Source organism: Candidatus Accumulibacter meliphilus (assembly GCF_036625345.1).
GTDB lineage: Bacteria > Pseudomonadota > Gammaproteobacteria > Burkholderiales > Rhodocyclaceae > Accumulibacter > Accumulibacter meliphilus.
In genome coordinates this window covers 1-177,540 of the sequence record NZ_JAZKTZ010000011.1, presented here as the reverse complement: position 1 = coordinate 177,540, position 177,540 = coordinate 1, and the positions used below count along the sequence as shown (strand labels likewise).

The 177,540-nt window shown below is 63.0% G+C and carries 117 protein-coding genes, 1 tRNA gene, 1 other RNA gene, 5 pseudogenes and 1 riboswitch; of the genes and pseudogenes, 59 read left to right on the top strand and 65 right to left on the bottom strand.

The window, feature by feature from the left end; genetic code table 11:
* Window positions 1-414: hypothetical protein (locus V5B40_RS20365; protein ID WP_332356219.1), on the bottom strand; the 414-nt coding region annotated here is incomplete at its 3' end.
* Between the two features lie 57 nt (window positions 415-471).
* Between V5B40_RS20365 and V5B40_RS20360 the strand changes: the two genes are divergently transcribed.
* From V5B40_RS20360 to V5B40_RS25330, 3 genes and pseudogenes are all read left to right on the top strand, one after another.
* Window positions 472-17,727 (top strand): CARDB domain-containing protein, encoded by a 17,256-nt coding sequence (locus V5B40_RS20360; protein ID WP_332356218.1) that lies wholly within the window; start codon window positions 472-474, stop codon window positions 17,725-17,727.
* Window positions 17,634-18,320, top strand: a pseudogene (locus tag V5B40_RS25335) (putative Ig domain-containing protein); the annotation flags it as partial. The gene V5B40_RS20360 and the pseudogene V5B40_RS25335, both read left to right, overlap by 94 nt.
* Before the next feature lie 474 nt (window positions 18,321-18,794).
* Window positions 18,795-19,976 (top strand): putative Ig domain-containing protein, encoded by a 1,182-nt coding sequence (locus V5B40_RS25330; protein WP_434735892.1) that lies wholly within the window; start codon window positions 18,795-18,797, stop codon window positions 19,974-19,976.
* On the opposite strand, the gene V5B40_RS20350 is transcribed toward V5B40_RS25330, so the two are convergent.
* Window positions 19,925-20,821, bottom strand: coding sequence for a hypothetical protein (locus V5B40_RS20350; protein ID WP_332356216.1), 897 nt, complete (start codon window positions 20,819-20,821; stop codon window positions 19,925-19,927). The genes V5B40_RS25330 and V5B40_RS20350 overlap by 52 nt on opposite strands.
* 290 nt (window positions 20,822-21,111) lie before the next feature.
* Between V5B40_RS20350 and V5B40_RS20345 the strand changes: the two genes are divergently transcribed.
* The 8 genes from V5B40_RS20345 (at window position 21,112) to dksA (ending at window position 33,517) form a co-directional block, all read left to right on the top strand.
* The gene (locus V5B40_RS20345) at window positions 21,112-23,097 is read left to right on the top strand and encodes an Ig-like domain-containing protein (RefSeq protein WP_332356215.1); all 1,986 of its coding nucleotides are present in this window, start codon (window positions 21,112-21,114) and stop codon (window positions 23,095-23,097) included.
* Entirely contained in the window at window positions 23,094-24,176 is a 1,083-nt protein-coding gene (locus V5B40_RS20340) for a YncE family protein (RefSeq protein ID WP_332356214.1), read from the top strand. Before V5B40_RS20345 ends, V5B40_RS20340 begins: the two co-directional genes overlap by 4 nt.
* Entirely contained in the window at window positions 24,139-25,125 is a 987-nt protein-coding gene (locus V5B40_RS20335) for a hypothetical protein (protein WP_332356213.1), read from the top strand. The genes V5B40_RS20340 and V5B40_RS20335 overlap by 38 nt, the downstream gene beginning before the upstream one ends.
* A gap of 117 nt (window positions 25,126-25,242) precedes the next feature.
* Window positions 25,243-25,734: a hypothetical protein gene (locus V5B40_RS20330; protein ID WP_332356212.1), complete on the top strand. Its 492-nt coding sequence runs from the start codon at window positions 25,243-25,245 to the stop codon at window positions 25,732-25,734.
* A gap of 82 nt (window positions 25,735-25,816) precedes the next feature.
* Window positions 25,817-26,401 (top strand): hypothetical protein, encoded by a 585-nt coding sequence (locus tag V5B40_RS20325; protein ID WP_332356210.1) that lies wholly within the window; start codon window positions 25,817-25,819, stop codon window positions 26,399-26,401.
* Window positions 26,359-32,073 carry an Ig-like domain-containing protein gene (locus V5B40_RS20320; RefSeq protein ID WP_332356209.1) on the top strand — a complete coding sequence of 1,905 codons (5,715 nt, stop codon included), beginning with the start codon at window positions 26,359-26,361 and terminating at the stop codon, window positions 32,071-32,073. The genes V5B40_RS20325 and V5B40_RS20320 overlap by 43 nt, the downstream gene beginning before the upstream one ends.
* 244 nt (window positions 32,074-32,317) lie before the next feature.
* On the top strand, window positions 32,318-32,992 hold the full coding sequence (locus V5B40_RS20315; RefSeq protein ID WP_332356208.1) for a helix-turn-helix domain-containing protein: 675 nt from the start codon (window positions 32,318-32,320) through the stop codon (window positions 32,990-32,992).
* A gap of 99 nt (window positions 32,993-33,091) precedes the next feature.
* The gene (gene dksA / locus V5B40_RS20310; RefSeq protein ID WP_332356207.1) at window positions 33,092-33,517 is read left to right on the top strand and encodes an RNA polymerase-binding protein DksA; all 426 of its coding nucleotides are present in this window, start codon (window positions 33,092-33,094) and stop codon (window positions 33,515-33,517) included.
* A gap of 175 nt (window positions 33,518-33,692) precedes the next feature.
* On the opposite strand, the gene pnp is transcribed toward dksA, so the two are convergent.
* From pnp to V5B40_RS20290, 4 genes are all read right to left on the bottom strand, one after another.
* A complete protein-coding gene (gene pnp / locus V5B40_RS20305; protein ID WP_332356206.1) occupies window positions 33,693-35,804 on the bottom strand; it encodes a polyribonucleotide nucleotidyltransferase in 2,112 nt (703 codons plus the stop codon).
* Window positions 35,805-36,022: 218 nt separating this feature from the next.
* Window positions 36,023-36,292, bottom strand: coding sequence for a 30S ribosomal protein S15 (gene rpsO, locus V5B40_RS20300; RefSeq protein WP_291996353.1), 270 nt, complete (start codon window positions 36,290-36,292; stop codon window positions 36,023-36,025).
* Between the two features lie 375 nt (window positions 36,293-36,667).
* Window positions 36,668-38,182 (bottom strand): transposase family protein, encoded by a 1,515-nt coding sequence (locus tag V5B40_RS20295; RefSeq protein WP_332356205.1) that lies wholly within the window; start codon window positions 38,180-38,182, stop codon window positions 36,668-36,670.
* Window positions 38,179-39,081 carry a Druantia anti-phage system protein DruA gene (locus V5B40_RS20290; protein WP_332356204.1) on the bottom strand — a complete coding sequence of 301 codons (903 nt, stop codon included), beginning with the start codon at window positions 39,079-39,081 and terminating at the stop codon, window positions 38,179-38,181. Before V5B40_RS20290 ends, V5B40_RS20295 begins: the two co-directional genes overlap by 4 nt.
* Window positions 39,082-39,511: 430 nt before the next feature.
* Between V5B40_RS20290 and V5B40_RS20285 the strand changes: the two genes are divergently transcribed.
* The 3 genes from V5B40_RS20285 to V5B40_RS20275 all read left to right on the top strand — a co-directional run bounded on the left by V5B40_RS20285 (window position 39,512) and on the right by V5B40_RS20275 (window position 42,478).
* A complete protein-coding gene (locus tag V5B40_RS20285; RefSeq protein WP_332356203.1) occupies window positions 39,512-40,186 on the top strand; it encodes a glycosyl hydrolase family 18 protein in 675 nt (224 codons plus the stop codon).
* 121 nt (window positions 40,187-40,307) lie between these two features.
* The gene (locus tag V5B40_RS20280; RefSeq protein ID WP_332356202.1) at window positions 40,308-41,405 is read left to right on the top strand and encodes a polysaccharide deacetylase family protein; all 1,098 of its coding nucleotides are present in this window, start codon (window positions 40,308-40,310) and stop codon (window positions 41,403-41,405) included.
* Window positions 41,378-42,478, top strand: a complete 1,101-nt coding sequence (locus V5B40_RS20275; protein WP_332356201.1) for a glycosyltransferase family 2 protein — start codon at window positions 41,378-41,380, stop codon at window positions 42,476-42,478. Before V5B40_RS20280 ends, V5B40_RS20275 begins: the two co-directional genes overlap by 28 nt.
* 186 nt (window positions 42,479-42,664) lie before the next feature.
* On the opposite strand, the gene dsbD is transcribed toward V5B40_RS20275, so the two are convergent.
* Genes dsbD through V5B40_RS20255 form a run of 4 tightly spaced genes read right to left on the bottom strand, consistent with a single transcriptional unit; the run spans window position 42,665 to window position 45,874 of the window.
* Entirely contained in the window at window positions 42,665-44,482 is a 1,818-nt protein-coding gene (gene dsbD, locus V5B40_RS20270) for a protein-disulfide reductase DsbD (RefSeq protein ID WP_332356200.1), read from the bottom strand.
* 12 nt (window positions 44,483-44,494) lie between these two features.
* Entirely contained in the window at window positions 44,495-44,839 is a 345-nt protein-coding gene (gene cutA / locus V5B40_RS20265; protein ID WP_332356220.1) for a divalent-cation tolerance protein CutA, read from the bottom strand.
* A gap of 59 nt (window positions 44,840-44,898) precedes the next feature.
* Window positions 44,899-45,537, bottom strand: coding sequence for an alpha/beta hydrolase (locus V5B40_RS20260; protein WP_332356199.1), 639 nt, complete (start codon window positions 45,535-45,537; stop codon window positions 44,899-44,901).
* Window positions 45,538-45,565: 28 nt separating this feature from the next.
* Entirely contained in the window at window positions 45,566-45,874 is a 309-nt protein-coding gene (locus V5B40_RS20255; RefSeq protein WP_332356198.1) for a (2Fe-2S) ferredoxin domain-containing protein, read from the bottom strand.
* Window positions 45,875-46,097: 223 nt separating this feature from the next.
* On the opposite strand from V5B40_RS20255, the gene V5B40_RS20250 reads away from it, so the two are divergent.
* Entirely contained in the window at window positions 46,098-47,267 is a 1,170-nt protein-coding gene (locus V5B40_RS20250; protein ID WP_332356196.1) for a DnaJ C-terminal domain-containing protein, read from the top strand.
* A gap of 30 nt (window positions 47,268-47,297) precedes the next feature.
* On the opposite strand, the gene V5B40_RS20245 is transcribed toward V5B40_RS20250, so the two are convergent.
* The 3 genes from V5B40_RS20245 to V5B40_RS20235 all read right to left on the bottom strand — a co-directional run bounded on the left by V5B40_RS20245 (window position 47,298) and on the right by V5B40_RS20235 (window position 54,169).
* Window positions 47,298-48,428 (bottom strand): VanZ family protein, encoded by a 1,131-nt coding sequence (locus V5B40_RS20245; RefSeq protein ID WP_332356195.1) that lies wholly within the window; start codon window positions 48,426-48,428, stop codon window positions 47,298-47,300.
* Between the two features lie 75 nt (window positions 48,429-48,503).
* Window positions 48,504-52,610 carry an NACHT and WD repeat domain-containing protein gene (locus V5B40_RS20240; protein WP_332356194.1) on the bottom strand — a complete coding sequence of 1,369 codons (4,107 nt, stop codon included), beginning with the start codon at window positions 52,608-52,610 and terminating at the stop codon, window positions 48,504-48,506.
* Window positions 52,607-54,169 (bottom strand): toll/interleukin-1 receptor domain-containing protein, encoded by a 1,563-nt coding sequence (locus V5B40_RS20235; protein ID WP_332356193.1) that lies wholly within the window; start codon window positions 54,167-54,169, stop codon window positions 52,607-52,609. Before V5B40_RS20235 ends, V5B40_RS20240 begins: the two co-directional genes overlap by 4 nt.
* 318 nt (window positions 54,170-54,487) lie before the next feature.
* Between V5B40_RS20235 and V5B40_RS20230 the strand changes: the two genes are divergently transcribed.
* The 6 genes and pseudogenes from V5B40_RS20230 (at window position 54,488) to V5B40_RS20205 (ending at window position 59,334) form a co-directional block, all read left to right on the top strand.
* Window positions 54,488-54,667 carry a hypothetical protein gene (locus V5B40_RS20230; protein WP_169066415.1) on the top strand — a complete coding sequence of 60 codons (180 nt, stop codon included), beginning with the start codon at window positions 54,488-54,490 and terminating at the stop codon, window positions 54,665-54,667.
* Between the two features lie 74 nt (window positions 54,668-54,741).
* Complete coding sequence (locus V5B40_RS20225; protein WP_332356192.1) at window positions 54,742-55,158, top strand: cytochrome P450; 417 nt, start codon at window positions 54,742-54,744, stop codon at window positions 55,156-55,158.
* Between the two features lie 4 nt (window positions 55,159-55,162).
* Window positions 55,163-56,137: a class I SAM-dependent methyltransferase gene (locus V5B40_RS20220; RefSeq protein ID WP_332356191.1), complete on the top strand. Its 975-nt coding sequence runs from the start codon at window positions 55,163-55,165 to the stop codon at window positions 56,135-56,137.
* The gene (locus tag V5B40_RS20215; protein WP_332356190.1) at window positions 56,121-56,411 is read left to right on the top strand and encodes a 4Fe-4S dicluster domain-containing protein; all 291 of its coding nucleotides are present in this window, start codon (window positions 56,121-56,123) and stop codon (window positions 56,409-56,411) included. Before V5B40_RS20220 ends, V5B40_RS20215 begins: the two co-directional genes overlap by 17 nt.
* 207 nt (window positions 56,412-56,618) lie before the next feature.
* Window positions 56,619-56,705: pseudogene (locus V5B40_RS20210) on the top strand (phosphopantetheine-binding protein); the annotation flags it as partial.
* A 100-nt stretch (window positions 56,706-56,805) separates the two neighbouring features.
* On the top strand, window positions 56,806-59,334 hold the full coding sequence (locus V5B40_RS20205; RefSeq protein WP_332356189.1) for an AMP-binding protein: 2,529 nt from the start codon (window positions 56,806-56,808) through the stop codon (window positions 59,332-59,334).
* Window positions 59,335-59,742: 408 nt separating this feature from the next.
* Here V5B40_RS20205 and V5B40_RS20200 read toward each other — a convergent pair whose 3' ends face one another.
* The 4 genes from V5B40_RS20200 to V5B40_RS20190 form a co-directional block, all read right to left on the bottom strand.
* Window positions 59,743-59,988 (bottom strand): hypothetical protein, encoded by a 246-nt coding sequence (locus V5B40_RS20200; protein ID WP_332356221.1) that lies wholly within the window; start codon window positions 59,986-59,988, stop codon window positions 59,743-59,745.
* Window positions 59,989-60,236: 248 nt separating this feature from the next.
* A non-coding RNA gene (ssrS, locus tag V5B40_RS25325) (6S RNA) lies at window positions 60,237-60,419 on the bottom strand.
* 33 nt (window positions 60,420-60,452) lie between these two features.
* Window positions 60,453-60,788 (bottom strand): cell division protein ZapA, encoded by a 336-nt coding sequence (locus V5B40_RS20195; RefSeq protein ID WP_332356186.1) that lies wholly within the window; start codon window positions 60,786-60,788, stop codon window positions 60,453-60,455.
* Between the two features lie 13 nt (window positions 60,789-60,801).
* A complete protein-coding gene (locus tag V5B40_RS20190) occupies window positions 60,802-61,002 on the bottom strand; it encodes a hypothetical protein (RefSeq protein WP_332356185.1) in 201 nt (66 codons plus the stop codon).
* 154 nt (window positions 61,003-61,156) lie between these two features.
* A riboswitch (cobalamin riboswitch) is annotated at window positions 61,157-61,365 on the top strand.
* 131 nt (window positions 61,366-61,496) lie between these two features.
* Here V5B40_RS20190 and V5B40_RS20185 point away from each other — a divergent pair.
* Genes V5B40_RS20185 through V5B40_RS20175 form a run of 3 tightly spaced genes read left to right on the top strand, consistent with a single transcriptional unit; the run spans window position 61,497 to window position 65,150 of the window.
* Entirely contained in the window at window positions 61,497-63,371 is a 1,875-nt protein-coding gene (locus tag V5B40_RS20185) for a TonB-dependent receptor domain-containing protein (protein ID WP_332356184.1), read from the top strand.
* An 8-nt stretch (window positions 63,372-63,379) separates the two neighbouring features.
* Window positions 63,380-64,369 (top strand): FecCD family ABC transporter permease, encoded by a 990-nt coding sequence (locus V5B40_RS20180; protein WP_332356183.1) that lies wholly within the window; start codon window positions 63,380-63,382, stop codon window positions 64,367-64,369.
* Between the two features lies 1 nt (window position 64,370).
* The gene (locus V5B40_RS20175) at window positions 64,371-65,150 is read left to right on the top strand and encodes an ABC transporter ATP-binding protein (protein ID WP_332356182.1); all 780 of its coding nucleotides are present in this window, start codon (window positions 64,371-64,373) and stop codon (window positions 65,148-65,150) included.
* Between the two features lie 90 nt (window positions 65,151-65,240).
* On the opposite strand, the gene V5B40_RS20170 is transcribed toward V5B40_RS20175, so the two are convergent.
* From V5B40_RS20170 to thrH, 5 genes are all read right to left on the bottom strand, one after another.
* Window positions 65,241-66,995: a diguanylate cyclase domain-containing protein gene (locus tag V5B40_RS20170; protein WP_332356181.1), complete on the bottom strand. Its 1,755-nt coding sequence runs from the start codon at window positions 66,993-66,995 to the stop codon at window positions 65,241-65,243.
* Between the two features lie 301 nt (window positions 66,996-67,296).
* Window positions 67,297-67,713, bottom strand: a complete 417-nt coding sequence (locus V5B40_RS20165; protein WP_332356180.1) for a bacteriohemerythrin — start codon at window positions 67,711-67,713, stop codon at window positions 67,297-67,299.
* Window positions 67,714-67,750: 37 nt separating this feature from the next.
* On the bottom strand, window positions 67,751-69,703 hold the full coding sequence (locus V5B40_RS20160) for an ABC-F family ATP-binding cassette domain-containing protein (RefSeq protein ID WP_332356179.1): 1,953 nt from the start codon (window positions 69,701-69,703) through the stop codon (window positions 67,751-67,753).
* Window positions 69,704-69,785: 82 nt separating this feature from the next.
* Window positions 69,786-70,658 (bottom strand): formyltetrahydrofolate deformylase, encoded by an 873-nt coding sequence (gene purU / locus V5B40_RS20155; protein ID WP_332356178.1) that lies wholly within the window; start codon window positions 70,656-70,658, stop codon window positions 69,786-69,788.
* A 12-nt stretch (window positions 70,659-70,670) separates the two neighbouring features.
* Window positions 70,671-71,288: a bifunctional phosphoserine phosphatase/homoserine phosphotransferase ThrH gene (thrH, locus tag V5B40_RS20150; RefSeq protein WP_332356177.1), complete on the bottom strand. Its 618-nt coding sequence runs from the start codon at window positions 71,286-71,288 to the stop codon at window positions 70,671-70,673.
* Between the two features lie 259 nt (window positions 71,289-71,547).
* Here thrH and V5B40_RS20145 point away from each other — a divergent pair, with 259 nt between their 5' ends.
* Window positions 71,548-72,126 carry a hypothetical protein gene (locus V5B40_RS20145; protein WP_332356176.1) on the top strand — a complete coding sequence of 193 codons (579 nt, stop codon included), beginning with the start codon at window positions 71,548-71,550 and terminating at the stop codon, window positions 72,124-72,126.
* A gap of 142 nt (window positions 72,127-72,268) precedes the next feature.
* On the opposite strand, the gene V5B40_RS20140 is transcribed toward V5B40_RS20145, so the two are convergent.
* From V5B40_RS20140 to gloA, 3 genes are all read right to left on the bottom strand, one after another.
* Window positions 72,269-73,891 (bottom strand): ABC-F family ATPase, encoded by a 1,623-nt coding sequence (locus tag V5B40_RS20140; protein WP_332356175.1) that lies wholly within the window; start codon window positions 73,889-73,891, stop codon window positions 72,269-72,271.
* 235 nt (window positions 73,892-74,126) lie between these two features.
* Entirely contained in the window at window positions 74,127-74,639 is a 513-nt protein-coding gene (locus tag V5B40_RS20135) for an HD domain-containing protein (RefSeq protein WP_332356174.1), read from the bottom strand.
* Between the two features lie 23 nt (window positions 74,640-74,662).
* Entirely contained in the window at window positions 74,663-75,067 is a 405-nt protein-coding gene (gene gloA, locus V5B40_RS20130) for a lactoylglutathione lyase (protein ID WP_332356173.1), read from the bottom strand.
* Between the two features lie 295 nt (window positions 75,068-75,362).
* On the opposite strand from gloA, the gene V5B40_RS20125 reads away from it, so the two are divergent.
* The gene (locus V5B40_RS20125; protein WP_332356172.1) at window positions 75,363-75,860 is read left to right on the top strand and encodes a bacteriohemerythrin; all 498 of its coding nucleotides are present in this window, start codon (window positions 75,363-75,365) and stop codon (window positions 75,858-75,860) included.
* Window positions 75,861-75,969: 109 nt separating this feature from the next.
* On the opposite strand, the gene V5B40_RS20120 is transcribed toward V5B40_RS20125, so the two are convergent.
* The 6 genes from V5B40_RS20120 to V5B40_RS20095 form a co-directional block, all read right to left on the bottom strand.
* Window positions 75,970-76,749 (bottom strand): M48 family metallopeptidase, encoded by a 780-nt coding sequence (locus V5B40_RS20120; protein WP_332356171.1) that lies wholly within the window; start codon window positions 76,747-76,749, stop codon window positions 75,970-75,972.
* On the bottom strand, window positions 76,733-77,485 hold the full coding sequence (locus V5B40_RS20115; protein WP_332356170.1) for a lysophospholipid acyltransferase family protein: 753 nt from the start codon (window positions 77,483-77,485) through the stop codon (window positions 76,733-76,735). The genes V5B40_RS20120 and V5B40_RS20115 overlap by 17 nt, the downstream gene beginning before the upstream one ends.
* Window positions 77,485-78,024 carry a D-glycero-beta-D-manno-heptose 1,7-bisphosphate 7-phosphatase gene (gmhB, locus tag V5B40_RS20110; protein ID WP_332356169.1) on the bottom strand — a complete coding sequence of 180 codons (540 nt, stop codon included), beginning with the start codon at window positions 78,022-78,024 and terminating at the stop codon, window positions 77,485-77,487. Before gmhB ends, V5B40_RS20115 begins: the two co-directional genes overlap by 1 nt.
* Window positions 78,021-80,093 carry a glycine--tRNA ligase subunit beta gene (glyS, locus tag V5B40_RS20105; protein WP_332356168.1) on the bottom strand — a complete coding sequence of 691 codons (2,073 nt, stop codon included), beginning with the start codon at window positions 80,091-80,093 and terminating at the stop codon, window positions 78,021-78,023. Before glyS ends, gmhB begins: the two co-directional genes overlap by 4 nt.
* Window position 80,094: 1 nt before the next feature.
* Window positions 80,095-81,000 (bottom strand): glycine--tRNA ligase subunit alpha, encoded by a 906-nt coding sequence (glyQ, locus tag V5B40_RS20100; protein WP_332356167.1) that lies wholly within the window; start codon window positions 80,998-81,000, stop codon window positions 80,095-80,097.
* 170 nt (window positions 81,001-81,170) lie between these two features.
* On the bottom strand, window positions 81,171-81,764 hold the full coding sequence (locus V5B40_RS20095) for a c-type cytochrome (protein WP_332356166.1): 594 nt from the start codon (window positions 81,762-81,764) through the stop codon (window positions 81,171-81,173).
* Between the two features lie 55 nt (window positions 81,765-81,819).
* Here V5B40_RS20095 and V5B40_RS20090 point away from each other — a divergent pair, with 55 nt between their 5' ends.
* Window positions 81,820-82,368: a hypothetical protein gene (locus V5B40_RS20090; RefSeq protein WP_332356165.1), complete on the top strand. Its 549-nt coding sequence runs from the start codon at window positions 81,820-81,822 to the stop codon at window positions 82,366-82,368.
* A 412-nt stretch (window positions 82,369-82,780) separates the two neighbouring features.
* On the opposite strand, the gene V5B40_RS20085 is transcribed toward V5B40_RS20090, so the two are convergent.
* The 9 genes from V5B40_RS20085 to V5B40_RS20045 form a co-directional block, all read right to left on the bottom strand.
* Window positions 82,781-82,909 (bottom strand): hypothetical protein, encoded by a 129-nt coding sequence (locus tag V5B40_RS20085; RefSeq protein ID WP_332356164.1) that lies wholly within the window; start codon window positions 82,907-82,909, stop codon window positions 82,781-82,783.
* Between the two features lie 482 nt (window positions 82,910-83,391).
* Window positions 83,392-84,222, bottom strand: coding sequence for a DUF4338 domain-containing protein (locus V5B40_RS20080; protein WP_332353769.1), 831 nt, complete (start codon window positions 84,220-84,222; stop codon window positions 83,392-83,394).
* A 52-nt stretch (window positions 84,223-84,274) separates the two neighbouring features.
* The gene (locus V5B40_RS20075; protein ID WP_332356163.1) at window positions 84,275-85,816 is read right to left on the bottom strand and encodes an IS66 family transposase; all 1,542 of its coding nucleotides are present in this window, start codon (window positions 85,814-85,816) and stop codon (window positions 84,275-84,277) included.
* A gap of 186 nt (window positions 85,817-86,002) precedes the next feature.
* On the bottom strand, window positions 86,003-87,595 hold the full coding sequence (lnt, locus tag V5B40_RS20070; protein ID WP_332356162.1) for an apolipoprotein N-acyltransferase: 1,593 nt from the start codon (window positions 87,593-87,595) through the stop codon (window positions 86,003-86,005).
* Window positions 87,576-88,415, bottom strand: a complete 840-nt coding sequence (locus V5B40_RS20065; protein ID WP_332356161.1) for an HlyC/CorC family transporter — start codon at window positions 88,413-88,415, stop codon at window positions 87,576-87,578. Before V5B40_RS20065 ends, lnt begins: the two co-directional genes overlap by 20 nt.
* A gap of 74 nt (window positions 88,416-88,489) precedes the next feature.
* Window positions 88,490-88,957: an rRNA maturation RNase YbeY gene (gene ybeY, locus V5B40_RS20060; RefSeq protein WP_332356160.1), complete on the bottom strand. Its 468-nt coding sequence runs from the start codon at window positions 88,955-88,957 to the stop codon at window positions 88,490-88,492.
* Window positions 88,941-89,972 carry a PhoH family protein gene (locus tag V5B40_RS20055; RefSeq protein ID WP_332356159.1) on the bottom strand — a complete coding sequence of 344 codons (1,032 nt, stop codon included), beginning with the start codon at window positions 89,970-89,972 and terminating at the stop codon, window positions 88,941-88,943. The genes ybeY and V5B40_RS20055 overlap by 17 nt, the downstream gene beginning before the upstream one ends.
* On the bottom strand, window positions 89,969-91,348 hold the full coding sequence (miaB, locus tag V5B40_RS20050) for a tRNA (N6-isopentenyl adenosine(37)-C2)-methylthiotransferase MiaB (RefSeq protein WP_332356158.1): 1,380 nt from the start codon (window positions 91,346-91,348) through the stop codon (window positions 89,969-89,971). Before miaB ends, V5B40_RS20055 begins: the two co-directional genes overlap by 4 nt.
* Before the next feature lie 221 nt (window positions 91,349-91,569).
* Window positions 91,570-91,926, bottom strand: a complete 357-nt coding sequence (locus V5B40_RS20045; RefSeq protein WP_332356157.1) for a hypothetical protein — start codon at window positions 91,924-91,926, stop codon at window positions 91,570-91,572.
* A 93-nt stretch (window positions 91,927-92,019) separates the two neighbouring features.
* Between V5B40_RS20045 and V5B40_RS20040 the strand changes: the two genes are divergently transcribed.
* Window positions 92,020-92,093 (top strand) — tRNA-Gly (locus tag V5B40_RS20040).
* Window positions 92,094-92,160: 67 nt separating this feature from the next.
* Here the strand turns inward: V5B40_RS20040 and V5B40_RS20035 are convergent.
* Both V5B40_RS20035 and V5B40_RS20030 read right to left on the bottom strand, forming a co-directional pair.
* Window positions 92,161-93,042 (bottom strand): DUF4338 domain-containing protein, encoded by an 882-nt coding sequence (locus V5B40_RS20035; RefSeq protein WP_332356156.1) that lies wholly within the window; start codon window positions 93,040-93,042, stop codon window positions 92,161-92,163.
* A gap of 1 nt (window position 93,043) precedes the next feature.
* Window positions 93,044-93,964, bottom strand: a complete 921-nt coding sequence (locus tag V5B40_RS20030; RefSeq protein ID WP_332356155.1) for an IS66 family transposase — start codon at window positions 93,962-93,964, stop codon at window positions 93,044-93,046.
* 263 nt (window positions 93,965-94,227) lie between these two features.
* Between V5B40_RS20030 and V5B40_RS20025 the strand changes: the two genes are divergently transcribed.
* The gene (locus V5B40_RS20025; protein ID WP_332356154.1) at window positions 94,228-95,736 is read left to right on the top strand and encodes an ISNCY family transposase; all 1,509 of its coding nucleotides are present in this window, start codon (window positions 94,228-94,230) and stop codon (window positions 95,734-95,736) included.
* Window positions 95,737-95,923: 187 nt separating this feature from the next.
* Here V5B40_RS20025 and V5B40_RS20020 read toward each other — a convergent pair whose 3' ends face one another.
* Entirely contained in the window at window positions 95,924-96,583 is a 660-nt protein-coding gene (locus tag V5B40_RS20020; protein ID WP_332356153.1) for a hypothetical protein, read from the bottom strand.
* Between the two features lie 492 nt (window positions 96,584-97,075).
* Between V5B40_RS20020 and V5B40_RS20015 the strand changes: the two genes are divergently transcribed.
* The 12 genes and pseudogenes from V5B40_RS20015 (at window position 97,076) to V5B40_RS19960 (ending at window position 108,431) form a co-directional block, all read left to right on the top strand.
* The gene (locus V5B40_RS20015) at window positions 97,076-98,872 is read left to right on the top strand and encodes a nitric oxide reductase activation protein NorD (RefSeq protein ID WP_332356152.1); all 1,797 of its coding nucleotides are present in this window, start codon (window positions 97,076-97,078) and stop codon (window positions 98,870-98,872) included.
* A gap of 84 nt (window positions 98,873-98,956) precedes the next feature.
* Complete coding sequence (locus V5B40_RS20010) at window positions 98,957-99,589, top strand: tetratricopeptide repeat protein (RefSeq protein ID WP_332356151.1); 633 nt, start codon at window positions 98,957-98,959, stop codon at window positions 99,587-99,589.
* 128 nt (window positions 99,590-99,717) lie between these two features.
* A complete protein-coding gene (locus V5B40_RS20005) occupies window positions 99,718-99,837 on the top strand; it encodes an IS4/Tn5 family transposase DNA-binding protein (RefSeq protein ID WP_332356150.1) in 120 nt (39 codons plus the stop codon).
* Between the two features lie 313 nt (window positions 99,838-100,150).
* Window positions 100,151-101,263 carry an ISAs1 family transposase gene (locus V5B40_RS20000; RefSeq protein ID WP_291997237.1) on the top strand — a complete coding sequence of 371 codons (1,113 nt, stop codon included), beginning with the start codon at window positions 100,151-100,153 and terminating at the stop codon, window positions 101,261-101,263.
* Between the two features lie 491 nt (window positions 101,264-101,754).
* On the top strand, window positions 101,755-103,263 hold the full coding sequence (locus V5B40_RS19995; protein WP_332356149.1) for an ISNCY family transposase: 1,509 nt from the start codon (window positions 101,755-101,757) through the stop codon (window positions 103,261-103,263).
* 460 nt (window positions 103,264-103,723) lie between these two features.
* The gene (locus tag V5B40_RS19990) at window positions 103,724-103,978 is read left to right on the top strand and encodes a FitA-like ribbon-helix-helix domain-containing protein (RefSeq protein ID WP_332356148.1); all 255 of its coding nucleotides are present in this window, start codon (window positions 103,724-103,726) and stop codon (window positions 103,976-103,978) included.
* Window positions 103,975-104,244, top strand: a pseudogene (locus V5B40_RS19985) (PIN domain-containing protein); the annotation flags it as partial. The gene V5B40_RS19990 and the pseudogene V5B40_RS19985, both read left to right, overlap by 4 nt.
* A 1,013-nt stretch (window positions 104,245-105,257) precedes the next feature.
* Window positions 105,258-105,527, top strand: a complete 270-nt coding sequence (locus tag V5B40_RS19980) for a hypothetical protein (RefSeq protein ID WP_332356147.1) — start codon at window positions 105,258-105,260, stop codon at window positions 105,525-105,527.
* A gap of 135 nt (window positions 105,528-105,662) precedes the next feature.
* Complete coding sequence (locus tag V5B40_RS19975) at window positions 105,663-105,947, top strand: hypothetical protein (RefSeq protein WP_332356146.1); 285 nt, start codon at window positions 105,663-105,665, stop codon at window positions 105,945-105,947.
* A gap of 62 nt (window positions 105,948-106,009) precedes the next feature.
* Window positions 106,010-107,161: a DUF3300 domain-containing protein gene (locus V5B40_RS19970; RefSeq protein ID WP_332356145.1), complete on the top strand. Its 1,152-nt coding sequence runs from the start codon at window positions 106,010-106,012 to the stop codon at window positions 107,159-107,161.
* Between the two features lie 52 nt (window positions 107,162-107,213).
* Window positions 107,214-108,191 carry a DUF2950 domain-containing protein gene (locus tag V5B40_RS19965; protein WP_332356144.1) on the top strand — a complete coding sequence of 326 codons (978 nt, stop codon included), beginning with the start codon at window positions 107,214-107,216 and terminating at the stop codon, window positions 108,189-108,191.
* A gap of 108 nt (window positions 108,192-108,299) precedes the next feature.
* Entirely contained in the window at window positions 108,300-108,431 is a 132-nt protein-coding gene (locus V5B40_RS19960; protein ID WP_332356143.1) for a hypothetical protein, read from the top strand.
* Between the two features lie 206 nt (window positions 108,432-108,637).
* Here the strand turns inward: V5B40_RS19960 and V5B40_RS19955 are convergent, their stop codons facing one another.
* The 5 genes and pseudogenes from V5B40_RS19955 to V5B40_RS19935 form a co-directional block, all read right to left on the bottom strand.
* Window positions 108,638-109,408, bottom strand: coding sequence for a DUF2272 domain-containing protein (locus tag V5B40_RS19955; RefSeq protein ID WP_332356142.1), 771 nt, complete (start codon window positions 109,406-109,408; stop codon window positions 108,638-108,640).
* 265 nt (window positions 109,409-109,673) lie between these two features.
* A pseudogene (locus V5B40_RS19950) lies at window positions 109,674-110,834 on the bottom strand (IS4 family transposase); the annotation flags it as partial.
* A 184-nt stretch (window positions 110,835-111,018) separates the two neighbouring features.
* Window positions 111,019-115,854 carry an RHS repeat-associated core domain-containing protein gene (locus tag V5B40_RS19945; protein ID WP_332356141.1) on the bottom strand — a complete coding sequence of 1,612 codons (4,836 nt, stop codon included), beginning with the start codon at window positions 115,852-115,854 and terminating at the stop codon, window positions 111,019-111,021.
* A 57-nt stretch (window positions 115,855-115,911) separates the two neighbouring features.
* On the bottom strand, window positions 115,912-116,727 hold the full coding sequence (locus tag V5B40_RS19940; RefSeq protein WP_332356139.1) for a hypothetical protein: 816 nt from the start codon (window positions 116,725-116,727) through the stop codon (window positions 115,912-115,914).
* 224 nt (window positions 116,728-116,951) lie between these two features.
* Entirely contained in the window at window positions 116,952-119,033 is a 2,082-nt protein-coding gene (locus V5B40_RS19935) for a helix-turn-helix domain-containing protein (RefSeq protein WP_332356138.1), read from the bottom strand.
* Window positions 119,034-119,645: 612 nt separating this feature from the next.
* Between V5B40_RS19935 and V5B40_RS19930 the strand changes: the two genes are divergently transcribed.
* Window positions 119,646-121,535: a rhomboid family intramembrane serine protease gene (locus V5B40_RS19930; protein ID WP_332356137.1), complete on the top strand. Its 1,890-nt coding sequence runs from the start codon at window positions 119,646-119,648 to the stop codon at window positions 121,533-121,535.
* 69 nt (window positions 121,536-121,604) lie between these two features.
* Complete coding sequence (locus tag V5B40_RS19925) at window positions 121,605-123,053, top strand: hypothetical protein (protein WP_332356136.1); 1,449 nt, start codon at window positions 121,605-121,607, stop codon at window positions 123,051-123,053.
* Window positions 123,054-123,129: 76 nt separating this feature from the next.
* On the opposite strand, the gene V5B40_RS19920 is transcribed toward V5B40_RS19925, so the two are convergent.
* Window positions 123,130-124,638: an ISNCY family transposase gene (locus V5B40_RS19920; protein WP_332356135.1), complete on the bottom strand. Its 1,509-nt coding sequence runs from the start codon at window positions 124,636-124,638 to the stop codon at window positions 123,130-123,132.
* Window positions 124,639-124,901: 263 nt separating this feature from the next.
* Here V5B40_RS19920 and V5B40_RS19915 point away from each other — a divergent pair, with 263 nt between their 5' ends.
* The gene (locus tag V5B40_RS19915) at window positions 124,902-127,259 is read left to right on the top strand and encodes a hypothetical protein (RefSeq protein ID WP_332356134.1); all 2,358 of its coding nucleotides are present in this window, start codon (window positions 124,902-124,904) and stop codon (window positions 127,257-127,259) included.
* An 85-nt stretch (window positions 127,260-127,344) separates the two neighbouring features.
* On the opposite strand, the pseudogene V5B40_RS19910 reads toward V5B40_RS19915, so the two are convergent.
* Window positions 127,345-128,302, bottom strand: a pseudogene (locus tag V5B40_RS19910) (IS1595 family transposase).
* Window positions 128,303-128,852: 550 nt separating this feature from the next.
* On the opposite strand from V5B40_RS19910, the gene V5B40_RS19905 reads away from it, so the two are divergent.
* From V5B40_RS19905 to pelG, 7 genes are read left to right on the top strand one after another with little or no spacing between them, the layout of a single operon-like run.
* Window positions 128,853-131,663, top strand: coding sequence for a bifunctional glycoside hydrolase 114/ polysaccharide deacetylase family protein (locus V5B40_RS19905; RefSeq protein WP_332356133.1), 2,811 nt, complete (start codon window positions 128,853-128,855; stop codon window positions 131,661-131,663).
* Window positions 131,596-135,687, top strand: coding sequence for a tetratricopeptide repeat protein (locus tag V5B40_RS19900; RefSeq protein WP_332356132.1), 4,092 nt, complete (start codon window positions 131,596-131,598; stop codon window positions 135,685-135,687). The genes V5B40_RS19905 and V5B40_RS19900 overlap by 68 nt, the downstream gene beginning before the upstream one ends.
* Window positions 135,688-135,735: 48 nt before the next feature.
* Complete coding sequence (locus tag V5B40_RS19895) at window positions 135,736-136,272, top strand: penicillin-binding protein activator LpoB (protein WP_332356131.1); 537 nt, start codon at window positions 135,736-135,738, stop codon at window positions 136,270-136,272.
* Window positions 136,273-136,286: 14 nt separating this feature from the next.
* On the top strand, window positions 136,287-137,663 hold the full coding sequence (locus V5B40_RS19890) for a PelD GGDEF domain-containing protein (protein WP_332356130.1): 1,377 nt from the start codon (window positions 136,287-136,289) through the stop codon (window positions 137,661-137,663).
* Window positions 137,623-138,621 (top strand): hypothetical protein, encoded by a 999-nt coding sequence (locus tag V5B40_RS19885; protein ID WP_332356129.1) that lies wholly within the window; start codon window positions 137,623-137,625, stop codon window positions 138,619-138,621. Before V5B40_RS19890 ends, V5B40_RS19885 begins: the two co-directional genes overlap by 41 nt.
* On the top strand, window positions 138,618-140,150 hold the full coding sequence (pelF, locus tag V5B40_RS19880) for a GT4 family glycosyltransferase PelF (protein ID WP_332356128.1): 1,533 nt from the start codon (window positions 138,618-138,620) through the stop codon (window positions 140,148-140,150). The genes V5B40_RS19885 and pelF overlap by 4 nt, the downstream gene beginning before the upstream one ends.
* Window positions 140,150-141,520, top strand: coding sequence for an exopolysaccharide Pel transporter PelG (pelG, locus tag V5B40_RS19875; RefSeq protein WP_332356127.1), 1,371 nt, complete (start codon window positions 140,150-140,152; stop codon window positions 141,518-141,520). The genes pelF and pelG overlap by 1 nt, the downstream gene beginning before the upstream one ends.
* A gap of 54 nt (window positions 141,521-141,574) precedes the next feature.
* On the opposite strand, the gene V5B40_RS19870 is transcribed toward pelG, so the two are convergent.
* A complete protein-coding gene (locus V5B40_RS19870) occupies window positions 141,575-142,306 on the bottom strand; it encodes a transposase (protein WP_332356126.1) in 732 nt (243 codons plus the stop codon).
* Between the two features lie 437 nt (window positions 142,307-142,743).
* Here V5B40_RS19870 and V5B40_RS19865 point away from each other — a divergent pair, with 437 nt between their 5' ends.
* A complete protein-coding gene (locus V5B40_RS19865; protein WP_332356125.1) occupies window positions 142,744-144,021 on the top strand; it encodes an HD-GYP domain-containing protein in 1,278 nt (425 codons plus the stop codon).
* Between the two features lie 52 nt (window positions 144,022-144,073).
* Here the strand turns inward: V5B40_RS19865 and V5B40_RS19860 are convergent, their stop codons facing one another.
* From V5B40_RS19860 to V5B40_RS19835, 6 genes are all read right to left on the bottom strand, one after another.
* Entirely contained in the window at window positions 144,074-144,220 is a 147-nt protein-coding gene (locus tag V5B40_RS19860; protein WP_332356124.1) for a hypothetical protein, read from the bottom strand.
* A 30-nt stretch (window positions 144,221-144,250) separates the two neighbouring features.
* On the bottom strand, window positions 144,251-146,377 hold the full coding sequence (gene glgX / locus V5B40_RS19855; protein WP_332356123.1) for a glycogen debranching protein GlgX: 2,127 nt from the start codon (window positions 146,375-146,377) through the stop codon (window positions 144,251-144,253).
* A gap of 107 nt (window positions 146,378-146,484) precedes the next feature.
* Complete coding sequence (locus tag V5B40_RS19850; protein WP_332356122.1) at window positions 146,485-149,379, bottom strand: putative bifunctional diguanylate cyclase/phosphodiesterase; 2,895 nt, start codon at window positions 149,377-149,379, stop codon at window positions 146,485-146,487.
* A gap of 8 nt (window positions 149,380-149,387) precedes the next feature.
* The gene (locus V5B40_RS19845) at window positions 149,388-151,025 is read right to left on the bottom strand and encodes a B12-binding domain-containing radical SAM protein (protein WP_332356121.1); all 1,638 of its coding nucleotides are present in this window, start codon (window positions 151,023-151,025) and stop codon (window positions 149,388-149,390) included.
* A 23-nt stretch (window positions 151,026-151,048) separates the two neighbouring features.
* Complete coding sequence (locus tag V5B40_RS19840) at window positions 151,049-152,359, bottom strand: patatin-like phospholipase family protein (RefSeq protein ID WP_332356120.1); 1,311 nt, start codon at window positions 152,357-152,359, stop codon at window positions 151,049-151,051.
* A gap of 266 nt (window positions 152,360-152,625) precedes the next feature.
* The gene (locus tag V5B40_RS19835) at window positions 152,626-153,747 is read right to left on the bottom strand and encodes a helix-turn-helix transcriptional regulator (RefSeq protein WP_332356119.1); all 1,122 of its coding nucleotides are present in this window, start codon (window positions 153,745-153,747) and stop codon (window positions 152,626-152,628) included.
* Between the two features lie 284 nt (window positions 153,748-154,031).
* On the opposite strand from V5B40_RS19835, the gene V5B40_RS19830 reads away from it, so the two are divergent.
* From V5B40_RS19830 to V5B40_RS19800, 7 genes are all read left to right on the top strand, one after another.
* Window positions 154,032-154,643, top strand: coding sequence for a cohesin domain-containing protein (locus V5B40_RS19830; RefSeq protein ID WP_332356118.1), 612 nt, complete (start codon window positions 154,032-154,034; stop codon window positions 154,641-154,643).
* Between the two features lie 133 nt (window positions 154,644-154,776).
* Complete coding sequence (locus V5B40_RS19825; RefSeq protein ID WP_332356117.1) at window positions 154,777-167,184, top strand: PKD domain-containing protein; 12,408 nt, start codon at window positions 154,777-154,779, stop codon at window positions 167,182-167,184.
* A 284-nt stretch (window positions 167,185-167,468) separates the two neighbouring features.
* Complete coding sequence (locus V5B40_RS19820; protein WP_332356116.1) at window positions 167,469-167,801, top strand: hypothetical protein; 333 nt, start codon at window positions 167,469-167,471, stop codon at window positions 167,799-167,801.
* Window positions 167,802-167,863: 62 nt separating this feature from the next.
* Window positions 167,864-168,556: a hypothetical protein gene (locus V5B40_RS19815; RefSeq protein ID WP_332356115.1), complete on the top strand. Its 693-nt coding sequence runs from the start codon at window positions 167,864-167,866 to the stop codon at window positions 168,554-168,556.
* A gap of 188 nt (window positions 168,557-168,744) precedes the next feature.
* Window positions 168,745-169,092, top strand: a complete 348-nt coding sequence (locus V5B40_RS19810; RefSeq protein ID WP_332356114.1) for a hypothetical protein — start codon at window positions 168,745-168,747, stop codon at window positions 169,090-169,092.
* Between the two features lie 241 nt (window positions 169,093-169,333).
* On the top strand, window positions 169,334-169,729 hold the full coding sequence (locus V5B40_RS19805; RefSeq protein WP_332356112.1) for a hypothetical protein: 396 nt from the start codon (window positions 169,334-169,336) through the stop codon (window positions 169,727-169,729).
* 98 nt (window positions 169,730-169,827) lie between these two features.
* Window positions 169,828-170,196 carry a DUF2846 domain-containing protein gene (locus V5B40_RS19800; RefSeq protein WP_332356111.1) on the top strand — a complete coding sequence of 123 codons (369 nt, stop codon included), beginning with the start codon at window positions 169,828-169,830 and terminating at the stop codon, window positions 170,194-170,196.
* Window positions 170,197-170,259: 63 nt separating this feature from the next.
* On the opposite strand, the gene V5B40_RS19795 is transcribed toward V5B40_RS19800, so the two are convergent.
* From V5B40_RS19795 to V5B40_RS19755, 8 genes are all read right to left on the bottom strand, one after another.
* Window positions 170,260-170,508 carry a CcdB family protein gene (locus V5B40_RS19795; RefSeq protein WP_332356110.1) on the bottom strand — a complete coding sequence of 83 codons (249 nt, stop codon included), beginning with the start codon at window positions 170,506-170,508 and terminating at the stop codon, window positions 170,260-170,262.
* Between the two features lie 15 nt (window positions 170,509-170,523).
* Complete coding sequence (gene tnpC / locus V5B40_RS19790) at window positions 170,524-172,044, bottom strand: IS66 family transposase (protein ID WP_332356109.1); 1,521 nt, start codon at window positions 172,042-172,044, stop codon at window positions 170,524-170,526.
* Window positions 172,045-172,206: 162 nt separating this feature from the next.
* Complete coding sequence (locus V5B40_RS19785; RefSeq protein WP_332356108.1) at window positions 172,207-172,452, bottom strand: type II toxin-antitoxin system CcdA family antitoxin; 246 nt, start codon at window positions 172,450-172,452, stop codon at window positions 172,207-172,209.
* Window positions 172,453-172,643: 191 nt separating this feature from the next.
* On the bottom strand, window positions 172,644-173,408 hold the full coding sequence (locus tag V5B40_RS19780) for a cytochrome c (RefSeq protein WP_332356107.1): 765 nt from the start codon (window positions 173,406-173,408) through the stop codon (window positions 172,644-172,646).
* Window positions 173,409-174,082: 674 nt separating this feature from the next.
* Window positions 174,083-175,720, bottom strand: coding sequence for an RHS repeat-associated core domain-containing protein (locus V5B40_RS19775; protein WP_332356106.1), 1,638 nt, complete (start codon window positions 175,718-175,720; stop codon window positions 174,083-174,085).
* Window positions 175,717-175,956: a hypothetical protein gene (locus V5B40_RS19770; protein WP_332356105.1), complete on the bottom strand. Its 240-nt coding sequence runs from the start codon at window positions 175,954-175,956 to the stop codon at window positions 175,717-175,719. Before V5B40_RS19770 ends, V5B40_RS19775 begins: the two co-directional genes overlap by 4 nt.
* Window positions 175,957-176,039: 83 nt before the next feature.
* Window positions 176,040-177,131 carry a hypothetical protein gene (locus tag V5B40_RS19765; RefSeq protein ID WP_332356104.1) on the bottom strand — a complete coding sequence of 364 codons (1,092 nt, stop codon included), beginning with the start codon at window positions 177,129-177,131 and terminating at the stop codon, window positions 176,040-176,042.
* Between the two features lie 183 nt (window positions 177,132-177,314).
* The coding region (locus tag V5B40_RS19755; RefSeq protein ID WP_332356103.1) for a hypothetical protein at window positions 177,315-177,540 on the bottom strand (226 nt) is incomplete at its 5' end.

The window sequence follows — 177,540 nt, the reverse complement described above, 5'->3', positions numbered from 1 at the left end:
CTCGACCCGCAGGGCGATCAGACCGGCGATTTCAGCTTCCGGCTCCTCGACCTTGCCGCGGCGACCGCGTTTACCAGCAACAGCGTCGTCAGTGGTCAGCTCGACCCGGCCAACGAAACCGCCGTTTTTCGCTTTGACGCCACGGCCGGTACGCGCTACTACCTCGACCGCCAGCAGCTGAGCAGCAGTGCCGACCGCCTGACCTGGCGCCTGTTCGATCCCTACGGTCGGCAGGTCTTCGGCCCCAGCAACCTGAACGACGTCGACATCTTCACGCTCGGCGAAAGCGGCACCTACACGCTGATCATCGAGGGCCGCATCTGGCAGACGCAATACAGCGCCAAGATCGACTACAGCTTCAAGCTGCTGGAGATCACCGACGACATTGTCGACATCGTCCCCGGCGTCAGCCACGGTCTCGACCAGTTCAGTACCGATGGTCAGCTCGGTGGCGCCCTGAATGTCAACGGCTTGCGCTACGCACAGGTGGCCAGTAATGGCGACATTGATCTGACCGGCTCGCTGACGCTTGAAGCCTGGTTCAAGGTCGACGCCTACGCCAGCACCTGGCAGCCGCTGTTCTACAAGGGCAACGGCAACAGCAACCAGCGGACCTACACCCTGTGGCTCAATTCCGCGGGTTACCTGCACCTGACGACCGGCAACAATTCCAACACCAACATCAACACTGCCGCCGGCAGCGTGGTCACCGGTCAGTGGCAGCACGTTGCCGTGGTGCTCGATCGCGACACTGCGAGCGGGGTGATGAAGATCTACCTGGACGGCGTCGAGGCCGCCAGCGGCGCTCTCGCCAAGACCGCCGCGAGTTCCAATACCAATCCGCTGCTGATCGGCAGCAGCCTGGAGAATTACCCGGTGTTCCAGGGCGCGGTGGACGATATCCGCCTGTGGAACAGCGTGCGCAGCGCACAGCAGATCGCCGACAACAAGGACCGCACGCTGGTCGGCGACGAGGCCGGGCTGCGCATGTACCTCAAAGCCGACGAGAGCAACGGCACGATTCTCGTCGACAGCAGCGGTCGCGGCAATGCGGGACAGATCGTTCATCCCTGGTCGAGCGTGCCCGGCGTCGTCGCCGGACGCATCGATTTTGGTCAGCAGGATTACTACCGCTTCACGCTTGCCGATACGACGCGCCTGTATTTTGATTCGCTGACCGACAACAACAATCTGCGCTGGACCCTGAGCGGCCCGCGTGGCACGCTGGTTTCCGATCGTCCCTTCCAGAGCAGCGATTCGCAGAACGGACTGAGCGTCTTCGACCTGGTAGCCGGCGACTACACGCTGCGTGTCGACGGGGTCGGCGACACCAGCGGCGACTATGGTTTCCGTCTGCTCGACCTCGCCGGCGCCCTGGAGCTGGACTTCAATACCGTGGTCAACGGTCAGCATACGCCGGCCACGGCCACCACCGCCTACCGCTTCACCGCCGAGGCGGGCGAGCGCCTGTACTTCGACGAGGTCTCGGCCAGCGGCGGCTATCCTTACTGGCGCCTGCTGGACCCCTGGGGTCGCAACCTGTGGGGACCCAACTACCTGCCCTCGGACGACGTGCGCTTGCAGACCCTGCCGTTTGCCGGCGTCTACACGCTGCTCGTCGAGGGCCGCCGGGATGGTGGCAGCGGTAGCAGCAACTTCAGTTTCCGGGTGCAGCAGGTCCGGGACCTGACCCAGGCCATCACGCTGGACGGCGTGTACGGCATGCCAGCGCCCTGGGCCAATGGCCAGTTTGCCGGCGCGCTGCACTTCAACGGTCTGCAGTCGGCCCAGATCGACCATGCTGCGGCTCTTGATCTGACCGATACCCTGACCCTGGAGACCTGGGTAAAGGTGGACCGTTTCGACAATACCTGGACCACGCTTTTCTACAAGGGCAACCCGGAGAACCCTGGCGAGCGTAGCTATAGCCTCTGGCTGCACTCCAACGGTAGCGTCGCTTTCGATACCGGTGACGGCAGTAAGCAGTCCACCCAGACCGACAGCGGCCTGATCACCACCGGGCAGTGGCATCACATCGCGGCGGTCATGGACCGCACTGCCGGAACGGTACGCATCCTGGTGGATGGCGTGTTGCAGAAGAGCGCCACCAATATCCGCAAGAATCCGGCCAGCAGCAACAGCAATCCCCTGTACCTGGGTAGCGCGCTGGAGCCTGGCAGCAGCTACGCCAGCCTGGTGGGTAGCATGGACGACATCCGGGTCTGGAACCTGGCGCGTAGCGACGCCGAGATCCTGGCTTCGATGAATGCCCCGCTGGTCGGCAACGCCGCCGGCCTGGTGGCTTACATCAAGGCTGACGAGGGCGTCGGCAACAGCGCTGCCGATGCTACTGGCCACGGTCATGTCGTCAGCCTGAGCGAAGCCACTGCCCCGGTCATCGTGGGGGCCATCGAACATGTCGGGCAGCTGGTCAACTACACCTTCACCCTCGGTGAAGCCAGCACGCGCGTCTACTTCGACGCCATGACCGATAGCTCCAATGTGCGCTGGAGCCTCACCGGTCCCCGCGGTACCTTGGTCAGCGGCCGTCACTTTCAGCAGAGCGATTCCGTCGACGCTCTGTCCTTGTTCGATTTGCCGGCCGGCGACTACCAGCTCAGCATCGCCGGCTATCAGGACTACACCGGCGAATTCCGTTTTCGCCTGCTCGATCTGGCCGCTGCCAGCGTCCTCGCCCCCGGCACTCCGGTCAGCGGCAGCCTGACCCCGGCCAACCAGACTGACGCCTATCAGTTCACCGCCAATGCCGGTGAGCGCTATTTCTTCGAGCGCATCAGCGAGGGGGCCGGCGATATCTATTGGCGCCTGCTCGACCCCTGGGGCCGGACCGTTTGGGGCGCCAGTAACTTCAATGCCGACGCCGGCCTGATTACGCTGGCCTACGACGGCATTTATACCTTGCTGATGGAAGGCCGGCGCAATGTCGCCGGTAATGCCTCCTACTCATTCAATGTCCAGCCCGTGGCTGATGATGTGGCCAGTCTGACCCTGGGCGCCGCGGTCAGCGGCAGTATCGAGCACGCGGCCCAGCAGGACTACTACCACTTCCGCCTGGAGGCCGGTAGTGCGCTGTATTTCGATTCCCTCACCAACAGCACCGACTTCACCTGGACACTCAGTGGTCCGCGCGGCCTGGTGGTGTCGGCCCGGCAGTTCGCCGACAGCGACTCCAACGATTACAAAAGCAAGCCGGTGCTCAGCCTGGAGGCCGGCGATTACACCCTGATCGTAGGCGGCAAGGATGCCACGACCGGCGCTTACGGCTTCCGACTGGTGGACCTGGCTGCGGCCACGCTCATCGACGTCGGCGATACGGTCACCGACAGCCTGAGCCCCGGCAACGCGACGCACCTGTTCCGCTTCGCTGCCAGCGCCCGCGACCGTTTTAATTTCGAGCTGCTCAGCGAGAGCGCAAACAGCCCGTACTGGCGGCTCATCAGTCCCGATCACGGGGTGGTATCTGGCCCCAGCGCCACTGATGACCTGCTGTCCACCATGCCTTTCACCGGCACCTACTACCTGCTGCTCGAAGGGCGGGTCAGCGAGAGCAAGGCCGTCGACTACAGTTTCCGGATAGCCGACACCGCCTTGCCGAATAGCGGCGGTCACAGCAGTCAGGATTTCGACGCCGACGGCCTGCCGTGGGTAGCCGCCAGCTTCAGCAAGTCGGCGCCGGTGGTGATCCCCGGCGGGCCGTCGGGCAACTTCCTGCGCCTGCTCCCCGGCAGCGTCACCGGCTACAACACGATTGCCTTCAACAATGCCGGCGTTGGCGTGATTCCGGCGACGGTGAACGTCGATTTCGACTTCCGCATCGGCAAAGTCAGCAATCAGGGTGACGGCATCGGCTTCGCCTGGTTGAACGCGGACGTTTGGGGCAACAGCGGTCCGGCACCGCAGTTCGGCGAAGAGGTAAATCTGGCCGGCAGCTTCGGCGTCGGCTTCGACCCGGTGAACAACGGCGAGCTCAGCGACAATCACGTCTCCCTGCATTTCAACGGCAGCAAGCTCGCCGAGTTCAACGTCGCCGGCTTCCGTCTTGACAGCGGTAATTTCCAGCACGCGCGCATTGTCATTGCCGCGGTCGCCGGCGGCAGCAAGGTTTCCGTCTACCTGACACCCAATGCCGGCAGCGAAGTGGCGGTCGTCGAGGACTATTTCATCAGCGCCATGCAGGCCTACGACGGGCGCATGGCTTTCGGTGCGCGCAACGGCGGCTGGCGCGCCGACAACGACCTCGACAATATCCGCGTCGCCGTTGTCGCCGGTGCCGCCGAGAGCCTGACGCTCCTGACCCTGGGCACCGTGCCGGTGAGCGGCACGCTGTCCGCCAGCGGCGAGATCGACCGCTACCGCTTCAGCGTCACCGACGCTACGCGCACCTACTTCGACTCGCTGACCAACAACAGCAGCCTGCGCTGGAGTCTGAGCGGTCCGCGCGGCAGCGTCGTTGCCGACCGCAGCTTCACCGCTTCGGATGGCTACCAGGGCCTGTCCCTGCTGGACCTGACAGCGGGTGACTACCTGTTGTCCGTTTTCGGTAGCACCGGCGCCTACAGCTTCAAGCTGATGGACATGGCTCAGGGTGAAGTGCTGACCCCGGATACCGCTACCAGCGGTACGCTCAGCCCGGGCAACGAGACCGACATCTACCGTTTTGATGCCCTTGCCGGCGAGCAATTCTACTTCGATCGCGTCAGCTTCAGCGGCGGCTACTACACCGACTGGCGGCTGATCGATCCCTTCGGCCGCCCGCTGTGGGGGCCGACGCACATGTACACCAACGACGTCGACCTGACGACGCTGCCCTACTCGGGGACCTACTACCTGCTGCTCGAGGGCCGCTATCACGAGGATACGGCGTCGAACTACACGATCAACGTGCGCAAGATGGACAACAGCGTCAGCACGCCGATCGTCGTCGGCGACCGCGTCGATGCCGAACTGAGCAAGCCGGGCGAGGTCGACAGCTTCAGCTTCGAAATCGGCGGCAGCGAGTCGAAACGCGTCTACTTCGATGTTCTTGCCAACACCAGCCAACTCAGCTGGACTTTGAGCGGGCCGCGCGGCAGCCTTGTCTCCGGGCGCTTGTTCAGCGCCACCGACGCCGCCAATGGGCGCTCGATCATGGATCTGGCGCCGGGCAGCTACACGCTGATCGTCGACGGCAGTGGCGATGCCACCGGCGCTTACGCCTTCCGCCTGCTCGACCTGGCGGCCGGGACGCAGATCGTCCCCGGCACGCCGCTGCTCGAGCGGACGCTGACGCCCGGCAACGAGACCGACGTGTACTGGTTCGACGCCGTCGCCGGCGAGCGTTTCTACTTCGATCGCGTCAGCTTCAGCGGCGGTTATTACACCGACTGGCAGTTGCTCGACCCGGCGGGGAACACGCTGTGGGGCCCCACCCACATGTACAGTAATGATGTCGATGTCACGACACTGCCGCGCAGCGGTCGCTACACCTTGCTGGTCGAAGGTCGCTACCACGAGGACGCGGCCACTTCGACTTACACCATCAACGTCCAGCCGGTGGTCGACCAGGTCACACCGATGACGCTCGACAGCGAGGTCGCCGGCTCGATCGACAGCGTCGGCCAGCGCGGCCTGCATACCTTCACGCTCAGCGAGACCAAGCAGGTCTACGTCGACGTCCTGACCAACAACGGCAATTTCTCGTGGAGTCTCAGCGGTCCGCGCGGCAGCGAGGTGGCGAACCGCTCCTTCAGCAGCACCGACGGCGTGCATGGGCTGTCGCTGCTCGAACTGCTGCCGGGCGATTACACGCTGAGCATCGACGCTAGCGGCGAGGCAACCGGCGCTTACGCCTTGCGCCTGCTCGACCTCGCCGCTGCGCAGCTGATCACCCCGGGTACGCCGGTCAGCAGCGAGCTCAATCCGGCCAATTCGACCGATATCTTCCGCTTCAACGCTGCCGCCGGCGATCGTTTCTACTTCGACCGGGTCAGCTTCAGCGGCGCCTACTACACCGAATGGCGCTTGCTCGATCCCTGGGGCAAGACGGTGTGGGGGCCGACGCATTTCTACACCAATGACGTCGACGTAACGACACTGGAATTCGACGGCCTGTACACGCTGCTCGTCGAGGGGCGCTACCACGAGCGCGGCATCTCGAACTACACGCTCAACGTCTCGCCGTCGCCGGTCGCGCAAAAAATCATCCTTTCCGGCCTCGGCAGCGTTCCGGGTGCCGACCTCAAGGTCGAGAATCTGGTGCTGACGCCGGTCGGCGGCGGCCTCACCGCCGGTGGCCAGGTGCTGGTCGGCTGGGAAGTGAGCAATACCGGCAATTTGCCAGCCGATGCGCCGTGGAAAGATCGCCTCCTGGTGCGCAACATGGACCGTGGCGGCGAGTTGGTCGTCAACCTGCTGGTCGATTACAGCGACCTCGGTGCCGCAGCGACCGATCCGCTGGCCGTCGGCGCGCGTCGCGCCCGGCAGGTGACGGTCAGCTTGCCGCGCGGCAACAGCGGTGCCGGCAACTTGCGTTTCGAAGTCGCCGCCGACGTCACCAACGTCGTCGCCGAACCCGGCGTCGCCGAGCTGAACAATGCTGCCAGCGTGAACGCGCTCGCCGCGTCGACTCCGTACCCCGACCTGCAGGTGGATAGCGTCGTCGTGACGCCGAGCAGCGGCTGGGCGGCGGGTAGCAGCCTTACCGTCAGCTGGCGGGTGAATAACAGCGGCAGCGTTGGCGTCAACGACGCCTGGAACGATCGCCTCAGGGTGCGCAATCTGAGTACCGGCGCGATCCTGCTCAACGCCAGCAGCCGCTATCTGCCGGCGGTCGGTGGCGCGCTCGCCGCCGGCGGCTCGATCGACCGCCGCTTCACCTTCAGCTGGCCGGCCGGCGCTGTCGGCAGCGGCCAGTTCGAATTCCTGGTGAGCACCGACGTCGATGGCGAGATTTTCGAGAGCAACGCCAGCGACAGCGCGGAGACCAACAACGCGGCGACTGTGGTCGTCGCCTCGGCGCCCGATCTGCTCGTCCAGCGGTTGCGTGTCGAAGCACTCACGGCCACTGCCGGCGATAGCGTCACCGTCTTCTGGGACGACCGCAACGACGGCCTGATCGCCACCCCGGCGAGCTGGCACGACCGCCTGATCGTGCGCAACCTGAGCAGCGGCGAAACGCTGCTCGACGTCGCTCTGCCCTACAACATCGCGCTGATCGGCAACGCCGCGCTGGCGCCCGACGCCAGCGTCGCGCGTTCGTACACCTTCCAGTTGCCGGAGGGCCTGCGCGGCAGCGGCCAGATCGAAGTCGAGGTGCGTGTCGACCAGAACGCCGCCGGCCAGGGGAGCCTGGTCGAATATACCGCCGCCGGCGACGGCGGCGAGAGCAACAACAGCGCCCGCCTGGCGTTCACCGTGGCGGCCAGAGCCTACGCCGACCTCGCGGTCGGCAGCTTGAGCGCACCGAGCAGCGGCCGCGGCGGAGAGACGATCACGCTCGAGTGGACGGTGCTCAACCAGGGATCGATTGCCAGCGGCGTGCTGTGGAGCGACCGCGTCGTGCTCAGCAGGGACGACGTGATCGGCAACGCCGACGACGTGACCCTGGCCAGCGTCGGGCACTATGGTGTGCTGGCGCCCGGTGCCTCGTATCAGCAGAGCCGGCAGCTGCTCGTTCCCGAGCGCCTGGATGGCGCTTTCCGCCTGGCGGTCGTCGCCGACGCGCTTGGCGAGCTCAGCGAGCCCGACACGCGCGCCAACAACAGCGCGCTGTTGATGATCGACCTGTCGACACCGCACGCCGACCTGCAGGTCGAGGTCGTCGCCGCGCCGGCCAGCGCGCGCAGCGGTGAAGCGACGCCGGTCAGCTGGCGCGTGCGCAATGCCGGCGACCGGCCGACCGACGCGACGCAATGGCAGGACCGCATCTACCTGTCGAGCGACGCCGCGCTCGACGCTGGCGATACGCTGCTGGCGCAGATCCTGCACAGCGGTGGGCTCGGCGCTGCTGAAAGCTACAGCGGCCAGAGCAATGTCTTCCTGCCTTTCGGGATCACCGGCGACTACCACATTCTGGTCAAGACCGACGCTGCCAGCCAGGTTTTCGAGAGCATTTTCGAGGACAACAACGTCACTGCCAGCCATGCGGCGGTGCAGGTGCTGGCGCCGACGCTCGCCGATCTGAGCGTCAGCGAGATCGTCGTGCCGGTGCCGGGTGCTCCGGGTCAGACGCGGATCGTTACATGGACCGTCGCCAATAGCGGCAGCGGCGCCGCGCGTGGCAGCTGGAGCGACCGCGTGTACCTCAGCGCCGACGGCAGTCTCGGCGGCGCGCGTCTGCTGGCGACCGTGCCGCACAGCGGCGAACTGTTGGCACTGGCCAGCTACACGGCGAGCACCGAGATCACGCTGCCCGACGTCGCCGACGGCGATTATTTCATTGTCGTCAGCAGCGATGTCGGCGATACGGTTTTCGAAGGCAGCCAGGAGGGCAACAACAGCAGCGTTTCGACGGCGACTCTGGGCGTCGTGCATCCGGATCTGCGGCCGGTGTTGGTGAGCGCGCCGGCCGGCGCGCTGTCCAGCGAGGCCATCGTCGTCGCCTGGCAGATGCGCAACGCCGGCAGCAGCGACGCGCTCGGCGCGTGGACCGATCGCCTCTACCTGTCGCGCGATGCGACGCTTGGTGCCGACGACACCCTGCTCGGCGAACTGGCGCATGGCGGGCTACTCGCCACCGGCGCCAGCTACGACGCGCAACTGCAGGTCAATTTGCCGCTGGCGGCCAGCGGCGACTACTTCCTGCTGTTGGTCGGCGACGCACTCGGGCAGGTGCACGAGGTCGGTGCCGAAAACAACAACGTCGGTTCGACGCCTTTCGCCGCGGCGCTGGCGCCCTACGCCAACCTGGTCGTCAGCGCCGTCAGCGCCGAAGCCGGCGTGCCCTATGCGCCGGCACCCGAGGTGGTGGTCGGCGACCCGGCACGGATCACCGTCAGCTGGACGGTCGGCAACGACGGCACCGGTGTCGGCCAGACGACGCAGTGGACCGATACCCTGCTGGTGTCCACCGATAGCATCGTCGGCAATGGCGACGACCGCGTCCTTGCCAGCTACGAGCACCTCGGTGGGCTCGCTGTCGGCGCCAGCTACACGCGCTCCGAGACTTTCCTGCTGCCGGCGTACTTCCAGGGGCGCTACCATTTCTTTGTGCGCAGCGATGCCGCCAACCAGGTCTTCGAGAACGGTCTCGAGACCGACAATGCCGCTGAAGCGGCGCGCATTTTCGACGTCATGCGCATTCCCAACGCCGACCTGGTGGTCAGCCAGGCGAGCGTGCCGGCGACCGCCCGTTCGGGTCGCGGCGTCGAGGTCTCCTGGCAGGTCAGCAACGTCGGCATCGGCCCGACCGACATCCCGGGCTGGAACGACGAACTGGTCCTCACTTCGGATGCCGCCGGCACGCAGGTGCTTGCCGTGCTCGGCACGTTCACGCACCTCGGCGTGCTCGCTGCCGGCGATAGCTACAGCCGCACGCAGGAAGTGACGATTCCCAACGGACTGTCGGGCAACTACTACGTGCGCGTGCGCAGCTCCGGCCCCTTCGAGTTTGTGTACACCGACAACAACAGCCGCGTCGCCGGGCCGCTCGAGGTCATCCTGTCGGACTCGCCGGACCTGCAGGTGACCGACATCGTGACGCCGGAGACGGCCTCCGAAGGCGACACCATCGACGTTCGCTGGACGGTCACCAACAACGGACTGGCCAAGGCCGATGGCGCGTGGACCGACGTCGTTTCGATGCGCAAAGTTGGGCAGCCCAACGACCCCGGCATCTACCTCGGCACTTTCACCTACGATGCCGGCGGCCTCGAAGCCGGCATTTCCTACACCCGCACCGAGCGCTTCCGCCTGCCGGCGCGCACCGAAGGTGTTTATCAGCTGGTCGTGCTGACCAATTCCAGCCGCCAGGTGTACGAGTACGGCAGCGCTGCCGCCAACAACAGTGCCGCCGACGACCAGGTGTTGCAGGTCGCGCTGTTGCCGCGCTCCGACCTGCAGGTGGCCAATGTCGTCGCGCCGGCGCGGGCCGCGGCCGGCGCGACGGTGTCGTTGCGTTTCTCGATCATCAACCAGGGCGGCGTGCCGACGACGACGCCGCGCTGGCAGGACCGCGTCTACCTGTCGCTCGACAACAAGCTCAGCGGCGACGACCTGCTGATCGGCTCTTACGACAATGGTGCGGCGCTCAACCCCGGCGAGCAGTACGCGACCGACAGCGGCAGCCTGCAGATCCCGATCCGTTTCCGTGGCGACGTGTTTCTGATCGTTCAGGCCGACGGCAGCGGTTCGGTCGACGAGTATCCCAACGACGCCAACAATATCGCCGCCGTACCGCTCTTCGTCGAGCCGTATCCGCTCGCCGACCTGGTCGCCGGCAGCGTCGTTGCGCCGGCGCAGGCCGTCGAGGGCGCCAGTATCGAGGTCCGCTACACGGTCGCCAACCGCGGTAGCGGCACCACTGCCGGAGCCAACTGGACCGACACCATCTGGCTGTCGCGCGACAAGACGCGGCCCAACGCCAGCGGCAACAGCGCCATCCTGCTCGGCGCGCTGCAGCACCAGGGCGCGCTGGCGGTGGGCAGCAGCTACGACGTCGTCACGCAGGTCGCGCTGCCAGCGCACGTCGCCTCGGGCACTTACTACATCACCGTCTGGAGCGATTCCTACGATGTCATCCTCGAGGATACGCTGGCCAGCAACCTCAACCCGGACGACATCAACGAGCTCGACAACAACAACTACAAGGCACGGGCGATCGACGTCATCGGTGGCTTCGCGCCGCCGCCGCCGGACCTGCACATCAGCGCGCTCGCCGCTTCGCCGCTGGCCTCGACCGGCAGTGCGCTGAGCGTCACCTGGACGGTGGCCAACCGCGGTGCCGGGGAAGCCGCCGGTAGCTGGAACGACGTCTTCTGGCTGTCCGACAAGCCGACCCTCAACGCCGCCGGTGCCAAGCAGTGGTATCTCGGCGCGGTGGCGCACGACGGCGGTGCCGCGCCCGGCGCCAGCTATACCCAGAGCACCAGCTTTGCGCTCAACCCGGCGGCCAGCGGCCAGTACCTGATCGCCTACACCGACTACAACCCCTACAAGGGAAAGCCCTACGACGTTGTAGAGGCCGACGAAGAGAACAACACCCGCGTGCAGGACACCGGCGTCGTGCCGAGTCCGGCCGACCTGCAGGTGCTCACCATCGCTGCGCCGGGCGAGAACTTCTCGGGTGAGAAGACGACCATCAGCTGGACCGTCAAGAACTTCGGGGCAGCGGTCTGGGAGGGCACGCGCTACTGGCTGGACAGCGTCTATCTGTCGCCCGACCCGGTCTTCCTGCCCGAGCGGGCGACCAGCCTCGGCACTTTCGTGCACAATAATGCTGGCGGTCTGGCGGCCGGAGCGAGCTACACCGAGAGCGCCGAGGTCACGCTGCCGCGCGGCATCGGCGGCAATTTCTATATCTACGTGATTACCGACGCCAACCGCTACGACCCGCGCTATCCGGCCGGTGAGGCCGACGCCGGCGTCAACGCCTATTATCGCGACGACTACTACCCGACATCGGCGTACGAGGGCGTCGGCGGCCAGGACAACAACCGCGGCGTCGGCAGCATCCCGGTCACGTACCGCGAACCCGATCTGAAAGTCACCTCCTTGCTGGTGCCGCCGCTGGGCGGGCAGTCGGGCGGCACGGTTACCGTCAATTACACGGTGACCAATATCGGCAACCGCGACACCCGCGAGATCAGCTGGTGGGACCGGCTGTTCCTGTCCAAAGACGATTCGCTCGACACCTTCGACCTGCAGGTCGCCGAGGCGCGCCATTACGGCGTACTGAACGCCGGCGACAGCTATACCGGTACGGCGACCGTGAAGTTGCCCGACGGCATCGCCGGCGTTTTCAGCCTGCTGGCGTTCACCGATTCCGAAGCCGACAGTCGGCTGGCGTGGTGGAACAGCAACATCGTTCCCGAGTATCGTGGCGTCGGCATCGACGCCAACAACGACGCCGTGCCGGAATTCCGCGGCGAGGGCAACAACATCACCGTTGCGCCACTGCCGGTGATGGCGGCGCCGCTTGCCGACCTGCAGGTCACCGCGGTCAGCGCGCCGAACCACATCACCGTTGGCAACGACTTCACCGTCACCTACACCGTCGGCAACCTCGGTGGCGCCGACACGCTGCCCGAGCAGGAACGCTGGGACGACCTGATCTACCTCTCACGCGACCCGCTGCTCGACCTCGACAGCGATCGCTACCTGCTGACCGTCGAGCACCGCGGCGGCCTGGCGCAGGGCGACAGTTACACGGTCAGCAGGACGCTGCGCGCGCCGCTCGACATCAGCGGCGCCTACTACGTCTTCGTGGTCACCGATCCGGCGCGCGGAAGTGGCCGCGGCAAGGTTTTCGAAGGTGGCTTCGAGCGCAACAACGCGACGCCGAATGCGCCACCGTCGATCTTCGAAGTGCCGCCGCCGGCCGACGTCCAGGTCGACGCGATCACTTTTGCCGGCGCCGGCGCGGCCGGCGAAACGCTGCGTGTCGAGTGGACCGTTGCCAACCACAGCAGCAATGCCACTTCGGCTGCCTGGACCGACGCCGTCTATCTCTCCGACGATAACCTCTGGGACATCGGCGACCGCCTGCTCGGCAAGCTCGCACACAGTGGCGTGCTCGCCGAGAACGACAGCTACACGGCGACCCTGGAGGCGCTGGTGCCGCCGATCAAGATCGGCCAGTATCGCGTCATCGTTCGCCCCGACATCTACAACGAAGTTTTCGAAGGGCCTTACCGCTCGGCGGGCGAAGCCAACAACTTCAGCACCTCGGCCAACGCGCTGAGCATCGCCGTCGACGAACTGCATCTGGGCGTCGCCTTGAGCACCACTTTGTCCACCGGCCAGAGCCGGGTCTACAAGCTCACCGTCGGCCAGGGCGAGACGCTCAAGCTGAGCCTGAGCGCTGTCGACCACGACGCCGCCAACGAGATCTTCGTTCGTTACGGCGATGTTCCCGACGGCTTCAACTACGACGCGACCTACGAGAATCCGCTGCAGGCCAATCAGACGGCGGTGATTCCCTTCACCAGGCCGGGCGATTACTACGTCCTGATTCGTGGCCACAGCGAACCGAAAGAGAACGCGCAGGTCAAGCTGCTCGCCGAGGTGGTGCCTTTCGCGATCACCGGCGTGCAGGTCGACCAGGGCGGCGACAGCCGCTGGGTGACGATCGACGTGCGCGGCGCCAAGTTCGCCGACAACGCGATCCTCAAACTGGTGCGCCCGCGAGTCGCCGAGTACGAGCCGGTCAAGTGGGAGGTCATCGATTCGACCTGGATCCGCGCCACCTTCGATTTCCGCGACGCGCCGCTCGGCCTCTACGACCTCAAGGTCATCAATCCGGATGGCCAGCAGGCGGTCGTCGCCTACCGTTTCCTGATCGAGCGCGCGCTGGAGACCGACGTGACCATTGGGCTGGGCGGTCCGCGCGTCCTCGCTGCCGGCGAGACCGGCACCTACGGCGTCGCGCTGCAAAGCCTGACCAACGTCGACACGCCGTACGTCCGCTTCAGCTTCGGTGTTCCCGAGATGGGCGTCAACAGCTTCGTCTACGATCTCCCCTTCCTCAAGTATTACAACAACCTGCGTGGCCAGCCCGAGAGCGGTGGCGAGGACGTGCCGTGGGCCAGCCTCGATTCGGCGACCAACAGCAACGGCCAGATCCTCTCATCGGGCTACGCCTATGACGTCATCGCCGGCGGTTACGTCGGTGCCACTTTCAATGTCCAGACCTACCCGCTGCTGAAAGCGCTGTCGACACTCAACTGGGACGCGTTGCGCGTTGGCCTGTACGAAATGTACCCCGATCTGGAGCCGATCCAGGCGCTCGCCGGCGGTCCGCAGGCGATGATCACGGTGCTGCCCGAGTTCTGGGAGCTGTGGCTGCTGGCCGGCTCGGAAGAAGGTTTGCCCGACAAGTGCGTGATCCCCTTCATCCCCTACCGCTTCAACGTCGTCGGCGCGGCGACGGCAATGACCCGTGACGAGTTCATCGCCGACCAGACCGCCGAAGCGCTCACGTTGCGCGCGGCGATCCTTGCCGACGCCGATCTCGACGCGCAGATCGCAGACACGCGTATCGACGATACGTCGCTCGCCGAAAAGCGCGCGGCGATCGCGCTGCGCGTCCTCGCCGCCGACGCCACGACCTGGAGCCAGGCCTACCTGGCGGCGCTCGAAGAGGTCGGTATCCTGCGTCCGGTCGACGAAGCGCCGCCGATCCGCCAGGACATCAAGGTGATGAGCCTGATGAGCACGCTGGCGACCGGGATCCTGATCGGCCCGGCCGGTGAGCAAATCCGGACCACTGCCGACCTCGCCGATTTCTTCGCCAAGATCAAGGAATGGTACGGTGACGAGCCGGGCACCAAGGCCGCCATCGACCACTACGAGGCGCGCGAGAGCGATTGCCTGGAAGGGGGAATTCCCGTGCCGGCCCTGCCGGTATTCGACGACTACGATCTCGGTCTGTCGCATCCGACCTACTTCCAGACTTTCAACATCTTCGTTCCCTACGTCGGCTTCGACAAGGATGGCGCGTCGGCGGCAACGATTGCCTTGCCCGACTACGCCTCGGTCGCGGCGTCCAACGAGCTGACCGCGCTCGATTTCTCGCGTCTCTACGAGCAGGCGATCGGCGACGGCCAGCTGGCGTCGATCGCCGGTCCGCAGGCTTATGGCGTCGATCAGTTCCTGCCCGTCGGGCAGGCGCTGCCCTATACCATCAAGTTCGAGAACCCGTCGGCGGCAGCGACTTCGGTAACCGAAATCCGCGTCGTCAGCGAACTCGATCCGGCGCTCGATCCGAGTACCTTCCGCCTCGGCGACATCAAGCTCGCCGACCTGACGGTGCACATTCCGACCGGCCGCGCGCTGTTCCAGGGCGACTTCGACCTGCGCAATGCAAAGGGCTTCATCCTGCGCGTCTCGGCGGGGATCGACCCGAGCACGAATACCGCTTCCTGGGTTTTCCAGGCCATCGACCCGGAGACCGGCGAGGTGCTGGTGGACGCCACGCGCGGCCTGCTATTGCCCAACGCCGCCGACGGTCGCGGCGTCGGCCAGCTCGGCTACACGGTCCAGGCGAAGGACGGACTGGCCTCGGGAACGCTGGTCAAGGCGCGGGCGGTGGTGCGCTTCAACGCCATTGCACCACAGGAGACGCAGGAGCTGGTGCAGACGCTCGACACCGGCGCGCCGCTGACGACGCTCACCGCCACAGCTGTACAGGCCGGTGGTTCCGACTACGAAGTGCGCTGGACGGCCGTCGACGAAGACGGCGGTGCGGGCGTCGCCCACGTCACGGTCTATGTCGCCAAAGATGGTGGCGATTTCCGGATCTGGAAGCGGCAGACCAGCGACAGCTTCGACATCTACTCCGGCGAAGCCGGGCATCGTTACGAATTCCTCGCCCTGGCGACGGATCTGGCCGGCAATCGCGAAGCGGCCCCGGGTGGCGTGCAGGCGCCGGATGACGGCTCCGGCGCCAATCTCGGCGGTCTGCCGAGCTTCGGCCAGACTTCGCAGGATCTGCCGCCGCCCTTGGCGCCAGTGCTGCCGCCGACCAATCCCTTGTTCGTCGCCGCACAGCAGCAGATTCCGGCGGCGACGCCGCTGGCCAAGCTGCCCGAGTTCACCGAGATCCTGCGCCCGTTCACCGCGCAGTCCTACGCCACCGATTTCGTCGAGAGCCACGCGGCGATCGGTCCGCTGGCGATCGTCGAGATGCCCGACGGTTCGACGATCATCAGTGGCGGTCCGAACCGCGGCTGGCTGTATCGCATCGCGCACGATGGCGGTCGTGCGCTGCAGCCTTTCGTCGAACTCGACGAACCAATTTTCGACCTGGCGCTGGACGAGCAGGGACAGCTGTGGGCGACCACCGGCGGTGGCGCCTTGCTGCGCCTGAACGCCGACAGCGGCGAAATCCTGGCGCGCTTCGGCACGGGTATTACGCAGGCGCTGGCGATCAAGCCGTCGACCGGCGAGATCTACGTGTCGTCGGGCGACGGGATCGAGATTTTCGACCCGAGCAGCGGCAACTTCCGGCATTTCAGCGACCTGCGCGTCGACGACCTCGCTTTCGCTGCCGACGAGACGCTGTGGGCGACCTCCTGGCCGGCGCGTGGCGACGTCGTCAGTTTCGACAAGCGCGGTCGCGCGACGGTCATGGTGCGTCTCGACGGCGAAGTCGACTCGCTGGCGTTCGGTCGCGCCGGCACGGATCTGGCGGGGCTGCTTTTCGTTTCGAGCAACGCGACGCATGGTGAAGTCGGCTCGGCGCTGACCATGGTCGACTTGACGACGCTACACAGCGTCGAGATCGCTCGCGGCGGCTCGCGCGGCGAGGCGGTGGTGGCGACCAGCGACGGCCGCATCCTGCTCGGCCAGTCGCAGCAGGTCGATGTGATCAGTCCGATCGTCGCGCCGCAGGTGCTGGCCACCAATCCGCCCAACCGGGCGGTGGTGTTGCTGCCGCTGAGCGAACTGACGATCACTTTCGACCAGGACATGTTTGCCGGGCCGGCGTCGGCTTCGGCTTCGGTGCTCAATCCGCTGAACTACCAGGTGGTGCGTCAGAACGGCGGCCTGGCGACGATCAGCGGCGTCAGCTACGACGCGCCGGCGCGTACCGTCACCCTGACCGTCAGCGACCTGGAAGCCGACCTCTACGACCTGCGCGTCCTCGGCAGCGTCGGCAGCAGCGCCGGTATGGCGCTCGGCTCGGCCTTCATCTCGAGCTTCGTCGCCGCACAGGACTTCTCGTCGGTGGTCCGCCTGGACTTCGATCGTGTGCGCAGCGACCGCGGTAGCGGCATCGTTTCCTACGACGTCACGGTCACCAACGAAGCCGACTACGACCTGCTCCTGCCGGCGTCGCTGATCATCGACCCGGCGCGCTACTTCCAGGGCCGGCCGCTCGGCGGCGTCGCCCCGCAGGGCGCCGGCAGCCTCTGGTACATCGACCTTTCCGGCAAACTGCCGAACGGCAAGCTGCAGGCCGGTGCGTCGCTGGCCACTTTCAGCGTCTCGATCAGCAACGGCGCGGCGCAACAGATCGGTATTGGCCACGGCATCTACGCCGTGCCCTATGCGAACCAGCGGCCGAGCTTCACCTCGACGCCGCTGAGCGTCGCTGCTGCTGGCCAGGCCTACAGCTACCAGGCACTGGCCGTCGACCCCGACGGCAGCGCGCTGGCCTACCTGCTGCTCGATGGGCCGGAGGGCCTGCAGCTCGATAGCCACAGCGGCGTCCTCAGCTGGCTGCCGACGGCGCTCAGTCCGGCCACTGCTTCAGTGCTGTTGCGGGTCTACGATACGCGTGGCGGTTTCGACACCCAGGCCTTTGTCATCGAAGTCGCCGGCGCCAATCGTCCGCCGGTGGTTTCCGAACTGCCGGGCGAGATCGAGGGCCAGGAAGGCCAGTCGCTGCTGGTCGGTCTGTCGGCACAGGACCCGACGAAGACTTCCTGCAGTATTTCGCCAACAATCTGCCGCCGGGAGCCGTTTTCGATCCCGAACTCAAGGCCCTGCTGTGGACGCCCGATTACCAGTCCGCCGGCACCTATCACAACGTCGAGCTGGTGGTCAGCGACGGCAAGACCTCGGTGACCCGCTCGTTCACGCTGCTGATCAAACCCGACAACGCGCCGCCCGAAGTCAAGCCGCTGGCCGAGCGGACGATCCGCGAAGGCGATTCGCTGCGCCTGCAGCTGCAGGCTTCCGACGTGGACGGGCAGCAGCTGGCCTTCTTCGCCAACATCCTGCCGGTCGGTGCGTTCCTCGATCCGCATACCGGCGTCTTCGAATGGACATCCGGCTTCACGCAGGCCGGCGATTATCTGCTCAAGCTCGGCGCCAGCGACGGCGCCAAATCGACCGAAACCGAGTTGCGCGTGCATGTCCTGAACGTCAACGCCGCACCGCGTTTCGACGAACTCGGGTCGTGGATCAGCTTCGAGGGACAGGTGCTGAGCTTCCGCGCCTTCGCTTTCGATGCCGACAATCCCGGCTTCATCCCGCAGGATCGCCAGAGCAGCGGCACGCTCACCCTGCAGGAAGGTTCCGAGGCAACGGTGACTTACGTCGTCAGCGGTCTGCCCGCTGGCGCCAGCTTCGATCCGGTGACGGCACTATTCAACTGGACGCCCGACTTCAGCCAGGCCGGCGACTACAGCGTGCGCTTTACGGCAACCGACGACGGGGACGGCAGCGGCGTGCCGCTGACTTCCGAGATTGTCGTGCCGATCAGCATCCGCAATGCCAACCGCGCGCCGGAAATCGCCGAGATCCTGCCGCAGAGCGTGCAACGCGACAGCGTCTTCGAACTGCCGGTGAGCGCCAGCGACGCCGATGGCAATCCGCTGCAGCTTACCGTCAGTGGCTTGCCGGCTTTCGCGAGTTTTGTCGACCACGGCGACGGCAGCGGCAAATTCGTTTTCGCACCGCACTCCGGCGACCGCGGCGACTACGAGATCGCGCTCACCGCGACCGATGACGGCGACGGCGGCGGCGCGCTGCTGGCGCAGTCGTTTACCCGGCGCTTCATCCTCAGCGCGCTGTCCGCCTCCGAATCGCCGCTGCTGGCACCGCTCGGCGACAAGCTGGCGCTGGTCGGCCAGCGCCTGAGTTTCACCATCGACGCCCGCGATCTCGATCAGGATGCGCTCGCTTTTGCAATGCTCAACGCTCCGGCCGGAATGACCCTCACGCCGCAGCCGACCTACGGCCGGGCGCTGGTCGAATGGACGCCGACCGCGGCCAGCCTCGGTCAGAGCTTCGACGTGCGTTTCGAAGTCAGCGACAACGGCAACAAGGGCGCGACGGCACCGAACAAAGTCTCGCAGGTGGTGCGCATCAAGGTTCGCAACGCCAACAGCGCGCCGCTCCTGGCGCCGGTCGGCGACCTGACGCTGCTCGAGGGTCAGGCGTTCCGCCTGCAGCTGGCAGCCATCGACGCCGATGGCGATGTGCTCAGCTACGCGGTCAGCAATCTGCCGGCGGGTGCCGGTTTCGATACTGTCAATGGCGTCCTCAACTGGACGCCGCACCTCTTCAGCGCCGGCGACTACCCGGATGTGCGCTTCTCGGTCAGCGACGGCAGCGCCGAGAGTGCAGAGAGCGTGCGTCTCACGGTTCAGAACAGCAATCAGGCGCCGATCGTCGTTGCCCTGCTGCCGCAGAGCGGCCGCGAGGGTGCGCAGCTGCAGTTCCAGCTGAGCGTCGGCGACGTCGACGGCGACCCGGTGGTGTTCAGCGCCTTGACGCCGTTGCCCGCGGGTTCGCGCTTCGACGCGCGCACAGGTGAGTTCCGCTGGACGCCGAGTTACGAGCAGGCGGGTGACTACAGCTTCAGCTTCTCGGCGCGTGACCCGCAGGGCGCGAGCAGCGAGACGACGGTCAGCGTGGCGATCGCCAACGTCAACCGGGCACCGCAGTTGAGCGTCTCCAATCACGCGGCGCTGCTCGGTCGGCCACTGGCCTTCCAGATCGTCGGACAGGACGCCGATCAGAACTCCCAGCTCAGCTACAGCGCGAGTGGTCTGCCCGACGGAGCGACGCTCGACGCGGCGACCGGCTTGCTGCAATGGACACCCGGCGCCGGCCAGGCGGGCGACTACCTGATCATGGCGCAGGTCTCGGATGGTCTCGCCAGCACGACGCTGCCGCTGCTGATCCGGGCCGCGCTGACAGCGCCGACAGCGAACGTGATCATCGAGAACACACCGAGCTTCCCGGTCATACCAGGCCAGCAGGTGTTGGTGCACGTGATCGCCGAGAGCTTTGGCGCGATCGCCCATCTGCGCCTCTACGCCGATGGCGTCGAAGTGCGCTCGACCAGGATGGACGAGCGCTGCTGACCACCACCACGGTCGGCAAGATCGCCCTGCGCGCCGAGGCCACCGATGTAGACGGTTTCGTCGGCAGCAGCACGTCGGTCATCCGCGTCCGCGATCCGCTCGACAAGAGCGCGCCGACGCCGTCCTTCGCCAGTCAGCTGGCGTTTGCCCGGATCACTGCGACGACGGCGCTGATCGGCAGCACCGGCGACGACAACGTCGACTCGTGGACCCTGGAAATCGCCCGTTACGGAGAGGAACACTACTCCTTGCTGGCCAGCGGCGACGGCGCGGTCAATGCCGCCGCTTTCGCGCAGCTCGACCCGAGCGGCCTGGCCAATGGCTTTTATTCGCTGCGCCTGCGGGTCGTCGACCTGGCCGGCCGACGCGGCGAAGCGAGCATCGCGATCGAGGTCGATGCGGCGAGCAAGCAGCCGCAGCTGCTGCGCTCGGAGACCGACTTCGTGCTTACCGTCGGCGGCCACGATCTGGCCTTCGCACGCAGCTACGATTCGCTGGCGCGCTCGATTCCGGGCAGCTTCGGCGAGGGTTGGCGGCTGGCCTTCCGGGACGTCGATCTGCAAACCGACGTGTCGCTGACCGGTCGCGAGACGGCTGGCGTGCTCGGCACTTTTGCCGATGGTCAGCGGGTCTTCCTGACGCTGCCAGATGGCCAGCGCATGGCTTTCAGCTTCGCCCCGCAAAAGCACTCGATTCCGGGTCAGACCTGGTACCTGCCGGCCTTCGCTGCCAATGGCAGCGGCTGGTCGCTGGAGGCGCCAGCGACGCCGCTGCAGCGCGCCGGGTCCAGCTATTTCGACCTGCTCACCGGCCAGGGCTACAACCCGGCCAACGCCAGTCGGCACCGACTACGTTCTGGTCGCTCCCGACGGCACGCGCTACCACATCGGCGATGGCGAAGTGCGCGAGATTGTTTTCACCGATGGCGTTCGCCTGCTGCTCAGCGACAGCGGCATTGTCGCCAGCAACGGCCAGCGCGTGCAGTTTTCGCTCAACGGCGATGGTTTCATCGAACGCGTCGTCGCCGACGACGGCCGCCAGTTCCTCTACGAGTACGACGCGCAGGGTCGCCTGCTTGCCGTTCGCGATCTCGAAGCGGCGCGCTCGCTCCGCTACGGCTACGAGGAGGGCGCTCTTGGACGCCTGGCGATGGTCGCCACTGCCGGAGGCGGCAGCCTGTTCGACTTACCGCGGCACGGGCGTCGCAGAGCAGGCGATCACCGCCGACCTGGGTTCGTCGCTGGGCTATCTGGCGACGCCGCTTGCCGGCCATCTCGCCGCCGGCGAGAAAGCCAGCTTCGCGTTCACCCTGCGCGAGTCCGAACTGGCGTCGACGGCCAGCGGCTCGGTATACCTGGGGCTGATCGTCGAGGGCAGTGGCGGGCTGTTACCGCTGCTGCCGGTGTTGCCGGGACTGACAGCGGTGGCCTCGTCAGTGCAGGGCAACCGCGCTTTCGCGCTCTACAAACTTGATCGCGCCGGCCTGAAGCTGATCGAGATCGGCGCCACCAGTGCCGGCAGCTACCAGCTGTCGCTGTTCGTTGCCGGCGACGCCAACCGCGACGGCAAGGCGGACGGCAGCGACGCCGTGCTGATCGCTGCCGCCGCCGGGCTGCGTAGCGGCGACGCTGGCTACGCGCTGGCGCTCGACGCCGACGCCAATGGCGTGATCGACAGTCTCGATCTGCAGCTGCTGATGCAAAACACCGGCTTTACCCCGAACCAGGCGCCGGTGGTGGTCGCGGCGACGGTTACGACGCACGAGGATCTGGACGTCAGCGCACCGGTCGCGAGCTTTGTCACCGATCCGGAAGGCGACCGCAGCTTCTTCTCCATCGTCGGCGCCAGTCATGGCACGGCGCGCCTGTCGGGCGACGGCCGGGCGGTGATCTTTGCGCCTGAAATGGGCTTTGTCGGCAGCGCCGACTTCACCATCCGCGCCGACGACGGCTTCGGCCAGACCATCCAGACCATCGCCGTGACGATCAGCAACGCGGCGCTGACGCGTATCGACTTCGTCGAACGCGTCTTGCGACTGGACGTCGGCGAAGGGCGGCAGATCAGCCTGATCGGCGATTTCGCCGACCAGAGCGGCGTCGAATTGCCGGTTTCGTACGTCAGCCTGAGCAGTAGCAACGTCGCCAGTGGCACGATCGCCAGCGGCGGGCGGATCAGCGCCGTCGGCAAGGGCTCGGGCGTGCTCGTCGCCGAACGCGGCGAACTGCGCGCGGCGACATCGTTCACCGTCGGCACGCCGACCGAGACGGTTGCCGCCTACGTTTTCGCGGTGGGCCTCGACGTCTATCCGGGTGCCGTCGCGCTGACCGAGAACGGTGGCCGTCGCCAGATCGTCGCCAGCCTCGCCGGCCAGATCGACCTGACGCCGGCGAGCAGCGGCACGCGCTACTTCGTCAGCGATGATCGTGTCCTGAGTGTGTCGGCCGACGGCCTGATCACCGGCAAGGCGGCGGGAAGTGCCACGGTCACCGTGATCAACGGCGGCGGCGAGTTCGTTCTGTCGGCGATGGTCGAGGCGCCGATCAGCGGGCCGGCGCTGCTCGGCAGTCGCGGCGGCATCGTCGAAGGCGCCGACGGCTCGGTCGTGGCGGTGGCGGCGGGGGCCTTGACCGGCAATACGCAGGTCTCGATCGCCGCCCTCGCGCCTGCGGCGCTGCCGCTGGCGATGCCCGAGGAGCATGCGCCATGGCCGGCGCCTTCCGGCTCGAACTCGGCGACAGACAAGCTGGCGACGCCGGTACAGCTGGCGATTCCGACCACGGGTCTGGCGGCCGGCACCCAGGTCGTCTTCATGCGCTACGCCGAGGTGCCGACCCCCGAGGGGACGCTTGCTGCCGGTCTGGCTGCAGGAGGAGACCGGCATCGTCGGCGAGGACGGCATGGCGCGCACCTCGTCGCCGCCTTATGCCGGCGTCGCGATCTCGGGCGTTTATATTGCCGGTGTCGCCCAGGAAGCCAGCTTCGGGCAGGTGCGCGGGCGGACCTACGGCACTTTCCCGTCGGGGATCAACGACGGCGGCTCGTCGTTCGCGATGCTTTCGTCACTGGGCGGCGGCGCCACCGTCGGCGCGGCTTTCTCGCTGACCTCGGGCTTTCATCATGACCGCGCTCTTTGGCGCACGTGAGCTGCAGATCATTTCGGTGCCTGCGCAGGGTCTGCCGCAACGGACGACGCTCGGCGTCGAAATAGCCGCCGGCAAGGTCAGCGACTACGTGGTCCAGGTCGCTCAATCCCTACACCCCGAGCACCTCGCCGGCCAGCGAGCCCTTCATCTCGGAAGCGCGGCTGCTCTTTCGTCCGACGGCAGAGCAGCTGACCTCTTGGCGCCCTTCGTCGAGATCCAGGGCGATCGCTTCATTTACGACAACCCGTCGGCGCCCGCCTCGGCCAAGGACGGCAGCGTCATCGCCGACCTGTTCGTCATCTTCGAAACGCCCGACGGCAGCCGCTACGAGGTCCACCCCGATGCCTCGAGTACGCCAACGCAGGTCTTCGTACAGGTGCCGCAGTCGGTGGCCATCGGCACCGCCAAGGTCTACGTCCAGCGGCCGCAATATCTGAGCAACAATGGCGCCTGGGATCAGTTGGTCGGCAAGGAAAGCAACCGCGTGCAGCTGTCCTACGACGCGCGTTACATCTTCGGCGGCCTCAGCGGCAACCAGCTGCTGGTGATCGACAGCCAGAGCAAGTATCTGGCGGCGCGCATCCCGATCGGCGGCGACTACCCGGCGCCGCGCTCGGTGGCGATCAGCCCCGACAACACGCGCGCCTACGCGACGCTGCGTTACGAGAGCGCGGTCGCCGTCATCGATACCGTCGCTTTGCAGCAGCTCGACGCCGATGGCAATCTGGCCAACGGCGTCAGCAATATCGAGTTGCTGCCGGGTGCCAGGCCGTTCTGGATCGCGGTCAGCAAGAATGGCAACAAGGCCTATGTTTCGGACGAGGTCGCCGGGCGAATCTATGTGCTCGACATCGATCCGTCATCGGGCAGCTATAACCAGTTGGTGCGCACCCTCGACGTGGGGCCGGCGCCTTCAGGTCTGCGCGGCATGGCGATCAACGCCAGCGGCACGCGCCTGTTCGTCGCCGCGCCGGAAAAGATGCTCTTCGGCAGCGCGCAGCGGCGACGGCCGGGTCTTCGTGATCGACGTGGCCGAAGGCAGCGAGACTTACGGTGAGATCGTGGAAGTCCTGCTGGCGGGCGGCGAACCCTACGGCGTGTCGGCGACCAACGACGCCAACGTGATGCTGTACACCAACCGCCTCTCGGACGCCAAGGGCGTGGTGATCGTCAAGGGCGACGTCGGCAGCTACACGCAGACCGCCGTCAGCATGTCTCTGGGTTCGCCTATCGACTACTTCGACGTCAACAATGCGATCTCCGTGGTGCTCTCGAAGGACGGCGAGTACGCCTTCGTCTCGGGCTTCAACGTCTTCATTCAGGGCAATCCGTCGCACGACCCGAACTACGATCCCTTCCATCCGGCGGGTGGCAACGTCGGCATCATCCGCGACCCGCTGGGTGCGGCGCCGACCCTGGTCGCGGCGACCCGCCCGGTGCCGATGTCCTGGCCTGACAATCTGGTCCTCTCGCCGGACGGCGGCACTCTCTACGCCGCTTACCGCGGCCAGCGGGTGGTGATGGGCTTCGACGTGCAGGCGATGATCGACGCGGTCAATAACCCGGACTTTGCCGGGCAACTCGAGCGCAAGCCGATCGACGACCTCGCGCCGTCGATCAACGTCCGCTCGAACTTCAAGATCATCGAGCCCGGCAGCTTCCACTCGGACCCGGTCTTCGGGGTGCCACCGGGCGAAGAGTTTACCGGCCCGATCGGCGTCGGCGGACAGGCCAACGGCCTGGTCGCGCAGGGCGGCGCGTCGCTCGAACTGCTGGCGCCCGACAAACTGACCAGCGAGCTGCTACCGACGTTTTCGTGGCTGGTTAAGGGCTTCGAGAACGCCAAGAGCCGGCTCTACGTCAGCACCTACCGGGGCAGTGAAGGCCTTTTCCCGAGCGACCTCGGGAAGCCGGATCTGAACGCCGACCGGATCTTCTCGTCCGATCTGCTCGATGCGAACGGCATCGACGCGGACAAGGGTCGGCGATTTTCATCAAGGCGCTGACCGAGAAACTCAAGCTCACCGCCGGCCAGCAGTATTTCTGGGGTGTCGAGGTGGTGTCGCCGTCGGGCACGGTGGTCGCCCGCGACTGGCGCGTTTTCAAGACCGAAGCCTACCGCGATGCCGCCGCAGCCGTTCAGCAGCGTGACCTTGCTGACGCATGGCTTCCAGCTCTCGCCGACGGCGCCGGCCAACGTCGCCGAGAGCATTGCCGCGTTCATCGAAATGGCCGAGAACATCGCCCGTGCCGGCGGTGAGGGCGTCGCCGCGCTGTATCAGAAGACGACCGGCCGCTGGCTGGTCTTCTATAACGGCGCCACTTCCGAAACCAACGTCGATCTGGAATCGGTGCTCGCCTCGCCGGCGATGGCCGGCAAGCCGGTGGTGCTGGTCAGCGACTGGTTCAACGAGTCGGATTTCCCGACCAACGGCTTCAGCGAGGCGGCCGCCGACGCGCTCTATTCGGCGCTGGCCAGGCTCAACTTCAACGTCGGCGACAACAAGCTGTTCGACTCGCCGATCCACCTGATCGGGCACAGCCGTGGCACGGTGGTGAACAGCGAGATCGCCCAGCGTTTTGGCATTTACGCCAAGGCGGTGCGGCTGAGATGACCTCGCTGGATGTCCATGACTTCAATCAGCCGTCGCTCGACATCCCGGTTGGCGAGTACATCTGCAGCTGTTCGGCGCCGGCTTGAGCGCGCTGGGTGTGCCCGCGGCCGGTACGCTGCTGCAGCTATGGGGAGCGCTGCCGACCAACGAGATCATTCCGACCGGCAACTTCCTCGATCCGGACGTGCAGCGCTGGAGCAACATCGATTTCGCCGAGCACTATTACCAGATTCTGGCCAGTCCGACGGCGCTGCCGGTGGGCGGCGGCATCGTGTCGACACCGAACGGCCGCTTTGTGCCGAATTTCGACGTCAGCATCAACCTCAACGGCCGCGCCGGCTTCACCGTCGACGACGGGCTGGCGACGCTGACCGCCCTCAGCGATGGCTCGCTCAGGCCGGGCGGTCCGCACAGCCGCGTCTGGCGCTGGTACGGCGCGACCACCGATCTGTCGGCGGTGAACTTCGACAAGGCCGGCGAGCCGGTCTACCGTCGTCTGGCCGACAAGGAGGCGATCGAATTCCAGGGCGTTGCATCCCCTGGTACAACGCGCAGTCGTTTGCCCTCGGCGACGGTCCCTCGGAAGGCATCGGTACCGGCTGGGCGTTCTCGCCGCAGGGTGGCGTGCCTTACGCCGGCACGACGAGCACTGTCCGCATCCCGGTGAGCTTCGACAACAGCGAGACGATCAATCCGTCCGGCCTGCCGGTACCCTCGGTGTTCAACGGCGATTTCGAGGAAGGCGCGCTTAACCGCAGCTGGCTGCTGCAGTACTCGGCGGGCGGCCTGGCGACCAACCTCACCGGCGATCTGCCGGGCTGGTCGTTCCATGGCGGGCGCTTCGAAAAGAACTACGCACCAGGCGATCGGCTGATCGCGCTGGCCAACGGCCAGCACGCAGCGATGCTCGACAACGACAATTCGTGGATCCAGCACAACCGGATGGTCGTCCCGGATTGGGCCGAGTACCTGAGTTTCGACGTCCAGGTCCTCGACGCGGGCGATGGCGAGACGCTGCGGGTGTCTGGCTACCTGCCCGACTCGGACAGCTGGATGTTCCTCGGCGCGGTCGCGGTCGACAGCGAGGGGAGCGGTTTCGTCAACCGCTTGCTGGAAGTCCCGGTCGAGTTGCGGGGCGCCGGACGGATGTTGAAGTTCTCGCTCAGCGCGGCTGGCTCGGCAGACGCCGAGATCCTGCTCGACCATGTCCAGTTCTCGCGCGGGCTGATTACCGACAGCACGACCGACGAGAGCGACCGGGGCGTATTCTTTACCGATACGGCGGGCGGCTTGAACAGTCAGTGGGTCGAATTGAGCAATGGCTTCACAGGAATCGTTCACGGTGACCGTGACCACCGACCCGAACGACTTCCTGGTGTTCGTCGACGGCGCTTTCGAAAAGGCGCTCAACGACAACCAGGCGCACGCGCCGCTTTACGAAAACCTGCTGCTCAATCCCGGCGACAGTCTGCACCTCGACCTGAAAGCGAGGTTCAGCGACGATTTCGTCAAGACCTACGCCGATGCCGACCTGCCGATCGAGAAGACCGCCTTGTACTTCACGATCACGCTGGCAACGGCAGCGTCCGCGACGAGGTGGTCGACCTCTTCTACCTGCCGGACTTTGCCGACGGCGATGCTGGCGACGGCGTGTGGACGATGATGGACACGCTCGACGGCAAGACGCGAACGCTGGCTTTCGACAATGCCGCGCAGGTAGAGGTCAAGCCGCTGTTGAATCCGAGCGGACTGTTCTCGGTCGATGTGGTCGGCGACATCGCGCAGGGGATCAAGTACCAGGCGGCTAATCCCAGCGCGGTCGAGGACTTCGCCGATTACCAGATCGAGGAGGGTGGCCGCAATCTGGGCAAGATCAGGGTCACGGCGCGCGCGGTCGAGAAGCAGACCGTCGGCGTTTCGCTGTCGACCCTGCGCACCATGGTGCAGGCGATTCGCACCGAATACGAGCAGTGGCTCGCCGACCCGACGACGCCGGTGCATGACGCGAATGGTTTCGCCACCGGCAATTACGGCACTTTCGTCAGCCTGTTCTCGCCGCTGATCACCGACGCCGAATGGGCCGAGGTGCTGACCGGTTTCCACAATGTCTTCGGCAAGGATCCGACTGCCCTGGGGCCGGTGTACCCGGCGTCGATCTACCTGCCCAGTATCGAGCAGACCGAGTTCGCCTACGGCGAAATCGGTCTCAATCCGATCGTCATGATCAACCGGCCGTGGCTCGATGTGGCCGACAACGAGTCGCGCAGCTTCGCCGGGATCGACTTTGCCTACAGCAGCTTCGAGAGCGATCTTACCGAGGCCGGCGGCGGGCTCGGCAGTTTCGGCGGCAAACTCTTGCGCGACGATATTTCAATTCCTGCCAAGCGCTTCCTGCTGTCACAAGTGGTCAATCCGCTGCGCAGCGGCGCGATCGCTGGCGGTAAGCCGATGACCTTGGTCGTCGATGGCATCCTGCGCGCATATCTGAACGTCGGCGATACGCGCCAGGACGTCGGCGAGTCCTTCGGCTGGGTCGTCGGCCACGAACTGGCGCACAACCTCGGGCTGTTCGACGAGTACATCTACACACCGTTCAATCCGGTGCCACGCGACGGCGGCGACAACTTCATGTCCACTGCCAACACCGTCACCGTCGCCAATCGGCAACGTGAAGCCTTGCACCTGGCGATGGACAATCCCGAGACGACGGTATCGCTGGCCGGCACCAACGCCCTGGCGACCTGGTATCTGGACCTCGACGCGCTCGATGCGTCGAACCGTCCCGGCCGCATTGCTCTGGCCTTGGCTCCCGGGGCCGGTGACGGCGACCCCGAAGCCGATCCACTCACCGCCTTGCTGGCTTTCGTCGGCATGCAGGGCGCGGCAACAGCCGACGTGATTTCGCAATCGCTGCTGCTCAACGGTGAGGTCCATGCCGGTATCGTCAATGGCGCTTTCGACGTCGCCGACGTGACGGCGACCGATTACGGCTGGATGGCTGTCGGTCAGGCTGGCGTCGCCAACGGCCAGGGCGTTCTCGGCGAGGACCCGCGGCTGGCGTCGCGGCTGGTACAGACCTTCACCGTTCCCGAGCAGGCGCAGTTGCTGCGCTTCGAACTGCTCGGCGCCGATTTTCTCGCCAATGACGACGGTCCGTCCGACGCCTTCGAGGTGGCGCTGCTCGATATGGCCGGCAACGCCGTCGCCGGAACCATCCCGGTGGCCAACAGCGACGCGCTGTTCAACCTGCAGGCCGGCGGCAAGGTTTTTGCCGCGGCATCGGTCAGCGCCAGCGGCCTGGTCGACCGCAACGGCGGCACGCTAGCGGTCGCTCAGCCGGTGACCGTCAGCATCGACCTCAGCGGTATCGCCGCCGGCACCGTGCTGACGCTCTACTTCGACCTGCTCGGTTTTTCCGGCGCGGCGAGTCGGCTGCGGATCGACAACGTCAACATCGTCAGCGCCGCTGACAGCGGCAATCTGCCGCCCGTCGCCAGCAGCAGCGCGATTAGTGCCAGCGAAGAGGGCGCGGCGGTGGCGCTCGCCCTGAGTGCGCCGACAGACGTCGATAGTCCGCTGCTGTCGATCCTTGTCAGCGCTCTGCCGACGATCGGCGAGGTGCAGTACGCTGACGGCAGCACGGTCGACGTCAAGGACTCGCTGAGCAGCGCCCAGCTGCTCGGCTTGAAGTATCTGCCGCCGGCCGAGTACAAGGACCGTGCTGCCGTTGGCCGCTTCTCCTACAGCGTCAGCGACGGCGTCAGCACGGTCAGCGGCGAGACAGTGATCACGCTGACGGCGGTCAACGATGCTCCCTTCGCCAGCAGCAGCGCAATCGTCGCCAACGAAGAGGGCGCTGCCGTGGCGCTCGGCCTGAGCGCGCCGACCGACGTCGATAGCAGCGCGCTGAGCCTCGTCGTTACCGCTTTGCCGACCATTGGCGAGCTGCAATACGCCGACGGCAGCGCGGTTGGCGGCAATGATACCCTGAGCAGTGCACAGCTGCTTGGCTTGAAGTATCTGCCACCGGCCGAGTACAACGGTCGCGATATCGTCGGTCGCTTCAATTACCGCGTCAGCGACGGCAGCCGCACGGCGAGTGGCGAGACGACGATTGTCGTGACGCCCGTAAACGATGCGCCGCTCGTCAGCAGCAACGCGATCACCGCGGTCGAGGGCGTCGCCGCCGTGGCGCTCGGCTTGCGCGCACCGTCGGACGTCGATGGCCCGCTGCTGACGATCACCGTCAGCGCTTTGCCGACGCGGGGCGTTGTTCAATACGCCGACGGCAGCCCTGTCGGCGCCAGCGACACGCTGAGCAGCGCACAGCTGCTCGGACTCAAGTACCTGCCGCCAGTGCTGAGCGACGGTAACGATGACCTTGCCCACTTTCGCTATAGCGTCAGCGACGGCAGTCGTTCGACGACCGGCCAGACGACGATCACCGTGATCCCGAGCAACTACGCGCCGGTCGCCAGCAGCAGCGCAATCAGCGCCAGCGAAGAAGGCGCCGCGGTGGCGCTCGGCCTGAGCGCGCCGACAGATGTCGACAGCTCGATCCTGAGCATCGTCGTCAGCGGCCTGCCGACGCTGGGCATCGTGCAATACGCCGACGGTAGCGCAGTCGGTGCCAACGACACCCTGACCAGCGCGCAGCTGCTCGGCTTGAAGTATCTGCCACCGGCCGAATACAACGGCAGCAATGCGGTCGGACGTTTCAGCTACCGCGTCAGCGATGGCCAGCGCTCGGTGAGCGGCGAGACGACGATCAGCGTGACGCCGGTCAATGACGCGCCGGTCGCCGTTGCCGACAGCGCCAGCGTCGATGTGCGCGGGTCGCTGCTGATCGACGTCCTGGCCAACGACACCGACGCCGAGAATCAGGCCTTGACGTTGATCAGTGTCGGTGGGGCAGCGCGCGGCGACGTCGTCATCGAGAACGGCAAGCTGCGCTATACGCCGTTCGCCAACGGTTTCGGTGCCGACCGTTTCAGCTACCTGCTGGCCGACAGCGAAGGCGCTACCGCCAGCGGCATGGTCGACGTGCTGGTTACCGGCAACCACGCCCCGACTCTGGCGGCGATGGCCGACGTCAGTGTCTCGGAAGGCCAGAGCCTGACCGTCATCGCACTGGGCAGCGATGTCGATCCCGGCGACACCCTGACCTATTCGCTGGTCGCCGCGCCGCCGGGCGCGAGTATCGACCCGAGCAGCGGGGTTATTGTTTGGCAGGCGCTCGACGGCGGCAGCTACGATTTCAGCATCCGTGTTGCCGACCGGGCCGGCGAAGTGGCCAACCGCAGCTTTACGGCGAAGGTGCTCAACGTCGCGCCGACCTTGCGTCTTGCCGGATCGCCGTCGATTTTGGTCGGCGAGGTCTATACGCTTGTGCTGAGCAGCAGCGACCCGGGTCACGACAGCATCAACAACTGGCGAATCGACTGGGGCGACGGGCAGGTCATCGACTATACGGGCCAGCCGCGTCAGCTTGAGCATCGCTATAGCGGCGTAACGGGCGCGCTGCAGATTCGCGCGACGGCGACCGACGAGGATGGTAGTTACCTGCTTGATCCGCTACCGCTTACGGTGCTTGGCAGAGCCCTGCCGGCAACGCCCTCCAGCTCCGACGGCAATGGCCTGGCGGTGCGCTTCAACGACACTTTCGATAACGTCGACGGTTTCGACAGTTTCGACGTCGTCGACAGCGGTGTGACCAACGCCTACGCTTCGCTTGCTGGCAGCGCAGGGTCCGCGCAGCAGCCACGCGCCATCGATCTGCCGTTCTCGCTGAGCACTCCTGGCAGCTTGCCGCCGACCTTGCTCGCCGAGCAGCTGCGACCAGCGGGTGACGACGCCGTCAGGGCTTTGCCGCAGATCGACTTTCGTCCGCGGCCGGCTGGCTTCCGCTTCCCGGTGGGCCATGGGCGCGGCGTGGCTGACGACTGGCGGAAATCCTTCGTAACTGATATGGCGCGGAAATCGCATGATCCAAACCATGACTTGCGGGTGAGGGTGAGGGTGAATGCGGAGCCGCCAGGCCAGTCTCTGCCTCTACCTGAAGAGCTCCTGGACGCTCTACCGGAAGCTACGCAGGACGGTTCGCCGAATCGCGCTCGCCAGGGTGTGCCGAGTGGCAAGCCAGTGATTCTGCCGGAAGATGCGCAGGAGCTTTCTCTGGAGGATTCGCAGGACGCCAACAAGGATCTGGAAAGCGACGAAAACCAGGAAAGCCAGGGCGCACTGGAGCGCTTGATGCTGGCGCTGCCACTTTTGCCCTTCGGGCCGACGGCGTCCCGGCGCAGTCCAAAGACGCGGAGGTCGCAGACAAAAGCTCGTTAAGCACAGATGATGGCCGGTGATGGTCTTCAGGTTTATAGTGTGGCGATGATCATCAGGCTGTGCTTGGTCGTTCGCTGATCGTCAGCTGTCAGCTGAGCTTGGCCATTGACCAGCGCAGTTCCGCCTTTCGACCCGACTCTGGAGAGAATTGTCGATGAATGGCCCGCCCGCTTCAGCACCAAAAGCCAAGGCAGAAGCTCCTGCCAAGCGAACAAGGAAGAAAACGCCGGCGTCAGCAAAGCCAATGGTGACCCCGGCCCCGGTCGCGTCTGGCGAGACCGGTCTGGTCAATCAGGTGCGCGCCGTGGCTGGCAGGCTGCTCGCCGTCAGCTCGGCGGCCGGCGTTGCCGGGCGGACGCTGGAAGCGGCGGGCAAGGTCTCGCGAGCGCTCCTGGATGGGCAGGCCATGGAGGCCGCTGCGGAGGTCTTGCGCGTGGTTCTGCCCAGTGCGGCTGATTCTGCCGCCTGGGCCAGGACCGGCGCAGCGGTGCGCAAGCTGCGTGAGAGCGCGGGCCTGACGATCGCTGAGCTCGGCGTCGCCATCGACCTCCAGGACCCGTCGCTGGTCGAAGCGCTGGAGAATGGTCGCCTGGCGGTCTCCTTCGAGCTGATTCTTCGTCTGGCGGCGGTTTTTGGTCGCAAGGACCCGGTCGGTTTCGTCATGGGCCTGACGCGCACCGCCAACCCGGAGCTGTGGAAGAGCCTTGAAGACCTCGGCGTCGGCAAGCTGGTCCTGCAGTCCGTGCGGGAGCACCAGTTCGTCAATATCTACCGCAGTAACGACGACGCGCGCAGCCTCAGTGATGAGGAGTTCACCGAGATCCTGAGCTTCACCCAGGCAGCGTTCGCGATGGCGATGGCCCAGCGAGCACGCTACAAGCAGCACTCTGGCGCTTCCGTGCCGGCTGCAACTGAGTGATCCTGTGGGCTGCGGAGCGCATTCTGGGGAACTGTCGGCTTGCCAGACGGCTGCATTTCTGATATCTAGTCGTCTCTTTTGAAATCAGGGTCTTTTAAAATGGCTGACGAGTTGACGTACAAGCATTTCACCCCTTACGCGGTGCAAGCGGGCGAGGAGTATATGGACAGCGGTCAGCTGGCTCATTTTCGCGGCATCCTCGAGGCGCTGAAGCACCAGTTGATCGAAGACATCGAGCGTACGGTGCATACCATGAAGGATGAGGCGACGGTCTTTGCCGACCCCAATGACCGCGCCAGCCAGGAAACGGACATCGCCATCGAGCTGCGCAACCGCGACCGGGAGCGCAAGCTGATCAAGAAGATCGAGGAGACGCTGGAATCCATCAACAGCGGTGACTATGGCTTCTGCGCCGCTTGCGGGGTCGAGATTGGCATCAAGCGTCTCGAAGCGCGTCCGACGGCGACGATGTGCATCGATTGCAAGACTCTGGAAGAAGTGCGCGAGAAGCAGATGGCCAAGTAGCTGGCGGCTTGTGGGCGTGCTGCGGGGCTTCAGCGCGGGGCGCCACACGGTCGGCGCAGGTGTGCAGCCGCAGGCTTGGCACACCAAGCGACAAAAAAAAGGACGCCGTGGCGTCCTTTTTTCTGTTCCCGCACGAGCGGCTCGACTGCAGCCGCGAGGAGAGGATGGAGGGTGATCAGGCGGCCGGTGGCACGCCGCCTTCTTCGACGGTCAGCGCCTTCATCGACAAGCGGACGCGTCCCTTTTCATCGGCTTCGAGGACCTTGACGCGAACTTTCTGGCCGTCCTTGAGGTAGTCGGCAACGGCATTGACGCGTTCGTTGGCAATCTGCGAAATATGCAGCAGGCCGTCGCGGCCAGGCAGGATGCTGACGATGGCGCCAAAGTCGAGCAGTTTCAGCACCGTGCCGTCATAGACCTTGCCGACTTCGACATCAGCGGTGATCGACTCGATACGCGCCTTGGCGGCGTCGGCGGCCTCGCCACTCACCGAGGCGATGGTAATCGTGCCGTCGTCCTTGATGTCGATAGTGGTGCCGGTTTCCTCGGTGATGGCCCGAATGACCGCGCCGCCCTTGCCAATCACGTCGCGGATTTTCTCCGGATTGATCTTCATCGTGTACAGGCGAGGGGCGTAGGTCGATACCTCCTCGCGATGGCCGGACATCGAGTCCTGCATCTGCTTGAGAATGTGCAGACGGGCTTCGCTGGCCTGGGCCAGAGCAATCTGCATGATTTCCTGGGTAATCCCCTGGATCTTGATGTCCATCTGCAGTGCGGTGACGCCGTTTTCGGTACCCGCAACCTTGAAGTCCATGTCGCCAAGGTGATCCTCATCGCCGAGGATGTCGGTCAGGACGGCGACCCGATTGCCCTCCTTGATCAGGCCCATGGCGATGCCGGCGACGTGCGCCTTGAGCGGTACGCCAGCGTCCATCAGCGCCAGCGAGGCGCCGCAGACCGAGGCCATCGAGCTCGAGCCGTTCGACTCGGTGATTTCGGAGACGACGCGGATGGTGTACGAGAAGTCTTCCGGCGACGGCAGCACCGCGAGGATGGCCCGCTTGGCCAGGCGACCATGGCCGATCTCACGACGCTTCGGCGTGCCGACGCGGCCGCATTCACCGGTCGCGTAGGGCGGGAAGTTGTAGTGCATCATGAAGCGCTCGCGATACTCGCCGGCCAGCGCGTCGATGATCTGTTCGTCACGACCGGTACCCAGCGTGGCGACGACGATGGCCTGCGTTTCGCCGCGCGTGAACAAGGACGAGCCGTGCGCACGCGGCAGGACGCCGGAACGGATGGCGATCGGCCTGACCGTGCGCGTGTCGCGACCGTCGATGCGCGGCTCACCGGCAAGGATGCGGCCACGTACGATGCGCGCTTCGGCGTTGGAAACCATCCGCCGGACGGCGCTGGCGTCGGGGGCGTTGTCATCGGCGCTCATCGCTTCGACGGCGTAGGCGGTGATCTCCTTGAGGCGCTGGCTGCGCAAGCCCTTGCTGGTGATTCCGTAGGCTTCCTTCAGCTCGCCTTCGACGAGTTGGTCGAGCTTGGCGTGCACGGCTTCGTTGCGGGCCGCGGCTGACCAGTCCCATTCCGGCTTGCCGGCTTCTTCAACCAGCTCGTTGATGGCGGTGATCACCGCCTGCAGCTGCTGGTGTCCGAACATCACGGCGCCGAGCATCACTTCTTCGGACAACTCCTGGGCTTCCGATTCAACCATCAGCACCGCTGCCTGGGTCCCGGCGACAATCAGGTTGAGCTGGCTTTTTTCGAGCTGGCTGGTGCCCGGGTTGAGCACATAGTCACCGTTGAGGTAGCCGACGCGGGCGGCACCGATCGGGCCGTCGAAAGGGATGCCGGAGATCGCCAACGCGGCCGAGGCGCCGATCATCGCCGGGATGTCGGGGTCGATTTCCGGGTTCAGCGACATCACCATGGCGACGATCTGGACCTCGTGGTAGAAGCCTTCGGGGAAGAGCGGCCGCAGCGGCCGGTCGATCAGGCGCGAAGTCAGCGTTTCCTTCTCGGAGGGGCGACCCTCGCGCTTGAAGAAGCCGCCGGGGATCTTGCCGGCGGCGTAGGTTTTTTCAATGTAATCGACAGTCAGCGGGAAGAAGTCCTGCCCGGGTTTGGCGGTCTTGTTGCCGACCGCACTGACCAGGACGACGGTGTCGTCCACCGAGACGATGACGGCGCCACCGGCCTGGCGGGCAATTTCGCCGGTTTCCAGGGTCACCTGATGGGCGCCGTAGGCGAAGCTTTTCTTGACGATATTAAACATGGTTGCCTCTCTCTCAATAGTCTGCTACGTGCCTGCCCACAACTCTGGCAGGGAATTCAACACTTCAACATTTTCAACAACTCGGCATTCAACAACTCAAGCGGCGTAGCAGCAGGCCAGCCGCGGCAGTAAAAACAGCGGCGCAGCCCGGGGGGGCTGGCCGCTGGTGGCTCTGGGAATGGCCTGCGCCTGAGCGCAGGTCGCTTCGGCGAGCAGACTTATTTGCGCAGGCCGAGGCGCTGCAGCAGGTTGCGGTAGGAATCAGCGTTGGTGCGCTTGAGGTAATCAAGCAACTTGCGGCGCCGGCTGACCATGCGCAAGAGACCGCGGCGCGAGTGGTTGTCTTTTTTGTGTTCTTTGAAGTGACCGGTGAGGTCGTTGATGCGGGCGGTAAGCAGCGCTACCTGGACTTCGGACGAACCGGAGTCGCCAGCGGCACGCTGGTACTCGGTCATGATTTGAGCTTTCTGCTCAACAGTGATCGCCATGTCAAACTCTCTTTCGTAAAAACGGCGCAGCCCCAGTTTGATAGAGCCGACGCCAGGTGGATTAAGGTATGGATTCGCTCGGCGAAGCGAACCCGGGATTCTAACGGCTGAGCCATCCGGGGGCAAGCGAGAGTTGTCCTCGCCAGCACTGACGCATGACCCAGCCGAATCGTGTCCGTTTGCCGGTAACGCCCGCTTTTGCGGTCGAGGCGGTCAGATTGCGGTTGGCTGGCGGCAAAGAAAGGACGGGGGGGATGGAGTCAGTCAGGAGGATGTCGAAAGGTTTTTTGGACTTCGCTACGATCGCCAGGCGAGCCTTTCCGGACGCGGCGTACGCCGCGCTTGAGAGGATGTTTCGGTGACGCCTGGGTGAGCTCACTCAAGTTGAAGCAGGAATGGCTCGGCGAGGAGCACGCGGATGCGTGCTGGGTCGAGCCAGGGGGCGGCGCAGGAGCTTCGGATGAAGGCGATGGCACCGCGCACGCCGAGTTCCTGATAGAGGTCGCGTAGCTGTCGGGTGAAGCGTGCCAGGGTATTGAACACATGCGCCAGGCGCATCAGGAGGTGATAGCCCTGCATGGCATTCCAGTCGAGGGCAAAGGCATGCTCGTAGTGGTAGCCCTGGTGCTTCTCGACCAGGAAGCCCGCTTCGATGCCCCAGCGCTGGCGGGCGCCGAGGTTGCAGCGCTCATGGACATTGTTTTGGCTGAGCGGCTCGCTGGAGAGCCAGGCGTGGCGCCCCGTTTTGGTCACGGTCGCGGCCTGTTGATCGATCCACTCCCAGCTTTCCTCACAGACCACCACGTGCAGTTTGAGACGCTGACGCCCGTTCGAACCAAAGGCATAGTCGATGGCGTTGACCCAGATGAAGCGTTGTCGGCGTCGTCCCCAGCAGCGCTGCACGGCTTGCGGCTTCAGGGCATGGAGCGCGCGGAACTCCTGCCAGACCGTGGACAAATCCTTGTCCTTGAGCACGATCATGAACTGCCAGTGGGCGCGCAAGCAGCGCCGCATCACCGGCCCGTTGGCGTAGAGGCCGTCGAGCAGGAGCAGGATCGGCAGGCGGGGGAACAGCGTCTTGAGCCGGTCGCTCAAGCGCACAAAGCCGCGCAGCTCGCAGTCCTGCTTTTGCGCTTCGGGTTCGCCCAGCGCGTGTTCGAGGAACTCGCTGAGCAGTGGGATGACCAGGCCGTTGTGGAAGGCAAAGCTGGCCTCGAGGACGTAGACGAAGTACTGGGTGTGGCGGGTTTCCTCCTTGCCGACGGTGCGCTGCAGGAGTTCCTCCGCCCAGAGGGTGTCGCCGGCGAGCTTCTGTGAGCCGTCTATGGCGATGGGGTAGCAGTGGTTGATCAGATAGCGGCGGAAGCTCTTGCCGCGGATCAGCCGCCTCACCAGATCGACGTGGGCCTGTTCGAGCTGTTCAAGGTCAATGTCGCGCAACAGCCGAAACAGGGTGTCGGCGTGTGGCAGGGTATCGATCTCCGGGAACAGCAGGTGGAGGTTGGCCATGAACTGGGGACGGGATATTTCGCGGTTGGTCTCGCGCCGGGAGGAGAACTGAAAGACGAACATCAGCAAGCCGTAGAGCAGAAGCACGGTCAGCTTGTGCCGGCGCTTTTTGGGATCTCTCGGGTCGGGAATTTGTTCCAGTTGAGCGAGCAAGGCGGGCAGCTCTTTGCGCAGGAGGCGCATCTGTTTGCTCACGGCGTCCTCGCGGTGTTCCTCGTCGACGGTCGCGAAGGCCGAGCTTCTGTTGGGCAATGGAGCGGCTGAGTGGGGGACTTGTCCCGTTGCGCGCAGCTTCGCGTTCAGTACCTTCTCCTGCCGTTTCTTTTCCGAGCGCAGTTTCTTGATGGCAACGCGTGTCGGGCGACGGCAAGGTTTGCTCATGACCGCGGGCTCCCCGGCGCGGCGCACAGCGAGGCGCAAGCATCCGAGGTCAGCGCTTTGACCCACACCTGGCGGGGCGTGCTGTGATAGGACTGGCCAGGGCGGGCCAGCCCGCGCCCGCTGCTTGCCCCAAGCAACTGCCAACCGGCGGCACGGTAGCAGGTGCCGGCATAGTGACGCGGATCGACGAAGGTCTCCAGCAGCAGGGGCTCGAAGCCCCAGTGCTCGAGCCAGTCCGCGCGTGCGCGGCGCGCGAGTTGTCCGAGCACATGACTGGCCAGATGCGGCACCCGGACGTGCGGAAAGATCAGGAAGCGGCTGTTGTTCACCACCCGCGCCAGGTTCTCGCGGCGGGCCTGGGGCGTCCAGCCGATCCAGCGGTCGCGCACGGCTACCGCGCGGGCAGCACCGGCCAGAAGGACGCAGCCCAGCCGCCGGTCGCCCGCCTTGATGAAGTAGCGCAGCCGGTAACCGAAGGCCCCCTGGAAACCCAGCGGGTGCCAACGCGCCACCAGCGCATCCCACTGCGCCACCCGGGTCGCGTCGCGAACCACTGCCAGGGACACCGGCGCGAGCGCCGACAGGGCGCAGTGCACCGCCGGCTCGGCAACGGGGGTGGCGGATGCCGAGGGCGGCGCGCAACGGCGCGGCGGCGAGGGCCTCAACGCAGGTAGGACCAGCAATCCGGCCGCCTGCAAACGTTCCAGGAGCTCCAGGCAGGCGCTGATCTTCGCCGTCCCCGTCGGGGTCGTCCACCCCAGGTGCTCGCAGACCGTCGCCGCCAACTCCTTGCGTGCCAATCCCGGCAGCCACGCGACCGTCGCGCAGAGCTCGGCAATCTCCGTCGCGCTGAACACGCGACCACAGTGCACCCATTCCCCCGCACTCGTTGCAAGCATCGCAAAACCTCCGACTGAAGCGCAGATTGATTACGCTCCACCTATCCTGCCAGAAGTCCGCCCGGCTGTCTAGCCCTCTTGTGCGAAGGTTTTTTCTTGCGACGCACCGCCAGGCCTTGAAAATACCGGGATGCAGCATTCATGCGTCAGGGCTGGTCGTGCGGCCTCTACCGTTCGGAACTAGAGCCTAGCTTCCTGCCTGGAGCGCGACCATGTTCGGCGCCAAAGCTCTCCGCCAAACGGCGTAGCACTTTCCCGCTGAGCCACCGAGGCCAAATCAAATTGGATGCGCGCCAGCCAATAGCGGCGCTAACGATCATTGCAGAGCGGGCAGCCACCCCGTATCATGAAACATATTGAGGCGCGGTCTGCGCGCCGACCAAAGTTAGAGGCACCAGGGGTGGTGCTTGACAGAGGCATCAGAGGGGGTGTGGGTGAGGACGGCACGCTGCGCGAGAACGATGCGCTGCGCACCGCATACGTCAGCGACCACATTCGCGCCCGCCGACCCGACCTGTCGCTGGTGCCGCTGGTCAACAACTGGAACGGCCACGAGTGGGAAGGCGCCAAACTGGGACGCATGCTCGCCGATCCGGCTGCACGCAAGCGAACGATCGAGCAGATTCTCGTCTTGGTCGAAGCGCATCGCTATGCCGGCATCAGCATCGACTTCGAGAACATTGCCGCCAAGGCGCAAGCCGACTTCCAGCGCTTCATGGCCGAGCTGTATGCGGTGATGCATCCGCGCAAGCTGCTGGTGTCGGTCAATGTGCCGGCTGCCGACGCCGCTTTCGATTACCGCCGTCTGGTGCGCAACGCCGACTATCTGATCCTGATGGCCTACGACGAGCACTGGGCCGACGGCTCGCCGGGGCCGATCGCCAGTCTGCCGTGGTTCGCGCGCGTCCTGCGCGCCAGACAGCGCGACATCGCGGCCGAGAAAATGATCGTCGCCATCGGCAACTACGCTTACGATTGGGGCCCCCGGCCAGCTGGCCGAGGAGCGCACTTTCGAAGAGGCCGTTCTCATTGCCAAGGAATCGGAAGGCAAGCCGCGGCTCGACCCCGCCTCGCTCAACCCGACCTTCTCTTACGCCGACGATGACGATCGCCGCCATCACGTCTGGCTGCTCGATGCCACGACTGCCTTCAACCAGCTGGTCACCCTGCGCTCGCTGCAGCCGCGCGGCGTCGCCCTGTGGCGGCTTGGCAGTGAGGATCCCGCCTTGTGGAAGGTCTTCGGCAGGAAAGGTTCGCTCGACGCCGCACGCGCCGAGGAACTGGCCGAAATTCGTTTCGCCTATGGCGTCGACTACGAAGGCCAGGGCGAAGTCCTCGAGGTCACTGCGCAGCCGCAGATCGGCCGGCGGACCATCAAGTTCGACGCGCAGCGCGGCCTGATCTCCGGCGAGCGTTTCACCGCTTTTCCGTCGCCTTACGTCATCACCCGCCACGGTAGCGCCGAGCACAAGATTGTCCTCACTTTCGACGACGGGCCCGATCCCAAGTCCACGCCACTGATTCTCGACGCCCTGCGCGAGGCCGGCGTGCCGGCGACCTTCTTCATCATCGGCGCCAACGGCCAGAACCATCCGGAATTGCTGCGCCGCGCGATCGCTGAAGGGCACGAGTTGGGCAACCACACGTTCACCCATCCCAATATTTCAAGCATCTCGCCGCAGCAGCTGGAACTCGAGCTTTCTGCCACGCAACACCTGCTGGCCAGCGAAGTCGGTCGGCACTCCCTGCTCTTCCGCTCGCCCTATGCCGTCGACGCCGAGCCGGAAACCATCGACCAGGTTCGCCCCGTCGAACTCGCCGCCCGGCAAGGCTATGTCAACGTCGGCATGCAGATCGACCCGGACGACTGGAAGCGTCCCGGCAGCGACGCGATCGTCAAACGCGTCGTCGAGGCCGCGGAGCGCGGTGAAGGCAACATCGTGTTGCTGCACGATTCGGGCGGCGACCGCACCCAGACCATCGCCGCGATTCCGGGAATTGTCGAAGAACTGCACAAGCGTGGCTTCGAATTCGTCACCATTGCGCAGCTCCTCGGCCGCAGCCGCGACGCCATCATGCCACCGGTGCCGCCCGAAGAGCAGCTGCGCAGCCGCTTCGACGGCGCCGCGTTCGCGGTCATCAACTGGGCTGGCGCGGCGATCGACTGGCTGTTCGTCCTCGGCATCGTTCTGGGTATTGCGCGTCTGCTCTTCGTTGGCGGGCTCGCCGTGTACCAGCGCTACCGCGAGCGTCATCGCGTTTTGATCCGGCCTATGCGCCATCCGTCGCGGTCGTCGTGCCGGCCTTCAACGAAGAAAAAGTGATCGTCCAGACCATCGCCTCGCTGCTCGCCTGCGACTCGCCGGGGCCCCTCGAAATCATCGTCGTCGACGACGGTTCGAGCGACGCGACCTATCGCGTGGCCAGCGAAAGTTTTGCCAGAGACCCACGCGTGCGCGTGTTCAGCCAGGCCAACGGCGGCAAGCCCGCCGCGCTCAACTTCGGTTTCGCGCAAACGACGGCCGAAATCGTCGTCGCCCTCGACGCTGACACGGTGTTTACCAGGGACACCGTCAGCAAGCTCGTTCGCCATTTCAAGGACCCGCGCGTCGCTGCCGTCGCCGGCAACACCAAAGTCGGCAATCGCATCAATCTGCTCACGCGCTGGCAGGCGCTCGAGTACATCACCAGCCAGAATCTCGATCGCCGCGCCTTCGCCGTCCTCAACTGCATCACCGTCGTTCCCGGCGCCGTCGGCGCCTGGCGGCGCGAGCTGGTCGAAAGTGCCGGTGGTTTCAGGAACGACACCCTGGCCGAAGATGCCGACCTCACCCTGGCCATTCGCAAGCTTGGCAAGCACATCGTCTACGAAGAAGAAGCCATCGCCCTGACCGAAGCGCCGGACACCGTGCGCGGTTTCATCGGCCAGCGCTACCGCTGGATGTACGGCACCATGCAAGCGGCCTGGAAACACCGTGACGTGCTTTTTCGCCGGCGGTACGGCGCCTTGGGTTTTGTCGCCTTGCCCAATGTCGTCATTTTCCAGGTGCTCTTTCCGCTGATCTCGCCGATCATGGACCTGCTCCTGATCGGCTCGCTGGGATCGGCCGCCTTCAGCTACTCGCACCACCCGGAGGAGTATTCGGCCGACAATCTCTGGCGCGTCCTTTTCTACTACGCGCTCTTCGTCAGCGTGGACTACCTGGCCGCCATCCTGGCCTTCGCCCTCGAACGCAAGGAAAGCTGGGGGCTGCTGATCTGGCTGTTCTGGCAGCGTTTCTTCTATCGCCAGCTGATGTACTACGTGGCCATCAAGAGCACCATCACCTCGTTGAAAGGCGTGCTCGTTGGCTGGGGGAGGCTGGAGCGTAAAGCGAGCGTGCAGGTGGAGGCTTGATCGTCGCGTGGCGATGCCGGGCGAGCGAACGGTCATTACGGTCCTCCTCTCAGTGCGCATTCCGGCTTGCACGCCGGAATCGTTCGCCGGGCAGGGAGCATGCTCCCTGAATTCCCCGCCTCACCCCTGGCCGTTTTCCCGCGAGGGGAGAACGGAGATTCGTGAGCCGCTTGCGCGACTTTCACATTAACCCAGACGCGCCAGCAAGCTGAGGAATTCGTCGGCGCTCATGAAGCCGACGACGCGTACGCCGTCGATCTCCTGGCCCTTGCCGTCAAAGAAAATGATTCCCGGCGGACCGTAGAGATTGAAGCGCTGCAGCAGGGCCTTGTCTTCGTCCGAATTGGCGGTGACGTCAGCTTGCAGCAAGGTCCACCCGGCCAGCTTGGCGCGCACGCGCGCATCGGAAAAAGTGAAACGTTCCATTTCCTTGCACGACACGCACCAGTCGGCGTAGAAGTCGAGCAGCACCGGTTGCCCGGCGCTCTTGATGCGGCTTTCGAGTTCGGCGAGCGTCCGGACGCGGGTGAAAGGCAGCGGCCGGATTTCGACCTCGGCGGCACTGCTGCGCAGTACCGACAGCGGTTGCAGCGGGTCGCGCGAGCCGGCCAGCGCGCCGAGCAGCATCGCCGCGCCGCCGATGAGCATGAAAATCCCGATGCCTTTCCAGAAGCGCAGCCAGCCCTTGCTGTGCGCCGGCAGCGGGTCGAGCGCGTGCAGGTAGATGGCCGGGATGATGAGCAGCAGGGCCCAGGCAATCATTTGTGCGACGACCGGGATGACCGGCGAAAGCAACCACACGGCGGTGGCCAGCAGGAGCACGCCAAACGCTTTTTTGACGGCCTCCATCCACGGGCCCGAGCGCGGCAGCAGGGTACCGGCCGACAGGCCGACGGCGAGCAGTGGGGCGCCCATGCCGAGCCCCATGGCGAACAGTGCTGCGCCGCCGAGGACGGCGTCGCCGCTGCGCCCGATGTAGAGCAGGGCGCCGGCCAGGGGGGCGGCGACGCAGGGTCCGACGATGATCGCCGAGAGCACGCCCATGGCCGCGACAGCGGGAAGCGAGCCGCCGCGCAGGTGGCTGGCTTCCTCGGAGACCTTGCTTTGCAGGAAAGTCGGCAACTGCAGTTCGTAGAAGCCGAACATCGACAAGGACAGGGCGACGAAAACCAGTGCGAAGCCACCGAGCACCCAGGCGTTTTGCAAGGCCGCGGTGAGCAGCGTGCCGGTCACCCCGGCCGCGACGCCCGCCGCGGCGTAGGTGATGGCCATGCCCAGGACGTAGGCCAGCGACAGCGAGAAGCCGCGCGCGTGCGAAACGCCGCGACCGTCGCGACCCGAGCCGACGATGATGCTCGAGAGGATGGGAATCATCGGGAAGCAACACGGCGTCAGGGACAGCAGCAGCCCGAAGCCGAAGAAGCTGGCGACCAGCAACCAGAAGCTGGCATTCTTGAACAACTGTGCGATGCGGCCCGACTCGTCGTCGCTGACGTTCTGGCTCGCTGCGTCGGTGGCGCTGGCGGCTATCGGCGTTGTCGCCGGGTCCGGCAACTCAAGCTTGAGCGTCTGCCTTTGCGGCGGATAGCAGATGCCGGCGTCGGCGCAACCCTGGGAAGTGACTTTCAGGGTCAGCGGCAGTGGCCCGGAGCTGTTGCGTTCGACGGGAATGCGGATCAGCGCTTGCTGGTAATAGACCTCGACGTCGCCGAAATTGGGATCCTCCTTGACCTTGCCCGGTGGCAGCATCGGCGTGCCCAGTTGCACGCTCTCGGGTTCGGCGGCGAAGCGGAATTTGTCGCGGTAGAGGTAATAGCCCCTGGCGATCTCGAAACGCACTTCGATGGTCTGCCCGTCGATAGGCCGTGCCGTCGGCTTGAAGGCGACGGCCGGGTCGAGGAACTCTTCAGCCTGCGCTGGCCAGGCGAGCAGCAGCAGCGAAAGGAAGAGCGGCAGCAGGGAGGAGCGTCGGAGTGGGAGCGGGAACGAGAACAGCCAGGTCATTGCGGTGCGTCTTCAGTCTTCAAGGTGGTCTGAGGCGGGCGTTTCGGCAGTTACCCAGGCGAGATAGTCGGGTAGCCCGGCGGTCACCGGCAAGGCGATGATTTCCGGAAGCTCATAGGGGTGGTGCTGGCGAATCGCTGCTTCGAGCGCCGCGTAGCGTTCGCTGCGGGTCTTGATCAGCAGCGGCACTTCGCTGGCAGTTTCGAGCTTACCCTGCCAGTGGTAGATCGAGTGGCAAGCGGCCAGCACATTGACGCAGGCGGCCAGACGCCTTTCGACGAGTTCTCTGGCCAGCGCTTCGGCAGAGGGTCGGTCGGGGAGATTGGTCAGGACGAGGAGGGTGGCCACAGGGTGGATTGTACTCCTCTACTCATCGACGCCCCCCCCCGCCACCGCCACCCCGGCAGCCTCCGCGCTCAGTGGCGCCATGCACGACTGACGATTTCGCGGATGACGTGCAGGCGACGGTGGAAGAAGTGATCGGCGCCGGGGACGACGATCACCGGTAACTCCAGCGGCTTCGCCCATTCGATGACGTTGGCCAGGGGCACGGTGCTGTCTTCGGAGCCGTGGATGACGATGGTGTCGCCGGGCACGGCCTTGGTGTGATACTGGCGCGCGCCTTCGACGAAACCCGACGCCGTGCCGACCAGCACCAGGCGTTGTGCCGGATGACCGGCTTCGAGCAAGGCCGCGGCGACGCGCGTCTGCACGTAGGCGCCGAAGGAGAAACCGGCCAGCGCCACCGGCAGATTGCCGTAGCGGCACTTGGCTTCGGCGAGTACGGCGAGCAGGTCTTCGGTTTCACCGCGGCCGTCGTCGTGCGTGCCCTCGGTGTGACCGATGCCGCGGAAATTGGGGCGCAGCGCGACGTAGTCGAGATGGGTGAAGGTGCGCGCCAGTGTCTGCACGACCTTGTTGGTATTGCCGCCGCCAAACAAGGGGTGCGGGTGGCCGATCATGGCGATGCCACGCGGCGCGCCGGGGTTTTCGACGATGATCTCGATCTTGCCGACCGGTCCGTCGATGAGCAGGTGTTCGGGCTGTATTTTCATGGCCAGGGTTTCCTCTCGCTGCCGTCTTTCAGATGCGCAGTCGTTCGACGACCCGCCCGTGTACCAGGTGTTCCTGGATGATTTCCTCGATGTCTTCGTGGTCGACGTAGCTGTACCAGACCTCTTCCGGATAGACCACCAGGACCGGTCCGCTGTCGCAGCGGTCGAGGCAGCCGGCGCGGTTGATACGCACCTTGCCGGCACCTTTCATCTTCAGTTCGCCGATGCGGTCTTTGGCATAGGTCTGGGCGGCGGTCGCGCCGGCGTTGTTGCAGCAGGTCTCACCCTCGCCGCGCTGGTTGCAGCAGAAAAAGACATGATGCTTGAAGTAACTCATGCGCACGGGCTCCTGGCGACTGTTTGCTGATTGCGGCGGTCGATTCTAACCCCGATTCGTCTGCTGCAAGAGCTCTGCCGAGCACCGCAGCGCAATGGCCCGCGGCCGAAGAGGGGAGGTACGCTCCTTGATCGCGTAAAATTCGCCTGCTGTCGTGGCGTCCGTGGGCTCTTCTGTCTTCTGGTCACGGCACGTTTTCCGAGCTGCCAGAACTGCCCAATCAATGACTATCTGTGAAGATCCTTTCGCCATTCTCGGCGTCAGCCCCGAGGCTTCGCCGGCCGACGTCAAGCGCGCCTATCGCCGGCTGGCCATGCACTGGCACCCGGATCGCAATACAGCAGCGCTGGCCGAGGCCCAGTTCAAGCGCGTGAACGCGGCCTACGAGCTGTTTCTCGACCCGCAGCGGCTGGCCGAATGGCGACAGGCACAGGCTGCCAGCGAGGCCAGCGAGGCCAGCGAGGCCAGCGAACGCCGGCAGCGCGAAAGCAAGGCCAGCGCCAGCAAAGCGCGCGCGAGCAAAGGCGAGGGAAGTCGTTCCGGCGCCGGCAAGGTGGCGGGCAAGGAGAGTGCGCAGAGTGAGCCGAGTGCCGGCGAAGACCTGACGCAGGCCTTGACGCTGACCCTTGAGGAGGCGGCCCTCGGTTGCCGGAAAACGATCGCCCTGGTGCAGGGCGTTGGCTGTGCCAGTTGTCGCAGCAGCGGCCGTGTTCAATACCGCAATTCGGTGCCCTGCAAGCAGTGCAGCGGTTGCGGTCGGCTTAGCCAAGGCGGCGGCGAAACCAGCGTCTGCGCGGGCTGTGGTGGGCGTGGTTTTCTGCGTGAGACCGCCTGTCCTGATTGCAGCGGCAGTGGTTGGCTACAGCAAGCACGCACGCTGTCAGTGACCGTGCCAGCGGGCTTGCTCGCAGGTGAGCGCCTGCGCCTGGCCGGCCAGGCGCCGCTGCCTGCAGCTAGCGGCGGTGGCGGTAGCGACGCTGGCCAAGCCGGCGACCTGTACCTCGAAATAAAGCTGGCCGCACATCCACTGTTCGTCCTGCACGGGCGCGACGTCCATTGTCAGGTGCCGGTGAGTGCTTACCGCCTGCTCTGCGGTGGGCGCATTGAGGTGCCGAGCCTGGGCGGCACCACGACGCTCAAACTCTCTCCCGACCCGCAGCAGCCGCTTGAGTATCGTCTGCCGGGCCAGGGCTGGCCCGCAAAAGGACGGCATAAGGCCGGCGATCTGCTGCTGCAGTTGCAGCGTATTCAGCCGCAGAGCGTCAGTGCGCCGGACGTCGAGCTGCTCGAACGTCTGGAACAGCGTCTGGCCGGCGATCTCGCTCGACGCGCCCCAGAATTGGCCGTGTGGGAAGCGGCAATGCGGGCTCGGCGGAAGCTGGCCGGCGCGTAACGCGCGTCACGCGCGCAACGTAACTCTTCGCTACAGGCGCCGCCCGAGCGCGGTCAGATAGGGCAGGGCGAGGAAAGGCCAGAGACTGGCGATCCAGCGGGTCAGGCCGTTGAAATTGAGGAAGTGACCTTGTCGCCAGGTGGCCAGTGCCGCTTCCGAGTACGGGTTGGGTGGCGTCAGATTGACCAGCGCCGTGCCGGCCATCAGGGCGACGCCGGCAACGCCGATGCGCCAGGCCGCCGGCAGCATCAGCAGCAGCGAGAGCAGCACGCCGCCGATCAGCAGCCCGAGCCGCGCCCCCGGGGTCAACCAGGCCAGGGCGTCATGCGGAGCGAGCAGTACCGCCGCGGCCAGCGTCCTGATCGCCAGCGCCAGCATGAAAAAGACGAACAGCACCAGCTGCGGCGCGTTCCGGTCGGCGAGCAGGGTGCGTGCGAAAAGGCCGATGACGATCGTATTGCAGACGATGACTCCGGTTTCGAGCATGAAGAATGCGGGCGGGGCATACGGCACCGCCGGCGTCAGCCCCAGCACATTGCGCAGGTCACCGACGCCAAAGAGCAGTGTTTCCGGTGACAGCTGGGTTAGCAGCCACATGCCGATCAGCACCAGGCCCAGTTCGGCGTGCGGAATTGGTGCCAGCAGCGCCTGCTGCAGCTGAGCGATGCCGCGAAAGATCGGCTTGCCCTTCCACACCGCGATCACCGCACCGATCGCGCTTCCGGCGCTGTTGCACGCCAGGTCGAGATTCGAGGGCACACGCGCCGGTAGCCAGTTCTGCAGCCACTCCAGGGTGAGGCTGAGCAGGGCGCCGATGCACAGCGCGGCGAGCGCCGCTGGCCAGCGGCCGGGCAGCCGGCGCAGGGCCAGCGCCAGCAGGAAGCCGAGCGGCACATAGACGATGACATTGACCGCGAGGTCGAAACCCGTCCAGTAGCGCGGCCAGGCGGCGCCGAGAAAGGCCAGCGGCGAGAGGCCCAGGTCGCGCCAGTTGGCGAACGGGTAGAGGCTGGCGTAGCTGATCAGCACCAGGTAGGCGAGGGCCAGATATAGGGGCAGGCGCGTCGGTCGCGGTAACGGCTGCGGCTCCTGCGCAGGCGTCGCGTCAGTCGGGGAAATGGCTGGGGGCGGTGCTTGCTCCATGCGGATGGCGCCGAGCATTATGAAGCAGCCATTCTAGCGCCTGCGAGCGAACCTGTGCCGCGTGGCAGGCGCTCGCTTCCCCCGAGGTGCCGATCAGTTCTTGCCCGAGGGCGGATTGGGTATACCGAAGCGCTCTCTTTCCTTGTCGGTCAGCTCGCGCCCGACGCGCCTGGGTACGTCGGCGGAGATCTCTTCGATCGGGCGGCACCAGTCGCAGGGCCACCGTCGCAACGTCCCTTTTTCGCTGGTGGTGAGCACGCTCTTGCCATCGGCAGAGAACTGCGCGTTCAGGAGCACTCCGTCATTGCCGCGCAGGACTTCCAACTGACGGCCGCTGGCCACATCCCACAGGCGCGCGGTGCTATCCCTGCTGGCGGTGAGCGCGGTCTTGCCATCGGGAGAGAGCTGCGCACTCACGACCCAATCCTCATGCCCGCGCAGCACGCGCCGCTCCCCGCCGCTGGCCACGTCCCACAATCGCGCGGTCTTGTCGTCGCTGGCGGTGAGTGCGATCTTGCCATCGGGAGAGAACTGCGCGTTCACGACCCAATCTTCGTGGCCCTGCAGGAGGCGCGACGACAATTCGCCGCCGGCAACCGTCCACACTCGCGCGGTGCCGTCGTTGCTGGCGGTGATGGCCGTGAATGGGGCCTTGTCATCGGGAGAGAATTGCGCGCTCACGACGGAGTCTGTATGGCCTTTCAGGATGTAGAGCAGGGCGCCGGTGTTCACCTCCCACAATCGTGCGGTCTTGTCTTCGCTGGTGGTGATCACGAATTTGCCATCGCCGGAGAACTGTGCGCTCAGAACCGGGCCCTCGTGGCCTTCCAGCTTGCGAAACAGTTCGCCGCTGTCCACGTTCCACAGTTGCGCAGTATCGTCCTTGCTGGTGGTGATTGCGGTCTTGCCGTCGGGAGAGAACTGCGCGCTCACGACCCAGCTTGTATGGCCTTTCAGCTCGTGCAACAGTTCGCCGCTGTCCACGTTCCACAGTCGCGCAGTATTGTCCCTGCTGGTGGTAATTGCGGTCTTGCCGTCGGGGGAGAATTGCGCGCTCACGACCGAGTCTTCATGTCCTTCCAGCTTGTGCAAGAGTTTGCCGCTGTCCACGTTCCACAGTTGCGCAGTATCGTCCTTGCTGGTGGTGATTGCGGTCTTGCCATCGGGAGAGAGCTGCGCAGTCCAGACCACCTCCTCACGGCCGGGCAGCACTAGGAACTCGTGGCTGCTATCCACCATCCACAGTCGCGCCGTGTGGTCGTTGCTGGCGGTAAGTATGGTCCTGCCGTCGACGGAGAATTGCGCGCTTCGGACCCAACTCCCATGGCCGCGCAGGACGCGCAACAGGCGGCCGCTGCCCACGTCCCACAGGCGCACGGTCCTGTCGTCGCTGGCGGTGAGCACGGTGTCGCCCTTGGGGGAAAACTGCGCGTTCAGCACCGAACCCTCATGGCCTTGCAGGATGTGCAACAGTTGACCGCTGTCCACGTTCCACAGCCGCGCAGTCTTGTCCCTGCTGACGGTAATTGCGGTCTTGCCGTCGGGAGAGAATTGCGCGCTCAGGACCCAATCCTCATGACCTTTCAGCTCGTGCCGCGGTTTGTCGCTGTCCACGTTCCACAATCGTGCGGTCTGATCCTTGCTGGCGGTGATTGCGGTCTTGCCATCGGGAGAGATCTGCGCGCTCAGAACCGAGCGCTCATGCCCTTGTAGCGTGCGCAACAGTTGGCCGTTGTCCACGTTCCAGAGTCGCGCGGTATTGTCCTTGCTGGTGGTGATTGCGATCTTGCCGTCGGGGGAGAACTGTGCGGTCAGAACCGGGCGGTCATGGCAGCGCAGTATGTGCGACGGGTTGCCGCTGTCCACCTCCCACAGTCGGGCTGTATTGTCGTCGCTGGCGGTGATCGCGGTCTTGCCATCGGGAGAGAACTGAGCGCTTCCGACGGGAGCCGTATGGCCTTTCAGCTCGTGCAACAGTTTGCCGCTGTCCACGTTCCACAGTCGCGCGGTGTTGTCGTCGCTGGCGGTGATCGCGGTCTTGCCATCGGGAGAGAACTCGGCGCTTCGGACGGAAGCCGTATGGCCTTTCAGCTCGCGTGACAGTGTGCCGCTGGCCACGTTCCACAGTCGCGCGGTGCTGTCTTTGCTGGCGGTGAGCGCGGTTTTTCCGTCGGGCGAGAACTGCGCGCTCCACACCGCGCCCTCATGGCCGCGCAGGACATGCGAGTACGCATAGTCGGCCTTCGCCGATCTGAGTAGCCCGTCGGCTTTCTCCGATCCGAGGACCCTGCCGGTCTTCTCCCACCCGAGCGTCCTGTCGGCCTTGGTGCTGAGGCCGAGCTTGTGCACCTCCAGCGCTATCAGCAGGCTCTGGTCCGGATTCTGCCTGCCTAGTTCTTCCGCCTTGAGCGCCCAGTCACTGGCGAGAGTCTCGCGAGCCTGCTCCTCCGCCTGCAACCACAACCAGACTGCGATCCCCGCCGCAACCCCTGCGATTGCGCACCAGCCGTAGGCGATACGGCTGCGCCGGGAGAGGCGTCGCGCAGATTCCTCCGCCTGTTGCCGCTCCGTCACTGCGCGCGCGCGTTCTTCTTCAGCGCGCTCCGCAGCGGCCCGCTGCAATTCGGCCTCCGCCTCAAGCCTGGCCGTACGTTCCTCCTCAGCCTGGCGCTGCAGGGCCTGCGCGCGCTCCGCTGCCTTTCTGTGCCATTCCAGGCTGCCCTGGATGTAGGCGTCGACCAGCGCGTAGGCGCTAGGTCCTTCGTAACGTGTGGCCCAGGTCTCGGGATGGCCGCGGCTTTGCACTCGCGTACGCCAGCGCTCCGCGCGCCGGCGATCGTTGTCGTCCAGCCAGTCGCCGCCTTCCGCCTGCCAGCGGGTCGCCCGCCGCTGCCACTCGCGAAGTTCGCTGACGTCGAGGTCCTCCTCGTCGAGCCAGTCGCGGAACAGTTGCCATTGCCGAAACAGGCTCTCGTGGCTGATGTCGATCAGGTCGTCGTCGCCGATCGCTCGCCCTGCACGCGGCAGCACGAAACCGGCACTCTCGGCGCGAAAGGCGTCGAGCACGGCGTGCAGGTCGGCGTGTTCGTTCTCGGGCAGCAACTGCCGCAGCTCGCGCAGCGTCTGCGGTCGGCGTACGTCGCGGCCTTCGTGTCGTTCGACCAGCGACAGCAGGACCTGGCGCGCGATGCGGCGCTGCTCGGCGCTCAGCGCCTCATGGATCGCGGAGGCATGGTTGTCGATGGCATTCGAAAGCGTTGGGCCGGGCGTTGCCCCAGCGCCGCCCTCGGCGCTGCCGACGCTGCCCTGGCGCGGCGCACAGATGGCATTGAAATCATCGGCGTCGATCTCGCTCCGTCCCTGTGAGCTGGCGCGTTGCCACATGCACAGCAGGGCATGTTGCAGGATCGGCAGTTCGTCGTCGCCGGTCAGGGCGTTGAGCATGCGGTTGGCGAGTACCGGGTCGATACTGCCGCCTGCCAGAGTCAGCGGCGAGACGATGACCGACTTGATTTGCTCGACAGCGAGGCGCGGCGTCAGGTAGATGCCACTGTTGATGGCTTCGGGAAAGCCATGGAAAGTGACGCAATTGCCAAGGAAGTCCGAACGCATGGTGATTACCACGTAGATCGGCAGGGCTTCGCTCGCCGAACGCAGAAGCAAGGCGACGAAGTCGTCGGCTTCGTCGGGGTTCCGCTGCCGGTAGCGGAAGATTTCCTCGAACTGGTCTACCACCAGCAACAGGGACTGGCCTTCGAAAGCAGCGACTTTCTGGCGGTACAGCTCGGCCAGGGCCAGCGGGCTGGTGCCGAGCATGGCGGCCAGTGACGAGACCGCGTCGGCATGCTCGCTGTTGTCAGCCCAGCGGGGGTCTTCGCTCAGTGCCTTCGCCAGGTTGGCCAGCGGTGCGTCGCCGGGCTGGAAGGTGCAGACATTCCAGCGACAGGGCGGACCGGCGTCGCTGCCGGCCGGTGCGTGCAGCGCGCCCCGGTGCAGCGCCGGAATCAGTCCGGCGCGGACCAGCGACGATTTGCCGCTGCCCGAGGCGCCGAGCACGGCGGTGAAGCGCTGCCGGCGTTCGAGCTTGGCGAGCAGCTCACGGACCTGCGGTTCGCGGCCGAAAAACAGCAGCGACTCGTTTTCGGTGAATGGGCGCAGCCCGACGTAGGGCGCTGGCAAGCTGAGCCTGATGTGCTTCATGATGGCGACAGACCACGCAGGAAATCGGCCAGGCCCTGCTCGTTGACTGCCACCACGTCGTCCGACTCGATGCGAAACTCGCTGGCGACCGTGCCGTTTTCGAGGTACACCCCCCAACGTTCGAGCGGAAGGCCACTTTCGGCGAGCTGGTTGAGGAAGTAGAGCAGGCGGTTGTAGACCGCGAAACGCTTGTTCGGGTCGGCAAAAATGGTGATACCGGCGCGACAGGGGCGCAGCAGTTCTCTGACGTCGACGCCATTGTTGCCCAGCGGTGCGTTCGGCGGTAGGCCGCGCTGGTCGAAGTTCTGTCCGCGAATGATCGCGCTGAGCCGGCCGGTCAAGTCCGGCAGGCTGGCCAGGTCATCGACAAAAATTAGCGGCTTGCGCACCCTGGCGATGGCAGGCGCCGTCGGCAGGGCAGCCGCGCGTTCGCGGCGCGTGCGTTCGGCTTGCAGGCGTTCAATCACTTCGCGCTGGAAAGCGGCACGATTGGTGACCCGCAGGGACTCGGTCTGGAACAGCGCGGCGTGTCCCGGATCGCTGATCCCGTCTGCGGCCGGGAGACTCTCGCACCATTGCATGATCGGCATGCTCGCCTGACGTGCCTCGCGGGCGCGCTGGAATTGCAGCTGTGGCAGTGGCGCCGCAAAGCCTCTGAACTTGCGGCCAGCGGTGGCCGAGAGCAGTTGCACGAAGAGGTCGCTGCGTTCGAGGTCGGCGCTGATCGCGGCGTCGAACTCCTGCGGCGTCAGGCCGACGTAGTCGGCTTCAGGCAGGACGATGATGCCCTCGGCTGCCAGGGCCGCGCTGATCGCGCCGTGTTGCAGTTCGAGGTCGTCGGTGGCGTCGGCGAGTACGATCGTTCCCAGTGGTGCGACGCCGGCTTGCGGTTTGCCGCCCGTCGTCGCCGATTCGAGGCGGGAGTCGCTGGTTCGGCTGGTTCCGCTGGTTCCGCTGCCTGGCTCGCTTGCCGTGGATTTCACCGCCGTGGCCATGCGCGCGGCGCGAATGCGGGTGTCGATGGGCACGCGCAGCTCGTTCAGGATCCGCCAGTAGTAGCGGGTGCCTTCCTCGTCACAGTCTTTCGGGCTGGGGTAACCGGCAAGTACCGGCGCTGCGGCGTTGACCGGCTTGTACCAGAACTTGGCGTGAATCGTGCCCTTGCGCAGCGCCTGAATGATCGGCGGCACGGCGGTGAGCTCCTCGAAAGGCCAGATCTCGACGACCAGGACGTCACTCGGCTTCTCCGCGCTGCCACCATGGCTGCGGACGAAGTGTTCGAGCTCCTTGCCGCACCACTGCGAATCGACATAGTTCTGGGACAGCAAGAGGACCAGCAAACGGCTGCGCTCGACCTTGTCCAGCAACTCGTCGTTGAACTCGTCGCCGGGCCGGAGCTGGTGGTCGATGTAGATGTTCTTCGCGAGTGCGCCTGGCCCCTCGTTGAGGTTGGCCGCCAGCGCAGTCACCCAGCCGACCGAACTCGACGCCCCCAGGGCAAGGCCATTGTCAGCATGGGCGTAGCTGACGAAGATGTCATGCGCTTCAGAAGGGTTCATGGCGGCCTCCCTGGTCTTTGCTCGCGGTGGTGGGGATGCGCATCTGCACCGTAAATACTAGCAGTCGCGCGGGACGGCTGCCGAGATCTCTGCCGGGAGATCGATGGAATGCGGCGCCACTGAGGGGCAGATGCCTGCGCACAAGTGCTGCGAATGAAGCGCATCGCCTGTGGTGTGTGGCGAGCGCCTTCGCGACCCCCGTTGCTGCCTATCGCGACATCGAACGCCGCTAGTGGCCCGATTTGTGCGACACTCTGCCCTTTTTCACCCTCCTTGGCCGTCGTCACGGCCAATTGCGAGACCAGCGGGAGCGACGCCTTGGCAAAACCAAATTATCAGTTCGAGAAGCGCCAGAGAGAACTTGAGAAGAAGCGCAAGAAGGACGAGAAGCGCCAAGTCGCTCTCGCCAGCAAGGATGCAGGGGCCAACGATACGGATGCTGCAGAGCAGCCAGCGGCGGCGGAAAGCGATGCGCCGGGGACGACAACCGGCAGTTGAGCAAAGCGGCGATCGCGGCCTGCGTCCTGCCGTAGCTAGTAGGCATGGCCTGCGCACGGCCCGGGTCTGGTGCGGTGGCGCCGAGCCCGGGCCGTGTGCTTTCGTCACGGCTGCCGCCGGCCTGGCTCTTGCCGGCAGATCGGCGGACGACAGAGAAGACAGCGAAGACAGAGAATTGCGCACGTGTTTCTGACCAACGCCACCGGGCGCTGTGGTCCGAGCCCGATCGTTTCGATCCGGGGCGCTGGCTGGCTGCCGAGCCGCCGCCGGCGATGGCGGAGCGCCTGGCGATGATTCCTTTCGGTTACGGGCCGCGCGTCTGCCCGGGCAAGCGTTTTGCCGAGGTCGAGATGCAAGCCATCTTGTTCGAGCTGCTCGGCAGCTGTCATGTTGCACGCCGTCGCGGCCGGGCGCCCAATCCCCTCGGCACGCTGACTTCGCGGCCAGACTACGACTTTTGTTTGCAGATCACGCCACGTGGCCCTGGCTGAGCGCATGTCCGACTTGCTACCTCCGTGCCCGATTACCGGCCGACCAGCGCGCCGCCGAGTGCATGGCGTGTCGACGCGGGTGCTGCTGGCGATGTGGCGTGCGGCCGGCGCTGGCGATCTGAGCCATTTATTTCCCGAAGCACCGCAGGTGGTCCTCTACGAGTCGGATACCGGGCTGTACTTTTTTACGCCTGCGGTTGCCGGCGACGCCGGTTTCTACGAGCACTTCTACGCCACTCACGCCGCACATGCGACACTCAGCGCACATTCCGAAGCGCGGCGCGAGTTCGTCAATGCCGCCCGCTACATCACTGCCGGGTCGCAGATGCTCGACGTCGGCTGCGGCAGTGGTGCCTTCCGCGAACACCTGCCGCTTGGCACTTATCGCGGACTTGATCCCTATGCCGAAGCGGGGGTGGCCGCCGACGTCATCCGCCAGAGCCTGCCCGAGCATGTCGACGAAGCGCGTGGGCGATACGATGCAGTGACTGCCTTTCAGGTCATCGAACACGTCGCCGACCCGCTCGGCTTCACGCGCCAGCTAGTCGCCCTGCTACGTCCAGGTGGGACGCTGATCATCTGCGCGCCGCTGCACCCCTCGCCACTGACCGAGATTCCCAATTTTCTGATCAACGCTCCGCCGCACCACCTCACCTGGTGGACAGCGAGTGCCTGCCAGGCCCTCGCCGACGCGGTCGGTGTCGAAGCGCTTGAAATCGTTGCCGTCGCGGCGTCTCCCCACGAGGCCATCGTTTACTGGATGCACCGCTTCTCGCTGCTGCGCGCGCGGCCTGGGCGGCCGGGAATTGACGAGCGCTATTTCGCCCACCGCTGGAGCTGGCACCTGAACCTGGCGCTCAGCTACCTGTTGGCGCGCCTGGCAACGGCGGTACTGCCGCCACCAGGCGGCGGGCCCCCGTGCAACGTGATGCTGATCGCGCGCTCGCCGCAGGATTCGACCCGTGACCAACCCGATTAGCCGCCGCAATTTTCTCCGTGGTCGATTCTCGCGTGCCCCGGCCGCGTTGCGGCCGCCGTGGGCGCTCGCCGAAGACGTTTTTCTGCAGGCCTGCACGCGCTGCGCTGATTGCCTGCCGGTCTGTCCAACACACATCGTCCGCAACGGCGATGGCGGCTATCCGGTCGTTGAGTTTGGCCTTGGCGAATGCACTTTCTGTGCGGCCTGCTTCGCGCCCTGTCCGACGCAGGCTATTTGTATCGGGAATATTGATGAAAGTGATGAAAGAACGTGATCGCAGCAAGGGAAGCAGGCTTCGTGTTGCCACTTCGTACCGGCTGTACGGCAGCGCCATCGCCTGCCGGGAGTTGAGTCAGTGAAGAGCACCGAGCAGCTAGTAGAGCCACTGCAGCAAGTGCCAGCAAAGGCCTCGGAGCGCTTGCTGAGCGTGCTCACCGCCCTGGTCGTCGAGACGCGCCCGGGACGGGTGGAACGGGTGAGCATGAGCAGCCACCTCGAGCGCGACCTGGGGCTGGACAGCCTGGCGCGCGTCGAACTCCTGTTGCGTGTCGGCCGTGAGTTCGGCCGCTCCTTGCCGGAATCCGCGCTGGCCGAGGCGGAAACGGCGCAGGATTTGCTGCGCTTCATTGCCAGTGCCACGGCCGAAGAGCTCGACGACGCGCATCGATTTGTCGACCTCCAGCGGCCCGATCAGCATTCCGACGCAAGCGACGACCCTGGTCGAAGTGTTCGAATGGCATGTGCAACACCATCCGCAACGCACGCATGTGCTGCTCTACGGAAGTGGCGGGGAGCAGGGCGAGTTCCGTCCCGAGGCCATCTCCTATGCCGATCTCTTCGAGCAGTCGCGCCGCATCGCCAGCGGTCTGGTGAGCCGCGGGCTGTTGCCACGGCAAACGGTGGCCTTGATGCTGCCCACCAGTCGTGACTATCTGAGCAGCTTTTTCGGGGTGCTCCTCGCCGGTGGAATTCCGGTGCCGATTTATCCGCCGGCGCGCCTGGCGCAGATTGAGGATCACCTGTGCCGGCACGCGCGCATTCTCGCCAACGCGGAAGCGGTGTTCATCATTACCGTGCCGCAGGCTAAAGGGGTTGCCGCACTGCTGCGCCGCGAGGCGCCGAGTCTGAGTGAAGTGCTCACGCCGGCGGAACTCGACAGCGAACCGATGGAGCTGCTGTATCGCGCACAAGCCGACGATATTGCTTTCCTGCAGTACACCTCGGGCAGCACCGGCGACCCCAAGGGTGTCGTCCTCAGCCACGCCAACCTGTTGGCCAATGTGCGCGTGATGTGTGAGACCTGCGAGGTCAGCAGCGAAGATGTCTTTGTTTCATGGCTGCCGCTCTACCACGACATGGGACTGATCGGCGCCTGGTTCTGTCCGCTCTATTCCGGGATGCAACTGGTGTTGATGTCGCCGCTGGCTTTTCTGTCCCGGCCGGTGCGCTGGCTGCGGGCCATCTCCGACCATCGCGGAACGATTTCGCCGGCGCCCAATTTTGCTTATGACCTCTGTGCAAAAAAACTTGTCGACAGCGACCTGCAGGGACTGGATCTCTCTTCCTGGCGTCTGGCACTGAACGGCGCCGAACCGGTGAGTCCGGCCACGCTCCAGGCTTTTGCCGAGCGCTTCGCCCCTTATGGTCTGCACGGCGAGGCCATCACGCCGGTCTATGGCCTCGCCGAATGCTCGGTCGGGCTGGCGTTCCCAGTGCTGAAGCGCGGTCCCCTGATCGATCGGATCGAGCGCGAAGAGCTGATCAGGCGGAAATGCGCGGTCCCGGTCAGTGGCAGCGATTGCGAAGCGATGCACGTTCCGGCCTGCGGGCGGGCCTTGCCCGGGCATGAGATTCGTATTGTCGACGCGGGAGGTTGCGAGCTGCCGGATCGTTGCGTCGGGCGACTACAGTTCCGTGGCCCTTCGGCGACGCGTGGCTACTATCGCAACCCGGTGGCGACGCAGGCCTTGTTCAGCGATAGCTGGCTCGATTCCGGCGATTGCGCGTATACCGTCGCTGGCGAAATCTATCTGACCGGCCGGGTCAAGGATTTGATCATCCGCGGCGGAAGAAACCTCTACCCCTACGAACTGGAACAGGCGGTGGGCAATATTCCGGGCGTGCGCAAGGGCTGCGTGGCCGTTTTTGCCAGCAAGGATGCGCTCAATGCCAGCGAACGGCTGGTGGTCCTGGCCGAAACACGTGAGGAAGAGGCGAGTGCGCTAGAAGCCTTGCGGGAGAAGATCAACGCTGCCGCGATTGATGCAATTGGGATGCCGGCTGACGAAATCGTCCTGGCGCCGCCGAATTCGGTACTCAAGACTTCGAGTGGCAAGATTCGTCGCAACGCTTCGCGCGACGCTTACGAGAATGGCTTGATTGGCGCTCCCACGGCGCCAGCCCGGCAACAAATGTTGCGCCTCGGTATCGCGTCCCTGCGTGCGCGCCTGGGCGAGGCGGCACGCCGCTTTGGCAGGCGCGTCTATGGCCTCTGGTGCTGGAGCGTTTTTCTCGTCCTCGGCGTGCCGACGGCGGCGGTAGTTGTCGTCCTCGGCAAACTGCTGCGCTCGCCGGCGAGCGGACGCCGCCTGGTGCGCCGGGTGGCGCGGCTCTTCTTTGCGTTGGCCGGGGTTCGCTTGCAGATCAGCGCTGCGGCAGATTTGCCGGCAGTGCCGCATCTGTTACTGGTCAACCATTGCAGCTATCTCGATGCGCTGGCCCTTTGCGCGGCCCTGCCGCCGAGCCCGGCCTACGGCTTTGTCGCCAAACGCGAGTTGGTCGAACAGCCGGCGATCCACGCTTTCCTGAGCGCGCTCGGCACGCTGTTCGTCGAACGCTTCGCGGCGTCGAGGAGCGCCGAGGATGTCGACGAGATTGCCGCCGCGCTCAGGCAAGGACAGAATCTGGTCATTTTTCCGGAGGGGACCTTTTCTCGCGAAGCCGGGCTGAAACCGTTCCGCATGGGGGCCTTCGTCGCCGCTGCGCGGGCGGGGACGCCAGTGCTGGTGGCTGGTCTATGCGGGTCGCGCAGGATGCTGCGCGATCAGACCTGGATGCTGCGGCGAGGTCGCCTGGCGCTGGCCTTCGGGCCGCTACTGGTTCCGGCGGGTGACGATTGGGCGGCGGCCGTGGCCCTGCGCGATGCGGCGCGCAAGGAGATGCTCAGTCTGTGTGGAGAGCACGATCTGGAACGCTGAGTGGCGTGGGTCGCGTGGGTCGCGCCCGGGGAGGAAAGGCTCTGCCAGTGCCAGCGCTGGTAATGCCTTCGCCTGTTTGGTGTACGCCGCGAGGCCCAGTCCGAGTACGCCGACACCGCAAAGCAGTCGTGCCGAATCGAAGACGAACTGGCGGCGCGCCAGCGACTGGGTCTTGGTGGTTGCGGTGGTCGCGCGCGCGGGCACGCGACTGCTGTTCTTGTTTGCCGTGGGCATTATTGCGTAGCCAGAAACCGGGCAGGTGCTTAGCGGCCATGAGGCGGGCGATGTTCTGCCCGCCCTGGCTCTCCCTGATTGTCCTGCGTTCGCGTGTCGATCAGGCCTTGACCACCTTGCACGCGCATTTCTTGAAGTCGGTTTCCTTGGAGATCGGACAAGTGGCGTCGAGCGTCAGCTTGTTGACCAGGCGATGCTCGTCGAAGAACGGGATGAACACCAGGCCGGCCGGAAATCTCGTGCGTCTTGTCGAACGTGGAGCGTGTATTCGGCGACAAAAACCTTGAATTCGTCGAAAGTCATCGGGCTGGCGCCGCCGGGGTCGCCCATGGGTTCGTCGATGCCGAAAGTGCGCATGAAACCGGCGACCGCAGAAGCCATGCAGTGACGGGCATTGACCAGCAAGCTGGAAATATTCATCGGATCGAGGCTCTCCGTTGGCAAGCTGAGGGCGGGTGTCGCACATGCGGCGGAACACAAGCTCACGCAATCTTGCACCCGGCAACTACTCTAAGCGTCCGCTGAGGTCTTTTGCTTGATCCAGGTCAAGCGGAAAGGAATCCAGCGTGCCAGCCGGAATGCGCACTGCAAGTGAGAGGTCGGAGGTGATGAGGATAGCGGAAGGGGGCGAAAAAAAAGCGCGAAACCAAAGGTTCCGCGCTCTTAATTTTGTCCCCGCAAGTGCCGTCAGGCCGGCATCCTGAACCTGGGTTCAGATAGGTCACTTTCCTTCCGCATCAGGTATGCCCGACTTGAGGGGCACACACAACAACGGTTTCTATGGTCGGCGACCAATGCCAATTAGCATTGGTTCAAGGAATCTATGACCTTAACAAACACCGCAGGGAACTCTCTCGGAGTCTTCGGAACCTGCTATCAGGGCTTCAGCACGGGGGCTTCAGCGCTGCCTCAAGTTCCGTCTCCATGTGGCAAATTCTACGCCTAAAGGCGTCGATGTCCAGCGCTATTTCTGATTCAATTCTCTGATCTTCCGTGGCTACACTCTGATTTCCGGAGAGGTGCTCGTGGGCTATGTTCAGCGCAGCCATCACCGCGATGCGCTCGGTGTGATTGCTCTTGGTTTTCTCGGCGATGTCGCGCATCTTGCCATCAACATAGGCCGCGGCGTTGAGTAGCGCGGCGCGCTCATCCGCTGGGCAGGCAACCCGGTACTCCTTGCCAAGGAGGGTGATATCCAGAAAATTGGCTTCGTTGGGCATCGGACAAGGACCTTCAGACTTTGGCTTCGGGGAGCTGCCGGGCAAGCTGCTCAAGTCGAGCGGAGGCCGCTCCCATGCGCTCGGCGAGGCCTTGCTTGTCCCCTTCGGCGGCAGCGAGTTGCTCGCGGAGTTGGTCATTTTCCGCGCGCAGGCTATGACAGAGCGTCACCACCTGGCCAATCTTGCTCTCAAGCGTGTCTAGTTCATTCAGCATGGCCAGACTATAGATTCAAGAGGCGTCCCCGGTCAAGGTGTGCAGCGCTTCGCGGCTGCACCTGCTTGCCTGGCAGCGGCGGCTTTCGGCGGCGATGGCGGGGCGGCCGGCCGTCGGGCGTGCTACAATCCGCCTTTTCGTCGACTGCGGTCAGCGAAAAAATGTAGTGCAAGGTGCCGCAACGCAGATTCTCTGCAGCGGTTAAACGGGAAGCAGGTGCGTGTTCTTCGGAACGCCATGCCTGAGCTGCCCCCGCAACGGTAAGCGAGTGCGGGTGTGTCGAAATGCCACTGGGCGTCAGCCTGGGAAGGCGACACACCAAGACTTGCGAGCCCGGATACCGGCCTTCGCACACCCTTGACGCAAGTGCCGCGGGGAAGCGGACAGGAAACGCTCGGCTGCGCCGCTCGCCTCGTTGTTTGCTCCCTCGTGCATTTGATATTTGTTTGCTCGCCGGCTTGCGGGGACGTTTGCCGGATTCAGGGAGAAACCCCATGAGGTATCAGAAGACGCCACGCGCAGGTTCTGCCGCGGCATTGGTCACGCTTTGCGGAGCGCTATTTCCGGTGGCGGCCAATGCTGCCGATCAGCAGCTCGATCCGATCGTGGTCACTGCCACGCGACAGGCGACGCGCGCCAACGAATTGACGAGCGACGTGTCGGTCATCACCCGCGAAGAAATCAATGAGGCCGGACAATCAACGCTCGAGCAACTGCTGTCGCGGCAAGCCGGCATTCAGTACACGGCCAATGGCGGCCCTGGCACGAATAGCGGCGTGATGATCCGCGGCGCCAGCAGCAATCAGTCGATCGTGCTCATCGACGGACAGCGCATCGGTTCGGCGACGACCGGCAGTGCGGCGCTGGCGCGCATTCCTCTGGACCAGATCGATCGCATCGAGATCCTGCGCGGCCCGGCTTCGTCGCTGTACGGAGCCGACGCCATTGGTGGCGTCATCCAGATCTTCACTCGCAAAGGCGAGGGTCCGACGCGACTGAATGCGAGTACGGGCTATGGCACTTACGGGACCACTGACACCACGGTCGGCGTCTCGGGTGGGACAGATCTGGTTTCCTACAGTGTTCAGGCGGGTTATCTGGATACTGGCAGTTTCAACGCCATTCACAACAAGTCGGACATCAATTACAACCCCGACGATGATGGCTATCGCAACAGTAACCTGAGTGCGAACTTCTCCGTGCGTCCGGCAGCCGGTCAGGAAATTGGCGTCAACCTGCTCGCCAGCGACGGTAGCAACCAGTACGACTCGAACGACTTCAGTGCCGTCGGCGCCGACAAGAACTACACCAACGATCAGCTGCTGGAGTCCTATTCGATCTACTCGCGCAACCGCTTGAACCAGGTATGGACGAGCACCCTGCGTCTCGGTACCAGCACCGACGCCTCCAAGGGCTATGCCGGTAACATCAGGGAGTACACCATACGCACGGACATGGATCAGGCTTCGTGGCAGAACGATATCGTCCTGCCCATCGGCGAAGCGCTGCTGGCCGTCGAGTACGCCAAGCAGAAAGTGTCTGGCAGCACTGACTACACGGTGACCGAACGCACGATTCGCTCGCTGCTGGGTGGCTGGAACGCCAATATCGAGAAGCACCGCTTGCAGTTCAACCTGCGCCGTGACGACAACTCCCAGTTCGGCGATGAAACGACGGGTTCCGCTTCCTACGGCTACCAGTTCACGCCGGACTGGCGCGCGCACCTGTCGTATGGGACGGCGTTTCGCGCGCCGACTTTCAACGAACTGTATTTTCCCCCAAGCGCTTTCTTCTCCGGCGGTAACCCCGATCTGCAGCCGGAACAGGCGAAGAACACCGAGGTGGGTGCGAACTGGGAGCGCGGCAATCATCGTGCGTCGCTGGTCCTGTACAACAATAATGTCACCGACCTGATCGAGTTCCGGCCACCGACCTATGCACCGGTCAACGTCAGCAAAGCCTTGCTGCGCGGTGCAACGCTGACCTACGACGGACGCTTCTCGGAATGGGGAGCGGGCGTTGCCGTCGATTTCCTCGATCCGAAAAACGAGGAAGACGGGCCGAACAAGGGCAATCGACTGGCCCGACGTTCCGAACAGCAGATGAGTAGTTACATCAGCCGAACGCTTGGCAACTGGGATTTGCGTGGCGAGTGGCAACTGGTCGGCAATCGCTACGACGACCCGGCCAACACCAATCTTCTCGGTGGCTACGGTCTGGTCAACCTGTATGCCGACTACCGTCTGCAACGCGACTGGACCCTGTTCGCCCGCGCCAACAACATCTTCGACAAGTACTACGAGACGATTGACAACTACGCCACGGCGGGAGCGAACGTCTTCGTCGGTGTTCGCTACGCACCCAGGTAGGACGCTGCATGCCTACCCGTCGCCGCGCTTTGCTGATTCTCGCAGCCCTTGCCGGGCTGTCGCAGTTGAGCATTGCGCTGGCGCTGATGGTGGGTAGTATTCCGATCAGTCCCCTCGATGTCCTGGCGACGCTGGTCGACAACGGCGGCGGCACCGCTGGCGAGGTTGTGCGCAGCCTGCGCCTGCCGCGTGCCTTGACCGGTTTCGCCTGTGGCGGCTTGCTGGCGCTGGCCGGGGCTCTACTGCAGGTGTTGTTGCGCAACCCGCTCGCTGATCCCTACGTGCTCGGTATTTCCGGTGGCGCCGGCATTGGCGCGTTGCTGGCCATCGTCCTCGGGCTCGGCGTTGCCGGGATAAACGGGCTGGCTTTCGTGGGCGCACTCGGCGCCATGCTGCTGGTCTTTGGATTGGCGCATGGCGAGGGCGGCTGGACGCATTCACGCCTGTTGTTGACCGGGGTGATCGTTGCCGCCGGCTGCGGCGCGGTGGTTACCCTGATGTTGGCCATTGCTCCCGAAGACCGGCTGCGCGGCATGCTCTTCTGGTTGATGGGCGACCTCTCGCAGACCGGAGACCCGAAATTGGTGCTCATCCTGCTCGCGACGGTGCTCCTGATTTCGCTGCCGTTTGCCCGTGAACTCAATCTACTGGCGCGCGGAGCCGATGTCGCGCAGGCGCTCGGTGTCGCGGTCCGCCCCTTGCGCCGCGGTGTCTACCTGCTTGCCTCGCTGGCCACTGCCGCGGCGGTCACGCATGCCGGTGCGATCGGTTTTGTAGGCTTGATCGTGCCGCACCTGGTTCGCCTGGCGACTGGTAACGACCAGCGTCTCTTGCTGCCAGCCTCGGTGCTCGCCGGTGGTAGCCTGTTGGTGATTGCCGACACCCTGGCGCGGACCGTTCTGGCGCCACAGCAATTGCCGGTGGGCGTTCTGACGGCGATGATCGGCGTGCCCGTTTTTCTCTTGCTGCTGACGCGCGGCGCTGCCGGGCGGGGATGAGATGGAGCAGGCGGCGCCTCTCCTGACGACCCACGCGCTTGCTGTCGGCATCGCCGGCCGGACTTTTTGTCGCGATCTGGAACTGAGCGTGCAGCCAGGTGAGTCGCTGGCCATTCTCGGCCGCAACGGCGCTGGCAAGTCGACCCTTCTTTCGGTGCTGGCGGGCTTGCGCGACCCGGAAGGCGGCGAGGTGCGCATCGCCGGGGCGAGCTACGCGCAGCTCGGCGCGCGTCGCTGCGCGCGTATTCGTGGCTGGTTGCCGCAGAGCCGCAGCGAAGCTTTTTCCTCGACGGTCCTGGAAACGGCACTGGTCGGACGCCATCCCCATCTCGATCGCTGGGACTGGGAGTCCGAGGCGGATGCTCAAAAAGCCCGTCGGGCGCTGGCCTGCGTTGGTCTTGCCGACCTGGCGCAACGCGACGTGCAGACACTTTCCGGCGGCGAGCGGCAGCGATTGGCCATCGCCACCCTGCTGACGCAGGCGCCGCAGCTCTACCTGCTCGACGAGCCACTGGCTCACCTCGATCTGAATCACCAGATCGCCACTCTCGAGCTGTTTGGTGCGCTCAATCGCGAAGAGCAGATGGCCAGCGTGATGGTCCTCCATGAACCCGGCCTGGCGGCGCGCTTCTGCTCGCGAGCACTGCTGCTCTTCGACGACGGCACGACGCTGCTGGGACGCAGTGACGAGGTCATCAGTAGCGATTCCTTGAGCCGGCTGTACGGCTATCCGCTGCGCGAAGTGGGTGCCGGCGAACTACGCTGGTTCATGCCGGCGTAGCGACGGTCGACAGTCAGTGTAAAAGTTGCGTACGCGACTCACGAGTCGCCTTTCTCCCCTGGCGGGAGAAAGGCCGGAAAAGAGGGGGGATCAGGTGCTCGGCGTTGCCGGCCCACTGCGGCCACTCTGCATGCCTTGCTTGCGCCGGTACATGTCAGCATCGGAACATTGCACCAGCGATTCGACATCCTGCCCATCTTCGGGGTACATGGCCAGACCGATAGAAGCGCCGGTGTTGGCATCCAGGGCCGCCGTACTGATCGACAGCAGTGGCGCGTCAAGCAACTGCTCGATGTTGCTGCGCGCGCTCTCGGCGTCCCGGCGGTTGTTGACCGCATCGAGCATGACCACGAACTCGTCGCCAGCATAGCGCGCGACCAGGTCGCGGCTGCGCAGTCCGCTGAGCATGCGCTGCGCGATTTCCTGCAGCACCTTGTCACCGACGTCATGGCCGAAGCTGTCGTTGATGTTCTTGAAACCGTTGAGGTCGATGAAGAGAATGGCGAAGGGGCGGGGCTCGGGGAGTTCGCGTTGCCGGGCCAGGCGGTCGTCGACGCGGCGCAGGAAGGCTTCGCGGTTGGCCAACCCGGTCAAGCGGTCGCTGAGGAGTTTGCTCTGCATGCTCCGGAAGCTTTTCGCCAGGTCGCCGATTTCATCGTTGCGGGTGACGTCGAAGGCCGCGTCGAGGTCGCCGTTGCCAACCTTGCGGGCAGCCACTGCCAGTTCCTTGAGGTCGCGGGTGACGACCGAGAGGACCATGAAGCCGATGAAGATGGTCATCAGCGAAGCCAGCAAGGCGAGTAACACGGTGCGCTTGAAGTTCTCGGACACTCCGAACAGAAAGTCGCTGCGCGGTACCGCGACGACGATGATCCAGTCCAGTCCGGCGGCATCCTGGATGCGCGCATAGGCGGCCTCGACCGCCTCACCGTCGGCGCTTTCAAAGACCGCGGTTTGCGGGTGCGGGGTTTCGGCGGAAGGGTGTAGCAGCTTGCGGATCGCGCGGAAACTGGCGGCTACCAGGGGGGCGTCGCTGTCCTGCACATTCAGTCGCACATTGCCCTCGGCGGCATCCTTGCGCAGGTGTGGGCCGCGTGAGGTGCCGATCAGCCGGCCGTCGGTTTCGACGACGTAGGCGATGCCGTTGGCGCTCAGGCGCAGGGAGTGCAGGAAGTCGTTGACTCCCTGCAGCGACAGATCGGTGGCCACGACGCCCTGAAACCTGCCCTCTGCGTCGTTGACTCGTCTGGCGCGCGTGGCGACCAGTTCCTCGGTTTTGAAATCGATGTACACCGAGGTCCAGGTGTGCATCGTCGAGCTCGCGCCGGACTTGAACCACGGGCGTTCACGGGGCTCGAAGATGCGCGTTTCGCGCACCGGGTCGCTCAGTTCGCCAGCGATCCCGGAAAAGCGATAGATCGTTCGCGGGCCATCGCCGGTGCTTCGTAGTCGCAATTCGGCGTCACTTTCGGAATGGCGCCAGAGTCCGAAAAAGTGTCCGTCACGATCGCCGTAGTAGGCGTAGTTGTTGGCGTCACGATGCACCGAGGTGGCCAGCCAGAAGCGCGTGCGCAGCTTGTCGAGGTCGTCGTTGATGTTGGCCGGCGCGGCCACCCCGGTGGGGAACGCCGTTTCGAGCACCGCACTGGCACCGAAGACGTGCCGCTCAGCGGCCTGGGCGATCCGGTATACCATCTCCGAGAGCAGTTGATTCGACAGGGTGTCGACGGCAACGCGGCCTGCCGAATACGACAAGCCGCCGATGGCTGCCGCCAGCAGCAGAACCAGCACCACGTACGGCATGGTGAGCATCTGCCGCAGTGAAAGGGTGTGCAGAAACTTCATGGATTCTCGTTAGAGACCGAGTGCGGAAACACTCGCTAGAGCGAATGCTTAGTGAAGGCAAGGAGCGCGGCGGGTGACGGATGTCACGACGCGTGGCGCAGCCTTGTTGTTAATGTGAAAGTCGCGCACGCGACTTACGAAACTCCCGTCTCCCCTCGCGGGAGAAGGGTCAGGGGAAGAGGGAAACGGTCATGACTTTCATGACTTGGGGTGTCGCCACGTGTCATGACCGTTAGCCGTTCCTGCTTAGCGCTTGACTGGCGGCGGTTCTCGGGCGACGCCGGGTAGCCAGTAGCGGTAGTCAAGACGTCGGAGTTGGCGTGGCGGCCGCCTTGACGCTCGGCACGTAGTCGAAGTCGGCGACCAGGATGTGGTTGTAGAACCAGCCGTTGATCAGGAACTTGACCTCGTCGGCAATCTCGTCGAGGGTCATCTGTTTAGCATTCTCAAGCAGCGTGAACAGCATTCGCCGGAATTCCTTGTGCAGTTGCCGATGCGCCTCGAGACCCGGGTAATGGCAAGCGGCCATCATCTGCTCTTCTTCGCGCAAATGGACTTTCACGTACTTGGTTAGCATGGCCAGTGACTTGAGCACCCGGATTTGATCGCCATCGCCAGCAAAGGTCGCCGCAAGCTCGAACAATTGCCGATGCTGCACATCGATGTTCGGCAAGCCGACGAGTATCTTCGGCGACCACTCCACCAACTCATATTTCATTTGCTGCTCCAATTGCTGCGTAGGGGGGCCAAGCATCTCACGAGATCGTCGGCTGGCCGGCCGAATCGATCTGTTCGGCGAGCGTCAGCCAGTGCTCTTCCAGTTTGGCCAGCTGCTCGGCGATCTCGCTCATGCGTGCTCCCACAGCCGCCAGATCAGCGGCGGCCAGTGGTTTCGACAAACGGCTCTCCAGGGAGTGCTGTTCTTTCTGCAGATCGAGCAGCTCCTTTTCGATCCGGCCCTGATCGCGGGCCAGGGCTTTCAGTGTTCCGGGCGCTTTCCGGTTGGCCGCGGTGCTCACGGATGCTGCGGCTTGGCGCGGCTCCTTGGCACTCTTCAGCGATTTCTTGAGGCTGTCGCGGCTGCGTTTTGCTTCGTCAAGCAGGTAGCGCTGGTAGTCATCGAGATCGCCCGTAAAGTCGGCCACACCACCGCGGCTGACCAGCCAGAACTCGTCACAAACCGAGCGCAACAGCGAGCGGTCGTGGCTGACCAGCATTACCGTGCCCTCGAATTCGTTGAGAGCGATCGACAAGGCTTCGCGGGTGCCGAGGTCGAGATGGTTGGTCGGCTCGTCGAGCAGCAGCAGGTTGGGGCGTTGCCAGACGATCATGCACAGCACCAGGCGTGCTTTTTCGCCGCCACTCATGGTGCCGACCGCTTGCTTGACCATGTCGCCAGTGAAGTTGAAGGTGCCGAGGAAGCTGCGCAGATCCTGCTCGCGGCCGCTCTGGCCGTTGGGCAGTCCCTCTTTGGCCATGCGCACCATATGATCCAGAGGCGTTTCATCGGGGCGTAGAACGTCGAGCTCCTGCTGCGCGAAATAGCCGATGTGCAGGCCTTTCCCTTCGGCGAGGGTGCCGCTGGTACAGCTCAGGACGCGGGCAACGGTTTTCACCAGCGTTGATTTCCCCTGTCCGTTGGCGCCCAGGATACCAATGCGCTGGCCAGCCAGCACCGAGCGCGTGACCTGGCGGACGATCACCGTCGGCGGGGTGCCGGCGACGGCCTCGGCAGGTGCCGGGTAGCCGAAGCTGGCGTTGTCCATGATCAGCATCGGGTTGGGCAGGTTGGCGGCTTCCTTGAACTCGAAGCTGAACTCGGCATTGGCCAGTATCGGAGCCAGACGCTCGATTCTTTCCAGTGCCTTGACCCGGCTCTGCGCCTGCTTGGCCTTGGTCGCCTTGGCTTTGAAGCGGTTGATGAAGCTCTGCAGATGGGCGATCTTGTCCTGTTGTTTGGCGTAGGCGTTCTGCTGCAGTTCGAGCTGCTGGGCGCGGGTTTCCTCGAAAACGCTGTAGTTGCCGCCATAACGCGTCAATTGCTCGTTGTCGAGATGCAGCGTCACCGTCGAAATCGCGTCGAGGAACTCGCGGTCGTGACTGATTACCAGCATTGTGCCTTCGTAGCGCTTGAGCCAGCTTTCCAGCCACACCAGGGCGTCCAGGTCGAGGTGGTTGGTCGGCTCGTCGAGAAGCAGGAGGTCGGACGGACACATCAGCGCCCGTGCCAGCTGCAAGCGCATTCGCCAGCCGCCGGAGAAGCTGTCGACCGGATTGTTCAGTTCGGTGGTCTTGAAGCCGAGGCCAAGGATCAAGGCCTGCGCACGTGCCTGCGCATCGTGTGCGCCGGCGTCGTGCAGGGCCATGTAGGCATGTGCCAGGTCTTCGCCGTCGGCGCTCGCTTCGGCCAGGCGCACTTCCTCCTGGGCGGCGAGCAAGGCGGTGTCGCCGGTGATCACGAAATCGGTGGCGCTTTGCGAGGTTTCCGGCATTTCCTGCAGAACTTGCGCGAGGCGCCACTGGGTTGGCCGAAAGAACTCACCGGCGTCTTCGTGCAGGCTGCCGTCGAGTAGCGCGAAAAGCGTCGACTTGCCGGCGCCGTTGCGACCGATCAGGCCAACCCGTTCGCCGGTGTTGATGGTCACCGAGGTGTTATCGAGCAACACCCTGGCGCCGCGGCGCAGGGTAACGCCTTTGAGGGTGATCATGCGGCAGAAAACTCCAGGTGGTCGTCCAGCAGACTTGGTCGTGCCGAGACTTGAGGGTAATGGCTATCGGTACTGGCGGGGCTCAGCGGAATATCACGGTCTTGTTGGCGTGCAGGAGGACGCGATCTTCGAGGTGATAGCGCAGCCCGCGCGCCAATACCGCTTTCTCGATGTCCTTGCCGTAGCGCACCATGTCTTCGACGGAGTCCGAGTGATCGATGCGGATCACGTCCTGCTCGACGATCGGTCCCTGGTCGAGTTCGCGGGTGACGTAGTGGCAAGTTGCGCCGATCAGCTTGACGCCGCGCTGGAAGGCCTGGTGGTAGGGCCGGGCGCCGACGAAGCTGGGCAGAAACGAATGGTGGATGTTGATCATTTGTCCCGGGTAGCGGGCGCACATATCGGCCGGCAGAATCTGCATGTAACGGGCCAGGACCATGGTGTCACCCTTGACTTCGTCGTAGATGCGACAGATTTCAGCGTGCGCCGCCTGCTTGTTGTCGGCGCCGATCGGCACGTGGTGGAAGGGGATGCCGTGCCACTCGACGAAAGCCTTGAAAGTGTCGTGATTCGAGATCACGCACGGGATTTCGATGTCGAGCTCTTTCGATTGCCAGCGTGCGAGAAGGTCGTAAAGGCAGTGTTCCTGCTTGCTGACCATCAGCACCACGCGCCGCTTGACCGCCGAGTCGCTGATCTTCCAGTCCATCGACAGTTCCGCAGCCAGCGGCGCGAAGCGCGTGCGGAACTCGGCCAGATGAAAGGGCAGCGAATCGGCTTTCACCTGCATGCGCATGAAATAGCGGCTGGCATGGTCATCGTTGCCATCGTCGGCGTGATAGCTCGATTCGAGAATCCAGCCCTGGTGCTGGGCGATGAAGCCCGAGATGCGCGCGATGATGCCGATCTGGTCGGGACAGGATCCGGAAAGGGTGTAGAAACGTTTCGTCTGCATGCGGCGGCAGTCCTAGGCGGCTGCGCGCGTGGCGAAGGCCTTGTCGATTTCGGCACGCAGTTCGGCGAAAGTCTGCGTGACCGGATACTGCGGGAACTCCTTGATCACTTTCTCGGGTGGGCGAAAGAGGATGCCGGCATGCGCTTCGCCGAGCATGGCCGTGTCGTTGTACGAATCTCCGGCGGCGACGACCGAGAAGCGGAGTTCCTTCAGGCGTCGCACGGCCTCGCGTTTCTGGTCCGGCATGCGCAGCCGGTAGTTCACCACCTTGCCGTCGGCGTTGGCTTCCAGACTGTGGCAGAACAATGTCGGCCAGCCGAGCTGGCGCATCAGTGGATGCGCGAACTCGTAGAAAGTATCCGAAAGGATGATCAGCTGATAGGTTTCGCGCAGCCCGTCGACGAAAGCGCGGGCGCCCTCGACCGGTCCCATCTCGGCGATCACTTTTTGTATGTCCGGCAGGCCCAGCTTGTTTTCCGCCAGGATGGACAGCCGGTAGCTCATCAGCTTGTCATAGTCGGGCTCGTCGCGGGTGGTGCGGCGAAGCTCTGGAATGCCGGTGCGAGCGGCGAATTCGATCCAGATTTCGGGGACGAGTACGCCTTCGAGGTCAAGGCAGACGATTTGCACGGCAGGCTCCTGGTGGGTGAGGTTTGGCAAAAAGACGAGATTCTACCAAATCCGCCCTGCCAGGTCCGCAGAGCGAGCGCGTTTGGGCGATCGCAGCGCTTGAACAGTGGCGAGTGCGCGCGGCTCCGATTACGCTCGGTCAGCAGGCTCGTTTATAGTACACGCGGCTAACAGGCGCATCAGTCTGCTCGCCAGTGGCCGTGACGCGAGCGAGCGCACCGACCACCACCACTCGATGAGGATACGGAAGGAGAATTGCATGCGTGCTGCGGGCGGTTTGCTGGCCCTGTTGATGTCGATCAGTGCTACGGCGTCCGCCGACGAGCCGGTGCAAGTTCCCGTGCCGCAGACGCTGGAGCAGGCCGCGGCCCAACGCGAGCGAGCCGACGCGCTGCGCGAGCAGGCGGAAAAGCGCTATCAGGCCGAACAGAATGCCTGCTACGAGAAGTTCCTGATGAGCGATTGTCTGCTGGCGGCCAAGAAACGCCACGCGGCGTCGCTGGTCGCGGCGCGCAAGCTCGATCAGCCGGCGATCGATTTCGAGCGTGCGGCGCGGCGGCAGGATCTCGAATCCAGGGAAGCGCAACGCGCTGCCGACAATCTTGCTCGCCAGTCCGAGGAGCAGGAGCGCGCCCAGGGCTACCGCGCCGAGCAAGCGGCCAAGCTGGCCGAGCGCGAGGCCAAGCTGGCCGACAAGGCGAGGAAAGCCGAGGCGGGGCGGCAGAAAGCGGCTGCTGAGCAGGCCAAGCGGCAAGCCAAGCTCGACAAGCGAGCGCGGCAGGATGCCGAGCGAGAAGCCAGGAAAGCGGCCGAAGCGGCCGCCGCTGCGAGCAAGTAGGGCAGCAAGTAGGGAAGCAAGGCGGGTCGCCAGCCCGGTCAACCGATCCGGGCAAGGGTTTTGCCGGCGGGCCGGCGCGCCGATTGCGGCCGCTTGCCGCCGCTTTACGCCGGGCCGACGAGCGACCCGTGTCGCTGCAGCGTCAGGCCAGGCCCTGGCTGGCGAGGTACTCTTCGTAAGTGCCCAGGTAATTGACCAGCGTGCCGTCAAGGCGAATCTCCAGGATCCGCGTCGCCAGCGAGGAGACGAATTCGCGGTCGTGGGAGACGAAAACCAGCGTTCCTTTGAACTTCTCCAGGGCCGTGTTGAGCGACTCGATGGACTCCATGTCGAGGTGGTTGGTCGGCTCGTCCATGACCAGCACATTCGTTTTCATGAGCATCAGCTTGCCGAAAATCATGCGTCCCTGCTCGCCCCCGGAGATCACCTTTACTGGCTTGCGCACTTCGTTGCCCGAGAACAGCAGGCGTCCGAGGGTGCCGCGGATCAGCGTTTCGAGGTCGTCTCCATCGCTCGCGCTGGCGCGTGCGTAGCCAGCGATCCAGTCGGTCAGGTTGACGCCGCTGTCGAAATCATGGGCATGGTCCTGGGCGTAGTAACCGAGGCTTGCTTTCTCGGCCCACTTGATGCTGCCGCGTTGTGGCTGCAACTCGCCCATCAGCAGCTTCAGCAGCGTCGTTTTGCCGACACCGTTTTCGCCAATGATCGCCAGCCGGTCGCCGCCGTTGATGCTCAGATTCAGCTTGTCGAAGATTTTCTGCTGGCTGCCCGGATAGGCGAAGCCCAGGTTTTCGATTTCGACGGCCTGGCGGTGGAGTTTCTCCCGCTCATCGTATTCAAAGCGGATCCAGGGGTACTGTCGCGACGACGGTTTGACGTCTTCCGGCTTGAGTTTTTCGATCAACTTGACGCGTGAGGTTGCCTGCTTGGCCTTGGAGGCATTGGCCGAAAAGCGGCGCACGAAATTCTGCAGGTCGGCAATCCGTTCCTTGGCCTTGGCGTTGGCGTTCTGCTGGCGTTCGCGTGCCTGCGCCGAGGCTTCCATGAAATCGTCGTAATTGCCTGGGTACACGGTGATCTTGCCGTAATCCAGGTCGGCCATGTGGGTGCACACCTGGTTGAGAAAGTGGCGATCGTGGGAAATGATGATCATCGTGCTGTTGCGGTCGTTGATCACGTTTTCCAGCCAGCGGATGGTGGCGATGTCGAGGTTGTTGGTCGGTTCGTCGAGGAGCAGGATCTCGGGGTTGGCAAATAGTGCCTGAATCAACAGCACGCGCAGCTTCCAGCCAGGCGCGACATCGCTCATCGGACCCAAATGCTGTTCCGCCGGGATGCCGACGCCGAGCAGCAGTTCGCCGGCGCGTGCCTCGGCGGTGTAGCCGTCGTATTCGGCAAAGCGGCCTTCCAGTTCGGCGGCGTGCAGGTAGTCCTCCTCGCTCGCTTCCGGATTGGCGTAGATGGCGTCCTTCTCGACCATGCAGGCCCACATTTCCGCGTGGCCCATCATCACCACGTCGATTACCCGCTGTTCTTCAAAGGCAAACTGGTCCTGGCGCAGGTAAGCCATCCGCTCGTGCGCGTCTTTCGAGACGTTGCCGGCGGTCGCTTCGAGTTCGCCGTCGAGAATTTTCATGAAAGTCGACTTGCCGGAACCATTGGCGCCGATCAGTCCGTAGCGATAGCCCTCGCCGAACTTGACCGAGACGTTTTCAAAAAGGGGCTTGACCCCGAACTGCATGGTGATGTTGTTGGCAACGAGCACTAAGAAACCTCGGTAAAATCATTGAGTTGCAAAAAGGGCGATATTGTACCTCAGCGTTTGATGGTGTGCTTGCCTGGCGCCCGCCATGGCCTATCTGCCGTTCCTGTGTGGCTGCAGCGTGCCCGGGCCCGGAATCAACTGGAAGACGACAATCGCGGCGATGAAGCTCGAGTAGTTCTGCATCTCGAACCCCTCGTGTTCTCCGCTCTCCGCTGCCCTCGGCTAGCGTCGTCGCTCAGGCATGATCGACGGCGACGCTGCTCACTGCCAGCAAGCTATCGAGCTCCAACCACAAGGGGTCGCAGAGGCCTGCGCGGTAGGCCGAGCGTCTGAAGCCCGCGTGTTCCTTGCGATAGACAGTCATCAGGCCGCGCTGGTCGTCGAGGAGGCAGCTTCTGACGTTCGCCAGGCGGTCGGCGGCCTTGACCAGCAGCGCCACTTCGTTGGCGCCGGTGACCGTGGCCAGGCGGGCGTAGGTCTTCGCTTTGCGCTCGGCGCGACTGGCTCCGGAGAGGTCGGTAAGCAAGCTGACACAGTCGGCGACCAGCGCGCCGAAGCGGTCGCGGATTTCGCTCTCGGTGACCGCCGTGTCCTCGAGCACGTCATGCAGGTAGCCGATGACCTGTGCCTGGCTGCCGTAGGGGGCGAGCAGTGCGACGACCGCGTCAAGGTGACAGGAATACGGCCGATCGCCGTAGCGTTGGCTACCGTGGGCAGCCAGGGCAAAGGAGCGTGCTTCGTCAAGCATGGTTCTTTCCTTGCGGGCAGCCGTTAAGCGGCTGCTGGTGAGCAGCGTTTCTTCTGGATCAGTTCGATCTTGTAGCCATCGGGATCTTCGACAAAAGCGATCACCGTCGTTCCGTGTTTCATCGGACCCGCTTCGCGCACCACCTTGCCGCCACGCGTCTTGATCTGCTCGCAGGCGGCGTAGGCATCGGCGACTTCGATGGCGATGTGCCCGAAGCCGTCGCCGATTTCGTAAGTCGGCGTATCCCAGTTGTGAGTCAGTTCCAGGGCCGCTTCTTCCGACTCCGGCCCGAAACCGACAAAAGCCAGGGTGAAGCGCCCGCCCGGGTAGTCCTGACGGCGTAGTTGCTGCATTCCCAGGACCTCGGTATAGAAAGCCAGCGAGCGGTCGAGATCGCCAACGCGCAACATGGTGTGCAGAATTCTCATGTTTTCTCCTTGCCAGTTCGTGGGGGTGGTCGAGCGCCGCTGTATTCAGCTTTTCCGGCGCGGACCTGCGCGGACCGCCTTGTACGAGCACGGTGCCAGCGCGTAAGGATAGCGGCGACGATACACGACAAGCTCGCGTTGCGCTTGATCTGGCGCAAAGGTGCTGGCGCAGCCGGCCCTTGCTGCCGTTATCAGGGCTTGACAACGCCGTCTCCATACCCACTAATGAGGAATGTCGTGGCGGACTAGTCCCAAAAGTGCACTCCCACCCTGCGAAAGCGAAAGGAAGAACACCATGAGTCTTGCTCCCGTATCCGGTCTTCATAACCTCTCCGAGTTTTCCCTCAAGCAACTGGTCGCCTGGGGCGACCACCTCAAGGTTCATCAACCGCAGATCGACGCGCAGCACGAGGCGATCTTCAATCTCGCGCTGGAAATCGCACACATCTGGCAGGATCATGGCGACCTCGATGAACTGAAGGCGCTCGCCGAGAAGCTCGACAAGGTGCTGCAAGCGCATTTCCGCTACGAGGAGCAACTGCTGGCCGAGATCGGCTATCCCGAACTCGCAGCGCACAAGGCGGAGCACCAGGTGATGCTCCACGAGTTGGAGGTCATCCTCGACCGCCTGCACAAATCGCAATCGGGGAGTATCGTTGGCGAACCCGGACTGGCTTTTCAGAACTATGTGCTGGGCCTCACGGTCGGGCACATCTTCAACAGCGACATGGATTACTGCCTGTATGCCCGCAAGGCAGCGAGCGATAAAGAACATGTCTGGCCAAGCAAGTAGATTCGCGGAAGGCACGCCGCGCCCATGCGCGTAGCATAGCGGTGCCGCTTCACCACTTCCTGGCGACGAAGTAATCTGTCCGAAGTAATCTGTCTTTTCGGCCCGCTGCTTACCAGTGCGGGCAAGTCGTGGCGAGTCGTTTCAGTTCCTGGCGCGCCGCCCGGTAATCGGGGTATAAGCCGGCAAGGATTGCCCAGAAGCGCGGACTGTGGTTCATCTCGCGCAGGTGCGCCAGTTCGTGCGCCACGACGTAGTCGATCACTGTCGGCGGGAAATGAATCAGCCGCCAGTTGAGGTGAATGCCGCTGCGCAGGCTGCAGCTTCCCCAGCGCGTTCGCGCTGACGACAGCGACAGCCGTGGCAGCGTCACGCCGAGCAGCGGCGCGTAGTGAGTGAGGCGCTCGGCGAACAGTTCGCGGGCCTTTTCGCGCAGCGCTTTCTCGAGCATGCGTGCCGCTTCTGTCGGTGCGCGCAGGCATAGGGTGAGTGTCGGCTCGGTCGCCTGCAGGTTCCAGAGGCAGCGATTGGCGCCGAGCGCGAGACGGATGCGCAGCGGCCTGCCGAGCACTGGCAGCTGCAGTCCGTCACTGATCTGCAGCACTTCGGGCGCTCGCCGCGTGGACCATTCGTCGAGTTTCTCGCTGATCCACTGACCATGCTGCAGGAGCATGCTTTCGACCTCGCGCAGCGACGCACGGCGTGGCGCGCCGACGCGCAGGCCGCGGTGGTCGATGGTCAATCCGATGGTGCGCCGGCTGGCCCGGCGCAAGACATAGGCAACCGTGCGCTCGCCCAGTTCGATGCTGCGGGCCGTTTCGCCAGCGGGCAGCGCGGGCAGCGCGGGCAGCGAACTCTCGCCGGGAGAAGCCGCGTCAGGCAGCCACGGCATCGACGGCAGCGGCAGGCGCCGGGTAGCGGTGCGGCGAGAGTCGGCGCATTTCTTCCTCTATCCAGGCCGCGGCCAGAGTGTTGATCCTGGTCGCCGATTTCTCGGCCGGGTCGATCGGCGGGCCGATGCTGACGGTGATCAGGCCGGGCTTGATCCGGAAGGCATCCCTTCCCCAGATTTCACCAGCGTTGTGCGCGACCGGCACCACCAGGGCGCCGGTGCGGACCGCCAGGTGCGCGCCGCCGGGCTTGTAACGACAGGTCTCGCCGGGCGCGACACGGGTGCCTTCGGGGAAGATCACCACCCAGTAGCCGGCGGCGAGACGGTCCCCTCCCTGGTCGAAGATCTGCTTGAGCGCGTCCTTGGCGGCGGCACGGTCGATCGAGATCATTTTCAGCGCCGCCAGGCCCCAGCCGAAGAAAGGCACGCGCAGCAGCTCTTTCTTGAGCACGAAGACCAGCGGCGGAAAAACCTCCTGCAGGCCGACCGTCTCCCACGCCGCCTGGTGTTTGGCGAGCACGATCGATGGCCTGGCGGGAATGTTTTCGCGCCCGATGACCTGGTAGCGAATGCCCAGAACGTGGCGCGAGAGGGCCATGAAGCCGCTTCGCCAGAAGGCGATGATCGCGTAGCGCGCAGTGATCGGCAAGGCGATGGCCAGCGTGACGAGCACTCCGAAAGGGATCGTCCACAGGCTGACCAGGAGCAGGAACAGCGTCGACCGGATAACGACCATCAGGCGGAGAGCAGAATATGCTCGGTGGCCGCCGCGAGATCGGGGAAGACCAGCGTTCCTTCCGGCAGGCCTCCGGCCTCGACCGTCTGCGCGCCCAGGCCGGTCAGGACCAGCAGCGGCTGGGCGCCGACGGCCGCGGCGGCGAGCAGGTCGCGCAGGGAATCGCCGACTGCCGGGACGCCGCTCAGATCGACATTGAAGCAGTCGGCAATGCGCACGTACATGCCGGGCTTGGGTTTGCGGCAGGAGCAATGCGCGTCGACCGAATGCGGGCAATAGAAAATGGCGTCGATGCGGCCGCCGCAGCCCTGCAGCGCGCGGCACATCTTGTCGTGGATGGCGTTCAGCGTATCCATATCGAACAGCCCGCGACCGACGCCCGACTGATTGGTCGCCAGGACCACCTTGTAGCCGGCCTGATTGAGGCGGGCGATGGCTTCCAGGCTGCCGGGGATCGGCCGCCATTCGGCCGGCGACTTGATGAACTGCTTCGAGTCGTAGTTGATGACGCCGTCGCGGTCGAGGATGACGAGTTTCATACGGCCAGCTTGGCGATGTCGGCGACCGCGTTGAGCTGCTCGAAGAGCGCTTTCAGCAGGCCCAGGCGGTTGCCGCGCAGCGTGGGGTCGGGAACATTGACCATCACTTCGGCGAAGAAACGGTCGACCTCGGCGCGTACCGAAGCCAGTACTTTCAGCGCCTCGGCGTAGTCCTCGTTGGCGACGTGCGACGTGACCAGCGGGGCGATCAGCCGCACGCGCTCGAAAAGCGCTTTCTCGGCGTCTTCCTCGAGCAGCGCGACGTCCGCTTCGGGCAGCTTCGCATCGGCCTTCTTCAGGATGTTGCCGATGCGCTTGTTGGCCGCGGCCAGCGCCAGCGATTCGGGCAGCTGCTGGAACTCGCGTACCGCCGCCAGGCGGGCGGTAACCCGGTCGATGCGGGTCGGTTGTTGCGCCAGCACCGCTTCGATGACGTCGATCGAGTAGCCGGCCTCTCTGAGCGTGCCGCGCAGACGGTCGAGCATGAAGACGAGCAGCGGCTGGCTGACCGGTTCGAGCTGAATGCCCTGCGCCTGCAGTGCCTGCGCGGCGGTCTCGATCAACTCCGCCAGATCGAGCGGCAGCGGCGTCTCCATGAGGATACGCAGCACCCCGAGAGCGGCGCGGCGCAGGCCGAAAGGATCCTTGTCGCCGGTCGGCAGTTGCCCGATGCCGAAAAAGCCGACCAGGGCGTCGAGTTTGTCGGCCAGCGCAGCGGCACAGGCGATGCTGCCCTGGGGCAGGGCGTCGCCGGCAAAGCGCGGCCGGTAGTGCTGCTCGACGGCGTCGGCAAATTCCGGCGAATTGCCTTCGTGGAGCAGGTAGTAGCGGCCCATGATTCCCTGCAGTTCGGGGAACTCGCCGACCATGTCGGTCAGCAGGTCAACCTTGGCCAGCAGGCCGACGCTTTCGGCGATGTTGCCGTCGGCGCCGAGCTTTTCGGCAATGTTGCGCGCAATACGGCCCAGGCGCTGTGCGCGGTCGCCCAGCGAGCCCAGCTTGTTGTGATAGACGACGGCGCCAAGACGCATGGCGCGGGTGGTGAAGCCGTTTTTGCGATCCTGGTCGTAGAAGAAGCGCGCATCGGCCAGGCGTGGGCGAACGACGCGTTCGTTACCGCTGATGATCGCACCGGGATCGTCAACCTGCATGTTGGAGACGATCAGGAAGCGGTTGAGCAGCTTGCCACTGGCATCGAGGAGCGGGAAGTACTTCTGGTTTTGTTGCATCGTCAGGATCAGGCATTCCTGCGGCACTTCGAGGTATTCGGCCTCGAACTGGCCGGCATAGACGACCGGCCATTCGACCAGCGCCGTCACCTCGTCAAGCAGGCCGTCGGCCGGGTTGATGCGCGCATCGAGGCGTTTGGCGGCTGCGTCGAGCTGAGCGGCGACCGCGGCACGCCGTTCGGCGAACGAGGCAATGACCTTGCCGGCGGCGAGTTTGTCGACGTACTCGGCGGTGCTGCCGATGCGTATCTCGCCGGTGGACAGGAAGCGGTGGCCAAGGGTTAGTCGGTCGCTGCGCAGGCCGAGCACTTCGCCGGCGACGACATGCTCGCCGTGCAAGAGGATCAGGCTGTGCACCGGGCGAACGAACTGGTGCTCCGAGTCGCCCCAGCGCATCACTTTCGGAATCGGCAGTTTTTTCAGCGCTTGCGCGACGATTTCGGCGAGGTAGGCGGCGAGTGTCTCGCCTTTCTTCTCGATGCGGGCGACAAAGTATTCGCTTTTGCCGTCAGCCGTCTTGTGCAGTTGCTCGAAGCTGACGCCGGCCGAACGCATGAAGCCGGCGAGTGCTGGTGTCGGCTTGCCGGTCGCGTCGAGCGCGCTGCCCAGCGCGGGGCCTTTGCGTTCGAGGATGCGGTCGGGTTGGTGGGCGGCGACGCCGGTGATCGACAGGGCCAGTCGGCGCGGCGTGGCATAGGGCGTGCATACGCTGTCGTCGGCGGTGAACTGCTGCGCTTTCAGGGCCGCAAAAACGCTGTCCGCGAAAGCCTCGGAGAGCTGGCGCAGCGATTTCGGGGGCAGCTCTTCGCTGCGCAGCTCGATCAGGACGGTATCGTTCATTTCATTGCGCCTCGCGACCGGTGATCGTCTTGCACATCGGGAAACCGAGGGCCTGGCGGGAATCAAGGTAAGCCTGCGCAACTTCGCGGGCCAGCGCACGCACACGGCCAATGTAGGCCGCGCGTTCGGTGACCGAGATGGCGCCGCGCGCGTCGAGCAGGTTGAAGACGTGCGAACACTTCATCACCATTTCGTAGCCGGGCAGCGCCAGACCGGCAGCGATCAGGCGGCGGGCTTCGGATTCGTGTTCGCTGAAGTGTCGGAAGAGCATCTCGACATTGGCCTGCTCGAAGTTGTACTTCGACTGCTCGACTTCGTTCTGGTGGAAGACGTCGCCGTAAGTCACCCGGTAGCCCGGTCCTTCGGCCCAGATCAGGTCGAAGACGTTCTCCACCCCTTGCAGGTACATGGCCAGGCGCTCGATGCCGTAGGTGATCTCGCCGAGTACCGGCTTGCAGGACAGCGAACCGACTTCCTGGAAATAGGTGAACTGAGTCACTTCCATGCCGTCCAGCCACACTTCCCAGCCGAGTCCCCAGGCACCCAGCGTCGGGCTTTCCCAGTCATCTTCGACGAAGCGGATATCGTGTGCCGAGGTATCGATGCCGAGCGCGCGCAGCGACTCGAGGTAGAGATCCTGGATGTTGTCCGGTGAGGGCTTGAGGACCACCTGATACTGGTAGTAATGCTGCAAACGGTTGGGGTTCTCTCCGTAGCGACCGTCCTTCGGGCGGCGCGACGGCTGCACGTAGGCAGCGCTCCACGGCTCCGGGCCGATGGCGCGCAGGAAGGTCGCGGTGTGGAAGGTGCCGGCACCGACTTCGATGTCGTAGGGTTGCAGCAGCACACAGCCCTGTTGGTTCCAGAAATTCTGGAGGCGCAAAATGACTTCCTGGAACGTAGGCATGGGAGAGTTTCTGCACAGACGAAAAGGGGGGATTTTACTTGGTTTCTGCCCGGACAAGAATCGCTTTTGGCGCCAGACTCCCCTGCTGGCGGCCACGCAGGCCAGCGTCCATGCCGTCCGCGCGGCGGCACTGCCGAGGGCGCCGGCCGGCCCCCGGCGGTGGAGCTAGATCATTCCGGTGCGCAGAAGCGCGGCTGCGTGACCCATCCGCGTGGCCGCGTGGCCAGGCTCGCCTGGTACGCCGAGAGGGCGACCAGTTGCGCATTGTCGTATTTTGCGATCAGCCGGACCATCGTCGGATGCGCATTGCCGCGCTTGCCGGCGCGGATGTCGGCCAGTTGACGCAGCAGATAGGCGTAATGTTGCCCGGCGAGGACTGGATAGAATTTCTCCGCCATGCCGTCACCGGTCAGGCCATGGCATAGGCTGCATTCCTTTTCGAAAAGCCTCTTGCCGTAAGCAATCTGCTCGGCCGCATCCGGGGCTTCGTACTGGCCCGCGCCGCGAGGGATGCAGAGTGTCTCGATATAGGTTGCGACATCGGCGAGTGCCTGTGCGTCGGGCAGCTCGATGGCGAAGGGATACATCGCCGGGTTGTCGCGGACGCCGGCACGAATATCGGCCAATTGCTTGATCAGCACCGTGCGGTGCTGACCGGCCAGCTGCGGGATGCCGCCGTCGGGATTGCCGGCACCGCTCGGCAGGTGGCAGGCTGCGCAGTAAGTTTGGTAGGTGTCCTCGCCGGCTTTGGCGTCGCCCAGCAATGTCAGGGCTGCATTCTTCTCGGGGTAAGCGGCGTTCCATGGCGAGTTCGGGTGCTTGCTGCTGGCGCTGCTTGCGGCTTCCGGCCCGGCCAGAGCGAAGGGAGAAAACACGGTTAAAGTCAGAGATACGGCGACAATCAGTTCTTTGAACATCATTGCTCCCTCCGTGAAAACTGCCTCTGTTTCCGATTGGAATGCGCACTTCCTTTTACAGCATCGCCTGCGCCATGTAAACGAGATTCATTGTCAAGCAGAGAATGCCTGCGGCATGCCGGCACGCGGTCTTGTCGATCTGCGAAATCTGCGTAATCTGCGGATAAACCAAGGCCAAAAAAGCGCGTCGCGTCGCCTGTGCCAACAAGCACACGAGCTTGCTCATCACGACCGGGAAAAGTCCTTCAATATCCGCAGATTAAGCAGATTTCCACAGATTACAACCGACGCGTTCAGCGCGCGTGCCGGTTGCTTGTTCTCGTTGCCGGAAGCTTGCGTCGGCCGAGCAGTGCCAGCAGTCCTGTCAGCAGCGCTGTCAGGGTTATTGCCGGCCAGTTGCCGACGCGCACGGCTTCATCAATCTGCGAAAATCTGCGTAATCTGCGGATAAACCAAACGCCAAAAAAGCGCGGCGCGCCGCCTGTGCCAACAAGCACACGAGCTTGCTCATCACGACCGGAAAAAGTCCTTCAATATCCGCAGATCACGCAGATTTCCACAGATTACAACCGACGCGTTCAGCGCGCGTGCCGGTTGCTTGTTCTCGTGGCCGGGAGCTTGCGTCGGTCGAGCGGTGCCAGCAGTCCTGTCAGCAGCGCTGCCAGGGTTATTGCCGGCCAGTTGCCGACGCGCACGGCTTCATCAATCTGCGAAAATCTGCGTAATCTGCGGATAAACCAAACGCCAAAGAAGCGCGGCGCGCCGCCTGTGCCAACAAGCACACGAGCTTGCTCATCACGACCGGGAAAAGTCCTTCAATATCCGCAGATCACGCAGATTTCCACAGATTACTACCGACGTGTTCAGCGCTGGTGCCGGTTGCTTGTTCTCGTTGCCGGAAGCTTGCGTCGGCCGAGCAGTGCCAGCAGTCCGGTCAGCAGCGCTGCCAGGGTTATTGCCGGCCAGTGGCCGACGCGCACGGCTTTATCCATCTGCGAAAATCTGCGTAATCTGCGGATAAACCAAGGCCAAAGAAGCGCGGCGCGCCGCCTGTGCCAACAAGCACACGAGCTTGCTCATCACGACCGGGAAAAGTCCTTCAATATCCGCAGATTACGCAGATTTCCACAGATTACTACCGACGTGTTCAGCGCTGGTGCCGGTTGCTTGTTCTCGTTGCCGGAAGCTTGCGTCGGTCGAGCGGTGCCAGCAGTCCTGTCAGCAGCGCTGCCAGGGTTGTTGCCGGCCAGTTGCCGACGCGCACGGCTTCATCAATCTGCGAAAATCTGCGTAATCTGCGGATAAACCAAGGCCAAAAAAGCGCGTCGCGTCGCCCGCGCCAACAAGCAGACGACCTTGCTCATCACGACCGGGAAAAGTCCTTCAATATCCGCAGATTACGCAGATTTCCAGTAACTCCTCAATAACCCCGGGCGTGCGTGCATGCGCTTGGGTCGGAGCCGGAACGCTACGGTCACCGACAGAGCACGCGCCTGAAGTTTCGGTCGAGGGGATAGACCCAGACGGTTTTGATGGGCAGCAAGGCTTGGTGGTGGACATCGAGCTTGCCGCGACCGGTGGTTTGTCCAAGGCAGAGCCAGTTGGCCGCTCGGTAAGCGGTGCCGCGAAAGCGCTCTTGCTCGACGAAAGTTTCGAGCAAGAGCGGCCGGTAACCGTACTGGACTGGCCAGTCGGCGGCGATCTCCCGGGCGGCGCGAGCCAAGATGGACGAGGCCAGATTCTTGCATTCGATCCACGGCAGGATGAGGAATCGAGCATTATTCACGACCCGGTGCAGGTGCGCCTGGCGTTGCGAGGGGGTCCAGCCGATGTAGTGGTCGCGCGGCTGGGTCTTCCAGGCGGCGGCGCCGAAACTGAGCAAGGCGACGAGCCGTCCGCCCGCCCGAACGAAGTAGCGCAATTGGGCGCCGGGCAGCGGTTGATAGCCGAGGTAGTGATAACGGTCGAGGTACTCGTTGTGCAGGTGCGATTCGGCGCGATTGCTGACCCGGTGCAGTTGCAGTGTCCCCAGGGCACGAGGGCCATCTGCCCTTAGGGGCCCCTCGGGTTCGGCCTGAGCGGTGCGACGGCGCCAGGGTTTTCCGTTGTGATTGCCGTTGCGCGGCGGGGGGAGTTGCAGCAAGCCGTCGGCCTGCATGCGCAGCATCGCCACGCGGCAGCTCATGTCCTTGAGCCGCCCGTCCTCGCGGCTCCAGCCAAGCTTGGCACAGACGAGCCGGGACAACTCGGCGCGCAAGGCAGCCGGATTGGCCGCGATCAGCTCCCGGATCTGGTCGAGTTCCACTCTGCTGAAGGGGCGCCCGCAATAGCGCCAGGGAGTCGCCTCAGAGGTCACGTCAGGGAATGCTCGCCGTCGGCGGGCCCTCGAAGATCCACTGTCCAAGAGGCGCAATCCGATGCCAGCCGAAGATGCGGTCTTCCAGATATTTCCAGAATGACAGCCCGTTCTTGCGACAGGTCTTCTTGAGGCTGGCGAAGGTGTCGCGGCAGCGGCGGCCCGACGGGCTACGGGTGGAGCCGCTGATCTTGCGCTTCTTCACGTAGTCGCGGATATCCGACTCGCTGAGGTTGTTGTGTAGGGGCAGCTCGGGACGTTGCAGCACGCGCAACAACTCCGCCTGGTTGCGGCGCATTCGTTTTAATGCCTGATCGAGGCTGGCATAGCCGGTCCGGGTGGCACAAAGCTTCCCGAAGCGTGCTTCGATCGCGGCGGCGGTGAGCACATCAGGCGCTTCTTTGTACGCCTTGAGCGCATCGTAGATCGCCCACAGCTCGCTGCGCGTCGAGGCCAGCGCCGCGCGTTGCGGCGCATTGAAGCCGAGCAGTTTGGCGAGCACCCGTTCGGCATGGATCCAGCACAGGGCGTGGATCAGCACATCGAACTGCCCGGCGTCATCGCTGAGGATCGCCAGATCGGGGGCGACGCCGTGCGCGACGACGGTACCCAGCAACGCGCCTTCGGTGACCACGCGGACATGGCGCGGATCCGTGATGGTCTGCTGAGCCAACAGCGCCTGCCAGGCGGCTTGACCTGTCCATGCCGCCGGTGCCAGGGAGGTGAGTGCCTGGAGTTGAGCGCCGGGCAGCTTGTGCTCGGCCATGTAGGCCAGTGCCGCTTCGTTAAGGGTGTAGGCATCGTGCCCGGCGCGGAGCAATTCCAGGAAATTGATCCGGCTCTTGCTGCCGGTGCTCGCGAACCAGGCGAAGCGTTCGTTACCGATATGCGTACAGTACCCGTTCTTGCCCTGATGGCGCGCACCCGTATCGTCCACTTGAACGTACCGGCTGCCTTGTAGTCCGGCTTGCAGCAGAGCGTCTTTCTCGCGATGGAAGTCCGTATGGCCATCGGTGATCAAGGCGCTGAGCTGCCCCGCCGAGATGTCGATCTGCCACTCCCGCAACTCTTCGAGCAATAACGGCTGCGTCACATGGGCATGGTGGTACTGATAGAGGATGAAAGCGCGCAGCTGCGGGCCGAAGTGCATACCCCCGATCTCGGCAGGTAACTGCCCGATCAAGCGCTCTCCCTCGGGGGTAACCCAGCGCTCCAGCCGATACCGGGTATTGTGCACGCCGATCCGGATGTCCTGCACCACGAAATCCTGGTACCCCTTGAAGCGACTGTTCTGCGGAACATCCGCCGCCGGCGGCCGCTTGACCGACTCGTGCATCTCAAGCTTTGCCGTCTTGTCGCGCTTGCCACGGGACTTCGGCCGGCTCCCCTTCTCCTTCCCGCTTCGCTCGCCTTCCAGCGCCGAGGGCTTGATCACCGGTTTCGGCTTCTGACCCTTCAGCTGCGCAAGCTCATCGCGCAGCGCCTGAATCTGTTCCTGCTGCCCATGACAGATTTCCAGCAGCAGCACGACCACCGGCGTCATCTCGTCGGCAGAGATATCAGGGATACGGGGTAGTGTCCGAGGGGGCTCCGTGCTCATGCCTGCAATTGAACCACGCTTCGCGAGCTGTGTCCAGCACTACCTGCAAGCAAGAATTCCAGATTCAGCGAACGGCCATGCCCGGGGTTATTGAGGAGTTACGATTTCCACAGATTACAACCGACGCGTTCAGCGCGCGTGCCGGTTGCTTGTTCTCGTTGCCGGAAGCTTGTGTCGGCCGAGCAGTGCCAGCAGTCCTGTCAGCAGCGCTGTCAGGGTTATTGCCGGCCAGTTGCCGACGCGCACGAAGGGGGTCGCGCCCGCGTAGCCCTGCACTTTGTCGACCAATGCTCCGCGCGTGAAGGGAGGCAGGGTCGAACGTATGCGGCCATCGACCTCGACGATCGCGGTCATGCCGGTGTTCGTCGCGCGCAGCATCATGCGGCCGCTTTCCAGGGCGCGCATCTGGGCAATCTGCAAGTGTTGCGCCGGCGCCAGCGAGTCGCCGAACCAGGCCACATTGGAGATGTTGACCAGTAGCGTTGCCGCTGGCAGGGCGCCGATGATCTCCTCGCCGAAGGCGTCCTCGTAGCAGATATTCACGGCCACCTTCTGGCCGGCCAGTTGCAAGGGGGACTGTCGCGCTGCGCCAGCCGTGAAGTTGGACATCGGGATATTGGCCATGGCCATGAACCAGGCAAAGCCTGGTGGCACGAACTCGCCGAAAGGCACCAGATGCACTTTGCTGTAGCGCTGTGACGGCGTCGCGCCAAGACTCACCGCGGCATTGAAATATTGCCGGCCCTCGGCGACGGCAATGCCCAGCAGCAGCTCGCCGTGCTGGCGCAGAGCCAGCTTGCGTAGTTCGTCGACATACTCGGCGGGAATCTGGTCGAGAAAAGCGGGCAGGGCGGTTTCCGGCAGGATCGTCAGTTGCGCCGGGTTTTCCTGTGCCAGGCGGTAGTAGGTGCGCAGCGAATCGGCGAAGCGTTCGGGACGCCACTTGATTTCCTGGGCGACGTTGCCTTGCAACAGCGCCACCGACAGCGGTTCGCCGCTGGCCTGCGTCCAGCGCACTTCACGCAGCAAGGCGCCGGTGCCCAGGAGCAGCGCGAGAGTCAGCAAAGGCAGGGCCGGCCAGCGACGTCCCTGGCCGGCGCGGCGCTGGTCGGCCGAGCGCAGCGCGCAGCGCAGCAGCTCGCCGAGCAGCGCTCCGGCGAGTGCCGCCGAAAGCGTCACCCCATAGACGCCAACAATTGGCGCATAGCCGGCGAGCGGGCTCGGCGGAACCTGCGCGTAGCCCGCGGCGAGCCAGGGGAAACCGCTGAATACCCATGAGCGCAGCCACTCGGCCAGCGTCCACAAGCTGGCGAAAAGCAGCACCCGCGGCAGCCAGCCGGCAGCCGCGAAACGAACGTAGAGCGCTCCGGCGAGCGCCGGAAACATGGTCAGCACCAGGCAGAAAAGAAGCGTCGCCAGGCCCGCCAGCCACGCCGGCATGCCGCCGAAGACGCTGAGACTGACATAGACCCAGCTCACGCCGGCCAGGAACAGGCCGAAAGCGAAGGTCGCGCCGAGCAGGGCGCCACGGCGCGCGCTGCGCATGCCATCGGCCTCGGCGCAGAGCAGGCCGAAAAGGGCGCCGAGGCTCAGCCAGTTGACCGGAAACCAGCCGAAGGGCGCAAAAGCAAAGACCCCCGCGGCGCCGATCAGCAGAGCGGTCAGGAGCCGCCAGCGCAGGGGTCTGCTAGGCAGGGGTCTGCTAGGCAGGGGTGTCGGCATTCAGGGATGCGGAGACGAGCAGGGTGTAGATGCGGCGAGTGTCGGCCCGCAAGACCTGGAAGCTGGTGTCGTCGATGGCGATGCTTTCGTTGCAGGCCGGCACCCGCCCCAGTTGGCGCAGGATCAGGCCGCCGACGGTAGCGCTTCGTCCGTCACCCAGGGAGGTTCCAAAGGCTTCGTTGAAGGCGTCCACCGCGGTGTGCGCCTTGACCCGGTAGAGGCCGCTTTGATCGAGCTGGATGTCTGCATCTTCAGTGTCGAAATCGTATTCGTCCTCGATTTCGCCGACGATCTGCTCGAGCACGTCCTCGATGGTAATCAGACCTGCGACACCCGCGTATTCGTCGATCACTACCGCCATGTGGTTGCGCGAGACGCGGAATTTGCGCAGCAAACGGTCCAGGCGTTTGAACTCCGGTATGAAAATCGCGGGTCGCAGCCAGTCGCGCAGCCTGAAATTATCCTCGCGCTGTACGCGCAGCAGATCCTTGGCCAACAGGATGCCGATTACATGGTCACGATTGCCCTCGATGACCGGAAAACGCGAGTGCGCCGTACGATTGACCTGGGCGATGATCGTTTCCAGCGAATCGTCGGCATCGATGACTTCCATCAGCGGGCGTGGCACCATGACTTCCCGCGCAGTGACTTCCGAAGCGGCCAGGGCGCCTTCTGTAATACTCAGCGCGTCGGCATCGAGCAGCTTGCGCTGGTGTGCCGACTGCAGCAGTTTCATGAGTTGTTCGCGATCTTCAGGTTCGCGCACGAGAAGTGAGGAAAGGCGTTCGAGCCAGCCCGGGGTGCTGCTACTGAGGGTCATAAGCTGATCTTCGAGGACTGAGGCGATAGCGGCGATGGCCTGGACGCTGCCAGGGCTGCAGCGCCACTATCGCATCAGTCTTCGCTGCCGTAAGGATCCGGATAGCCGAGGTCAGCCAGGATGCTACGTTCGAGGTCTTCCATCGCGCTCGCCTGTTCCTCGCTTTCTTCATGATCGTGGCCCTGCAGATGCAGCATGCCATGCACGACCAGGTGCGCGTAGTGCGCGTCCAGCGATTTGTCCTGTTCGGCAGCCTCGCGGGCGACGACCGGCACACAGAGGACCAGGTCACCACAGAGCTGTGGTTTCAGCGCGTACGGAAAAGAGAGGACATTGGTCGCGTCGTCCTGGCTGCGGTACTCGCGGTTCAGCCGTCGCCCCTCATCGGCAGCGACGAAACGCACGGTCACCCGCCCGTCCTGGTTCCCGCTCTCGGCCAGTGCGGCGCGTGCCCAGGCGCGTACGCGCGGCTTCTTCGGCAGGTCCTGGCGGTCGCAGGCGTACTGGACTTCCACTTCGAGCAGCTCAGTTTTTTTCGGCATGGTGTCGGGCCCTGTTCTTGGCCTCCAGCGCTTCCAGGGCCGCGGTGTGTGCTTCGTAAGCCGAGACGATCCTCGCCACCAGCGGGTGGCGTACGACGTCTTCCTTGAGGAATTCGGTGAAGGCGATGCCGCGCACTTCCTGGAGGATCTGGCGGGCTTCGATGAGGCCACTTTTCTGGCCACGCTGCAGGTCGATCTGGGTGACGTCGCCGGTGACCACGGCCTTGGCGCCGATGCCGATGCGCGTCAGAAACATCTTCATTTGCTCGGGCGTCGTGTTCTGTGCTTCATCAAGGATGATGAACGCATGGTTGAGGGTGCGTCCGCGCATGTAGGCCAGCGGCGCGATCTCGATCGCGCCACGCTCGAAAAGCTTGCCGACGCGCTCGAAGCCCATCAGGTCGTAGAGGGCATCGTAAAGTGGCCGCAGATAGGGATCGACTTTCTGGTTCAGGTCGCCGGGCAGGAAGCCCAGGCGCTCGCCGGCCTCGACCGCCGGGCGGGTGAGAACGATACGCTGCACCAGTTCGCGCTCGAAGGCGTCGATCGCCGAGGCGACGGCGAGATAAGTCTTGCCGGTACCGGCCGGGCCGGTGCCGAAAGTGATGTCGTGTTCCTGGATGTGCTTGAGGTATTCGATCTGCCGCGGCGTACGGCCGTGCAGCTCGCTCTTGCGGGTCATCAGCGCTGGCGAGACGCCGCCGCCCGACGATACTTTGTGCACCGGCCGATTGAGGATCTCGATCAGGCCGAGCTGGATTTCGTCGACCGACAGCGCTTCCTTGGCCTGCGCGTAGAACTGCTGCAGCGCCTCCGAGCAGCGCGCCGTCTGCGCGCTGTCGCCGCGCAGCGTGAAGCGCTCGCCGCGGCGTGCTATCGAGACGTCGAGTGCGGTTTCGATCTGGTGCAGATTCTCGTCGAGCGCGCCGCAGAGGTTGGCCAGGTGCTTGTTATTGACTGGTGACAGCAGCAGCTCGATGGCCCGGCTCCTGGTTTCAGGTGTCTTGGCGTTCATGCCACTTGTCCCGCAGTTTGCTTGGCCATCTCGCCGCGCAGGGAGTGCGGGAGCGCCGCGCTGATGCGCACCTCGACGAAGCGATCGAGCCACTGCGTGGCGTCGCTGGAGTCGCTGGCGAAATTGACGACGCGGTTATTGTCGGTGCGCCCGGCCAGCTCGCTCTTGTCTTTTCTCGACAAGCCTTCAACCAGCACCCGCTGCACGCTGCCGACCATGGCCAGCGACACTTCCTGCGCCAGTCCGTCGATGCGCTGCTGCAGGCGCTGCAGGCGTTCGAGTTTCACCGCTGCCGACGTGTCGTCGGCCAGGTCGGCCGCCGGGGTGCCTGGTCGCGCGCTGTAGATGAAGGAGAACGAAGCGTCGAAACCGACATCGTCGATCAGCTTCATCGTCTTCTCGAAGTCCTCGGCGGTCTCACCCGGAAAACCGACGATGAAGTCGGACGACAGGGACAGGTCGGGGCGCGCCGCGCGCAGCTTGCGCACCAGGCTCTTGTACTCGAGTGCCGTGTAGCCGCGCTTCATTGCCGCCAGCACGCGGTCGGAGCCGGACTGCACTGGCAGATGCAGATGCGAGACCAGTTTCGGCACGCTGGCATAGACCTCGATCAGCCGCTGCGTCACTTCACGCGGATGCGAAGTCGTGTAGCGGATGCGTTCGATGCCCGGAATCTCGGCAATGTATTCGATCAGCAGCGCCAGGTCGGCCGTTTCCTCGCCGGGCTGGGCCTGGCCCCTGCCGCTCATGGCGCCGCGGTAGGCGTTGACGTTCTGGCCGAGCAGGGTCACTTCCTTGACGCCCTGTTCTGCCAGGCCGGCGACTTCGGTCAATACGTCATCGAAGGGGCGCGAGACCTCATCACCACGGGTGTAGGGAACGATGCAGAAGGAACAGAATTTGCTGCAACCTTCCATGATCGAAACGAAAGCGGTCGCGCCCGCGACGGTCGCCGGTGGCAAATTGTCGAACTTCTCGATTTCGGGAAAGGAAATGTCGACCTGCGACTTGCCCAGGCGTCGCCGCTCGGCGATCAACTGCGGCAGGCGATGCAGGGTCTGCGGTCCGAAGACGACGTCCACGTAGGGCGCGCGGGCGACGATCGCCGCGCCTTCCTGGCTGGCGACGCAACCGCCGACGCCGATCACCAGGTCGGGATTGGCGCGCTTCAGCAGGCGTACCCGGCCAAGGTCGTGAAAAACCCTCTCCTGCGCCTTCTCGCGCACCGAGCAGGTATTGAAGAGAATGATGTCAGCGTCTTCGGGGGTGTCGGTCTTGACGATTTCTTCCGATGCAGCGAGTACGTCGGCCATCTTGTCCGAGTCGTACTCGTTCATCTGGCACCCAAAGGTGCGGATGAACAGTTTTTTGGGCATGTTTTACTTGTGTAATTTAATGTGAAAGTCGCGTAAGCGACTCACGAAGCTCCCTTCTCCCCTCGCGGGAGAAGGGTTGGGGGTGAGGCGGGGAATTCAGGGAGCATGCATGCTCCCTGCCCGGCGAACGATTCCGGCGTGCAAGCCGGAATGCGCACTGCAAGTGGAGGGGGGACGGGCCTGACCTTCATGATCTGGGGTATCTCGGCAGGTCATGACCGTCAGCGTGGGCGAGGCGCCGAGGCTTCACTCGCCGTCAACATCCAGACGCGATGGATCGCGCCCGCAGCGTTGGGGAGATAGACGACTTCCACCGCGCTCTGGATTTGCATCGGCATCACAATCAGGTTGCGTCCGTTGCGGAACTGCGCTGTCGGCGCGAGCCGCCACAGCTGGTCATCAATAGTGACGTAGCCGTCGCCCCTTGGCGGCAGCAGGACGCCCATCTTTGCTTTCGTTGGCAGCATACGCGCCATTACCGCCGGCTCGTTGATCATCTGCGGGTCAGGCGCAGGCTCGAGTGCCGCCTCGGCAATACTGCTGAGGATGGTGTACAGAAGGGCCGCAGGGATGTCCATCGGTGCATTATAGACACGCTGGCCGGCGGCTGTCAGCTTTCGGCGAGTCGTCGTTGTCGAGCGCGCCACAAGCGGCGTACAATAGCGCCCTTCGCGGGCGTCGTATAATGGTAATACCCTAGCTTCCCAAGCTAGAGCCGAGGGTTCGATTCCCTTCGCCCGCTCCACCTCCGTAACTCCTCAATAACCCCGGGCGTGCGTGCATGCGCTTGGGTCGGAGCCGGAACGCTAGGGTCACCGGCAGAGCACGCGCCTGAAGTTTCGGTCGAGGGGATAGACCCAGACGGTTTTGATGGGCAGCAAGGCTTGGTGGTGGACATCAAGCTTGCCGCGACCGGTGGTTTGTCCGAGGCAGAGCCAGTTGGCCGCTTGGTAAGCCGTGCCGCGAAAGCGTGACTGCTCGACGAAAGTTTCGAGCAAGAGCGGCCGGTAACCGTACTGGACTGGCCAGTCGGCGGCGATCTCCCGGGCGGCGCGAGCCAAGATGGACGAAGCCATATTCTTGCATTCGACCCACGGCAGGATGAGAAATCGAGCATTGTTCACGACCCGGTGCAGGTGCGTCTGGCGTTGCGAGGGAGTCCAGCCGATGTAGTGGTCGCGCGGCTGGGTCTTCCAGGCGGCGGCGCCGAAACTGAGCAAGGCGACGAGCCGTCCGCCCGCCCGAACGAAGTAGCGCAATTGGGCGCCGGGCAGCGGTTGATAGCCGAGGTAGTGATAACGGTCGAGGTACTCGTTGTGCAGATGCGATTCGGCGCGATTGCTGACCCGGTGCAGTTGCAGTGTCCCCAGGGCACGAGGGCCATCTGCCCTCAGGGGCCCCTCGGGTTCGGCCTGAGCGGTGCGACGGCGCCAGGGTTTTCCGTTGTGATTGCCGTTGCGCGGCGGGGGGAGTTGCAGCAAGCCGTCGGCCTGCATGCGCAGCATCGCCACGCGGCAGCTCATGTCCTTGAGCCGCCCGTCCTCGCGGCTCCAGCCAAGCTTGGCACAGACGAGCCGGGACAACTCGGCGCGCAAGGCAGCCGGATTGGCCGCGATCAGCTCCCGGATCTGGTCGAGCTCCGCTCGGCTGAACGAGCGCCCGCAATAGCGCCAGGCAGTCGCCTCAGAGGTCACGTCAGGGAATGCTCGCCGTCGGCGGGCCCTCGAAGATCCACTGTCCAAGAGGCGCAATCCGATGCCAGCCGAAGATGCGGTCTTCCAGATATTTCCAGAATGACAGCCCGTTCTTGCGACAGGTCTTCTTGAGGCTGGCGAAGGTGTCGCGGCAGCGGCGGCCCGACGGGCTACGGGTGGAGCCGCTGATCTTGCGCTTCTTCACGTAGTCGCGGATATCCGACTCGCTGAGGTTGTTGTGTAGGGGCAGCTCGGGACGTTGCAGCACGCGCAACAACTCCGCCTGGTTGCGGCGCATTCGTTTTAATGCCTGATCGAGGCTGGCATAGCCAGTCCGGGTGGCACAAAGCTTCCCGAAGCGTGCTTCGATCGCGGCGGCGGTGAGCACATCAGGCGCTTTTTTGTACGCCTTGAGCGCATCGTAGATCGCCCACAGCTCGCTGCGCGTCGAGGCCAGCGCCGCGCGTTGCGGCGCATTGAAGCCGAGCAGTTTGGCGAGCACCCGTTCGGCATGGATCCAGCACAGGGCGTGGATCAGCACATCGAACTGCCCGGCGTCATCGCTGAGGATCGCCAGATCGGGGGCGACGCCGTGCGCGACGACGGTACCCAGCAACGCGCCTTCGGTGACCACGCGGACATGGCGCGGATCCGTGATGGTCTGCTGAGCCAACAGCGCCTGCCAGGCGGCTTGACCTGTCCATGCCGCCGGTGCCAGGGAGGTGAGTGCCTGGAGTTGAGCGCCGGGCAGCTTGTGCTCGGCCATGTAGGCCAGTGCCGCTTCGTTAAGGGTGTAGGCATCGTGCCCGGCGCGGAGCAATTCCAGGAAATTGATCCGGCTCTTGCTGCCGGTGCTCGCGAACCAGGCGAAGCGTTCGTTACCGATATGCGTACAGTAGTGCGTGACCGAAAACCCCTTCAACCGAACAGTAGCAAGGGATCGGGCGTATTTCCGAGCGATGAAGAATTGATAGCCGCAGGACGATTTGTGGTGAAAACATCGAAATTCGGGCTTCTGAGGACAAATAGGTAGAGATCTTCGTGCCAGAACGGGTCATCAATCCGGCAGCGGAAATAATCTTCGTTCTTTTTTCAAAGGTCCGTCACGGGTAGACCAAAGGCATTATAATTGCGGTTACCGAAGAGTACAAACAGGCCAAACAGGCGAGTTTTTGGAGGCAAGCGATGCGAGTTGTCGAAAATACCCAGATGCACATTGGCGAAGTCGATGTTTGCCATATTATTCTTGACGCCAAGTCGCGCGACGACATCCCGCAGATTCTGCGAGGTTTGCAGTACCTCTATCAAGATCCAGACAAGCGGGCAAAGCTCTTCCAGTTGCTTGAGTCAGACATGGCCCCGAAGGTCGACAAACGGACGGGGCGTCCCGGGATGACGCTCTGGTCGATCTTCGTCTGCGGAGTGATCCGGCTTGACCTGAACATCGACTACGACCGTCTGCATGAGTTGGTCAATCAGCACAACACCATTCGGCAGATGCTCGGGCATGGGTTGTTCGACCCGACGTCGTACCACTACCAAACACTGAAAGACAACGTCACCTTATTCACGCCGGAACTGCTGAACAAGATCAACCAAATCGTCGTCGATGCGGGTCATGAACTGGTCAAAAAAAAACCGGCAGGCGAAGTCCTGCATGGGCGTTGCGACTCCTTCGTTGTTGAGACTGATGTCCATTATCCGACCGATATCAACCTGCTCTTTGACGCCACGCGCAAGGTGATCGAACTGACTGCGCGCCTGAGCGCCGATCAAGGGATGAGCGACTGGCGGCAGCACGCCTACAACGTCAAGCACCTGAAGCGGCACCTGCGCAGCGCGCAGAGCACAAAGCATCGCAAGGCCCGTAGCGAAGCGCAGAAAGAAGCCAATGACCATCGCCTTATCGAGGCCTACCAAAGCTACTTGGGGGTCGCCCAAGCCTACCTGGACAAGGCCCAGGAGACGCTGAGCAAGACCCCTGCGTGTAGCGGTGCTGGCGGTGTTGAACATCTGGCAGCCAAACTCGAGATCGAACAGTTCATCGCACATGCCGTACGGCAGATTGACCAGACCCGGCGGCGCGTCATTCTGGGAGAAACCATTCCGCATGCCGAGAAGGTCTTTTCGATATTCGAGACGCACACGGAATGGATCAGCAAAGGCAAAGCCGGCGTGCCGGTCGAACTCGGTTTACGGGTCTGCGTCATGGAAGACCAGCACCGCTTCATCCTGCATCATCAAGTCATGGAAAGGCAGACGGACGAGCAGGTCGCAGTGGCCATGGTCAAAGCGACCAAGCAGCATTTTGCCAACTTGGAGGCCTGTAGTTTTGACAAAGGATTTCACTCACCGGCAAACCAGCAGGAACTACAGGCGCATTTGAAACTGGTGGTGTTACCGCGCAAGGGCAAACTGTCGCAACAGGCACAAGCGGCGGAAAGCGCGGAGGATTTCGTCAAGGCGCGACGTCAGCACTCGGCGGTCGAGTCGGCGATCAACGCACTGGAGGTCCATGGTCTTGATTACTGTCCGGATCATGGGATTTACGGATTCAAACGCTACGTGGCGCTCGCTGTCGTGGCCAGGAACATCCATCGCATTGGCGCCATCCTGAGGGACGGGGAAAATTGGCGGGCGAAGCGCAAAACCCGATACGCAGATCGCGACATGCCCCACAAAATGGCGGCATAGCCCGCCAAGCGTTTTTCCATGCAGTAACTCCGGCCGCTGTCCGAACGGCTTGCTTGAACACCATGACATTCGGGCATTATGGCCCGCGATCGACAGAAGTCGGCCAGCGCAACTCGGGACGAACGAGAAATTCACGGCCAACCGAGATTTTCAAGTCGGCGCGCGCGCCAAAAACCGGGGTTTTCGGTCAGGCACTACAGTACCCATTCTTGCCCTGATGGCGCGCACCCGTATCGTCCACTTGAACGTACCGGCTGCCTTGTAGTCCGGCTTGCAGCAGAGCGTCTTTCTCGCGATGGAAGTCCGTATGGCCATCGGTGATCAAGGCGCTGAGCTGCCCCGCCGAGATGTCGATCTGCCACTCCCGCAACTCTTCGAGCAATAACGGCTGCGTCACATGGGCATGGTGGTACTGATAGAGGATGAAAGCGCGCAGCTGCGGGCCGAAGTGCATACCCCCGATCTCGGCAGGTAACTGCCCGATCAAGCGCTCTCCCTCGGGGGTAACCCAGCGCTCCAGCCGATACCGGGTATTGTGCACGCCGATCCGGATGTCCTGCACCACGAAATCCTGGTACCCCTTGAAGCGACTGTTCTGCGGAACATCCGCCGCCGGCGGCCGCTTGACCGACTCGTGGATCTCAAGCTTTGCCGTCTTGTCGCGCTTGCCACGGGACTTCGGCCGGCTCCCCTTCTCCTTCCCGCTTCGCTCGCCCTCCAGCGCCGAGGGCTTGATCACCGGTTTCGGCTTCTGACCCTTCAGCTGCGCAAGCTCATCGCGCAGCGCCTGAATCTGTTCCTGCTGCCCATGACAGATTTCCAGCAGCAGCACGACCACCGGCGTCATCTCGTCGGCAGAGATATCAGGGATACGGGGTAGTGTCCGAGGGGGCTCCGTGCTCATGCCTGCAATTGAACCACGCTTCGCGAGCTGTGTCCAGCACTACCTGCAAGCAAGAATTCCAGATTCAGCGAACGGTCGTGCCCGGGGTTATTGAGGAGTTACCCACCTCCCGCCTATCGTGCTGATTTCATTTGAATTGGCCTTGAGGTCCGCGAGGTGCCCGGCAAGACTCCACCAAGGTCGTCCACGCGTGCACGGGAACCCGGGTCTCTATCGCCGCCCCAGCGGCATTCTTGATGAGACTTGTGGTACGGCTGAAAGCAGCCCGAAAACCTTGTGGTGGCTGAAATTCGCATGTTCCATGCCGCGGCGACCCTGTCGCCACCCCCGGCGCGCATGCCTCACTCACCGTCATTGCGAGGAGGCGTAGCCGACGCGGTAATTCAGAGGTTTTGCTCTTCGCGCGCGGTCGATGTGGCGCGAAATGATGAGAGGATGGCCCTGGATTGCCACTGGCTATCGATCTCCGGGCTGCGCAACTGGGTCGATTACGGCATCCGCAACTACCCCAATCATCCCGAGCGGCAACGCGACTACTTCAGCCTCAAGTCGGCGGACAGCCGCGCCGTGCTGCAGCGCGAGCGCCACGGCACCCTGCTGGTCGACAAGGAGCGCCTGCTCGACCTCTACCTGCGCGGGCTGTGGGGCGACAGCACGCGACTCGTACCGTATCCGACCGATCCCGACCAGCAGCAGCGACCGCTGCCGTATTACGACGCCTCCGGCATCCGCCTGCCCGATGTCCTCGACGACGCGCAGGGCGTTTCCGGCATCGACCGCTACCGCGCCACCCTGGCGCACATTGCCGGCCATCGCCGCTGGAGTACGCCGATGTTCGCCGACAACTGCAGCCCCATGCAGCGCCTGGCGATCGAGGTTTTCGAAGACAGCCGCATCGAGGCGCTGGTCATGCGTGCCTACCGGGGCATGCGCCGCATCTTCCTGGCCCTGCACCCGACGCCGCGCGCCGGCGCCTGCGATTCGGCCACCACCTCCTGCCTGCGTCATCGCCTGAGCATGGTCTCACGCGCGCTGCTCGATGCCGAACATGGCTATCAGGACGCCGAGCTGCTCAAGTTCGTGCGTCACTTCCACGAGACGATGGCGCAGGGCGAGTCCAGCAGCGAAGCAATCGCCGAGCTGGCACTGGCCTACATCGCCCGCACCCGCCGCCAGAGCGACCAGCTGGCCAATATCCATTTCGCCGATACCGAAGTCGGCTATCGCGACGACAACCGCCACCTGTGGCGCTTCCACGAACTCAGCGACGACGAGGAAACGTTCGACGAGCAGCGCCCGACGCCCGTCGCTGCCGACGTCGATCGCCTGCCGCCGCGTCACTATCCCGAGTGGGACTACCAGAGCCAGAGCTACCGGCCGGACTGGGTCAGCCTCTACGAATCGCTGCATCCGGCGGGTGACGCCGGGGATATCGACCGCCTGCTCGAAAAGCACGCCGTCCTGGCCCGGCGTCTGAAGCGTCTGCTGGATATCCTCAAGCCGCAGGACAAGGTCCGCATTCGCTACCAGGAAGAGGGCAGCGAACTCGACCTCGATGTCGCCCTGCGCTCGCTGATCGACTTCAAGGGCGGCGCCAGCCCCGATCCGCGTATCAACATGAGCCACCGCACCGACGGGCGCAACCTGGCGGTGCTGGTCCTGCTCGACCTCTCGCAGTCGCTGGCGGACAAGGTCAAGGTCGGCGCCAGCGGCGGCGAGCAGAGCATTCTCGAACTGAGCCAGGAAGCGGTGTCCCTGCTCGCCTGGTCGATCGAGCAACTCGGCGACCCTTTTGCCATCGCCGGCTTCCACTCCGACAGCCGCCACGACGTCCGCTACCTGCACCTGAAAGGCTACAGCGAGCGCTGGGGCGACGTCGTCAAGGCCCGTCTGGCCGCGATGCAGGCCGGCTACTCGACACGCATGGGCGCCGCCATGCGCCACGCCGCGCACTACCTGGCGGCGCAGAAAGCCGACAAGAAACTGCTGCTGCTGCTCACCGACGGCCAGCCCGCCGACATCGACGTCCATGACGAGCGCCTGTTGATCGAGGATGCCCGCAAGTCGGTCGAGGACCTCGACCAGCAAGGCATTTTCACCTACTGCATCAACCTCGACCGCAAGGCCGATGAATACGTCGGCGACATCTTCGGCCGGCGGTATACGGTGATCGACAACATCGAGCGTCTGCCGGAGCGTTTGCCGGAGCTGTTCATGGCGCTGACCCGGTAAGCAGGGAAGAATCGCGGCGATGCGAGTGCGCGCTGGTGGGGGCGCGACAGATCCAAGCAGCCACAAGGCATTGATTGTAGTGGCGTGTCTGAACCTACCAAGGTTCGATTCGCCGGGCGGCTGCCTGTCCTTGACCGCGCCCTGACAATCCAGCCGACACTGGCCGACGCTTTGGAATTGCGTGGCGACATTCAGCAAGCGCGTCGCAGCCCGGACAAAGCCCTGGCAGACTATTCCGCCGCTGTTCTTGCTCAGCCCGACCTGGTTGCTGCATGGCTGAAACAGGGGATTATTCAGCAACAGTTAGGCCAGTACGAGGAGGCCAAGAAATCCTATCTGGCTGCCATCAAGCTTAATCCCAAGCTGTCAGTCGCCTACAACAACCTCGCCTGGATGAAAACAGAAAATAGAAAAAACCTCGAACAGGCTGAGGTGTGGGCCAAAAAGGCGGTGCAACTGTCGCCAGAGATCGCAGACTACCATGACACCCTCGGCTGGGTTTATCGTGCGCGAGGCAATTTAAAGGACGCCGAGCTGTCCTTGCAACGTGCCACTAGTCTACAACACGTGCCTGCTTCGGTGTTCTATCACTTGGGCGTGGTATTACAGGAAATGGGCAAACCGCAGGAAGCAGCGGTGGCATTCCAAAAGACCCTGACATTGGATAAGAATTACCAGGCTGCTCAGCAGGCATTACAACGATTGCAGGGGCGCTGAGAACTCGCCACGTGCAACGGGCTAGGGTCGGTCCGTTTCCTGACCGAGCGCTCCCACATCATCAGCATAGCCTTATACACAACTTTACGTTTCGTCTGTAAGCTGTCGTTTTTCCTTGAGAAGGTATCATGACGATGTGGGCTGAGGAGGAGCTGAAGGGAATCAACCTGGGTGACCGCCGTCGGGACAAGCGAGCGATCGCGGTGCTGGATACGCTTTCTGCGAGGCCGACGGCGAGTATCCCATAATTTACGCTAAGGTCGAGCGTCCGCGCTTCGCTTCGGATTTCGATTACATACCGCTAATTGAGCAACCAAATGACTTCTTCTCGCAAACAGCCAGTCGGACTTTTCGAAAAGATACATCCTGTTGAGAAACCTAGGCTTAGCTTAGGATCAGGGCCTAGGCACTCGAATGGCATGGCGTTTCTCGCTGGACCGGCGAAGCGAAAAATCGTTAACATTCATGGACTTATGACAAGGGCTTGTAAACCCCTCTGGAATCAGGTCTACTCTCGTCTTTTGGACGACCGAAATGAGTGTGACGAATGGAGCCAGCCTGATGCGCTGCTTGAGGGAAGTAGACGATCCGCGCAAACCCAGCAATGGAACGCTGCATGATTTTGTGGAGATTCTGGTGATTGCCATGGCCGCTGTGCTCTCAGATTGTGACACCGTCGAAGACATCGCCTATTGGGCGTCCGAGAAGGAGGATTGGCTGCGTGACTTTCTGCGACTCAAGAACGGCGTGCCCTCCAAGAAGACGTTTCTGAGGATCTTCCAAGCGCTGGACCCGAAGCAATTCGAGGTGGCGTTTCGCCGCTGGGTCGCTGAGGTGGTCGGTGCCCTCAATGGTGGCATCGCGGTCGATGGAAAGACCGTGCGTGGATCGGGCAGCGGCGGTGAGACAGCCATTCACATGGTCAGTGCCTTCGCCACAGCATTGGGCGTCGTTCTTGGCCAGGAAAAGGTCGCCGCCAAGAGTAACGAGATCACGGCCATCCCGGAACTGCTCCAGGCCCTGGATATCAAGGACTTGCTGATCACCATTGACGCCATGGGGTGCCAGAAGAACATCGCCCGTCAGATCACCGACCAAGGCGGTGACTACCTGCTTGCGGTCAAAGGCAACCAACCGGCGCTGCTGGAAGCGATCGAGACTGATTTCATTGACCAATACCAATCGGAAGCCGTCGACCGCCACCGCCAAATCCATAAGTCCCGTGGTCGGGTCGTCGGCCAAATCGCCTCGGTCCTGCCCGCAGAAGGGACCGTTGACCTGGCCGATTGGCCCAAGTGCAAGACGATCGGTCTGGTCGACTCCTTGCGCAAGGTCGGCGATCAAGAGTCGAACTTCGAGCGGCGCTATTACATCAGCTCTCGCGAATTGACCGCCGAACAACTTGCCGTCGCCGTGCGCGGCCATTGGGCCATCGAAAATCGACTTCACTGGGTGCTCGACGTCAGCTTCGGTGAGGATGCCAGCACCGTACGTAAAGACAACGCCCCACAGAATCTTTCCCTCTTGAAGAAGATCGTTCTCAATCTGATTCGGCTGGATACCACCGACCAGAAGAAAACCAGCTTGCGCCTAAAGCGCAAGGCAGCCGCTTGGGATGACGACCTCCGGGCGAAGATCATGGGTCTCGTCAGACTATGCCATTCGAGTGCCTAGGCCCTGAGCTTAGGATATTGGGATTCTTCGAAGGAGTCGTCGAATGATGTATCGTGCATTTTCAGAGGCGATTTCCGCCAACAAATCTGGCCCAAGGAAGTTCTAGTAGCCGAGACTTCTGCAAATAACAACATCCAATCGTCAGGTTGCCTATGACATATTTAAGATTCCTAATCTGACAAGCTGCTAGAGCATGCCTAAATAGTGCCTGACCGAAAACCCCTTCATCCGAGCAGTAGCAAGGGCTTGGGCGGATTTCCGAGCGATGAAGAATTGATAGCCACAGGATGATTTGTGGTGAAATCATCGAAATTCGGGCTTCTGAGGACAAATAGGTAGAGATCTTCGTGCCAGAACGGGTCATCAATCCGGCAGCGGAAATAATCTTCGTTCTTTTTTCAAAGGTCCGTCACGGGTAGACCAAAGGCATTATAATTGCGGTTACCGAAGAGTACAAACAGGCCAAACAGGCGAGTTTTTGGAGACAAGCGATGCGAGTTGTCGAGAATACCCAGATGCACATTGGCGAAGTCGATGTTTCCCATATTATTCTTGACGCCAAGTCGCGCGACGACATCCCGCAGATTCTGCGAGGTTTGCAGTACCTCTACCAAGATCCAGACAAGCGGGCAAAGCTCTTCCAGTTGCTTGAGTCAGACATGGCCCCGAAGGTCGACAAACGGACGGGGCGTCCCGGGATGACGCTCTGGTCGATCTTCGTCTGCGGAGTGATCCGGCTTGACCTGAACATCGACTACGACCGTCTGCATGAGTTGGTCAATCAGCACAACACCATTCGGCAGATGCTCGGGCATGGGTTGTTCGACCCGACGTCGTACCACTACCAAACACTGAAGGACAACGTCACCTTATTCACGCCGGAACTGCTGAACAAGATCAACCAAATCGTCGTCGATGCGGGTCATGAACTGGTCAAAAAAAAAACGGAAGGCGAAGTCCTGCATGGGCGTTGCGACTCCTTCGTGGTTGAGACGGATGTCCATTATCCGACCGATATCAACCTCCTCTTTGACGCCACGCGCAAGGTGATCGAACTGACTGCGCGCCTGAGCGCCGATCAAGGGATGAGCGACTGGCGGCAGCACGCCTACAACGTCAAGCACCTCAAGCGGCACCTGCGCAGCGCGCAGAGCACAAAGCATCGCAAGGCCCGTAGCGAAGCGCAGAAAGAGGCCAATGACCATCGCCTTATCGAGGCCTACCAAACCTACTTGGGGGTCGCCCAAGCCTACCTGGACAAGGCACAGGAGACGCTGAGCAAGACCCCTGCGTGTAGCAGTGCTGGCGGCGTTGAGCATCTGGCAGCCAAACTCGAGATCGAACAGTTCATCGCACATGCCGTACGGCAGATTGACCAGACCCGGCGGCGCGTTATTCTGGGAGAAACCATTCCGCATGCCGAGAAGGTCTTTTCGATATTCGAGACACACACGGAATGGATCAGCAAAGGCAAAGCCGGCGTGCCGGTCGAACTCGGTTTACGGGTCTGCGTCATGGAAGACCAGCACCGCTTCATCCTGCATCATCAAGTCATGGAAAGGCAGACGGACGAGCAGGTCGCAGTGGCCATGGTCAAAGCGACCAAGCAGCATTTTGCCAACTTGGAGGCCTGTAGTTTTGACAAAGGATTTCACTCACCGGCAAACCAGCAGGAACTACAGGCGCATTTGAAACTGGTGGTGTTACCGCGTAAGGGCAAGCTGTCGCAACAGGCACAAGCGGCGGAAAGCGCGGAGGATTTTGTCAAGGTGCGACGTCAGCACTCGGCGGTCGAGTCGGCGATCAACGCACTGGAGGTCCATGGTCTTGATTACTGTCCGGATCATGGGATTTACGGATTCAAACGCTACGTGGCGCTCGCTGTCGTGGCCAGGAACATCCATCGCATCGGCGCCATCCTGAGGGACGGGGAAAATCGGCGGGCGAAGCGCAAAACCCGCTACGCAGATCGCGACATGCCCCACAAAATGGCGGCATAGCCCGCCAAGCGTTTTTTCCATGCAGTAACTCCGGCCGCTGTCCGAACGGCTTGTTTGAACACCATGACATTCGGGCATTATGGCTCGCAATCGACAAAAGTCGGCCAGCGCAACTCGGGACGAACGACAAATTCACGGCCAACCGAGATTTTCAAGTCGGCGCGCGCGCCAAAAACCGGGGTTTTCGGTCAGGCACTAAATAGGCCGCCTAGGCCGCACAGGCTGACTCAAGTTTGTCGAGGAGGCTGAATGCACGAAATCTTCATCAGCTACCGGCGGGTCGATACGGAGCTGTTCATGGCGCTGACGCGGTAGCGGGGAAGGGTAGTGGCGAACGCGGTGAGTCCAGGGGAATAGGGGAAGAGGGAAACGCCACGGCTAAGGCCCTCACTCAGCCTTGAAGATCTGCATACATTTTAGTAAATTAGATTCATCGAATGCATTCTTGTGAGGTGCTGCTATGGCCATGCTTACAGTCCGCAATTTGCCCGACGAGGTACACCGCGCATTGCGGGTGCGGGCCGCTCAACATGGGCAGAGCGCTGAGGCCGAGGTCCGCGAGATTCTGGCGGCTGCGGTCAAGCCCGAGGCGCGTGTTCGCCTGGGCGAAGCCCTCGCGGCATTGGGTCGCGAGATTGGCCTCACGAACGAGGATTTCGAGGTCTTCAACCAGGAGCGAGACAAGGCGCCGGCCGAACCGCCGAGGTTTGAATGATCGTTCTCGATACCAATGTCGTCTCCGAGGCGATGAAACCAGAGCCGCATCCGGCCGTGCGCACCTGGCTGAATGATCAAGTCGCCGAAACGCTGTATTTGTCCAGCGTGACGCTGGCAGAGCTTTTGTTTGGCATCGGGGCGCTCCCAGCCGGCAAGCGCAAGGGCATGCTGACACAGGCTCTTGACGGTCTGATGGGACTGTTCAGGGACCGGGTGCTGCCATTCGACATCGATGCCGCACGGCGCTATGGCGAGCTGGCCGTGAGACATGGGTAGAGTAGAGGACAGGACGGAGTTTCGCCTGCCCTCCCTCATCAAACCGTGCATGCAGTTTTCCCGCACACGGCTTTCCGATGTTCTTCACGCCAAGGCATGCGCATGACGCCGTTTCATGTTTTCTGACGCGACTGAGGCGGTCGCGCCTGCGCGCTCAAACTCTGAGCACGCAACATGGGCGGTGTTGGGCTTGGCCTTGGCATAAAGCTTCCTCTGTAGCGTCCTGATCGTATGTGGGGTGGTTAGCAACATGGCAATCCCTCGATCCTCCGCTCTTCGGTTGCACGAACAAAGTAGGGTCCCTTCCCTCGACCGGGGTTATGTTGTCCCGCGATCTCGATCGGTACTATGAACCCCTCCGACTCCTGCCTGCAGCCGCTGCGCTTTCGTTGCCTTATACGCAGCGGTCGGTGGTCTCCCCACCCCCACAGACAGGTCTCCAGCACTGGGCAATAAGTCTTCGAGAACATGCCATCCCTGCTACCCCGGGAGTCGATTGACGCCACTTCCGTTATTCCAGCGCCCATCCAACGGCCTTCCCCTTCCGACCACAGGGTCGGCTTCTCCACATAATTTACGAGGCTACTCATGGGTTCAGTTTCATTACGGCCTGCTCTCTTGCTGTTTGGAAACTCACGACCCCGTGTCACCACGACGCCGCTTCCTCATGCTACCGGGGCGTACGGACAACTCCCCAGACGGGACTTCAACCCGCTAGACTTACTGCTGTTACTGCGAACGGTCAGGTCTTTACTTTTGGTATGTGGATCGATTGGGTCCGCACTGCATCCGTTAGCTGTCTCCCGGCAGCGCTTGTTCGGAACGGCAGCTTCCTCAAGGGAGTCTGTTCTCGTCAGCAATCATTCGTGCCACAATCGACTTGCGGTAAGGAATGATTGCTCTTATCGTAAGGACCTCTAGGGTTTTGCACGCTACGAGCATACGAAAGCGGCTTGGCGATAGCTGACCGCCATCTCAACCAGGGAAAAAGGAGCGCAAAAATGATCGAATCGAGAATCGGATTTTGGAGCGGCACAGGTGCCATGTTGGTCGCAGCCGGACTCTTGGCGCTATCGGGTGTTGCCCTAGCCACTGAGCAGTCACAGCAGCGCCAACAAGGCCGGGACGTAAACCAGGCAGCCAAACAGGATGCACGCTCAACCAAAGTCGATTGCCGGGCCGAAAACAACCAGAGCAATGCCGAATGCCGGCAGGACAAGCGCGACACGAAGCAGGACGGCCACCAGGAAAAGCGGGACGTCAAGTACTGATCGAGTGCCAGCAGAAGCGTGCCCGTCAGCAGCGGAGCACGCATGGACCGCTCAGCGATGAGCTGTCGATTTTAGCCAGACCGTGTTGCGAAACTGACGACGCGGACGTGATCCGCGAGTGCCCTCGGATTCGTCGTGCCCTTCGGCATCGATGTCGCGCGCAAGCGCTTTCCCTCTGGCCACGACGACGGACCACGATTCGATGAAAGGATGCTAGCTCTTCCAAGGCTCCACGGCAGAAAGTTCATGGTCGCGACGAACAGCGTCTGGCAGCTGTTCATGGCCGTCTCCGGGCCAAAGTCCGGAATTCTGGCGGAACCCGATTCGGATTGCCAATCGGAGACACCACACGCCGCTCGGAAATCATTGCTACGCATGGCCTACAGCGATTCACCCTTCAATTTAAGCGGACAGCAGTGATTGTGATAACTGTTGCATCGACGCTCATGGCTTCGTGCCCAAGCAAAGATTAGGAGAATGACATGGACGCTCCGCGCCTTGTTGGGCTGCTGCTATCCGGATTCATGGCTCTGTCGGCCTGTACAACAGTTCCCTCAGTCACTCCCGCTGGCACGGTAAGTCCCTCGTCCGAGTCAGTCACACCAAGCGGTGAAACGCTCGCGCAGGAACAGCTTGAACAACTGCTGGCACCGATCGCCCTATATCCTGACGCCTTGTTGGCGCAGGTCCTGATGGCCTCTACCTATCCTTTGGAGATCGTTCAGGCTGCCCGCTGGCGCAAAGAGAACATGACATTGGAAGGCAAAGCGCTCGAGGATGCACTGCCGAGCCAGCCTTGGGATCCTAGTGTCAAGTCGCTCACGGCATTTCCACCCGTGCTGGAGATGATGAACGAGCAACTCGCCTGGACTCAGCAACTCGGTGACGCCTTTCTGGCCGATCAGAAACGCCTGCTTGCCACTACCCAGAAACTGCGCAATGCGGCCAACACCCAAGGTAACCTGAAAACCACCGCGGAACAGACGGTGATCATCGAACCAGGCACCAGCGAAAGCTACATCAGGATCGAGCCGGCCAATCCCGCTGTCGTCTATGTCCCGGCCTACGACCCCTCGTATGTCTACGGTGCCTGGCCGTACCCGGCCTATCCGCCGTACTACTACTATCCACCTGGCTACTATCCCGGTGCCGCCTTCTGGACCTTCACGGCCGGCATCATCGTGGGTGGGGCACTGTGGGGCAGCTGCAACTGGCGTGGTGGCGACGTGCATATCGAGCACCACAAATACAACAATTTCAACCGCAGCAATATCTCCGGCGACCGAAGCAACTGGAAACACAATGCCGATCACCGCCGCGGGGTGCCGTACAAGGATCAGCGCGTTGCCCAACAATTCAACCGCGGGAGCAGTGCCCGTGACGCCCAGGCCCGTCAAAGCTTTCGCGGACGAAGCGATGGAGCTGCGCTGGACCGTGGCGAACCTGGCCCTGGGCGAGACGGCGTTGCCAACCGGGATCTCTCGGGTGGCAGGCAGGCCAGCGGCTTTGGAGGCTCCGACGACGGTCGCCGTTCACGGGACTATGGCAGCCGTGGCATGTCCAGTCGGCAGGGCATGAGCAGTGGCGGATTCGGTGGCGGACGTATGGGGGGAGGCCGCGGCGGACGACGCTAGTCTACGTTGTCCAGCCCCGGTCGCGTTACTGATCTGCTTCGGAGAAATCTCGATGTCTTTCCTGAAAACCCATCTAAATTCCAAGACGGCCTGCCGTCTTTCGGCACTGGTTTTGTTGGCTTCGATCAGCATCTCATCGGTATCGGCGGCAGAGCTTCGGCAAAAAGCTTATGCCTCCCCGGAGGAAGCTTCCATGGCGCTGCTAAACGCGGCTCAATCAGGCGATGAAAAACGTATCCGAGAGGTCTTTGGGCGGCAGTGGAAGTCTCTTGGCTCTGGTGATCCAGTGCTCGCCAAACGAGAGCGCGAGGCCTTCGCTGCGGCCTACAACGAGAAGCATGAAGTACGGTTGCTGAACGAAACCAGGGCAACGCTCGTGCTGGGCAATGAAGAATGGCAGTTTCCCATACCCCTGGTCAAGGTGAACAAGGATTGGCGTTTCGACACGGCAACCGGGAAGGCGGAAATCATCAATCGCCGTATTGGCCGTAACGAATCCAACACCATTCAGGTGCTGCTCGCCGTCGCTGACGCCGAGCGGGATTATGCTTCGAGAGACCATGACGGCGACGGTTTGCTTGAATATGCACAGAAATTCTCCAGCACAGACGGCAAGTTCGACGGTCTTTACTGGCCGGTCCAAGCGGGTCAACCCGAAAGCCCATTGGGCCCGTTGGTCGCCAAGGCGACGCGTGAAGGCTATACATTCAAAAAAGACGGTCCCACGCCGTACTGGGGCTACTACTACCGGATCCTGACAGGGCAAGGCAGTGCAGCCCGAGGCGGATCCTACAGTTACCTCGCTGGTGAAAAGATGATCGGTGGTTTTGCGGTGATTGCGTTTCCGGCCGAATACGGCGCGTCAGGCGTCAAGACGTTCATGATCAATCACGATGGCGCGGTGTTCGAGAAAGACTTTGGAAAGAAGACATCCCGGCTCGTTGCCAAAATTCAGCAGTTTGATCCCGGTGAAGGTTGGCTATTGACAGACAAATCGGCAATCGCGGTTAAGCAGCATGGTGGGTATTGAATCGCCTGCGATTAAAGCAACTGGTCAGCATGATTGACGCTCTGGGGCGAAGTGTCATAGAAGTCACAAGTGTTCTTGCTTTCAAACGAATCGAGGGAGAATGAAATCATGAAAACTGCCAAAATCGGCTTGAGGGTCGCGATTGTCACGGGTCTCTTGGCTGTTACGCCGTATGCAAATGCGACGGAGAATGCGCAGGAGCGCCGCGATGCGCGCGACGTCAAACAGGGTTCGCGGTAGGACTCGCGCGACGTCAGAGCGGGCAAACCGACTACGCCACAATAGTCCCCTGGCAGAACAAGGTAGCCAAGGGTGACCTTGCTTTGAAGGCAAGAGCCTGCCCCGCCTGAGCTTGGTGTTTCGATGTCCGCAAGCCAACTCTCCAGTCGAGTCGGATACGGCATGATCGGGTCCATAAAACCAGGGGCTGACATGAGTGCGCAGTTTCAATCGAGGCGATTTTCGACAATCAAAACCCATGGCCTTGCACGTGAAAATTGCACGTAGCCATCGGGGGATAAGGTCAATATCGTTTTGGAAACGGAATTTCGGACATTGCCGCCAATGGCATGCACGGTTTGACCGTTGGTTTCCACGACAATGTCGCAATGCATCCGCCATGAGTAGAGTGAATCCTCAATTTCCTCGGTCACTTCTGGCGGCCTGATTTTACCCCGGGTAGCACAGATCAAGTCTCCTGGTTTAGGCTTGTATTGATAAATGGTACGGGGTATCAATGCCGCATATGGATTGTCGGCGTTGGCAATCAAACGGTTAAGATAAAAGCGGTGGGCACTGCTCGGTGGAAACAGGTCGTTCGGTACGCTTGCCGCCTGCATAATCCAACTGATGAACGCGGCGGACCAAGGCTGCTTGCAGTCGTAACCCGATATCCGGGACTTGCCGACTGCGCGCCAATACTGGTTGATCCGGTCGCTGTGGTCATCGTCGTCATCTTCCCAAATTCCCACATGGGGAATGCTCTCCTCCTCGCCATCAATCACGACTATCTGCTGGCCGAAGTACACCCATTCCGCCTTCGCGGCCTCCACGATCCTGTTTTTCCGGAACCCCAAAAAATGTGATCCCGAATAATCGCTTTTCGGTTCGGTCTCCTGTGCCTTTGGCTGTTGTTCTGGCTGCACAGGTGTCTTCGATGCCGAGCCGCAAGCAACCAAAGAAATAGTCAAAGCGACAAGCAGAGGTTTGGTTATCAACGTCGTATCTCCGTCGAAACGTGGATGTCGGAAAAAAATCTTGATAGGCTTTGTAGCTACCTGATACTATAACTATAAGCGAATGCTTGATAAAGCGACCATCCAGGGTGCCAACGGGACGAAAATGCCGGGTACGTTCTTGTTACTTGCTTGCCGCTAATCGTTGCCCTGATTCTGGTGCGGGTCACAGTTTGAAGGCTCCAGAAAGCCGACGAGGTCAAGCAGGTAGGCGGCAGGTGCCTTACCGCATCCCGTTATACACAACTCACATGACATGACGGATCTCGCGCATATGCTCTACGCCGGAGACGAAATCACGCAAGCGCTGGATGCCGAGCCAGAGGGATTTCACGCCGGGTTCGCCGTCGCCCTTGCGGGCGAGGAATCCGCCGAGCGGTGCGATCAGGCGGACGACCTCGCGAATGCTCGGCACCTTCTTCGGTGGCTTCTTCTTGTTGAGGATAAAGGCGCCGGCCCATTCCGTTTCGGAGAAGAACAGATCGGCAGGCCACTGCGGGTGGATGCGTCCCAGGCGGATCAGGCGGGCAAGGCGCCAGGAAACGACCAGATAGACCGCCAGCGCCAGTTCCAGCTTGCTCTGGCTGCCCAGTTGCAAGGCCTCGACCCGGCAGCCGTTCTTGAGCACATGGAACAAGGTTTCGATCTCCCAGCGGCAGCGATACCAGTCGATCAATTCGACGGCCGCCTCAAGACCGGCGACTTTACGATTGGTCAGCAAGCGCCATTCGACCGGCTTGCAGCCGGCGGGCGCCCCGATTTCCGTGGCGATCAGGCAGGTTACGCTGACGTGGCGGTCGTCCGTGCCAGGAGCCGGGAGGTCGACCGCATGGCTTCGCAACTGCTGGCGCACGATCCGTTTCGGTTGCCCGTGCCGCGATGCCAGCGTGAATTCGATCTCGCCGAGCGGCGATTCGGCAAGAGTTGCCGCCCACAGTTTGCCGCCTTGCGGCAAACAGCGGTTGTGCTTGGCGCGAATCAGCCAGTCGGCCGGCGTCCCCAACGCCTGGGCCCGCTGCATCAGGCCGACAATGTCCGCTTCGCGGTCGGCCACATAGACCAATCGCGTTTGTGGCATCCCCGCCGCGGTTTCGGCGACCCGCTCGTAGCCTTCAATCCAGCGCGTGCTCTCGCTGATGCCCGGCCGGCTTCCGTCGGCCGCTTTCGCTTCTCTCGCCCACATCCAGGCGTCGATCACCCCGAGTGGTTCGCGTTCGGGGGTCACCGCATAGGTCGGGTGCAGATACATGCCGCGCAGGGCTTCGTACGAGAGCGGCCCGAGTCCCTCGATCTCCTGACCGTTGAAGTCCAGTTCGGTGGTGTCCTGAAGACACGACACCACCGGGTGTTGTGCCATGCGCCCTTGGCTGCTATCCATGTGCGGTTGCAGGATCGGTTGCCAGTTCAACCGGTATCGCCGCGGCGAAGAATAGTCGGACACTCACCTTCGCGGCGTGATCTACGCGTCAATGTTGCGGTCGAGCTGACGCACTGGTTCGATATTTTCATTTCCCGCTTGCAACAGACGCGCGGGGTCGGGTCTTTTCTTTTTCTTAAGGCACGGGGAAAGACCTTACCCCAATAACCGAAATTTAGAATCCGCCGCTGTTTATACAGTCATCCTCCAATTTCAGCTTAATAAAAGCGGCATAACGCAAAGCTGCCGTCCGACTAAATCGGCCGACAAAGGATTCTTCGATAAACCCACCATTTACAACGCGGGCGGCATCCCGTCCCTTCTCAATTGTTTTTATCTCCTTCCACGTGGTATCTGGTGCGGCATGCTGCACCCAGTTCAATCGCTGCCAATAACCCCACCAACAATCCTCGTATTCGCATTTCGTATAACTAACTTTCCTGTAATAAACATTCCATCCCCCAAATGTGCCGTGAGCTTCCTCTTTCACCTTAAAGTATGCCTTCAGAACATCAGAGGTGGTATATAAGCCAGCCAAGCTAGCAATTAGGTCTGCCCCAATTTCTATCGGATTCAATGATGTGGGTATTTCAGCTAGGAGTTGTGCCCCTTCATTAATTACCGGGTTTGATGCATATGAAGCAATGGCAACTTCTACTTTACAGTCCTCTACAACGTTTCTATCACATAGATCGTCACAACAAAGAAACAAGCCAGTCGGGTCGGTAAAAGCGGTTGGACGATTACCGACGTAGGCATAAAGGTTGACGCCATCTAGGTAGCCCAGCGGATCCCTCTGAAGGAACCTCCCCTTCAGCGGGTCGTAGTATCTGGCGCGATAGAAATAGATTCCGGTTCCTTCATCAAGCCGCCTGCCGGTGAACATCCATGGGCTTCCAATCGCGCTACTAGGCGTGCCCCATGCATTCGGTGCGACCGCAACGCCAGCACCATCAAATATTGCCGGTAACCCATAAGCATCGTAGGCATACCGCTCGACCACGTTGCCTGCGGAATCACTAACCGCCTCCACCGACCACAAACTATTCTGGTGGTAGTAGAAGGTCTGGCCGTCACGATCCATAGTGAGGACTTCATCGATGTAATTGCCGTAGACGTAGGTTGCCTGCGTGGCACCGCCAGCGCTCTGGTCCTCGACGATACGCGCAGCGTCGTAGAAGTAACGCGTCTCCACCGGGCTCGAGACGGCAGGCGGATCGGCAATCTTCTTCACCCGCCGGGACAGCGCGTCGTACTGGTACTGCCCCACCAACCGGCTGTCGGCTTTGCGCGTCACCACTGTCAGCCGATTCTCTTCGTCGTAGGCGTAGCGGTACAGCCCGTCCTCATCCGTGTTTCCGTTCAAGTCCGAGAGCACCGGCACCACCCCGATTTGCGTGATCTCGTTGGTGACGCTGTGCGTTCGCGCCTCGGGGATCGCGTCGGTGGTCTTGATGTTCCAGTTACCCACCGGGTCGAGGGCGTACTGGGTCTGGGTGCTGGGTACCGGCACCGTGCTGGCAACCAGGGTGCCCACCTTGTAGTCGATCAAGCGGTAGATGCTGTCGTATTGGTATGCCTCGGATCGGGTCTGTGAATTCGCAGAGTCGGCGAGCTTGTCCTCGAAGCGCTTGTTGCCTTCTTTGTCAAAGTCATAGGCAAAGCCGGCGATGCGTGTCACGCCTTTGCTGTGGTCAAGACCCGTGATCCAGTTGTTGGCGTTGTAGGCGTAGGCTGCTGTGGTGCCGTTGCGGTAGTTGCGAAAGACGACGCGATTGCTGGCGTCGTAGCTGTACTGCACGATGGGTGGCGGCGAACCCGCATCATCAATCCTGTCGAGCCGGCTACGCGGGTCGGCGGTCTCCATGATGGCCCTGCCACCGGGGTAGGTTAGCAAACGCGTGCGCCCCGGGATGTTGTAGGCGTAAGCCAGCGTCTGGCCGTTCTGTACCGTCTGTGTGACGCGGTTGGCGCCGTCGTAGGTAAAGGTGACCAGCCAGCCGTCTCGCTCGGCGCTCAGCATGCGCCCCGACAGATCGTAGCTCATGTTGTCGTCGGCACTGGTCGGGTAGTCGCGCTGGGTCAGGAAATACAGGTCGCTGTAAATATAGGTCGTGACCTGGCCCTTCTGGTCGCTGCGGGTCTTGAGGTTGTCCACGCGGTCATAGGTGAAGCTGCGCAGCCTGCCGTCGGCGTAGGCCTCTTTGACGCGGCGGTTGATGTTGTCGTATTCGTAGTCGGTGGCGTGTGTATTGGCATCGGTGACGCGGGTCAGGTTGCCCACCGCGTCGTACTGGTACCTGGTGACGTTGCCCAGCGCATCGGTGGTCTGGGTGCGCCGGTTGATGTTGTCGTAGATGGACGATGTGGCGTTGTTCTCGCGGTCGCTGGTCGTGAGCAGGTTGCCCACCGGGTCGTAGGCGTAATGCGTGGTTTTGCCCAGCGCGTCGGTGACGTCGGTGATGCGGTAGATGGCGTCATAGCCGGTGGTGCTGCCGTTGGTGTTGCCGTCTTGCTGGCTAAGCTGGTTGCCGACGTTGTCGTAGCTGGCGGTGGCGACCAGCCCCACCGAGTCATCGACCCGGGTGCGCCGGTCCAATGCGTCGTAGGTGTAGGTTGTGACGTTCAGGTTGGGCGTGGTAACGCCGGCTATGTTGCTCACCGGGTCGTAGGTCGTCATCGTCACGTCGCCAGCGGCGTTGGTCATCTTTACCTGTCGATTGAGCGCATCGTAGACATAATTCGTCACATTGCCGTTGGGCTCGGTCAGGTTGGTCCGATTGCTGTGCGCGTCATAGCTATACCGGGTCACCGCGTCGTCGCCGTCAATGGCATCGGCACTATCGGTTTGCTTGCGATTGACGATGATCGCCCGGTCCAGCGCGTCGTACTTGAAATACGTCACCTTGCCTTCGGCGTCGGTCTGTTGGGTCACCAAGCGCGATCCTTTGGTCGGGCCGGTGCACGCCGGGCAAGCACCCACCGTGTCGTAGACCAACAGCGTGACGTTCGCCACGGCGTCGGTCTTGCGCACCATCCGGTCCAGCGCGTCGTACTGGTAAGCGGTGGAATGTGTATTGGCATCCCTATCGCTCAGCTTGTTGCCGACCGCGTCGTAGGCCATCGTCGTCACGTTGCCGATCGCGTCGGTGGCCGTGGTCGGCCGGTTCTGCACGTCGTACTGGAAGCTGGTGCCGTTCGCGTTCCTGTCGGTGGCAGCGCTGCGGTTGTTATTGCCGTCGTAGGCCGCCGTGCTGCTCTGGCCCAATGCGTCGGTGGTCCTTACCAGGCGCTGGCGCTGGTCATACTGGTAGCTGGTGGCATTGCCGTTGCGGTCGATCACCTGCACCTGGTTGCCCTGGCCATCGTAGGCAGTCTGGGTGATCTTGCCCAGCGCGTCGGTTTCCTTCACCAGGCGGTTCAGGCCGTCATACTGGTAGGTGGTGGTGAAGCCGCGGGCGTTGGTGCGCGTTATCACGTTGCCCACCGCGTCGTAGGCCATCGTCGTCACCTTACCTACCGCGTCGGTCATTCGGGTGCGGTTGCCGAAGGCGTCGTACAGGTAGGTCGTGAGGTTGCCGTTCCTGTCTTTCTCGCTCAACACGTTGCCGCGCGCGTCGTAAGTCCATTCGCGCACGCCCAACAGCGGATCGGTCTGCTTGACCCGGTTGCCGCGCGCGTCGTACTGGTAGGTCGTGGTACGGCCGTTGGCGTCGGTCATGCTGGTCATCATGTTGAAGACCGGCTCGTAGGTATAGCTTGTTACGTTGTTCAGCGCATCGGTCCGTTTGATCAGATTGCCCTGCGTGTCGTACTGGTAGCTGGTGACGCGACCGTTGGCGTCGGTTTGCGAGGCAATCATTAGCGTCGTAGGGTCGTAGGCATACGTCCACGTGGCGCCGTCGGGGGCCACCGTCCGGGTCACATAGGCGCGGCTGTCGTAATCGTATTTCCAGATATTGCCGCGCCCGTCCGTCCTGGTGGTGGTGCCGGGCAAGTATTGGCGCACCATATCGCGTGCCAGCGCGGTGTCGTCGATGACCCAGTTACTGGGGTTGGCTAGCGAGAAGTAGGGCGTGCCACTGCCGTCGTTGATGCCTGTCGGTTTCTGATTGGTGTAGGCGTAGCTGGTGCTACGCCCGTCCTTGTCGGTCTTGCCGGTGATTTGCCACAGGAAGTTGTAGTTGTATTGGGTCGTCTTTCCCGCCGGATCGGTGATCTTTTCGAGCTTGGTGCCGGTTGCGTCATAGCTGAAGGTGGTGACACGACTGAGCGGGTCGGTCACGCTGGCGATCTTCTTTTGCGCGTTGTAGGTGAAGCCCAGGCTGCGGCCATAGGTGTCGGTGACCGACATCAGATTGCCGCCGCTATAGGCAAGTACGGTCACGTTGTTGTTGCGGTCGGTAACGCGGGTCAGCCGCCAAATTTGCATGCCCGACATGAAGGGCCTGCCGGCAATCCGCTCGAAGCGCGAGGCGGTTTGGTCCTTGGTGGTGATGGTGAAGGAGCCGTCGGGGTTCTTGACCATCTTCTCGAAGTAACCCGGCGCCGCGGTGAAGCTTCCACCGGCCCCGAGCTGGTATTTGGTCACCCGCCCATCGCCGCCCACCCGGAACATATGGCCGCGCACGCTGTACAGGAAGGCGTTTTCGGAGTGCGTCCAACCAGTGCCGGCGACGGTGTCAAGGCGTGCGCGCGACGTATCGGCGTTATAGCTGTCGTAGCTGAGGGTCAGATTAAGCTGCAAACCGGTCGAGCTGCTGACCGTGGAGACTGGGTAGGACTGGCTGGTGTTACCTTCGGTGAGGCTGCCGGTGCTGGCCGAATCACCCGCCGTGGACGAGGAGCAGTTGGAGCCGGGGCCGGCGGTGGAGGCCTGGCTGCATGGCCCGCAGATGGAGCAGCGCCGGGGAGGATCGCCCCCGATATTTTTTGCTCCAACCGGAGCGCTGGCTACGAGGCCCGCCAGCAAGAAGACGATCCCAATGGACAAACCGCGCAGCTTATTCATGATGGCCTCCAGTGCGTGGGACCAGGTCAGCCGCAACGCGCCGCCAGGCGCGCGGGCTTATACGCTACGGCTGGGCTGGCTGCGATTGTGCGGCTGTCCGCCGCGTGTGGGGCTGCAAATGGGCAGCAGAGCGAGGGCCACAAGGGCCAACACCAGCGTGCCGGGTTCGGGCACCTCATTGCTTCCCTCCGTGTCCACGTGCGACGTCATGATCAGAAAATATGACAGAGTGCTGTCGAGCGGGACGGTAGCGCTCAGTGTTTGCGAATTGAGCTGGGTGGTAGCCGCGAAATTCGGTCCGCCAGCGAGCACGCCGGAACTGAACAGGATGGTTTCCCCGTCGACCTCCAGGCTGGCATCGAAGTCGGTGTCGAAACTTCCCAGCGAGTCCGCGAAGGCATGCAGCATGCTGCTGATATCCATGCTGAAGGTGACATCCACCAGGCCAGACACCCCGGTGAAACCGAACAGGAACGACAGACTCCCCAAAGCGCCAGGCGACGACACTCCCGCGGCATTGCCGTTCCCGCCCAGATTGATGGCGCTGCTCACATTGAGCGTGCCCGCGCCGACCGACGCCTCGGCGTGCCCGGTCGCGAAGCTGACCGTCGCGTCGGTCGATACGTCGATGCCGGTGCCGAATTCGCCATTCGAGTCGGCCTCGCCCAGGCTGTTGAAGGCGGAACTGACGATGGCGCTGACATCCGACGGGCCGAAAAAGACCACGCTTCCCGCGGCAGGAATGATCTGCAGGTTGGAAATGCCGAGCGTGCTGCCGGCAACCACTAGCGCCAATGCGGTCTTGACGGGGAGACACAGCAGCAGCAGGAAGCAGCCACCGCGCACAAAACCCTGAATGAACGTGGCTCGCATGCCAAATACTCCCTTGCGCCTGGCGCATGGACCCATTGCACAGCACGTGACGTACGGCGAGGGTCCGATCGTTCGTACGGATAGGCAAATGAATATCAGGATCAAAGTATGGGCTGGCGAAATCGGTATTGCAAGAAATAGCCTTGTTCGCCGTGATATGCAGACCTCCCGGAATCCCCGGCGAACGTGGTCTAATTTTGGACAGTAGGTCGGCGAAGGCCGTCTCATAGCGGAGACTGGCCGACCTCGATGCGCAGCCATTTTCCGCCGGGGATCCTGGCGCCGAGACCAGTGAGCTTACGGCACAGCTGTTCTTGGGCATAACGGCGTGCGGGTTGCTGTAGCGGCTCCAGGCGAACGACCACCCAGTGTTCGTCACTGCGTACCCAGCCATGGCAGTTGAAAATCGCATAGAGCAGGTCCACCCGATCGCTATCCTTGGCATAGCTGTCGTCAAGCCAATCGAGAAGCTGGCGGCGCACGTTCCATACGGAACTCGTGACGAAGTCGAAGAGATTCTTGCCCTCGTTATCGATGGCGTTGAAGGAGCGGTAATCGGACAGCCCCGTGACATTGACGCGCTCGGGCAAGCGAGCCTTGTCAGCCTGGAGTTGTTTGAGTTGCGTTTCGCTCACGGCGATGGCCGCAGCAAGCCGCCGATGCCGACTGTTGTGGCGCTCACTTCCGTCCCGATTGAAGCTGGGTTGAGTCTTGGCCTGTTGCTTGTAAAGCTTGGCGAGATGGCCCTGGGTGCTCGCAATCTGCTGCGCAAGCCCTTTGATCTGGGGATTGGCGATGTCCTGTTTGTCGCTCTCGGCCAAGCCGAAACCCGGATGGTAATGATAGGGATGACGCCCCTTGAGGTGTTTGAAAGTGTTCTCCGAGGCGCCCCAGCGACTGAGCATCGCGGTCAGCACCTCTTGCGGCGACCACTGAAGGTCAGCGTCCCAGCAGAGCACGCTGATGCGGTGATTGGTACGCAAATTCCACAACACCACCCGACGCAGGTCGAACGTATGCGCCAGCTCGGCCATGCCGGTGTCGGGATCGGGATCGGGATCGGGATCGGTTTTAGGTGGGTAGAGGCACGCCTTGGTCTCTTCGAGCAGGCGATAATCCGTGCCGTTCATCGACACGCTGTGCGTGAAGTCTGCGGCCGGCAAGGCCCTGAGCCGCGCAGGATTGGCGTTCTTCTCCCAAGTGATGAAGGGGGTGCGGCGGCGCACGAGTTCGCTGAAAAAGCCCAGCCCATCGCCCTCACGGTCGAAGACCTGTACCGGCGGGGTTCCCAGGGACTGTTGTCGCGCATACTCGCCAAGCTTCAGAATCTGAGCGCGCAGGTCTCCCTTGCCCTCCTGAATGTCGAAATAGACGATGCGCCCCTGTTCGTCACAAGTGACCAGATTGGTCTGTCCGGGCATCGGCATCCGCCGCTGTGTATTCCAGGCCGCATGCACCTTGTCCTGTCCGGTATAAGGCAAGAGATGACCGTCCGTAAACCACAGCCGGGTGGCGACCAGGCCGCAGCGGATCTGATCGGCAAAAAACGCCTTCAACAGCGCCTCGGCCCGCGACTTGCCGGCGACGTCATGGAACCAGGACCACAGCGTGTCGAGAGCGGGTAGCCGCCCCAAGCCCAGGAGCCGTCCCGCCTCCTCGCGCCGCTCATGTTTGAGCTGCTCAATGGAGCGGATGTTACGCACCGCCATCAGCACGAACACCTGGAAGATGCGCCAACCGTTGCCGAACAGCTGGGAGAGTCGTTGCATCCACTGCCCTTGGCTCATCAGGACCAGCAAGACAGGGAAAATGCCGGCATAGCGGCTGGCTTCCCAGTCATGGTGTTCCGCATAGGGAAGCTCGATCACTGCGGCGGGAACCTGTTCCGGTGAGGCCTGCTCCGCGACTGTCTGGCGGCTCGGCTGATCGACACGCACGACCTCTTCGAGGGGCGCTTCCTCCAGCGCACACCGCGCCGCGGCTTCGCCATCCCACGCGAGTTCCTCTTGTGTTACTTCCGCGGTCAGCCTCTTCTCGGCACGCCGCAAAGCTTCGAGTTCGCGGGCCTTGGAGCCGGGGCGGCGTTTGTCAACATGCAGCCGACCTTGCCGTTCTTCGCTCACGCTGTGGCTCGGACTATAGCCATGCAGCAGGCCGGTCACCCCAAAGAGCCGATAGCACTCGCGATAGTTGTGCAGCGTCTGGCGACTGAGATTGAGCACCTCGGCCAAGCGCGTCTGGTTCAGCTTCCTCTGTAATAACTCAACCACCAGGAGGCGCCGCTCGGCCTTGTCGGCAAGATTCACCCGTTTGCTCAGACTGCCATGATGATAAAGGTCACCCTGGCTGCGAGGGCCACGCGGAAGGTGCAGACAATAGCCTCTGCCCAAGTCGAAACGGCCTTCCTGCTTAACCGCTGGTTCCAATAACTCGCTCTGCGTCACCCCTCACCCCCAGGTCCCCGCTGCCTGACGCGATTCTAGCATGAGATTTATGCTTATTGCACTTGTTATTGCGTATTTACAATAGGATATAAGCATCGTTGTCCAATAAACGTTTTCCGTTCCCGGCGTGACGAAGGTCCAAAAAACGACGATAAGGCTTTTGAATCACGCGGTTAGCGGGGCGTCTGAGTCGCAATTCCGGGAGGTCTGGATATGAGCCTGAACGGGTCGCGTATTTCCGCTGAGGCACGAGCCTGAAAGAAGAAGGAAGCGAGAGAAGAAACGGGTTGATCATTCTTCAGGTGGTGATCAACATGAACGAAACAGAGCTTCGCACGATTGAGCAGGCCGAACAGTTTCTCAATGCCAGCGCCCCGTGGCTTTACAGTGCTCGAGTCGGACGCGTAGTATCCAACGGCCGCAGCCTATCGGCATGTCATCCCATTTACCGCCTTGTGGAAGATTCTGCGAACCATGCCCGACCATAGCTGGACCTGCACTGCCTGTCACAGTGCCAATGCCGTCGCCACTGAATGGTGCCGCGAGTGTGGCGCCCCCGCGTCGACTGCGCCGGAGCCCTACGATCCATTGTCTGCCGAGCGCCGCGACTTGCCTGTTGCGGGCGACTTGTCGGCCGCGGGGCAGGTGAGTGGGCAAGGTGGCCAGAGTGGCCAGAGTGGCCAGAGTGGCCAACCCGGCGAGACCTTTTTCGCGTCCCGCGAAAGCCCTTTGGCCAGGGCAAGGATCTACGTCTTCGGCGGCCTTGCCGCGGGTTTTGCCATGGTCATTGTGAAACACGGCGGGTTTTCGTCTGAACTGCTGGTTACTCTGCCGATGCTGCTCCTCTTCGCGTTACCCGTCTGGCTCCATTTCCGCAACCAACTCAGATTTGGCCAAGCCATGGTCACCCTCAGCGATGAGGCGATCGAGGCGCCAAATCTCGCCGCGACCGAAAAGACACTCCGGTGGGCCGACGTTGACACCATCGCTCTCGATCTCAAGCAGCTCACCCCGGTTCTCGCATTCCACCTCAAGGAAGTTGACGGGTTTCGCAGCAACAGGAAGTCGTGGGCGGGAAGCAATCCATCGAAGCCCACCCTGGGAATGTCCGCTTTCTCGCCAGCCGATCAGGAACGCCTGCTCGACGCGGTAAGACGTCGACACCGTCGGGCGATGGGCGGGATCTCTCCCGAGCCGGGGGCAACGGGCAACGAACTACGGGAGAAGCGGGAGTTCCAGGAGCGAATCAAGGCGCTTCAGCCCTACACCTGGGCGACGCACGCGCTGGTCGGGGCCAACATCCTGATCTGGCTGGTGACGCTGCTCTATGGCGCCGAGTTCGCGCGAACGGCGGCAGAGGACCTCCTCCTTTGGGGCGGCAACGCCGCCTCTGAAGTTCAGAGGGGAGAATGGTGGCGGCTGCTGAGCGCCATTTTCCTCCATGGCAGTCTTCTCCACTTGGCGATGAACATGCTCGGGCTGTACACGGCCGGCATGATCGTCGAGCGGATCTACGGTCCACGGCTCTTTCTGATCATCTACCTTGGTTCGGGGCTGCTCGGTAGCGCTTTGAGCCTGCATTTCGCCGCCCAGCAGGCGGTAGCGGTCGGTGCTTCGGGGGCGGTTTTCGGCGTCGCCGGGGCTCTGCTGGCGGCGGTATTCCAGCATCGCGACAAGCTGCCGAGAGCCTTCAGCAAGCAGACGCAGGCCGGGATCGGCTTCTTTGTTCTCTATTCGCTCGTGCAGGGCTTTGGGCAAAGCGGCATCGACAACGCGGCGCACGTGGGAGGCCTGCTGGCCGGCTGTCTCGCTGCCTTCATTTTGCCCGAGCGCTTCGACCTGGATCACTACCGAAGAGTGTTCGCCAGCCGAGCCATTGCCGTGCTGGCCATTCTAGGTCTGGCGACGGTGAGCCTCGCGGCCATGGCTCCGTTGGCGACAGTCGATCCCGGACGGGTCGTTGCCAGCTCACAGTTGCAGTTGTTGGAGCGTGCAGTTGGCCGTTTTGACAGCGGCACGAGGTCGATCGCCTATGACCAGGACGAAGTCAAGGCGGGCAGGCTTTCGGAGCGGGAAGCAGACGAACGCAGCCGCTCCGTTCATGCGCCGATTTTCCGGGGCATCACCGACGATTTATCGCAAGTGGTTCTCCGTCCTGGTGATCCACGCGTGCCCCTGATTCAGGACATGCGGCGCATGTCTGAACTGCTCACCGAGTCGCTGGCCATGGAGTCGGTGCTCGAGAAAGCCTCCGGAAAGCTCGAACCGGCGAACCCGGCGCGAATGGCGGAGATCGAGAGCGAACAGGTGGCGCTTGCTGAGCGGGTGACGAAAGCGATCCAGGCGCTGGCGGCGAAGAAATGAGCTGACTTCCGCCAGCGGGCGCCTGGTCTGGGGCGGGCCGTGTTTACTGAGCTCAGGATGGAGTACGCGATGCTTCGCAGCAAGGCAGAACTGGGAAAGTGGGCCGTAAGGGCATTCGCCTTTGTCGTCGTGGCCGAGATTCTCTATCTACTCTCGGGGAACCTGCTGCTCAACGCCGGTTTTCTGCCGCAGATGCTGAACCGCGACCCCGATCGTTTGCGCATCGAATGGGCTTCGGCATGGACCCTCCTGCCGGGCCATCTGCGTGTCACAGGCTTGACGCTAAGCGGTCAGACGCCCGCGCAGGAATGGTGGTTTTCGATGGGCCAGGGGGAAGCACGCCTGGCGCTGGGCAGTCTGTTCTTCAAGACCGTGCGCCTTGAAGGCGTCGAGGTGGACAAGGTGACGGCAGGGGCGCGCGATCGGATGGCGGGGGCCTCCGCCGGTATGGCAGCGAGGCCCGCTCCTGCTGCCGCTGCGGGTGGCCTGCCGACCGCCACTACGCTGCCGCAAGTCGACGCGGCGCCGCTGAGCGTGACCCCGCCGGAAGCGGAAGCTTCGCCAGCGGCGGGGGCGCCTTTGGCGCCAACAGCGCCGGAAGCCGCGCCGGCCAGCGAATGGTCGGGCTGGAGCATCGCTGTTGGCGATGCAGACATCGCACAGATCGGGGCGCTCGAAGTCAAGGGCTACCGTTTCAGCGGGCAGGCGCGGCTGCGGCTGGAGGATTTCAGTTACCGTCTCGATGGGCCCGTGAGCACGGCGCGCGGCAGGCTTCAAGTGGGCTCGGGCAATCTCCGGCGCGATTCCGATCGGCTTCCCGGCGACTTGCTGGCCGCCGACCTGCAGGGCGATGTCGACATCCGGCTCGAAGCCTTTCTCCCCGGGGAAAACCCGGGTGCCGCAGTGGCCCGGTTGCTTTCCGGCCGCATTGCCGTGAGCGGCGATCTGGCCTCATTTGCTTTCATCGACGCCTATCTCGGCGACAGCCAATGGCTGCAGCTGGACGGCAGCGGTCGTCTGCAGGCGAGCCTGCACCTCGAACACGGCACTTTGATGGAGGGCAGCGAACTGTCCATCGAATCGCCGGACTTGTCCCTGGTTCTGGATGAGCGCCTCGCCTCGGGTGCGGGCGAGCGTCACCTGATCCAGGGGGCGGGCCGGGTGCACGGTGATGTGCGGCTTGAGGAGGGCAGGGGGCAAACGCAGCTGCAGGTGGATTTGCGTGATGTGGCCATGCGCAGGCTCCCGGGAAACGAGCTTTTTCTGCAAGCCGAGGGCTTTCACCTTGGCTTGACCGCCGCGCCCATCAATTTGAGCGAAAGCCCAGGCGAGCCGGCGGTGTCCATGCAGTGGCGGGAGGCGGTGATGCCCGATATTGCGCTCTTGAACAGCTATCTAGTGCCTGACCGAAAACCCCGGTTTTTTGGCGCGCGCGCCGACTTGAAAATCTCGGTTGGCCGTGAATTTCTCGTTCGTCCCGAGTTGCGCTGGCCGACTTCTGTCGATCGCGGGCCATAATGCCCGAATGTCATGGTGTTCAAGCAAGCCGTTCGGACAGCGGCCGGAGTTACTGCATGGAAAAACGCTTGGCGGGCTATGCCGCCATTTTGTGGGGCATGTCGCGATCTGCGTAGCGGGTTTTGCGCTTCGCCCGCCGATTTTCCCCGTCCCTCAGGATGGCGCCAATGCGATGGATGTTCCTGGCCACTACAGCGAGCGCCACGTAGCGTTTGAATCCGTAAATCCCATGATCCGGACAGTAATCAAGACCATGGACCTCCAGTGCGTTGATCGCCGACTCGACCGCCGAGTGCTGACGTCGCGCCTTGACGAAATCCTCCGCGCTTTCCGCAGCTTGTGCCTGTTGCGACAGTTTGCCCTTCCGCGGTAACACCACCAGTTTCAAATGCGCCTGTAGTTCCTGCTGGTTTGCCGGTGAGTGAAATCCTTTGTCAAAACTACAGGCCTCCAAGTTGGCAAAATGCTGCTTGGTCGCTTTGACCATGGCCACTGCGACCTGCTCGTCCGTCTGCCTTTCCATGACCTGATGATGCAGGATGAAGCGGTGCTGGTCTTCCATGACGCAGACCCGTAAACCCAGTTCGACCGGCACGCCGGCTTTGCCTTTGCTGATCCATTCCGTGTGTGTCTCGAATATCGAAAAGACCTTCTCGGCATGCGGAATGGTTTCTCCCAGAATGACGCGCCGCCGGGTCTGGTCAATCTGCCGTACGGCATGTGCGATGAACTGTTCGATCTCGAGTTTGGCTGCCAGATGCTCAACGCCGCCAGCACCGCTACACGCAGGGGTCTTGCTCAGCGTCTCCTGGGCCTTGTCCAAGTAGGCTTGGGCGACCCCCAAGTAGCTTTGGTAGGCCTCGATAAGGCGATGGTCATTGGCGTCTTTCTGCGCTTCGCTACGGGCCTTGCGATGCTTTGTGCTCTGCGCGCTGCGCAGGTGCCGCTTGAGGTGCTTGACGTTGTAGGCGTGCTGCCGCCAGTCGCTCATCCCTTGATCGGCGCTCAGGCGCGCAGTCAGTTCGATCACCTTGCGCGTGGCGTCAAAGAGCAGGTTGATATCGGTCGGATAATGGACATCCGTCTCAACCACGAAGGAGTCGCAACGCCCATGCAGGACTTCGCCTGCCGGTTTTTTTTTGACCAGTTCATGACCCGCATCGACGACGATTTGGTTGATCTTGTTCAGCAGTTCCGGCGTGAATAAGGTGACATTGTCTTTCAGTGTTTGGTAGTGGTACGACGTCGGGTCGAACAACCCATGCCCGAGCATTTGCCGAATGGTGTTGTGCTGATTGACCAACTCATGCAGACGGTCGTAGTCGATGTTCAGGTCAAGCCGGATCACTCCGCAGACGAAGATCGACCAGAGCGTCATCCCGGGACGCCCCGTCCGTTTGTCGACCTTCGGGGCCATGTCTGACTCAAGCAACTGGAAGAGCTTTGCCCGCTTGTCTGGATCTTGGTAGAGGTACTGCAAACCTCGCAGAATCTGCGGGATGTCGTCGCGCGACTTGGCGTCAAGAATAATATGGCAAACATCGACTTCGCCAATGTGCATCTGGGTATTCTCGACAACTCGCATCGCTTGTCTCCAAAAACTCGCCTGTTTGGCCTGTTTGTACTCTTCGGTAACCGCAATTATAATGCCTTTGGTCTACCCGTGACGGACCTTTGAAAAAAGAACGAAGATTATTTCCGCTGCCGGATTGATGACCCGTTCTGGCACGAAGATCTCTACCTATTTGTCCTCAGAAGCCCGAATTTCGATGTTTTCACCACAGATCATCCTGCGGCTATCAATTCTTCATCGCTCGGAAATCCGCCCAAGCCCTTGCTACTGTTCGGATGAAGGGGTTTTCGGTCAGGCACTATCTACCCGGCGGGCTTCCTTTCAGCCTGGTTTCGGGGCAGGCGCGGCTGAACGGCGAGCTGGCCTATGCCGAGCGGGCGCTCTCCGGCAGCTTTGAGGTGGCAGGAGAGAAGGTTTCCGGAATCATTTTTGACAAGCCCGTGCTCGGTAGCCTCGCAGTCGATCTGATGGTCAAAGAGGCTGATTTCGAAAACCGGCGCCTCGATCTTTCCGGCTCCCGTATTCGCATGCAGGCCTCCGAGCACAGGGCTGCTGGTGGGGCTGGCAAGGCCACTCTGCAGACCGAGCTCAAGCTGGTGCAGGTGCAGCTGGCAGCGGAGTTATCGCTGGCCGAACTCAGGGACTTTTCCGGGCCGCCGCCGCTCAGCGGCGAAGTCAAGCTGGAGGGAACGGTGGCCAACATTGATTTCCTCAACGCCTTCCTGGCCCCGCGTCACGCTATCGAGTTCGGTGGCGGCGGCCGCCTGCAGGCGGAACTGCGCCTGAATGACGGGCGCCTGGCTTCGCCCAGTCGCCTGAGGGTCGAATCGGAGCGGCTGCTCGGCCGCTTTTCCGGCTTTGAGCTAAGCGGTGCGGGCGGCGTCGCGGCCGAGATTCAAACGCTGGCAGGTGCGGAGACGATGCGCGTGCAGATGGGCTTGCGGGCCATGCAGCTACGCCAGCTGAAAGGGGGCGCCATTTTCCTGCGCGGAAAGGGAATACAGCTGACCGCGACCAGTCCGCTGCCCGATGCCGGCAAGATGCGCGTCGAGCCGACGGCCGTGCTGAGCTGGCAGGATGCGCTGATGCCTGACGTTGCACTGCTGAACAGCTACGTCCCAGGTAAGCCGCCATTCAGCCTGAACTCGGGCACCGCCCGTTCGAGTGGTCGTCTCAAATACGTCGGCCGGACATTGTCGGGCAGCATCCATCTGGCTGGCGAGAAGATTGCCGGCACGCTGTTCGAGGAGTCGCTTGTCGGACAGCTCGGTGTCGATCTGGTGATCAAAAAAGCCGATCCGGCGAGCGGGTTCCTGGACCTCTCGGGAAGCAGCGTGCAGATGCAGGCAGCGGCGGCAGTGGACGCGGCGGGCGAGGCGAGTGCCGGGGAGGCGCCGCTGCAGACCCGTATCAGCGTCACGGAAGCTCGCCTGAAATCACGTCCGCTAACGGCCAGGGCGGCTCGCTCGGGACAGTTGTCGCCGCTCAGCGGAGTAGTGAAGCTGGAGGGGTTGGTGGCGAATATCGCTTTCCTCAACCACTTCCTTCACGGTGACCAGGGGCTGGCATTTTCTGGTGATGCAGGTATGAGCGCCGATCTGCGGCTTGCCGAAGGGAAGGTCGCACCCGGCAGCAGTCTGACGGCCGAGTCGGAACATCTGGTCAGCCGCTTTCTCGATTTCGAGGCCAGCGGTAGCGGCGTATTGAAGGCCGCGATGCAGGGTGCTGCGGATGCGCCCGAGGGAAAGCTGGAGGTAGTTCTGAAAAGCTTCGGGCTGCGCCGGCTGGACGACAAGGCGGCCTATGTCAGCGGGCGCGACTTTCAGATCACGACCGTCGGCAAACGCTTCGATGCAAAAGAGGGGCTGCGTGAGCTGGAGACGGTGGTCACTCTGGGGGTTGCCGAAATACCCGACATTTCCATCTACAACGCTTACTTGCCCAAAGAGAGCGGGGTCTCGATCGGCTCCGGAAAAGCAAGTCTGGCGGCAGACTTCAGGCTGAGCGGCGTTACCGGCAGCGCCAAGCTGGAGATGCAGGCCCGCGGCGTCGCGGTCCACGTCAGGGAGCAGACCATCAAGGGCGACCTGCACATCAGTACGCGCCTTACTGCAGGGAACCTGGAGAAGATGAGCTTCGATGCGGCGGGCACACAGCTGCGCATCGCCAACGGCTCGCTGGAGAGCGAAGGCACTGCGCACGACAACTCGTGGTGGGGACAGATCGACATCGAGCGCGGACGCATGACCTGGAAACGGCCACTGAAACTGGACGCGGAGATCAGCCTGCGCCTGCGTGACAGCGGTCTGCTCGTGCATCTGTTCGTCAAGCAGACGAAAGAGAAGCCGTGGCTGAACGACTTGCTGACCATCAGAGACGTCAGCGGCCGCAGTGAAGTTCGTCTCAACGACCGTGCCATCGTGCTCAGCAATGCCCGGCTGAGCGGTGAAAAGCTGCTGGTGCTGGCCAATCTGCGGCTGAGTGACGAGAAAATGCGCGGTGGCCTCTATGCCAGCTACGGGATCCTGGGTGCGGGTATCGAACTCAAGGGCGACGAGCGCAGCTGGAAATTGTTCAATCCCCGGGCATGGTATGACGCTTATTCCGCAGCATTCTCGGCCAAGCAGCCTTGATGTAAAACCGGTAAAACCACAGATCAAGCACGGTTTTGGCCGCATGTGCCTCAAAAAAAATTGGCTCATTATGTGTTTCGGGTTGTTAGCTGAGGAGCAACCCCAAGAGGGATTCGAGAAGTCGCTTTCCGCGATTTTTGGCGTTGTGAACGAACTCGAAGAAGCCGAGGTAGAGAGGAAGACTTTCCTGGGAGATGCCGCGGTGAGGCCGCAGCCAGGAGCGCAGCAAGGACCAGAAGCCCTCGATGGTGTTGACGTGAACCTCATGGAAGCCGTCGCCGTCTTCATCGCGGGCGTACTCGCGGGCGCTGTGGCAGACGGTCTTGTGATTGTAGCCCCACTCAGGCAGACGGCCGTAGATGTCATACTCGTCGGTCAGCACTAGGGTGCCCGGCGCGATGGTGGCCTGGATCAGCGCTTGTATCATGACTTGGCGGACGTTTTCGAGCATGCGGATGACGACTTGACCGCCGCGCTGGATCATGCCGAAAACCGGAGGCTTCTCCTTGGCAAGCGTGCCGCGACCGCGAGCCCCCTTCAGGCGGTTTCTGCGGCCCTTACGGTGTTTTTTTTACTGCCAAAGGATGTCCCTTGTGCCCCGCCACCACATAGACCTCGTCACACTCAACGGTTCCCTGGAGCGCTGGGGCGGGCTTGCGACTGACTACCCCTTCTCGAAGTTGGGTCGCCATCTTCTGAACGTCGTCCTTGTTGAGGCCCAGTTCCTTGCCGATTTGCGTGTTCGACAGGTTCAACCCCATAAAATACAAACACAAGATCCAAGTGCGCAAGGGTAGGTGATGCCCTTCGAAGATCGTGTCGGTTAAGTCGTCAAAGTACCTTTCACAGGACTTACAGCGGTACCTCTGGCGATGTTCCTGGGTCTCATCGCGACCAAACTTGATAACGTGCTCGTCCGCACAATGCGGACAGCGAACACCCTCTGGCCAGCGCAGGTCCCGAACGACTTCGAAGCACTTGGCATCGTTGATAAGGTCCTGGATTTTAACCAGCCCAGTGCTGGCAGTGTGCGTCGTGTACATGCCCCTTTCTCCTAGGTGTTCCTTCCCAGGAGAGCATACGGAATTCCTTGGGCGTTGTCTAGTGCGCCTCTAGCCTCGCTTTCGTTGCGCACCAACCTGGAATCCATAATGAGCCAAAAAATTTTCAGAGACTGGGTTGGCGCGCTTGGCTTACGGCGTTAGGGACTGGCCATCGATCAACAGCGGCGGCCAACAAAAACCGACCCGCCAGGAGCGACTGCATTAGAATGCCCACGCCTCGGCTTTTTGGGAACTTGCTGTTAAATCCGCGTAGGCGACTCACGAAGCTCTCTTTTCCCCGTTGCATAAGCGCTGTAGGTGGAGGGCAGCGGTCATGACTTTCATGATCAGGGGCGCCGCGAATCGTCATCACCGTTTGGGTGACCCGTAGTGGGGGATTTGGCAATGAGCAACGGGGCCGAATGACAAATATTGGCCTGCGGTGGCCGTCAAAACCGGGGAAATGAGCAGCAGGGACGCCCGGCTGTTTTTCCAGCGGCAGAAAGGCCTTGTCGAGACGCGGCATGATGGCCATGGGTGGTGAGCTGCGATGCGTGAGTATGTAAGTGAAACAAATACTTGTACTGCTTGCCTTGGGCGGCTGCTGCTTCGTTGCGCGCTTTCTGCGTGTCTGTTCGGGTGGCTGGCCTGCGCACAGGCCGCATCCCCGTCGGTCGCGCTGCACTATGGTGCCGACGCGCCGCTGGAAGAACTCAAGGCCTTTGATATCGTCGTCGTCGAAGCGGATCACGGTTTTGACCCGAAGCGCTACAAGAAGCCCTATAGCGAACTGTATGCCTACATCGCCATTGGCGAAGTGCAGCCCTCGCGCGCCTATGCAGCGGCGATTCCGGCCGAACACTTGTTGACCACCAATACCGACTGGGGGTCGAAGGTCATTGACCTGAGCTGGCCGGAACTGCCGACTTTCGTCGCCGAGGCGATCGTCGGCCCGCTCTGGGAGAAAGGCTACCGCGGTTTTTTCCTCGACACGCTTGATTCCTACCGCCTGGCCAGCGGGATCGACGAAGCGGCGCAACAAAGAGGTCTGATTGCCGTCATCGAGACCCTGCACCAGCGCTTTCCGGGTATTCGCCTGATTCTCAACCGTGGTTTCGAGATCGTGCCGGCCGTCCGCGACAAGATCAGCATGGTCGCCGCCGAATCTCTCTTCCGGAGCTGGAACGCGGCTGAGCGCCGCTACGTGGAAGTGCCTGCCAGTGACCGCGAGTGGCTGCTTGGCCAGCTGCGTCGCGTGCGTGACGAGTTCGGCGTCCCGGTGCTGGCCATCGACTACCTGCCGCCCCAGGCACGGGGCCAGATGCGCGAAACGGCTGCGCGCATTCGTGCCCTCGGCATCGAGCCCTGGGTCACCGACGGGCAGGTCAGCACGCTCGGCATCGGGAGCCGGGAAATCATGCCACGACGCATCCTGATGCTCTACGACGGCAGCCCCGGAGCGCTGTTGATCAATCACCCAGCGCTGCGTTTTGGCGCCATGCCGATCCAGCACATGGGCTATGCGATCGACTTCCACGACTTGCGCAAGCCGCTGCCTGCCGGCCCGCTGGCCGCGCGTTATGCCGGCATCGTGAGCTGGGCCGAAGCGCCGCTGGCGCACGGCCGCCAGGTGGCCGACTGGCTGCAGCAACAGATCGAGCAGGGCCTGCGAGTGGCCATTTTCGGCAGCTTCCCCTTTGCTGCAGAAGGCCGGCTGGCGCAGCGCCTGGGCCTGAAATCCGTGGCGGTATCCGGAACTGCCGGCCGCCTGACGGTGCTCAGCCAGGACGCGATGATGGCTTTCGAGGCCGCCCCGCAAGCCGACCGTCGCAACCTGACTCCCTTGCAGTTGGCTGACAGCCAGGGCCGCTCCCTGCTGCAACTGGCCGACGCTCAGGGACAAACTTTCGATGCTGCCGCACTGACCCGCTGGGGAGGCTATGTCCTTTACCCCTTCGCTGCTATGGACTTGCCAAACACCGAGCAATCACGCTGGATCATCGACCCCTTTGCCTTCCTGCAGCAGGCGCTGGCCCTGCCCGCGCTGCCCCTGCCGGATACCACGACCGAGAACGGCCGTCGCCTGATGTTCATCCACATCGACGGCGACGGCTATCCTTCACGCGCCGAGTTGCCGGGCACACCACTGGCCGGCGAAGCACTGCTGACGCAAGTGCTGCAACGCTACCGGCTGCCGACGACGATGTCGGTGATCGAAGGCGAGGTCGCTCCGGGCGGACTCTACCCGGCCCTTTCTGCCGAGATGGAGGCGATCGCCCGACGCACTTTTGCGCTGCCCTACATCGAGATTGCCAGCCACAGCCTTTCGCATCCTTTTGACTGGGATCGCGCCGAGCAGGCGGCGCCGAAGAAAAAGGATGAGGAGAGCTACCATCTCGAGATTCCCGGCTACGAGATGAATCTGGAGAGGGAAATCGTTGGTTCGGTCGACTACATCCGCAAGCATCTTGCGCCGCCCGGGAAAGCAGTTGAAATCATGCTGTGGAGCGGTGATGCCGCGCCACAGGCGGAGGCTTTGCGCATTGCCGAAAACGCCGGCCTGCTGAACATGAACGGCGGCAATACCATCATCACCCGCTCTTTTCCGAGCCTGACCGCCGTCTCCCCGCTCGGCTATGCCATCGACGGCATTTTCCAGACTTTCGCCCCGGTGATGAACGAGAACGTCTACACCAATCTTTGGCACGGCCCCTTTTATGGCTTCGAGCGGGTCATCGAGACGTTCCAGATGACCGAATCGCCGCGACGACTGAAGCCGATCGATATCTACTATCACACCTTCTCGGCCAGCAAGCGGGCGTCGCTGAATGCGCTGTACAAGGTCTACGACTGGTCGCTGGCACAGTCGCCCAACCTGATCCACGCCTCCGACTTCATCCGCAAGGCCCTTGATTTCGAGACCATGGTCCTGGCCCGGGAAGAGGGCGGCTGGCGCATCCGCGGCAACGGCGAGTTGCGCACGCTGCGCGCGCCGCTGACGATGGGTTATCCGGACCGCGCCGCTTCCGGCGGGGTTGCCGGCTATCGCGCCGGCAAGGAGGGCAACTACATTCACCTGGCCAGTGGCGACACCTGGCTGCGCTTTGCTGCCAGCCAGTCCAGTGCCGTTTATCTTGCCGATGCCAACGCCCGCCTGACTGACTGGCAGGTACAGAAAGCTGGCTTGCGTTTCTCGCTCAAGGGGCATCAGGCGATCGAGTTTTCGCTGGCCAACGCCAGCCACTGCAGCGTGCTCGCCAATGGGCGCCCACTGCGGCCGCGGAAGAGCTCCGGTGGCGTTCAATCCTTCCGTGTCGGCGATGCTGCTGCAACGATCGAAACTCGCTGCCGCGAGCGTTGAGCGCCCGCGCCTGGCGCCGCCGTGGTCGATCACGCTGCTTGGCGTGCTCGTGCTAGGCGTGCTGGTGGCCATCTATCCGCACAAGGCACTGGTCAATCGCATCATCGAAGCGCCGCCGAATGCCGTCACCGAAGCCTATCTGGTCAATCTGCTGCGCACCGATCCCGGCAATCCACAACTCGGCCTCATGCTCGCCCGCCACCGCCTGAGCAGCAGCCTCTATGAGCAGCTGGAGCAAACGCTGGCCAGGCTGCTCCAGTCACCCGACAAGGAAATTCGCCTGGAAGCCAGCTGGCTGAGATGGCGCGCAGCGGAGCAACGCTTTTCCCGCCTGCAGCCGGGGACAGCGCAATACACGGACAACAAGGCGCGACTGCGTGCCTGGCTGCACACTCTGGCGGTCCTCGACTGGCCCGAGCACATGACGATCGAGATTGCCCGGCGGGCTTTCCTGTTCGGTGATGCCGAGCTTGGCATCGAATTGTTTCAGCGCCTCTCGGGCAGCGCTGCGGGGCGTTCTGCCGACTGGTATGCAGAGGCCGCACAGGTAGCCCTGGCGGGGGGTGAATATTTTGCGGCGGGCAAGTTCTTCCTGATCGCGGCGCGGCGTAGCAGTGAGCCCGCCGAACAAAGCCGTTTGTTCATGGATGGCATGCTTGCGCTCCAGTCCGGCGGCCAGGTGCAGGAGGCGCTGGCCCTGCTTGAAGAAGAGCTGGCGCTAAGGCCGTCCCTGGGTGAAAGCAGGCAGGTGCTGGAACTGCTGGTGCACTTTGCCGGCGATTCCCGGCTGGGCATCGAGTTGCTGCAGCGCATCTCGGTAAGCGGGCAGGGACGTTCGACCGACTGGCACGCCGCCGCCGCAGCCGCAGCCCTGGCGGGCGGCGAATACCTCGCCGCCGGCAAGTTTTTCCTGAGCGCAGCGCGGCGCAGCAATGAGCCCGCCGAACAACGCCGTTTCTTCCTTGATGCCATGCTCGTGCTGCAATCCGGCGACCAGGTGAAGGAGGCGCTGGCGCTCGCTGAAGAGGCGCTGGTCGTGATGCCGCCGCTGGCTGAAAGCACTCGCGTTCTGGAGCTGCTGGTGCGCTTTGCGCGCTCGGTCAGGCGCCCGGATCTGGCCGACAAATATGCCCGCAAGCTCCTCCGCCTGTCACTGCTGCGACAGTTGAAACAGGAGGCGCTGGCGCGGGCCTACGCCATCCGCTGGCAAACCGTCGGTGAACAGAGCGGCCCGCAGCTGCCTTTCGACGACGGCATCTACACCCTCGGCTTCGAAGCTTTCCTCGACAACCGCAAGCTCGAGGATGCCTGGCAGGTGGCCGCTTCGGCGGTGCGCCAGGCGCCCGACAATCTGCTCTGGCGCGAGCGGCTGGCGCAAGTTTCCGAATGGACCGGGCGCCCGGCGATGGCGCTTACCCACTGGCTGTATCTGGCGCGCACCAAGTCCGGCGACGAAGCCTGGCAGGCCATCCTGCGGCTGGCACCCGGGCTGTTTGACGACCAGGCCTTGCTGCTCGCGCTCGAACATCAGCTGCGCCAGAAACCCGGCGATCGGGCGCTGATCGTGGAGCTGGTGGCGACCTTCGAACGTCTGGGCCAGCCCAGGGAAGCGATGCGCTTTCTCGAGCAGGAATACCGCCGGCACAAACAGCCGCAGCTGCTGCTGAGCATGGCCGAACTGGCCGAACGGATGGGGGAAGATGAAAAGGCGCTGGCGCTCTGGCAAGACTTCATGGCCACGAACGCTTTGAGTGCGGTGCAGGCGGTCCACGTCGCGACGCTTTACCTGCTACGCGGCGAGCAGGCCAGCGCACTGGCAATTCTTGAAAGCGTTGCCGCTGCCGACGCTGGCGACGCTGGCGGTGCTGCCGGTGCTGCCGGTGCTGGCTATTGGCGATTGCGCGCCAGCCTCGCCGCGCAGCTCGGTGACGACAAGAAGGCCGCCACCGCCTATCGCCACCTGCTGGCTGGCAAAGAAGCGCTGGCCGTCGATCACGAGAATCTGGCCCGACTGCTGCTTGACGAGTACGCGCTCGAAGCCGCGCGCGTCAGCAGTGACGGCTGGTTACGCTTCCGTGACTCGCAGCTGCTGCTGCAGGCGCTCGGCCTCTATGCGACGGCGGCGCGCTGGCCGGACATGGGCAGGCTGATCAGCAGCCTGTCGGCCGAAGAATCCGCCCAACTTCGCCAACAGGCCAGCTTCCTCCGTCTTTCCGCCCAGTACCTGATGGCGACCGGTCAACGCCGCCTCGCGCTGGCCGACCTGGATGCCGCTTTGGCGCTGGCAGCGGACGACGCGGACGTCCAGCAGGCATTGCTCTGGCTCCTCATCGAGAGCGGGGAAGGGAAGCGCCTGCGCAAGATCATGGCCGCCCACGAACGCCATTGGCAGCCTGATCCGGCGATGCACGAGGTGCTGGCTGCCGCCAATCTCGCACTGTCGCTGCCGGATGTTGCGCTGCGCCGCTACCTGACCCCCCGGCTCGCCGCCCACCGCGACGACTTCCTGTGGCTCATGAACTATGCCGATGCGCTTGAGCAGAATCAGGACGTCGATCGTGCCTGGCGCCTGCGCAAGCACTTGTTGCTCGATGACAGGATGCGCCAGCGGCAGCAGCTGGCTGGCGAACAGTTGCCGAGTGCGATGGCCGCGCTGCGCCAGGCGGCGCGCACAAGACTGCGGATGCTGGCCGAGCCCGGTGACCCGGCCTATGCCATGCTGCGCGAAATGCTCAGGCTTGATCGTTCTGCCGAGGGCGAGTTGTCGCCGTCCGCGCGCGATGTGGCTTTCGGCTGGCTGCTCGAAGCGGAGCAGTTCGACGCGGCGCGTGGCTGGCTCTGGCAACAGTATGCAAAAACGGCGGCACGGCCACTATGGGGGGAAATGCGCCTGGCCCTGGAGTCCGGCGACCGGGCGCTGGCCGGCGAGTTGCTGGATGAGTTTGCGCCGCTCATTCCACGCTACGACCGCATCGAGGCCGCAGGCCTGGCCGGCGACCTGCGGCTGGCGCAGAGCGAAGCTTTCGACGCGCAAACCGAGTTGCCGGCAGATGACCCCTTGCACCTGCAGCTGAGCGAGGCACTGCTGGCCCACTCGCATCAGCTGGGGGGCAAAGTCTGGCAGAACGATATCGGCACGGTTGATGAACGAAATACCGGTGTTCGCGCGCACATTGCCCTTTCGCCACGCCTGTCGATGGATTTCGCGATGGGGAAAATCGTGCGCCACAACCTGGATCCCGCAAGCATGGGGGAAACTCCGGATGAGAGCGACTTCAGCGCGCGCATGCTATGGCTGCAGAAGGAAGGCAAAACGACGTTCAGTGCTGCCGAGCGGGACAGCTTCGCGAAGTACCATCCCGTGCTCGTCGCGCACGAGCAGAATCTCGGTAATCGACTGACCAGCTCCTTGGCGCTCGGTCACGAACAGCCGGCCAACGAGTCGACCGCGCTGCGCGTCGGCGGCATGAGGGATTTGGCCTCGCTATTGCTGGCCTACCAACTGACCCGCTTCGACCGCTTCAGCGTCGAACGCAGCTACGATCGTTTCTATGCCCAGACCGGTGCCAAGGTGGGCAGCGGCAATGTCTGGCAATTCGAGTACGGCCATGCCTTGCGCAGCGAGCGACGCAGCCTGGAGGCCAGCGCCTTCTGGTCGCAGCACCGCTACAGCCAGAAATCCTACGTCAACGATCCGCAACTGGCGCCGCTCTTCCCGGCGGGGGAGTATAGCCCGTCGAGCGTTGGCGCCTTCTTCGTTCCGACCGGATTCGAGTTCAAGGGAATCCGCCTGTCGACGGACCGGAATTTCGAAGAAGACTACACCCGTGCCTGGCGCCCCTATGCCAGCGGTGCCCGCACCTGGCACAGTGACGAAGGGCCGGGCTACGACCTGGCCACCGGTATTGCGGGCAGCGTCTTCGGTGCCGATCACCTCCATTTCGGCTGGCGCCTGAGCCGCGGTGGCGCCAACACCGACGGACTGGTGCGAGAATTCGGCCTCAACTATCGCCTGCACTTCTAGAAAGAACGAATTGAACACATTGAACCGCTTGACCACAGGAGACGCCCCATGAAACGCATCGTCCAAGGCTTTGCCGCACTGGCAGCGATTCTGCTGCTCGTGGCTTGCAGCACGCTCGACAGCAGCGAGCCACCCGCCGTCAGCAGGCAGGCAGCGTGGGTGTTGCTGCCTTTCGCCAACCTCACCGAAACACCGCTGGCGGGCAGTCGGGCAGAGGCCGTGGCCGAGGGCGTGCTGCGCGCGCAGGGCATCGCCAGGCTGCGCCGCTACCCGGCGGCCTTGCAGCAGGAAGCGCTTTTTGAAGCGGGTGATCGCCGGCAGGCCGAGGCGGCGCTGGACTGGGCGCGGGCGGAAGGGGCGCGTTACGCGCTTTCCGGCAGCGTCGAAGAGTGGCGCTACAAAGTCGGTGTCGACGGCGAGCCGGCCGTGGGCATCGCGGTGGCGATCATCGACGTGGCGAGCGGGGAAACCCTGTGGAGCGGTGTCGGGGCCAAGGCCGGCTGGAGTCGGGATTCGCTGGCCGCCGTTGCCCAGCAGTTGCTGCGCAAGCTGATCGGCGATGGCCTTTCGGCGCGCAAGGACTGAGCGGAGGACGCACTTTGGCCGTCAAGGATAGCCTGCTCCGCCACCTCGGCCCTTTCGGCAAGCCCTGGGCGGTCGCCGGAGAAACCGCGATACTGCCCTTGCTGGCAGTCGCCATCGGTATCTGGGTCAATCCGCTCGATCCGCTGTGGATCAACGCCAGTTTTCCGTGGGTGTGGTTCGCTCCGGTCATTCTTGCCATGCGCTACGGTCCCTTTCCCGGCCTGGGAGGGGCGGCTGTGCTGCTGCTCGCCTGGCTGGCCTTCAACGCCTCCGGCTGGGTCGTCGGTGAGTTCCCGAAACTGAATTACCTCGGTGGCCTGATCCTGGTCATGCTTGCCGGCGAGTTTTCCAGCGTCTGGCTGGCACGTGCCCGGCGTGCCGAGGGCGTCCAGGCCTACCTCGACCAGAGGCTGGAATACCTGACCCACCAGTACTACCTGCTGCGCCTGTCGCACGACCGTCTTGAGCAGGATCTGATTGGCCGCCCGATGGCCATGCGTGATGCGCTGGCCAGCTTGCAGTCGCTGATTCGTGAGCAAGGCGCTGCCGCCGCCTCGCCCCTGCCCGGTGCGCAGGGCTTGTTGCGCCTGCTGGCACAATACTGCCAACTGGAAATCGCCACCATCCATGCGGCAAGCGACGGGGAAATCACGGCCGAGCCGGTGGCGACAATCGGCCAGGGTCAGAACAATGGCCAACTCGATGCCGACGATCCTCTGCTCCGCGAGGCCATCGAGGCAGGCACGCTGTCGCACCTGGCCGCCGCGCTGGCCGCCGGTCGCTCGCCCGGCAGCTATGCCATAGCCGTACCCATGATCACTTCTGATGAGCAACTGATCGGCGTGCTGGCCGTTGAGCGCGTCCCTTTCTTCGCGCTCAGCGAAGAAATGTTGCAGACCCTGAACCTGCTCGTCAGCTACTACGTCGATGGGCTCGACGAGCGCAAACTGGCGGCCGAGATCCAAAGCGAATTCCCGGCCTGCCCTGACGATTTTGCCGCCGAGCTGCAGCGCCTGTGGCGTGTCCGGCAGGGCTCGCTGAGCGGCAGCATCATCACCGTTCTCGAATTCCTGCCGCGCCCGGAGCTCGACTATCTGGCTCTGCAGATCGGCCGCCAGCGTCGTGCCCTGGACGTCAGCTGGCTTATCGACTCGCCGCAACGAAAAGTGCTGGTGACCCTGATGCCCCTGGCCGGTGCCGCGGCGGCAGAAGGTTATATCGCCCGCATCGAGGAGTGGGTTCGCCAAAAGAGCGGCTGCACGCTGAGCGAGGCCGGTGTTTTCCCGCACCTCCTGCCGATCGATGAAACAGCACCGCTGCCGCTGCTTGAGCAGCTGTTCGAAGTCTGCAATGTTCCAGCCGAAGCTCGCTCTCGCCGCGCTGACGCTTGAGGCGGCCGCCTGGGCCGCCTTGCTGCTGGGCAGCAGCAGCGATGCTGCGCTGCTCGCCTATCTTGGCGCGCATGCTGCCGCCAGCTTCCTGCTGGCCCGTGTGGCGATCGTCTTCCTGCCCGCCAGCGGCAAGCGAGTACCCGTCCTGCTGCTTCTTGCCGGGACCGGCTTCGCCGTCCCCATCCTCGGTTTTGTTGCCGTCATCCTCGGCGTTCTAATGCTTCATTCCCTGCCGCCAGCCAAAGCTGAAAGCCTTTTCGCGGCGCTGTCCCTGCCGGAACTGGACTCCCGCCAGCGCGCCGGCAAGGGTTTCCGTCAGGCCGGCATGCGCTCTTTCATCAGTAATGAACGCGCCCCCGTGGCGGCCCGCCAGCGCGCACTTGTCGCCCTCCAGGAAGTCCCCGGGCACATCGCCTCGCCGCTCTTGCGGGGCGTGCTCACGGATGCCTCCGAGGATATCCGCCTGCTCGCCTACGGCATGCTCGACAGCAAGGAGAAGGTGATCAACGACGACATCCACCGCGCCTCGCAAAGCTATCAGACGGCAGCTGCAGGTAGCGCTGCCCGCGGGGAGGCCGCCGCACGCCTCGCCGACCTCTATTGGGAGCTTGTCTATCAGGAACTGGCACAGGGGGATCTGCGCACACACGCCCTGCGGGAGTCGCTGCGCTTCACGCGCATGGCTCTCGCCGCAGCGGCCGAATCAGCAGATGACGCCGCCCTGCATCTGCGCCACGGCCGCCTCTTGCAGGCCCTGAGCCAGCCGGAGGAAGCCCGCCTGGCCTACGCCCGGGCGCTGGCGCTGGGTATGCCGAAAACCCGTATCGTGCCGTATCTGGCGGAAGTGGCTTTCGCCACCGGGGACTACGACGAGGTGCGCGCCCTGATGGGCGATCTCGACAACTGGCAGTCCCTGCCGCGCCTGCAGCCAGTGATCGCCTACTGGAGCCGGACATGACTTTCCCGCAGGCTCGCGAGGCCGACATCGCGCTGCTTCTCGAGGGAACCTTTCCCTATGTCAGCGGCGGGGTGTCGAGCTGGGTCGACCAGATCATCCGTGCCTTCCCGGAACTGCGCTTTGCCATCGTCTTCATCGGCAGCCGTCGGGAAGACTACGAAGACATGAAATACTCCCTGCCGGACAACGTCGTTCATCTCGAGGCCCACTACCTGTATGACTTCGTCGCCCATGCTGAAAAGCCGAAACCCCGTCGCGGCAGCGCAAATGCCTTCGCCCGTGCCGACCGGCTTCACGATGCATTCCTGCGCGACGACGCAGCGGCTGGCGCCTGCGCTGCATTCAGCGAACTCATTCGCGAGCTGATGCCCGGCGGCCGCCTGCCGGAAGCTGATTTTCTGCATGGCGAGGAGGCCTGGCGCATCATCAGCGACCGCTATCGCAAGAACTGCACCGATCCCTCTTTCGTCGATTACTTCTGGACCGTGCGCATGATGCATGCCCCGCTCTGGAAGCTCGCCCGTGTCGCCCATGAGCTGATCCCGGTGCAGGCTTTCCATGCCGTCTCCACGGGTTATGCCGGGCTGCTCGGCAGCATGCTTCGGCAGACGCGACAGCGGCCGCTGATCCTCTCCGAACATGGCATCTACACCAAGGAACGGAAGATCGACCTGTTCAAGAGCGAGTGGATTCGCGACAACCGGAACATCTTCCAGCGCGACCCGACCGAACTCTCCTACTTCCGCCAGATGTGGATCCGCTTTTTCGAGTGGCTGGGACGACTCTGCTACGACTCGGCCGATCCGATCATCGCGCTTTACGAAACCAACAGGTTGCGCCAGGTTGCCGACGGAGCGCTGGCTGAAAGGACCTGCAACGTCCCCAACGGTATCAGTCTGCAGCGTTTCGCACCGCTGCGCGCCCTACGGCCGGAAACGCCGCCGCCGGTACTGTGCCTGATCGGGCGCGTGGTGCCGATCAAGGACGTGAAGACGTTCATCCGCGCCATGCGCCGGGTGGCGAACCGGATGCCGGCCGCGGAAGGCTGGATCGCCGGGCCGCAGGACGAAGATCCCGCCTACGCCGAAGAGTGCCGCCATCTCGTTGCCAGTCTGGGCCTTGCCGACAAGGTGAAGTTCCTCGGTTTCCAGAAGGTCGAGGACCTCCTGCCGAAGATCGGCCTGACCATTCTCTCGTCGATCAGCGAAGCGCTGCCCCTGGTCATCCTTGAAGGCTACGCCGCCGGCGTTCCCACCGTCTCCACCGACGTCGGCTCATGCCGGCAACTGATCGAAGGGCTGGACGGCGACGACCGCGCGCTTGGCGTTTCAGGCGCTGTCGTCAATATCGCCGAGCCGCAGGCGCTGGCCGACGCCGCCCTCGAGTTGCTCGGCGACCCGGAGGCCTGGGCGGCCGCGAGCCGGGCAGGAATCGCCCGTGTCGAGCGCTATTACACCGACGATCTCATGTTCGGCGCCTATCGCCGCATCTATGAGCAGGCGCTGGCAGGTGCAGGGGCGGAGGACTGATGGCGGGCATCGGCTTCGAACTGCGCAAGCTGCTGAAGAAAGACACGCTGCTCGGCCTGCTGCAGGCCTACACTTTTGCCGGCATCATCGGCTCCGGCCCCTGGGTGCTGTCCATTCTCGGCATCCTGATCATCGGCCTGCTGAGCAGCACGGTGGTCGTGCCTTCGTTCCTGGTGACCCAGTTCCAGACCTCGGTGACTTACCTGATCGCCACCAGCCTGATCCTGACCGGTGGTTTGCAGCTGGGCTTCACGCGCTTCGTCTCCGATCGCCTGTTCGAAAACAGGGACGCCATCATCGCCCCGAACCTCAACGGGGTGCTGCTGCTGATCATCCTCGTCGCCTCGGCCGTCAGCATCATCGGCATGTTCGTACTGCTGCCCGGAACCGGGGTCATTTATCGCATCCTGATGCTCGCCGCTTTCGTCCTGATGTGCGCCATCTGGATCATGACCATTTTCCTGTCCGGCATGAAGCGCTACAAGGCCATCGTCGCGCTGTTCGCCATTGGCTATGCGATCACCGTCTCGCTGGCGCTGCTGTTGCGCTCTTTCGGGCTGGAAGGGCTGATGGCCGGATTCGTCATCGGTCACTGTGTTCTGCTCGCCGGCATGTGGGTTGTGACCATTGGCGAGTTTCGTCCGCGGGAGCTGGTTGCCTTCGATTTCGCCAAACGCGGGGCGATGTTTTCCAGCCTGCTCAGCATCGGTTTCCTCTACAACCTTGGCATCTGGGCCGACAAGTTCATGTTCTGGTTCTTCCCGGACACCTCGGAACCGATCATCGGCGCCCTGCGCGCTTCGCTGATCTACGACCTGCCGGTCTTTCTCGCCTACCTGTCGATCATACCCGGCATGGCGGTATTCATGTTGCGTATCGAGACCGATTTCGTCGAGTACTACGACAAGTTCTACGGTGCCGTACGCAGCGGCGGCTCGCTGGAATACATCGAGGACATGCGCGACGAAATGGTCTATTCGATCAAGCAGGGCCTGGCCGAAATCGGCAAGATCCAGACGCTCGCCGTGCTCGTCACTTTCGTCGTCGGGCCGCTCCTGCTGAAGTCTCTCGACATTTCCGAGCTTTACCTGCCGTTGCTCTACATTCAGGTCATCGGCGCCAGCCTGCAGGTGGTGCTGCTGTCGGTGCTCAACATCTTCTTCTATCTCGATCAGCGCCGCATCATTCTGCTGCTCTGTGCCGAATTCCTGCTGCTGAACATCCTGCTCACCGGGGTCTCGCTATGGTGGGGAGCGGCGCTCTACGGCTACGGCTTCGCCCTCTCCGTACTCGTCACCCTGGCCACAGCCCTGGCACTCCTCGACCGCCGCCTGAGCCGGCTGGAGTACGAAACTTTCATGCTGCAATGATTGGTCCCTGCGTGAGGGCATGCGAAATGGAAAAAGAGGAAAAAGGGGCCAGGCTCACATATCAAGTGACTTCTGGTCCTGTGGTCCTGTTTCTTCAAGCATTGCCTTCCGCGGCCGACCCCGCGGGCGAATTTCGCGCCGCTGTCCAGTGGCCCGTTCGATGCTGTCGATAAACCGAGCATCCCCGAGCGGCTGTCCCTGATCCAAGGCCATGCGGATGTCGCTGATTGCCTCGGTATCCAGTTCCGGGCGGAACAAGGACCGATAGTTCACCAGCCGGTCAGCCTCGTTTGCGCCCAGACTGGAATACACCGCATGCGGAGTCAGCAATGAGTCACTCTGCCCCAGTCCGTTCGTCCGATAACTACTCCAGCGATAGTGCGCCGGGTCATCGACCATCGCTGCGCGCACGGGGTTGAGTTCGATATAGCGCTGACAAAGGAGTAGATAGCAATCGGCCTGCACCAGAGAAGACTTGTAGCGGCTGTCCCACAAGGTGCCGGTGCGACGGTACGACTTGTTGATGTACTGCACGTAGCGCCGGCCCAGCGAAATCATCAGCCGGGGGACAGCCTCGGATTCCGGCGGAGACAGCAAGAGGTGCACGTGGTTGGTCATCTGGACGTAGGCGTGCAGCGCGCAACCGGTGGCTTGGCACGCCTCGCCCAGCCATTCGCGGTAGGCGAGGTAGTCTTCCTCCGCGAAGAAGCAGGCGTCGCGGTTATGTCCCCGCTGAACGACGTGCAGGGGAAAACCTGGGAGATGAATGCGGGGACGACGGGGCACGTCGTTGAGGATAGCAGGCTCTTCCAGTTAAATCGAGCCTGGCCCCTTTGCCCTTCTTCCTTTGCCCTTTTTTGCCCTTTGGCCCCTTTGCCCTCTTTGCCCTTGTTCTTTGCCCTTGTTTGCCGTTGCTTTGCCGTTGCTTTGCCGTTGTTGAACTCATCGATGCCAGCGATGAGGCTGAGGATTTCAGGAGTGATCTGGACGGTGCTGGAGCGGATCATGGTGTCCAATACGACATCCATTTACACCCGTTTCGATGGGCGGTGCGCGCGCACTCAACTGTGCTGTCAGCCATGATCTTTGCCTACCCCCGCTGCGATGGGTGACTCGCCAATGCTGATGTAGAATCACCCCTTTTGCCGTTGCGGCTAGAAGTCGCCAAACCGGTCCAGACGTCCTACACCGCCCGAAAGCTGCCGAGGAACAAATAGACTCTGATGGCCGAAGAAAGCAACGACGAACACTACCTCAAGGCGGCGACCGCGCTCGGCGACTCGCAAAAGGTGCTTGCCCACCAGGCGATCTATTCCAGCAACGGTATCAAGCTGGTCGAGCGTGGCCTGCGGGTCGACAGCGGGCTGTTTGAACGGCTGATCAATCACCGCTTGCAGGTGCCCATTGACGAGAGCCTCACCGCGGAGAAGGCGCTTACGCTGGAAGAGTTGCGCGATCAGGCTGAAGCTCTGATCGCGGAGCAGGCTTTCTATGGGCGGCTTGCAGCCGCGCTCAGCGATCGTGTCACCTTGCTCGGCGCCATTGGTAGCATTGCGCTGCCGAAGGCGATGGCCTTCAGGTTGACCGTCGCCCGTGATCGCGGCGGCGCCCTCTTCGAGCACAGCCTGCAGGTGGCGCTGATTGCACTATACCTTGGCATACGCCAGGAGCTTGAGGTGTCCGACCTGCGGGCCCTGGCGGCAGCCGCGCTGATGCACGACATAGGCATGCTGCATGTGGATCCGGAAATGTTGCAGGCCGACCACCGGCTCGATGCCGCCGAGCGGCGACAGCTGCACGCGCATCCGCTCACGGCGATGATGATCGTCAGGCAGCAACCCGAATACCCGCAGGCGGTCGCCAGAGCGATTCTCGAGCACCACGAACGACACGACGGTAGCGGTTATCCGCGCGGACTCAAGGGCGCCGAGATCAGCGTCATGGGACGCATCCTGCTGCTCGCTGAAGTGGTCGCTGCCGTTCTCGACAAGAAGATTCATGCCCCCGAGCAACGCTTGTCGCTGATCCTGCGTTTGAACCACAGCAAGTTCGATGCGCAGATGTCCAGCGTGATCTTGAAACTGTTGGCACAAGAGACCGTCGACGAGACGGATACCGAACAGGACAGCCGCAACGCGGCGCGGATCAAAAGCCTCGGCGACGACTTCGATGAATGGAGCAAGGCTCGTTCAGAGATGAGGCACTATGCTGCTGGCGCGCCGGTCGTCGGGGCTTTTCTGACGGATCGCGTGGCGACGCTGGAGCGTTCGCTGGCCGACGCCGGTCTGCACCCGGATCAGCTCAAATCGGTGTGCGCTGACATCCGTGACCAGCCAAGCGAGGTACGTGAACTGGCCATGCTGGCGCGTGAAGCGGGCTGGCAGTTGAAGGGGATCATCCAGGATGTTTTCTACCGTTTTCCCACTCTGGAGACAACGGAGGCGCCCGGCGAAGTGGCCATCCGGGACTGGCTTCTGCAGCTGAGTGGGCGCTTGCAGTAAGGCGGCGGCGATCCGTCAGTCGGCGCAGCTTTCTTTCAGCGGACCTTGCCAGTCAGGCCGGGCACGCTTTCTCGGACTTCTGCCCGGCGACCTGCTCGGTGGCCTGGCGAAATTCGCCGGCCACCGCTGCGTCAAGTTCGCCTGCAAGGGTGATCCATGTCTCGCGGCCCTTCATTTCTACACCGCTGTAGAAGGTCATGTTTACTGACGCCAAGGATTGGTCTGTGGGTCAGGCTTGCGGGCGCGGGCGCCCGACGAGGATCACCACCGCGCGTCCGCCAACCAGGAAGCTTCGCAGCTTCTCCTGCAGAGGTATTTCCTGGCCCGGTTCCTGAATGTCGTCAGGAGCCGGCAGGCTGGTGTTGGCGAACAGGTGCCAGTGATAGTCGGTGGGCAGTTCCGGCAATTCGAAGGGCAGGGCATCCCAGAAACTGTTGATCGCCATGTAGAGCACTGGCGTGGCATTTCCTCCTTGTCCGGCCTGCCGTTCCCGGAGCATGAAGGCCAGGGCGCGCGAGTCTGCCGACCAGTCCGCTTTCCATGCCTGTGTACCGTGCCAGATGATATCGGCCGGCGAGCGGCGGGTGCCAAAAAATTCGCCGGTGCGCAGCAGCGGGTGAGCCTTGCGCAAGGCGATCATCTTGCGGGTGAAGTCGAACAGATCGCTGTTGCGTTCGCGCAGCGTCCAGTCGAGCCAGTTCAACTCGTTGTCATGGCAGTAGGTGTTGTTGTTGCCGCGCTGCGTGCGGCCCAGTTCATCGCCCATCAGGATCATTGGTATGCCGTGGCTCATCAGCAGGATGGCCAGGGCATTCCTGATCATGCGCTGGCGCAGGGCATTGACCTGTACATCGTCGGTTTCGCCTTCAACGCCACAATTCCAGCTATGGTTGCTGTTACCCCCGTCGCGATTCCCTTCGCCGTTGGCTTCGTTGTGCTTGTCGTTGTAGGCGAACAGATCGTAGAGCGTGAACCCGTCGTGGCAGGTGATGAAGTTGATCGATGCCGTCGGCCCGCGTTCATTCCAGCCGTAGAGATCCGGTGAGCCCTGGATGCGCTCGGCCACAACTCGCACCATGCCGTCGTCCCCTTTCAGGAAGCGGCGAATGTCGTCGCGGTACTTGCCGTTCCACTCGGCCCAGCGTCCGTAGGCCGGGAAGGAGGCGACCTGATAGAGGCCGCCGGCGTTCCAGGCTTGAGCAATCAGCTTGCAGTTGGCGAGCACCGGGTCGAAGGCCAGGCTTTCGAGCAGTGGCGGGTTAGGCAGGGGTGCGCCGCTGGGGGCACGGCCGAGAATCGAGGCCAGATCGAAGCGGAAGCCGTCGATGTGGTATTCGGCCGCCCAGTAGCGCAGGCAGTCGAGAACCATGTTGCGCACCACCGGGCTGTTGCAATTGAGGGTATTGCCGCCGCCGCTGAAGTTGTAGTAGTAGCCTTCCGGCGTCAGCATGTAGAAGGTCTGGTTGTCGATGCCCCGGAAGGAGAGTGTCGGACCGTTCTCGTTACCTTCGGCGGTGTGGTTGACAACCACGTCGAGCATGACTTCGATGCCGTTGCGATGCAACTCCTTGACCAGGTTCTTGAACTCGTCCACCTCCATGCCGAAGGGGCCCGTGGCGGCGAAGCCAGCCTTGGGTGCGAAGAAGCCGATCGTGCTGTAGCCCCAGTAGTTGAACATCATTTCGCCGGTGAGCGGCTCGGTGCGGCTGTTCTCGAATTCGTCGAACTCGAAGATCGGCATCAGTTCGACGCAGCTCACCCCCAGTTCCTTCAGGTAGGGGATCTTCGCCGCGATGCCGGCATAGGTGCCGGGGTGCTTGACGCTGGCCGACGAGTGGGCGGTGAAACTGCGCGTATGCAGTTCGTAAATCACCAGATCGGCGAGTGGCGTTTCCAGAGGACGGTCGTCTTCCCAGTCGAAGTCCTCGAAGATCAGGCGCGCACGTTGCGGGTAGATGTTGTTCCAGTCGGGTGGCGTGCCCCAGACCGTCCGTCCGCCGATCGCCCTGGCGTAGGGATCGAGGAGTATTTTCGAACGGTCGAAGCGGTGTCCGGCTCCCGGATCCCAAGGGCCGTCCATGCGATAGCCGTACTCGATACGCTCGCAGTCGAGATCGAAGACGACCATGCACCAGACCTTGCCAATGCGAAAGGTGTCCGGGAAGGGGATTTCCACGCATGGCTCCGGCGCGCCTTTCTCGAAGAGCACCAGGGTGCACGCGGTGGCGTGGCCGGAGCTGATCGAAAAGTTGACGCCGCCAGGTACCAGGGTGCTGCCGAAGGGATAAGTGCGCCCGGGACGAAGTTTGTAAGCGCCGTGCTGGTGTGTCGGATGGAAGTCAATACGGGTATCCATGTCACCCTTTCAAAAAAAATCCGCAACGGTCATTATTGCGGCGCGGTCGGGTGTTTATTTTTGTCTTTCGGAGCGTAATCGTTCTGCTGGCGAAGGAATCTGGCTCATTATCCGCTGGTGTGCGAAGGCAGGGCGATGTGGCCGCGACGCAGGAGTGCTTCCATCTCGTCTGTCGGCAGCGGGTAACTGAACAGATAACCTTGCAGTTTCGGGCATTGCGCATGCTGCAGGAAGTCGAACTGTTCTATGGTTTCGACACCTTCGGCAATGACCTCCAGACCGAGGCTGCGGGCCATGGCGATTATCGCGGTGGTGATCCCTGCATCGTCGGCATCCTGCGGCAGGCCGCGGATGAAACTGTGATCGATCTTCAGCGTGCCGATCGGGAAGCGCTTGATGTACGACAGCGATGAGTAGCCGGTGCCGAAATCGTCGATCGAGAAGTGCACCCCCATGGCACGCAGGCGAAACAGCCCCTCGATTCGTTCGGCCTTCGGATCCATCAGAATGCTTTCCGTCAACTCCAGTTCGAGTCGGTCGGCAGGGATGCCCGTGGCGACGACGGCCGCCTCGACGCTGTCCAGGAAATCCGCTGCGCCAAGCTGGCGTGCCGAGACGTTTACCGCCACCCGCGGTACCGAAACGCCACGCTGCTGCCATTCCCGCACCTGGCCGCAAGCAGCATTGAGAACCCACTCGCCAAGCGGGATAATCAGGCCGCTTTCCTCGGCCACGGGGATGAACCGTGCCGGCGATACCAGGCCATGCTGCGGATGCTGCCAGCGCATCAGTGCTTCCATTCCGACGATCGCCCCATCGTCGGCGCGCACCTGCGGCTGGTAGAAGAGACGAAACTCTCCGCGTTCGAGGCCTTTGCGAATATCGCCTTCCAGAGCCAGGTGTGCAGTTGTTCGCGTCGTCAGGGTTCGCTCATACAACTGCCAGTTGTTTCGCCCTTGCTCCTTCGCGTAATACATCGCGGTATCCGCGTGCTTGAGCAGGGTCACGGCATCGAGGCCGTCGTCGGGGAAGAGGGCGATGCCGATGCTCGACGTGACCGCGACCTCCTGTTCGCCGATCAGGGCCGGCAGTGCCAGCAGCGTCTGTATTCGCCGGGCGACCACGCAGGCGGTTTCGGCGCTGTCGACATCGGGCAGAACGACGGTGAACTCGTCACCGCCGAGGCGTGCGAAGTGCAGGCTGGATTCGTCCAGCGCCGGCCGCGCAATGAAGGCCCCGGCGCGCAGCTTTTCCTGCAAGCGGTCGGCGATGGTCTGCAGCAGGCAGTCACCAGCGCTGTGGCCGAGGGTGTCATTGATGCGTTTGAAGCCGTCGAGATCGAGAAACAGCAGCGCCATCCGACGATTCGTGCGGCGTGCGCGCAGCAATTCGCGGTCAAGGCGTTCGAGAAAACTCTGACGGTTGGGTAGGCCAGTCAGCGTGTCGAAGTAGGCCAGGCGCCGGATTTTTTCCTCGTTGTGCCTCTGGAGGGTGATGTCGCGTACGACGATGACCACTTTGTTGGGTCCGTTTGGCGCGATACGCGCCTCGTAGTGGTGGATGTTTCCCTCTAGCGGCAACTCGAGGAACACCGATTGCAGATCGTCTCGTTGCAGTGCCTGTTCGACGCCCCGCTGGATGATGCTCGCCGTTTCGCTGGGCAGAACCGCGGCCACGTTGGCGCCGAGCAGTTCGCTCCCGGTGACGAAGAATCGCGTCGCGTAAGGTTGCTTGTAGTCGAGGCAGATTCCCTGGCGGTCGACGACCAGAATCAAATCCGGCGTCGCCCACATGATCGCCGCCTGTCGTTCCTCGAGTTCGTGCAGTTCGCGGTGCTCGTCGCGCAGCCGGATGATCAGTGCCGCGAGCCAGAAAGCGGCTTGAAACAGGCTGCCGATCGGAAACGCGAAGGCCGCCAGGCGGCTGACTTCGACGCCGCTACCGATGACCGAAAAAGCTTGCACCCCGCCCCCGAGCAGAGTCGCGCCGAGCCCCAGGGTGAACAGGCGGAGCGAGGCATCGCCCGTGAACACGCTCCTGACAAGCAGCACCATGGTGGCCACGGCAAGGACGAAGAGAACGGCAGCGCCGGCACGGTAACCGGCCGCGTGCCATGCCGAACCGAGGAAGAAGATGGCGCTGAGCAGGACGGAGCCGGCAACCGCGGCGCGTACCTTGCCGCGAAGCTGCAGGAATTCCAGTGCCGCGAAGCCAATTCCGAGGACCACGCCCGCCACCGAGATCGCCTGCAGGGTCGGGAAGTACTGCGGGCCAGGCCAGAACGGCACGAAAGCCGAGCCGATACCGAAGTTCTGCACTAGCCAGACCTCCAGCGCGATGCAGTAAGCGGCGTAGGCCAGTGCGACGCGGCTACCTGCGTAGGCGCCGAAGCCGACGGCGACGACAATCATCATCAGCAGGATGCCGCTGTAGGCCCCCAAGCCAACCCACAGCACGGTGTTGTCACGCACGAAGCTGCTCTCGTTGGCGAGCATGATCCAGGGACGAATGGCTTTGTAGTCCTGCACGATGGCCGTGATTACCGCGCCTTCCGGCAAGGCGGGAAGGCGCGCATAGGGGAATGGGCTGACGATGTCACGGTGGCCAAAAGGCAGGCCGCGACCGGAAATCGACAACCAGGGGCAAGCATTGACGTCGGTGGCGACGACGATGAAGAACTCGGCAATCGGTTCCTGCAGGTAGACGATCGGTGATCCGTTAGCCCACTGATGGCGCTCGATGGCTATCTGGAAAGCGCGCGCTGGCTTGGTAAGCGACAGGTCTGGCAAGGACAGTTTTTTACAACCCGCGCGCGGCCTCGTCACCGAATCGCGCAGCTGGGTCAGCCAACGGCGCGCATCGTCCGACTGCCCGGGACCTTTTGGGGCATCCCACAAGGGCGTCAGTCCGGTCGACACGGTAGCGGCTTTCGGCGCCGTCCACGGCAGCACGAAGGCTAGCAAGATCAAAAACATCAGGCATTTGCAGAGGCGCTTGGTCATCGCACGCGTTATCCTGTCGTCTCCTGGCATGCAGGCGTCCTGTCTTCGGAGAGGCCAGGAAGCTGCGCGTGTTCGAGCATTGCGATCGCATTATAGGGGGGAATCGTCGTCACTTCGATCCTGGTCGCGGCTCTGTTCTGCGGCAGCAGGCTGGCGGCATCGTCAATCAGTTCAGCGTGCAGTTCGCCATCGGGGTCGGTGACGCACAGCGGCTCGAAATGTCCGCGGTAAGCTTCGGGGATCCAGATCCGGGGACGGTAGAGCGACCCCAGCGGTTCGGAACTGGCAAGGTAGCTGCGGCAGCCTTCCCGGCCGGGCCGAATGCCGTCGCGACCATTGCTGCCGCAACGCGGGTAGCTCATGGCCCAGGCATTTCCCAGGCCGCTCAGCAGCCCCCATTTGGAGAGCGTCTTACGATAGCGGCGAAAGAACTGCCACGCGTGCGTCGCCAGCTTGCGTTTTGAAATCAGGCCCTTGTCCATGCGCGCGGCAAAAGCAACGGCTTTCTCGATGGCGTCCTCGGGGTGACAGACGAGCGATCGCCCATCCATGTCGCGCAGGCGGACGTTGGGTAGAAACTGGCCTTCCTGCAGGCGGCGGCTGAACAGCGGCGTGCCCAGCAGCGGGATGGCAAAACCGAGGAAGCTTGGCAGGGTGATGCGCGGGTTGGCGACGATGAAGTCGGTTTCCGCGAGCAGGTCGTCGATCCTTTGCTCCACCAGATCAAAGATCAGGCCGTAGTGGAAGACCAGACCGGCTTCCAGGCAGGAGCGGATGATTTCCTCCTGCGGCAGCACCAGATTCTGTTTTTTGTTGAAAGCGCTGATTTGCGCGCGGCTGAACGATTCGACGCCGCTAAAAAAACCGATGCAGCCCGCCGCGCGCGCCAGCGACAGGTTGTCGGTGTTGGTGAAGAAATCGGCAGTCACCAGCGCTGCCCAGCCGCCGAATTTCCTTTGCTCGTACAGCTCCTTGAGGAGTGCCATGCGCGCCTTGAAGTGGGCGCGCGGACCACCGAAGAAGTTCTGATCGAGGAACATGATGCACTGACGGTAGCCAAGCGCCTCGATCTGCCGGCGCACATTGTCCAGGTCGTAGCTCATGAATTCGCGGCCTTCCGCGGTCATGGAGCAAAAGTTGCAACGGAAGTTGCAGTTGCGCGAGGCCTCCGCGTAGCCGATGATGCGACTCCCGGGTAACAGATCGTGACGCGGGATGGGCCTCTCGGCCGCGTGCCCCGGGCCAAAGACCGCATCGACCACCGCGACCACCTGCTCGACATCGTCAGTGCATACGTAATCGAAATAGCGGCGGCCGAGCTTCGGCAGCATCCGCGCCAATGGACCGCCCATGGCGACGACAATGCCCGGATTGACCGTTCGGGCGTAGGCCGTGACCTGCTTCATGCGGTCGAAGGCCGGGTTGAGGCCGGTCAATACCAACAGCTCGGCCCATTGCAGGGCGCCAAGATCCTCGAAAGGACCGTTACGAAACTCGCAGGCGAGGCGAATATCGACGCGGGCGGGGTCCAGCATTCCGGCCAGCATCGCCGGCGCGATGGACTGCGGCATGATCCACGGGGTTCCGCGCGCGCTGCGATGGTTGTCGGAATAGCAGTTGAGAATCAGGATTCGTGGATTGGGCATATGCCGGGCTCGGTCCGCTGTTGTCAAGCCGACAGCGCGGCCCAGGCGGATTTGGCGTTGCTATACCAGCGATGGCCAATTTCACACAGGTGATCCGTATTCGGCAAAGGGGGCGAAGGCGAATCCGAAGACGGTGACGCCCAGATACCGCAACCCCGGATAGGTTGATTGTGCCATTCATCCCGCAACCATCCCTCGCCTAGCCGCTTGATCAAGTCGACGTCCTCTTGCCGGCGCGACGCGATATCCATTTCGGAGATGCGGCGAAACTCTTCGACCGTCCAGCCGGCGGGAACGCTCCACTGGCCCGTCGCTGGATCGATAACCGGCTGAATCACCGGATTCATGCGCACAATTGCGGTGTCGGTGTAGGGACAACAGGAGACGTCAGCCGGCAAGCCGCCGTCGAGCATGAGGTGGGCAATGAAAGTGTGCGCATCCGGAGGATCGGCGATGATCGTCTTGCCCACCTTGACCAACTCCGGCAGGAAGCCGGTGCTGGCGCGCGACCGACACAGGGCATCCGGGATCCCCTCGCTGCCGCATTCGGGGAGAAAAACCGTGCTCGTGCCCAGCGACAGGACGCCGATATCGCAGCGCGGCACACCCATGGCGATGGCTTCGACAACCCCTGCCAGCACCGGATTGTTGTAGCCGGTCATGGCCCCGTCCCAAAAGCGGCAACCATCGAATTCCGCGGGTTTGTCGAACCAGTTGATCGGTGCCGTACTCGAGGCATGCGCCGCTTCCGCCAGCGTCGCGCGCTGCTGCCGATGCGGGAAACTGGCCGCGGGGCTGCTGACATCGCTACGCATCATGCGCGCCCGGTCGCGGTCGAAGTCGTAAGTCACAAAAAGGAAGGACATGGATCTGCCCGGTTCGTCGCGCTGTTCCTGCAGGGACGCGATACTGTCATTGAGAATGCCGTGCAGGTTCTGCAGCGATGTGCGGCCCATCACGGGCAGGATGCGGTGCAGGAAGGCCAGCTTGCCGTCGGTAGAAAAGCGATGGCCCACCGGGCTCGAGGGTGAAAAAATGCCGGTCATCAACTGCAATAGACTCCGGTACCAGGGCAGGCGTCCAAAAAGTGCGTGGCGATTGACAGGGTTGTCGAACAACTCGAAGATTTCGCGCGGCGAGTAACCCTCGATCAATGCCGCAGCGACGATCGCCCCGCCCGAGCACGCCGACACCAGATCGAAATGGCTGAGCACCTGATGTCCATCCTCGCCCGGGAAAAGATCATCAAGCACCTTTGCCTGAATCAAGGCAAAGGTACCGCCACCATCGAGCGATAATATGCGGAAGGGCTTTTTGCCGGGCCTGGCTTCCATCGGCAAGGCGTCTGTCGGCGAGGCTTCCAAAGTGGTACCGAGCTTCCTTTTTCTTGTTTTGCGATTTCAAGCAAATGATATTATGCGGCAAACTGCCCCGGATGGGTTAGGTACGGGCTCGTTTTACGGGGTTCACGCTTGCCGGGTCGCGTTGAGACAGGGGGCGCGGAGGCCCCTGGCAGGATGTCCGGGGCCAGGCGCAGGCTGTGCGGCCAGGGGAACTCATGCCGCTGCGGCTGGCAGGCATCCCACAGCGGTCGTGGCCGTCAGGTCATCGGATCGTTTGCCGAAGGGCTGGCGCCGCTTGCGTTCGCCAGCTTGCTGACCAGCTTTTCGTAGCCGTTCACCCCGGCCCGACGGTAGATGTCCTTCACATAGTCGCGCACCGTGTGCGGCGAGAGCGCCAGGATTTCGGCAATTTGACGTGGCTCATAGCGTTTGAGCAGGAGGATCGCCACGCGCTTTTGCTGCGGCGAGAGATGCAGCCCGAAAACCTCGCCGCGCACCGCGTTGTTGACCTCGAGCTTCTCCAGGGTGACGGCGAACTCGCGGCGCTGTTCGTTTTCGGCAATCCGCAGCCGTTGCCCCAGACGTTCGAAAGCGGGCGTGGGTGGCACCCGACTGGCATGTTCCAGGCCGATGATGCTTGCCGGATCGACGCGCCGGGTGCTGACGACGTAGACCTCGCTGCCGCAACGCCAGATACGCGATGCATCGGTGCGTCCAGGCAGAATCTGCGCCTCGTTCTCGGGCAAGGCTTCGAGAATTCGTTGTGCTTCAACACTCAGCGCCTGAATCTTACCGTCACGGGTAAGCACCAGGACCGCCGCGGGCCGCTGTTGATCGCGTTGGCGCTGCAGCGACAGATAGTCGATAGCGGTCGCGGCATGGCCCACGAACCATTGAAACAGCAACATCTCGCGCTGGTCGAAATCGCGTTGGCGGCGTTGCCGATGCACCGAGAAAACGCCCAGTGGCACGCCGTTCAACTGCGGAATCACGGCCAGTGCGTGGAAGTAGGGAACGCGATTCATGAACTCGCCAAACTCGCCGCGGACGGTTCTGCCGATATCGGTAACGTCCGAAAGTCGCACCACGGTGTCCGGGTTCTGGAGTGCCGGTTGCCAGATAACGTAGGGGTCGAGTGTCTGGTAATGCGCCAGGTAGTCGCGCATCTCGTGCGGATCGCAATCATGCGTATAACCCTGGCACAAGGCGCCGCCTACCGGGTCAATAGGCATGAACACGGCTGACGAAAACGGCAGCAGTTGGCGCAACGCGTCAAACCACTGGGGCAGCAAGGTCAGTGGGTCACGAATCGGCTGATGCCGGCTGTAGATGGTGTCGACTAGCGCACGCAGACTGCTGTCGAGCCTGTCTGTCGTCATTTCCCCTCCACCGGCGATGCTATCACCCTGGCGGCCTTGCCGGATAGCCCCCCACAATTGGGGGGATTTACGCTGCTCGCGGAATCGGCTAGCGTCTGTGGGCAGCTGTTGGATTTATTGCGCTGTACTGTGCTCCCGGACCGGTACTGCGCAGAGGGTATGCTTCGGGCGCAATGACTGGCGGTCACGATCGGGATTTCTCGCACGGGAGCGTGCTGCGTCGAGGGTGGCAGTTTTTCGCGGGGGAGGAAGCGGTTATGAAGGGCGTACTTTCAGGTGGGTTGATGATCCGCTGCCTCGTTGTCGGTCTCCTTTGCTTTTCCGGAGCGGCTTCGGGCTATACGTTGAGTTTCTCGCCCGCCGCGCAGAGCATCGCGCTCGGTGGCTCCGCCACGGTGGAAGTTCGCATCGCGGGCATCCTGCCGGGCCCGCCGGGCAGCTATGACGGCCTCGGCGACTACGATTTCGAAGTCGTCTACGATCCGGCGATCATCGCCTACAACCACGCCAGCGATGCCTTTTCTCTCGGCTTCGCCATCGGCCTGGGGGTAGACAACTCGCAGGCAGGTCGGCTGAAAGTCAGCGACTTCTCGCTCGAATTTCCCGACGATCTCCTCGCGCTGCAGAGCGACGCCATGCTGCTGTTCAGCCTCGCCTTCGACAGCCTTGCTCCCGGTACCAGCGCACTACTATTCGAGAATATCACCCTCGGCGACGTCCTCGGCGGGCGCCGCACGGCAACTGCGACCGCTGGCAGTCTTACCGTCCTCGACGCGCCGATCCCCGAACCCGGCACGCTCGCGCTGCTCGTCGGCGTCGGCCTGATTGCCCTCGGTGGGTGTCGCCGCTCAGATTGCCAGCATTTCCTTGCGAAACGGTCGCCTCAGCAGGCGTGACATCCGCCGGAGTTCCAGGCACAACAGACAGCACAGACTGTCCCGCAATAAGCAGCAAGCCAGGTTAGGAACCTGGCCTTGAGTCGAGGCCGCTTTTTACCGCCTCAAACGCTCGCCAAGGGGAGAGGGATTGATGTTTCGACGCGCGAAACATTGGCTGTGGCTGATCCTGTGCTGGTTCATGCTCGCCGGTCACGTCTGGGCGATGCCCTGCGACGTCGACGACGACGGCGACATCGATCGCGACGACCTCAACCTCATCCAGCAAGCCATCCTCGCCCGGGCTCCGGTCAGCGGTCCGAACGACCCCCGCGACCCCGACAGCAACAGCCGCATCGACTCCATCGACGGCCGCCTCTGCGCCCTGCGCTGCACCCGCGCCAGGTGCGGCACCATCAACCAGCCACCATTCGCCAACGCCGGCCCCGACCAGAGCGTCAGGGTCGGCGGCCTCGTTGCGCTCAGCGGCGCAGCCTCGTCCGACCCCGACGGCGATCCGCTGCGTTACCTGTGGACGTTGAGCAACCGTCCCCTCGGCAGCCTCGCCAGCCTCATCGACGCCGCCACCGTCGCCCCGCACTTCATTGCCGACAAACCCGGGCAGTATCTGATCCAGCTCATCGTCAATGACGGCAAAGCCGACAGCGCTGCCGACACGGTTACCGTCAGCACCGAGAACAGCCGCCCGATCGCCAACGCCGGCCCCGACCAGAGCGTCCGCGTTGGCACTCTGGTCAGTCTCAACGGCGGCGGCTCGAGCGACGTCGATGGCGACCCCCTGCGCTATACATGGCAACTCGGCCGCGTACCGCCCGGCAGCGGCGCGACGCTGAGTAACCCCGACGGCGTCAGCCCGACGCTGCTGATCGACCGCCCCGGCAACTACCTGATCGCCCTCACCGTCAGCGACGCAACGCTCTCAAGTCTGCCCGACACGGTCGCGGTCAGCACCGAGAACTCGCCACCGGTCGCCAATGCGGGCGCCAACCAGGCGATTCCCCTTGGCGGAAGCATCGCCCTCGACGGCAGCCGCTCGTCCGACGTCGACGGCGATCCGCTGACCTTCCGCTGGTCGCTGCTCGCCCGCCCGGCCGGCAGCCAGGCCGTCCTCAGCGACGCCACTGCCGTCAGCCCCCGATTCATCGCCGATTATCCCGGCACCTACGTTGCCCAGTTGATCGTCAACGACGGCAGCGTGGACAGCGCCCCCGCCAGCGTTTCCCTGAGCACCGCCAACGCCGCACCGGTGGCCAACGCCGGCCCGGACCAGACCGTCCTGCTCGGCAGCCTGGTCAGCCTCGACGGCAGCGCGTCACACGACCCAGAAGGCGCCCTCGTCAGCTATAGCTGGTCGCTGACCGGCAAACCCGTCGGCAGCCATGCCACGCTCAACGACAGCAACAGCCTCAATCCCGGCTTCAGTGCCGACCTGCCGGGCGACTACATCGTCCAGTTGATCGTCAACGATGGCGCGCTGGCCAGCGCACCCGACACGGTCACCATTTCCACCGCCAACTCGCGGCCGGTCGCCGACGCCGGCCCGCCGCAGAACGTCGCCGCGGGCACCAGTGTGCGCCTCGACGGTCGTGCCTCGCACGACGTCGACGGTGACCTGCTGAGCTTTGCCTGGTCGCTGACAGCCGTGCCCGCGGGCAGCGGCGCAATGCTGTCGGCCGCCACGACGGCCAATCCGGGCTTCACGCCCGACATCGCCGGCACCTACGTCGCGCAGCTCATCGTCCGTGACGGCCGGCTCGACAGCCTGCCGGTCACCGTCGTCATCACCGTCAGCGCCGCCAATCGCAAACCGCTGGCGGTCGCCCAAGCCATTCCCACCTCCGCCCCGGTCGGCAGCACCGTCCTCCTCAAAGGCTCAGACTCGTCGGACCCCGACGGCGATCCGCTGACCTGGGCCTGGAGCATCGTCTTCCGTCCGGGCGGCAGCCTCGCCAGCATCGTCAGCCCGAGCGCTTCACAGACCTCGTTTGTTCCCGACGTCGTCGGCAGCTACACCATTCAACTGCTTGTGAACGACGGCAAGGTCGACAGCGCTCCGGCTCTGGTAGTGGTCGAGGCGCAGGTGGTAAATCAGGCACCAATCGCGCAAGATGACTCGTACCAAGTCGAGGTCGATCTGCTCACCGTACGGCCGACGGTGCTGTATGGGGTCAACTCGCAAACCACGCCGGATGTCCTGTATCGGTTTGACAAAACGACAGGTGTGGCGACGCCAGTCGGTCCAATTCGTTTGGCCTCAGGTGCGCACATCAATGTTGGTGGTGATGTCGGCCTCACCTACGACCCCTATTCTGATCGTTTGTACCTCGTCGACGGACATGTGATTCAGACACGCCTCATGATCGTCGACCCTGCCACTGGCATTACGGAATTCGTCGGCGCCGGCATTGGCGTAGACACTTTTGATCCGGGGCTTGCCTACGATCCGTACACCAAGCGCCTTTATATGGTGACGGAGCCCGGGGAACCGGCCGGCGGCACGTCACCCTCGCATATTCTCTTCGAGATCGATCTGACCACGGGAGCGGCGACCCGCATAGGAACCATGAACACCACTGCCGGTAACGTCGGCTTGGCGCTCAACTGGCGCAACAGGCAACTCTACGCCACGTTCGGCAAGGCCGCGACCACTGCTTTGTACCGTATCGACGTTAACTCGGGCGCGGCAACGCTGGTGGGGAGTTCTGGTGCCCGGCACTTGACGGGGCTTGCCTATGATCCGCAGAGCGACACGCTCTTCGCGTCCGACAGCGAGAGCGGGCGGCTCTATGGCCTCGATCCCACCACTGGTGCTGCAAGCCTCGTTGGCGCGTATGGTCTGAACAACGTCGAAGGGCTGGCTGTTCAGGCTGACCTCACCGGGAAACTGACGCAGCCTACGCCGGGAGTTCTCGGCAATGATAGTGACCCTGACGGCGATGCGCTCACCGCTATCCTTGTTTCTGGTCCGGCAAACGGGACGGTTGAACTAAGACCCGACGGTACGCTCAACTATGTCCCGAATTCCGGCTTTTTCGGTACCGATACCTTCAGCTATCGTGTAAGCGATGGTACTGCGGAATCGAATATTGCTTGGGCGTCTGTCACCGTACTTGCAGCGAACCACCCGCCCGCCATCTTGTCAGCCGGCATCGCGCCGAAGTGGACGCAGCTTGCGCCTACCGGCACGGCCCCCTCACTGCGATCACATGTTGGCAGCGCCTACGACGTTATCAATGATCGGTTGATTGTCTTTGGCGGCCAACAGGATGGCGGAGCCAAGCTCAACGATGTGTGGGTACTGGTGAACGCCACGGGCGCGGGGGGTACTCCGGCCTGGGCGCAGCTTAGCCCGGCCGGTGCTCCGCCGGCTCCGCGGCACGTGCACACCGCCGTCTATGATCCCACCGTCAATCGCCTCATCATTCACGGTGGCTGCCCGTCCAACTGCGGCACGGCTTTCGTTGATACCTGGGTGCTGACTCACGCCAATGGCCTGGGTGGAGCACCAGAGTGGATCCAGTTGCCCTCCGGCAGCAGCGACCTGACCGCCGGACACGCCTACGACCCGATCTCGAATCGCCTGATTCTCTTCGGTGGCTTAACTCCCGCAGCACCGTTCAACGACACGAGCGCGGTGCGGGTGCTTCTGGACGCCAACGGAATCGGTGAACCGCGATGGATCGATATCTCCCCGATTGGTACGCCACCACCACCACGCTCGGAGTTGTATGCCCTCGGCTACGACGGTGTGAACAACCGCCTGCTGGTGTTCGGCGGCTACCGCTGGCGCGACATCGACTACAACGACGTGTGGGTGCTGAAGAACGCCAATGGCCTGGGCGGAGCGCCCGAGTGGCAGCAACTCGCACCCGAGGGAACGCCACCCGACGGGCGCGCGAGCATGCCCTCGCACTATGACCCGAACAGCAACCGGCTGATCGTTTTCGGAGGGATGCGTCAGGGCGCAACGCCGGACACGGTTTTCGACGATACATGGGTGCTGTCCAGCGCCAACGGCTTGGACGGAACGCCGCAATGGACCCGGCTGGCTGCGTCCGGAATCGGTCCCGGGCCGCGCCGCAGCCATGCCACCGTCTACGACCCACGCAGCAATCGGCTGGTGGCAGGCCTGGGTTACAACGACCTGGACGGCGAAACGTTCAACGACGCCTGGGTCCTCTCCAACGCCTCCGGCCTGTGTACTGCGGGACAGCGGTGCACCTTCAAGGCCACTGCCAGCGACCCGGACGCGGGCGATACGCTTACCTTTTCGCTCGATGTCGCGCCGACGGGGATGGCGATCGACGCCGCAAGCGGAGCGATTGGCTGGACGCCATCGATCTCACAGAGCGGAGATCACGCAGTGACCGTACGGGCCACCGATCGCGACGGGCTTTTCGCGACGCAGACCTTCACCGCGACTGCCGCGCCGGTGTCGGTGCCGAATGTGGTCGGGCTGGCGCCCGAGTGGGCGGAGTCGTCCATCACCGCGGCGGATCTTACCGTTGGCATCAAGACCAGTCAGGGTGGGGCGGTGACGCTTAACTTCGACAGCTTGCCAAGTCGGCAGGGGTGGGGCTACGCCGCCGCCGGCACCGCTATTCCGGAGAGCGCGGTGTTCTCGGTGGGCGGCGGAACGCTGTCTCAGAACTCCATAGGCGCAGGCTTCCAGAGCGGCGTTGGCCATCGCCACGACATGCCCTCGGTGGCCGATGTTCGCCTCCCGTTTTCCATCACCGTGCGTGCCCGAGTTCTAGAGGAGGAGGGCGCAGTGGCGACGAACTCCTACGGATTCGGTTTCGGTGCGTATCTCGGCACACCCATTGGGACGGAGATCTTGCAGGTCGGACTTGGCGTCAGCCGAATAACCGATCGTTTTGATCAACCTCTTGCGACGGCTGTCGACAATACACAGTTCCACGACTACGTCTTTCAGGCAGTACCGGGCCGGGGCTCACAGCTCTTGCGTGACGGCACACTGCTGGGAATCAGCCGAACTCGTGTCGACGGTCCATCCAGCAATTTCATTTTCCTCGGAGACACGACTGCTGGCACGAATGCACGCGCCGAGACTACCGCCTATTCCTTCACCCAACCACGCGTCGTCGGCCAGAATCCGCCGGCGGGCACGCTGATGCCGAACAAAACTGCTGTTGATCTCACCATCGTCGACGGCCCGGCCACCGAGACCGTGCCCAACATCATCGGCATGTCGCAGCCGGCCGCCGAGGCCGCCATCCTCGCCGCCAACCTCAAGGTGGGCGGCATCACCAGTGCTCCGCATCCGACGATCCCGGCCGGGCAGGTCAGCGACCAGTCGCCGTTGCCGAATATCCACGTGCCGAAAGACACGCCAGTCGCGATCGTGATGTCGACCGGCCCGCCGGGCCCGGTCAATGTCGCACCGGTCATCACGTCGATGCCGGTGCTCGCCGCCACCGCCGGGCAGCCCTACGCCTATCAGGTGACGGCCACCGACGCCAACGTCGGCGACGTGCTCACGTTCTCCCTGCCCATTGCCCCGGTCGGCATGGCGATCAACCCGGCCACTGGCCTGATCGCCTGGACACCCACGCTCGCGCAAATCGGCAACAGCAACGTCACCGTCCGCGTTACCGACGCCGGCGGCCTCTTTGCGGAACAGGGCTTCATCCTCACCGTTGCCACGCCGCCACCGACCAACCAGGTGCCCTCAATCGCTTCGACGCCGCTCACCGCCACTGTCGCCCGCGCCTCCTACAGCTACGACGTCGATGCCACCGATCCCGACCCGGGCGACGCACTCGCCTTCGCCCTTCCGACCGCCCCTTCCGGCATGACGATCAACGCCACCACCGGCCTGATCGCCTGGACGCCCACACTCGCCCAGGTCGGCGACCATTCCGTCGTCGTCCGCGTGACCGACACCGGCGGCCTCTTCGCCGAGCAGAGCTTCACTATCACCGTCAGCACGCCGCCGCCGACCAACCAGCCCCCGTCGATCACCTCGACGCCGCTCACTGCTGCCACCGCCGACACCCTCTACACCTACGACGTCGACGCCAACGACCCCGACGTCGGTGACGTGCTCAGCTACTCGCTGACCACCGCACCTGCCGGCATGAGCATCGACCCCGCCGGTGGCCTCATCCAGTGGACGCCGAGCGCCGCCCAGACCGGCGATCACCCGGTCGAAGTCAAGGTCCAGGACGCCGGCGGCCTCGCCGCCACCCAGCCGTTCACCATCACTGTCGCCGCTGTCGCCGTCTGCGCGCCGCCGCCCGTCGGCTTGATCAGCTGGTGGCCCGGCGAGGACAACGCGCTCGACCGCGCCGCCGCCAACGACGGTAGCGCCGAGAGCGGCCCGAGCTTCGCGCCCGGCCTGGTCGGCCAGGCTTTCCAGTTCGACGGCCTTGACGATCTGATCCGCATCGCCAGCAGCCGCACGACGAGCTTCGGCGGTGCCTTCAGCGTCGAGTTCTGGTTCAACCCGGCGACGACGATCGACACAGGTACGCCGAACCAGGTGCTGCTGGCCAAGGGGCGGTATTCCGAGGGCGGAGTCAACGGAGTCAACGCACCGGTGGCGATCCAGGTGCTGGGCGGCGACGGCCGGCTGCTGGTGCGCATGCCGCCCGCCCCGGCGCTGGTCAGCACCACTACCACCTGGCCAGCCGGTACGTGGCAACACATCGCACTGAGTTGGGACGGTGCGCACTATCGCCTCTACGTCAACGGCATTGAGGAAGCCGGCCTCGACAACGCCTTCTCGATCATCGACAGCACCGACGAGATCACGCTCGGCAATGCCGATGGTTTTGCCGCCGCGGGCTTTGCCGGCCTGGTCGACGAAGCCGCACTCTACAACCGGGCCCTGAGCGCCGCCGAGGTCGCCGCGGTGCATGCCGCGCGTGGCCTGGGCAAGTGCACCGCCACCTACAGCCGCGCCGACGCGGGCCCCGACCAGGCGGTAGGAGTCGCCACCACCGTCACCCTCGACGGCAGCGTCTCGCGCGCCTTCGACGGCGCGCCGCTGAGCTACCAATGGACGCTGGCCACCCGTCCGGCCAGCAGCGCCGCGGTGCTCAGCGACGCCAGCGCAGTCAACCCGACCTTCGTCGCCGACCAGGCCGGCGTCTACACCCTCGAACTGGTCGTCAACAACGCCGGCCGCAGCAGCGCGCCGGACAGCGTCAGCATCACCGCCGCGCAGGTCAACCACGCGCCGACGATCAGCTCGACGCCGATCACCGCCGCCACCATCGACAGCGCCTACAGCTACCCGGTGATCGCCAGCGACCCCGACGTTGGCGACACGCTCAGCTACTCGCTGCCCATCGCTCCCGCCGGCATGAACATCGATGCCGCCAGCGGCCTGATCCAATGGACACCGGTCACCGGGCAGGTCGGCAGCCACAACGTCAGCGTCCGCGTGCAGGACGCCGGCGGGCTGTTCGCCCTGCAGCCCTTCGTCCTCGTCGCCGCGGCCGCGCCGGTCCCGGTCAGCGTGCCGAACGTCGTCGGCCAGGAGCAGGCGGCGGCGCAAAGCGTGCTCACCGCCGCTGCGCTCGGCGTCGGCACTGTTGCCACGGCCAGCAGCGAAAGCGTCGCCGTCGGCCACGTGATCAGCCAGGATCCCGCCGCCGGTACGCTGGTCAACAGCGGCAGCGCCGTGAACCTCGTCGTCTCCAGCGGCCCACCGGGTATGTCGGTAGCCTCGATCCGCGTCACGCCGATCGCCCCGCTGATTCTCACCGGCCAGACGCAGGCCTTCACCGCCACCGGCATCCTCTCCAACGGCTCCAGCCGGCCGTTGAGCAGCGGGCTCGTTTGGGCGAGCAGCAACCCGGCCGTCGCCAGCATCGACGCCGCAGGGGTCGCCACGGCGCTCAGTGAAGGCAGCACGACCATCAGCGTCAGCGAGGGTGGTGCCACCGGCAGTACTGTCTTCAGCGTGGCGCTGGCAACGGCTGGCGACAGCACGCTGCCGGTGGCGGCGATCACCTCGCCGGCCGATGGTGTCGGCGTCGTCGCTGCCGTGCCCATCGTTGGCACCGCCAGTGACGCCAATTTCCTCAAGTACGTCCTCGAAATCGCTCCGTTCGAGACCGGCACCTTCAGCACCCTCGCCGTCGGCACGACGCCGGTCACCGACGGCACGCTGGCCACGCTCGACCCGACGACGCTGGTCAACGACCTCTACGTGCTGCGACTCACGGTCATCGACCGCGCCGACAACCGCAGCCACACCGAAATCACCGTCCAGCTCAACCGTGACAAGAAGGTCGGCAACTTCACGCTCGCCTTCCAGGATCTCAATGTCCCGATGGCCGGCATTCCGATCAGCGTCGTGCGCAGCTACGACAGCCGCGACAAGAGCCTGGGCGATTTCGGCATTGGCTGGCGGCTCGACGTCCAGAGCCTGCGCCTGCGCGTCATCGGCGTCGGCGGGCAGGGCTGGGAACAGATTCGTTCAGGTGGCGTTCTCAGCCGCCGCTACACGATTTCGCCGACACGCCTGCACAAGGTCGCCATCACCTTGCCCGACGGCAAGGTCGAGGAGTTCGACCTGACCGTGTCGCCGAGCAGCCAGGGCTTCGTGCCGATCCTGGTCGTCGATGCCGTCTATTCACCACGCGCACTCACTCGCGGCAGCCTGCGCGCGCTCGGCGAAACGCGGCTGGTCACCTTCGGCGCCGTGGGCGCCATCGACCTGCTCACCGAATCGGGCCTGGAGGTCTTCAACCCGCAGGAGTTCGAATACACCACCGCCGAAGGCCAGGTCGTCCTGATCAGCCGTGTTGACGGCGTCAGGCAGATCCGCGACCGCAGCGGCAACACCGTCAGCTTCTCCGCGGCCGGCATCAGCCACTCGGCCGGCAAGAGCATCAGCTTCAGCCGCGACGCCCAGAACCGCATCACGAGTGTCACCGACCCGAACGGCCATGTGCAGAACTACAGCTACGACATCAACGGCGACCTCGCCAGCCATACCGACGCCGAAGGCCGCAGCACCGGTTTCCTCTACAACTACGACCACGGCCTGATAGAGATCCGCGACCCGCGCGGCGTGCGTCCGATTCGCAACGAATACGACGACGCTGGCCGACTGATCAAAACCATCGACGCCTACGGCAAGGAAATCAGCTACACGCACGACCTCGGCGCCAACCGCGAGGTGATCACCGACCGTCTCGGCAACGCCACGATCCACGTCTACGATGATCAGGGCAATGTCACGCAGACCGCCGACGCGCTTGGCGGCGTCACCAACCGCAGCTACGACGCGCGCGGCAATACGCTCAGCGAGCAGGATCCGCTTGGCCGCACCCGCAGCTACACCTACGACGGCCAGGACAACCGCCTGACCGAGATCGACCCGCTCGGCAAGACCACCACCTACCGCTACAACGGCAACCGCCAGGTGCTCAGCGTCATCGACGCACTCGGGCGCACGACGAGCAACACCTACGATGCCGCCGGCAACCTGACCAGCAGCACCGACCCGGCCGGCAACGTCACCAGCTACAGCTACGACAGCCGCGGCCTGCAACTCACCCGCACCGACTCGCTCGGCAAGCTGAGCAGCTACGCCTACGACGCCAGTGGCAACCTGACGACCGAGACCGACGCCCTTAACCGCGTCACCACCTACACTTACGACGCCAACGGCAACCGGCTGACGCAATCGACCACACGCAGCACAGCCGGCGGCAGCGAAACCCTGCTCACCAGCTTCGTCTACGACCGCGACAACCGCCTTACGCAGACCACGAATCCCGACGGTTCGGTGACCCGCATCGCCTACAACGCCATCGGCAAGCAGAGCCTCACCACTGACCAACTCGGCCGCGAAACGAAGTACGACTACGACGACATGGGTCGTCTGATCAAGACCACCTATCCCGACGGCCGCAGCGAAACCTCGGCCTACGACGCCGAAGGCCGGCGCATCAGCAGCACCGACAGGGCAGGGCGTACCTCCGCCTCGACCTACGACGCGCTCGGCCGGCTGACCGCCAGCACAGCGCCCGACGGCACCACCACCAGTACCGCCTACGATGCCGCCGGACAGGTCGTATCGAGCACAGACGCACGCGGCAACACCACCGCCTATAGCTATGATGCCGCCGGCCGCCGCACCCAGATCACCGACGCCGTGGGCAGCATCACGACCTTCAGCTACGACGACGCCGGCAACCAGACGCGGGTCACCGACGCCAACGGCAATGCCGTCGCCTTCACCTACGACGCCAACAACCGCCGCACGCGTACCACCTACGCCGATAGCACGTCCGACCAGGTGAGCTACGACGCCCTCGGCCGCCAGGTCACCAAGACCGACCAGGCCGGCAAGACCACCCAGTTCGCCTACGACGCCCTCGGCCGGCTGACCAGCGTCACCGACGCGCTTGGCCAGATCACCCGCTACACCTACGACGAACTCGGCAACCAGCTTACCCAGACCGACGCCGAAGGACGTACCACGAGCTTCGCCTACGACAAGATGGGCCGGCGTACCACTCGCACGCTGCCGCTCGGCCAGACCGAAAGCATGAGCTACGACGCTGCCGGCAACCTCAAGACCAAGACCGACTTCAACGGCAAGACCACCATCTACGCCTACGACACGCTCAACCGCCTGCTCAGCAAGACGCCCGACGCCAACCTCGGCCAGCCGCCGGTCGTATTCACCTACACCGCCTCCGGCCAGCGCGCCAGCATGCAGGATGCCAGCGGCAGCACCACCTACAGCTACGACAACCGTGACCGCCTGCTCAGCAAGGCCACCCCGCAGGGGACGCTCAACTACAGCTACGACGCCGCCGGCAACCTGACCAACATCCATTCGAACCACAGCGGCGGCGCGGCGATGGACTACGCCTACGACGCGCGCAACCGTCTGGCTAGCGTCACCGACGCCAACGGCAGCACTACCTACAGCTACGACGCCGTCGGCAACCTCGCCGGCTTCCTCTACCCGAACGGCGTGCAGACCAGCTACACCTACAACACCCTCAACCGCCTGACCAACGTCACCGGCGCCGAGTCAGGCACGCTGGCCAGCTACACCTACACCCTTGGCCCCACCGGGAACCGCACCGCGGTCACCGAAGCGAGTGGCCGCCAGGTCGACTACAGCTACGACGACCTCTATCGCCTGAAGAGCGAAACGATAAGCGCCGACCCGACCGGCCCGAATGGCGCCATCACCTACACCTACGACAAGGTCGGCAACCGCCTCACGCGCAGTTCGACGGTCGCCGTCATTCCCGACCAGAGCTTCGCCTACGACTTCAATGATCGCCTTGATGGCGAAGGCTACGACGACAACGGCAACACGCTGACCTCGGGTAGTCGCAGCTTTGGCTACGACTTCGAGAATCACCTGGTTACGGCTAATGGCGGCGTGAGCTTCGTCTATAACGGCGACGGGATCCGTGTGGCGAAAACGGCCGGCGGGGTAACGACCGGTTTCCTGGTCGATGACCGCAATCCGACGGGGTATGCGCAGGTACTTGAGGAGATCGTTGGCGGGTCAGTGGCGAAGAGTTACACGTATGGCTTGAAGCTGGTCAGTCAGAAGCAGGCGAGCGGGGTGAGTTTTTATGGGTTCGATGGGCATGGAAGTGTCAGGTATTTGACGGATGCGAGTGGGGGGGTGACGGATACGTATTTTTATGAGGGGTTTGGGAACATGGTGGGGCACACTGGAAGTGCAGCCAGTACCTATCTTTACGCAGGCGAAACCAGGGACGAAGGCGTTGCCCTTGATTACCTAAGAGCCAGGTATTACGACTTCGCTCGAGGTCGATTTCTGAGTCGCGATCAATACGAGGGCAAAGAAGTGCGCCCTCAGACATTCCACAAGTACATATACGGCCATGCCGATCCTGTGAACAATAAAGACCCTAGCGGCCTGAGTTCATTGTTTGAGATCAGCGTCAGCATCGCTATCAACCAGATCACAACGAAATCACTCTTGGCTGCATATTACAGTAGGCACTTCGCCTTCCTGAGAAAAGGCTCGGAGATTGTTCACTGCGAGCTTCAGCCTCAATACCATCGGAAGAATTTCGCCCTCGCTGCCATTTCGAATGGCTTCGTCGACCCAGCAGTAATAGACACGTATAACGATTCAAGTGAAAAGATCATCGCGGGCCTTAATCATCTGGCCAGGGCCGCAAGAGATGTGTACGCCCCGGACTTCTTCGATCTGCTAACGAGCCCATTGGAGCTGAGTCGGCTCTCTACAAACACAACGCACTATGATCGAATAGTTGATCATGGTACGGAATGGATGGGAAATATCGAGCTTCGTAAATATTGGGGATACGCAAAAATCCTAAGTACGCTCGGAAAAGCTACATTGCGGATGTACAGAGATATGCAGACGCTTGGATCGAATAGATTTGAAGGCTGTCGGCGAACTCGATATGCGAACTATGTTTATGATGTGTGGAGTGGGTTGTCTGATTTTATCAAGGAAAACGGTGACATCTCAGCAGATCCGGATTGGGTCGCGCAGTACACGTATTTTCAATTTAATCCTGGACCTTAGGGAATCGCGGATCAATTGACCACGAGCGGCGGGGTCAGAGAGGGCGGCGGGGTCAGGTCTTTCCTTTTGCCTCGGCTGAAAGGTGTTAATGGCTGTGCGACACTAAGACAACTCGATGTAGCACTTATTGGCGCGACGAAGCGGAAGATTAAATCGGATGAGAAAACCAACTGGCGTATTGCTGACAACAACGGGTGGCGGGGTCAGGTCTTGACTCTTGCCCGCTTAGATCTGCGAACAATAGGGTCTCGGCACGCAGCCGCCAAAGCGGGAAGGGAAACGCAATGAAAAAGCAGGTGGCCGCCTTTTTGGCAATGGCGCTTGGTGTCGTCGGATGCGCGAGCGAGATTACTCGTTACCCGGCAGAGCTATCTCGGGCGAGGCAGTCGCAGAACAAAATGTTTGTCGCGTCGCAAACGGTTTCGGTGCATCCCGATTCCGGCTATGAACGGAGCATAAAGCTCGGGACCGAGTTTGTGGACGCCGGGGGAATCGCGCAGGGCAGCATACTGAAGCCGACGAACGCCGTTTTCACCGTCGAACGGCGTCAGGTCTTGAGTTTTGCCTTGCCAAAGAACGGGGATGTAGCATTTGCCGTGAGTCGCTGCGTGCAGTAGTTCTGAATTCAGGGGCGTGTTGCTGTTGTTGAAGTCGTCTAATAATGTGAGGGGGTGGCGATATGAAAAACGTTTCTTCGAAGGTTTGCTCGTGTGCAATGTCATTTCTTGGGTTGGTTTTTAGCGCTCACGCTGTTGCCTCGGTTGTCGCTTACACAAATGAAAGAGACTTTCAGAACGCGCTGAGTCACGACTTTGTGCTCGTAAACCTGGACGCCTCGCCGCTGTCTGGCTTTGCAAGTGGCTATCATGTAGAGGATGCAGGCCCGGCGGCTGAATTTACATTGCTTGGTATTGATTTTCGCTATGTAAATGCGCAAGTGGTAGATGGACACGCTTATCAGATTCCAAAGCCAGGACGTGATCGCCTTATTTTGAACGGGAATGGATGGAACGGAAATATTGTGTTTGATTTTATCGCGCCAATTAGCGGTGTTGGGGCGTGGTCAAACTTTATTGATGGCGGTGTAATTCGTGCCTATGATAGTCCAGGTTTGATGGGTAATCTAATTGGCTTTGCGGATTTAAATGGAGGTTCCTTCGGAGGTTTAATCAGTAGTATTCCTGTGCTTTCCGTTGAAGTTACCTGTGATTTTAACTACGATCTCAAATGTGGTGTATTTGACATTCAGTTTGATAGGGCCGTGTCTTCCGTTCCAACTCCGCCCACTTTTTGGTTGTTTTTGACAGCGATTGCAGGATTGTTCGCGCGAGGCGGTGGGGTCAGAGGCGGTGGGGTCACCAACCGGCGGTAGGGTCAGGTCTTGACTTTTGCCTTGCCAAAGAGCAGGGATGTGGCATTTGCCGTGAGTCGCTGCGTGCATTAGTTCTGCATTCAGGGGCATGTTGATGGTGTTAGAGTCGTCTATCAATATGAGAAGGTGGCGATATAAAAGACGTTGCTTCGAAGGTCTGCTCGTTATCGAGTGTCAGTGCGATTGGCGTGCTATTCGCTCTAACTTCACTGCCGGCACAAGCAGTCTCGGTTAAGGTAAATATTACTGTCGATAACTCCTACGCACTCTTCTACGGCACGCAGACTGCTGCGACGAACTTCGTTGGCAGCGACTTCAGTTGGCCGACCACGGAGACTTACAGTTTCAATCTGCCGGCCGCAAACTTCCTCTATGTGGTGACCGCTTCGGATCTCTCGGTGGCTCAGGGTTTCCTGGGGCAGTTTGAGAACCTCGACGCCGGATACACGTTTTATAGCAGTGATGCGCAATGGCAAGTCATGGCCACCGGACTGGGCAGCGCTGCGCCGCATAGCGGAAGCGTTGCTGACCCATGAAATCCTGGACGCCAATGCTGGAGGCAACCCATCGAACGGGTGGACTGGCCTGACCGCCGGCCCTGCCAACGGAGCAGCGCCGTGGGGTAGCCGTCCCAGCATCGACGCGGCCGCCCGATGAACAAGAGTCGCGGGGTCAGGTCTTTCCTTTTGCCTCGGCTGAAAGATGTTAATGGCTCTGCGATATTAAGACAACTCGATGTAGCATTTCTTGGCGCGACGAAGCGGCGGATTGAATCGAATGAGAAAACCAACTGGCGTATTGCTGACAATGGTATTCGTGATCGGCGGATGCGCGAGCGAGATCAATCGTTACCCAGCACAACTGTCGAGGATGAACCCGCCTCAAGAGACGATTTATGTCGCGTCTCAAACGGTCTCGGTGCATCTGGATTCCGGCTACGAGCGGAGTATCAAGGCCGGGACCGAGTTTGTTGACCTCGGTGCAATCACTCAAGGGCGCGTACTGAAACCGACGAACGCGGTGTTCACCGTCGAGGGCGCGCATATGCATGAGGCGTATCCGGTTGTAAGCAGTGGCCGCCTCGTCGGCTTCTATCTTCCCGTGGAAAAATCGTTTTCACCACTGACTGAATCAATAAACCTGCCGCTCGAGGCAAAGGAGCTCCCGCAATGAAATTCAATCGTCTCTGTGCTGCAGTGTTAATCCCTCTGCTTCTCGCCGCTTGCGCTTCCGGACCAAAGCTAGCGGAAATGAAGTCGGCGATTCCGACCTTGAGCGCCGATCAGGGCCGCATCTATTTCTATCGCAGTGGCAGCATGGTGGGTGCAGCGGTTCAACCATCGATCATGCTGAATGGAACCGTGATTGGTGAATCGAAACCCGGGGGGTTCTTCTTCGTCGACCAGGCTCCCGGCAGCCAGGAGGTAAGTACCTCGACCGAAGTCGAGAAGAAGCTCACCTTCACCCTTGATGCCGGTCAGACGCGCTACGTTCGGACGGTCATTGGCATGGGCTTTTTTGTTGGGCGCGTGTACCCGGAACTGGTCGATGACGCGACCGGCCAGAAGGAACTCGAGGACGCAAGCTACATCGGCAGGCCGCTTGGCCAGGGGGCGAACAGCGGCGGCAAGGCGCAGTGACGTTGTGGTGGTGCACGTGAAGCCGAGCACCTCCCGGGAGTTCTCCCCGTCAAGGGAGCACGGCTATATCCCGGTGATCAGCAAGTCGAGTGCGGCGATGATCTCGTCTCGACGCTGCACGAGGTCTGCGATCTGGGTGCCAAGGTGCTTTTTCGGAATGCCCGCCAGTTGGGGAGTGAGCATGGCGTATTGCTTGCCCTCGACTTCGAATACGGGAGTGAGCGTGTCGAGCAGTTTGCCCTTCATTGCCGCGGCCGGGCAGAGAGGTACGACCACGCGCGTTCCGAGTTCCGCAATCAGGTCGCTCTGCACGTTCAGAGTAATCGTTCACTCCCCTATGCCAAGCTGAAGCGCCCTTTGCGAGCGGCGACGACAGGTCTCGATGACACTGGCCAGGAGAGCGAAGGCGCGCGATCCCTCTTCGGAACGTGTGCCGTGGCTGATGTAGCGCGCAATGACCCAGTGTCGCAGCGCCTGTTCGGCGGCGTTGTTGGAGAGCGGCAGCAGGGGCTCGGCGAGCGGGCGCAGGATGACTTTCCAGTCGTGGAGGAATTCGCGCACGACACTACGCAGAGCCGGATGCTGATCCGTCTGATGCACCTCGCACAGGTGCTGGAGCCGTTTGACCTCGGCGGCGTAGATCTCGGGTAGCGCCTGCGGCGGCGGATCGAGCCGCGCCGCATAGATACCCGCCATCAGCGCGGTCAGGATAGCTTCCATCTCTTGCCCAACCCGGGACACCCGGCCATCACTGGATTCGGCCAGCCCGCGCAGCTTGCGCATCAGGTGGGGCCAGCAGCGCAGGCGGTTTTCCCAGTTTCGGTAGACGACGTAACCGTCGCTGATGAGAATGCCGGTATAGCCGTCCTGCAGGGCGTTCTCGAGCATCTCGCGGGTACGTGGGCCGATGAGGTACAGCACCGTAGAGGTGCTGACCAGCGCCCACAACCACAGCAGCACGCCTGATTCCGACCACGACGTTTCATCGACGTGCAACTGCGCCGCCTGCACGATGTCGGCGACCAGGGCATCCTCCAGCGGGAAGCTGGCACGGCCGGCTTCCCGGATCGTCTCATCGATCACGCCGGTGCTCAGCGACAGGTCGAAGACTTCCCGCAGGAGCTCGCGAATGCTCGCTCGTGACAGGCGCATTCGCAGCGCAAGCAGAACGATGACGCCGGCCAGGCGAGGACCCACCAGGCGCCATTCGCCCAGCTCAACCTTTTCCCATTGCGCGTCGGGCGGCGCCCGCCAGGGCATGGCACGGCTGACGTGCCCGCAAGCGCAGCGCCCTTCAAGCAGCGTGTGGCGCGTGACGCTGAACATCAGCCCGATGCGGCCCTCGACTGGCGGCGCGATATCGACCTCGTCCCAGGCCGTGTAAGCCTGCGACTCGGCATCCTCCGCCAGGACTGCACCACAAGCCGCGCAGCTCTCGGGTCGGTGCGCACAACGGTCAGTAACGGCCAGTTTCTGCGTGCGACCATGGCCTTGACTGCCAAGTTGCTTGCCCGGCGGCTTTCCCGAACCCTTTCGGGGCGATGGGCGTTCGGTTACTGGTGGCGTGGTCTCTTGCGCTGGCGCCGAACCCTCTGCGGTTTCGGCAGCGGCTTCGCCAGCTCCGCTTTCGGTTGGTGCGCCGTTGCCCACGGCCGGGTCGGGCGCCTTCTCCCACGGTGCCTTTGTGCTCGGCGGCCGCGAGCTATTGCCCGGGTTTTGGTTCAGCCGATCCTGTAACTCCTTAACGTCGTGCAGCAGTCGCTTCGATACTTCCAGCAATAGCTCCGCCGGCAGCTTCTTCAGCCACTCGTCGTCCATCTGGAAAAGGTCATGCTTGCTTAAACGCATCTCGTCGTGGCCATCGTGTCGCCGTCATGGTCACGAATTATGCCGCAAAAGCATGGCGTTGGCGCCGTTTCTTAAGGGGGAGTGAACGGTTACCGTTCAGAAGCAGCGGGTAATCGGCGACGGTGTGCGGGTTCGGATTCCGGTAGGCACCGAACTGAGGCATCAGAACGTCCGCAGTCCATCGCTGAACGACCCATGCTCCTCGACGTGATCGTTGTACGCCGCAATCGCTGCCCGGTTCTCCGCCAGCCATTGTTCGCGCTGCCGTTGCTTGAGGGCTTCAAGTAACGCCTGCTCGAAGGTGGCGGAGAGGTTGATATCCATTTCCTTGGCCTTGCGCAGCAAGTCCGCGTTGACGCTGAGATTTGTCGCTTTCTTGGAGGCTTGCGTGATATAGGTGGCGCGCATGTCGGGCGTCCTGTTCGTGATCATGCGCATAGTCTATACGCATCACGGTACGCAGGGTAAGAAACGACAGCCTCTCAGTCGGCCGGCGGAAATCTGCTCGATCGACTCCGGGTGATCTGCGCACAGTACGGGACGCCGCCGTGCCCACTGTGAGTGCAGCACGTGCAGCGCCTGATCGCTGTCGGTGCGCGCTATCCTCCCTGCTTGTGGCGAGCCATATGCCGCAGGTAGGCGATCACCTCGTCGATTTCCTCGGCGGTCAACTCGGTTGGCGGCATTCTTGCGCGGGCCCGGAACTGGTTTGGATCGTGCAGCCACTGACGCAGAAAGCTGGTGCTACGGTATTCAGTGATGTTCTTCGGAATGTTCAACTCGGGGCCGATTTCGCCTCCCTGCAGGTTGACCGAGTGGCATTTCAGGCATTGCTCGCGAAAAATGGTGAAGCCCCTGGCGACTGCGCTGTTCGCGGATACTCCCGTGGGAAGGACCAGAGGGAACTTGCTGGCGAAGGAGACGGCTTCGATCCGGTTCATTTGAAATGGCCAGGAAAACACCTTCGAGTCCGAGGTGTTGGCGCTGACGACGATGAATGGCGCCGGATTGGTCATCGTCTTGCCGGTGGGGATGAGCGACCACTGGCCCGGGATGCCGTCTTCGCCGTAAGCGAGCCGGAGGTCGAGTTTCGCGACGTTGGCCACGGCGGTGCTGCTCTGGTAGCCGTCCAGGCAATGGAAAACCAGATCTTCGGCGTTGCTCGCACCCATCAGCTTGAGAACATCGGCGAGCGAAAACGTGAGGTAGTTAACCGGTCGGCCCAGATCCGGATTGACGACCTCAATCTCGCGTGTTTCCAGGAGGTCACGCAAATCGTCGAGGCTGAGGCTGCGACTGCCGCGCCCATTGTCGACGGTCAGCATGGGATTCGAGGATTGGGCGATGACCGATGCACTGATCACGAGGGTAGCGAGGGCCAAGATGGATCGAGCGACGAATGCGTTCAAGGAGTTTGCTATGTCGTTGCGTTTGGAAAGACCCAATGATACGGCAAGGTGTTTGTCTCTGCGGGTTGCAGATTGGCGTCCATTCTGGGCAGATAGGCAGAATCGGGGTTTGTGGCGTTTCGTGTGAAACCGCCTCCGCTGAGGCGGATGCCTCTGCCGGGCCCTTCGGGTGCCCCCAGCCACCCCTGACCCCGCGCCCGAGGGAGGTGAAGTCCTTTCTGCCGGACCGGCTTGGGTGCCGGCCAGTGGCCTGCTCCACAGGAAACGACATAGAGCCATCTATGTGCGAACGAATGGACTCATGAGCAACAGGGCGATGATTGTTATGCCCGTGATATTTAGGAAGGCGGATGCACGAAAGAGTCTTGCGGCGCGAGGGTCTCGCCGAGTCGATACCACGATGCCAAGGAGGCAAATACAGAAGAAGGCCGCCGCCGCGAAGAAAAACGAAATGACGGTATCCCGGCTCAGGATAATCGGCGAGACACCGTCGAAATAGAACTTGTACGCCTTAAAGAAAGCAGCTCCTGCCCGCTCAACAATTAGGGCGAGTTCAACTAATGCAAGTGCGAAGGCACAACATGCGAGTAGCCGCAGATATATAGCGGACGTTGCCATGATCTTTGCCCCTAATTTGAATTAATGACCACGATTTTCCCGTATCTAATTAATCGCTCCGTCGACGGTGCCCATGGACGCCGAGATTTGCTCTGTACGACGACGCTGTCCGCCAAGGTCTGACGAACCAAGTCTCGCACCTCGTTCCAGTTCTTGGCATCGTCGGCCGCAATGCATCCGATAGTTCGGCCTGGTCGGTGCAGGCGAAAGTAATCCCGGCCGCTTCGATCGTGGGTGTCGTCACCATATGAAGGATCAACAGGTTCCAAGCGGTAGAAGTCCGGGTCCGGATGCTGCAGAATGTCATAGATCCCGTTGGGAATCGGTTCTCCAAATGGATGGCCGCCAGAGACGAAGATTCCCGGTATTGATTGGCCGGTTTCCAAATCGCTGATGGTGAGTCGGCCAGTAGCGTTGTCGTACACGCCATAAACCCACAAACCCATGGGGTCGCCGTTACTCAAAGGATTCGCAGTGCCATAGGCGTAGGTATTTATGCCCCCCGCCAACCCAATCGGATCGCTCTGCAAATACCTCCCCGTCTCCGGATCATAATCCCTGAAGTAGTTGTAGCTTAGACTGCTCTCCCGATCCGCATACTGCCCCGGGAAGCGCAGGTTCAAGGTGAAGGCCTGTGCGTCACCATCCGGGTCCTCCTCGGGCGGAGTCATTCCGAAGGGCTCGGAGAGCGGCAGGTTGCGCCAGACAACCCGCTTGGCTTGGTCGGTGACCATCCGTGGGGTGTTCAGATGATCGTTGTGCAGATAGTAGACCTGTACGGCAGTATCGTTCGTTACCGTGATTGGCACCGCCGCCGACCAGTTCGTTGCGCCGCTGTCGTCGGTCGCGCGGGCCTTCAGCGCGTAGCGACCTGCTTGAACCGGGCCCCAAGTGATGCGATACGGCGCGCTGGATACCGTACCAATCGGCGTGCTTCCCTGATAGAAGGTCACGGCGGCAATCTGGCCATCGCCGTCGGTTGCGTCGGCGCTGACGATCATCGTTGCCGGGGCCGTGAAGCGCTGGTTGGCGAGTGGAGCGCTCAGGCTGACCGTCGGTGGCGTGTTGCTGGCGCTGGCGTTGATGTTGACCGTGTCCGGCGCACTGGCCACTTGCCCGTCATGGACGATCAACTGAACGACATAGTCACCGGCGAGGTCCGCCGTGAAAGTCGGCGAGGCGCTGCTGCTGCCTGCAATTAGTGCGGCGCTGCCCGGCGGTTTGCCGATCAGCGACCAGGCCAGACTGAGGTTCGCGCCCTCGGGGTCGCGCGAGGCGCTCCCGTCGAGAGTCACCAGGTTGCCGCGCGGCACGCTTTGGTCGGGGCCCGCGTTGGCCACCGGCGGGCTGTTGGTCGCGCTGCAGCGGGCGCGCGTGCAGCGCAGGGCGCACAAGCGCCCATCGAGGGAGTTGATGACCCCGTTGCCGTCGGCGTCGCGCGGATCGCCCGGCCCGGTTGCGGGGAGGCGGGCGAGGATGGCCTGCTGGATGAGAGCGAGGTCACCGCGATCGATGTCACCATCGCCGTCGATATCACAGCTCAGCGCGCCGGCCTGAGCACTGAAGACAAGAGCACCGAGTGCCAGCAGCAGTCGGTGCCACGGCGACCGAAGTGGCGATTGCGTCTGCGCCGAGTCGATCGTCTTCATTGCAGCACCGCCAGCGGCACGTCGTCGAGCCACAGATACTCGCGCGCGATGCGGCCATCCGGTGTGCTCTCCGCCAGCAGGTGACCCGCGGGGTCGTAGTGATAGACCACATCGGTCGAACCGGTCTTGCGAACGCGTTCGCCAAGGCCGTTGTACTGGTAGGCAGTCAGCCCGGCTGCGGTGCTGGCCTGGACCAGGCGGCCCTTGCCGTCATAGGCAAAGCTGTTCGTGCCCATCGCTGATGATGCTGCCGTTGGCGTCGTGGCTGTAGATCCGGGGCGGGACGCTGCCGACGCTCTGCAGATGGTTGTTGGCCGGATCAATGGTGTAGGCGCGGGTGCTGCTGCCGAGGGTGTGGCTGATGCGGTTGCCGCTGGCGTCCCAGGCGTAGCCGTAGCTGGTATTGGGCGGATTGGCGCTGGTCAGGCGGTCCTGCGCATCGTAGCCGTAGGTGATGCTCTGGGTGGCGTTGCCGACGTCGAACTGGGCAGTGATTCTTCCGGCGAGATCGTGGTTCAGCAACCAGGTCTGGCTGCCCGAGGGTGTAGCTTGCGATCCGGCCGTCCTGGTCGATGCTGCGGTAGTGCGACTGCCCGGCGCCGTCGACGTAAGCACTCACCCCGGCGAAGGGGTGGTAGCTGATGTTTCCCGCGATGACCCGGGTCTGGCCGCTGCCGCCGGGGGCGGTGTCGGTGAGGCGAACTTCGCTGATGCGGCCGGCGCCGTCGCGAGTGTAGCTGACCTGGCGACCGCTCGGGAGCGTGATGCCGGCGAGTCGACCGGCAGCCCAGACGTAGCTGACCGTGTGCGCGACGTTACCAACGCTGCGCGTCTGGCTGAGCAGGCGACCCTGCGGGTCGTAGCTGCTCTGCACGCTGCCGGTAAGCTGGTTGTTGCGGTAGTCCTCGATTCGCGTCAGGCGACCAAGGCCGTTGGCGCCCTGGTCCCAGAGGTAACGTGTCTCGCTGCCGTCATGGTAGGCGGCCTGGGTCCGGCGGTTGAGGGCATCGTAGGCATAGCTCGTGACCTGGCCTTTGGCGTCGGTACGGGTGACTGCGTTGCCGGCGGCGTCATGGGTGCTGGTCGTCTGGCCGGTGTCGGGGCTCTGTTGCTGCAGGCGGTTGCCGAGACCGTCTTCGGTGTAGATGGTGCGCAGGTGTCTTGGGTCGGTGACCTGGATCAGGCGGTTCTGGCCGTCGTACCGGTAGCGGGTCTGGCCGAGATCGGGATTGGTAAGCTGAATCAGTCGGTCGAGGCCGTCGTAAGCGAAGAGCGTGCGCTGGCTCAAGGGGTCGGTGAGCGTGCTGCGGTTGCCATTGGGGTCGTAGGTGTAGGTGGTGATCTGGTCGCGAGCGCCGATGTCCTGGACCAGACGGCCGAGCGCGTCGAAACTGCGGCGGCGGAACTGCACAAGCTGGCGGCCGGGTCGAGAGAGTCGTCGCGGATGCGGTTGCCCATGGCATCGAGCGTGTAGCGCGTCTGGTTACCCAGGGAATCGGCGATCGCGATGAGTCGATGTGCCTGATCGTGGCTGTAGTGCATGCTGCTGCCATCAGGCAGGGTGATGCGCGTGAGCTGCCCGACGCCGTCGTAGCTATAACTGGTGACTTCGCCGCCGACCGCGCGGCTGCTCAGCCGCTGACGCGCGTCGTAGGCGAGGGTGCTGGGGCGTGCCATTGGCGCCGATGACGGTGAGCGGGTTGCCATTGAGGTCGTAAGCGGTGACCTGGGTGACATGGCCGATGGCGTTGGTGACGGTGGCGAGCTGGCCGCGGAGGCTGGGGTCGGGGTCGTTGGCCGGGTAATAGGTGAAGGTGGTG

Bases quoted from the DNA above. Each gene is read 5' to 3' on its own strand.
- V5B40_RS25330 (WP_434735892.1), top strand. From the start codon at position 18,795: ATGCTCAACGCTCCGGCCGGAATGACCCTCACGCCGCAGCCGACCTAC.
- V5B40_RS20340 (WP_332356214.1), top strand. From the start codon at position 23,094: ATGACCGCGCTCTTTGGCGCACGTGAGCTGCAGATCATTTCGGTGCCT.
- V5B40_RS20330 (WP_332356212.1), top strand. From the start codon at position 25,243: ATGCCGCCGCAGCCGTTCAGCAGCGTGACCTTGCTGACGCATGGCTTC.
- V5B40_RS20315 (WP_332356208.1), top strand. From the start codon at position 32,318: ATGGTGACCCCGGCCCCGGTCGCGTCTGGCGAGACCGGTCTGGTCAAT.
- dksA (WP_332356207.1), top strand. From the start codon at position 33,092: ATGGCTGACGAGTTGACGTACAAGCATTTCACCCCTTACGCGGTGCAA.
- pnp (WP_332356206.1), bottom strand. From the start codon at position 35,804: ATGTTTAATATCGTCAAGAAAAGCTTCGCCTACGGCGCCCATCAGGTG.
- rpsO (WP_291996353.1), bottom strand. From the start codon at position 36,292: ATGGCGATCACTGTTGAGCAGAAAGCTCAAATCATGACCGAGTACCAG.
- V5B40_RS20295 (WP_332356205.1), bottom strand. From the start codon at position 38,182: ATGAGCAAACCTTGCCGTCGCCCGACACGCGTTGCCATCAAGAAACTG.
- V5B40_RS20290 (WP_332356204.1), bottom strand. From the start codon at position 39,081: ATGCTTGCAACGAGTGCGGGGGAATGGGTGCACTGTGGTCGCGTGTTC.
- dsbD (WP_332356200.1), bottom strand. From the start codon at position 44,482: ATGACCTGGCTGTTCTCGTTCCCGCTCCCACTCCGACGCTCCTCCCTG.
- V5B40_RS20260 (WP_332356199.1), bottom strand. From the start codon at position 45,537: ATGAAAATACAGCCCGAACACCTGCTCATCGACGGACCGGTCGGCAAG.
- V5B40_RS20255 (WP_332356198.1), bottom strand. From the start codon at position 45,874: ATGAGTTACTTCAAGCATCATGTCTTTTTCTGCTGCAACCAGCGCGGC.
- V5B40_RS20250 (WP_332356196.1), top strand. From the start codon at position 46,098: ATGACTATCTGTGAAGATCCTTTCGCCATTCTCGGCGTCAGCCCCGAG.
- V5B40_RS20245 (WP_332356195.1), bottom strand. From the start codon at position 48,428: ATGCTCGGCGCCATCCGCATGGAGCAAGCACCGCCCCCAGCCATTTCC.
- V5B40_RS20240 (WP_332356194.1), bottom strand. From the start codon at position 52,610: ATGAAGCACATCAGGCTCAGCTTGCCAGCGCCCTACGTCGGGCTGCGC.
- V5B40_RS20235 (WP_332356193.1), bottom strand. From the start codon at position 54,169: ATGAACCCTTCTGAAGCGCATGACATCTTCGTCAGCTACGCCCATGCT.
- V5B40_RS20220 (WP_332356191.1), top strand. From the start codon at position 55,163: ATGTCCGACTTGCTACCTCCGTGCCCGATTACCGGCCGACCAGCGCGC.
- V5B40_RS20200 (WP_332356221.1), bottom strand. From the start codon at position 59,988: ATGAATATTTCCAGCTTGCTGGTCAATGCCCGTCACTGCATGGCTTCT.
- V5B40_RS20195 (WP_332356186.1), bottom strand. From the start codon at position 60,788: ATGCCCAACGAAGCCAATTTTCTGGATATCACCCTCCTTGGCAAGGAG.
- V5B40_RS20190 (WP_332356185.1), bottom strand. From the start codon at position 61,002: ATGCTGAATGAACTAGACACGCTTGAGAGCAAGATTGGCCAGGTGGTG.
- V5B40_RS20185 (WP_332356184.1), top strand. From the start codon at position 61,497: ATGAGGTATCAGAAGACGCCACGCGCAGGTTCTGCCGCGGCATTGGTC.
- V5B40_RS20180 (WP_332356183.1), top strand. From the start codon at position 63,380: ATGCCTACCCGTCGCCGCGCTTTGCTGATTCTCGCAGCCCTTGCCGGG.
- V5B40_RS20175 (WP_332356182.1), top strand. From the start codon at position 64,371: ATGGAGCAGGCGGCGCCTCTCCTGACGACCCACGCGCTTGCTGTCGGC.
- V5B40_RS20170 (WP_332356181.1), bottom strand. From the start codon at position 66,995: ATGAAGTTTCTGCACACCCTTTCACTGCGGCAGATGCTCACCATGCCG.
- V5B40_RS20165 (WP_332356180.1), bottom strand. From the start codon at position 67,713: ATGAAATATGAGTTGGTGGAGTGGTCGCCGAAGATACTCGTCGGCTTG.
- V5B40_RS20160 (WP_332356179.1), bottom strand. From the start codon at position 69,703: ATGATCACCCTCAAAGGCGTTACCCTGCGCCGCGGCGCCAGGGTGTTG.
- purU (WP_332356178.1), bottom strand. From the start codon at position 70,658: ATGCAGACGAAACGTTTCTACACCCTTTCCGGATCCTGTCCCGACCAG.
- V5B40_RS20145 (WP_332356176.1), top strand. From the start codon at position 71,548: ATGCGTGCTGCGGGCGGTTTGCTGGCCCTGTTGATGTCGATCAGTGCT.
- V5B40_RS20135 (WP_332356174.1), bottom strand. From the start codon at position 74,639: ATGCTTGACGAAGCACGCTCCTTTGCCCTGGCTGCCCACGGTAGCCAA.
- gloA (WP_332356173.1), bottom strand. From the start codon at position 75,067: ATGAGAATTCTGCACACCATGTTGCGCGTTGGCGATCTCGACCGCTCG.
- V5B40_RS20125 (WP_332356172.1), top strand. From the start codon at position 75,363: ATGAGTCTTGCTCCCGTATCCGGTCTTCATAACCTCTCCGAGTTTTCC.
- V5B40_RS20120 (WP_332356171.1), bottom strand. From the start codon at position 76,749: ATGCCGTGGCTGCCTGACGCGGCTTCTCCCGGCGAGAGTTCGCTGCCC.
- V5B40_RS20115 (WP_332356170.1), bottom strand. From the start codon at position 77,485: ATGGTCGTTATCCGGTCGACGCTGTTCCTGCTCCTGGTCAGCCTGTGG.
- gmhB (WP_332356169.1), bottom strand. From the start codon at position 78,024: ATGAAACTCGTCATCCTCGACCGCGACGGCGTCATCAACTACGACTCG.
- glyS (WP_332356168.1), bottom strand. From the start codon at position 80,093: ATGAACGATACCGTCCTGATCGAGCTGCGCAGCGAAGAGCTGCCCCCG.
- glyQ (WP_332356167.1), bottom strand. From the start codon at position 81,000: ATGCCTACGTTCCAGGAAGTCATTTTGCGCCTCCAGAATTTCTGGAAC.
- V5B40_RS20085 (WP_332356164.1), bottom strand. From the start codon at position 82,909: ATGGATAAAGCCGTGCGCGTCGGCCACTGGCCGGCAATAACCCTGGCA.
- V5B40_RS20075 (WP_332356163.1), bottom strand. From the start codon at position 85,816: ATGACGCCGGTGGTCGTGCTGCTGCTGGAAATCTGTCATGGGCAGCAG.
- lnt (WP_332356162.1), bottom strand. From the start codon at position 87,595: ATGCCGACACCCCTGCCTAGCAGACCCCTGCCTAGCAGACCCCTGCGC.
- V5B40_RS20065 (WP_332356161.1), bottom strand. From the start codon at position 88,415: ATGACCCTCAGTAGCAGCACCCCGGGCTGGCTCGAACGCCTTTCCTCA.
- ybeY (WP_332356160.1), bottom strand. From the start codon at position 88,957: ATGCCGAAAAAAACTGAGCTGCTCGAAGTGGAAGTCCAGTACGCCTGC.
- V5B40_RS20055 (WP_332356159.1), bottom strand. From the start codon at position 89,972: ATGAACGCCAAGACACCTGAAACCAGGAGCCGGGCCATCGAGCTGCTG.
- miaB (WP_332356158.1), bottom strand. From the start codon at position 91,348: ATGCCCAAAAAACTGTTCATCCGCACCTTTGGGTGCCAGATGAACGAG.
- V5B40_RS20045 (WP_332356157.1), bottom strand. From the start codon at position 91,926: ATGGACATCCCTGCGGCCCTTCTGTACACCATCCTCAGCAGTATTGCC.
- V5B40_RS20025 (WP_332356154.1), top strand. From the start codon at position 94,228: ATGCGAGTTGTCGAAAATACCCAGATGCACATTGGCGAAGTCGATGTT.
- V5B40_RS20020 (WP_332356153.1), bottom strand. From the start codon at position 96,583: ATGACGCCGGTGGTCGTGCTGCTGCTGGAAATCTGTCATGGGCAGCAG.
- V5B40_RS20015 (WP_332356152.1), top strand. From the start codon at position 97,076: ATGGCCCTGGATTGCCACTGGCTATCGATCTCCGGGCTGCGCAACTGG.
- V5B40_RS20005 (WP_332356150.1), top strand. From the start codon at position 99,718: ATGACGATGTGGGCTGAGGAGGAGCTGAAGGGAATCAACCTGGGTGAC.
- V5B40_RS20000 (WP_291997237.1), top strand. From the start codon at position 100,151: ATGCGCTGCTTGAGGGAAGTAGACGATCCGCGCAAACCCAGCAATGGA.
- V5B40_RS19995 (WP_332356149.1), top strand. From the start codon at position 101,755: ATGCGAGTTGTCGAGAATACCCAGATGCACATTGGCGAAGTCGATGTT.
- V5B40_RS19990 (WP_332356148.1), top strand. From the start codon at position 103,724: ATGGCCATGCTTACAGTCCGCAATTTGCCCGACGAGGTACACCGCGCA.
- V5B40_RS19980 (WP_332356147.1), top strand. From the start codon at position 105,258: ATGATCGAATCGAGAATCGGATTTTGGAGCGGCACAGGTGCCATGTTG.
- V5B40_RS19970 (WP_332356145.1), top strand. From the start codon at position 106,010: ATGGACGCTCCGCGCCTTGTTGGGCTGCTGCTATCCGGATTCATGGCT.
- V5B40_RS19965 (WP_332356144.1), top strand. From the start codon at position 107,214: ATGTCTTTCCTGAAAACCCATCTAAATTCCAAGACGGCCTGCCGTCTT.
- V5B40_RS19960 (WP_332356143.1), top strand. From the start codon at position 108,300: ATGAAAACTGCCAAAATCGGCTTGAGGGTCGCGATTGTCACGGGTCTC.
- V5B40_RS19945 (WP_332356141.1), bottom strand. From the start codon at position 115,854: ATGAATAAGCTGCGCGGTTTGTCCATTGGGATCGTCTTCTTGCTGGCG.
- V5B40_RS19940 (WP_332356139.1), bottom strand. From the start codon at position 116,727: ATGCGAGCCACGTTCATTCAGGGTTTTGTGCGCGGTGGCTGCTTCCTG.
- V5B40_RS19930 (WP_332356137.1), top strand. From the start codon at position 119,646: ATGCCCGACCATAGCTGGACCTGCACTGCCTGTCACAGTGCCAATGCC.
- V5B40_RS19925 (WP_332356136.1), top strand. From the start codon at position 121,605: ATGCTTCGCAGCAAGGCAGAACTGGGAAAGTGGGCCGTAAGGGCATTC.
- V5B40_RS19920 (WP_332356135.1), bottom strand. From the start codon at position 124,638: ATGCGAGTTGTCGAGAATACCCAGATGCACATTGGCGAAGTCGATGTT.
- V5B40_RS19915 (WP_332356134.1), top strand. From the start codon at position 124,902: ATGAAGGGGTTTTCGGTCAGGCACTATCTACCCGGCGGGCTTCCTTTC.
- V5B40_RS19905 (WP_332356133.1), top strand. From the start codon at position 128,853: ATGCGTGAGTATGTAAGTGAAACAAATACTTGTACTGCTTGCCTTGGG.
- V5B40_RS19895 (WP_332356131.1), top strand. From the start codon at position 135,736: ATGAAACGCATCGTCCAAGGCTTTGCCGCACTGGCAGCGATTCTGCTG.
- V5B40_RS19885 (WP_332356129.1), top strand. From the start codon at position 137,623: ATGTTCCAGCCGAAGCTCGCTCTCGCCGCGCTGACGCTTGAGGCGGCC.
- pelF (WP_332356128.1), top strand. From the start codon at position 138,618: ATGACTTTCCCGCAGGCTCGCGAGGCCGACATCGCGCTGCTTCTCGAG.
- pelG (WP_332356127.1), top strand. From the start codon at position 140,150: ATGGCGGGCATCGGCTTCGAACTGCGCAAGCTGCTGAAGAAAGACACG.
- V5B40_RS19865 (WP_332356125.1), top strand. From the start codon at position 142,744: ATGGCCGAAGAAAGCAACGACGAACACTACCTCAAGGCGGCGACCGCG.
- V5B40_RS19860 (WP_332356124.1), bottom strand. From the start codon at position 144,220: ATGACCTTCTACAGCGGTGTAGAAATGAAGGGCCGCGAGACATGGATC.
- glgX (WP_332356123.1), bottom strand. From the start codon at position 146,377: ATGGATACCCGTATTGACTTCCATCCGACACACCAGCACGGCGCTTAC.
- V5B40_RS19850 (WP_332356122.1), bottom strand. From the start codon at position 149,379: ATGACCAAGCGCCTCTGCAAATGCCTGATGTTTTTGATCTTGCTAGCC.
- V5B40_RS19845 (WP_332356121.1), bottom strand. From the start codon at position 151,025: ATGCCCAATCCACGAATCCTGATTCTCAACTGCTATTCCGACAACCAT.
- V5B40_RS19840 (WP_332356120.1), bottom strand. From the start codon at position 152,359: ATGGAAGCCAGGCCCGGCAAAAAGCCCTTCCGCATATTATCGCTCGAT.
- V5B40_RS19835 (WP_332356119.1), bottom strand. From the start codon at position 153,747: ATGACGACAGACAGGCTCGACAGCAGTCTGCGTGCGCTAGTCGACACC.
- V5B40_RS19830 (WP_332356118.1), top strand. From the start codon at position 154,032: ATGATCCGCTGCCTCGTTGTCGGTCTCCTTTGCTTTTCCGGAGCGGCT.
- V5B40_RS19825 (WP_332356117.1), top strand. From the start codon at position 154,777: ATGTTTCGACGCGCGAAACATTGGCTGTGGCTGATCCTGTGCTGGTTC.
- V5B40_RS19820 (WP_332356116.1), top strand. From the start codon at position 167,469: ATGAAAAAGCAGGTGGCCGCCTTTTTGGCAATGGCGCTTGGTGTCGTC.
- V5B40_RS19815 (WP_332356115.1), top strand. From the start codon at position 167,864: ATGAAAAACGTTTCTTCGAAGGTTTGCTCGTGTGCAATGTCATTTCTT.
- V5B40_RS19805 (WP_332356112.1), top strand. From the start codon at position 169,334: ATGAGAAAACCAACTGGCGTATTGCTGACAATGGTATTCGTGATCGGC.
- tnpC (WP_332356109.1), bottom strand. From the start codon at position 172,044: ATGCGTTTAAGCAAGCATGACCTTTTCCAGATGGACGACGAGTGGCTG.
- V5B40_RS19785 (WP_332356108.1), bottom strand. From the start codon at position 172,452: ATGCGCGCCACCTATATCACGCAAGCCTCCAAGAAAGCGACAAATCTC.
- V5B40_RS19775 (WP_332356106.1), bottom strand. From the start codon at position 175,720: ATGAAGACGATCGACTCGGCGCAGACGCAATCGCCACTTCGGTCGCCG.
- V5B40_RS19770 (WP_332356105.1), bottom strand. From the start codon at position 175,956: ATGGGCACGAACAGCTTTGCCTATGACGGCAAGGGCCGCCTGGTCCAG.